Origin of the sequence: Lentibacillus jeotgali (assembly GCF_000224785.1) — a bacterium.
Taxonomy (GTDB): Bacteria; Bacillota; Bacilli; order Bacillales; family Amphibacillaceae; genus Lentibacillus; species Lentibacillus jeotgali.
The window spans coordinates 115343-346028 of record NZ_AGAV01000003.1; the positions used below are offsets into that span (position 1 = coordinate 115343).

Below are 230686 nucleotides of genomic sequence, written 5' to 3' on the forward strand. Positions count from 1 at the left end.
GATAATAAAAGAAAACTTGTTTTTAAGAAACTTTGACGAGTACAAGGATATATTTATGCCTTTCAATCATTTATTATTTTTTTCTGACTCCGGAACTGGTGATTTATTTGGTTATCCAATTTTTAATGGCATAATTCATACAGATTCTATATTTGTATGGGATCACGAAGATGATAGTCGTAACATGATTGCATCATCAATAGAAGATTTTATAAAGCGGTGGATTGCTGGTAAGATTCGGTACTAATAGCAGTATTTTAACTGTGATTCTGCAACAATAGGGCGCAATCCTTGAATAAACGAGATATTTAATGAACGTTAATAAATGTGAATGGATTCAGGAGTGATTTATATTTTTGATTTCTTAGTGATCTTCGGAGCAGCCATTGTTGGAGGTATAGTCACTGTAGTTGGTTCAGTTATTGTATTAGGAAAAAAAGCTACAGAGCCCAAAAATGAACTTCGGCAAAAAGTTAATAACCTTGAAAAAGAAATTGAAGAATTAAAAGGAAGAAAGTAATTGGATCCGTGAGATTGAATCGGTTTCATTGTTACGAACGGGCGCATTTCTTGAAAAGAGCATTAATGTAAAGAGGGCTGGTAAACAATGGATTTTTTGTTTTTAATTTTAATTTTAATTGGTATCTTTCTTGTATTTGATGCAATACGGAAAGTTAACAATAACATACTTGAACAGACTGAAGAACTAAAAAGAATACGTGAAGAATTGAAGAAAAATAATAAAGAGTAGACTATTAATCATCAGCAATACTGGATAACTATTCCGTAAAAAGGGCGCTTCCGTAGTAAAGATTAGCGTGTCTTTGCTGTATATAACTATGTTGTGGAAGCTGTTATTTATGAAATTCATAACTTTAGGGAGGAATTATCATTCTTAAGGCAGTTTTATTTGATTTAGACGGTACTTTATTAAATCGGGATGAGTCATTGAAAATATTTATAGATAAACAGTATGAGCGATTAAATGAATGGTTACCTCAAATCCCTAAAGAAAAATACATACAAAGGTTTATTGAACTCGATAATCGCGGATATGTTTGGAAAGATAAAGTGTATCACCAGTTAATTAATGAGTTCGGTATTGAAGAGATCACATGGGAGGACTTACTTCGGGATTACCTTACCTACTTTAAAGAGAATTGTGTGCCATTCTCAAATCTTATTAGTATGTTAGGAGAATTAAAAAGAAATAACATCCTAATCGGGATAATTACGAATGGAAAAGGACAGTTTCAAATGGACAATATTAAGGCTTTAGGTATTGATAAATATACCGATACCATTCTTATATCTGAGTGGGAAGGTGTAAAAAAGCCTGCACCCAAGATTTTTAAAACAGCATTAGAAAAGCTTGATGTGTCTGCCAAAGAAAGTGTTTTCATAGGAGACCATCCTGTAAAAGATGTGAGAGCCGCTCAGAGTGTTGGAATGAGAACCATTTGGAAAAGAGACCATCAATGGGATAATGTAAAATCTGATTTTATAGTTGATGATTTAGGAGAAATACCTCAAATCATCAACCAATCAAATTCGGTGCCTTATTAACTTAAAAGGTATTGCCGGGAACATCGGTAATCCCTATGACACTCTTAAGCAATACCAGCCAATAGCTGTCAACACTTAGGACTAAAAAAGTTCGAAAATACATGTTATACTAAAATTAGACATACCAAAAAGCCTTACCGTTGAACCGATAAGGTTTTTGAATATTGTGAATTGGAATAACTCCCTTATGATTGATCTACAAAGACTTCCTGACGTTTTAACATGGCATGGATCCAGTGAACAAGTTTGTTGGCACAGGCAATGACAGCGACCTTGTGTGGCTTGCCCTCGTTTCTTTTGCGATCATAAAAACCTATAAGTTTTTTGTTCCGGTTTTTGGCCAGACCGCATTGCACAGCTGAATAAAGGGCTTGACGTAATCTTGATGATCCTCTTTTCGTGATGCGGTTAATGGATGCTTTATATTTGCCTGACTCAAAAACACTTGGATCTAGTCCTGCATAGGCAGCCAGTTGCTTAGGGCGTTCAAACAGATTGATTCCCCCGATTTCGGAGATGATTGTTGCCCCAATCTTTTCTCCGATACCAGGAACTGATTGGACCAAGTCATAGTCTTCAAAGGTCTTAGCCAGGGCATCTATTTCTTTTTGTAATTGGGATAGGTGCTCCTGGTATTGAAAAAGCATCTGGATATACATTTGTATACTGACAACGTGACCATGACAAACAGGATGTTGAAAGGGATTACGATCCGCCGCGGCTTTCAGTTGGGCTGCTTTGTCCAGAAACCATGCGTAGGAACGCTTCGCTCCGAATTGATGCATCTCCATAGCCAACGTCTGTTGAGAGACTTCTTGAATAGCCGCAGAAGTCGGATAATGCAGTAAGGTGTTCAGGGACAATTTGCCACAAAGATCACTAAAAACGCTATGATATTCCGGGAAAGTATGATCCACAGCAGCCTGAAACTGAAGTTTGATTTCAACGTAGCTGTCCGTTAAAGCGCTGTGTTGTCTGGTTAATTGCCGCAGATTCAGGTATTGTTCGTTTTTCCTCTGAAACACTTCCAGATCTTCTTTGTAATACAACTCCCCCAGATGGAAGGCATCGATTTTGTCCGTTTTCACCTTACGCAGGCTTGTTTTTCGAGCCTCATAGGAAATGACCGGATTGATAACATAATAAGTTATAGCTTGATCTTCAAGAAATTGAAGCACAGGTTCATGATAGTGCCCGGTGGATTCAAAGATGACAGCCGGAGGTTGTCCGGAAACCTGTTCCACTTCCTGATAAAACTGATAAAAAGCGTGAAGTCCTTGTAGATGGTGTTCAAATTTAAAGCTTTTTTTATATGGTTTTTTCCTTTTTAAAAAAGCTTGGACCTGGCTTTCCCCTTTGGCGACATCCAGGCCGATGACAGGATTCATAGGTAATCACAACTCCTTTGATAGATTCGTCGGTGCGCCCCTCACATCCCTTGTAGTTTCATAGCTTCGCTTGTTATACGGGATCATGTCCCAACCAGCCTCAAACATGTTTCTACAAGGAAGGGGTGGACAGTATTGCGGACGGGATCGAGTCCCACGGGCGCCAGCGTCCTCCCCCGACTTCCTCAAGCATATGAAACCTATAAAAAATAGGTCAACCAGTTCAATGACCGGCTGACCATATAATACGAACGGGCGCCATTCTGGAATAAAGGCTGCGACTGCTATTGCTTCAAAGGGGCAGATTGTGATGTAACACTTTATGATATTATGCTAAAATCAGAAATGATTTGTGAAAGAATGTAGGTGAGGGGATATAGTTTGCACGGTTCGATAAAACAAGCATTATTTTACATTTATTTAAAATTAATCGGAGCTGGGTTTTCAGTATCCATATTTGCTCTTTATTTATTAGTGGTTATATCATTTAATATGTTTGATTTTGTTGAAACTGCTTCATCACCAATACTTTGGCTTTTCTTCTATGGATATGGAGTCATTTGCTCAGTCCTAATTGATGGCCTCTTAAAAGTTGTGCCATCGATGAAGCGTTATACAATACTTTTTTATATGTTAGCTGGATGTGCCATATTTTTTGTGTTATACAAAGATTCTTTAGTATATGTACTGATAGCAGGCCCAATTGGGGCGCTTGCAGCCATATTGTTTTATGTTGGTATGAAACTTTTTATCAATAGACTGGAATGGGCATGGTTATTTGCACTGGCAATTCCAATCTGTGTTGCCATTTTATTGACCATAAATTTTACTGAAAAGCAAAACTGGGAAGCAGAACAAACAAAAACGAGTTTTCGGGTATCCTTTTCATATTTTGACGGTATCCATGAGATACCTGTTCAACTTGAAAAAGGCAAAAGTCTTTTGTTTGATATTGAATTCGAAAGTGACGGGGGAAGAGGATATTCCGTGGAAAACGAAAGTGGTGAGAAAGTGCCTATGAAATCTCGCGGGGAAAAAATGATGGTTAAAGCGGGAACCGAAGGAACATATTACATTGTCATTAGGGGGCATCATTTATCATCAGGGGGTTTCAAGGTGCAATGGGGTATTAAATAAAAGCATTAGGTTGAAGGTGTAGCAGCAGGAAAATATAAATGGCCGAATAAAGCAAAAATTATTTTAGTCCCTCATTATTCCGTTATAGGGCGCAAATCTGGATTAAAGCTGCGACCGATATTGCTTTAATACGAAGGGCCATCCTATTGAACAAGCATACAAAGGGGAGTATGTATGTCAAAGTATTTCAAAGGGGAATTTTTGAGACAAAGAATTATTTTAACTGTTATACTTCTAAGCATAATAACACTATCTGAGTACGGATTAATTTCAAATACATTAAATTCATTTTTTGCGGGAGTAGCTCTTATTGTATTTTTTATTGTGGATAGTGATTTGAGAAAAAATGAACCACATTACTAATAAAACGGGCACTTTCACGAAATGAAAAATGTGTCACTGTAGCTTTCTAGGGCCATATTGCTGCTTAATTAGAGACTAAAAAGGACGAAAAGGGTGTTTTTTTATGCAGACAGATAATTTAAGGCTAAATAGTATAAGCCGTAGTTTTGTCATTTGTTTCATAATGCTTTTGTCTTTATTAATCCTCGATGTATATATTTTTCCTGAGAAGTCAGTATTATCAGAAATGCTAATTACAGGATTGGCTTGTATTTTAACAATTTTGTTGATAGTTCCTAGTTGGGTACAAGTATTTAAGTCCATTAAGCAGAGTCACAAAAACAATTAAACAATAGGGCGCCTTTGCAGAACAAATAGGTAAAAAAAGTAGTGATTATTTAATTCACATCTATTATAATTATCATAGAGGTGATAAAGAGTGGATAAGCAAATGCTTGATTTACTTACGGAAATGAATACTGAATTGAAAGGCGTGAAGTCTGATATTCATTCCCTAAAATCAGAAATGCATAATCGATTTGATACCATTGAAGCAAAATTAGAAGGCATTGGTGGACAGTTTGAATTGACTAATGAATCGAGAATTAATGAAATGGATTTTATTGTTGACAAGGTAAATAAAATGGAGAAAGAAATTTACATTTTAAAAAACAGGAATAGTAACTAGGGAGTGCATAAATAAGCACTCTTTTTTGTTAAGGACCCAAAGATAGTGTTAAGCAAACGAGGCGCAAGAACGGAATAAAATTGCGCCCGGATTTACATTTTAGAGCCATATTGTGGAATAAACGAAAAAGATGATCGTTTTAAAATCACCCTTTTTGTTTTTTCTTAGCTAATTTTTTAGGATCCTTTACACCAGGTGGTTGTTCCAGCCAATTATGGTTAATCATGATATCAGCTCCACTTTTGGCGAACCGAGAAATCTCAAATGATAACCGTTCATAGTTAATCATCAAATCACTTCGTTGACTGGCAGATGCTGCGGTAGAATAATTGCCCATTCCTGCAGATATAAGCAAATTCATGTGAAACATCATTAATTTATCTGAAAAAGTTTGAGTTGTGGAGCCACTTACACTTACATTAGTCTGTGCAGATTCGACATCATCTTTCAAAAGTGTGTCTGTAAAAACTTTTATATGCTTTTTCGAAATGTTCCTTCCACGAAGCATGTAATCCTGTACATCTTTAGATGGCGACGTTTGTGCAAATGCAATGCATAAGTGCATTCCTATTGAATTTGTTAGGATATTCTGATACAAATGGGAAATCTCAACAGCATTTAATGGCCGTTTATCACTGAAAGGGTTTAGGCCGCTTAAATATTTTTTACTGTCAATATAGTCTGTTTCTTTGGGAACTTCAATATACGGGTGTCTGGCAATTAATCCTTTGGAAAGACCCGTTTCGAGTGATTGTTTATAAAGGTTACTGGTTTCATTTAACGCCTGCATAAAATAGTTACATACATCATCCCGATAACTCATAGAAACAAAACCGCTGTATATTAACATGCCGGCCTTGGCCATATGATTCACATACATTAAACAAAGTATGTCTGAAAAAAGCCACGGTGCGTTCATGTTGACGTCTTGTTCTGTAAACCCATTTGGAATAGTGAATTGTTCATTTTCAAAAATAGGCACTAATGTATCCAAATGGTTAGACGACATATCATGGGCATACTGCACAACGGGTTTTATATCTGCATCTTGAATGTGCTTCAGCATAAAACCCAGCACTTGCTTCGACATACTATCATTCATATAGCCAGTCCAAAGCGAGCCAATTTCTGATGACGTCAGGTGAATGTTCCCTTCGTTCATCATGTAACCTCCTTAAGAGTATGTTATTATAGGTTTATTATTTACATAAATGCGGATTTTATCAACGAATTGAATAAACAGGGGTGTGGAAACGATTCAAAGGGTAAAGGCACTAACAGAACGTACATAAAATTGTTCTGTAATACCAGCCAATAGCTGTCAACAATTAAAGGTAAACAAGTTTAAAAAAACATGTTACACTAAAAATAGGCATACTAAATAGCCTTACCGTTGAATCGATAAGGTTTCAAAACATTAGCAATTTAAATGCATCTTATGATTGATCTACAAAGACTTCTTGACGTTTTAACATGGCATGGATCCAGTGAACAAGTTTGTTGGCACAGGCAATGACAGCGACCTTGTGTGGCTTGCCCTCGTTTCTTTTGCGATCATAAAAACCTATAAGTTTTTTGTTCCGGTTTTTGGCCAGACCGCATTGCACAGCTGAATAAAGGGCTTGACGTAATCTTGATGATCCTCTTTTCGTGATGCGGTTAATGGATGCTTTATATTTGCCTGACTCAAAAACACTTGGATCTAGTCCTGCATAGGCAGCCAGTTGCTTAGGGCGTTCAAACAGATTGATTCCCCCGATTTCGGAGATGATTGTTGCCCCAATCTTTTCTCCGATACCAGGAACCGATTGGACCAAGTCATAGTCTTCAAAGGTCTTAGCCAGGGCATCTATTTCTTTTTGTAATTGGGATAGGTGCTCCTGGTATTGAAAAAGCATCTGGATATACATTTGTATACTGACAACGTGACCATGACAAACAGGATGTTGAAAGGGATTACGATCCGCCGCGGCTTTCAGTTGGGCTGCTTTGTCCAGAAACCATGCGTAGGAACGCTTCGCTCCGAATTGATGCATCTCCATAGCCAACGTCTGTTGAGAGACTTCTTGAATATCCGCAGAAGTCGGATAATGCAGTAAGGTGTTCAAGGACAACTTGCCGCAAAGATCACTAAAAACGTTATGATACTCCGGGAAAATCTGATCCAGAGCAGCCTGAAACTGAAGTTTGATTTCAACATAGCTGTTCGTTAAAGCGCTGTGTTGTCTGGTTAATTGCCGCAGATTCAAGTATTGTTCGGTTTTCCTCTGAAACACTTCCAGATCTTCTTTGTAATACAACTCCCCCAGATGGAAGGCATCGATTTTGTCCGTTTTCACCTTACGCAGGCTTGTTTTTCGAGCTTCATAAGAAATGACTGGATTGATAACATAATAAGTTATAGCCTGATCCTCAAGAAATTGAAGCACAGGCTCATGATAGTGCCCAGTGGATTCAAAGATGACAGCCGGAGGTTGTCCGGAAACTTGTTCCACTTCCTGATAAAACTGCAGGGGAAAAGCTGGAGATAATCTCAAAGGCTTACCTATTGCTAACACTTCCGGAATAATGGATAGCGTCCAATTTGCCATTGTCGGGCCATTTTGTTGAATAACTCCTTGTAAAAAAATCAGATATTAGAAATAATTGTTATTAAGTGAAGGAGCAGATTTGTTGAAGGAGGTAACTAAGAACATGGGCAATTGGGGAGAACAAATAAAGGTTCCGGCAGATTATATGCGGGGTGGAACAAGCAAGGGAGTCTTTTTTCTGCAAGATGATTTACCTTCTGATCCAGCAATACGGGATAAGGTATTATTGCGTATCCTAGGAAGTCCAGATCCCTATGGGCAGCAGATCGATGGAATGGGAGGTGCAACGTCAAGTACTAGTAAGGTGGTGATTTTAAACAAAAGTGAACGTCCGGGATGTGATGTGGACTATTTATTCGGACAGGTAGCCATTGGGCAACCCCTGATAGATTGGAGTGGCAACTGTGGGAACCTTACTTCGGCCGTTGGTCCATTTGCAATACATAAAGGACTGGTAGAAGCTCCAAAGAACGGAATGGCTACAGTTAATATCTGGCAGGAGAATATCGGCAAAAAAATCATAGCTCATGTTCCAATAAAGAATGAGAAAGTACAGGAGCTAGGGGATTTCGAGCTTGATGGGGTAACGTTTCCAGCAGCAGAAATAAAATTGGAATTTCTTGACCCCGGTGCTGATGGCGGTGTGTTTCCTACAGGGAATCCAACAGATATCATGCATGTCCCAGGTATAGGTGAGGTGGAGGCGACTTTAATTAATGCCGGGAACCCTGCTGTCTTTGTGGCAGCATCATCGTTGGGGCTTATAGGAACGGAACTGCAGGAAGATATAAACAGTAATCCTGACCTGCTGGAGCGTTTTGAGTCAATACGTTCTTATAGTGCAGTCATTATGGGTCTGGAGAAAAGCTTAAAAGGTGCTAAGAAGCGTCAGCATACACCTAAAATTGCGTTTTTTGGAGAAACAACGAGTTATACCACTTCTGCTGGAAAAGATGTAAAGGGAGAAAATATTGATATTTTGGCACGGATTCTTTCAATGGGCAAACTGCATCACGCCATGACCGGTACAGGTGCAGTAGCAATTGCGGCCGCAGCTTCGATACCGGGAACTATTGTCAGCAGGATTTTAGGTGACGTTAGGTCTGAGCTTCGCTTTGGTCACCCATCAGGTACTTTAATTGTGGGTGCCGAAGCTTCAAAGGAGGATACCGGCTGGACTGTAAAAAAAGTTGTTATGAGTCGCAACGCAAGAAGATTAATGGAGGGCTCTGTTCTGCTACCCAATTAACCTTACCCAATAAAGTAAGTCTTTAAATATTAAAATAACTGGTGTTGGATCCAATTATTCAGTTTGCAGAAAAAATGAGACAGTATAAAAGTCATTGTTCAGTAAACGGATACGTTTGGTTTAAAAACCTTGATCTGACTATACCGCAACCGGGCGCAGTTGCGGAATAAATTTATTCACCAGTTGGGCCGTTTAACAGTATAAATAAAAGTTATTGCAAGGAAAATTTTGTTAAATCCTTGTGCAAGTAGTGGAAAAATAACTGCAAGCCTGATAAAAACTGTCCGCAATACTCAATATTTGATAAAATTCGGGAAGTGATTGGTGTCCAACTTATGTAGCTCTCTTCTGTAAAGGTGATAATTCGGGGAATGACTGGCACCCAAATTAAAAATAGGGACTAATAAGATCTTTCTTAAGCAGTCCCTATTTATAAAACTTAACGATTATTTTACTATTTGATTGTTCCACTGATGACCTCGTCCTTGTGAGCCGTGAAGGCATCAAGAACTTCATTTTTTTCGTTCGCTGGCACATCGGCGTGTCCAGAAGGACACAACATCTAGTCGGTGAAAGTCCGACCGGGAGAAAAGACTCCAATCCCGTAGCCTGAGAGACACCGCGGAACGAAAGTGAACCGGTGAAGCCCTCTGACAAACATTCTAAAGGAATGCGGCAAAACTTCAGGTTGTAACGCACAGTGAACGCAGATGTAGCCTCGTTACACGCAAATCCGGTGGCTGAGACGGTCGATAACGTGCGAAAGCAGCAGGAACTGACTGAAAAGAGTCTGAAACAGTAGTTCCCACCGGCGGGGTATCAGCGGCGACATGAAGGGAAAGATGATGTGGAAACTGGAGAAGCCCTCGACACCCGGTGAAGAAATCTCATCGAGGAGGCTGTCCTTATAACCGTGAATGGGAAATGGGACTAGCAGGTGTCAGGGTGGCGGAACGGATTGTAGTACTGAAGATACGCGTGCAGCAAAACACGCGAGGAGGGAAGAATCCGAACCTGTAAACAATTCGTGTGACCGAAGGAGGTAAGGGTGCCATGACAAAAACACCCATCAACTTACAGGAACTAAGGCAGCGAATTTATCAAAAGGCGAAGGCTGAACCTACGCATCGTTTTTGGGGATTATTTATCCACATAACCAAACGAACTACCCTTCATGAAGCTTACTTACAAGCAAAGAAAAACGGCGGTGCCCCAGGCATTGACGGACAGAGCTTTGATGATGTGGAGCATGAAGGTGTTCAACCGTTTTTGGAAAACATTCAGAAAGAACTCCAAGAAGGAAACTACCAACCGCAAGCGAATCGAAAAGTAGACATCCCAAAGGCAAACGGGAAGATGCGAACACTGCAAATTCCAACTATTCGAGACCGTGTCGTACAGGGGGCGTTGAAACTCATCATGGAAGCCATCTTTGAGGCAGATTTCTGCCCGAACTCGTACGGCTTCCGTCCAAGGCGCTCACCGCATCAAGCACTGGCAGAAGTACGGCGAAGTTTACTGCGTCGTATGACAACAGTCATTGATGTTGACCTATCTCGGTATTTCGATACGATAAGACATCACATATTGTTGGGGAAAATTGCGGAACGCATTCAAGACCCACAAGTCATGCATCTTACAAAACAGGTGATAAAAGCAGCAGGAAAAATCGGCGTACCGCAAGGGGGGCCATTTTCTCCACTAGCTGCAAATATCTATCTGAATGAGGTTGACTGGGCTTTTGATGCAATCCGGCTTAAAACAGCGGAAGGCAACTATGAGGCGGTAAACTATCATCGGTTTGCCGATGATATAGTGATTACCGTGAGCGGTCACTCCAGCAAACGGGGATGGGCAGATTTAGCCCTTCAGCGGCTCTGGGAAAATCTCGAACCTTTGGGAGTGGAACTTAACTTGGAGAAAACTCGGATGGTCAATGTCCTTAAAGGAGAATCATTTGCTTTTCTAGGTTTTGACCTAAGACGAGTCCCAAACCGAAAAAGAACAGGGCATTTCATCATGATGACACCAAGAAAGAAAGCGCGTACGATACTGAAAGCAAAAATTCGAGAAGTCATCCAAAAAGGAGGAGCAAAACCGGCCGAGGATATCGTCAAGCAAATCAATCGAATTCTTACCGGATGGGTCAACTACTTCCGTGTTGGAAACTCGAGTCGTGCATTCAGTGAAATACGTGACTACACAGAGATGAAAATTAGAACCCTGCTTACAAGAAGAAAACGAAGGAAAAAGCGTAGCATCGGATGGCAGAGATGGAGTAATGGGTACCTCTATGGCATACTGGGACTATATTGGGACTGGAAAGTCCGCCCGCTTGGAAATGCCGAAAGATACCGATGAAAGTGTCTACTATTCGATAGGTCTCATAACCCTTTTGACGAAGATTACGGGGTGAGCTGCTTGAGGGAAAACCTCACGAGCAGTTCTTATGGGGAGGAGCTGGAGACGGATCTCAATAAGACACCGCGCCAGTTCTTTACCCGACAAATGATCGAGTGTGTTAGCCAATACTTTACCCGCTGCATCAAATTCTTCCTCAGTTAGCTTCATATCGTAATGAGTTGGTTCCAGATCAAGACTATCGCCATTAGGGACAGTGCTGATGTACTTATAAGGACCTCCAGCCTTTTCGCAAACCCATAGGGTTGTCAAAACTATAAAACCTGGTTCTCTCCAGTTTCTATTTGCATACCAATCTTTGAGAAAGGAATTGGAAGAGTTTTTTCCTGCAACCGGATCTTCTGCCAATGCTTTAGCGAAATGATCAACGACAGCTGAAATATTATAGATTCCACCGAGGCGTTCGTATAATGGTTTTTCAGAAATTACAATCTCCTCCTTAGTATATGTTATATTCTATAATAAATTATCAGAGGCAGAGTATCAATTATCAATTTGCTATTGTTATGATAGGCCGCGGCTATCGAAAAAATATTAGTATACAATTTTGTGGTGACCATGGCATTGGCATGGGCGTCGAACGGTGTGGCATGTTTGGTTAAGAACAATCCTTTTATACATAGGATCGTTTTGGACCATAAAAATAAGAGCATTCTCTGGCGAGAATGCTCTTAATATATATAATTATATATATTTATTGCCTAAAGGGAGTTTTTATGTCCAAAAGAAAATACCTACATGGTATGACAGTTATTTGGCTGTTTTCTGTCAAAAGGATGACATTTCCTATTTTTAAAGGAAACGGATTCCTTTTGTATTGCTGTTTACGATTAATTTTTTTATGCTTATTGAAAGGCATTTTATATTGGAGTGGAAAAACGTATGAGTAATGACATTAACAATGCTAAACAGCGCAATTATAATCCGTTGATTTGGTTTTTATCCATATTGATCGTAGGCGTTATTTTGGGAACGTATTTATTGCCAACCAGCCCAGACGGCACTATAGGAGGCATTAAGTTAACAGTATTGCCAATGCTGAATGCTATCCTGAATAGCTTTACCTTTGTCTTTTTGTTAATTGCCTTAATAATGATTAAAAAGAAAAACATTAAACTGCACCGCAGGTTTATTATTGCAGCATTCGTTACAACCTTTTTATTCTTCATCTCCTATTTGACGTACCACTCTATGGCTGAGTCTACAAGCTATGGTGGAGATGGCGCTCTGATGTACATTTACTATTTTATACTCATCACACACATTGTTCTGGCTGCATTGATTGTGCCGCTTGCGCTGATCACACTTGGAAGAGGCTTGAATATGGAAGTAGAAAAACATCGGAAAATCGCACGTTGGACAATGCCACTCTGGCTGTATGTAAGTTTTACTGGCGTATTGGTTTACTTAATGATTTCACCATACTATTAGGTGTCCGGAATTCAGCGATGTTTCTTACCTTTCCTATGTCCAAAAGATAACCAAGTATAAAATTTTGGTTCTACCACAGTAATAATGGATTGTTGCCCCCATCTGGTAGACTTGCTTGTAAAGGTCAAGGTTTTAGTGGCACCTTCTTATGGCGTAATGATTTGATTATGCAAACAGCGGTTCATGCAAAGGATGTATTCGAGTATACACGAGAAGGCACTATGCTCATGATGTCTAAGGGTTGGATTGAGAAACCATCAAAAATGGATCTTTAATTCGATGGGATTTTCCCTATGGAAAAATTGCTTTAGAGAAGTCTTTGAAGAGTTTTCTGGGGGGCTGTTATTCCCCCCACTGTTAAGGAATTACGCCAGAAATTTCTTTCCAATTTCCTTATAGAGCGTAATACTGGTCAAGTATTTATCAACTTCAACATACTCATCCGGCTGATGGGCGACCGATGTATCGCCGGGTCCCAATACAATAACGGGGAATACCTCGTTTGCGTGTGTGAATTGTGAACTGTCCGTATAGCCAGTCATCCCTCCCAGTGTTGTTGGGATACCTAAAGGTTTAACAGTGTCCTGAACCAGCTTAACAAAAGGATCATCAGCCGGGGTCTTCATAGGGGTTTGGTCATTCAATAAGCGGATGTCCGCTGTTAGATCAGGGTATTTTTCTTCCGCAGATGTTATCACCTGTTTAATTTGCTTGATAATTTGTTTGTGATCCTGGGAAGGAACGGTCCGTATATCGATATTTGTAAAACATTGGTCGGGTACAACGTTCGTATTGGAACCACCTTTGATGACGTTAATGCTGTATGTAGATCCACCCAACAGGTCATCTTCCTCGTATTGCAATTCAAATTCTTTTCCTGACATCCGATGAATAACTTCATTCATATGAGCCACTGCATTTGTTCCCATATCCGGCATTGAACCATGGGCGGTTTTTCCGTATGTGACAATCTGTGGCCATAATGCTCCTTTGTGAGCAATCTTGATGTGATTTTGTGTTGGTTCGGCGACAATCAGAGCATCTAACGGTTCGGCATAGCCCTTTTCTGTCAGTTGACGGGCGCCAACAGCTCCTGCTTCCTCGCCGACCGTTGCTAAAAGGGTAACTTCACCTTTCTTCGGAAGCCCTTCTTCTTTTAGCGAAACCATAGCTAATGCGCAGGCAACAAGGCCACTTTTCATGTCACATGTTCCACGTCCATAAATTTTTCCATTTTCTTCTTCGGCCCCAAAAGGATCATGCTCCCATTTGACTTCTCCAGTAGGGACAACATCCATGTGTCCGGTTAATCCGAGGACGGACCCATCTTCTTCACCTTTTAAACGAGCAATTAAATTGGCACGGTTATCATCGTATTCAACAAGTTCGGTTTCTATGTCATGTTCATCGAAAAGAGCTTTTAATTTATTAGCGACCGCTGTCTCATTTCCTGGAGGATTGACACTTTTAATTTGAATGATATCTTTTAAAAATGATTTGGCTTGGTCTTGGTCCATATTTATCACCTCTGGATTTAGTTTACCCTTCTTATTCATACTAACACATGATTCATTTCCTCTGATAAAATCGTTACCGGCATTTGAAAAAATGGTTGACGATAATATTAAGTAATTGGTATCATCTAAATTAGAAAGGTCGTTCTATCCAATTAGGGAGAAGTGAATGATATGAGTCGATCTGTAAAAAAAGAAACGCTGCTTGAAGTAGCTGAACGGTTATTTTATGAACATGGATTCCGTGGCGTCGGATTAAAACAAATCATCAATGAAGCTAATGTAGCCACAATGACGCTGTATAATCATTTTCCGTCCAAGGACAATTTGGTCGAAGAAGTACTTAGGCAGCGGGAAGAACGCTATTGGTCCTATTTGGATTCACATGTGGAAATGGATTCAGATTCACCTTTCATTCTTGCTGTTGAAGCTCACGGTCGTTGGTTAAAAGAACAATCCTATAAAGGAGATATGTTTTTAAGAGCGATAGAAGATTACACGGGAACGGATAATGAGATTGAAAATATTGCAAGAGGACACAAATCCAATTTGCTTAAATATTTTCAGCAACTGGCTCAAAGGAAAGGTGTGGATAACGAACGGGATTTAGCTACTCAATTTACATTAATTCTTGAAGGAACGACTTCCATGACGACACTGATTGGTGCAGAGAAGGCTACGGAACATTCTATTGCGATGGCGAGGACACTTGTCCAACATACATCGTAATTTTTTTACCTACTTATTAGAAAGGTCGTTCTATATAATTTGTGGAGGAGGGATACCGTGAGATTCTTAAGGTTAGTTTTACCAGGGGCGACTATGATTGCTGTTACCTATGGCTTAGCAAGATTCAGTTTTGGACTGCTTCTCCCCGATATGCGTAATTCACTTGAAATGTCCGAGTTTGTGTCTGGGCTGATATCTTCGTTATTTTATTTGGCTTATTGCTTCACGATCATATTATCTACTGTCATTACGACAAGAGAAGGGCCTAGAAGAATGATTATCTCAGCTGGGATGTCAGCTTTTGCTGGGTTACTGTTGATGTCGATGACTCCAAATGCATGGGTGCTTGCGTTAGGCGTGTTATTTGCCGGAGGAAGCACAGGTTTGGTATCTCCACCTTATGGCGCTGCTATATCGCTATGGATTAAAGAGGGTAAACAAGGAGAAGCGAATACATGGATTAACTCGGGAACCAGTTTTGGTATAGCTCTTTCTGGAGCAGGAGCAATTCTGTTATCACCCAATTGGAGGCTAACGTATTTTATTTATGCTATTCTGACATTGCTGATATTGATATGGAATTTTAGGGCGATCCCAAAAGTCGGGGCTAGACCAAGGTTGAGATTTGAAAAAGGGCATCTCTCCATACGAGGCGTAAAAGGATCAATCCCTTTGAGTGTGGCGTCTGTTATCCTTGGAATTTCCACAGCAGCTTTTTGGACATTTTCCAGATCTTTTATTGGAGTGGCTGGTGATTACAGTGATTGGCAGCTTTCTGGATTTTGGATCATGATTGGATTATTTGGTGTACTAGGCGGTTTTTCTGGTTCTCTAATTGAAAAGGGAGGGCTGTCTTATGCTTATAAATTAGGGAGTTTGTCAATTGCTTCAGCACCCATTATTTTGTCCTTTTCACCAGAAAGTCTATTCATGTCTTACTTAGCGGCTGGTATTTTCGGGAGCTCCTATATATTTTTAACCGGAGTTCTCCTTGTTTGGGGAATCCGTGTATTTATTACGAATGCCTCATTAGGTATTGGCGTGCCCTTTTTACTTCTGGCAGTGGGGCAGGTCATCGGTTCATCACTTGCTGGGTTGTTTATTGGGGCATGGGGTTATGCTCCGTCTTTTATCCTTTATGGAATAATTGGTATGGCAGCTACCCTTCTAGGCCCAAAAGTTGACCGACATGGAGTTTAAGGAACTGTTCACCAGGCTTAAATAAAAAACAACGGCCTTTTTCTATTATCAATGGCTTTCATTGCAATTTTGGTATGCGTTGAAAATACCTTGCCTATTTCCGTTAATTTGATGTTTCTGCGTTCACGTTCAAATAAAGAAACCCCCAGTTCCCCGTAATTCGTATTTTCTTTATATTGAAACTTCAGGGGAAAATATGATTAGCAATAGGTTAAAAGGAATAATTTTGATATAGTGTATTGTGTAGTTAAATTTATCTAAATTAAGGTGGAAAAGCTACATGAATATAGTTTGTACCGGCTATGGGCTTCTGGCCCCGAAGACAACAAATGTCGAGCAGTATCTATCCAATTTAAAAGATGGCATGTGCTCGCTTGACGTTGTGGACCAAGAGGGGCCAAAGGGGGAATCCAATATAATAGGTTCAGTTAATGAAGGACTTGAGGAATTGGAAGCGGATAAGAAGATGAGGCGTCTTCCGAAAGTGGCAAAAATGGGGATCTCTGCAGCGAAGGAAGCCCTTCAATCAGCTGATCTAGATATGGAAGGTAAAAAAGTTGGCGTTTTTTTCGGGCTATCTCTGGGTTCAACTGGGGAGAAAATCCTCCGGGACGGAATACAATTTGTGAATGACGAGGATTATAGAAAAATACCTATTACGTTTGCTCATTATGCCAATTACCACAGTATAACATCTTCAATTACTCATGCCATTGGGCTTAAGGGCATTACAAAAACGATTTCTACTGGCTGTACGGCTAGCCTGGAGGCGATTGAAGAGGCGATGCTTTATTTGAATAGCGGCAAAATTGATGTAGCTGTTGTTGGAGGAACTGACAGTCCTATCAGTAAAATAACGACTTATTCGTTTGCAAAAACGAGAGTTCTTCCACTCGATCAGTCGCTTGAAGAAGGGGCTATTCCGTTTCAGGAAGGAAGTAAAGGGTTTGCAATGGCAGAGGCGGCAGGCGCGATTATACTGGAAAGAGAAGATGATGCAGTTAATCGATCAGCAGATATTAAAGGCGAAATTGTTGATGTTGTGTCGAATAATGATGGCATCTACATTTATTCACTTGATGAAACCGGAGAGCAAATGATCAATGCCTTAAAAGAAGTTACAGAGGGACGTCAGCCGAATTATATCAACAGTCAGGCACTGGGAATACAAGTAAATGATCGGATTGAAGAGAAATGTTCGGAACTGCTGTTCAACCACGAAACGCCGTATACATCCATTAAAAGTATGTATGGCAATCCGTTTGGAGCAATCGGAATTTTACAGGTCATTTCGTCTCTTTTGAGTGTCCAGCACGGATTTATACCGCCAACCATACGAACAACAACAGAAGGCTATGAAACTATGAATATTGTGACAGAGTCAAGATTTGAAAATGTTGAAGAGGTTGCTATTACCAACCATGGATATGGTGGAAACAACGCATGTGCCTACGTGAAAAAACATACATAACAGCGATTTGCGGTGGTAAGGAGTGAATTGCTATGATTACCGGGTTGCTGATCTGTACCATAGGCTTGATCCCTTTGGTTTTGGGACTGAGTATCAGAGCCATTTATAAAGAGTCAAAATTATCATCCGTGCTATCTATATATATGGTTTTAATCACCATTTGGCAATTTGATGTAGGGATACTTTACTTTGGTGATGTTCTCTCTGAAGATGTTATTCTATTTCTTTTCAAGCTGCTTCGGGCCGGGCCGACATTCTCGATTATTGTTATGTTTTATATAACATACATTTTTCTAAAAGACCGGCCGGCAATGCTAAAGACAATCAGTGGGCCTACGAAAGTATTCCTGAAAATCTTTAATAAAAAGGTACTCGTTTTTATTAGTGTCTGGAGTGGAATCATTTATATTATTAACTGGACAGATTTAGGGATTAAGGGATTAAGCTTACACAGATCAACTTTAACATTCAGTCATTATTTTCCTGAATATGGGCCGTTAGCATGGCTATATATCGTACATATGAGCAGTTTTATAGTCTTTTTACTGATTGTCTCTGTTGTAGCTCAAAAAATTGTCAATCAAAGCTTCAAAACATTTTTAAAGAGCTTTTGCCTTCATTCCATTATTTGGCTAATTGTTCCCGGATATTTGAATTTCTCATCCGAAACAGGAGCAATCTCAAGCAGTATTGGCGTTGTTATTTTCTCAGCAGCCATTGTCCATGAGTTTATCAAATTGAATACAAGCATGAAGGAAAACTACTATCAATTGATGGAAAGGCAGAAAAAACTCGATTATACAGGAAATTTAGCCGGCAGTTTAATTCATGAGGTGAAAAACACCAATGAAATCATCAGAGGTTTTTCGAAATCCCTGAACAAAAGCGAGACAATGACAGAACAGGAGCAAGGATCGCTTGAAATGATCCAGAAATCCTCTGCTCACCTTGGGGACCTGGTGAATAACTATAAAGTATATATGAAATCTGCTGAGCAAATGATGAAAAAGGAGGATTTGGAATCCATTATAGGGCATGCTATTGATTTCTCTTCAAGTATGCGTGAGGAACATGATGTGGAGATAGAGTTTGTGAATCTTTACAAACAGCTGACCGTCTATGTAAACAGAACAAATTTAGAGCAGGTTTTCATTAACCTGATTAAGAACAGTATAGAAGCAATGCCGGAAGAAAGGGAGAATAGGAAAATTACAATTTCCACCGAGCTTGATAATGAAATGATCCTGATTCATTTTAAGGATACCGGAGAAGGAATAAGCCCAGAGAATTGGGAAAGTGTCTTTGACCCGTTCATTTCATTTGGCGAAAGTGGAATGGGCATGGGTCTGCCTTTCGTAAAAAAGACGATTATCGAGCATTTGGGAGATATTCGGGTTGCCGGAAGCTCATCAAGAGGAACACATTTTCAAATCGAACTGCCACTTAATGGCGCGTTGAATATGACTTAAGGGCTGGGACATAACTAGATGTCCAATATTAAAGATGAACAAGACACTACTTTAGTGAAGAAGATATACGTAGACACCTTGTGTCCCAGCCTTTGTGTGTGTTTTATCATCATTTCCGCAGGTTCATTTTGTCAGTTTAAAAAAGGCAATACAACCGATCAGGGAAGTGCTGAATAATATGATCCCCATCGGCACGGCTGATGCTTCATTAATGCCGGCGAGAGGGGAGAATAGCGACCCTAGCAATAGCGGCAGCATACCCAGGACAGCACTAGCACTGCCCGCACGGTGCCCCTGTTGCGCCATTCCAAGAGTAAAAGTGCTTGTTATGGTCATTCCCATGGTGGTCATATAAATAAAAATCAGTATCACAATAATGGCTAATGGGCCTTCAATAATGGTCATGATCAGCAGTAGTGATGTTGCACTTACCGCAATCATGACCGCTGCTTTCAGCAATTTCCTTTCATGGATAATGCCGCCAAAACGTCCAATGATGAAACTTCCCGTAATAATGGCCAGTCCATTCATACCAAATAATATACTGAAGACTTGAGGTGAGACCCCGTATATCTCCTGATAAATAAATGGTGTACCTGATACATAGGCAAAACTCCCGCCATGAACAAACCCCACGATTACTGCATAGCCAATAAACGAACGGTCCTTCAGCAAGCCTCCCATGGTGCGAACAGAATCTCCAATTGAACTTGGCATCCGCTTCCAGGGTGGTAATGTTTCCTTAAGTTTCATAGCAACAACCAAAAAAATCAGGATTCCCAGTATACTTAGGAATAAAAAAATCGAATGCCAGCTTGCAAAGGGCAACAGCAGGATTGCTCCGCCTGACATTGGGGCAATCATCGGTGCAACTGCATTTATGACCATTAAAAGCGAGAAGAATTTTGTGAGCTCCCTACCACTAAACACGTCACGTACAACAGCACGGGAAAGAACAACACCTGCTGAAGCAGTGACCCCCTGTAAAAATCTTGCTGCAATCAGGACAGTGATATTCGGTGCCATTGCACAAAGAAGTGATGATACGACAAATAGCAACAAAGATATTAATAAAGGCTTCTTTCTCCCGCGGGCATCACTGATTGGTCCGATAATCACCTGACCAATGGCAAGTCCCAGCAAACAAGCTGTCAGGCTGATTTGTACAAGTGAGGGGCTTGTTCCTAAGTCATCGGCAATTCCGGGAAAGCTTGGTAAATACATATCAATGTTCAGCGGTCCCATAATGGCAAGCAGACCCAAGAGCAATGCAAGTCCGAGGCGTTTTTTTCCTGTCGGGTTATGTAGTATAGGCTCCTGTTCTTGTTGGTAAATGGTAAACACCTCCTAACTTAAATCACTGGTTGTTGTAAGGCACACGTCCAAACCACTTATAGCGGCGTGTGGATACAAACCTGTATGCCGGGTCTCCAATGCTTTTGGCAAACGGCAGATAGAGTAACAAAGCTAATGGGATGGTGGCAGGTAATAAAAAAAGAATCTTGCGTACTGTGTTAAATCCTGTCAGCATTTGTTTATTTTTCGTATACATATAAATTTCGTCATACATGTTTTTATAGTTATTTGCCCGCTCTTTCACTGGCTCACTCACCTCCTGGACGGGATGCCAGTAAATCGCATTGTTCCAGTCCAACTTTCTCAGCACAGCTTTCACTGTACGGCATAATGGGCACTCAGCATCGAAAAATACAATATGTCTATTCATGCTACCATCTCCTTTCATTTCAGGATGGTTTATTTATTGATCACACAAGGAAACTGAAATTTAGTGTAAAAGACCTTAGTTTAAATTTCCAATAATTTAGGACTTAACAAAATAGTAAAATGGATGTAAACTATATAATTAAAGAAAAATAGAATGAAATTTTTTAGTGAAACATATTGCTGAAGTAAAAGAAAGATGTTATAGTAAGTAGCCATGTGAATCTTAATAATCAATATTACTCTGCAAAAATATTTGGAGTGAGAGAAAGTGAAAAAACTAACAAACTTAAAATCTACTAAGATGGGATTTTTTCTGCTTGCATTAATCTTGTTTTGGATGAAGACGTATATTATATATATTACAGAATTTGATTTAGGGGTCAATAATCTGATGCAGCAATTCTTGCTGTTCATCAATCCTTTGAGTTCAGGCTTGATTATACTCGGGTTTGCGTTACTTTTCAAAGGGAAACGATTCGGCATTACACTGTTGATTATTGATTCTCTTTTAACTTTGTTTATGTACGCCAACATTGTCTTCTATCGTGAATTTAACAGCTTTATTACCATTCAGACGTTGATGCAGACGGAAAATGCCGGTAGTATCGGAAAAAGTTTCCTGGGGCTGGCTGAATGGCATGATTTGCTGTATGCTCTGGATCTCGTTATCCTGGGTGTTCTGTACTTCAAGCGGAAAGCAGACTGGTCCCCGGCACGCTTCAATTTCAAAAAACCTGCCACTGTGATGGCCGCTGGTGTGCTTGCGCTCGCTATTAATCTAGGTTTGGCGCATATTGACCGCCCGCAGCTGCTGGAGCGCGTTTTTGACAATAACTATATTGTTAAATATCTCGGTTTGCCTAATTTTGCCGCGCTGAACACCGTGCAGGCTGTTGAAGTTAATGCCAAGCGCTCGATGGCTTCAAGTGAAGATATAATGGAAGTGGAAAGTTATACCGACAAAAAATACGCCGAGCCAAACGATAAGTATTTTGGAAAGGCAAAAGGCAAAAACATTATCAAAATTCATTTGGAGTCTTTTCAGTCATTTTTGATTGATTATAAATTGAATGGAGAAGAAGTGACGCCGTTCCTGAACTCACTTGTGCATGATGGGAGCAAGAATTTTACGTACTTCGATAACTTCTTCCACCAGACTGGACAAGGCAAAACAGCTGATGCTGAACTGCTGATGGATAATTCATTGTACGGCACGCCTCAGGGGGCTGCATTCGTCACGAAAGGCACGAATACGTATCAGGCACTGCCGGCCATACTTGGCCAGAGGCAGAACTATACTAGTGCTGTATTCCATGGTGATGAAGGATCATTCTGGAATCGGGATAATGTATATAAGCAATTTGGTATAGACCGGTTTTATGATGACGCCTATTACGATATGAGTGAGGATAAAGTCATCAACTATGGATTGAAAGATAAACCGTTCTTTAAGCAGTCGATGCCTATGCTTAAAGACCTTGCCAAAGAGGATGGCCCATTCTATGCGCACATGATGACATTGACACACCATTATTCGTTTGTATTGGACGAAGGAGAAGAGTCAATTGAGCCGGCTAATACCGGTGACGGCACCGTGGATCGCTACTTCCAGACAGCCCGTTACCTGGATGAGGCGCTGAAACAGTTCTTCAAGGATTTGAAGGAAAAAGGATTGTATGAGGACTCAGTCATTATGATTTATGGTGACCATTATGGTATTTCGGAGAACCATAATAAGGCGATGAGTGAAATCACGGGTGAGGAGATAACACCACTGAAAAACGCGAACCTGCAGCGAGTGCCTTATCTGATTCGTGTGCCGGGCATGGAAGGCCAGGGCACCAATCACAAGTTTTCCGGACAGGTAGACGTCATGCCGACGATGTTGCATCTGTTGGGAATCAACGCCAAAGATTATATTCAGTTCGGTACAGACATGTTTTCCAAAGAGCATAAAGGCTTTGTGCCGTTCCGGAATGGCAGTTTCATGACGAAGGACTACAGCTATGTCGATGGACAGTTCTATGATAATAAGACAGGCGAAGTCATTGAAGAACCGACGGAGAAGATGAAGGAACGCAAAGAGCAGGTAAGTTATGAGCTGAGTCTGAATGATGAAGTGTTGCATGGCGATCTGCTGCGTTTCCATGAGCCTAATAAAAAATGGGAACCTGTTGATCCCAACGACTACCAGTACGGAAAGTCTAATAAGAAAAACAATGCAAATAACAATAACGATAACAATGAAAATAATAATGGAAATAACTCATAGTAAAAATCCCCGCTTCCTGGCCTATTAAGGCCTAGAGGCGGGGATTTTGTATCTGTCACAGATTAAGGGGTAAAGGCTACACTAACCTCCCCGATGCTGGTATAGGTTGCCTTGTATGTTCCTTCCTCAACACGTAATGGCAAGATGAATGTCCCTGATGATATGATCATGCCTTTCTTCAGGGTTTTGTCGTGAGCTGACAGTTTTTTTGAAAGCCATGTAACTGCGGACACCGGGTTACCGAGCACATTGGAAGAATTTCCTTTGCTGATTTTTTCACCATGGTGGAACAGCTCCATATCGATGTCTGCCAGGCTATCCAATGATGGCGCTTTAACGGTCTCTGATATGACGGCAAGCCCTGCAGCGGCGTTATCGCACAGAAGATCTTCCAGTGAAAAATTGGGAAACCAGTCTGTATAACGGGAATCGGGCACTTCAATGCCTGCTGCAATCCTGCTTTTTGATATGATTTCTTCTTCGGATGCTCTCATTGGCAGGTCGTCAGTCAGAATGAAAATTAATTCCGGCTCAATAAGCGGATCGAATAAAGACGCCATTGAAATGGATTCTTGTGATCGCATTAGATTTCCCTCAGTGTATGTGCCATATGCCGGCTCATCTGTATTGGCAAACGCTTGGGTATCGGGGCTTGTCATGCTGATCTTATAGCCGCTGAGGTTCTCATCTGTCTGGTCACACTTTTCCTTTATGAATTGATCCTGGACGGAGTAGGCAGTTGGTTCATTCAGGTTATAATGGTTTCGTATAAAATTAATCGGCTCTTTTGTCCGATGGGCAGTCTTAAGCTTTTGAACAATCTCATTGTTGATGACAGTCATTGTTTGAGCCTCCTGTATGATTTGTATAAAATAGCGTTTCCATAAGTATAAATGGTTGTCGGGTTTTTGTTAAGCTGGAAAATGGGGCAGATATAATGGAAATCAGCTATCAGCGAATTTATAGCAGACTGTTTAAGTACTATGGTCCGCAAAAATGGTGGCCGGCAGATACGTCATTTGAAATGATGATTGGCGCCATTCTTGTCCAAAATACGAGCTGGCACAACGCAGAAAAGGCTTTAGCGAATATCAAGCCATACCTGGCTCCTGAACTCATGGAAAAACTGGCGACCGGTGAAATGGCAGAAATGATTCGGCCCAGTGGTTTTTTTAACGTTAAGGCCAAACGGATCAATGCTTTTTTGAAATGGTTTAAAACGTATCATTGTGATATTGGTGTGATTAAACAGATCGATAGGCAGCGGCTGCGGAATGAACTTCTCAACATTAATGGTGTTGGCCGTGAAACCGCTGATGTCATGTTGCTTTATGCATTTGATAAGCCAATATTTGTGGTTGATAACTATGCTAGAAGGATCTTTTACCGAATCGGGTTTAATATGCCAAAAACGTACGATGCGTTTCGGAATGAAGTGGAGGGGACAATGGCGGGAGACTTAGAGCTGTTTAATGAATTTCATGCACTGCTGGTGGAACATGCGAAGAGCCACTGTAAGAAGACGCCGATATGTGAGGGTTGTCCGTTGTTGGAGATGTGTCATCAACGGCTGGATTAGCTTTCTATTACCGTTTTATCAAAAAAAGAACTGGCATCGACCTTCCTTAGCAGTCATTACCAGTTCTTCCGGGAAAGCTTTTTGAATATCTTTTTACGGTAAAAAGGGAATTTCGGGTTGTGATGCAGCTTTCGTTTTTCAACAAGGTCATCGAATTGTCCACCTTTCTTTGCCTCGTTCTTATGTTCTTCACCAGTTGCATACGTCATTAGGTCATTATCCGTGATTTCTCTTCCTTTCTTTTTCCCATCATCTTGAGGAACAAAACCGGCATTCTTTAAAATTTTATACGCCTGATTCAGTTCCGATGACAGACCCGGCAGTTCATCTCGTATGTTCAGTTTTTTGCCTTTGCCCGGCAAGTTGTCAAAATCACCATTCTCGATTGATTCCTTAATTTTATCTTCAACGATGATGTACATGGGCGCACCCCCTTATTGTATTCATTATATCAAAAAATGGCTGATACTGTTTAATGATACACGTTTTCAACTCAAAAAGCCGCATTTCCTAATATCAAAATACGGCTTGCTCCCTCAGGAATTTTTATTTATTTGTTCTATTTCCTTTTCTGCAAGTACCTCATTAGCTGCTTCAAGTTCTTTATGTTCATCTACCGAATCTCCAGCATAGTTATCCTCCTCTTTGAATGGATGATTGGCCTCAAGTCCACTCTGTACGCTTAATTCACCATCCATATTTGCCTGTGTCCGCTGTTTAAATGTTTTTTTGTTCTGTTTTTTCATGTTGTTCACCTCAAACATTAATTTCTGCAGGCGCTAACTTTTTATGCTAACCCTTGTTATACGATGCACATCGTATTACAATAATGCAAAGAGGTGAGAGTAAATATGGACCGTGAAATTATGAAAGGCAGTATTGACATATTATTGCTCAATTTGCTTAATGGAAACGATATGTATGGTTATGAAATGGTGAAAGTGCTGAAGGAAAAAAGTGAACAGCTTTATAACATGGGGGAAGGGACACTCTATCCAGCGCTTAAGCGCATGGAGAAAAAGAGATGGTTGCGTTCGTATTGGCATGAAACAGATCGTGGCCGCAGAAAGTATTATCAGATTACTGATGAAGGCCATGCTCAATTAACAAGAAAACTGGATGAATGGAATAGTGTTCATAATCTCATTACCAAAACATCCGGAGATCTGTCATGACAAAGATTGCAGATCATGTTGAAAAAGTCCTCGAACAATTGCAAAGTCCAAATGAAGAACGTGAGGAATTACGGGAAGAGCTTGTCAGTCATTTGGAGGAAACAAAACAGCAATACATCGATGATGGCTTAACGGAAAAAAAGGCTGAAGAGCGTGCATTAAAGGAGTTTGGCGATTTCAATAACATCGGTCATGAGATGCAGGAAGCGATGTATCCGTATCAGCGAGGGTTGTTATATGGAATTGGGCTGGGAACGATTTTATTTGGCGTTTTCTTTTATTTAGCCTCCGCATATTTGCTCCATGATCGGATTCCAGGCTGGTTGGCTATCCAGCTTTTGACAGGTGGAACGGTTACTCTGGCTGCTATCAATATTTCGTTTGTTGGCCGCTATTTTTATCTGGTCAATGTCATGCTGCTTATCAATGTTTTATGGAATGGAATTAATATTACGATAATGGAACTGAGACCCCAGTGGCAGGCAGTTTTTTTCAGTATTTATTTGCTGATTCTGATTGGAATAGGCCTTGTTGCGGTTATTCGAAATTCCTATTATTCGAGCGGCCCTACGGAAACAAAGCAGCAAAAGTGCGGACTTGTGCTGTTAAGTCATATTGTCAATTTGCTCTTTGGCCTGGTTGTTGCTGGTGTGAGTCTATTCTTCCTGTGGGCGCTGCTGGCTTTTTCCGAAGTGAAGGCTGACGTCATATTGACGTTGGTTCCCATTATTATTTGGTTGATTACCTATAAATTTCAGATGGGGTATATTTCTAAAAAGCCGCTTATTTCTATAGCAACAGGTCTTGGCTTTTCTGTGTTATCGATTGCATTGCCTTATACTATCCTTGGTTTGCTTTAGGGAGGTTTCTAAGATGTCACTAAAAATGAAAAATTTCAGCTTTATTACCGGAATTGTTCTTTTATTTTTTATCCTAAGGGGGGCAGGGTCATTTGCCGGCGCACCTGAGGGTTTTTCTGGATTCGGCCAATCAACTGACATCTCTCCTGATGACAGCGAACTTGTTTTTTCTTATTTTCATGGAGATGATGCTGCACTGTATACCGTCCCTGTCAGTGGAGGGGAAGCTGAACTTCTGGCAAAACCGGATGAAGGCAAATCATATATTAATCCTAAATTTTCCCCGGATGGCGATAAGATTGTTTTTGTCGAACAATGGGAGGAAGGAGAGAAGGAGCAAAAGCGGCGCTATAGTCAATTGCGTATAGTGGACCGGACGGATCAAACGGTTGAAATCTTGATGAATACACGTGACTATATAACAGAGGCGGCATTTTCGCCTGATGGTGAATTACTGTACTTTTTGAAAGCCGGGGTCTATAAAAATTATTCACCAATTACGTCCGAGCGGCCGCATGATTTTGATATGTTCCGTATGGATTTAAAAACAAAAGAAATCGAACAGCTAACGTCCAAAAAAGCCTATAGCATGTCATCGCTGGAGTTGTCATCGGACGGCGATCGGCTCATGTATAAAACATACGGAAATCGCGATCAGCTCGTTTTGCGTTCACTTAAAAATGGCAAGGAGGAGACTATTGTACCAGCGGGTGACTTTGCTTCCAAGGAACCGATTATTTCATCACCAACATTATCACCGGACGGGGAGCATGCTGTTTTTTCGGACGTCGCTGCGACAGACGAAAATGGCACATTTGTATACGAAGGGTTTCGGATGGATTTGGATACCAGACAGGCAGAACAAATTACGTCCTTTCATGAACATGTCTCAAGTCCGGTCTTTTTTCATAAACAGGATAAGCTGATCGTAACGATCAATAAAAATTTTGCCGGAGCCGACCCCGAATATAGCTATTGGCAAATCAGTGCAGACGGGGAGGAGCGAAACCGTATTACCATTGCGATGCCTGAAGAATGATGAGATTTAAAAAAGCCATATTTCCAATGTTAAGTGCGGCTAAAATAATTATTCTTTATAGCTGTCAGATGTTAATTCCTTTTTGGTATAAATATTAAAAAGTGTCCCCCAGTTTAATTAGCTGTATTATTTGATTTTTTTGTGTAAAATAGATTTGAGGAAAATGAAATATTTTGTTCACTTATACGCAGAAGGTTTAGGGGGCATTTAATTTGAAAATAGTTGGTATAGCCGGATCTGTTGTCGGCTCGAAAACACGGGTTGCCGTGCAGCAGATTTTAGATCATATAACTATTGAACATCAGGAAATTGAAACGAAATTGGTTGATTTAGGCGATTATGAGCTTGTTTTCAGTGATGGCAGGGATTATCGTGATTACAGCGGTGATACCAAAACGGCATTGGAAACAATAATGTCAGCAGATGCCTATATTATTGGAACACCGATTTTTCAGGCATCGATTCCGGGAACATTGAAAAACTTGTTTGATCTACTTCCAAACGAGGCCTTCCGAGACAAAGTTGTAGGCATTGTAGCAACAGCCGGTTCTTCCAAGCATTATTTAGTGCCGGAACATCAGCTGAAGCCTATCCTTTCATATATGAAAGCTGTTATTATACCAAAATATGTCTTTGTGGAAGAAAAAAGTTACTACCAGAAAAAAATTGTGAATGATGATGCAATATTCAGGCTGAACCAGCTGGCGGACGACCTTATCCATGGCGTTAACGTTTTCAGCGAAATCCAAAGGGAGAAGGATTCGGCTTTTCCGTTTTAGCGGGGGAGAGTAAAGGATTGTGCCATGATATAGAACGTTTCGGCATTAAAACTTGACAATATATAATTACTTTTAATAAGTTTATTACCAAATATAATCAAATAAATTGAATCCCGCCATAAATGATGATACGATACGCATGTTCAATACATCATTTCACAGGGGGAATACAAATGTTAAACATAGGAATTATACTAGGCAGTGTTCGTGAGGGGCGCAATGCGGAAGCTGTTACTAATTGGGTTCATGATTTTGCGGTGAAGCGTAACGATGATGTTACATATGAAATCGTGGATCTGGCTGATTATCAGCTGCCATTAATGGGAGCGCCGATTCCTGAAGCACAGAAGCAGGAAGCTCAAAGTGCTATTAAAGCCTGGTCGGAAAAAATGGCTTCTTTTGATGGCTATATCATTGTAGCGCCCGAATACAATCATGCTATAGGCGGTGCTCTTAAAAACGCATTGGATTACTTGAAACCAGAAGTTGCTGATAAAGCAGCAGGGCTTGTCGGCTATGGCAGTCTGGGTGGTGCGCGTGCACACGAAAATCTGCGTCTGATTTTTGGTGAGCTGCAAGTTGCAGATGTACAGACAGCCGTTACATTTTCATTGATGACTGACTTTGAAAACTTCAGTGTGTTCAAACCTGCCGAGTATCATGCAGATAATGCCAATAAAATGCTGGATCAGGTGATTGCATGGAGCGGTGCACTTAAACAAGTCCGGGAGAGTGTCGAAGCAGTGACTAACTAATCATAGATGTAATGGGAAATGTATAGGAGATGCATTTCCCGTTTTTTATTGTTAAATGCTACAGTTCATAATAGATTCGCTATAGTTCACAATTACAGTTGAGTTGGATGAATAATATTAGCGGCAGAGGGCAGTCAATCTACCTGAGAGTAGGGGCTCAGATATGTTATGCTATAACTAAATGACGAAGGGGACGTGTGACGGGTGGATATTCAAATTTTATACGAAGACAACCATCTTCTTGTGGTTGCAAAGCCAGTAAATATACCCGTACAAGGAGACAGCACAAGGGATAAAGATTTGCTGACTATGCTGAAAGAAGATATCAAAATCCGATACCAGAAACCTGGCAATGTCTATTTGGCACTCGTCCACCGGCTCGATCGTCCGGTAGGCGGCGTAATGGTGCTTGCCAAAACATCGAAAGCGGCATCACGCTTATCAGATGCAATACGTAGGGGAGCGTTTGAGAAAATATATCTAGCTGTAGTTCGGGGACGACCTTCCCAAATTCACGAGAGACTGGAGGACTTTTTGCTGAAGGATCATGGTGAAAATAAAGTCCATGTGGTTTCCTCAAAAACTAAAAAGGCGAAAAGAGCAGTGCTGGATTATGAGGTGATTGGGGAAAACGATGGTTTGAGTTTGCTATCGGTCAACCTCCATACAGGAAGACCGCATCAGATTCGTGTTCAGCTGGCGAATATCGGCTGCCCCATTTACGGTGACCAGAAATACGGCCAAAAGGTTAATAAACCGGGTCAGCAAATCGCACTATGGTCACATGGGCTGGCGTTTGAACATCCGACAAAAAAGGATATGACGAAAAGTGAATCCTTACCACCTAAAGAATACCCATGGAATCTTTGGCCTGGCTATTGTAAAAGGAGCTGATAACAGTGGGGAAAACATTGCATACATTTACGATCTCAACACATGAGAAGCAGTCATTCACCAATTTGGACCACTACTTGGAAAAGGCGTTGTCTGAGAGTGGGGTGCAGAATGGCATTATGGTCGTATACTGCCCGCACACAACCGGGGCCATTACCATCAATGAAAATGCTGACCCGGATGTTAAAACTGATCTTAAGCTTGGACTGGATAAGACATTTCCGAACAAACCGGAATATATCCATATGGAAGGCAATTCTGATGGACATATGAAGTCCTCGGTTGTTGGAGCCAGTGAAACGTTGATTATCTCTGAAGGTCGTCCGATTCTCGGTACATGGCAGAGCGTCTATTTCTGTGAGTTTGATGGACCAAGGACACGAACGGTTCATGTTAAAGTGTTGGAAGGTTAATAAAGGGTGATGATTAATGGGCAATAAATTAAAAATATCAGAACTCGCGGACGAAATGAGCATGCAACAAATGGATGAGCATTTTCAATTAATCAATAAGGAAACCGGTGAAGTCGTTTATATCATGGAGAACCTTGTCAGGATGGCAGAAGATGATGAACCATACGACCATTTACCAGATTGGCAGCAGGAGCAGATGGAATTGGCAATCGACTTTGTGGAATATGATATGGAGAAGTACTTGCCAATCCCGTCACAATTTGACATCGACGAATACGGAATGATAGAGGATTTTTGCTTTTCTATCAAGGACTCCAATGCACAGGACAAACTGCTGCATGCCATTCGCGGAAAAGGGGCCTTCAGACGGTTTAAAGATATGATTATCGACCTGGATCTGGAGAAAGATTGGTACGCCTATCGAGATGAACGCTACAAACAAGTAGCAATTGAATTTTGTGAGGATCATGGACTTGGATACATTGAATAAATGGGAGGATATTAATGAGCCGTCAAAAAATAGAGAAAATGGCTCGCTGGCATGCGACCGAACTCCTTAAGGAAAAGGGGTATATCAGTCCAGTGGATCTTTTAGTAAGAATGGATCGTCTGAGCCCAAAGCAAGTGAAGAATTGGCGTCTGAAAAGAATTCCTTACCTTGAGCGGGTTACGGTAGGAGGGCTGGGAAAGATGAATTACATCTTGAAAACGCTGAAGAAGTTTGCGAAAGAACAAGAACTTAAACCTTCGAAAACAGTTTATAAATCCTGGGGTAAAGGCCCGAAAAAAACATTTACACTTTTCCAAAACCGGAAATCCGTCTATTGAAGAAATGTATACCACTCATTATGTGGCCAAGCGTGTTCGGAATAAATAAATTAAGGGGAGATTGTAGATGGCAGAATTAAATGAATTGCAGTCAAAAGAGGAATTGGAACGGGCATGGGAACACTCAATGGAAAAACCGGCTCTGTTTTTTAAGCATAGCACGACTTGTCCGATTAGTGCTGGTGCGTTTGAACAATATCAGACGTTTCTCGAATCCGCAGGCGATGATTTGGATGTTTATATGGTCAAAGTGATCGAGAACAGGGACATATCCAACCAGATAGCTGAAGAAACGGGTGTCAAGCATGAATCACCGCAAATTTTTCTAGTTCAAAACAAAGAAGTGCTTTGGCACACCTCCCATTCAAAGATTACGACGAATTCGATAAACCAGGCACTGCAAAAAACGATGTAGGCAGGCTGCTGCATTCTTCCTTTGCAGCAGTTTATTTTTTTGGAGGAAGGACTATAAGCTCGAGAGCGGAAACTTCAGCCGGTAGTTCAAAACTTCAGCCCGAGGGCGGAAACTTCAACTCGAAATCAAGAACTTCAGCTCGAGAGCAAAAACTTCAGCATAAAATCCAAAACTTCATCGAAATGCAGCAACCGTCCAAAGTTTACCCCCGGTGATGTCCGCTGTATCCTGAAAGCCCGGCACCATGTATAATCCCATTCTTTTCAGCCAAACTATAACTAACCAGCATTGGAAAGGATGGGTATGAAGTTATGGTTTATTTAAAAACATTGGGCATTAAAGCGATTGCAATCGGTATTACCGTATTCTCGCTTTTTGGCATTTTTTATAATGCAGATGTCGTGAATTTATTTTGGATCAGTATACTGACGACTGGGATATCCTTCCTCATCGGCGATTTGTTTGTGCTTCGCAGATTTGGCAATATTACAGCTTCGATTGCGGACTTCCCTTTGGCGTTTCTGTCACTTTGGGCGCTGGGAGGGCTTTTAATCGAAGCGAGTATCCCGATAGTTACAACTTCAGTTATGGGAGCATTTTTCATTACGTGCTGCGAACCGTTCATTCACACATATATGACTGAGAACCTTGAAGAAGAAAAGTTTGAAGAAAGAGAAGCATCGCCCGCGACTGGCCAGCTGCAGACTGAATTTGCAGAGGAATTTGAGAAGGAGACATTGACTGATGAAAAAGAAAATCATCGTGACCGGTAAAATTTATTCTTAAAGCTTTTGAAACTTCTCCCCTTTATTAATCGTACAGTAGAGTAATAATCATTTTCATTTCTTATATAAGTCATGTATCATGATAAATGAAGCATTTTTTTATTGAAGAATCATCATTACAGTGATATGTGATATTCTAGCGATTATTAGGGGGAGAAAAAATTGGATGTCTTCGATGGAGGGTCAAATGGTTCCAATCGGCGTAACATAACGTGGAATAAAAAATATAATTGGATTGGATACCTGATACTTGCAATTATTCTGGTAGTAATTGCAGGTTTATTTGCACTGCAGCTGATTACGGATTACATCTGGATGGATTCACTTAATTTTTCAGGTGTTTTTACGACCATATTAACAAGTAAAGTGCTGCTAGGCGTAACTGGCTTTGTTTTGTTTACGCTCAGCACATTTTTTACGGTTTATTGGATTCGCCGGTCGTACCTGAAATATTTTGATTCAGGTCAGTTACCACCGGTTATGAGAAAAGGAAAAGTTATGATGCTGCTTATGCTTGGCATTTCGGCGGTTGTCGGGCTGTTTGGAAGCAGTATTGTACAAGGTGTCGGCTGGGAACGTGCGCTGAAGTTTCTTAACTATGCGTCATTTGGGCAGGCTGATCCGTATTTTGGTCTGGATATTTCCTTTTACATATATGTCTTGCCAGTGCTTAATTTAATTGTTTATGTCCTGATGGGCCTAAGTATCTTTTTCTTCCTGGTGGAAATCGGTGCTTATTCAGTTTTTCACATGTATAGAAAAAGCCGGCCTGCCCAATTGCACCTGGGGTCTACGCTTGGCTTTATCGGGCTGCTATTAACAGGCTATCATCTTTTGCAGCCGTTTGGCACACTATCGTCAACACAGGTTAATTTGTTTCAGGAAAGTGTTGTAAATGGCTTAAGTTATACGGATGATGTCATCAATATTCCGAAGGCATACATTCTGGCTGCTGTGGCAGTCATTATGACAATCTGGATGATCATAAAGCTTGTTAGGGGCAACATTCAGACAATGCTGACCCCAATTGCCATCTATATCGGATTGGTTATCGTCGGCCAAGGGGCTTCTTTGGCGGTGCAGAATTTTGTGGTTTCCCCGAATGAATTTGCCATGGAAGAACCATACTTGGACGATAATTTAAATTTTACCAAAGCAGCATATAATTTAAATAACATTAACGTGCAAGAGCACCCGGGAAATAATTCACTGGATGCGGAAATGGTGGAACGGAACTCAGGAACAATTGATAATGTCCGCATGAATGATGTCCGTCCACTGCTTGATGTCTACAATCAGGTCCAGACATTCCGCACGTATTATGAATTCAATGACGTCGATGTTGACCGTTATCAAATCGACGGTGAATACGAGCAGGTATTTCTGGGGGCAAGAGAATTGGATACGTCCGATTTGCCTGACCAGGCGAAAACGTGGGTTAACCATAACTTAAGGTATACACATGGATACGGGGTTACGATGAGCCATGTCAATAAAGTGACAGCACAAGGCCAGCCGGAATATATGCTCAAGGATATTCCGCCTGAAGGGGTCATGGATATCAGCCGGCCGCAAGTATACTTCGGTGAGGAAAATTCACCGAATGTTATTACCAATAGCGCGGTGGAGGAATTTGATTACCCGTCAGGTGATGAAAATGTCAATACAGAATACGAAGCCGATAAAGGGATTCAGCTGAGCGGCATAAACCGTCTGTTATTTGCGCTGAGTGAAGGCAATTTCAGAATGCTTGTATCTGACCAGATAACAGAAGACAGCCAACTGCTTGCCACGAGGAATATCATGGATCGTGTAAATCGAATCGCACCGTTTTTCAATTATGATGAGGATCCTTATTTAGTTGTGCGAGAAGACGGTAGTATGGTCTGGATGATTGATGCTTATCTGAATGCTGAAAATTATCCGTACTCCGAGCCTTTTGAGGGTGAAAAGAATTATATCCGAAACTCTGTAAAGGTAACCGTCGATGCCTATTCGGGTGAAGTGAATTTTTATGCTGCCAATCCGGAAGATCCGTTATTGCAAACATTCCAGAACATATTCCCTGATTTGATTACGGAAGAGGTGCCTGAAGATATTCGTAATCATTTCCGTTACCCGACAGAGCTGTTTAAGATTCAGGCTAAGAAGTATGGCACATATCACATGTCTGATTTACAGGTATTTTACAATCGTGAAGACACATGGCAATTTCCGACAGAGCGTTATTTTAATGAGGACATTGAAATGGAACCTTATTATACCACGATGAAATTGCCGAATCAGGAAGAGGAAGAATTTATCCAGATGATTCCATATACACCGAAAAACAGGCAAAACATGATTGCCTGGATGGGTGTACGAAACGACGGGGAAAATTATGGTGAGATGTTTGTCTACGAGTTCCCTAAACAGCGAAATATTTACGGACCACAGCAAATTGAAAACCGGATTAATCAGGATAGTGAGATATCCCAGGAATTAAACTTGTGGTCCCAGGGCGGGTCAGAAGTCATAAGGGGCAACTTGCTGGCTATACCGATTGAAGATACGATTATTTACGTCGAGCCGATTTACATCGAGTCCAATAATGAGACATCACTGCCGGAAGTAAAACGGGTAGTTGTGGCTTATGGTGATCATATTGTGATGGAAGCAAACTTTGACAAAGCACTTCAGGAGATACTGAATATTGTTGACTCTGATAGTCAGGGTGACGGACAGCAGGAAGATGGGGAAGGCCAGGAGAATGAACAAGGTGAACAGCAGGATCCGTCAGATCCAATTATGGAAGCAGAGCAGCAATTACAGGAGTTTTCCGATCTGTTTGACTCATATCAGCAAGCCTTGTCTGAAGGCAATTGGCAAGAAGCTGCAGATATCATGAGCGAATTGGAAAGCAAATTGGATGAAATCCAGTCATCTGATGGTGCAGGTAATGCTGATTCCTCTGGTAACCCTGATGGCTCCCAGCCGCCTGATGAGAATGCCGGATCATCGGATAACCAGGAAGAATAGAATAAAACACATCAAAAATCGGGATGCGCAGAGAGGCGGGTCCCGATTTTTCTTTATGCCCCATTGATTGAAACCTCACTTATCCAAGGATGTAAAAGACGGTAAAGACCGGATAGGCTGGTTGCGAGCTTAATAGCAGTTAAAGAGAAACTGCTGCAGCTATCACAAAAAGAATGGTATATAGAAGAAGCAACTCAGGTCTCCTTTCCTGCGACTTTTGACATTATACCCTATCGAAAGTAGAGTTAATCATAAATATATTGACCATAATGGCTTACCGTTGCGATGAAATCGGCCAATGCGGTCTAAAAGGATGGTATTTGAATAACGATGATATAAGGGGGAGTGGGCAAATGACACTTTTAAAAACGGAAAATCTCACAAAAATGTTTGGACATTTCAAAGCGGTGGATGAGATTAATATTGACGTTAAGGAAGGGGAAGTTTACGGTTTTATCGGTCCCAATGGAGCAGGGAAGTCAACGACCATTCGCGTTTTGCTTGGCATGCTGAAGGCAACAAGTGGGCATGCATCCATATTTGGTAAAGATGTCTGGAAGGATGCAGTGGATATCCATAAGCGGATTGCCTATGTCCCGGGTGATGTGAATTTGTGGCCGAATTTGACCGGCGGCGAGGTTATTGATCTATTCATGAAGCTGCGCGGCGGTTCAGTGAACAAACAAAAGCGTGAGGAATTAATACAAAAGTTCAGTTTTGACCCATCAAAAAAGTGCAGGACCTACTCAAAGGGAAATCGGCAAAAGGTTTCACTGATTGCGGCATTTGTTTCCGATGTTGATCTGTATATTCTTGATGAGCCGACATCCGGACTTGATCCCTTAATGGAGCGCACGTTTCAGGAGTGTGTGATGAAAGCAAAAGTTGAAGGAAAAAGCATTCTGCTCTCAAGTCATATCTTATCAGAAGTGGAGCGGCTCTGTGACTGTGTAGGCATTATCCGGGATGGAAAAATTATTGAGTCAGGGTCCATGGATGAATTGCGTCATTTAACACGAACCAATCTGAAAGTGGAAACAAAACAGCCGATCACCGCTTTGGATGAGATGACAGGCATTCATAATGTTGAACGAAAAGAACATATGCTGTCCTTGCAAGTCGACACCGAGAATCTGGATGACGTTATACGGCATATTAGCCAGTTCGGGGTCGCCAAGCTTGAAAGTGCTCCACCGACATTGGAAGACTTATTTATGCGGCATTACGAGGGGGATGGAGGTGAATCCTGATGGGTAAGCAGTCTTTCGCCAATACTGGAAAACGTGGCAATTGGGCTCACGATTGCAGGCATGTTTGGCTATCGCAAGCGAGATACTCATTGATAGCAGTATAAAGCCCCCACCATTGCTAAGTGGGGGCTGAGGGTAGTTCGACGTCGCTAAACGAGCGCTTTCACCTTTGTTCACAATGAAAGCTAATTGTAACAATTTGAGCGGGAAATTTGTGAACTTGAGCAGAATTTGTGACAACATGAGCCGATTTCTGGCTATTTGAGCCGATTTTGTGACAACATGAGCCGATCCAATAATTTGCATGCAGGACCTGACAGAAGAGAATGCTAAGCGGCGCCCAAACCCCTTATGCATTTAAGGCATAAAGGGGTTCTTACTTGCTGTTAAGAAAGCATAAACACTAAACAGCGCTGGTGTCTTTATTTTAATATGGATCAGCGTCTTTTCCTTTTTCAACGGCCTTATCTGGTGCTTTTTCTGCATCCTTGTTGCCGAGTGGATTCTTGCTTGAACTGTTGTTATCCTTCATCTTTTTGGCTGCTTCTTCCAGCCCTTCACGCAGCCGCCGTCCGTATTCCTCGTCTGCTTCTTCGGCAAGGGCCATCATTTTATCTTGTATTACCTGGGTACATTCAGAAAGATCGCCGATGAGGTTCGAAATCAATTCATCTTTTTCCCAATCATCAAACCAGCGGAAAGTATCACCGGCCTGTTTGGTATTATCGTTGCGCTCAATTGATTCCCTGACAAGATTCCCTTCGACTTTCGGAGTGTACTCCTTGCCGACTTGCTCCGCTTCCTTATAGTTCCCTAACGATGATGGCTCATAATTGATATGCGGGTTCTTTTTGGAAGAGCGTTCAGGCTCATAACGCATGGTCCCGCCTTCCTGATTGGTTGCAACACGTTTTTGGGCCGCGTTGATTGGAACTTGCAGATAATTGGCGCCCACCCGGTAACGCTGGGTATCGGAATAGGAGAACGTTCGTCCCTGGAGCATTTTGTCATCCGAAAAGTCAAGCCCGTCAACAAGCACCCCGGTACCGAATGCGGATTGCTCGACTTCCGTAAAATAATCCTCCGGGTTTTTGTTCAATACCATTCGTCCGACCGGCAGCCATGGAAATTGATCCTCCGGCCATATTTTTGTGTCGTCAAGCGGATCAAAGTCCAGCTCAGGATGCTCGCCATCATTCATGATCTGTACATACAGTTCCCACTCCGGGTAATCGCCGCGTTCAATTGCGTCGTACAGATCCTGTGTGGCGTGATTGAAGTTTTCGCCCTGGATTTCGTTTGCTTCCTTGACCGTCAAATTTTTAATGCCTTCTTTCGGTTCCCAGTGGTATTTGACAAGCACTGCTTCACCATCGTCGTTAACCCACTTATACGTGTTGACACCAGACCCCTGCATCATCCGGTAATTTGCCGGGATGCCCCATGGGGAATACATAAATGTCACCATATGAAAGGACTCCGGTGAATTCGAGCAGAAATCAAAGAAGCGCTGGCTGTCTTGAATATTGGTTATCGGGTCAGGTCTGAAGGCATGAATCATATCTGGAAACTTCATCGCATCACGGATGAAAAAGATTTTGATATTGTTTCCGACTAAATCCCAGTTACCGTCCTCCGTGTAAAACTTAACGGCGAACCCGCGCGGATCTCTGAGTGTTTCCGGCGAATGCGTACCATGGACGACTGTGGAAAAACGGACAAATACAGGTGTCTGTTTGCCTTTTTCCTGAAAAACCTTTGCCCGTGTATATTTGGAAACAGGCTCATCACCCGCCATTCCATACGTCTCAAAGTAACCGTGGGCGCCGGCACCACGGGCATGGACGATACGTTCAGGCACTTTCTCCCGATCAAAATGACTGATTTTTTCAATGAAATCATAGTTTTCCAGTGTGGCAGGGCCCCGATTGTTTATCGTACGGATGTTTTGATTGTTCGTGACAGGGTGCCCCTGTCTGTTAGTCAGCGTGTCGTCATTCTCATTGTTTGTCTGATGTTTCCGATTATGGTCTTCAGCCATTTATATCATCCTCCATCATGTTTATGTATTTACGTTATTCATTTTGTCCAATAACAACTAAATTAATCCACTTCCTGGCGCTTGTCTTTAACAAATGTGAAAACCAACCCCTAATGCATTTGCCGTTATTACACAAGTGAAACTATCTCTGAATCTTTTTTTCAGGATCAACGTATATATAATTAGGAGAAAAGAGGGTATCTAAATGAATGCTTATGAACAAAAGGTTTATGAGGAACTGACAAGATGGCGGCGAGAGGTACTAAAAAAATCAGGTCTTTTTACACAAATCTCTAAGAAGACCCAGACAAAATTAAATGGAATGATTCCTGAGAGAGCCCATCGGATTATAACGGAAAGTATTAAAAATATGGTGAAAGCAACCTTGGTCGGGTCTAATATCACCACAAAAAAGCAACAATCAGCAGGTCTTAGCCTTAGTGAAAAGGATCAACTGCTGAAGGAAAAGCTCACATCTTACCGTAAAACGGCTGTGGTTGAAGGTGCTGGGACAGGTGCAGGTGGTTTTTTGCTGGGTCTTGCCGATTTCCCCATGCTTTTATCGATAAAAATGAAGTTTCTGTTTGAGACAGCAGCAATTTATGGCTATGATACACGGCAATATGAGGAGCGGCTGTTTATCCTCCATGTATTTCAGCTTGCCTTCTCCAGCGAGGCCAGAAGGAAGGAAACCTTTTATATACTTGAACATTGGGAATCAGAAAAGGAAAAACTCGCCGATATGGATTGGCGGGTGTTTCAGCAAGAGTACCGGGATTATATTGATTTAATTAAAATGCTGCAGCTTGTACCAGGGTTTGGCGCCATTGTCGGGGCCTATGCAAACCATAATTTGCTCGATACGTTAGGGGAAACGGCAATGAATGCGTATCGGATGCGTTTGTTGACAACACAGCCATTGGATTATTAGGGGGTGCATTCACGCGACCCCAATAAATATCAAAAAAGCCGTGGTCTTCATTAAGATGCGGCTTTCATAGGTCTGAAAACGTCTTATAGCAATTGAATTGATACTGTTTTTTCGTCGACCTGCTCATAGCTTTTAATCAGCCCTTTTTCTAAGATGTCATTTTTCGGTATAACTTTCTGACGAATGGTTATATCGATAGGACTTCCAAACGGGAAAACGTCCATTTCGACTGTTTCGTCATCTTTCCAGTAAATACCTACTTTATTTGTATGAAAAAAAGTAAGCATCTGTGGCACAGGAATCCCCTCTTTGAATAACGGATGCTCGTTTTCTTTAGACGTTCCTGGTTCGTTCAGACAAATATATAATGATAGACTGTCTAAGAACTGCAATAACCCATAATGGACATCAAATATTTCATTATCATAATTTTCAAGGGATCCAATGATCTGCTGCTGACGCTTCCGTTCATTCTGGACAAACAACTGGGATTCTTCTTTCGGATCATCAATTAGGAAACGTGCATAATGCTCGCTGCATAACAAGGCGGCATATAAATCATATTTTTCTACTTCATCAACCCCGTGTTTGTAAAAAACGGTTTTAGCGGAATTAGGAATATCAGTAAACATATATGGTTCTTGTTTTTGGTCATTCCAGAATGGCTGTTTGTCCATCATCTTCCATGCGTAGTCATGGTTTTCAATGGCGTATAGGACGGATTGCTTCCATGTCTCCTCTATAAAAAACGAATCTTTCAGGTTGGCTGCCAATTGACCGGAAATCCGCGCATGATGATCCTGTTCAATCATAACGTACTGATTTTGGCGTTCTCTTACAATCATAAGTAACACCCCTTTTGTCTTTAGTATACAAAAATATGGGTAGGTTTTAAAATAGAATCTTGTCAACAGTGTCAAAAAGCGGTATAATACTTACATAAAGTAACTTAATTTAAAAAAATAACTTAAAGAGGAAGAGTTGACTATATTGGAAAAGAAATTTTTTGAAAAGCGAACGACATATGTTGGTGAAGTGAATATAAATGTAACAGATCTGGACCAGGCATTGTCGTTTTATCAGCATGTCATTGGATTTAATATTCTAGAACAAACTGACCGGAAAGCTGTCTTAACAGCCGATGGAAAAACACCTCTGTTGACATTGGTACAGCCGGCAGCCCCCTTGCCGAAAGAAGAAAGGACAAGCGGGTTATTTCATTTTGCTATCCTGCTGCCGTCGCGAGCTGATCTTTCTAGCTTCCTGAGACACATCGCCAAGGCAGGTGCGCGTCTTGGAGCATCCGATCATTTAGTAAGTGAGGCATTGTATTTGAATGACCCTGACGGAAATGGAATTGAAGTGTATCATGATCGTCCATCCAGTGAATGGAGCTGGTCCAACGGGCAGGTCACCATGTCGACTGAACCATTGGATGCTGACAGTTTGCTTGCAGAAAGTGATCAGGAGTGGAAAGGATTACCTGAAGAAACAGTTATGGGGCATATTCATCTGCATGTGGCGAATCTTAAAAGTACCGAAAAATTTTATGCCGATGGTCTTGGCTTCCAGGTTGTGACTAACTATCCCGGCGCATTATTCACGTCAACCGGGGGCTATCATCATCACATCGGCCTGAATATTTGGAACGGGGAAAATGCCCCGGTACCGTCTGACAATAGTGCCGGTCTCAACTGGTACTCGCTTATTTTCCCTGATAATGAGAGCAGGGAAGAAAAAGTCAACAACCTGGAGCGTGCCGGCGTAAGCATTCAGCAGGAAAATAATGCTTACATCGTAAACGATCCATCTGGAAATGAAATTCATCTGCTGCTGGCAGATTAAAAAAGCGTTCGGAACATTTCCGAACGACTTTTTAATCTGGGGAATATGGTGTTTGAAAAAGCCCAAGTTACAGCCCATCTGGTCGTGCTTAGAGAGTGTTATACCATTCAGCGGCTGCTTTCACTTCGCCCATTGATAATTGATGACCCATGTTTTCCCAATGAAGATCTACATTGGCCCCTGCATTTTTCAGCAAGGATTTGAGATCCTCTGATTCCTCGGCTGAACATATCGGATCATTGGTGCCAGCACCGATAAAGACATTTTTCCCGGAGAGGTTAGGCAATTCAATTCCGCGTCTCGGTACCATCGGGTGGTGCAGGATAGCGGCTTTTAAGGAATCCTGATAATGGAATAGCAGGCTTCCTGCAATATTGGCGCCGTTGGAATAGCCGACTGCGACTATATTATTACGGTCAAAGCCGTGTTCCTCTGCTGCCTCATCAAGAAAATCATACAGTTCCTTCGTCCGAGCAATCAGATCTTCTTCATCGAATACACCTTCTGCCAGCCGTTTGAAAAAGCGCGGCATTCCGCCTTCCGTTACGTTTCCCCGGACACTAAGCACGTTGGCATCTTCATCGATTTCACCGGCAAGCGGCAGCAGATCCTGCTCAGTGCCCCCTGTTCCGTGAAGTAACAACAGAGTTGGCTTTGTCTGATCATTTCCTTTTTGAAAGATATGTTTCATGATAAGTCTCCTTACGTGTTTCATTGATTTTGAATCTATAATTTCAGTTTCCACCAGTTACGCTTTTAACCTTGATGACGTTGTTGTGAACTTCTAAGTTTTTTCACCGGGTCTCTAGGATTTACCAATTCTTTTCAGGATATCGATAACGGTTTTCTTTTCTTCGACACTAAGATCCTGAAGTAAATCCTCAATCGCTTCCTGGTGCTTCGGGAAAATGTCATCCATCAGTTTCTTCCCTTTATCCGTAATATGAATGTATACAGCACGCCGGTCATCCTTGCATGGCTTACGTTCGAGCAGTCCTTTGGATTCCAGCTTATCAATCACATACGTCATGGAACCAGCGTTAATCAGTACTGCCTCGGAAATCTGCTTCACAGTCAGGTTACCCTTATGATATAAAGCTTCCAGCACAGCAAAGTCATTCGTTTTCATATCATACCGGCTTATGTCTTTTTTGACGTATTCAGTTACTGATTTTGAAGCTTTCATCAGGACAACAAACGCTTTTAGTGATAAATTTTCTTTCATTTCAATTTCGCTCCAGCATATTTAGTTAAAATTTATTTAATTTTAATTCAAACTAATTATAAGCGTTTTGTTAAAAATATGTCAACCGAATCGCCTTATCCAGCCTTATACATGGGTGGTGAGTGGTCCGTAAGGCTCGATTTGGCTCAATCTAACATTCTGAAAAGAAAGGTGAATCGGATTTGTTCAAAAATTCGCTGTTGCCATCCGTCGCTATTCGTGTTTAAATGTATAAAATATCACATTAAACAGAATATGGGGTGATGCTATGGAAGATAGTGTATCAGTCGGACTTTTAGGTGTAGGAGTCGTGGGGTCAGGTGTTATCAGTCTTATCGAGCAGCATCAAGCAAAACTCGCCCACCAGCTAGGATGCAGTGTTCATGTTAAAAGCGCATTGGTACGAAATCCAAACAAAGTACGCGATGTGAACGCTAAGACGAATGGAACATTGCTCACAACAAATCCCGATGATGTCTTAAATGATCCCGAAATTGATGTCATCGTTGAAGTAATGGGGGGGATTGAAGAAGCCCGTGAATCAATATTAAAGGCGTTTGAAGCTAAAAAGCATGTCGTCACAGCCAATAAGGATCTTGTTGCTCTTTACGGTGCGGAATTGCATGACTCCGCGGGGAAAAATAAATGCGACTTCTATTATGAGGCAAGCGTTGCCGGCGGGATTCCCATTTTAAGGGGGATTACGGATGGGTTCGCTTCCGATCACATCGAACAATTAATGGGGATCGTGAACGGAACAACGAACTACATATTAACAAAAATGCACAATGAAGGTGTCAGTTACGAAGACGCGTTGAAGGAGGCACAGGAACTCGGCTTTGCTGAAGCTGATCCGGCGGCAGATGTGGAAGGGCTTGATGCTGCTAGAAAAATGGCCATTCTCGGCAGGCTTGCTTTCTCGACCCATATTGACCTTGATGATGTCGAAGTAACCGGCATAAACGGAATTGAGTTAGATGACCTGCAATATGGCGATAGCCTCGGATTTAACATGAAGCTGATCGGTTTTGCCAAATTTGACGGCAAGCAGGTGGAAGTGAATGTTCAGCCAGCGCTTATTTCCAAAGAACATCCGCTGGCAGATGTCAAAAATGAATATAATGCTGTTTATGTGTACGGTGAAGCGGTCGGAGAAGCTATGTTCTACGGGGCCGGTGCAGGAAGCATGCCGACTGCCGCAGCGGTCATATCGGATGTTGTCACCGTCATTAAGAATATGCACCGTGGCGTGACGGGCAGTCAATTCGTCGAGCCACGCTTTAAAAAGGAATTGAAAACTGAAGATCAGCGTTTTGGCCAATACTATGCTCGTTTCCATGCGAAAGATGAAGCAGGTGTATTTTCCAGGATATCGTCTTTATTCAATGAGTTTGATATCAGCTTTAAACAGATACTGCAAAACCCGCTAAAAGAAGCTGACGCGGCAGAAATTGTCGTGATAACACATCGGTCATCACTGGAAAAGATGCACCAGGCTTTGGATGCACTCAGCAAACTTGATGAAGTGCTTGAGACTAAAAGCTTTTATAAAGTAGAAGGAGATGCTGACGCATGACGTGGCAAGGTTTGATCAGACATTATCAATCTAATTTGCCTGTTACAGACAGGACCCCGGAAATATCGCTTCAGGAGGGCAATACATCACTCATCCATTTCTCAACGTTGTCTGAGCAATTGGGCATTGAGCTATATGGAAAGGTGGAAGGCGCTAATCCAACAGGATCGTTCAAAGACCGCGGCATGGCGCTGGCAGTTGCCAAGGCGATTGAGGAAGGTAGCAACGCCGTTATTTGCGCTTCAACCGGCAATACATCCGCTTCAGCTGCAGCCTATGCAGCCAGAGCAGGCATCAGGGCAATCATTGTTATTCCAAAAGGCAAAATTGCACTTGGAAAACTAGCCCAAGCTGTTATGTACGGAGCGGATATCGTGGAAATTGACGGCAATTTTGATGATGCCCTGAAAATAGTGCGAAAGATAAGTGAGACGGCACCTGTTACACTCGTCAACTCTGTTAACCCATATCGGCTTGAAGGGCAAAAAACAGCGGCATTTGAAGTTTGTGATGTGCTCGGTTCTGCCCCTGATATTCTGGCTATTCCGGTTGGCAATGCAGGTAATATCAGTGCTTACTGGAAAGGATTCAAAGAGTATCATGAGATGAAACAGACAGGCCTTCCACAGATGTTCGGTTTTGAAGCAGAAGGAGCTGCTGCGATTGTCGGCAATGAAGTGGTCCAGAACCCCGAAACGATTGCCACTGCCATTCGCATCGGCAATCCTGCAAGCTGGAAACTGGCTGTACAGGCACGGGATGAATCCGGCGGTAAAATTGGTTCGGTCACCGATACGGAAATTGCCCATGCACAAAAGCTTCTGGCGACCCAAGAAGGCGTTTTTGCTGAGCCGGGATCCTGTGCTTCGATTGCAGGTATTATTCAACAGCGAAAACAAAACACAATTACTGAAGGGTCAAAGGTTGCAGCTGTTTTGACTGGTAATGGACTGAAGGATCCGCAGACCGCCATCGACCAGATCGATCAGGACCCTGTCACATTGCCAAATGATGAAAAAACAGTCACGGATTATATTGAAAAGCTGGTGGAAGCATGAGGTCGTTCAGGGTACGTGTCCCGGCAAGCTCAGCGAATATCGGGCCGGGTTTTGATTCGATGGGATTGGCTCTGGGCTTATATCTCAAGCTCGATATTTCACTTTCTGATAAATGGGAAATTGAGCAGCTCTCACCGCATCTGCCGGAACTCACAAACACGGAGGATCATTTTATTGTGCAGATTGCCCAAGACATTGCAGCGCAGTGGAATGAAGAACTGCCTCCATGCAAGATGGCCGTCCATAGTGACATCCCGTTGGCGCGCGGGCTTGGCAGCAGTGCGTCTGCAATTGTTGCCGGTATTGAAATGGCAGACAGGGTGTGCGAGCTGGATCTAACCCCGGAGCAGAAACTTGAGCTTGCTACTGAAATCGAAGGGCATCCTGACAACATTGCCCCGACTTTAATGGGGGGATTTGTCATATCGACAGTGGCTGCTGGCGGAATTGACTGGGTCCAGTTGCCATTGCCTGAGGCGGAAATCATTGTCTATATTCCTGAGGAGGGATTGATGACCGAAGCAGCCCGAAAAGTTTTGCCGGAAACGTATAGTAGAGAGACTGCTGCCTCGGCAAGCGCCCTCAGCAATGTACAGATTGCCGCCCTTGCCTCCGGTAACATTGAACTGGCAGGCAAAATAATGGAACGTGATCTGTTTCATGAACCATATCGCGCCGAGCTGATTCCGGGTTATGAGGCTATCAGACGTGAGGCCAAAAAAGCCGGTGCTTACGGGACGGTCATCAGCGGTTCGGGGCCGACGATGATTTCGTTTTCCCCCAAAGGTAGCGGCCACAGAATCGCAAACCACCTCGGTAGCCTGATGCCTGGTCATAACGTAGCGTTATTACAGGTTGATGATGTCGGGGCGACTACAATTCCTAAAGCAAAATAAACAGAATGCAAATGGCAGGGACTTTTGCTTGTAAGAGTCTCTGCTGTTTTTGTGTTTGCTGAGGGATATTGCTATATACAATGGTCCTCCTTCTAAATCTCGGTCAGTTCAAGTTTAAAGTCTCCTACAGCCCCTGGCTCATATAAATTGGTTATTGAAGTCGAATAGTTACTGATGACAGCGGGGAATTTGAGTTTTTCTTCAGGTACCTTTACAACAAAATCGTTCTCATACAGTAAAGTCGTAACATCGTGATAAGCTTCGTGCGTCACTTTGAAGTCAAAACTTAATTTAGTCCGTGCCTCATCATTCTTCGTGATTGATTCCACCTGAACGTTAGACGCATTAATTTCCATATCATTAATGATCACTTTCTCAAACATTTGTTCACCTTCTCTAACTTAATAATTCATTCAATCATAACAGCTTTGGCTATACACCGCTACGTTTGGGTTCAATGAACAGACGGATATAGCAATCACTGAGAATAAATTTTGGGGACGAGGGAAAAAGAACGAATATCAGATATCACAAAGAAAGGGGTCGGCTAATGGCAATTCCACATGAACAAGGCTTGGATAATACACATAAATTGCTTTTGGAAGGCTTTGATTACATTCCCAAGAGGCGCTGGAAATTTCAGTCAGATATTTTCCGGTCCAGGCTACTCGGACAAAAGGTGGTCTGTATGGGCGGTGAAGAGGCCGCAGAAGTTTTTTATAATGAAGAAAAATTTAAACGAAAAGGAGCTGCGCCAAACCGGATCAAAGAATCCCTGTTTGGAAAAGGTGGTGTGCAGGGGCTGGATGGTGCGGTACATAAGCATCGTAAAGAACTGTTTATGTCGCTAATGACGCCTGAGCGTCTTAGTGAACTGAGAGAGACCACTAGAAAACAATGGCAGATTGCAGTCGATAACTGGCAGAAGAAGCGGAAAATGTCATTGTTTCATGAATCAGAAGTACTGATGTTCCGTATTGCCTGTGAGTGGGCTGACGTGCCGTTATTTGCCAGTGAATTGAATCAGCGGGCCTGTGACATGGCAGCTATGATAGATGCTTTTGGAGCAGTTGGACCAAGGCACTGGAAAGGCAGAATGGCTCGCAATCGATCCGAAAAATGGACAAGGAACCTTATCCAGCAGGTACGGAGCGGGAAACGGCATCCTCGTGAAGGCACACCCTTATATGAAATCGCCTGGCACCGTGATTTGAATGGCAAACTGCTGGATTTACAGACTGCAGCAGTGGAATTGCTGAATATCCTAAGACCCATTACAGCCATTGGACGATATGTGACATTTGGGGCGCTGGCCATGCATGACTTTCCGGAAACAAAGGCAAAGCTTCGGACAGGTGATGATGAGGACAGCCGAATGTTCGTTCAGGAAGTTCGCCGTTATTATCCATTTGGGCCATTTTTAGGAGCGAGAGTCCGGTATAACTTTAAGTGGGGAGGCCATCATTTTAAGAAAGGAACGCTTGTCCTGCTTGATGTTTATGGGACGAACCATGATCCTAATTTATGGATTGATCCTGAAGTGTTCAGACCGGAACGTTTTAAGGACTGGAAAGAAAGCCCATTTAATTTTATCCCACAGGGCGGCGGTGATCATGATATGGGCCATCGTTGTGCAGGTGAATGGGTGACAATCGAGGTCATGAAAGTCAGCCTGGAATTTCTGACAAAACAGATTGATTATAAAATGTCACAGCAAAACTTGAATTATAGTATGGTTCGAATCCCGACTTTACCGAAAAGCAGATTTATGATAAGAGAAGTGACAAGCAAATAGAAACAGTGAAGGACGTCCTTTCAACGGGCGTTTTTAACTGTGTTAAAATAATCATACTTTACATCTCCCAAGTTGTTACTAGGACAATCACCTAATGAATAGGATGGTATGTAGAGCATATGAATTGGGGGAAGAACTATGCAAATTCATGTCGTGAGAAGCGGCGATTCAATATGGCAAATAGCACAACAATATGGTGCGGATATTAATCAGATCGTTTTGTTGAATGAATTGGGTAACCCGGATGTGCTGGTGGTCGGACAGTCGCTGGTGATTCCGGAGCCCGGACGTGACTATGTTGTTCAGTCCGGTGATACATTGTGGCAGATTGCACAGATGTTTGGGGTGACGGCCCAGGAACTGGCGGTCGCGAATAATATTACTGATCCATCGCTGATTTTTATCGGGCAGATGCTGATCAATCCTTATTTTATACACACTGTTCAAGCCGGTGAATTTATTTGGGGTATTGCCCAACAGTATGATGTTAGTGCTGAACAAATTATTGCGGTCAATGATATCGGACAGTCCGGGTTAATATTCCCGGGCCAAACGTTAAGAATTCCTGTTGCAGCAAAGCCTGTTACAGAAGTGAATGCTTATATAACACGGGTGGATGAACAGGGTGCTCCCGAGGTGATGCGCTTAGGCAGATATTTAACATATCTTTCCCCGTTCATGTACAGCATCCGTGATGATGGCACACTCACCGAATTGCCTGATCAGCCGGTGCTAGAAGCTGCCCAAGCCAATAATGTTGCACCGTTATTGGTTGTAACGAATTTTGCCCAAAGTGAGTTCAATTCGGATTTGGCTGCGGCTGTGTTGCGTAATCCTGAAGCACAGGAGGAACTAATCAGTAATATGCTGACCCTCATGCGGTCAAAAGGGTATGCAGGCGTCAATTTTGATTTTGAATATGTTTATCCCGAAGACCGTGAGAACTATAACAATTTCCTGCGGCGTGTCGTAGCGAGGCTGCATCCTGAAGGGTTTCTGGTTACGACAGCTCTTGCGCCGAAGGAAACTGCCGATCAGCAGGGGCTGTTGTATGAAGCCCACGATTATCAGGCGCATGGCGAAATTGTCGACTTCGTCATATTGATGACGTACGAATGGGGGTGGGCCGGCGGTGAGCCATGGGCAATTGCACCGATAAATAAGGTAAGGGATGTGCTGGATTTTGCTGTAACTGTAATTCCACGGGATAAAATCGTGATGGGGGCACCTTTATATGGACGTGACTGGGAAATTCCGTGGGTGGAGGGCACCTTTGCAACGACGGTAAGCCCAAAAGAAGCAGTACAGCTGGCAGCCGAATATGGTGTATCCATTCAGTATGATGAGACGTATCAGTCGCCATTTTTCCGATATGTGGATGAAACCGGTCAGGAACACGAAGTCTGGTATGAGGATGCCCGCAGTGTTCAGGCGAAATACGACACGGTAAAAGAATATGGTTTGAGAGGTGTGAGCTATTGGTCACTGGGGACACCATTCCCGCAAAATTGGCCGGTACTGCAGAATAATTTTAGAATCCGAAAATTGTAATAAGCTCCCTTTGAGACGGATGCCGTTTCAAAGGGGTTTTAGCGTAGAAAATATCATGATTTAAAAAGTGTTTTTCGAAACAGGTCACTGAATTTTGCTTCATCTTCAGTGGTAAACGCTTTTGACCCTTTTGTTCGTTTGCCGCTTTTGCGTGCCATAGCATTTACATAGCGGGTTTGCAGCAGATGATCGATGTTATCGTCTGTATATGCAAACCCCTTATGATGCAGCACAGTGCAACCTTTGGAAAGTCCTAGTGAAGCGAGACCATAATCCTGCGTAATGATAATATCGCCTTGTTGTGCCAGTTGCATAATCCGGTAATCTGCAGCTTCCGCACCTGCGTCTACATAAATTATTTCGACACCGGGCTGTTCGTCATCATGCGAAAAATGCGAAAAACTTTTTACAAGCACAACCGGTACGTTAAAATCCTGGGCTATGGTTATGATTGTTTTTTTTACCGGACAGGCATCCGCGTCAACGTAAACTTTCATTATAATCGCCTCCGTCTTATATACTGTAATTTTAGCAAATATTGGATGGGGAGACCACTGAAAAGGCGGTATCAGCAGATGAAAGAAAATATCAACTGAAGAGAAGAATTATCGGCAGAAGATTAGTACTATCAGCAGAAGGGTCGAGATATCAGCAGATAGAGTGACATTATCAACAGAAGAAGGGGAATATCAGCAGAAGAAAAACAATATCAGATACCCGGCAGCCATTTTATTATTGACGTTTTATTTAATCGAAACTATAATTAAACACTATGTTTGAAAATAACATGAGCAAGCCGGTGGTTTTTAGAGAGATAGAGTTAACAAATGGTTCGGGAAAAGGATAATCATTTTCCATCCAACGGTCTGTATGACGTCACATATTATAGACACTTGCTCCTGTATATGGGAGGCAAATTTTGCAGGGAGAAGAGAACGTTAAAACGGACTGGACCGTTTTTGCCGTCAGCGGCGGTTTTTTGATTGTATTTATTGTTCTATCGTTCATTGACAGTACCATGGTTGGGGAATGGATTACAACCTTATTCAATTATTCGGCCGATCTGTTTGGAGCGTATTGGCAAGTATTGTTATTTGGAAATTTTGCAATTGGTATATTTTTGGCATTTTCAAGATATGGAAACGTCAAATTGGGTAAGATGGATAAACCAAAATACAGTTATTATCGCTGGGTTGCGATGATTCTCGTAACCCTTCTGGCAAGTGGAGGTGTGTTCTGGGCAGCCTCTGAGCCGATGTATCACTATATGACAAAACCCCCACTATTTGGTGGTGAGGAAGCTAATAGTGTACCGGTTGCGTTTGCACAGGCTTTTATGCATTGGGGATTTTTGGCCTGGGCCATCCTGGGCACGCTTTCAACCATCGTGATGATGTATGTACATTATAGTAAGGGTTTCCCGATGCGGCCAAGAGCGTTGTTGTATCCGGTTTTCGGGGAGAAAATCTTTCATAAAAGTGTTCTGGGTTCTGCGGCTGATATTTTTTCCATCATTGCTACAGCCGCTGGAACACTGGGGCCGCTAGGATTTCTGGGGCTACAAATAGCTTATGGGCTGAATCATTTATTTGGTATTCCGAATACGGTGTCGGTAAGCATTCTGGTCGTTGTCGTTCTGGTTGTCATCGCGGCGATTTCGGCGGCAACCGGGGTTGATCGGGGTATCCTTCTGTTGAGCCGTGTCAATGTGAGCATGACGTTTTTGCTGGGATTTATTATGCTTTTGATTGGTCCTACATTGTTCATCATTGATGCATTTATCGGTGGAACAGGTTTTCATCTGCAAAATTTCTTTGCAATGAATTTTTACCGCGGTGACAATGCGTGGCTTGGCGCGTGGACCATCTTTTTCTGGGGGTGGTTTATCGGCTATGGGCCGATGCTGATCATTTTTATCAGCCGCATCTCCCGCGGCAGAACGATCCGAGAATTGATTATCGCGGTATCGATTGTGGCACCGCTTGTGACAAATTTCTGGTTTTCCGTTATAGGCGGAACAGGCGTATTCTTTGAAATGGAGAATCCTGGAGCTGTATCCGGAGCATTGAACGAAGCGGGAATGCCCGCTGCTGTCATGGCGATTATGGATCAGCTGCCAATGGGTACGGCCATGGCAGTCGCCTTTCTCATGATATCCGTTGTTTTCGTGGCAACGACGACCGATACGATGTCTTATACGGTAGCCGTGACATTAACCGGCAATGATCATCCTGCCCGGTGGCTGCGAGTCTTCTGGGCGCTAATATTTGGTGGAACGACGATGATGATTTTGACTATTGGAGAAGGTAGTATTACCGCTATTCAAAATTCGATTGTTATAACGGCTGTTCCGGTTTCGTTTTTGCTGTTGCCGCCGTTGTGGAACGCTCCGCAAATTGCGAAGAAAATGGCACTGGAACAGGGACTGATGTGGGAGCGGCCTCGAAAAGGCAGACCCATTAAAATTGATCATAAGAAATAGAGTGGGGCACTTCCGGGTGCTCTTTTTTTGTCCACTGATTGGAGTTTCGCTTTACCACTGATTTTTGGTATAATGAAAATAGTATTAAGGGGAGGCGTCACTGTTGAGTGAACCGAAAAAGCTGCAAAAAGATGCGAATAACATATTGAAACAGACAAGCCGGACATTTTACATACCGATTACACTGCTGAAATCACCGCTGAACCAAACGGTTGGATCAGCCTATTTATGTATGCGTGCTGTTGATGAGATGGAGGATCATGAAGCGCTGGATACCGAAACAAAACAACACCTGCTCCGAACAACGAGTGACCTATTGAGGCGCGATCATTTTGACGGTGAGGCCTACCGTGAATTGGTGCAGCCGTATGAAACGCAGCTTCCTGAAGTCACATTGCGACTGGATGATTGGCTCCTGCTTTGCCCGGACGGGATTGTTGATAATGTAAAAGCGACGACAAGTATGATGGCTGCAGGAATGGCTGATTGGGCGGAAAAGGGGTGGAATATCAAGGATAAAGACGATCTTGATGATTACACCTATTACGTTGCCGGGCTTGTCGGCGTCATGCTGTCTGATATTTGGGAATGGTATGACGGGACCAGGACGGACCGGGATCTTGCCATAGGTTACGGCCGAGGTCTGCAGACTGTCAATATTCTGCGGAACCAGGATGAGGATAAAGAACGTGGCGTCAGCTTTGTTCCGGATGGATGGACGCGCGATGACTTGTTCAGATATACCGAAAAGAATCTGGCAAAGGCAGATGAATACATGCAAGATATCAACACCCGGACGATTAAGCTGTTTTGCCGGATTCCGCTCGCCTTGGCTAAACGAACCTTGAAAGCATTGAAAGAGGGCCGCGAAAAGATTTCCAGAGATGAAGTTGAAACAATTGTTGAAGATATTAAGAGTGACTAGGGGCAAAGCCACCATTCAATTCGAATGGTGGCTTTGCCACTTTACATTTTTACCAAGTTGTCATTTTTTATATGTAACAGTCGTGTCATTCATAAAGACAGGTAAAAGTAAGAGACCGCCCCCGGACGGTCTCTTAAATCATTTGTTCAGCAATGATTTGAAGCCAAGATATAAGATGGCTCCCGAGAATATGATAATGACCAGACCACCTATCACATTCAAAAACGAAGCCAATCCTCCTGTAATGATCGACGATGCCGGTATATTAGCCAGTGCAAACCCCGCTAGGACACAAGCCAAATAGAGCAGTGTTAATTGATAAATAATATCCCTCCTTTGCGTGATGTATACGGAACTATTCAGCATAAGAGGGCTGAGAAAAAACTTGCTAATAGCACTGGAATGACTGAACGTTATCCAGGTCGACACCGTAGTAGACCCATCTGTTTCGCTGCCATCTGAAGCCTGCAATTGACTGTCTGCCGACAAATACTGGGAAAAACCAGAATGAATCCCACCTCAACCAGATATATGTGAATTGAAATAGGCATCGCTGGATTGCACCTGGATCGACTGCAAAGACCCCGAAGTTACCTTGAGCCTGCTGTGTCTGCGGCTGTTGCGGTGTGAATGATGGAGGCGGTGAAGTTGGAGCACTGACTTGCTGCTGTCCTCCTGGAAATCCTGTAGGTGGCCCTCCGCCTGTCTGTCCAGGTGGTCCACCGAATGGAGGGGCGCCTCCCGATTGCCCGGGCGTACCGCCAAATGGAGGCCCTGGCCCGGGACCGTCACCTTGAAACCATGGCAGATTAAATATTCTCGGATCGCCATATGGTGGCTGGTTATGATTCATATTCAATTTCCTCCTTAATCGTCCTTCTCTTTAGCCTATGGGGATTCGTCTATTTTTGTATGGGCGTATAAATTGGTTTAAAGGAAAATATACGATTTGATTCAGTCTTTAATTATTTGGCCATTTCCCATTGACTCTAACGTTACGTTATACTTTAAAGTGACAGTTGAAGGGAGGCTGCAGCGATGAAAGTAAAAGGAGTTGCCGAATTAGTTGGCATCAGTGTGCGCACACTGCATCATTACGATGATATCGGACTGCTTAAACCCGATACTACTGATTCAGGCTATCGGATCTATTCGGAAAAGAATCTCGAAACATTGCAGCAGATATTATTTTTCAAAAAGCTTGGCTTCCCCTTGAAGAAAATAAAGGAGATTATCAACAGTCCTTCGTTTGACAGGGAAGAGGCGCTTGAGATTCAGCGCAGGATGCTGCTGGAAGAGCGATCCCGTCTGGACAATATGATTGCGACAATTGATAAGACAATCCAGCATGTGAAAGGAGGGACTCCAATGAATGATCAGGAGAAGTTTGAGGGATTTGATTTCAGCAAAAACCCATACGAACAGGAAGCCCGCGAACGCTGGGGCGATAAAGCGGTTGATGAGTCAAATGCTAAAATCGATAAGATGTCAAATGAAGAAAAAGAAGCAATGGGCAAAGAATTTGACCGAATTTATCGTGACCTTGCTGCAATCCGTCATAAATCACCCGATTCAGATGAAGCACAGGAAGCCATCAAAGTTTGGTATGACTACTTGAATAAGATTGGCAATTATTCACTGGATGCCTTCAAAGGGCTCGGGCAAATGTATGTCGACGACGAACGTTTTACGAAAAACATCGACAAGTATGGTGATGGACTGTCCGTATTCATGCGTGATGCCATGGCTGTGTATGCGGATCGGAACAAAGGATAGTATCGCCTGCGAATATAATACAAAAAGAGGTCACAGCATTTATAAAGGTGTGACCTCTTTTTGGTTATCGGTTACTCAAAGATTTTTGACAGCTTCGCCGATATTATCTGCCTTCGTAATCGCTGAAATAACTGCAACCCCATCAGCACCGGCATCAATGACGGAGGATGCATTCTTCTCGGTGATCCCGCCAATCCCGACGATCGGCGTACCGGGATGCTGTTGCTTTAAGGATCTGATCCATTCAAGCCCGACAGCTTGTTCAGCATCGTCCTTTGATGACGTGGCAAAGACTGACCCGGCACCGAGGTAATCAGCCAGCTGGATGGGGCTATTGTCGGCCTCGATTTGATTGGATACTGACAGACCAATGATTCTATCGGGAAACATCTCCCGTACTTTATCAAGCTGTAAGTCATCCTGTCCAACATGGATGCCGTCAGCGTCCAGCGGTTCAACTAGATCAATATCATCGTTTACGAAAAACATGATGTTATGCTGGGAGCAAATGTCACGGATTCTGCGACCCAATACCAGTTTTTGCTGACCGGTTAACGAACCTTTACCTTTTTCCCGGAACTGAAAAGCGGTAATGCCTGCTTCTGCTGCTTCTTCGAGGATAACCTCTGGTTTCCGGTTACAGTTCTGGCTTCCCATGATAAAGTATTTTCTTAAATTCATAGGCTACGTCCTTTCCAGTTCGGCAGGGTCGAGCGACAGTGCGTCGATGAAATGGGGGAGAAACGTCCCCGAACCATTGACACCGGTTTGTCTGGCGGCATGTTCTGCGGCGAGCCCGTAAAATTCAGCAACGGTCAATGCTTGCTGCCCGATGTCTCTCCCCGTTGTCAGGCATGCTGTTAAAATTGACCCGAGCAGGCAGCCTGCGCCGGTTATTTTACCTAAAATCGGGTGACCAGTCTGATTTTGCAAAACCTGGTCAGCAGTGTAAATTATATCTGTTTTACCGGTGACAACAGCAGCAGACTGATATGTTTCAGCTACCTTTCTCGCAACCTCATCGGCATTACCTTCACCAACTGATTCAACGCCTTTCGTTTCCCAGGGAATTTCAGCCAGATGAGCGAGTTCGCCTGGGTTTCCTTTAATCACGGTCGGCTTCACTTGTTCCAGAATGCTTTTGACAGCTTTAGTTCGGAATGGCGTTGCGGCAACACCTACAGGGTCAAGGACGACAGGAATCCCATTTTCGTTGGCAGCAACACCCGCCCGGATCATCGCCTGCAGTTCAACAGCAGTGAGCGTCCCGATATTGAGGAGAACGCCATCTGAATTGGATACCATATCAGGTACTTCTTCTTCAGCTTTAGCCATCACAGGTGCGGCACCAAACGATAACAAACCGTTTGCCGAAAAATTCATGACCACCTGATTTGTCAGATGATGGATAAGCGGTGTTGCCTCACGCGCTTCTTGAATAATCGAATGATTCATTTACTTCACCCTTTCTATTCGATGTGCCCACTGATTGGTCGGGCCGCTTCCCTTTCCGATCGAAAATGAATGACGGATGGCAGCCGTTACAAAGTCTTTTGCCTTTTGAACAGCTTCCGGCATTTGATAGCCATGGCTTACATAGGCAGTGATGGCTGCAGAATAGGTACAGCCTGTGCCATGCGTATTGGTCGTATCGATACGCTCTGCCTGGAAGGTATGCATTGTTTCCCCATCAAACAAAAAGTCGACTGCTTGACCTTGCATATGACCGCCTTTGACTAAGGCAGCTTTTGAACCGAATTCCTCCACTATCCGCTTAGCAGCCTGCTGCATCTCTTTAGTTGTTTTTATTTCTTCGCCGATAATGACTTCTGCCTCCGGAATATTCGGTGTTACCAGCGCAGATAATGGAAGCAAGTTCTTGCGTAAATAGTCGCGGGAGTTTTCCGCAATTAATGTGTGTCCGCTCGTGGTCACCATAACCGGGTCCATAATATAAGGAGCATCCAACTCGGAAATCTTTTCCGACACAGCATCCATGATAGCCATGTCGGCCAGCATACCAGTTTTGAACGCCTGGAAAGGTATATCGCAAATAACCGAATCCAGCTGCTGCTTAATGACGGGAACTGGCATATGCTGCACATCCTGAACGCCGGTGGTATTTTGAGCAACCACAGATGTGATAACTGACATACCATACGCCTTTAATTCCTGAAATGTCTTCAAGTCAGCCTGGATGCCGGCGCCGCCGCTCGGATCGGTGCCGGCAATTGTTAATGTTGCTGGAATATGTGTCATGGACTGCTCACCTTCTTTCCGGTAGACCATTCTTCACACGTGTAAGCCATCTCCCAGAAAGCCAGCTCCAACATACAGCTTTTGCGGAATGCTTCTATCATGTGCCCCCGTTCTTCCTGTGAGGCATTTTCAGCGATTCTGTCCAGGCGGTCGCACATTTCTTCGGTTTTGTTCCCTTTCTCTGCATAGAAATTGATCCATTGGTAAAATGGGTGGTCTGCTGGCGGGTCGTATTGTGTCTTTAATTCCCGGCCGATTTCCAAATAAGTCCATGGGCAAGGCAGAACGGCACTGATAGCCTCACCCAAGCCGCCCATGTTTGTGTGATACATCATGTGTTTTACATAATGATCCGCGGTCGGCGGGAGCGGATACCCCTGAAGCTCATCATAGCCAACGCCAATATGATCACAGAAGTTGTGATGCGGATGGACTTCACTGTTTAAAACGAATTGGATCTGGTTATTAAAAAATTGCATGTCTTCACGTTTTGCAGATTTGGAAATAGCCGTTCCATAAATCCGCATAAATGCGTTTAGATACTCAAAGTCAGCTTTTATATAATGTGCGATGGCCTCATCCGGAACATCTCCTTTTCCAATACCATCGACAAATGGGTGATTCATAATGGCCTGGAAAAGATCATCGTTTTCTTTCCGTAACATCTGTGTGAATGTCATGAGAAAATCTCCTTTTTGAACAGACTTTATACGTGATTCTTTATCAAATTTTCCTGTTTCACTTTTGAAACGACAAACCAGCCGATTAATGCACCTGATATACTGCTGACGAGAAATGATGGCATAAAGAAGAATGCGCCAGCTGAACTGCCCAATAAGATACGGGCAAATGGCACGACAAACAATGAACCAAAAATCCCGGTGCCAATTGCTTCACCAAGTGCAGCCATCCCTTTTGTGGCAGTCAGGCGATACAGATAACCAGCCAGAAAAGCACCGATCATGCCGCCCGGAAAAGCCAGCAGTGTCCCCAGACCAAGCATATTGCGGAGCAGCCCGATCATAAAGGCGATGATAACTGCCGGCCCCGGACCCAGCGTAACCGCTGCCATGACATTGACCGCATGCTGGATCGGATAGGCCTTGGCAACGCCTGCCGGGAACCATAGGATCTGTGCGCCTAGGGTACCAATCGCCACAAAGACTGCCATTGTTGTCAGTAAACGTGTCCGGTTCAAACTCAGGTCCTCCTCTCATTAGGGGCAGAAGGCAAATTAAAAAAGCCAGATCCATAGACTGGACCTGGCTTGGAATAGCTGATATCACACTGCCGTCAGACTACTTCCCTACGCTGGTATTAGCCAGATCAGGTCCGTAAGAGTCGGAAAGCTCAGACGCCTTTCCTCTCAGCCCGCGTTTCTTGGGCACCCCTAGTAGTTTTAATGTATTGCATTATGCAACTTGAGTGTAACAAAAGGATTGGCATTTGTCATCCAGATTATTTAATTTTCCCGACAATCCTAATATAAATGTTCACTTGTTTCAGCCTTCTGATTATTACCAGTTTAATTCTTCTCCACAAAGACGAGCAAACTTTTCTGTTATATCTTTAAGATATTGATAGTCCATTGACGGGAGTTTCGCTGTATCTACGGCTTCCAAAATATATTTAGTAAAATCCCATACTTCTTTTTGAATCGACGCTTCACTAACGATAGCAACCTTATATAATGTGTCTACAATGCTATATACAACTGATATGTCATCTTTCCCGTAATGCTTAATTTGGTAAAAACTTTTAAATAAGTAATCCCGAAAATACTTTTGTTCCATGATTAATCGCAAATCACCATTATTATCGGAAAAATACGTGACAGGACGGTAATTGCCGGCTAATTCTGAAAGCAAACCACCAATGCGGTGAATACAATTAATCGCAGTATTCGGATCATTCATACTTGTTGATAGTGCCTTCACAGCAATCTCAACTAACTTCTCAATTGAAAATGCAATATCCTGAAGATCGGTACGTTCATCGCCGATTAATAGAAAATAGTCGTGTTCGGCTAAATTATCCTTTCTGTCCCCTAATGCCCAAAAGTAAAAAACCGGCATTCCTTTAGGGACATAATCACCAACCTGAAAAGTTGCTTCTAACACCATATTATTGTCATTGGCCCAGTTAATCAGATAGTTATAATTGACTTGTTGAATGTAGCCAGAACGCATGGCGTGAATCGACTGTCTATCATTTTCTCTAATGGTTTCAATTTGCGAATGGTTCCAATGCTGGTGTTCTCCATACGTTCTTTCTGCAAAAGTTTCTCTAATTAATTTCGATGTTTTGCTACGTATGACGCCAATCAGGAAGTTCACTTGCGCCCACCGTGCTGAAAAATGGATAAATAAAATAAAAAATCCAAGCGAAATAACTGTAGTAATAACGGTGAAAAAAGGGCTAAGCAAGTCTTTTTGGTTTGTTTCTGTTAATAGCCATAAATTAATCAGTACAAAAATAAAGCCAAACGTGTAAACACCTAACACATGTTGTGTAATTTTGCTCTGCATAAAGTCCTGTAGTGCTCGGGGTGAGAACTGGGATGAATATGTTGTCAGCATCACCATAATTGTTGAAAAACTTATTGTTGTCATCGTCAGCATCGCTGTAATTAAAGCGGCATAAAGCTGCTTCGCTATACTTTGACCAGTAAGTAGGATGTTCGGTATGCTGCCGGATACTTTAGGGACTAGCCAAACATCCACTGCCGTTATGACACCTGCTGCAATCATCGAACACAACCCATATACGATGGGGAGAAACCAGAAACTGTCACGAGCGATTGTCCAAAATTTAGTTTGATTCATTCTAATCCTCTTTTCTAATAGTAATCATCATATACCCCTTGCTTAGCCACTAAAAACTTAAGACATAATCTCTTTTACATAGGGTATTCCACTTTCACATCAAATAAGATCCGTCAAGAAACAGGTTTGACAAACTATCTGATTGAGGAAAAACTGGATGATTTTATGATACAATTGATGGAACATGCGAACGCAGAATAATTTAATTTACGTTCCGCATAAGATAATGAAGATGAAATAGGGGGAGGAGCTTGCATGAGCAGAACAGGCGAGATTGTGTTAACTGTTATTGGCGCACTCATTTATGGCTTTTTTACTGTCGTCGGCGGATTTATGGTATGGCTTTTTAATAATGAGGCCATTTGGAACCAGGCCTCAGAGGAAATCAGTCAGCAACAGCCTGAAGTAGCCTCGGGTGATATGGAAGCTGTTACTGAAATGTTTCAGGGAAGCGGCTGGTTTCTTATCATTCTTACGCTCATCAGTGTGATCTTAGGTATAGTTTGCATTGTGTTCATGAAAGGCAATAAAAAACCGAAAGCTGCAGGAATCATTTTGATTGTGACGGCAGTGCTGAGCACTCTTATTACCTTTGGAGGAATGATATTCGGCGGTGTATTCTATTTGATTGCTGGCATCATGTGTCTGGCACGAAAAGCCCCGGCACCGGCAGCCCATGAAACAGTCGAATAAGATGGGATAAAAGGAGCAGCTTTCGCGCTGCTCCTTTTAATTGTGTTTAGGAGAAAGCTCATGAATAAAGCTTTGCGCGGGATGATCGTGCAAGGCTGATTTATGTCAGCTTTCCCTATTTTAGTTCTCAAATTCCTACCATCAAGAATATTTCAAATATTTACAACCTAACCCATTTCCGTTATATTAAAAAGGAAAGTCAAAAATTGTATTTTATGCGTGGGAGGCTTGAGTTCCATGAAACACGAAAATAGATCTGATAACGATCCGCGTTATAAAGTTGCCAACCGTGAAGCATTAATTGGGGTAGGGCTGGTCATTTTCAACTTTATCTGGTGGTTTGCCTTTGCCTATGGACTTGGAGGTAAGGATCCATCCGAATATACATATGTTTTCGGGCTGCCGGCATGGTTTTTTTACAGCTGTGTACTGGGATTCGTTGTCATGGCGGTTCTTGTGACAATTGTCGTCAAGAAATGGTTTGTAGAAGTTCCGTTCGATGAAGAAGGAGATGGGAAATGAATTGGCAAGCATTACTTCCGTTAATTGGTTTGTTGTTAATCATATTCGGTGTAGGTATATGGGCAGGTAAATATATAAAATTCTCAAATACGTTTTTGCAGGATTATTTCCTGGGAGGCAGAAGTCTCGGCGGTTTTGTTCTGGCGATGACAATGACCGCTACATACGGCAGTGCCAGCAGTTTTATCGGCGGTCCCGGGACAGCTTATACCGAGGGGCTCGGGTGGGTTCTCCTAGCGATGACCCAAGTGTCGACCGGCTATTTTGTGCTGATGGTCCTTGGTAAAAAATTTGCGATTATGACACGTAAATATAAAGCGCTGACAATGGTTGATTTTTTAAAAGAGCGGTACCAATCTAAATGGGTGGTCCTGATCTCCGCATTCAGCATTATCATCTTTTTATTTTCAGCGATGGCGGCCCAGTGGATAGGCGGTGCCCGGCTGATAGAGTCACTTGTCGGGATACCGTATACAACAGCTTTGTTTATTTTTGCATTATTAGTACTGATTTATGTAGTAATCGGAGGCTTCAGGGCGGTAGCGCTGACGGATGCCATCCAGGGGACGATTATGTTCATCGGTACTCTCATATTGCTGATTGCTACGATTATCGCAGGCGGTGGTATTTCCAATATCATTTCGGATCTGAATGCGGAAAATCCGAATTTGATTACGCCGTATGGTGCTGAGGGGACGCTTTCACCAGCCTTCGTATCATCATTCTGGATACTTGTCGGCGTTGGTGTTGTGGCCTTGCCGCAGATTACGGTCAGGGCCATGTCATACAGAGATTCCCGTTCCATGCATCGTGCCATCATTATTGGTACGATCGTTGTTGGTGTCATCATGTTGAACATGCATCTGATTGGTGTGTTTGCCCGGCCGATTTTGCCCAGCATTGAAGTCGGTGATAAAGTTATGCCGCTGATTGCACTCGAGGTTATGCCTAACTGGCTGGCGGGCATCGTACTGGCGGCACCAATGGCAGCTATCATGTCGACGGTCGATTCATTGCTGCTCTTGGTGAGTTCATCCGTTGTCAAAGATGTTTACTTAAATTATATGGAACCAAATGCTTCTCACCAGCGGGTCAAACGATTGAGTATCGGTGTGACAGCTACGCTCGGGGTTATTGTGTTCCTGATGGCACTCAATCCGCCTGATTTGATCATCTGGCTGAACCTGTTTGCCTTTGGAGGTCTTGAAGCGGCATTTATCTGGCCGATTGTAATGGGACTTTATTGGAGAAAAGGGAATAAATATGGCGCACTTGCCTCCATGGTGACCGGTATTGGGTTATATGTTTTATCAGACACATTCTTTCCGCAGCCATTCGGGTTACATTCGGTCGTGCTGCCAGTGGTGGTGTCGTTCTTTGCTTATGTACTTGTAAGTCTGGGAACGCAGAACGATTCAGTTAGTGAGGCTCCAAGCTAAATTCGTGGAAGGGAAAATTGTAGCACCCAATCGTCTTGTAATTTTGCTGGCAACAGTGTGTTAATATGGTTTTAGATGCTAAAAAACTAAAGGGAGAGAACGGATTATGACCAAAATCGGATTTGTCCGCCATGGTGTTACACAGTGGAACAAGGAAGGAAGAGCACAAGGGACCTCCGATATCCCGCTGGATGAAGAGGGTCTGGGACAGGCTCGTCTTCTGGCAGAACGGCTTGAATTCGGTGAATGGGATGTCGTATATTCCAGCGATCTATTACGGGCAAAGCAGACTGCAGAAATTCTGAATGCTAAACTTGGAACACAATTGTATCTGGATTCCCGGCTCCGTGAAAGAAATTGCGGTCTCGCTGAAGGAACGACAGAGGAAGAGAGAGTGCAACGATGGGGACCGGGTTGGCGAGAGCTGGATATGCAATTCGAATCATATGACAGTATTATTTCCAGAGGGGATGCTTTGATTGATGAAATCAGTGAGAAACATATGGATCAGAATGTGTTGATTGTCAGTCATGGTGCATTCATTAAGGTTGTGCTGAACGCACTTATTCCTGATTCGAATATGGATGAATCCTTGAAGAATACGTCATTAACCTCCCTGATAAAATGCGAAGGCGGCTGGGATTGTAATCTGTATAATTGGACAGAGCATATACTGAAGGGCGACTCGCTTAAAATGTAACGAAAAGGGAGATGCCTGGCAGTCACTGGGAATTGGCGACAAGGCGAACTGGAATAAAGGATGTGGACAGAGATTCTTAGGCTGGCCCTGGCATTCGCATTCGGGGAACTGAATCTCCATCGTATTCAGCTGTTAGTATTTGAGAACAATAAGCGGGCGATTGCACCTTATGAAAAGTGCGGATTTAAACATGAAGGCGGCCATCGGGAGTATTTGGCCCGTGATGGCAAGTCTGAAGATATGCTTATTTTTGGCATTTTGCGTCGTGAATGGTAGATGGATCAATCCTAAAAGAGTGCTTTATTGGAACTTTCATGCTATGGGACGGCTGGATGTTGTTGTGGAATGGATGTGAAGGAATGGAAAAAGAAAAGCTGATTAGAAAATATGATAAACACGTCAAAATGTATAAAAATGTCTGCAATAATCGTCTCTTGGATCGCTGGAGAAGACCGCTTTTGGCAAATGCTTATGGAAACATCCTGGAAGTCGGCGTCGGCATCGGTGCAAACTTCCCGTATTATGACAGAGAAAATATCCATGTTACAGGGGTTGATTTCAGCCCGGAAATGATTAAAAACGCCAGACAAACCGCTTCTGATTATCAAATTAATGCTGAGCTGCTTCAAATGGATGTTGAGGATCTGGCTTTTGAATCGGATTCTTTTGACTGCATTGTTTCCACGCTGACGATGTGCGGCTATCCTAATCCAACAGGGCTGTTGAATCAATTTAACAACTGGTGCAGAAAGAAAGGCACCATTCTGTTAATGGAACACGGCATCAGCTCAAATTCCGTCTTATCGTATGCGCAAAAGGTGGCTGACCCGTTATTCAAAAAAGCTGCCGGGTGCCATTGTGACCGAAACATCATGAAGATCGTTGAAGATTCCAGCCTCCAAATTGACTATAAGAATAGTTATTGGACAGATATCATAAGTTTAATTTGGGCAAGCCCTGTAAGATAAAATTTGCTCGGTAATTGCAATGCCTCGTCCAGGCTTAGCTTCCAGGGTCCATGTTTTATCAGGAACATATTCACGGTTACGCGCCCATGTTTTAGTCGCCCATATTAAAACGCCCTGAAACATATTATTGATTTTTCGCTTAAGTCTGCCGGTATAACCCCCATGTATCTCTGAATATGAATGAATATGCCTTCTCGTGGATGTGTATCTTAGCCGTAAATTGGGTATAAGCAAAACCAAGGGTGAACGCCTATTTTATTATTATCTCACTCGTAATATTTCTTTATATACGCCCAAATTTTTGATACCCCTTTAGTGAGAGGTGAGACGGCATGGAATTGAATGTCCAGAAGAAGAGCAATGGAAAACTTGGCTTATATGTATTCCCGTTTATTATTGCAGCACTGCTGTTTGTTAATTTCTATATGATTATTAATCACAAATCAATTGTCACAACCTCTATCGCCATGGTCTCTGCTGTGCTGCTTATTATTTTATTTTTAATGTCTATTTGGTCCATTTTTAAAGAAGTGTCAAGGTAGTTGGTTTGCTGAAATCACTGTTTATAGAAAAAGGATGCCGAAACTTGGCATCCTCTTATTTTTAGATATTAGCATTGGCCTGTTCTTCAGCGAATCGGACAAAGTAATCGAGTGAGTCCTGATTGCTAAGTGACCCTTGATTGACTACTTCATTAACAGGCTTGCCCATTAATATTTTCTTAATGGGTATTTCCAACTTCTTACCGTTCAACGTTTTTGGCAGGTCTGGTGCTTCATATATACCGCTGGGGACATGGCGCGGTGAGCAGTGAGTCCGAATCTGATTTTTGATTGTTTTCTTCACATCTTCCGTCAGTACTTTGCCTTCTTTCATCAGGACAAACAGCGGTGTATAGGATTCACCGTCGCCTTTGGGAATATCAACAATCAGACTGTCACTCACTTCGCTGACATGGTCCACTGCACGATAGATTTCACTTGTACCGATACGGATTCCCCCGCGATTGATGGTGGCATCTGACCGGCCATAAATCACGCATGTATGCCGGTTGGTGATTTTCAAATAATCCCCATGCCGCCAAATGCCGGGGAATACATCGAAGTAGCTGTCATGAAGACGGCTGCCGTCCGGATCATTCCAGAAATAAATCGGCATAGACGGGAATGGATCGGTCAGAACAAGTTCACCGACCTTTTCAAATTGCGGGTTGGCATCGTCGTCAAAGCTTTCTATTTTAGCACCAAGACCGCGGCACTGGAGTTCCCCTGCGTGCACAGGCAAAATTGGCGCACCAAGAATAAACGCTGTGCAGACATCGGTTCCGCCGCTTGCCGAAGCAATCCACAAATCTTCCTTCACATTGTTGTAGCACCATTGGAATCCTTCTGGCGGCAGAGGAGACCCGGTTGAGCTGATGCTCTCCAGGTGGCTCAAGTTGAATTCCTCACCAGGCTTCAGGTCTTCATCCTTCATGCTGGCGGTAATATAGCTTGCACTGGTGCCGAAGACCGTCATCTTCGTATCCTGGGCAAACTTCCACAGCATGCGTTTATCCGGGTAGGCTGGGTTACCGTCGTATAAAATAATTGAACTGCCGGTCAGCAGTCCGCCGACAAGGAAATTCCACATCATCCAACCGGTCGTTGTAAACCAAAAGAAGCGGTCGTTTACTCCAAGATCTGCGTGGAATGTCAATGCTTTCAGGTGTTCGAGTAAAATACCGCCCTGGCTCTGCACAATCGGCTTTGGTTTGCCGGTGGTACCGGAGGAAAATAATACCCAGAGCGGGTCATTGAAGTTAACATGCTCAAAGGTCAGGGTTCCTGTCTCGGCAATCGCATCATCCCACAATGTGACGTTCTTCAGCCGGATGGTATCAGGCTGCTCGTTCAAATATGGTATAGTTATGGTCGCTTCCAGTGTCGGCAGCTCGGACTGGATATTTTCCACAACATCAATCCGGTCAAAATCTTTCCCGCCGTAACGGTAGCCGTCTACGGTCACCATCACTTTCGGTTCAATCTGTTTAAACCGGTCGATCACACTTTGTGTACCAAAATCCGGTGAGGCACTCGACCAGATGGCGCCAAGGCTGGCAGTTGCCAGGAAAGCGACAATAGTTTCATAGATATTGGCAACATAAGCCACCACACGGTCGCCCTTTGCAACACCAAGATTTTTAAGGGTTTTTTGCATGGCAGAAGTGTCCTGGTACAGCTTTTGCCATGTTATTTCTTGTGTATCGCGTAATTCTGAGGACTGGATAATAGCCGGCTTATCATCATCCCGGTTTCTGAAAATATGTTCGGTATAGTTGATGGTTGCTTCCGGAAACCACTTGGCTCCAGGCATCTGATGTGATGTAAGGATCGTTTCATAAGGATCTTTCGCCTGGATATTAAAGTATTCCCAGATTGACGTCCAGAAATCTTCCAATTCATCGACAGACCATTTCCAGAGCGAATGATAGTCATCGAATTGCAGGTTTTTGTGTTCGTTTAGCCAATTCATATAATCATAGATTTTTGATTGCTGCTTACGTTTTTCACCCGGTTCCCATAACAGGGTGCCTTCTTTTATCTCACTCAAATTCATGCTCCTCCTTTAGACTGCACTCGTTCCCATTATATGAAACCGTTTTCTGTGTGTAAAGGGTTACTGCCATTCTGTCCTGTGAAGGTGAACATTGGAAATAAGAGTCAGAATGGATATCATTGTGATCGGGAGTTCAGTGATAAAGTAACAGTAATTCGTGAAGGAAAATAATCGTCGTTGCATAGGCCCCAGGGGTTTTGTGATCTTTTATTGTCAGGGTTTGTGTGAAAGTTATGTAAGATGTATGTCAGCACGATACAATTAAGTGTTACATTTGTTTGGAAAAGTGTTGGAATGTCTGGAGTCAGTATGCGGAGTACCTAATATATGGGGCGGATTCCCGTAGCACCTGCTATAAATCTCTTAGCTTTGTTTCATGCTCAATGGAGCGTAAAGCAAGGGTTTCCATCGATTTATCCTGCCTATGACTGCTTTCAGATAACATCTGCAGTTTTTCTGAATTCACTGCAACCTGATTGAAGTTTCGATTAATCTGGCTGTAATTACGATCAATTCGTTCTGCATTGCCATCTATTTTATTATCGAGACGTTGGATATCTTCTTCAAGACGTTGGATGTCATCTTTAGTAGCCATGCTGGATATATCGTCTTTGGTCGCCATACTGGAGATGTCATCTTTAGTAGCCATGCTGGATATATCGTCTTTGGAGACCATTTCGGAGATGTCATCTTTAGTAGCCATGCTGGATATATCGTCTTTGGTCGCCATACCGGAGATGTCATCTTTAGTAGCCATGCCGGATATATCGTCTTTGGAGACCATTTCGGAGATGTCATCTTTAGTCACCATGTTAATCTTGATATCTTTGATTCCATTCACTAACTGCTGTAAAATCGTTTCCAATATTATCACCTCCTTTAATTTCAGCAATGAACCTCATCTAAACTATATCACGCTACCATGCAGGGCGCAACTTTAAAATAAAAGGGATTACACACAGGGAAATGCCATGTCACCAGGCGAAATCATCATTAAGGATAATGTCAATAATTCATTGTTGAAATAACGCAAAATCAAAAGGTGTCATGCTTTTAGTTTTGGTCACACGAATTTCATTTTGTTACAAGCCAGGGAAATACGACAAATGGTTTAGATGCAATACTGTCAAAGTGTATCTTGTATGTAATTATAAAAACGCTCCGGTTTGGATATTTACCGAAGCGCATTTGTTACATTGTGTCATAGCGATATGCCGTATGTGGAAACTACTGCCGGTTATGCCGGTCATGTTCAGCAAACTTCACAAATGTTAGCTCATCTTCCACCAGCCCGCATGAACCGCATTGAATTTTATACTCTGGACCGCTGTAAGTCATATGAAATATCTCCGGTTGGCCGTCTGTATAATCATTTAAAAGTTCGCCAGTCTGCGGGTCCAATTTCACCGGTTTTGCCACTTGCTCGATAATATTAAACCGTGAACGATTCGTTTTGCAATTGGGACAAAGGTATTGCTGGGTCATAACAGACACCTCCAGTCCTTATTATTCTAGAACTGTAAAAACTTATACAGGAGGTTAAATTCCTCATTCAGTGTAAAAATAAAAACCATCACCCATTATAATAAGTGATGGTTGAAAGGTGTTCAGCAATCCAAAAAACGCGGTCTATGAAAGCCAGCGTTTGATTTTTCCAAGAAAGGATTCATCTGCTTCGGTGTCTTTAATCGTTTTTTCATCCGCGTGATCATCAATAAAAATATGTTCTTTTTCAATTGCATAATCATACGCAAGGACTGCGCCGATATCGGTATCGACCTCTTCATTGGTAACCTCAGTGTAAGGAATATTGTACTTGTTAGCTAGTGCTTTTTCTTCCTTCAGAAACTTGTGTGAAACATCGCCGTTCATGAGCAGTTTAGCACCTTTGTTTGACTTCATTGCCTGATCGAGGTGTGCTAGTCCTTTATCTGACATGACCTGCCCTTTCGTAAGGACGATGACAATACGTTCCCTGATTGTCCCCAGGTATTTTTTCCGCTCAGATCGTTTCGTTTGCCGGGTGCCATATATTCCTTCCGTTAAATAGTCGTCGACATTCTTTTGCCCCATACTGCCACTTCCTTGTTAAGTATTAATATGTTTATTGTATATGATGAACAGCATCCTCGCAAAACCACAGTTTAAATTTGAAAAGTGCCCCAAGGGGAGGGGCACTTCTTCTCAGGAATTCTTGTTTTTCACACGTTTTTGAGCTGCTCGTCTTCTGATCTGAGCTATTTTGTCATGGTGGTCACCAAATTCTTCGGAAAACTCAACATCCTTGCTTTCCGTTATTGCATATTTCGGCGTCTGCGCCAAACGGGCTCTTCCTCTGCGGCTCGTGTGGTGCTCGTCTCTGCCCATATTATCCACCTCAATTAAAATGGCTTCGCGGATAGTATGTGCAAAAAACTGCGATATTATCCTACATGTAAAGGACAGTAATCCGCCACACAACGGTAGCCAAATGCCCCTAAATGCCTAATTCTGTTCAACTAACATTCAGCGGGGGAAAAAGCATCCCCAATGAATGAAGTTTCGCTTCATCAGCTTCTGTCACCGCCGAACAGATTATATAATTCATGAGACTGCCTGCTTCAGCAATCACCGTTTCTTGCGGGTCGCGCTCAACTTCAACAAATTGCATGTCATCCCCGTGGAGTTCGTAATCAATTTCGTGGTTATTCACGTTTTCCATCCCCTTATTAGCTATTACAGAGTAATACGTGGAAAATCCTGAAAAGATTCACACGCTTTGCAAATAATTATAGAGCTTTTTCCATATACTACAAAAGTATACCTATGTATAAAATAATGCAGATGTTTTTGTTAGGAGGAATTTGATGCCACTTAATATTACCCAGAAACTGATTAAAGACCATCTAGTTACCGGAGAAATGACATCGGGTGAGGAGATTGGGTTGAAAATCGATCAGACACTTACTCAGGATGCGACCGGGACATTGGTCATGCTGGAACTTGAAGCAATGGAGCTTGACCAGGCGAAAACCGAAGTATCAGCGCAATATGTCGACCACAATCTGATTCAGGAAGACAGCAAAAACCCTGATGACCACTTGTTTCTGCAAAGTGCAACTGAACGCTTCGGACTGTATTTCTCCAGACCTGGAAATGGTGTGAGTCATCCCGTACATATGCAGCGATTGGCTAAGCCGGGTAAAACCTTACTCGGATCTGACAGCCATACATGCGCAAACGGCTGTATGGGAATGCTCGCGATGGGGGCAGGCGGGATCGATGTTGCGATGGCCATTGCCGGTGAACCCTTCTATGTCAAAATGCCGAAAGTCTGGGGTGTCAAGCTGACCGGAAAGCTCCCGGATTGGGTCAGCGCAAAAGACGTAATTCTCGAGCTTCTGCGCAGACATGACGTTAAAGGCGGTGTTGGATCAGTCATTGAGTATTTTGGTCCGGGTGTAGAAAATTTAAGTGCAATGGATCGTCACGTGATTGCCAATATGGGAGCCGAACTTGGTGCAACAGGTACTGTTTTTCCATCCGATAAAGAAGTCAAACGCTTTCTGAAGGCACAGGACCGTGAAGACGACTGGATTGAGCTAACAGCAGATAAAGGGGCAGCATATGACATTTTGGAAGAAGTCGATCTCTCGGAACTCGAACCGCTGATTGCCAAGCCATCGAGCCCGGGCAATGTTGTCGCTGTCAGGGAATTGGCCGGTACACCAATTTATCAATCGTATGTCGGATCTTCCGCCAACCCTGGATACCGTGATTTTGCTATTGCAGCAGAAATTGTAAACGGTATGAATATTGCCGATGGCGTATCATTTGATATTAACCCGACATCGAGGCAGATGCTGACAGACTTAGTACAAGAAAGTCACATTGCCAGTCTGCTGCAGGCCGGTGCACGGATGCATCAGGCGGGATGCAATGGGTGCATTGGCATGGGACAGGCTCCTGCAACAGGCAGGAATAGTCTGCGCACAACGCCACGAAATTTCCCCGGACGCTCCGGGACACGAGAGGACAGTGTGTTTCTGTGCAGCCCGGAGACGGCGGCTGCATCTGCATTGACAGGGCAGATAACCGATCCGCGCTCGCTTGAAGCAGACTATCCAAAAATAAAGGAGCCGAAGCACGCAACAGCGAACATGGATCTGCTTGATGAACCGCTTCCGTATGAGCAGGCGAAAGATGTTGAATTAAAGAAGGGTCCGAATATCGCTTCCATCCCTAAGATGGATGAAATGCCTGACCGTCTGGAATTGCCGATCCTCTTGAAAATGGACGATAATATATCGACCGATGAAATTTTGGCCGGCGGCGCCCGGGTTCTTCCATACCGAAGCAACCTGCCGGAAATCAGCAAGTTTACGTTCGAGATCATCGACGATACGTACTATAAACGTGGAAAGGCAACCGTTGACGACGGCGGTCATGCGATTGTTGGAGGCTATAACTATGGCCAGGGTTCCAGTCGTGAACATGCAGCCCTGGCACCACGCTTTTTGGGACTGCGTGTTGCGCTTGTGAAAGATTTCGCGCGCATTCACTGGCAGAACCTTGTGAATTTTGGGGTGTTGCCGCTAACATTCGTCAACGAAGCGGATTATGATTTACTGTCCTCCGGTGACGTTTTGGTGCTGTCCGATTTGCGGAATAAAATCCAGCAGGGGAATGAATTTTCAATCGATGTAAAAGATAAGAATGAACAAATCAATGTACAACACGGCCTTTCTGAACGGCAAATTGAGATTATGCTGAAAGGCGGCATTATTAATTGGGCAAAAGATCGGCAACAGATAGGAGGGTAAACCATGGCACGCGAAAATACATGCAAAGCTTGTGAAGGAACAGGCATGCTTTCCGATGACGAAGGCTGGCAATACCAATGCAGTGTATGTCATGGCGACGGAACACGCGATATTGAGGACATTACAAGATCGGCACGCGTCATGTCCGTTGACGAAAATAATCGGCTGCTGGATTAACCATGCGGTACAGAGTGAAAAGAAGGAATCGGCTCATTTGCCGATTCCTTCTTTATTTAGCCTTGGCAGCCTTAGATTAATGCGGCATTGTGCCCTGGGTCGGGGCGTAGCTTTGCTGGAATGCCTGCATATCCTGCTGCTGAAGCTGAGGCACTTGATAATATTGATTCTTGTTTTGATAAAGGAATACTTCATAGGCCATTTCAATTAAGTTCGGGACACTGTCTGCCAACACACGCCGCATAACGGGGTTGGTCATTTCCAGTGAAGCATTCGTAAATGCTGTTGCCGCTGATTTCAGCGAACTCATCATGAAGCCGGATACTTTCTCGTCATTGATTTCGCTGACCGATTGGATGGGAGCGGACGGCTGTGACGGAGGCTGCATACCATACATAACGTTATTGTTCTGATCCATCTTGTAGGACTGGGTATCAACAGCCGGATCCTGTCCGGATTGGAAAGTGTCCACAATTGTATTATAAAGCTGGCTGCAAAAAGCCCGGTGTTTTTGTGACATCGTTTGCAATTCCGGATCCTGGATGTACTGTTCATAAAGCACACATTGATCCAGTGCGCCGGTCAGCGCTGATAAAGCTTCATGTCCGTCAAACATATCATGACCGCCATAATGCTGTTGCGGTGGCAGTTGTGTCGTGTCCGTAAAATTTTGCTGCTGGTTAAGCATCTACATAACCTCCTAAAAGTATTCCTTTTTATTTTGGGATAAAAGGGAATGATTATGTGTCATATAGCTACTTTGCCTATTGCCATTTTTTACGTGTAGCTAGCCGTATGTGTTTCGCGCGACAATCACAGAATTTCGCGCGAACACAGCGTGAAATCGCGCAACGACCCTGGAATTTCGCGCGACAACCTCGAAATTTCAAGCAACTACATATGAAATCAAGGGGCTCATCTTCTAAAACCTTCCCTCACCTTTATAATCGAAAAGAAATCCTAAAAAGTGGCATGAAAATAAAAAATATATATTTTTTCTCTGGATTTGCCCCTTTTTTCACACTTGTTTCGATTGTAGTTAAAAGAGGGGATTCTGATACGGTGTCCTCTGTTAATACCTCTGAACCAATTGTTGCAGCAAAAATTTAAATAAACAACTTTCTTAAACAATGTTGAATAGGTATAATTTAATGTCATGAAGGATATTTTCACTTCAGCGCTTTGACACATGGTTTTTGTCAAGGCTTGAGATGAAGGAGTTGTTAGACAATGTCTGCAGAAGATAAAGAGAACATTGAAGTATGGGAGGACCTTGTTCATATTAAGGATCTGGTCATAAGCCTCGCTATCTGCAGTGTGACGTCACTTGGCGGATATCTGATTGCCCCTGAAGGTCAGCAGCCGCTCATATACGGGCTTATAGGAGCAGTGTTAGGCTTTATTACCAGTACGATTGTCATTAAGCCAAAACGAAATTTCAGTTATACAGATGAGGAGTAGGCATTTATGGATGTTGTTTTAATTGGACAGATGGCTGCTATAGCATTGCTTGGTGCTGCATTATATACAATCATCGGTATTGCACCCGGTACGGATGAAACCGCCGTTCTTGCACCGGTTACGCTTGTGCTTGTTATTTCCGGTCTTGAGCCGATTCTTGTTTTGACATTTTTTATTGCGGCCATTGTAGCGAAAAAATTGACCGATTCCATTCCGGTGGCAGTTGCCGGTATCCCGGGCGGTGTCATGTCCGCGCCAATGGTTGAGCATGCAATGGTTCTGAAAAAATACGGGAAACCGGATGTGAGTATTCGCAAAATGGCCTCGGGTTCTGTGATTGGGACGATCATTTCCGTCCCATTGAGTTTGCTGCTGGCGACCGCACTGGTACCGCTAGCCGACGTTATCGAGCAGTATTCAAGTCAGATATTTTTCTTTGGAGCGATTTTCCTGGCATTGATGACGAAAAATCGCTGGTTTGCGGTATTGTCGATTGTTCCATTTGCATTCGTTATCCAGGGGCTGCGGAATCTATATTGGGAACTGGATATTGTACCTGAAGATACGACCGTCTTCACATCATTTTTTCTCGGTATTACGATTGGACCGGTGATATTAAAATTATTCGAATTACTGAATGGACGGGTCAGGAGAAACCTGCCGCGTTATGGTACAAAAACGATTGAAATGAGACGAACAAAAGCAGAAAAAGGCTTTCCGAATCCGTTCAAAATTTTGAATAAGAATGAAACAATCTCAAGTGCTGTCAGTTCGGTGCTTGGGGTGCTGACTTTCTTTATGAGTCCTGTCGGCATGACCATCTTTCTTGGAGAAATGATCACCAGCCGCATCAAGGATCCAGTCAAGCGAGCAGCCCGTGCGATCTCCAGTATGGACGGGCTGACGAACGCAGCATACCTTTCAGGTACACTGGTCCCGTTGATTGCGATAGGCTATCCTCTTTCCCCGACAGCTCTGGGGCCCGGACATGCTTTATTTAATGCGCCGCCGGTCTACACATATGAACATAATCTGCACCATATCCTGTCGATGAACGATTTTGTGATGGCGACAGTTATCGGAGCTGTGATTGCAATTGGTCTGACCTTCTTTATAACCATTAAATATGCGCAGCCGATATGTGCGTTTGTGTTCAAATATATTCCGCATGAAGCAATGCTTGGTTTATTTTTCGGACTTGTCATGATGCTCGCATACATGGATGCAGGAGTTCTGAACATTGCCGGAGTTCTGGTGATCGGGCTGGTGGCAGGTTTTATGCATCGAAAGGGTGTCAATTATGGCGTCCAGTTCATGACGTTATATGCAGCCCCATGGCTTGTGGGACTGATATTTTAAACGTCAATGCCGTGAAACCTTCTGCTGATCATCAACGTAGTACTGGCAGATAGAGAGGGGATTCCTGTGAGAAAATCCGCGTATATGTTTTGTTTGTCTTTCTTTATGCTGACGGTGGCTGCCGGATGCAGTGATGGCGTTGAAGAAAGTAAGGAGGATGCAACTGTGAACGGCAAATGGACAGGGGCAATTGATGTTCCTAATCAGCAGCTTGATATCATTGTTAAACTAACTAAAGATAACGAGTGGTCGGGAACGATCAGTATCCCTGTCCAGGGCATCAAGGATTATCCGCTTTCCGCGGTAACTGTTGATGGAAATGATATCGCTTTTTTCATGGAACTACAGGGGCAGCAGATTTCATTTGATGGCGAGTTGAAGAAAGATGTGATCGAAGGCAACTTTAGCCAGCATGGGCAGACGTTTCCCTTTAGTCTGACAAAAGGCGGACCTGTAGATGAAAACGATAAGAATTTTTTAAGTGTCGAAACAAATGAAGGAACGCTTTATGGTGAAGTGGAGAAGCCTGATGGGAAAGGGCCTTTTCCGGTTATGCTGATCATTCCCGGTTCAGGTCCGACTGACCGCAATGGTAATTCAAACGGCGTTCAGGGAGACAATAACAGCCTTAAGATGCTGGCTGAAAGCTTGGCCGAATATGGTGTTGCGAGTGTGCGTTATGATAAGCGGGGCGCCGGGAAAAACTTGGAGGCAGCCATCCCTGAAAATGAGCTCAGGTTTGATCAATTCGTGGATGACGCGGTCAAGTGGACAGATTCGCTGGCACAGGAAGACGATTTTTCAAAGGTCGGAATCATCGGGCACAGTCAGGGCTCACTGGTAGGTATGCTGGCGGCACAGAAAGGTCAGGCTGATGTCTTTATTTCACTTGCTGGGGCAGGACGTTCGATTGACCAGGTGCTCTATGATCAGCTGGAGAGCCAATTGTCCGGAAATTTGCTGCAGGAAGCGATGAGTATTCTGGAAAAGCTAAAGCAGGGAGAAAGAATCGAGAATGTAAGCCAGGAACTGCAAGGCGCCTTCCGCCCATCTGTTCAGGGATTCATAGCTTCCTGGATGCAGTATGATCCGGCCGAGGAGATCACTGAACTCGAAGTGCCGGTGTTGATTGCCGGCGGCGGCCGTGATTTGCAGGTTCCGGCGAATGAAGCGGAACTACTTTATGAGGCTCAGCCGAACGCTAATAAATTGATTCTAGAAAAAATGAATCATGTGCTGAAAGAGGCACCAGCAGATGAAGAAGGAAATAAAGCGACTTACAGCGATCCTGAACTTCCATTGGCAGACGGATTGATGGAAGGAATCATCGACTTTTTAAAGGAAAATGAGTTTATGAAGTAAAGACGAATGGGGGATTGGAAATGGAGGATAAACAACCGATTCAATTGGACGAACGCATTCATTTAATCGATGGTTTTGATTTGGGCGTATCCGAGCGTACAGGTACATATGTCATTAATGAGGATGCGCTTACACTCATCGAAACAGGACCGAGTCCGTCGGTGAAATATATCAAAAAGGGACTCGATAATCTTAGTTTCTCCCTTGAAGATGTTCAATACATCATCGTCACACATGTTCACCTCGATCATGCAGGCGGGGCCGGGCTACTGCTAAAGGAGTGTCCGAATGCGACCGTCGTTGTACATCCAAAAGGGGCCAGACATTTAGTAAATCCCAAAAAGCTAGCTGCAGGAGCCAGAGGGGTATATGGCGACAGTTTCACCGACTTATTTGATCCGATCGTGCCAGTGCCTGAAGACCGTCTGATTGAAAAAGGCGAAGGAGCCACACTGACAATTGGCGAGAAGTGCACCTTAGAATTTCTCGATACACCCGGCCATGCCAGACATCACTTCAGTATTTATGACCCTGTTACCAATGGCTTGTTTACAGGTGATACGGTTGGCATCCGGTATAAGCAGCTGATTGATGAAGGCATTGATTTCTTTTTACCGTCAACCTCCCCAAACCATTTTGATCCAAATGCGATGCATGCGTCTATCGATCGTATTCGAAACATGAATCTGAAGAGGATTTATTACGGGCATTTCGGCATGACGGAGAATGTTAATCAAGCGCTAGATCAGGTATCGGAGTGGCTCGATATTTTTGTTGGAATTGGTGAAGAAGCCATGTCGGAAGGAAAAGCGTATGATGTGCTACCATCACGCATGCTGGAGCAGGTCAAAGGCGATTTATCGATAAAAGGTTTGCGGACCGATCATGATGTCTACATCCTGCTTAATCTGGATATGCAGGTGTGTGCCCTTGGTTTGGTGGATTATTTTAGGAAATTGGAGCAAAAATAAAATAAACTTCATGTAGCTTAAAACAAAACTCTCTTTAATGACATCAAAGCAGGCTTTTTTTCATACAATATTTTGGGGTGAAGAAAAAATGCCATTCGTAAGATACACAGAAGCAGACGTTAACTTGATGGCAAGGATGATGAGAGCGGAGGCTGTAGGTGAAGGAAAGCAAGGAATGTTGTATGTCGGAAATGTAATTGTTAACCGTGCTAAAGCGGATTGTTTAGATTTTACAAATGTAAGAACTATTCGAGACGTCATTTTTCAGGTACAAGGAGGAAATTATTCGTTTGAGGCTGTCCAAAAAGGCAATGTATTTTATCAAAGAGCAAGGTCTACTGAAAAAAGATTAGCAAGAAAGAATTTGAAATATTGGAGGCAACACCCAGCGAAATATGCTCTTTGGTATTTCAATCCATATGGTCCATGTCCTCCAACATGGTACGGTCAGCCTTTTTCCGGCCAATATAAAAATCATTGTTATTATGAACCAGCGGCTGGAACATGTGCCAGTGTTTATTGAGTAATTCGTTAGAAAATCGAATAAGATAATGAGCTGATATAAATTAAAAAGGGAGCGGCGCTTTTTTAATAAAGAAGCGCCGCTCCTTATACATAAGCTAAGATTTGTTTTTTCCGGAACATATATCTTATTTCACCTTTTGAGGGGGAACTCTTAATGCATGGCTGGAAAGTACAGGCTGATAGGAGAATTATGGAAGAAAGGGAAGCCGCAAGATTGTTCGATTTTCCCTGTGTCCTGGAATAACGGTTTGTCTTCAACTCCGTTGAGGAAGTTATATTCATATTCCAAAGTTTTACCCCTTGGGACTTTGCATTGGCCAAAGGGTTTACTACGGTAAATTAAAAAGGAATTGTTCCATTATAGGGCCAGATTGTGGAAGACTAGAACATAAAATTTTTTGTGCAAAACATGTTTACAAACATATAAAAACGTGGTATATAAAGAATAGAAGTTAGCACTCATATTTACCGAGTGCTAACAACACATCATAAAGGAGTGGTTAATGATGACTAGATTGATTCCTTTCAACAAAAGGGTTCGAGGTCTCAGTAGGGACGGGCCGGGGAATTTTATCAACATGGTTGGCGACTTCTTTCATGACCCGTGGTTTACGAATAGAAACCCAATGATTTAAAACAAAAATCACCACTCATTAACTGAATGAGTACAACAATTAAAATTTTATAAAAGGAGTGATTAATAATGGCTGGATTGATTCCTTTCAACCGAAAAAATCGTAATGTGGTTAGTGCAAGCCCAAGGAATCCTTTCAACATGATTGATGACTTCTTTGATGAAGCCTTTAGTGATTTCCCGTCCCTTAGAAGAAACTTGACTACAGACCCATTCAAGGTTGATGTAAGGGAAACCGACAACGAATACCTGGTTGAGGCTGAACTTCCAGGGGTAAAAAAAGAAGACATTAATGTCAATTTAAGCGACGACGGTAGGCTTTCTATTGCTGTAAATCGAAACGAGGATGTTGAGAGCAAAGACGAAGATGGTAATTATATTCACAGGGAACGTCGTTCTAAGGCTATGCAACGTTCTCTTTATTTGGAAAACGCCAAACCAGATGGCGTCAGTGCAAGGTTGGAAGATGGTTTGCTCAAAATTAATGTGACCAAAGAAGAACAGGCGAATAACGATAACACGCATAGGGTAGAAATCGAATAGGTCACAAAACGCCTGTTACCCCTTGAACTCTACATTACTTAATGTAGGGGGCTCCCTTAATAAATGGGGGTGATATAACATGATTTTACAAGTGATACAAGAACAATACGAGGCTCTTATGAAGTCACATTTGCCTCCAAAACGTAAAAATCAAATGCTTGGTGTTTTGATGTCACGGCTAGAAGAATCATTTTATGTTAGTCCGTTTGAAGAACATCCAGATGAAAGGGTGATGGCCCTGTATAAAAAGATTAATCAAAGCAGAAAAAATATACAAAAACAAGGAAATGACGTGGCAGAAAATTAAATTGAAAAAGGTTGTCAAAGTAAGCCCCCGCTTGACCACGGGGGCTTACTTGTTGATTCAATGAGCAAAAATACCAAAAAGGGTTATGAATATTTTGCAGGGTAAGGTTAAAGATATTTATAAAACCTTGGAGGAATATCTTATGAATACACAGCCTAATCCTGAATTGACCTCGGCTGAAATCGCAAGTCTTTGGAGTAATTATTTAAGCGATTCAATGGCTGTACAGACTATTAGTTATACATTGAGCCAGGTTGAAGATGAAGACATACGCTCTGTATTGGAGTTTGCTTTAAGTTTATCCCAGCAACACGTCCAATTTATCGAAAACCTGTTTACCAATGAGCAAATTGCTGTACCCGATGGATTTTCAACCCAGGATGTGAATTTAAACGCACCAAGATTATACACCGATGATTTTTTCCTCTTGTATATCCAAAACTTAGGGAAATTAGGTATGACTACCTATACGATGGCTTTATCTAATGCCGCACGTTCTGATATTGTGCAATATTTTAAACAAAACTTAAGCACATCTGCAGACTTACTGGATCAAGCCACGCAAGTAAAATTAACAAAAGGGATTTTTTCAAGAGCCCCCTATATTCCCAAACCTGAAAGGGTCGAATACATTAACGACCAACATTATTTGAGTGGGGGATGGTTTAGTGACAAACGCCCGTTAAATGCCATTGAAATTACGAATTTATATTACAATATTGAAAGGAATAGGGTGGGTGCAGCGCTGATTATGGGATTTAGTCAGGTAGCCCAATCGCCAGAAGTTCGAAAGTATTTGGTACGAGGACGGGATATATCAGAAAAACACGTGAATATTTTCAATAAAATTATGCACAATGACCATCTTTCAACACCGTCAGTATGGGATGCTCAACCAACGGATTCAACCGAATCTCCGTTTTCGGACAAACTTATGATGTTCCATATTACAACAATGAACACAGCCGGGATTGGTCAATATGGGGCGGCAATTGGATCCAGTCAAAGGACTGACTTGATTGCAACGTACACTCGTCTTACAGCTGAAATTGCGAAATACGCCGAAGATGGTGCTAATCTTATGATTAAAAATCGATGGTTGGAAAAACCGCCCCAAGCACCGGATCGAAATCAAATTGCAAGAGATAAGGGTTAGGTCTTATGAATGGATAAATTGCTGTGGAGCATCGCATTACCTGGTTTTGGCCAATTATTAAATAAAAAATACATCAAAGGGATTGTACTAATTTTCTTAGTGTTTTTGGTCAACGTACAGGGAAACTTTAACGAGGTCATCCTTCTAAGTTTTCATGGGGAGATAGAAAAAGCGATTCAATATGCAGATTATCAGTGGCACATGTTCTATCCTTGTTTATACTTTTTTGCCATGTGGGATGCCTTTAAAGATGCAGGTGGCGGAAAAAAGCCATATTCCTTTTTACCATTTGTATTTTCAGCCTATTTTGTGACTGTAGGAACGATCTATTCATCTAAACTAACTTTATTCAGCATATTGCTCGGTCCAATTTGGCTTCCAATATTAAGCGTCATTCCGGGTTTGGTTGTGGGATTCTTATTGCAGCACATCATGATGATAAAAAAGCTGGCTAATCAGTTTTAGCTTTTGCATCAGGGGGGTCACAGGCTTGGGTATTACCAACTTTATTCCTTTAACGGGTGCCTTTCCGTATCAGCGCGCGTATTGTACATAAGGGGGTCCTACCGACATTTTGACATCTAACCCGCGCTAAGCCACTTTCTTCCATATGAATCCTTATTATAGGCTCGTTAAGGGGTAATTTTATAATTCTACGCAAAAATCTCACCTCATTAAACCCCTTTTAGAAGCTATGATTCTCCCACTTAGGGCAGTATTTTATCGTAGAATCCATCTACGCTATTTTTAGGTCATTTTTGTAAGAAAATGGATTAGCGTTGTTTTTTTGTCATTATGTTGGCAAGACCGCTATTTCTTCAACTGTTAACTTTTTTTATCAATATTGCGTATTTTTTGTATTCTGTAGACTGAATATTGCGGTATCCAAAATCCATGGAGCTGTACAATTAACCAATTTTTAGATTGCTTATTCAACAGGATGTTCCAGGATGCAGCTTGATAATTTAATTTACTTTAGCCTTTTACATCAAGTGTCGGGGGCTTATTTTTTATGTCCAAGATTGAGTATCTTATTTTAACCATCTTTGGTTTCGTTTCTTTCTTCATCTTGCTGACCCCGATAGTATTTGGAACGTTGGCTTTGTCGGTATCCATACATAATGTTTCGTACCATTTCTTCGTTTTCAAGGCCGACACCAATTGATCCCGCAAAAGTTGCTATGGAAGTGGCCAACCAGGCCAATTTTGTATAATTCCAGAAGCTAACAGATTCGTTTAAATCACCTAATGATTGAAATAAATCCGGCGGAACAAACAAAAGGACTGTCAGCAGGAATAATACAAAAAGCGTAATATAGTAACATAATACTGCTACTGTTAAAGTAGCTACTGTTGTTCGGTTATATAATTTTCTGACAGCTTTATCATTATTTATAGCTGGCTTTTCCCACAGATTATGCGAGATGATAATCCATACCACGATACTGAAGATTGCACCAACCATTAAGCCCAAAAAGCGAAAAAGTTCAAATGCTCCACTTAACTTCCATAAAGTAGGGAAAATAAGGCCATAAGCCCCTGTAGCAAAAGCCACTGCAACGACAGGCTTAAATGATGGAATAATGCCCCATGGGCGATTTGCATAGGTCATTCCCGCTAAAACACGCAGTTTAGCCTGAAAACGTGGGCGAATAACAAGATGCAGATCCATTTTTTTACCCATAGGGGTTGAATGTTCACGACGAATCAGTGAAAACAAAAATTGTCTGGATACAGCGCCTTTTTCACGATCAGACATGCCTTCTTTTGCGGTAACAGCAGTTTTTTTCATACTATTATTCGATTGATGGCTGTGTAACTCTTTTACAACTTGTAGCAATACTTTCCTTATGCGTGCGGTTAAAGGAAAAGATCCAAATGCTGGAATCGATATTTGCCCGACTTGCCGATTATAATCACCATCTGCCACGACCAAATCCTTATCATCAAACAATGGGAGGTCTGTTAAACATATGGCAAAATCCCAGTTTTTTTGCTTTTTTATAGACTCAGTTTCCTCCATCAGTTCTTGCGTGTCTTCAGCTGAGCCAATAAGAGGGTCTGTTGTAACTTCAACAGACCATTTGACTTGATCTGAAACCTTTGCAGATAAGAATTCAGGTAATTTATTTTTGAAACTTTTAGCTAATTTTTCTGGCGTATCGGGACAAGGAATAAGTCCAATAGTTAATCGTGACAATTACCTCACCTCCAATAAATATAAGAATTGGTTCATTTTATTTACCCGATTTTTTTGAATAAACACATAGTGAAAATTTACAATTCATTAACTCGCTGGTCTGAAAAGTAGGTACCGTCAAGAAGTTTGTGTAAATAAATAGGATACTCCTCAGAATAGGTGGTGTTGGTATTTTCAGATATTATCCCGGGTACCCGGGATAATATCTGAAAATTCGATCGTTTGTGATCCGCTGTGCTTGCCGTATCTCGTTTCAAACATTTCCTGTAACGCTTGATAAGCACTTGCGAAGCCTCTGAGCTTCCGCTCTGACCATCTTTGGTTATATTCGGTTGATTGAAGGTATACCACCTTTTCTGCTGCCTTTTCACTGGGAAGGCTGTTCATCGTTTTTTGTACGCTTCTTGATTTCCTTCATCGTCCGCTCAATGATATTCGTGGTATAAATCATGCGCTGGATTGATGAGGGATATTTCAAGAATGTCAGAAGCACATTTAAGTCCTCTTCCCATGATTTGACGACTTTTGGATGCTTGCCTTGCCAGTTCTCTTGAAAAGTTTTAAATTGACTCATGGCTTCTTCACTCGTGCTGGCCTCATAAATAGCCTTTAAATCCTCGGCTACAGCTGTTTGATCCTTTTTACGAACGGCGTTGATGGCATTACGAACTTTATGTACCACACAGCGCTGGACGTCAGCCTTTGGATAAATTTCTTTCATCGCTGCTTCAAGTCCGGGCAGGCCATCAAAAACACCAAGCAACACTTCCTCAACACCCCGATTGTAAAGATCGCGGAGAATTTCTTTCCAGCCGAGTGAGCTTTCCTGGCCACCGACATAGAAACCGAGAATCTCGCGGTAACCGTCTTCAGACACACCGATGACCAAGTACACGACTTCATTGGCGACATCATCGCGGCGCAGCTTCAGGTAAGTCCCGTCAAGATAAAGGATTGAATAACGTTTCTTTAGTGGGCGCTGCTGCCATGTTTCGATATTTTCGAGTGTAACGTCTGTGATGTTACTAACCGTTGTTGCCGAATAAGCAGAGCCCAGCATGTGCTCAATCATTTGCCCGATTTCACGCGTGCTGACACCTTTCTGATACATTCTCGTTACCGTTTCGCCAACCCATTGATCACGGCGTTGGTAAGGTGAGAACAATTCCGTTTGAAATTCACCATGGCGGTCGCGGGGCACAGCAAGATCATCAATATGGCCGTGCTTGGTATCAAGCGTTCGTTTGTAGTAACCATTTTTTACTTGCTTCAATTCAGGATGTTCTTCGTTGAAAAACTGTTCCCTTTCCTCTACCAAAATCGTTTCGAGCTGGTCTTTGACAAAATCACGTACAAGACTATCCAGTTGATTCATAAAGCCATCATTCGTTATACTTTGAGTCATGGTAGGGTTTCTCCTCTCTCTATTTATAGCCAATTCCGAGGGTACCCTACCTCTTTTTTTGTCTCAAAGAATTTACACAAACTATTTTACGTCATCGAAAAGTAAAAAGATATAAAAAATTATTTAATAAAAATGTAACTCCAATAATTATGTTTATAAATATATTAAAATGTGGTATATAAAAAATAGAACTTAGCACTCGGATGGTTCTAGTGCTAAGTCAGAGAAAATATTAAGAAAGGAGTTGATTTATTCTGATTAAATTTATTCCTTTTAGTATGATGGAAGACTTTTCAAACGGATTTTGGTTGAGGGGAAGGGTGCCCTTGGATAGGGCTTAGCAAGCATTTTAATTGAAAGTTTATCTCTTTTTGTAATATGAAATTCACCTCCGTTAGTATTGAAATGAAGTGCTAATGTCAATATTTATTTGAAAAGGAGTGAGTCATGATGTCAAGTTTAATACCTTTCAATAGAAAAAATCGAAATGTATCAAATGTGACACCAACAAACCCTTTTAACATGATTGACGACTTTTTTGATGATGCTTTTAAAGATTTTCCATTGGCCAGAAGAAACCTTGTTACAGATCCGTTCAAGGTAGATATTCAGGAAACAGATAATGAATATTTAGTAGATGCTGAACTTCCAGGGATAAAGAAAAATGATATTGATGTCACGTTAAATGATGAAGGTCGTTTAACTATCTCGGTGAACCGGGAAGAAAATGTTGATACGAAAGATGAAGATAACAACTATATTCATCAAGAAAGACGTTACGATTCAATGCAGCGTTCACTCTTTTTGGCAAATGCCAAGACCGATGATGTAAAGGCGAAGCTAGAAGATGGATTGCTGAGAATCACTGTGGGTAAAGATGAACAAGCAGTGAAGGATAATTCACGTAAAATTGAAATTGAATAATGTTGTACAAGAAAAGCCTCACGGTCAATTTCGCGAGGCTTTTCTTTGGTTATTATTAGTTTTAGACTATTTACCGATTAACACATCAATTGAAAAAAATTTTGATTTCGATTATTTGGGAGAATGTCATATTTATGACCATATTGTTTGATTATTTCATGAATCATTTTGTAACCAATTTCGTCACTTCTATAGGAAGGATTAACTGAAACGTGTTGGATAATCACGTTTACGTCACTTTTAATTTTAAAACCAATTGCTCCAATAATATTATTTGACTGTTTCCAAAGATAAAGATGCCAATTAGGGTTATTCTCATATTGGTCAACAATTTCTTGTAATGATTTGATATCTCTTTTATTCAACGTGAATGAAAGAAGACCCATCGCAATTTTTCTGTAGCATTTTTTATAACGAATTAACATACAGTTTGAACTCTCCCTAACAGGTGACGGATTTGTTCTATCAAGAACTATTGCAACCATCCAAATCACTCCTTTAAAGAAAGTTTTTGGCACTCAAAAGAGGTGAATGCTAATTATTTTTTATATATCACATTTTAATCATTTTGTAAATTAATTTACATTTAAAAAACTATATATTTTTATTTATGATAAAATGGTAGTGACTGTGCCACGAACGGGCGCAGTTGCCGAACAATTGTGTGTTGAAGTTGGGCCATTGAATAAAAAAAGAAGAACCTACGACGAATTTTGGGGGTATGATGACAATTTATGTGAATTGGGGAAACGACAAAGTTAAATTGACATGGAAGCTGGAAAGCGAAATGCCACCATATAATTTAATTACAAGCGCTCATGGATTTTGCTTTTATAAAAACGAGTTGTTATTGGTTGACCTTAAGCACCGTGGATGGGACATTCCGGGAGGTCATATTGAATTATATGAATCTCCAGAGGAATGTTTTAAACGTGAAGCCATGGAAGAAGGGTACGTTGAAGGCAAATGCAATTTTCTTGGATGTATCGAAGTCGATCATAACGAAAATCCAAATTGGACCGAAAATAGTCCTTATCCCAAGGTAGGATACCAGGCATATTATCGTATGGATGTTGACCATTTACATCAATTTTCAAGCGAGTATGAGTCCACTCAAAGAATTTTTATAGATCCTAATAAAGCTTCTAATTATCATCACGAATGGCATGAGATATTTCAAGAGGCACTTAATCATGCTTTGTTGGTAAAAGAACCTTGACTATACCGCAATACCAGCCAATAGCTGTCAACACTTAGGACTAAAAAAGTTCGAAAATACATGTTATACTAAAATTAGACATACCAAAAAGCCTTACCGTTGAACCGATAAGGTTTTTGAATATTGTGAATTGGAATAACTCCCTTATGATTGATCTACAAAGACTTCCTGACGTTTTAACATGGCATGGATCCAGTGAACAAGTTTGTTGGCACAGGCAATGACAGCGACCTTGTGTGGCTTGCCCTCGTTTCTTTTGCGATCATAAAAACCTATAAGTTTTTTGTTCCGGTTTTTGGCCAGACCGCATTGCACAGCTGAATAAAGGGCTTGACGTAATCTTGATGATCCTCTTTTCGTGATGCGGTTAATGGATGCTTTATATTTGCCTGACTCAAAAACACTTGGATCTAGTCCTGCATAGGCAGCCAGTTGCTTAGGGCGTTCAAACAGATTGATTCCCCCGATTTCGGAGATGATTGTTGCCCCAATCTTTTCTCCGATACCAGGAACTGATTGGACCAAGTCATAGTCTTCAAAGGTCTTAGCCAGGGCATCTATTTCTTTTTGTAATTGGGATAGGTGCTCCTGGTATTGAAAAAGCATCTGGATATACATTTGTATACTGACAACGTGACCATGACAAACAGGATGTTGAAAGGGATTACGATCCGCCGCGGCTTTCAGTTGGGCTGCTTTGTCCAGAAACCATGCGTAGGAACGCTTCGCTCCGAATTGATGCATCTCCATAGCCAACGTCTGTTGAGAGACTTCTTGAATAGCCGCAGAAGTCGGATAATGCAGTAAGGTGTTCAGGGACAATTTGCCACAAAGATCACTAAAAACGCTATGATATTCCGGGAAAGTATGATCCACAGCAGCCTGAAACTGAAGTTTGATTTCAACGTAGCTGTCCGTTAAAGCGCTGTGTTGTCTGGTTAATTGCCGCAGATTCAGGTATTGTTCGTTTTTCCTCTGAAACACTTCCAGATCTTCTTTGTAATACAACTCCCCCAGATGGAAGGCATCGATTTTGTCCGTTTTCACCTTACGCAGGCTTGTTTTTCGAGCCTCATAGGAAATGACCGGATTGATAACATAATAAGTTATAGCTTGATCTTCAAGAAATTGAAGCACAGGTTCATGATAGTGCCCGGTGGATTCAAAGATGACAGCCGGAGGTTGTCCGGAAACCTGTTCCACTTCCTGATAAAACTGATAAAAAGCGTGAAGTCCTTGTAGATGGTGTTCAAATTTAAAGCTTTTTTTATATGGTTTTTTCCTTTTTAAAAAAGCTTGGACCTGGCTTTCCCCTTTGGCGACATCCAGGCCGATGACAGGATTCATAGGTAATCACAACTCCTTTGATAGATTCGTCGGTGCGCCCCTCACATCCCTTGTAGTTTCATAGCTTCGCTTGTTATACGGGATCATGTCCCAACCAGCCTCAAACATGTTTCTACAAGGAAGGGGTGGACAGTATTGCGGACGGGATCGAGTCCCACGGGCGCCAGCGTCCTCCCCCGACTTCCTCAAGCATATGAAACCTATAAAAAATAGGTCAACCAGTTCAATGACCGGCTGACCATATAATACGATCGGGCGCCATTCCGGAATAAGACTTGGTGTGCAATTCTGCGGTAAAGGACCAGATAATTGAATTTATTTGCTAAAGATTTAGGGGGATAAGAAATGGCTAAGACAATTAAAAAAATCAGCTGGATAAGTTATTGCGCACTGTTGTTAAGTGTAATCCCTGTACTGTTTTTCTTTGCTTTACTTTATAGCATAAACTGGGAAGGCATTATCACAATGCCTTTAATCATAACCATTATGATTATGGCTTTCATCTTATCGCTTATTGGTTTTTTCAAGAAAACGGAAAATAAGGTAGTTCCTTCAGTGGCTCTACTAATTACCCTGGGGAGTGGTTTTTTTATAGGTTTAATTGTTATTGTGTCCGGAATGGGCCAACCAACATAAAACCAAATGGAATTAAGTTACTAAATGTTCATCAATAGGGCGCGAATCGAATAAGTGCGCTCTTCTGAATAGATCCATATTGTTGAGGGGGTTGAGAATGTCAGATTTCGTTATTCCCGTGCTTATTACATTATTTGTTGTTATTATTTTATCCATCATTTTTAAAGGAAAGGATAAAGTGGATAGAGGCTTTAAAATAAATTACTTTAAACTATCTTATAGAAGAAAAATGATTAGAACTATTATATTTACCCCTATAAATATTTTGTTACTCATTTTTATTTACGTATATACTGACTGGAGTATGGTAGTAAACGTACTTGTTGGATTATTACTGATTATAGCTGGTTTAGTCCAGCTAATTTATAATTTCAATATGTGGAAGAAAAATGAAAAAGAAATATAGCCTAATTCAATTATAGCCCAATTCAATTATCGGGCGCTTTTTTCTAATAAGGCTTAGTGGTTGCAGTATATAGTGTTGATTTTTTAGTGTATTAACCGTATAATACATGACAGATGTGTATTATTCGGTTAATACACTGTTATTATAGCGTATTTGTAACAAAATAAAGTGATTAAGGTGGATGAGAATGAAACCAACAATGACTACGCATCGAATAAATGTCCTTGATTTAATTCGAGGATTTGCCCTGATTGGACTTCCGTTTGTTAATGTGCTGGCTCTTTGGGACAGCGTTAATTTATCTGGTACACAAGGAGATATCTGGATTCAGCGTTTCCTGTATATCTTTGTTGAAGGGCGTTTTTATGCAATATTTTCCTTCCTGTTCGGATTAGGATTTTGGATTTTTTTATCACGGGCACAGGGAAAAACCAATCATCCATATGTCCTTTTTATTCGGCGCATGCTGATCTTACTTGCAGCTGGTATACTGCACCATTTAATTAATCCCGGTGAAGTACTGTTGTTTTACGCGATTTTCGGAATGATTGTTTTATTGTTTTACAAGGCTCCTAAACAGATTAACCTTATCTTAGGAATAGCAGGCATTATTGTCGGAAGTTTTATTGGAGCAAAGACGCTTTTACCACTGCCCCTTATGATGCTTGGTCTGGCGTTCGGGCAATATCGTGTATTTGAAACTTTGTGGGAGAACAAAAAGAAATGGTTGGGCGTCGCTATTTTTTCATTTATTGCAACGAGTGCTATCACAGTTTTCCTGTGGCAGAAGGCGCCTGATGCCGGATTATTGACATATATGGAAGGATTTGACTATGATATAACCGAAATGCAAGTAGAAGCAAATCGTGCTTTTTATGATTTTATAGATTTGTCCATGGTTTTTGCACCCGTTTTCTCTATTTTCTACATTAGCATTCTCGTTTTGCTAGAACCTGTAGCAGGGAAATGGTCGTCCCCTTTACATTCATTTGGACGAATGGCATTGACAAATTATATTGGTCAGTCGATTATATTGTTTAGCTTTCTAGCGTTTATTCCCGTAGATACAATCGTTTCATATAAGGTAGCGATGATTGTTTGTTCAATTGTAGTGGCAGTACAAATCATTGTTTCATCACTATGGCTTAGATTTTTCAATTATGGACCGTTAGAATGGCTATGGCGCTGCGGAACTTATCGGAATTGGGTTCCAATACGGAAGAAATAGAGGTTACAAGACCAAGGTGGGTAACAAAACAAGGGAAACGTATGCTGATTTTTATCAATCAATTAATCTTAAGCAATACCAGCCAATAGCTGTCAACAAATATGTGTAAAATTATTCTCGGGGGTATTCGAGGCTAAATTCTGGCAAAAAAATGAGAAGGCACTCTATCATAAATGTATGCTTACGACGGCAAATACATTTAGAAAGAGACCATCTCATGAAAGATATTATATCAAGTTTATACACGATAATAAAGGAAACAGATAATTTAATTGATTTTGAAGAGCGTGTGCGGTTGTACATGCTCATAAGCCCCTAAATGGACTTGGACAATAAGAATGTTAACTACTATAATTCTTATATACCAAGGAGGAAGCCTCATGAGACGAACAAGATACTCAGAAGAATTCAAAATGCAGGCTGTAAAGGAAGCCATGGATACGGAAAAACCTTCTGTGGTTGCCCGTCGTTATGACTTAAATGCGAATATGGTGGGACGCTGGGTCCGTGAATATAAAAACGGGAAATTTGGTAACACAGATGTCGCATCCGTGCCTGATATCGACACCAAAGAGCTTTCCAGTGAAAATGATCACTTAAAGCAGCTATTAGGTGAAAAAGACCTTGAAATTGCCGTATTACGGGATCTTGTGAAAAAGCAGAACCCTCACTTACTGAAAAACTTGAAGTAGCCGAGAAATGGATCCAAAAAGGCTATACGGTGACGATTATCTTAAAAGTTATTGGCATACCGCGTTCCACCTACTATCATCGAAAATACTACAGGGTGGAAGAAAAGCAAGTAAGTGAGGGACGCCCAGCACCAGGATACTCGACCCATCAGGACGGGCATAAAGTTCCTGACGACCAAATTAAAGCGTTTTTATTAGAGCTTATCGCCGGCGAATACCATAATTTCGACTATCGGAAATTGACCAAAATGCTCCGTCGTGCTTATAAGCTGCAAATCAATAAAAAGAAAGTGTACCGCCTGTGTAAGGAACTGGATATCCTGCGCCCACAGAAAAGAAAAACGAATAAGGAAATTAGCGCGCAATCGCACCATAACAGCTTCTGACCAACTTTGGGAGGCTGATATCAAATATGGCTATATTCAAGGCGAGGATCGGTTTCTCTTCATCTGTTCGATTATTGATATCTGTGACAGGTCCATTATTGACTACCATGTTGGGCTTGAATGCACAGCCAAAAATGTCGTACAGATTCTTAACAGTGCCCTGTCAAAAAGGCAGCTATTTGACCAGCAGGATAAGCCTGTGATGCGAACGGACAACGGTCCACAGTTTATCTCGCATGAGTTTGAGGCCTTCTGTGAGGATCAGGAGATGGAACATGAACGGATTCCGCCTAAAACGCCAAATATGAACGCCCATATTGAGTCCTTTCATCGCATTATGGAAGATGATTGTCTCTCAGATCGTGAGTTAAAGACTTATGGAGAAGCCTATCAAGCTATCATGGAATTTATGGACTTTTATAATAATCGACGCATTCATTCCAGTATTCTAGACCTGACACCAATGGAATTTTATGAGCTGCAAGAAGTTGGCAAGACGGGAATTAAAGACATTCGGGTTTAACACCTTCCCATTTTTTCTTCGTTTTGTCCCTGCCCTAAAGTCAGCCAATTCCGGAATGGAATCAAGGGCTGAGCGTAAGCGAAGGGCGGAGCCTTTACCCTTGATATAATGGAGGCATTGGCTATCATCTTGAAAGGGACAAAAGAGAAGATACTATAAGAAAAAGCAAGGAATTTTAAATATGAGCTAGTTTAAGAGTGCTATGGGTTTGCTATATTTGTTCGCTTTTGAATCCTCATGCTGTACTTGATACGGTAGGGGCTATTGGAATCAATTCCATAAGGTATTCTGCAACCTCTGAATTAATTGGATTTACGGAAGCGTGTATTGTTGTAAATAAAATTTCAGCAGTGATTATTTGTGGAGTAGCCATCTTTCTAGGATATCAACTGTATTTTCTCACCCAATAATGATCGTTTACGAGGAAAATGTAGTTAAAATGATCTGCCGCAATACGATCGGGCGCGCTAATCGAATAAGTGCATCCTTCCGAATAGGACAAGAATATGGGGGAGAAGAATATTTTGAAGATATTAAGAGTTATTTTATCAATAGTTATTGTAGTATTAGCAAGCTTTATGCTAATAACTCAAAATTTTGAGTTTATGCCTTACTTGATGTTGGTATTAGGTATATCTACCTTGATTACTGGAATAGTTGAAATTCAAAAAGATAAAGGGAACGAGAACAGAATAAGAAGCGTGCAGTTGTCCTGTAAAAGTATATGCCATAACTTTACAGTAATCATTTAAAGAGCTGTAGTCTGGAGAGAAATGTGGACGCGGGAAGTCGTTACCATGTCATAATTTCAAGTTTTGACGGTTCCACAATAGGGCAAGAATGGATTAACGCTTGCGCCCGTTTTGCATATATTGGCTACACCCACTTGATTAACTTGTCCATTATCTTGTGGCTTTAATTTTGGTTTTAATCGAAATTGAATCAAGCTCATATTCTGTTGCTAAACGCTCAACAATATTTCTGATGTTATCATTAGTCTGCTTATCATTATGTTTACTGGTAGGAATTTCAATAGTAATTATGATGTCATTATTTTTTGGACTTTTTCTTTCGTATGTAGTGATGCGAGCTCCTTCTTCTTGATGTAAGGTTTTATTAAGTTGTTCAGTAAAACTGTGAATACGCTGCACTATGGTTTCACTTTCTTCCTTTGCATTTACATTATTAAAATGATTAACAACAATGAACGTTCCCACCAGCAACATTAGACAGCCTAAGATTGTTAACATAGTAGTTTTTTTCATTTAAGATTCACTCCTTTGAGTATTAACAACTTTGTAATCATAGCACGATAGCTACCTGTGTTTAACCGTCTTACTAGTTCTTAGTAATAACTAAAAGCAGGATCGCACCTACAAGTGGTATTATTTTATTTTGTATTCACTTTTTTAATCTTATGCACCCTAATCTGGAGTTATACAAGTTTCCTAGACCTTATGTTCAACTTGCTTATTTACTTTTATTTGTTTTGTTTTTACCCTATTTGTAAGTGGGTTAGCACGATGTAAGGTGGGGTATCTATAATACCAGCTAATAACTGTCAACATTTAAAGGTAAAAAAGTTCAAAAAAACATGTTACATCTTTTTGTAGCTTGGATAGATGCTCTTGGTATTGAAAAAGCATCTGTATATACAGCCGCAAGCTAATAAACTGACCCTGATTGACAGGATATTGAAAGGGATTACGTTCTGCGGCATCTTTTAATTGAGATGCTTTATCCAAAAACCATGCATGGGAACGTTTAGGTCCAAATTGACGCATTTCCATGGCTAACACCTGGTGAGAAACGTTTTGGATATCTGAAGAAGTCGGATACTGCAGTAAGATGTTCAAAGAAAGGATTGATTCCCACCAGGCTGGGATTTCTTTTAATGTCCGCTCCCAGTTGGAAACACCGAACACGTCCACACCAACTTTAAACGCATTGGGTTTAAATGCTAATGCAGCAAGAACCATATAGAAGATTGGATTGTAATCGACCATTGATTGTCCGCCAGGCCCCCCGTGTACCCACACAAGTGCAGGCACCTTTGTTTCGCTGGCTGTGATCGGTTCATAATAGATTGCCGGAATGGAAAGCCTATTAAACGATTCATAATGTATAATGTTTGCTTCCACGAGGTCATTTTGGTCAATTTCCGGACTAAGCGTATCAGTTAAACATTGTAGCTTATCTCCGTTAAAATCATAAATGTACAGGTTCGCAGATGCATTGGAACTGTTTAATAGAAACGCCAGTTGGTTCTCGCTTTCAGAAATGGTTACACCACTAATCTGCCCATCTGGAAGACCGGGGATTTCCACGTGATTTCCAGTTTGGTTTCTAGAACGTTCATCTCAATTTTTCCAATGTTGTTAAATGCATAAACCAGATACTTATGATTCGGAGAAATTTTGGCCATCATAATATCCCAGTCTTCTTCAGCTACTGTTTTCACAATGCCTTTTCTTAAGAATCCATTATATGTATTCTATTTCGAAGGGATCGAGCCCTTTATTTGTTATAATAATTTTTAAAAAATTGAATTTAACTTTCTAACAGGAGTTGACTTTTTATTATTGTGGATTAGTATTGTTGAGTTATGAGTTATTTTCCGTTAAAGGGTAAGGTGGACCCCATTGTCAAGACACATATTTTATAAAAATAAGGTGGGGGGTGAGTTATCATTGTTTTCCCTTTCCCATCTTACTAACTAGCTCTTTCTTGTGTCAGGTTCTGTCAAGGGCGTATTTTCCCTTGACAGGTTCTGGCACAGGAAAGATAATTGCCCAAGATGGAAAGGATAACGGTACGGGCTACCCGAAATAAATAGATGCCGGTGTTTGATAATCTAATGATTGATGAGGCCGTTCATGATTATAAAGGTTCATATAATCCCTTATATTGCTTCTTGCCGCTCTTGGTGACCCATAGTCCTTTAAATAGACTTCTTCGTACTTAAGGCTTCTCCAAAAGCGTTCAATCATGATATTATCCAATGCCCGCCCCCTTGAGTCCATACTAATTTGTACGGATGGATGCTCTTTTAAAAGATTAATGTATTTTGGGCTGGTAAAATGACTGCCTTGATCACTGTTAAATATTTCAGGTGTACCGTGCGTGAATGCGTGTTGTACGGCATCCAGGACAAAGTCAATTGCCAACGTCTGATCCAGTTCCCAACTGATAATGTAACGGGAATACCAGTCGATAATGGCCGTTAGATACATCCAGCTATTATGCAAGCGAATGTATGTAATATCAATGCTCCAAACCTGGTTGGGCCGAGTAATATTCACTCCTTTCAGCAGATATGGATAAATACGGTGCTGTAGATTGCGTTTACTCAAATTAGGACCCGGATAAATGGCTTGTATACCCATTTCACGCATGTGACGCCGCACTCTTTTACGGTTGATATTCACTCCTTTTTTCTTTAGTATTTCAGCAATCCTGCGTGAACCAAAATACGGATATTTGGTATAAATCTCATCAATCCAATGTTTCATGGCAACCTCTTCCGGTGACGGTTGAACAGGCTTATAGTAAAGGCTTGAACGATTGATTCCGAGTAGTTTAGCCTGCTGGGAGATAGGCAGTTCCGGATCTACCCAGTCCACCATCTCCATCCGTTCCCGTCTAGTCGTGGTATATGCCAGATTTTTTTTTGATCCACGACAATTGCGTGGTTAACTTTCCGACTTCTGCATAGAGATTTTCAAGCTTTTCTTCATAGTCGGCTTTCATTTTTTCCTGGTCCTCATTCTGCTTGTTAAAGAGCTTCGGCATTTCTTGCAGGAATTGTGTTTTCCACTTATGAAGTTGGTTCACATGGATTCCGTTTTCCGAAGCAATTTGGCTCATTGGTTTTTCTTCCTTCAAGATTTCCAACACGATTTGTGATTTGAATTCTGGTGTATATCTTTTGCGTTTCATATACCTACCTTAACATCTCCTTTTTTCGTGTCTAAAATCTTGGGTCCATTATAGGGTGCCATTCCGGAATAAGTCTTGCGTCTATCCCATACGAAGGGCCATTTAATGGAATAAGGGATATTCGACTAGGGGATAGAAAAATTAGTTCAGCATTGACATTAATACGGTATAGGGGTATATTTTAATTTAAAGTCTTAAAATTCTTCAGTAGGAGGAAGGGATTTGTGAAAAAAAAGAAAATAACACTCGGGTTGCTTGCATTAATTACAACATTAGTTTTAGCAGCTTGTGGCGAAAATGAAGAAGCTACTCCAAATGATGATGCCAATACAGGGAATGAATCTCAAGAACAGATGGATATGAATGAAGGAGAGTCTGATTCCATGGAAGGAATGGATCACTCAGGGATAAATCATTCAAGTTCTGGGAAAGTTTCTGCTGGTTTACAGGAAGCCGAAAATTCTACGTATCCAGTTGGTAGTGAAGCAATGATAAATGCGCAACATATGGGAGGTATGGATGGTGCTACAGCAACCATTACGGGTGCATTTGATACCACTGCGTATGAGGTTTCTTATACACCAACAAACGGTGGCGAACCAGTGAATAATCATAAATGGATCATACATGAGGAACTTCTTGTTGAAAAACCGGGAGATGCTCCTATAGAAACAGGTACTGAAGTTACCTTGAACGCAGATCATATGGATAGCATGAATGGTGCTACAGCTACGATTGATTCGGCTGAACAAACAACAGTATATATGGTGAGCTACACGGATACGGAAACTGGTAAAGAAGTAACAAATCATAAATGGGTAATAGAAAGCGAACTTTCACCAGTGAAATAAAATCAATGATAAAGTTCTGACCATGGTGAGAACTTTATCATTAATTCCTAAGCGGTCATCTGTCTGCATGCATTCGCACAAGAACGACAAATAACTGCACATTCCTGACAGTGAGTATCCTTGAATTTTTCGCATTCTGTTGCACACGCATCACAATGAGTAGCACAGAGTTTGCAAAATTCTGCTGCGCTTAGGCTATTCCTAGCCATGTATGCTGCAGCCTGAAAACACATATCTGAACAATCATTTAAATGTTGGATACACATTATACGTGCTTGAACATCCGGTTCCTGCAAACATGCTGTAGTACATTCTTCACAAGCACGAGCACATTTTAAGCATTCATCAATACATTGATCCATATGTGTTGGGGAACTAGAAAGTACTCCCATGACGACTCACCACCCTTTTATAATTTACAATAGTATTGTCTTAACAAATAAAGTAATTATACATGTTACGTAGAAAAATCTAGAATCGGGCGCTTTCGCGGAATAAAAAAGCGTCAAAATCTGCATTATCAGTCCATTTTGTCTAATAAATGTATTGCTTTAAAACGTTCAGGGAGGCAGGAATATGATAAGAGTAGATGTTGCTTACGCATTGATTTGTAAAGGAAACGAAGTTCTTGTGGTTAATAATCAAGGTGGTACCTGGTCTCTTCCTGGTGGAGCAGTTGAACAAGGTGAAACACTAGAGCAGGCAGTTATCCGTGAAGTTGCAGAGGAAACAGGGTTAACGATAAAAGTTGGAGAAATTGTTTCAGTTAACGAGGCCTTTTTCAAAGAAAATGGTCATCACGCACTATTTATAACATTTAAAGCAGAGGCAATTGAAGGAAAACCCTCAATACAAGATACAGGGGAAATATCAGAAATAAAATGGACGGACTTCCAAACAGCAAATAACTTAATGCCTTATCATCCCGATGGAGTAGAAGGTTTATTAAAATCTTCATCACCTTATACATTCCAGGGTTAGTTATAACCCCTTTCTTCACTAAATGGGAGCGTTATCGTAATAAGGAGGCGTCCTTTTTTCGATATGTGAACCAGATATTTGAATAGGAATTTTGGAATTTCCATTTTATGCTAAAGGTGCTTTCATAATCTCATCAATCTGTGCCTGATATTGTTTAACAGGGCCAAATTGCGTAGAAATGTATGTTAGAGTTTAGTTAGAGAGATGGATTTATGCAACAAAATAGCTTCAAAGAAATGAAGTCGAGAGAATTTTCCTTATCAAACCAAAATCTGATTCTTGTTGCTGGTGTAGGTATGACTATAGGAATTTTATTCGGAACTGGCATAATTTAATTTGTTACTTAAAAAGGGCGCATTTCCTAAGTAAGGATTTGCACCCCGATTTAATAATTAGTTACACATACGTTATAAGTTGAGTTATTAATTCATAGCCAAAATAGGCACTAAATCCAAATAAAATAATTGCTGCCACAATCGCAGCCCATTTTAATACCGTCTGGTTTAAAAATCTTCTTGAAAAATGAATGATACTCATTAACCCTATATCGTGGACTAATATCCCAAGTAAAATCCCTAGTGCTACTATTATAAACTGTGCTTGGTTCTCCCCATTTATAGAAAATACCAATAATGGACTAAATATACCAATCCAAAATACGATATTACCCGGAGAAACTGCCATTAAGAAGCCCGAAGTATAAGCTTTTGCCAATGATTTTTTGGGGGTAGCTTCACTAAAATCAACTTTATTTTTCGATTCTTTTAAGCTGTCAATCCCAATAATTAATAAAAATATACTTCCGATGAACCACATAATAAGTTCAACCATTGGATGGGCTAAGACATGAGAAAATCCAAAGTAAACTAATATAATTAATGCTAAGTCTATTGTCATACCACCCAATCCCACAAACCATCCACTTAAAAACCCTTTTCTCAATGCCTGATTAACCATTTGTACAGTCATTGCTCCAGGAGTTACAGATATTACTAAACCTAATAAAAAATATGTAATGAAAGCTGTTATCATTCTTTGTACTCCTCCGCAAAAAAATCACTAACAGACTAATTATAATTGAAAATGTATATTTATGAAGAACAAATGCTCATTCCATTAACCGGCGCTTTTGTTGAAAAAAGTAAAGGACTTTATTTTCAATTAACACTGGGGGCAGAATGAGCGGCGGATTCATTATTACATTCATTGATTGAATATACAGGATCAGGAATTTTGTTTGGTCGCCATGTAGAATGCGTACGAGAATTACGGACCTGATAAAGAAATGATGGCGACGTACTTTAACTACATGATTCGCAATCGCATGATGATTTGATGCGGAAGCAGAATAAAGAGACAGAAAAGATAGCGCATTACGCTCACGAACACAGGGTTCATATTGATGAGGGAGGGTAATTATTACCGGAATCGAATTGGAACTATCCGATAGTAAGCCAGGAGCCAGACCATGAGGAATGCTACGCAGCATTTTGGCAGAAAGTGCGCGGGGCAGTGGTAAGTGAAGAATCCATCTGCCGGTTATATGCGGGATAAACGGTCGTTATATCATTTGAATTATTTCATTCGGTGCTTAATCTTTTCATAAACGTCTTCTTCGCCTGTTCCTGCTAGTAATGGAACACCATCAATCGCTTTTTCCTGTAAACTTTCGGGAACAATCGTGGTGGAGATCATGAGGTCATATTCATTCGCTTTATTAATAGCATCTTGAACATTTGCTTGATGTAATGTCACGTGTTCGTTCAGCTGTTCTTTATCGAGCCATTCTTTTAACTTTTCGATAACAACGGTGGATGTTGCAATTCCTGTACCGCAAATAACGAGTATTTTTTTCATTGATTATTCTCCTTATGTTTCCATTTATGAATATATAGAAGTGCGGCAAAGGCCATGATTCCAATCAAGCCAATACCAAACCAGCCCAGCCATTGTCCGGATCCGGTGAATATAAATGTTGTCCAAACGACACCATCAATCAGCGAGGAAATAATGGTGTTGGTTTCTGTATCAAAATCTGCATTAATAGCCATTTCCGTAAATAATGGGGCGATCCAGGTCGCAATGTATAATCCGGCACCGATATAAATCGTTGCTGTGATCACTGTACGAATGATATTGCCCCGATAGACAGGTACCATTAAACAAAATAAAAACGGGAGAGAGGCTAAGTCGCCGAATGGCAGGACATGATTTCCCGGCAGGATAACAGCCATGGCCAGCGTAATCGGCACCATCAATAAGGAAGCGGATAGAACAGCAGGATGCCCAATCGTCAGTGCACTGTCCATACCGATGTACAGGTCACGATCCGGAAATCTTTTTTTGATGCGGTTGCTGGCAGCTTCCGAAATAGGGGTCAGTCCTTCCATTAATAAGGCAACCATTTTCGGCATTAACAGCATGACAGCTGCTGTTTGAACAGCCAATTGCAATGTTTCCTGAATACCGTAGCCTGCCAACAGACCTATCAGGAGCCCAAGAAGCGCGCCCAGCACGGTGGAATCCCCGAACAAACCAAATCGCCGCTGAATGGTTTCCGGATTGGACTGGATTTGATTAAATTTGGGAATACGGTCAAATAATGCATTCATCGGTTTTGCTAAAAAATAGGATGGTGCAGAAGCCGCGTGTGGAAAAGTCATTTTCTGATAACCGAAATACGATTCCACATCATCGGCTAATAGATCTCCCGCTAACAATACAACCATGGCATGAACACCGATTGTTAATATCCCAAGGGTAAAATCATTGGTAATGGCATAGACAAGTGACCCGGTAAAAGCCATATGCCAATAGTTCCAAATATCAACATTTACGGTTTTGGTAAGCCCGAAGGTTAAAAGGAGGATGTTGACACCGATGCTGATCGGAATAGCCAGACTTCCTAGTACGGTCCCATAGGAAATAGCTGAAGCGGCCGGCCAGCCGACATCAATAATTTGTAAATCCATTTCAAAATGGCGTAACATCGATAAAAGTATTGTCAATGGTTCAAATTTTCTATCACATTGAGGTGCTGTGAAGTTAATAAGATCACTACGTGGAGGATAGGATGGGTCGTTCAAAAAAAGACACGTAAGATTACGGCAATGGCGGCCACAGAACTGATACCGGTGGTTACCATCCATTTTAATAAAGTAAATCAAGTGTTACATGAAGAATTCTAGGATGAAATATGTCATGACCAAGAAGAATCGCCTTCTGAAAAGGAGAAGAAGATGTTTGATGTTGCCATGAGGTCAGAAAACGATTTGTTAGGGGAAAACGCTGAATTGATAGTTGAACAGTCTCTAACCTATAACTATTTCGGGACCCTGTCGCTTATAGTGAAGATGCTCGTCAATGGATTGATTATCATATATCACAAGGAAATTTTGAAGCGGCAATAAATAGTCATAGGAGGGTGCAGTCATTGAATAAGAGCTGCGTTCGTCTTACTTATAAGGGCCAGATTTAATAAATGAAACTCTTTAAAAGAATTATCGTAGGTAGACTAGGATTTAATCGGTTTTTACAGAATGATTATAGAACAAAAAATTTTTAAATGCCCGTAATTGATTTGACAATTAAAAAAGAGTTGACGCCCGGGATATCAACTCCAATTTATTATAGCTTTTGAAATTGCTGTACACTGACAGGTCCCCTGCCACGGGGAATTTCCATTTTCTCACTGATTTTTGACTCTAATGACCGGGCAATGTATTCTGCAGCGACATTGGGATCCATCTTATCACCGCATGTATATATATCGATACTTGCATAGGCCTGTTCCGGAAAGCTGTGGATGGTTAAATGTGATTCAGAAATAATAACAACTCCACTCACGCCATGTGGTGCAAAACGATGAAAGGCAACCTCGCGAATTTCTGCACCGGCCTTCAATGCAGCATCCACAAATATACGCTCGATTAATTCGATATCGTTTAATGTATCAATATTACAATCCCACAGTTCTGCAATTAATTGTCTTCCCATAATTTCCATTGGTAAAAATTCCCCTTAATACTTGAACAAATCACATATCGAAAGTATAAACTGTTTTCCTCTCATTTGCAATTCTGTTAAGGTGTAAGACGTGGAATTAGGGTTTGTGAATTTCCCGTCTGAAACTTTTCTCCCATTTATAATTGTTTTTTTGAAACCTTTATGAAACAAATACGTAATACATGCAGAAGATAGAATTTGAACTTGCGGGGGTGATCGTATGGGCCTGTTTTCTAAAATCTTTTCAAAAAATAAAGAGGAGAAACCTGCGCCTAAGGAAAGAACGGTATTATCAATACAAATAGGAGACATCTTGACCTATGATCTCAGGGACTATGAGGTCGTAGGGAAAATCACATACCGGGATGGAAATTATGAATGGTATGGGTATCAGTTACTGGAAGGGCATGATACAGTTTGGTTATCGGCTGAAATGGATGATGAACTGGAGCTTGGTATTTACAATAAAATTCAATTAGCCGTGTCAAAGCCATACCCTAAAGAAGTGACCTATGAAGACAAAACCTATTATTTGCAGGAATCAGGTACGGCCAGGGTAATTGGTGAAGGCAGAAGCTCGAATTTACATGGCTCAGAAATTGACTATGCTGATTATGCTGATACTGATGAGCAGAATTATATCAGTTTAGAAGCATGGGAAACCGAAGTTGAAGCAAGCCACGGGTATCCGGTTGAGGCATATGAAATTAAAATTATGGCAGGATCCATCTAAATGCTTGTAACAATGATTCAAAATGAAACGTTTACCCCTACTGCATTTTATATCATTCGAGGAGGAATATAGATGTTTAAATTTTTTAAACGGATGTCAACAGTTGTAAGTTCGGAGTTAAATGCAATGCTGGACAAAGCAGAGGACCCGGTGAAAATGCTGGATCAATTTATGCGCGATATGGCCGAGGATATTCGTGAGGTGGAAACAGCTGTTGCAAAGCAAATTGCCAATGAAAAAAAACTTAAGCGCAAAGCAACTGACGCCGATTCGATGGTGGAAAAAAGACAGAAACAAGCTGAACAGGCAATCGAAGCAGGTAATGAGGATTTAGCGCGCCGTGCACTGCAGGACAAAAGTGATCATGAAGCGACTGCAGCTACTTTAAATGAGTCATGGGAAAGGGCTAAAAATGACTCTGAAGTTCTTCGGTCCAAATTGGATGAAATGAAAAAAGAGTATCAGGAAATGGAGCTTAAAAAGGATTCATTAAAAGCACGTGCCGAATCTGCAAAAACACGGACAAAAATGAATCGTACGATGTCCTCTATAGGCAATGATGAATCCAAGCAAGGGTTTGAACGGATGGAAGAAAAAGTTATGCAATTTGAAGCAGAAGCAGAAACAAGTGAAGATATGTCAAAGGAGAGCCGAACATTGGATGACGAGTTTGAAGAATTGAATAAAAAAAATAACGTTGACGATGAATTAGCTGCATTAAAAGACAAAATGGGAAAAAAATAAAGGCACGCAGCACAGGGGCAGCATCTCTCCTAAAAAGCTGCTCCTTGTTTTGTTTGCGTATTTTCCGGCAGCATAAGCAGGCTGAGGCTTTTGCTATAAAGCTTCTCATAAGCCAATGGTTGACCTTACAGGAAAAACTTTAGCTGTTGCCATAAAGAAGGTTGCGATAAGCCGGGTTTTTCTAAGAAGGGGGGATTGATTTGTTAAAAAAATGGAGTATATGTATCGGACTTTTATCTCTCATCATACTGTTAACTGCATGTTCATCCAGAGGGGGGCAACAGGGAATAGTCATTACGGCTGATGATATTCCGCAAGAAACTCAAAAAGAGGAGATTATAGCTGCTATCAATCAAACTGCAAACAATGAAATCGATGATATCATCGAGGCCAATTTTCCTTTAATGGATACGGTTAATGGTGAGACGAATGACGCTGAAATTTATGCTACACAGCAATTTGAACTTGAGGAGCTTGCTTCTGTCTTTATGGAGGCAATAGAGCCGGAGAAAGTTAGTGACATAGAGGATAACCAGCAAATATTAATCTACCCTGATCATTTTATTACACTGCGGGAAAGTGATGAGGATCAGGATGTAGTCATGATAGAAGTTGCAGATGATGAGTTTGTGAGACGAAATTATTCACCAAATTTTTTAAGTACATATTTTTCTATCAGGTTATTAGAGAGTATGCTGGGAGCAGATAATTGGGGCAGTCGGCAATCAGGCGGATATACAGGTATGGGAGGCACACCCGGACGTGGAAACACTACATTCAGAGGAGGCGGCCCTGGAGCAGGTAAATAAAAGGAGTGTGATAACATGGGACCATATATAGCTACACTAGCCTATTTTGCAATTTCTGTGGTCATTATTTTAATTGGTTTGTTTATCTTCGAGAATATGACCCGAAAATATAAGGACATGGAAGAAGTGAAAAATGGCAATCAATCGGTTGCATTATCCATCGTCGGAAAAATAATCGGAATCTGTATCATATTAGCGTTTGCAATTTACAATAGTGATATCATTTATGAAACAATCATTTGGGGAGTAGTCGGTGTTGTTTTACAAATGATCGCATATTGGCTCTTTGATTTGTTTACAAGGAATTTTTCAGTCGAAGAACAGTTGTTGAAAAATAATATTGCAGTTGGCATTATGTCTATGGGTGTATCGATTGGATTGGCGTTTGTAATCGGTGCGTCCATTACGTAAAATTTAAAAAGCGCGGCCAGGCATTTGCTTGGCCGCCTGTTATTATTCGACCAGGTTTTTATCATGGAGTGAATCAGAATTGAATGAGACAGCAGTAAGAAAAAGCAAAATAATTTATTGGTCATCGGGAATTGTATCGATCTGCGGAATTATATTCGAGGTATTATTTGGCGCATTAGGGTCATACATACTGGGGGATGGAGTGAAACAATATACGTTGACGATTTCTCTGTTCCTGACCGGTATGGGAATTGGTGCCAGTTTAAGTGAAAAGGTGATGAAGCATTTAATTATCACCTTTGTATGGATTGAATTCGGTGTAGCCATCGTTGGGGGATTTTCAAGTTTTACAATGTTTGGAATCACCGCCTTTGCGCCAGCTGGAACAGATGCATTTTATTTATATTTTATTACACTATTAGTTGGCGGATTAACAGGGATAGAATTGCCGGTTCTTATTCGGAAAGCGAATGAGATTGGTGTCACATTAAATAAAAGTACAGCACGTGTTTTATTTTCCGATTACGCAGGGGGGTTAATTGGAGGCTTATTATTTGTCTTTTTATTGCGTCCCCAGTTCGGCATGGTCAAATCAGCATTTCTGGTCGGGTGTATAAATTTAACGGTAGCACTACTTGTTCTGTGGTTGTTCCGTAAAGAAATCCGCCACTTTGCGGTACATGCTGTTATTGGACTATGTATCGGATTTTTGTTAATTGCAGGGGTACTTTTCGGGGAAGCAATGGCATTCAGCTTTGAACAGAAACTTTACAAAGATCCAATTATACATATGGAAGAAAGCAAATATCAAAGAATTACATTAACACGGGGTGGAGAAGATGTGCGGCTCTATTTGAATGGATCGTTGCAATTTAGCACAATAGATGAGCATCGCTATCATGAAGTGCTTGTCCATCCAACGATGGCTTCTGCGGAAAATCCCGAAAATATATTGATATTAGGCGGTGGTGACGGCATTGCTGCCAAAGAAGTCCTCAAATATGAGGAAGTAAAAGATATTACTGTTGTTGAGCTGGATCCGGCGGTTGTGAAATTGGCTAATTCAAATAAACATTTACTGGAGTTAAATGAAGGTTCTCTGAAACATGAAAAAGTGGATGTCATAAACCGTGACGCTTTTGAGTTTTTGGAAAGTGCAAATGAATGGTTTGATGTCATCATTGTTGATTTGCCTGATCCAAATAATGAAAGCCTAAACAAGCTTTATACAAGGGAATTTTACTCATTGGTTCGGAATCATTTAGTGCCCGGTGGTACAACAATGGTCCAGGCAACGAGTCCGGTCTTTGCAACAGAAGTTTATTGGACGATATCCGAGACCATTGCATCCACAGGATTGCATACTAAAAATTTGCATGTCGATGTGCCAAGCTTTGGCAATTGGGGATTTGTTATGGCAAGCCGTGGTGCCATAAACCTGAATGAAGTGGACATAGATGCTCAAACGAATTTTTTAACGGATGATATGATTCCCACTTTGACAGCTTTTGGGAAAGATGAAGATAAACAAATTACTGATGACAATGGTGACCCTATTGAGTTGAAGCCCAATACATTAATCGATCCGCACTTAATTCAAATTTACGAAGATGCATGGAAACATTATTAGACTGGTGGGGGCACAATCTAAAACGCCTAATGCGAATTTGATAGAGTGGGATATTTCAAATGACCCGCCACGTGAGATTACGGGGAATAAATATGATTCGATTGTAAGCACATATACATTGCACCATCTGGAAATAGGGCACCATTCTTGAATAAAAAGCGATGCTCAACTTTAAATGATAAAAAATTTGTTATAGTATTATTAAAGTAAGTGAAAAGGAGAATGGAAATGGCATATTTATTACAGATGGATTTTAGCCACCCGGGGCCATTTGGCCATGAGATGTCCAATGAATTTTCTGATTTAGCGAAAGGTATCAATGAAGAAAAAGGTTTTAGGTGGAAGATTTGGACAGAGAATAAACAAACGAAAGAAGCTGGTGGAATATATGTGTTCGAGACAAAGGATGATGCGGAAAATTATCTTAATAAACATACAAAAAGATTAAATAAGTTTGGCATTGAGGATGTCAATGCTAAAATATTTGAAGTTAATGAACAGCTCACCCAAATGAATCACGGGCCTTTGAAATAGCAATTCTTTAAACGTGCCGAAGAAAGCTAAATTGGCGTTCTATTTTTCAATTCTAAACAATAGGGCGGTAAGCCGAATATAAGGGCTAGATTCTGGAATAAGACATTCTTTCTTTTTATAAAGCTAGAGTGTATACTTAAAGAAATATAACAGTATTAAAGGTGATGGGGTTCACCATTAACCGCCATTGGCTAATGACTCCTGCTGGTATTTTTACTTGCAGGAGTCTGTTTATTTTCAAATGGGGAAATTTTAAATATTTAGAGGAGGTAATTATGCTTTATTTATGGATTGGTATTGCTGGAGCTTTGGGGTCTATTTTAAGATACTTAATTGGAATTACCTTCACACATAACATTTTTCCTTATACAACGTTAATTGTCAATTTGTCAGGAAGCTTTTTGTTAGCTTGGCTGACAACAGCTTTATTTAAAAGAATTTCTATTTCGCCAATGGCGGAAAGTGCAATAGGAACGGGTTTTGTTGGTTCATTTACAACCTTTTCAACTTTAAGTGTAGAAACCGTTACGATGTTTAAAAATGGGTATTTATTATTAGGAATTGTATATGTGGTTGTAAGTATTGTAGGTGGTTTGTTAATGAGTCGGTTAGGATTTAAAGGAAGAAAGAATGTCTACAAGGCGTGACATTTATATACATATTTTTAGTTGGTATAGGTGGTTTTGCCGGAGCTATTGCTCGTTTTTCGATTAGTAATGCTTTAAACAAATCTGAATATTCAATTCCAATTGGCACCCTCACGGTAAACTTATTGGGAGCTTTGCTTTTGGGTGTAATCACGGGCTTAAAGTCAGAAGAAATTGCTTTATTATTTGGAACTGGTTTTATGGGAGCATTTACAACGTTTTCAACCTTCAAATTTGAAGCAATAAAGCTGCATCAAAAGCAGAAGAAATCATTTGCCTTTTATATCATAATACCCTATGGCTCAGGCATTGTTCTTGCTTTCTTGGGGTATGTGATTGGAAAAACGTTTTATAGATTTTTTATGTAAGTTGTTTTTTGTTACAAAATTATACAAAGGATTTCTTCTGCAATATCAGCTAATATTAGAAAAGACTGTTCCATTATCAGGCGCGTTCATGGAACAATTTTTCCTCATGAAGTGGGCTAGTTAATAATGGGATTGAGGTCGGTTCCCTGTTTTGTCAGGTAAGGACGTTTTAGACGATTTATATTTTATGATAAAATTTTTATAGAATGAGAATTAAAGGTGATAGGAAATGAATAATCAAGAAAAAGGGACACAAAACACTAAATCGGAAATTGATATTGATATTGGAGATCATGAAATTGCTATTAAAAAACGTTATGAACTCTACTACAACCTGAACGATATTCTTATTGCCGTTTGGTTTATAGTTGGAAGTATTTTCTTCTTCTGGGAGGTCACTAAAGATGCTGGAACATGGTTATTTCTTATAGGAAGTCTTGAGCTTCTTATTCGACCGTTTATTCGCATTGGTCGAAAGACTCATTTACGACGCATTAATTCCTCAGTGTCCAGATCATCCACGAATGATCAATAGATTTCGGAGCTGAGGAGAGACCCAGTCTGCGGTCAAGAAATCTGGGCGATTGGCAGTGCGGTCGCCTATCAGAGCTGCTTTTTCTTGTCTGACAGGGGAAGCAGATTCCTCGGAAGACTATGAGATTGACGAGGTGTGCTGGCATTAGAAAATGCCTTGTTTGAGACTGGCTATCGTATCGGAGAGGTTGCAAAAGAATCCATTTAGAAAAAATTGTTCAAAAATGGATTCTTTCGTTATAGCAATATAAAAGTTCAAAAGGTGTTTACGATCAACAAATTTTAAAAGGCCAACAGCCTGGCTTATTGCTTCGTATAGTTCAGCTCCCACATTATCTTTCACGATGGCATGTTTCGCACCTCAAAAGGTATCCTGCAATTGCATCTGTACGTCTCCGTCTTCAGCCAGCTGGGTATTGTTGATTTCACCGCCAAACACCTTCTGGTAGTATTTCACTTCTTTTTTACAATTTTCAAGTCTGATATGCGGCACCATTTTTTCAATATTATGCCCTCCGTTTTTGATGCTGCTGAAGTTGTCACAGATTGGCTCGAATTCACAATCAAATCGACTCAAATGTACACAAATACAACTTATTACTACACCTCATCTTCTGTCTTCATAAACGTCAGCAGACCGAACAACACAAAACTCAGCAGCAAAATCGATCCGCCGACAATAAAGAATACGGTCACAAGGCCGTCAGCCAAGGCAAATGGACGTACGTAATAGAGCCACATGCCGGCGGTCAGCCCGATTGCACCGATAATGGCCGTCCAGACATGAAGGGTGGCGATGATGGTTCTGGCCGGGGTGAAAATTTTGTAATAAACGGCCCAGGCGAATAATGTCAGCCAGCCGACAACAAGAATGTGGGCGTGTACGGTCTTGAAGGCCAGGCTGCCGGCACCTGCCATGTGTGACCCGATAAAAGCGCCGAGTACTGCGAAAAGGGCGGAGAATCTGAGCAAAATCTTACTGTATTTTTCCAATATCAACTCTCCTTGTAGTTAAAATAAAAAACTATGATGATTTAACATCCACCTTAAGTGTATGACATGCATATGAACAGAAGATGAACGCCATATTTCATTCCACGTATTACACAGATTTTGTCTTTTGCGCGTACATTTCAGCAAGTTCATGCTCAATTTGAGAAAGGGCATCTTCCATCTCGGCGGCCTTAAGGATCTTCGTTTTATCTTCCGGGTGCTTTTCGAACATATGCTCATACCTTGGGTCATAGTAGTATTCAAGCAACAGCCGGATCGCCTGATGGTAATTTTCTCCCTTTAAGTCCTCATCAATCCGCTTGGCAACGGGTGTATGGATTCGCTTTTTGATGCGGTCAAATGCCTCGATAAATTTTTCCGGGTGGTTCCAGGGCTGGTAATCATCTAAAATATTCCGGACGCGCTGCTCCATTGGCAGATCGATGAACAACTGTGTGCTTTGCTCTTTTTTAGCAAACAAAAATTCAGGCATGGTGACTTTGCCAATTCGTTTGCTTTCACCTTCCATTAAAACAAACGGTGCTTCCCGGAATTTGTGTATCACTTGAACAAGCTGTGATTCAAATTCTTTTTGGATATTGGGTTCAAGCCCGATATGGCCAAAAATAGATCCTCTGTGCCCCGCCATTCTTTCCAGATCGATGACGGGATAGCCTTTATCAGCAAGCTGATGAAGAAGCTTTGTTTTGCCTGTTCCGGTATTGCCGTTCAAGACCACAATATCGGGCGGGAAGTCTGCTTTTTCCAGTTCACTAACCACCCATTGCCGGTATGCCCGAACGCCGCCTTGTAGCCGGTTGACATCAATACCCATCAAGTCTGTCAACGTTGCGGCTGTTTTGCTGCGCATGCCGCCGCGCCAGCAGAAGACGGTCTTGGGTGTGTCAATCTGCCGGAATTTGGCGATGAAATCAGGCATTTTTGCCGACATGATCTCCATTCCGCGTTCTTTGGCAGCTTCCTTGCCAACTTGGGTATAGATCGTGCCAACTTCTGCGCGTTCCTCGTCTGTAAACACCGGGATGTTAATACTGCCCGGTATGGTTGTTTCTTTATATTCTTTTGGTGAACGGACATCAATGATGGTGTGATTTTCGTTATGCTGTTTTTTAAGCAATTCTTCTAAATTTATGTCACGAAACATACTGTCATCACTTCCTGACTAATCGACTGTGATATGACCATTATTGCCATCTGTAATATTACCTATGATGTGTGCGTCGACGCCTTTTTGCTGTAAATCAGCAAGAAGGGCTTCGGCATCACTGCTGTCTGCTGAGATGAGCAGTCCTCCCGAAGTAACCGCATCGCACAGTATATACTTATCCAGCTGATCGAGGTCATCGGAAAACGATACAATGTCTTTTATGTGATTAAAGTTATTTTTCGTCCCGCCTGGTATAACACCGGAAACAGCAAGTTCCTTTATCCGCGGCAGTACAGGAACTGATTTGGAATCAATCCGCACTTCCACATTGCTGCCAGCTGCTATTTCTGAGGCATGACCGAGCAGTCCGAATCCGGTCACATCTGTACTGGCGTTCACATTATAACCTTTCATCGTCTCGGAAGCTGTTTTGTTCAACGTTGTCATCACCTGAGTAACCCGGTCAATTTCCTCCTGGTTCAGCAAATCCCTTTTCAGGGAACTGCTCATAATACCGACACCAATCGGCTTGGTCAAAATCAGCTTGTTCCCAGGCTTTGCACCAGTATTTGCCAGAACGTTATCGGGATGCACGGTTCCCGTTACAGCCAATCCGAATTTTGGTTCCTGGTCATCAATCGAGTGGCCGCCGACAAGCGAAACTTCGGCCTCTTCCAGTTTATCACCGGCTCCGCGTAGAATTTCTGCGAGAATGCTTTCATCCAGTGTGGAGATGGGGAACGCCACGATATTCAAAGCTGTAATCGGTGTTCCCCCCATGGCATACACGTCACTGATGGCATTGGCGGCAGCCACCTGACCGAATGCATATGGGTCATCGACAATTGGTGTGAAAAAGTCGGTTGTCTGCACAAGGGCAAGCTCATCGGTTAATTTATAGACACCTGCATCGTCGCTAGTATCGAGTCCGACAAGCAAATTCGGGTTCGGAACAGTTTGCGGGAGTGAACGGAGAACATTTTCAAGATCGGCCGGACCAATTTTGCATCCGCATCCGCCTTTGGAGGAGAGAGATGTCAGTTTAACGGCATTAGCCATGTTAATCATCCTTTCAGTAAACTCATGCATTCTATTTTATCATACAAACAAGGGAATTTCTTTTTACGGTATTCCACAGTTGAAATCAAATTGGTTATTGACTCCTTACTGTATTAAATATATAATACAGTGCAGAGTGTATTACGCACTTAATACATATTTTTCAATCATAGTGTATTAACTGATTAATACACTTGCGTTCATCTGAAGAAATGGGAGCTGTGGTTATGAATGTGAATTTTAATAAACGGGATCCAGTCTATATGCAGGTTATCCGGCATTTTAAGGAACGGATTGCTACCGGCGTATTTGAGCCTGGCCAGGAAATTCCGTCAAGGCGGGAGCTGGCAGGCAGGCTGAAAATCAATCCAAATACCGCACAGCGGGCTTATAAAGAAATGGAGGAAGCGGGTTTGATATACACGGAGCGGAATTTGCCGAGCAGAATTACGAAAGATGAAGCGATTTTGAAGTCTGTGAGGGGAGAGTTGATAGAGGAAGCGGTGGATTCCTTTGTGCATTCGATCCGTTCGATTGATGTTCCGGTTGAAGAAGTTCTGGAACTTGTTAAAGAAAAATACAAGAATGATGGTGAGGAGGTTCAAGATGATTGAGGTAAATGATATAACGAAAAAATTTGGGCGCAAAAAAGTGCTTAAAGGCGTATCATTCACAGCGGAACAGGGTGAGATTACCTGTATTATCGGCATAAACGGTGTCGGCAAGACCACGATCCTGAATGCGATCATGAATCTAACACCGCTAAACGAAGGTCAAATACTTATAAATGGTGAAACGATCCATAAACATAGCTATGAAAAAATCACATTCATTCCGGATGCGATCATTATGCAGCCGAATATGACGATAGCTGAATCAATGCAGTTCATGGCGGATTTTTATGACAGCTGGAACCAGGAGCGCGCAACGGAATTGCTCGATTTCTTCAAACTGCAGGAAGACGAAAAAATCAATGATTTATCAAAAGGAAACAGAGCCAAAGTGAACCTGCTCCTTGGCTTGGCATTGGACGTTGACTATTTACTGATGGATGAGCCATTTTCCGGGATTGATATTTTCAGCCGAGAACAGATTGCTGAGGTGTTCACGAGTCACCTGGTTGAAGATCGCGGCGTGATTATTACGACCCATGAAATCGGTGATATTGAACATTTGATTGATAAAGTGGTACTGCTTGATGACGGGAAAGTTTTAAAACAATTTAACAGCGAGGAAGTCAGGGAAGAGGAAGGCAAGTCAGTTGTAGATGTGATGCGGGAGGTGTATCAGCCATGAATCGTTTCGTTAAATTAGTGAACTTTGAATTAAGTCGGTTTATGAAAGTCTATCTGACACTGGCTGCGCTGACAATCATCGTGCAGGTTGCTGGTGTGATTGTGAAAGCCAATGAGTACATGGCAAAAGCTAATGAGGCGATCAATGAAGACAGGATACCAATGGCACAGTTCGTTGAACAAAATGGTGCCATGTCGTTCATGGATTTTACTCGGAGCTTATGGTTTATGGGGCCGATTGCGATCTGTGCTGCAGCGTTGATCTTCTACATTTTTATGATCTGGTATCGTGACTGGCTTGGGAAGAATACATTCATCTATCGGTTGCTGATGCTACCAACTGCACGGTTGAATGTTTACCTGGCAAAAGCGGCATCAATTGTATTAATGGTACTTGGGCTTGTTTCCGTTCAGCTCATCATCCTGCCGTTGGAAAATAGTGTTTTTAAGTGGATGGTACCGGTGGATTTCAGATCGGATATGACAGTAGGCCAGATTATCAACTGGGATTACTTATCCATGATCATTCCACAGACGTTTACCGAATTTATCCTGTATTATGGTGCCGGATTTATGGCGGTATCGATTCTGTTTACGGCGATTCTATTCGAGCGCAGTTTCAAGTGGAAAGGAATAATCGCGGGCATTGGATACATTGCGATTTCAGTCATTATTTTTGCCCTGCCTGTTCTATCGATGATTTTCTTGAACCGTGAGTATTTATATCCACTTGAAATACTTGGTCTTGAAGTGGCGCTGGGAATCGTTGTGACAGCTATGTCCATTGGTGTTGGCAACTACCTATTGAAGAAAAAAGTAACGGTGTGAAAGGAGACATAAAAATGAAACGGTATTGGAGATTAATCGCAATTGTCACAATTGTCGTTCTGACCATAGGAACGTTCTATATACAGTCAGCAATAGCAGCGGTCAGTTATTCGGAAATCAAGATTGAAAAGATAAGCGGCAATGAGGAACTGATCGAACCAGTCATTCTAAATGGCAGTTATAATACTGGAACTGGCATGAATGTAGCTATTAACGTGACGCCTGATGGTTCTGAATATATCAGAAATCAGTCATTTTTTGAGCGTATTCAAGGAATGTACAGCAATGAGGTCAAGCGACTGCAGGAGGAATACCGCAGCTTTATGCGCGGAAAATCCGGGAGCAACACTTCCTACCTGGAAACAGAGGATACGCTGGCCTCTGCTGAAGTGATTAATCAGTCAGTACGCGGTTCAGACAGTGGTGATATGGAATTTGATATTGCCGTTCTGAATAAGGAAAATGGTGAAATAACATCATTCACAGTGTCAGTACCAAACAGGGCAATGTATGCACAAGTTTTCGTTGAAGATGTACAAATGGCAGACGATACATTGAAGGTAGTTACGCGCAATTATTCCAAAGATGGCGAGAATGCACTCTATATGTATCATTTCGATATGACGAATCAGGAAATAACCGGAGATAAAAGAATTGCAATTACCGGTGACAATGGAGAAAATGCTGGGAGTCACCTTATGATTGAGCCTGAATCAGATCAGACAGCACCAAGTGAATATATCATTTTCAGTAAAGACAGCCCGGGCGGTCAGGATGTGCAAGAATATATTGTATATAACCTGGAAACGGGAGACAAGCAGCAATTGGAGACCCCGGAAAAGTTATCTGGGGATGCACTCCTTTCTGACAAGGAACATCTTTATTTCAATACCGGAAATCAAATTGTGCAGTATAATATTGAAACAGATGAAATGACAGCTGAAATAGACCTGCCCTCACAGGACACCAGTAATGGTGATATGCAGCGGAATACACGACCGCTGCTACATGTAACAAATGATAAAATGTACCTGCTTACGGCAAGTCCCGGAAAGAAAATAGGTCAAAATATAACGATTATTGATACAACGTCAGGCGAAACATTATACAATGGGAAGCTGACGATTGAGAAGCCTGTTGACCAAAATGAATCATTGCATATATTTGATATTCAGGTTGGCTCTTGATTAAAATCTAAGGCTGCCATTTAAAAAGTACTTATGGCAAAAAAACCAGATAAATGAAAAAGCACTTGTAACCCTCTTAAAGTGAAAGTATAAATCAAATCCACAATAGCGAGGCGCTACAAGTGTATTTTCATTCTATCCCTTCGTCCTCCAAAATCTTTGATAGTTTTTTTACATCAACCATAAGGTTTTTGATGACTTCATGTGTTCTGGAACCGGGATTCGCATTCCTGCATTTCAGAAGATAATAATCCAAACCTAAATACTGTCCAATTTTTACGAATTCGTCTGATGTTGAGGTGAATAATTGAATGATTTTCGTTCCCGGCTGACAGAACATAATATTTGCTAATCCTGCACCATTCGGGCTTATGATTACGTTGGCTGAAGAAAATATATCAATTTGCTGCTGCACAGTTAAGGAACTCAGCACAATTTTTTTAAACCCCTTTTTGGTCAAAAGTTTCATGAGTTTGGGCTCATTGGCAACTTTTCGCCAAGAAGCATCTTCCCGGCTGATATAGATGCGGTCATAGCCATTTGAGCTTGTATGGCGGCCTTCCTTCAATAAGGTGTTCCGGAGAAAATCAACTGTCCACTTCACAGAGGTTCCTGCATTAAATGGTATGGATGGCAAAATTAAGTTTTCAGCTTTCACGTGTTTTCCCGGAGTAAGTTGTAAGATCTTATCCTCAGGGATGCCGAGCATTTCAACTGTTTCCCGTTGGAATGGTAATGTCAGGGGCGGGAGCACATATTTATCGATCTTAAAACCGCTGAGCTGAAGCAAATGATACCGCCCTAATGTATCATGCAGCCAATGCCAGTAATTGGAATGCCCAGCCCATGCTAAAACACCTAATGTGCCATAATAAGGGGAGGCAGGAGGTATTTGATCAAACGCAGTCTTATTAAAATATCTCCAATATAAATGAAAGACCATGTCATGCAAACACTTGTAATCAGGTGTCAGTGCGTACACCATGCCTTCTCCTTTATCGCACATCCATATGCTTCCATCTTGAATCTTTGAAACATAAGACTTGTAAAATTTGTGACTCTCCCCGAACTGTGGCGGATACACCCAATCAACCCATTGCGGCGGATCTCCTTTGGGAAGCGTATACGTTACTGATTCGTTTGTATAGAATTCCTTATAAACATCTTGTATATCTTCTATTTTTGTGTTTTTGTCTATCCATTCTTTTGTATGAACATATAAATCCTGCATACCAGACTTTCTCCTTTCCGATTACTGGCCTTGGCCTATGCCCTGTTTTTGCACGTATCCAGAAGTACTCCATAATATGTAGAAAAGTCTTCAACAGTGTTGAACGATTGACCTGCTATATCAATCTGATAAACACATGACGTACAGAAATGGAGGGATTACTAAATGATTAACGTATTGATAACCGGTGCAGGCGGGTTTATCGGTAAGAATCTTATCGATAGACTGCATAGAGAAAAGGAAGTCCGCCTCAAACAATATCATCATGGGGATGACCTGTCGCTGTTGTATGAACATTTAAACGATGCAGATATTATCTATCATCTGGCAGGGGTGAACAGACCCCAAAATAATGAGGAATTTGCAAGGGTCAATAGAGGCCTTACTGAATTGATTGTCAATTATTTAAAAGAGCATCATAAGAACCCGAAGATCGTTTTATCATCCTCCACTCAAGCAGAACTTGATATACCTTATGGTTTAAGTAAAAGAGAGGCCGAAGAAGTGCTGAAAAATTATAGCAACGAGACTGGTGCAGACGTCTGCATTTACAGACTGCCAGGGGTTTTTGGAAAGTGGTGCAGGCCGCATTATAATTCGGTTGTCGCGACTTTTTGCCATGAATTGGCATATGGCCGGGACATTGACATTCATGACGCGAACAAACCGCTTGAACTCGTGTATATTGACGATGTAGTAGACAGTTTCACTGATTGTCTGGCAAACACCAAGACGAAAGAAGAATTTTATTTTTATATCAATCAAACTTTCCATACAACGGTAGGGGGACTGACTCAAAAGCTTTACGAGATAAAGGACATGCGAAAAACGCTGATCATACCTGATTTGTCCGACAAATTAACCAAGTATTTGTACACGACCTATCTATCTTATTTAGACGAGAATAATTTTTCATATGAATTGCCGGTACATCAAGATGAAAGGGGAAGTCTAGTTGAGTTAATCAAATCACACGAGGCTGGTCAAATATTTATGTCAACCTCACGGGAGGGTGTTATAAGAGGGAATCACTATCACCATACGAAAGTCGAAAAATTTTGTGTCATTAAAGGCGCAGCAAATATTAAATTAAGAAAGATCGATTCCGATCAACTGAACACTTATGCAGTCTCAGATCAAAACATTGAGATTGTAGACATCCCTCCAGGTTATACCCATTCAATTGAAAATGTATCGGATGGTGAGATGATTGTTTTGTTTTGGGCCAATGAACTTTTTGATCCGAATAACCCGGATACTTTTTTCTTGAAAGTCCAACAAGACGAGAACGATTAAAAGAAAGGATGATAACCGTGTCAGCAAATAGGATATATACATGTCAGGAAGACGATATTTGTCTTGTAGCCTATCCTAAATCAGGGAACAATTTTTTACTATTTCTTGTCGCTATGTTATTGTACCGGAAAAAAATGGACTGGGCCACTAAAGGGGAGATGATTCAAAACGTGTCAAGTGAACCAATCGAAAACTTGCCAAATCCGCATCTTGTATGGAGTCATGATCGTTACGATCCATCATATCCCAAAGTCATTTACTTAGTTAGGGATCCCAGGGATGTAGTCATTTCCTATTACCATCATTTCCGGAAATATTACGGTGAAAGCCGTGATTTTGATAAATTTTTCGAGGCGTTTATGGAAGGTGATGTTGGGCCCGGAATGTGGGATGCGAGTATAGAAAGCTGGCTTGACAATCAGGAAAAGGTCAAAAATGGCTTTCTGCTTGTTAAATACGAGGAGCTGCTTGAAAACACATCTAAAGAAGCAAAGAGGATTATAAGCTTTTTAAACCTGGATAGATCAGAACAAGAAATTAACGAAGCAGTCAATTGGGCCTCTTTCGATAATATGAAAACATTGGAACAAAAACAGCAGACGCATTTAAACGGCCCTTCACCGTTAGTCAATCAAAATATGCCATTTGTGCGAGAAGGCAAAGCGAATAATTGGAAATCTGTTTTAAGCAACGAACAGCAGCAGCAAATCAATCAAGCATTTGATACGACCTTATCAAGGTTAGGGTATAAATAAAGAACTCATTATAAGCGCCTTCCGATCATAGAAGGTGCTTATTATTTTGGAAAGGTGTGACTAACCGATGCTAAAATTATTGCTGATTGCGGCTGACACATCTCACTTCACAAATAATAATTATCACGTTTTGGAGAAAGAGTTAGCAAAGGTGACGAATCTGACAGTCTATCGAAAATCCGGCCATATCAATCAAATATTACGAAGGGTTCCTGAAAGACCGGATTTCATTTTAATCATAAATGATGTTGGTAAAACGTTCGGTCCTGTCGTGGCTGGTTTATCCGATATCAGCATACCTGTAGGGCTGATGGTAAATGATGCTCACCGGTTTGTCGGGCAGCGCAGAAGGTATATTATGAATAATCGTATCAGGACATTCTTTGTTATATGCCGGCATAACTTTTATAATTACTATCCGCGTCAAAAGCATGATCAGGTATTCTTTCTCCCTCAGTTTGCCAATACTGCCCTCTTTAAAGACTACGATGTTGAAAAAACGATCGACTTAATGTTGCTGGGAGAAGCTTCTCTTCCACACATCTATCCATTAAGAGAGAAAATTTTACAGCATTATAAAGGTGATCCGGAATTTGTTAACCGTCCTCATCCGGGATGGCGAGACTTTACAAAGGAACAAGTAAGAGAATCGTTAATAGGGGAAAACTATGCCAGATCCATAAATCAGGCGAAGCTGTTTTTTGCATGTGGTTCTGTACGGCAGGTTGTAACATTCAAATATTTTGAAGTCCCCGCATGCCGCACATTATTAATGGCTCCTTCTTTGCCGGAACTTAAAGAGATTGGCTTGATACCAGGCAAGCATTTTGTAGATATAAACGAGGAAAACTTTTCAGAAAGGGCTGATTATTATCTGAAAAATACTAAAGAGCGGGAACAGATTATAGAAGAGGGGTATCGTTTCGTTCATAGTAACCATTCAACTGTTCATCGGGCAAGGCAATTAGTCCAGCAGATAGAGAGCATATGTCAGTAGCGACTGTTGAACAAACATCCCTTACCACATTTAGCGTGGTAAGGGATGCTTGTTCGGATAATATGACGGCATATTTTGGATCACTTTCACTGAGCACCACCTTTAAAAAGGGCCTGAGAGGATGTGATAAAGTTTGCGTTCATAAGAATTTGCTCAATTTCGCTGAATGACATTAACTCATCATTGGATTGATACCGATTAAAAGTGACCTTTGGCAAATGTTCATATCTTTTCCTTACCTTCTCTGAAATATCTTCAGGTAAAATGACATAGTAATTTTCATCAAATTTATAAGTGTTCCGTGATTCAGCATTTGATACGAGTACTTCATGGAGCTTCTCTCCTGGACGAATCCCAAACTCATTTATAGCAACATCTTTTGTAGCAAAGTGTCTTTCCAGGACTTCAACTAAATCGACAATCCGGCATGCTTTCATTTTCATGACAAATATTTCGCCGCCGATCGCTTGTTCAGATGCGTATAACAGTAAATCAATAGCTTGAGAAACGGTCAGGAAGAAACGCGTCATTTCCTTAGATGTAAGCGGAACTGTATGATGGCTAGTCATTTGTTCTTTAAAAAACGGGATAACACTGCCGTTTGTTCCAATAACATTGCCGCCACGAATACAGACAAAACGTGTATGATTGCTTAATTGATTGGCCTGAATGATTAATTTTTCACCAATCGCTTTCGTAAGCCCATAAAAATTGATCGGTTCCACAGCTTTATCTGTTGAAACATCAATGACTTTTTTAACATTTTGATTTAAACTTGCTTTGATAATATTCTCCGTGCCATATACGTTGGTTTTTAACGCTTCCGACGGCTGATCTTCACATATTGGAACATGTTTGAGCGCTGAAAGATGGAATATATAATCGACATTCATTGCCGCTTCGTTCACAGCTTCAAAATCTCTTACATCACCGATCACAAATTTTATATAAGAATCATCCAAGAATGCCCTTTTCATTTTCACCTGAGCAAATTCATTACGTGAAAAGATTCTTATTTCCTTTGGTTGAAATGGCAGCAGCTTTTTTACTAGTTCATGTCCCCAGGAACCCGTCCCTCCGGTAATCAATATTGTCTTATTTTGAAACACATTTAAACAACTCCTTCTAGCGATAATGCCTATTGTTTAAATCATAAGGATAGTAGGTATTCGAACACTTCTAATAACTTGGATGACAGAAATTCTTCTCAAATAGGTTCCCGAATTGGCCCGTTTGCACCTGTTTGATTACTGACATCATTTAATTCAATTAGGTTATATCTCAGTTTATGAAGAAAAATAGGAGATTGTATATGATATATGTTTAAGTTAAGGCAAAAAAGGCAGTTGCTTTGAGTCCAAATGTGTCATACGGAGATAGTCTTTTCCTACACACGGAGATTTGAACATGGGTGGAGTAACTATACGTTGCCCTTCTGAATTTCAAAATAAAGATAAAAATTGCAACTAAGAAGAAAGCCGGTGATCAGCCGGCTTTCCAAGGGTTAAATTCATGGGGTGTGGACTCTCAACAAGACTTGTATCGATTACAATATAGTATGTATAGCATAGCAATTCGAATCGGCACATCCACTAAGAGATTTGCACATTCTTATAATATATTGGACAGATAACTGTTAGTTCACAACAAGAGATATCGTACAAATATCAGGTAATCGAAAATTTTCTTATATGCACATGAGTTTATTCAGAATCATATCATGTACAGGGGCGTTGTAGGCTTTTTAGACAAATTTGAGCGATCGGAGGGGCTTTGTTGAGCGATATAACAGTCTTCCTTATCCATTATTCTGATCAAACAGCATTGTATAAAGCGTTTATGTCGTTAAATTCTATTCGGTCCAGACTGAGAGCGGTAATTGTTTTTCAACAAGGGGAAAGCACTATTAGACGAGTGCCTGATGTAAATTGGTCTGAAAAGGTTCGATTCTTGAAGATCGAGGATAAGAAAGAAGAGGATATATTGCAAGATACTATTAGTACGCTTGATACCACTTATGTATTACTGCTGAGCAGCAATGGTTATCTTTCAACTAACATGCCACCTCATTCCCTGCAGCTTGCCGGAAATCAGTCTGTTTTGGGTACCTTTAAACATAATCGGGATATTACAATTCGGCTGCCTTTACTCGTTCGCACGTCATTTCTAAAACAGCAATGTTTGCTCACTACTTCAGAGCTGCCGTTCAAAGAAGCACTTTTCCCTGCCTGGCTTTCACGGATGGAAGGTTCCACGAAAAGGTTTAAAGAAGGTTTAGTTAAACAGACCAGAAACAATAGATCCAGGAATATATCCGAGAGACAAAAGCTTATCGAAAAATACCAATTGGAAAAATCGAATACCGATCATCCCAGCCTGTCGATCATCATGTCTAATTATAACATGGAGAGATATGTTCAAACGGCTGTTAGCAGTTGTCTGCTGCAAAATGAACAGACAGAGCAGTTACTGATCATGGATGATGGTTCGACCGATGATTCGCGCCAACGATTAGAGCGGTATTGCGGTAACGCAAGTGTACAGCTGTTCAGCAAAGAGAATGGGGGAAAGGCAAGGGCTTTAAACGCATTATTGCCGCACGTTACGTCTGACTTTATTTTGGAGCTTGATGCTGATGACTGGCTTGATCCTGATGCTGTCTCTGTCATAAAAAAACATCTCACTAAGCTCCCGGATGATGTAGCGGTGTTGTACGGTAATCTAAGAAAATGGAAGCAATTGGAGGAGGATGTCATGTTTAAAGGAATTGCCAAAGGCAGACCCATTAAGGGGAGGAAAAACCTTTTAGCATATCGTTTTCCGCTCGGGCCGCGTGTCTATCGTACTTCTTCGTTAAAAAGGCGAGGCGGCTTTCCGGTTATTGATTTTGCAGATGGCAGGCTTTATGAAGATGTCAGTGTATTAAATCGGTTAATAGACCATTACCGGTTTCAGTATCAGGATTTCACCGTATACAATGTCAGGGAGCATAAGAAAAGTATTACTAAGCAAAACCTTGACAATTGGAATGCTTTCTTAAAGTCACTAAATTAAAAAAATAGTGGGGATTTCCCATCCATTGTTCTCCAAATTTCTTCTTTGTTTAAAAGAAAAGTCCCCGGCTTTTAATGAGCCAGGGACTTATCAAACTTTTAATCTAAGCAGCTGCAGCAGGAAAACGGACAAAGCTGATAGCATCTATTGACAGGAATTGTGTGGTGTTTTCCCCATAGCCACCGGCAATCTCGACAACAAGAACTAAATTTGCGGTGACAGAGGAGAGAATGCCCTCTATCATACTGTTATCGGTCATTATTTCAATCCTTGAGCCAATCCGTGTGGCCAGTTCAGCCGCAAACGTATCTTGAAACATGTGAATCCCTCCTTTATAATTCACTGACTAATTCAATGCTCTCAATAGGGACGAGAACTTGAGATCCATCGGCTTCAACAAGTACCACGTAGTCATTCTGTACCGAAATGACAGTGCCTGTTACTGGGCCAAAAGGGGTAGTTACTTCCACTTGTTCATTCTGTAATTCAAGCAATACATCCCTTAGCGTTTCAGGAGTGGAAGGTGAAGGATCAACGGGTGTAACTGTTTCATCATCTGTACCAAGATCCACATTGAATCCGGCATCGAAGTCAAAACCTGGTAAATCAACAGAAAAATTCAAACCGTTATCCGTATTATCATTATTTAAGTTTTGGGATAACTGGTTGGCCAGACGCAGCAGGCCCCGTTGACGGTTTGTCAGGTTAACCATTTCATTCATTCCTTTCGTTATCGATATTTTGTGCTCTTGCCCTATTCTGATAGAAAACCAAACAGGACTTAAAATACAGAGTTCCGGGGAGAAGGGAGAGTATTGTCTCCGCTTCACTTGCTAACTCCCCATCCCCGGGGTTTCTTCAGACCATTACAATATATCCAGGCTGACAACAATAGCAGCGAGAATCTGGAATAACAATTGGATGTTCACAGCTACATCTGTGTCCCTTGTGGTGATTTCAACATCCCTTGATTGTTCAACAATTGTTTTCTGATGGTTCCCTTGTCTTGTATTGACCATTTGTTTGATGCTTTGGGATACACTGTCTGATTGTGTTCCGTCACCAATAGAAATATTAATAACGGCTGCAATCGCTGCTTCAATACCAAGCTGTAAGGAGACAGCGGCCTGCCTGTCGGTCGTTGTGACATCAATATCCTGGGAGTCCTTAATGATAATCCATTCATCTGAAATTTGCTTATTGGAGAAAGCCTGATCCGCGTCTTGCATCACTTCTGCATCATTTTGGTCACGTGTTTCATCACAATGGTCAAGTGCACGCCATTTCGTTTTTGTCATATGACCCATAGTTTTACGCTCCTTTCATTATTTTTATAAAATGTCAATCATTACAACCAGCAATAGCAGCAATTGCAGCAGAACCTGAATGTTAACGGCAAGGTCTGTGTCTCTCGTTGTCACATTGGCGTCTTTAGTATTATAGATGAAGATTTTTTGTCTATTGATTTGGTCGGAGTTAAAAGACTGCATAAGATCCTGTGATATGGCTTCACTTCTTGCTGAATCAGCTATGGCAATGTTAACTACCAGGGAGATAGCTAGCTGTAAACTAGCCTGAAGTGAAAGCCCGATCTGGGTGTCTCTTGAATCAACCGTAATATTACAGGACTCCTTCACCCAAATCATTTCTGCTGATTCCTGATCCATAAAGGAATATTGACTTGCATCCTGTGACACAAGTGCATCGGAATCGACCTCCACCATTTCAAAGCGGTCATGCTGGTTATGGTGTTTATGATGCGTGTGTTTATCCTTGCACTTTTTGCATTGGCTTGATTCATAGGAACAATCGTTGGATCCACAGCTCTGGCAGCGGTGGTGACGTTCATGTTTACATTCTTCTTTTTGATCTTGTTGCTTATATGCGTCTTTGCAGCTGTCGCATTGGCTTGATTCATAGGAACAGTCATTGGATCCACAGCCCTGGCAGCGGTGGTGACGTTCATGTTTACATTTTTCTTTTTGATCTTGCTGCTTATATACTTCTCTGCAGCTGTCGCATTTGTTGGACTCAAATGAACAATCATTGGATCCGCAATCCTGACAGCAGTGGTGATAACGGTGTTTGCGCTTATCCCTAAGGTAAAAGTATTTACTCTTGCCATAGGAATTCATGATACCGTGTCTCTTATCTGAGTTCATATTTACACTCCTTTCTTTAGTTAATACTACTCTATGGATATTCCTACTAATCAGATTGTACACATTCACTAGATTATCGTTTTTAGGCAAAATTAAAGAAAACACCTACGAAATAGGTGTTTTCTTTAATAGACTGCTATTCATCTGTTTTCTTCGTGTCTTTATCGCCTTTGTTAAATTGATTGACTTGTTCTCTTAGATCCTCAACCATTTCTTTCAGCATTTGTTTTTGGTCGTTCGATATATTATTTTTGATTTCTTCAGGTTTTACATTGTTTTTCCGAAAAATTTCATCAACCATAACTTTTGCAACCTTTTCGGGGATTGCGTTGTGATTCGGTGACTTGTTGTCCATAGTTATTTCACCTGCTTTCTTTAAGCTTTAGTGTATGTTATGGCTTATGACGATTTTTGATTGTATTGTTGTCTATGATTTTTAGGGATTATGAATCACCGATAGACTATTATCCTATGATAGGTATATGAGGGACAGATATCCATCGTATTTGAAAGGGTGGAGGAAGAATTCAGACAATAAAAAAAGCGCAGTTAGCTGCACTGCGCTGCTATACCAGACAGTATATTGATTCTGTTTATCCCGTATTTATAAAAAATTAAACTGCCGCCAGTGGAGCGACAGTTTTGCATTAAATGTTATGAAACGGAGGAGGTGGGATTCGAACCCACGCGGGCGTTAACCCCTAACGCATTTCGAGTGCGTCCCCTTCAGCCGGGCTTGGGTACTCCTCCATATGATTGAATGGTGCTGGTGAGAGGACTTGAACCTCCGACCTGTTCATTACGAGTGAACCGCTCCACCAACTGAGCTACACCAGCAAGGGACATGCAACTTTTAAGTCCATTAAAGATAATAATATAAATTTTTTATTTATGCAATGGATTTGCCTGGAATTTTTTCTGTGCTTAAATTTGGAAGCATAGGGAAGATTAACAGTGGAGGTGATCTCATCACAGTGGAAGGTTATATCAGGCTAGGTTTGGGCATTGTTGTTTTGGTTATGATTATCATCATCCTATATAGGTTCAATTCGGGTAAAAGCAACTGGCGGCAAAGTTCATTGGAAATTATGAAAAAGCGATATGAAAAAGGTGAGATCACGAAGGAAGAATATGAAAAAGCGAGAAAAAAGCAGGGGAAATAGCAACTGCCGCTTGCCGAAAATGCCCGGCAAGCGACAGCCGAGTTTAAATGCTTTTTTGAATCAGCTGTTTGATATCCTCTGTCCGTCCATTATGAAACCAATCCACAATTCTGCTGCCAATTACCACACCGTCACAGCTGGCGGCCAGGTCATGTGCCTGTTCGGGGGTTGAAACACCAAACCCTGCCAGCACGGGTGTATCCGTCATTTGCTTCAGATTCTGCAAATACGTTCCGACATTGTCTCCATGTGACGCACGGGCACCAGTTGTTCCAGTTACAGAAACAGCATAGAGGAAACCTTCCGTACGCCGGGCAATTTCAGTGAGCCGCTCATCGGGGCTTGTCATGGCGGCAAGCCGAATATTCGAAATTGAATAGTGCTCAAGGTATTCAGTGATGAAGCCTTCCTCTTCCAATGGCAGGTCTGGAATGATCACACCATTAGCTCCGGCGTTTGCACAATCTTTGGCAAAGCGTTCGATCCCATATGTGAAAATAGGGTTTATATACGTCATCAGAATAACCGGAATCGACCGTCTCTCCTTAAATGTCTCCAATTTTTCCAGAACGCCTTGCAATGTCGTACCGTTCTTCAGTGACCGCTGCCCCGCATCCTGAATGGTAGGACCGTCTGCGGTCGGGTCGGAAAAGGGGATGCCCAATTCAACAGCCGCCGCTCCGCATTCTTCAAGAAAGCTGAGGCGTTCTTCGAGGATATTAAGCCCGCCATCACCGGCCATAATGTATGGGACGACAATGTTTTCGCCTGCTGAACGTTTGTCTTCCAGCGCTTTATCCAAAAATTGATTACTCATCAACATTCCCTCCCAATACTTCTTTAACTGATTCAACATCTTTGTCACCGCGACCGGATAAGCAAATAACCAGTGACTCTGATTCATCCATTTCCTTTGCCAGCTTCCCAGCAAAGGCGACAGCATGAGCACTTTCTAATGCTGGAATAATCCCTTCTGTCTGTGATAGAAGTTTAAAGGCATCAATAGCCTCCCGGTCCGTGATAGATGTGTAGGTAACGCGCTCGGTACTATGAAGATGGCTGTGTTCAGGGCCGACCCCAGGATAATCGAGGCCTGCTGAAATGGAATTGGCCTCTTCAATCTGACCATTCTCATCCTGCAGCAGATGGGTCATCGTGCCATGCAAAATACCAACACTTCCAGCTGTTAATGTTGCGGCATGTTTTTGCGTTTTGATGCCGGTTCCGCCAGCTTCCACACCATAAATTTTGACGTCTTGATCCTCAACAAACGGATAAAACATGCCCATTGCGTTGCTGCCGCCGCCGACACAGGCGACAACCGCATCCGGCAGTTGCCCGGTTTCTTTCTGGTGCTGCCGCTTCGTTTCATTTCCAATAACAGATTGAAAATCACGCACCATTTTTGGGAATGGATGAGGTCCGACAACAGAGCCGATGATATAATGTGTATCTTCCACATGGCTTACCCAATAACGCAATGCTTCATTAACTGCATCTTTCAATGTACCGCTGCCCTGTGACACACTTTCAACTTTTGCACCGAGCAGCTCCATCCGGAACACGTTCAGTTTTTGCCGTTGGATATCTTCTTCACCCATAAAAACAACACATTCCAGTCCTAGGAGTGCACAGACTGTTGCGGTGGCCACACCATGCTGCCCCGCACCCGTTTCAGCAACGACTTTCTTTTTGCCCATCCGCAGAGTCAGCAAAGCCTGACCGACCGTATTATTGATTTTATGGGCCCCCGTGTGATTCAGATCTTCGCGCTTCAAATATATGGAAGGCCCACCCAGTTTTTTGGATAGATTTCTGGCGTGAAAAAGCGGCGTTTCCCGGCCGACATAGTCCTTTAAATAATAATCAAGTTCCGCTTTGAAAGAAGGATCCTTCATGGCTGTGTCGTAAGCTGCCTCAAGTTCAAGCAGTGCTGGCATCAATAATTCGGGGACAAATCGTCCGCCGAAGTTGCCGTATCTTCCTGTTGCATTCGGAAATGTATATGTGGTCATAGCAGTCATCCTTTCATTTTGGCGTTATTAATAAATTGATTGATTTTTTTCAAGTCTTTGGCACCGTCAGTCTCAACACCGCTTGATACGTCTACCCCAGCCGGTTTGGCGATTGAAATGGCTGATTGCACATTTACGGGGTTAAGCCCGCCGGCGAGGATCGTTTTTCGCGGGTCAAGACCGGCATCTGCCAGCCGGGTCCAGTCAAAGGTTGTTCCATTGCCACCTCGGTTGGGCCCTTTAGGGCTGTCGATCAGATAGTAGTGGCACGGATATGATCTTATTTCAGATGTGTCATGTTTCCCCATCCGGAAAGCCTTAATCACAGGGAAGGGGAGTGATTCGGCAAATGACGCTGACTCATCCCCATGCAGCTGAATGACATCCAGGCCCGCTGTTTCGGCAGTCTCTATAATCGCATTCTTAGTTTCATTGACAAATACACCGACTTTTTTGACTGATGACGGCATCTCTTTACTGATTGCAGCTGCTTTTTCCGGTGTCAATTGACGTTTGCTTGGTGCGAAGACAAAACCGATGAAATCCGCGCCGGCGTAGGCAGCCTCCTTTGCTGCTTCAACAGTAGTCATGCCGCAGATTTTAACGTACATTGGTCTGTTCCCCTTTCGGTAATGGTACTTTTAAATCGCTGATTGTTCCTGGCACGTCATCAGTACGCATCAATGTTTCACCGATAAGGATGGCCCCAGCACCGTTGTACGCAGCTTCAAGGACATCCTCACGCGTTTTAACGCCGCTTTCGCTGATCAGAATGGTGTCAGGGTTCGTTACCATGGATGCCAGCCGGGCGGTGGTATTTAAATCAACGTCAAACGATTTTAAATTCCGGTTGTTAATCCCAATAACGTCAGGCCCTAATTCAATAGCCGTTTTCATTTCATCTTCATCGTGCACTTCACAAAGCACATCAAGCCCGTTTTCTTTGGCATAGGTATAAAGTTCCTGCAATTTAGACGGCGTCACGGCTGCGACAATCAACAGAATGATGGAAGCCCCCGCAGCCTTGGCATGATCAATTTGCACCTTATCGATGAAAAAATCTTTACACAGAAGCGGAATGTCGACCGCTTCACGAACGGCACGCAGGTCATCCATTGATCCTTTGAAGAATGTTTCATCAGTCAGGACCGATATAGCTCCGGTGCCGTTTGATGCATATAATTTTGCCTGCTTGACCGGATCAACATCGAGGTCAATTGATCCTTTGGACGGGGAGGCCCGTTTGATTTCGGCGATAATGTTCATGTGATCCGTATTTTGAAAAGTCTGGGCAATGGATGTCACTTGATCGGCGGTCACCGGAGAGTCAGGGATTGGCCGCTTCTTCAGTTGTTCAACTTCAATTTGTTTTTGCCGGACAATTTTATCTAAAATAGTCATGTTATATCGCCTCACTTGTGATTTTGCTACTGTAATCGATCAAACGCTGCAGCTTTTCCATGGCTGCACCGCTTTGAATGCTTTCTTCGGCCTTTAAGACGCCATCTTCAATCGACGCTGCTGCCCCATTGGCAAATAAGCCAAGACCGGCATTCAGCAGAGCGGTATCGTAATAAGGCCCCTTCTTGCCCTTTAAGACGTTCAGCAAAATAGTGGCATTCTCTTTGGCGTCACCGCCTCGGATTTCGTCGTTGTCATATACCGGTAAGTTAATGTCGGAGGGATGCAGGGTAAATGACGTGACTTTTCCCTCTTCCAGCAGGGAGATATGGTTGTCGCCGGCAAGTGACGCTTCATCCATATAATCCGGGCCATTGATGACCAATGCACGCTTTCGCTCGAGCTGATACAATGTTTCAGCAAGTACTGGCAGCATATCCCGGCGATATGATCCCAATAGCTGTGTGTCAAGATTGACCGGGTTTGTCAGCGGGCCAATCAGATTAAAGATCGTTGGGATGCCTAAGTTTTTCCGGACGGTCATGAACCGCTTCATACCCGGAAGTACATGGGGGGCATAAAGAAAGGCGATATTATTTTCCTGAATCATTTCCTCCACGTGTTTTTTTGAAAAAGATAACGAGATGCCTAAATGCTCCAGCACATCCGCACTTCCTGTCTTGCTGGAAACACTGCGATTCCCGTGCTTGGCGACTTTAACACCGGCGCCTGCAAGCACAAACGCGGCAGTTGTGCTGATGTTAAAACTGTGTGAGCCGTCCCCTCCAGTACCGCAGTTATCCATCACATCCGTTAATGTATCTATTGTTTGACTGGATTGTGCTCGGATAACATCAGCAAGTCCGGCGATTTCTTCGGGCGTTTCGCCTTTCGTTTTTAAAGCGGTCAGGAATGATGCGAGTTCGCTTTCGCTGATGTGCTCATCAAATGACGTTGTGGCAGCATCCTTCATTTCCTCTAAAGTAAGACTTTCCTGATTCAACAGCTTTTCAAGATAGAATTTCATGATAAGACTCCTTTCTGATTTCCTTTAAAAAGTTTCGAATCATTTTCTTTCCGGTCACAGTGCCTATGGATTCGGGGTGAAATTGAATGCCATAGACCGGGCGCTGCCGGTGTTTAATGGCCATAATTTCGTTGTCCTCCAGCGATGTGGCAGTGATTTTAAGCTCACCCGGCAATGTACGCCGGTCAATCACCAGTGAATGATAGCGCATCACTTCAAGCGGTTGCGGGAGATAACTGAAAAGCCCGTTGCCATTGTGTGTAATCAATGACGTTTTGCCATGCTTGACGGTGCCTCCCTGAGAGATGCGTCCCCCTAATGTTTCCGCGATAACCTGATGCCCCAGACAGATACCAAGAATAGGAATATTCCTGTGAAAAGCTTTCACGATTTCCGGACAGATGCCAGCCTGACTGGGTGCTCCGGGCCCGGGGGACAGAATGATCGCTTCCGGCGTCATTTCGGAAATACGTGCGATAGTAATCTGGTCATTTCGAACAACTTTCACCTCAATACCTTCACTGGCCACGTACTGATAGATGTTGAAAGTAAACGAATCGTAATTATCAATGAGTAATATCATACCTGGTCACCTCCATCAATGATCTGGCTTTATGCAATGTTTCGTTGTACTCGGTTTCCGGATCTGAATCATAAACAATGCCTGCACCTGCCTGCAAGTAGGCAAAGTTCTCCTTTACAATGAGTGACCGAATCGCAAGCGCTATGTTTAAATTGTCATTAAAACTGATGTATCCGACACCACCGGCATAAGCACCTCGTTTTACTTTTTCCAAGTCGTTGATGATTTGCATGGCACGGATTTTGGGTGCGCCCGAGACAGTTCCAGCAGGCAGACAGGCGATGAGGGCATCAATACTGGTGAAGCCTTCTGCGAGTTTGCCGTGAACTTCTGATACCATGTGCATAACATGCTGATAGTTTTCCACTTTCATATAAGTTGGTACAGAAACGCTGTCGATTTCACAAACACGCCCAAGGTCATTCCGGCTCAAGTCAACCAGCATCCGATGTTCTGATATTTCCTTTTCATCAGTCAGCAGTTCATTCCGCAGTGCTCCATCGCCATCTGTAGTGCTGCCGCGCGGGCGAGTTCCTGCGATCGGATTTGTCATGATATCCCGGCCGCTTGTTTCAATCAGGCTTTCCGGTGATGCCCCGAGCACAACGTAATCATCAAAATTGATATAGAACATGTACGGTGATGGATTAACCTTTCTCAGTTTCCGGTAAAATGTAAATGGATCACCTTGCATGGCAGCTTTCATCCGCTGTGATAACACGACCTGATAGATATCACCATTTTTGATGTGGTCTTTGGCGATTTCCACGTTGTGCATAAAATGCTGTTTATCCATTTCAGGCTCAAACACTACCTCTTTACCAGTCGATACATCTGCTGTCGGGAAAGGAATCAAAGCTTTTTTTAAGAATGCCAGACGGTCATCCAAAACGTGTTCAGGCTGCTGATCCAAATTTGTCACCACAAGGAACACTGATTGGTTGCTATGGTCATAGACGATCATGTTTTGGTAAAGCATCAGATGGACGTCCGGCATCTCAATGTCGTCACGCAGTTCATCACCAATATTTTCATAGCTTCGGATGGCGTCATAGCCGATGTAACCGACTGCGCCGCCGAAAAATGGAAAGGGAAGCTCGGCATCCATTTTCGGAAATTCTTTTTGGAAAGCGGTCAGTACAGGTTCACTTCGATTTTCGGAAGTTTCCCTTATATGATTCAGAATGGTGGTTGCATTGTTACTGCCTTTAAATTCCTGATAAGGATCGGCTCCGATGAAGGAATATTTGCCTTTTTCCTTGTGCTGAATTGAGCTTTCCAATAAAAACTTTTTCCTGCCGTAAAGGTTTTCGTATATGCCAATTGGCGTCAATGTATCGGCATTCAGCTTGATATACTTATAAGGAAGTGTTTTTGACTCTGCCATTTTTGCACAACTCCTTTCCTGGTAATAAAATGGGTCCTGTTAATTATGGTATTGATTCTGAATCCGCTCCAGGCGGGGTGTGCTCGTCGCTTTTCCCGCTGGAGTCGCCGTCTCCTGCTTCTTCAAATAAATAAAACAGCAATCTCCATAACAAGAGCTTTTAAATAAAAAAATCCTCTGCAAACACATATAGAATGTGAATGCAGAGGACGATTGCGACCGCGGTGCCACCTCTTTTGGAGATATAAACAAAATCTCCATCTTTGTTTGGATACGGGAATTTCATCCTTCCGATATCCTATCCGTATAACGGCGGAGCCCCGTGTTTCCATACTAAGATTTCAGGAAACCTCTCGTAAGTCCATTCAGCAATTATTCACGTGCCGGTATTCCACCACCACCGGCTCTCTTGGACGCTTCAAGAAAGCTTACTCCTCTTACTCGTTGATTTAATGTTTGCAGTTTTTAGAGTCAAGTTGGTTTTGCACCGAGTTTACGAAGGTGCAAAACCAACTCGTGCGAGAAGACCACCAACTCGTGCGAGAAGACCACCAACTCGTGCGAGAAGACCACCAACTCGTGCGAGAAGACCACCAACTCGTGCGAGAAGACCACCAACTCGTGCGAGAAGACCACTGTTTTTACTAAAATACAAAAAGGTTCCCCATCCGAAAAGGACGAGGAACCCGTGGTGCCACCTTTATTAACTGAAAAACAGCTCACTTTGGCCATATCGAGCATTTTTGCTCAATAGTGTCTCGTGTAACGATGAGACCTGGTCGCCAAAGCCTACTGCAAAATTGGTTCGGTCTGGAAGCTCGGAAGTCCATTCATCCAACGTACACACCGGTTCACACCCGCCACCGGCTCTCTTAAGTGCAACAAATAGATTACTACTCTTCGTCTTTGCTTTGTTCGAATTAATTTATTGTTATCCATCATAGTGGAGATTTCTGCTGGTGTCAAGTGGTTTTTGAAAAATAATTAAATAATGGTGTTTCAAACATGCTATAATGTGCTATTTTAGATATATACATTTTCATATTTTCATAAAAAGAGGGAGTTCAAAAAGTCCGGTAACAATGACACATCGAATTTCTGCGTTGGCTTGTTTCTCCGCAGCTCATGTATCTAAATGCATACATTCCGCTGCTCGAGACTGCGCCGCCTTGAACTTCTCGGTCCTTGTTATCCTCCTTTTTAAACACACATTAAGAGAGGGAGTTCTGAACATGCCAAAGAGAAAAGTTGGAATTATTTTTGGCGGAAAATCGGCTGAGCATGAGGTGTCATTGCAATCAGCTAAAAATATCGTCGATGCGATTGATAAAAATAAATATGAGGTTGTCTTGATCGGAATTGATAAACAGGGGGAATGGCATATCAATGATAAATCCTCCTATCTGATTAATGAAGAGAATCCGAAATTAATTCAATTAAATAAATCGAATGAATCTGTTGCCATTGTGCCGGGTAAAACAGATCATCAGCTGATAAGAGCGACAGATGCAGATGTGCTTGACCAGCTGGATGCGGTATTTCCGATTGTCCATGGAACGCTCGGTGAGGATGGCAGTCTGCAGGGAATGATGCGGATTGCTAACCTGCCGTTTGTTGGAACAAGTGTCTTGGGATCGGCCATCTGTATGGATAAAGATATCGCCAAGCGATTGCTGAAGGCGGCTGGCATTAATGTCGCCAAGGGAGTGGCATTTTCACGTGCCGAGCGGGATCAGATTGATTTTTCCTCGGTAAAAGAGGAGGTCGGCGAGCCGATGTTCATCAAGCCGGCCAATCAGGGATCATCTGTCGGCGTGAGCAAAGTGTCAACACAAGCCGATTTTGATAAAGCAATTGAGCAGGCGTTTCAGTACGACCAGAAAGTAGTGATTGAAGAAACGCTTAAAGGCCGGGAAATTGAGTGTGCTGTTCTGGGCAATGAGGATCCCAAGTCGTCAGTCCCGGGCGAGATTTTACCGCAAACTGAATTTTATTCGTATGAATCCAAATATATCGATGAAACCGGTGCAGAGCTGGAGATGCCTGCCAAGTTGTCGGAAACAGAAGTTGAGCTGCTGCAAAACACAGCTGTGAAAGCCTTCAAGACGCTTGAATGTGAAGGGCTGGCCCGCGTCGATTTCTTCCTGACTGAAGATGGGCAGGTTTATGTGAACGAGGTTAATACACTGCCCGGCTTCACCCGCATCAGCATGTACCCGAAACTGTGGGAAATCAGTGGTGTCCCTTACCCGGAGCTGATCGAGCAGCTAATTGAGCTGGCTATTGACCGTCATCAGAAAAACAGCACATTGAAAAGCGCTGTATGGGATGAGGAATAACTACTGAAATGTTGTGGCGTGCTAAGACTAGTGCTTAAGTATTGGCAGAAGACCGGGAACATCAGCAGAAGAAATAAAACATCGACGGGAAAAGCTTGTCTATCAACACAAGATAGGAAATGTCTATAGAAAAAGAGGCTGCGCCACTTAGGGCAAAGCCTCTTTTTTATGTTTAACCTTGAAACGTTGTGAATTTATCCGCTGCTGATGTGCGATCCTTTTTGGCAGGCTTCTCATCAAAATAACCAAGATGCAGGAACCCGACGATTTTTTCGTTTTCGCCGACATTCAGAATGTCTTTGACTTCTTGATTATAAATATGTGAATTGGTTTTCCAGACGACACCGAGCTGCTGCTCCCAGGCAAGCAGCCAAAAGTTTTGAATCATGCAGGCGGTCGCTCCAAAATTTTCATCCCATTGTTTTTGACTCTCAGGTTCATCCATTACAACAACGAGAAAAGCGGTTGGTTCACGAAGATACTCAAAGCGGTTTTGCTGTCGTTCTTCGGGGTAGGTGGCAGCCACTTTTCCGGCAAAGGTTTCGGCCTGATCAGGTCCGATGAAAATAAAACGCCAGGGCTGTCGTACGCCATGAGTGGGCGCCCATACAGCATCCTCCAGCAGTCTCTTTACGGTTGCCTCGGCTACCGGTTTATCATTATAATGCTTTTTAACAGAACGTCGCTCGCGGATGACCTGCTGCAGGGCTGTTGACCTCTTTGTCAGTACCATAGGTTGTCCTCCTCTGTTCATATACTCCAAATATACATGCATAATTGATAATTGTTTTCAATTATGATTGTAGCTGATCAGGAACAAAAAAGCAAAACGACTTAATGTTTAACAAGCTTATGAAACGTCATATGCTGAGCAGGTCTGTTATACTTTGGACAAAAGAACAAGAAGGGGAGAACCATTCGATGGATCAATTTATGGAACGGGCAGTAGAACTGGCTGCCGAAAACGTCCGCGATGGCGGGGAACCCTTTGGTGCCGTTCTTGTGAAGAATGACAAACAAGTTGCCGAGGGTATCAACGAACTGCACCAACGATTTGATGTTACTGCACATGCGGAAATTCAGGCAATGCGGAAGGCACAGAAGATGATGCATTCACATGAACTGAAAAATTACACCATGTATGCCAGTGGTGAGCCGTGCCCGATGTGTCTCACAGCAATGTATTTTGCAGGGATTGATACGGTGTATTACTGCGCCTCATCCGAAGATGCCGTTGATGCTGATCTTGGCAAAGCAAAAAATATTTATGAAGAATTAAAGAAGCCGAAAGCAGAGCGCCAGATGGATATAATTCACATGCCGTTAAAAGAGGGGCAGGAGAATCCTATGCAGCTGTGGAAAGTGAAGAGGAGCAGGAGAATATTTTAAATGAAATCAGTACGATAGAGCGGGAACTTCAACAGTTAAGATAATGACGTGATATGATGGGTAGATGTTTTGTGTACGAGAATTTGGCTGTATCAGAAAGGAGAATTTGATGCATGAACTAATCGAAAAAGCCTTGCATCAGGCCGGTGATCATTCCAATATAAAGATGGCTAAGCGTGCGGCAGGCGGCTCGATCAATGAAAGCTATGTTGTAGGTACTTATAACCGAACATATTTCATCAAATATCATCCGGATGCACCGGAGCGCTTCTTTGAACTTGAAGCAAAAGGGCTGGCGCTGATCAGGGAAACAAATTCGATTGCCGTACCGGAAGTGTTTACTTATTCAGATGAAAGCAGCCGTGCCTTCCTTGTGATGGAATGGATTGAAGGAGCGCCTGCAGCGGATACCGATTGGAAATTGGGTGATCGAATTGCGAAGATGCATCAGACACATGGAGAGAAGCATGGTTTTGATCATGATACATTTATTGGATCGCTCCCGCAGACAAATGGGCTGTTTTCGAGCTGGCTGGACTATTATCGGGATCGTAGGCTGTCTGTGCAGATGCAGCTGGGAATCGACAGGGGACGGATGATCGGCAAGCGGCGTAAGCGTATGGAGACGTTACTCGAAAACCTAGGTAACTGGATTCCTGATGATGCGGCGCCTTCCTATCTGCACGGTGATCTTTGGGGCGGCAATTGGCTGACCGGTCCGGGCGGTGAACCATATGTTATTGATCCGTCGTTCCTTTATGGTGATCGTCACTTTGAAATAGCATTCACTGAGGTGTTTGGCGGTTATTCCAGTGACTTTTACCGGGCTTACCAGGAACGATTTCCTTTGTCACCGGATTATGGAGATATAAAGCCGCTGTATCAGCTGTATTATTTACTCGCTCATTTGAATATGTTCGGCGAATCATATGGACGTTCAGTTGATACGGTTTTGAAACGGTATGCAGGCTGAGCATCTCGACACAATTTCGTCAAAAAGTATGCTGGAAATGTGCTGAAACTTACAATTTTCCACTATGGTAAATCGTGTATGATGGAGGTACATGATACGAATTGGTGGGATAATCAATGACGTTTTATGAATTTCTCGTTTTTATACATGTATTTTCAGCAATCCTTGGTCTGGGACCGGGGTTTATCATGATTTTTATTGTAACGAAGGCTGATACGATGACTGAGTTGAGGCATGCATACGTTATCAGGAACCGGCTGCATATTTTTGTGATGGTCGGGGGAACATTGCTTTTGATAACTGGTCTCTGGATGGGTGTGCTGAACACCTCTTTATTCAGTGAGGGATGGTATGTATTGAGTCTGGTATTATTCCTGATTGCACTTGCTTTTGGTCCAATTATTCTGTCACCAAGGTCAAAACCGATTAAAGCATTGCTGAAGGAACACCAGGGGAATGATATACCAAAAGAATACGATGTGTTATCCAAAAAACTCTTTTTCTATGAACGGATTGAAAATGTCATCTTTTTGATCGTGATTGCATTGATGATTCTGAAGCCTTTTTAGATGTTTGGGAGTAAAAAGCTGATGCCGTAAGCCAGGCATCAGCGGTATAATTTGTATACATATTGAAAGTTAAGCAGTTTAAGACGCTTCGCCTAAATACTCTTCTAATGTTATTCCCTTCTCCATGATTTCAGTTGCAGCTTTTTCACCGATATATCTCAAATGCCACGGCTCATATTGATATTGGGTGGTATCTTCTTTACCTTTTGGATAGCGGATGATAAATCCATATTCAGCGGCATGTTCCTTAAGCCATTTGCCTTCATCGGTTTCGCCGAACTCAACGGTTAATTTAAAATTAACATCCGGACTGGTGACATCCATCGTCAAGCCGGTCTGATGCTCACTTTCACCGGGCCTTGCACTGAAGTTATTGGCGGCCTCTTCACCATGTTGCTGGACATTGGCGGCAAAAATTGCGTCCTGTCTGTCATAGGAGCGGTAACCGGACTGGGCATACAGTTCAAGTCCTGCCTCATCCGCCGCTGCAAACATGTCTTCCATGGCTGTTGCGGCAACCTGGCGCATTTGCTTCTTCGGTAAAAAGTCCTCGAATGGAAATTGGACATCCGGCACAACGAGATTGATAGGCTCAAACCCCTCCGGCAGCGCATTATCTTTATTGACAAGCGCCAAGATTTCGTGCGGGTTATTAATAGCGGCAGCATCACTGCTGTTTTTTCCAATCCCTTCACCAGACTTAAGCGAAGCACCGTTTTCCAATGAGTTCTTAAGCGAATCTTTTGTTGTATCATCATAAATACCAGTGACGGACAAGTTCTCCTGCTGGATTTGATAATCTGTTATAGCCCATGTTGTCATCTCATCATATGTTCCGGTTAGGTCTATATTATAGCCGACTTGATTTAGCACTTCTTGCAGCATTTTCACAGAATCATTGTTTTCGTGTTTTTGCAGGTGTTCCTGCGGTAATTGAATCTGCTTATTAGCCGGCTCTGTCTTTTCCTGGTTGTCTGTTTCATCCTTTGGTACAGGCTCAGCGGTTTGCTTGTCCGCTGTAGTCCCGCTGTTGCATCCCGTAATCAGAAGCATTACGGCAAATAGCGCTAAAGTAGCTGTAAGACTTTTCTTTAACATCAAATTCTCCCCTGTCATTCGTTTTGCTCTTCATTATGCTATCATATCACCCTTACTTGTGACGATCCATGACAAATCGGGGATACTGGAGAAGCTGTGGTAATTAATCAAACGTTTGATTAATTGTGATGAAGGGTGGGAGCAATGGCAAGGAAGCTGGGACAAAAGAGTTTCTATAAAAGAAAAATCCGAACTACGAAAAATTATGGTTAGTGATATAACCTGCTTCGGAAATATACTTCGCGCACCTTAGGGCGGCTGGTGAGCCTCCTCATGCTACACATTGCGGGGTCTCACCTATGCCTTTCCTCCCGCAGGAGTCTACGTATATTTCCTCCGCTAAAGTAATGAATTATCGTTTTTATAGTTGTTTGTTTTCGTTATGTTCTACCCTTCTTCATTATTGTTCTTTTGTTCAACCAACTTGCAAATCTCAATAATGACGTCTGTTGCTTTTTCCATGTTATCGACGGAAATGTATTCAAATTTTCCGTGATAGTTCTCGCCGCCTGTGAAGATGTTCGGCGTCGGCAGTCCCATGTATGAAAGCTGTGAGCCGTCTGTACCGCCGCGGACTGGTTTTACAAGCGGCGTGATATCAATGTTTTCCATTGCTTCATAAGCGATATCCACTATGTGTTTAACAGGCTCAATCTTCTCACGCATGTTGTAATATTGGTCCTTCATCTCAATGTCTGCAGAACCTTCGCCGTATTTGGCATTAATTTCATCGGTGTATTGGCGCATCGTTTCTTTCCGTGCTTCAAAGTTATCTCTGTCAAAGTCCCGGATGATATAGGATATCACCGTTTGTTCCACATCGCCGTTCACATCGAGCAAATGATAGAATCCTTCATATTTTTCCGTATGTTCAGGCGCCTCCTGCTCCGGTACTTTACTGATAAATTCAGCAGCCATTTTCCCTGCGTTGGCCATTTTATTTTTGGCTGTGCCGGGATGCACATTTTTGCCATGAAATGTGATTTTGGCAGCAGCCGCATTAAAGCTTTCATACTGCAATTCACCCAGCGGTCCGCCATCCATGGTATAAGCGTATTTAGCAGCAAACCGACCGACATCAAATTTATGCGGGCCGCGGCCGATTTCTTCATCAGGGGTAAAAGCAACGCGGATTTTGCCATGTTTGATTTCGGGATGGTTAATTAAGTAAGCCATTGCAGACATGATTTCCGTGATGCCGGCTTTGTCGTCGGCGCCAAGCAAGGTGGTACCGTCAGTTGTGATGAGTGTATGACCTTTATAATCCGGCAGTTCAGGAAAGTCATTGGCGGATAGGACAACACTTTTTTCTTCATGCAATGTGAGATCCTTGCCATCGAAATTATCAACGATTTGCGGTTTTACGTTTTTCCCGGTGAAATCAGTCGCTGTATCAACATGGGCAAGAAAGCCAATTGTCGGGAGGTCTTTTTCGGTATTGGCAGGTAGTGTGGCCATGACATAGCCATTATCATCAATTGAGACATCAGCCATGCCGATTTCCCGTAACTCTTCAATAAGCAAATTGGCCAATTCCAGCTGTCCCGATGTTGACGGTGTTGCTTCATTGGCTTCATCTGATTGGGTATTGATTTTAACGTAGCGTGTGAAACGTTCGATTAACTCTTTTTTCATAATATATCCATCTCCTTGTCCATTTATTTTACCACTTCTATCATCTGAAAATGAAGAATAATTCGTGCTGTTCATTGGCTTTTCCATCGGTTAAAATAATAGTGAACACAATGAACGCAAATAGATGAGGGCAACACTTAAAACTGGGAGGTTGTAGAATGTCTGTTGTTGTAAGTGATAAATGGCTTGAACAGCGACTTGAAAACGATCCGGAAAATATAGTTGTAGTGGATACGCGCTTTGAATTAACAGACGCGGATGCGGGCAGAAAAGCCTATTTGCAAGGCCATATACCGCAAGCGGTTTACCTCGATTTAAATAAGGATTTATCTGATAAGGCAGCTAAGCATGGAGGCAGTCATCCATTGCCCGATATGGAAATGTTTACTGCCAAAATAGGTAACATCGGAATTGATCATGAGACAACGGTCGTTATTTATGATCAGCAAAATGATATGTTCGCTGCACGTCTCTGGTGGCTTCTGCAATATATGGGTCATGAAGATGTCCATCTGCTCGACGGCGGTTTTGAACAATGGGTGAAAGCCGGGCATGAGGTAACAACAGAAGTGCCGGCGCTTAAAGCGAAGGAATTCAAACCGGTGTTTCGTGAAAATGATGTCGCACATATCGAAGAAGTAACGGAAAAACTGGGGCATCAGTCGGCAACGTTGATTGACTCACGCTCAAGGGATCGCTATCTTGGCAAAACCGAACCACTTTATATAAAGGCTGGTCACATTCCCGGTGCAAAGAATTTCTTTTGGAAGAATGTTTTTGATAAAAACGGCAAGTGGAAAAGCGCCGCGGAACTCGAGAAAAATTTTGATTCATTATCCAAAGATGACGTGATCATCGTGTCATGTGGTTCAGGTGTTTCAGCATGTCCGAATGTCCTGGCCCTAAAATCAGCAGGGTTCGAAAATGTGAAGCTGTACCCTGGAAGCTTCAGTGATTGGATTTCCTATGATGAAAATGAAGTGGAAACAAAGGAAGAATGATGATGGATAGAACACGCTGTGAATGGGTGACAGATGACCCTATCTATATTGTTTATCATGATGACGAGTGGGGAAGACCGACCCACGACGATCAGTCTTTATTTGAAATGCTCTCTCTTGAGGGAGCACAGGCTGGACTGAGCTGGATAACGATCTTGAAACGAAGGGAAAACTACCGGGAGGCTTTTGATCACTTTGATCCGGAGAAAGTGGCCTGTTATGACAGTGACAAGGTTCATGAACTGATCCAGAATGAAGGCATCATCCGGAACAGACGTAAAATTGAATCAGTGATCACCAATGCCATGGCCTTTTTAAAAATTCAGAGGGAATTCGGAAGCTTTGACCGTTATATTTGGCAGTTTGTTGGCGGGGAGCCAATCGTAAATGATTGGGATGAGCATGCAGAAGTCCCTGCAACAACAAAAGAATCAGAGCAAATGAGTAAGGATCTGAAAAAACGTGGGTTCAAATTCGTCGGACCGACCATCTGCTATGCATTTATGCAGGCAACCGGAATGGTTAACGACCATACCAAGAAATGTTTCTTGGGAAAGAATGTGTGACATCTTTTTCCATTCTTTCGGACAAAGGCAAATGCTCCAGTGAGGTACGGGGCATTTGCCTTTGTCGTTATAAGGGTTGTATAAATTAATAAACCGAATACATTATATTTTTGCTGAAACTCAAAATGATATAAACTATTATCTGTTACATTTAATTGTATAGGCATCGAAGAAGGAGGAGAAACAATACAAATGAAAATGAAAAAAATCCTGAAGATTGGAAGCGCTTTTATCGGAATCATTGTCGGGGCAGGCCTCGCGTCCGGACAAGAGATCTTACAGTACTTTACCAGTTTCGGTTTATGGGGCATTGTTGGGGCTGTTGTAACAACTGCTTTATTCGCATATGTCGGAATGATGCTCGTTTGGTTGGGCAGCCGCGCAAAGCAGCCGTCACATAAAGAGGTTATTTATGGTGTCAGCGGCCGTTTCCTGGGCTTGATTATTGATTACATACTTATTTTTACGTTATTCGGTGTTGGTGTTGTTATGATTGCCGGAGCCGGTTCCAATTTAAATCAACAGTTCGGGATTCCGATTATTGCCGGGACAACGCTGATATCTATTCTAGTTATTGTAACCGGCATGCTGCGAGTTGATCGTGTTGTGAACATCATCAGCGGAATCACGCCATTCCTTATTATTTTTGTTGTGATCGTTTCCATTTATAGTTTCCTGACAATGGATGACTCATATCTAAACCTGGATAGTATTGCAAGGGGACATCCGACAAGCCTGCCAAATTGGTTTATTTCAGCTATCAATTATGTTTCGTTTAATACAGCTGTAGGTGCATCTATGGCAATTGTTACAGGAGCTGCCGAAACAGACCGAAAGACAGCGGCCTGGGGCGGTCTTGCCGGCGGTATTGGCCTGGGCCTCATCATTCTTTTAAGTCATCTAGCCATCTTCGCTAAAATTGAAGAGGTTGGCAGCCTGGAATTACCGACACTTGGAATTGTAAATGACATTTCGCCATTTTTAGGTGTACTGATGTCTCTGGTCTTATTCGCCATGATTTTTAATACAGCCATCAGCATGTTCTACTCTTTCGGCGCGCGTTTTACAGAACCGGGGACGAAAACATTCAAACTCTTTTTCACCATTACGGTGGTTGTCGGCTATGCAACGAGTTTTGTAGGGTTCACCGATCTCGTTTCATCCTTGTATCCATTTATTGGTTATCTTGGACTCGTATTAATTATCGTGTTATTCATTGCACCGTTTAGAGTGAAAAAATGGGCCGAAGATGTTTGATGGGACAGGGTGTGGGCTCCCTTGTCCCGCTTTGAAAAAGCCTATTTTTAGCGTTTCGTGACTACTTTTTTATGGGAATAGGTGTTATAATTGTATATACAATCATAATTATATTGACAAATGGGGTTTAAATTTTCCCTTTCTGTCAATGTTATAGAAAGGAGATTGTGATGGAAATGAGCGTGGAAATGATGGAAGAAAAACGTTATAGAAGACGTGTTAGTCAAGTAGGGAACAGTCTATCTGTGAACATTCCGAAAGACCTAGCAAATAAACTAAAAATGAATAAAGGCGATGAAATAGAGATCATATATGATGAAAAAAAAGAGGGGTTAACCATAACAAAAGCAAATCGTCTTCCTGAAGGTATTCGTCCGGAAGTATTAGGAGCAATGAACAGGGCGATCACAAAGTATGATAAAGCACTCCGTAATTTAAAAGATAGATAAAAGGTGGTATTCATGGGGGAATGACTTATTTAACAGGAGAGGAAATATTCATCATTCACTATACAGTCATGGAAATGTATCATGATTTGGACCAAGCTGGAATTAAGTATCCAGATAAGTTTGAAGCAATGCTGGAAAGACCAAAAACAGTATTATTTGGTGAAGAGCAGTACCCTTCTATAGAAGAAAAAGCCTGTTGTTATTATCATTCAATTGCCAGAGGGGGGCATATTTTCCATAACGGAAATAAACGAACAGCTCTCACCGTTTTCGAAACCTTCTTGAACTTAAATAGCTATGAGCTTACCATGACAAATGAGGAAGCAGAGGATTTCACTGTTTATCTCGCGGAAGATGAAAAGTTTAAGGAAAATGATTGTATTCAGTATCTTGTGAATGAATTAAATAGTAACATACACCCATTGTAGTACCAAAAGGCTTTTGAGTCTTTCTTTTATCGGGGGAATAACACACAAATTAAACTATCATCACTTATATAAGCTAATGGGGCTTCCTGGTGGTGAATTGATGAGGTATGAAGGGAATTATTCATTTGCAAGGGACAAACGGCTAATGTATCAATAATTTTTCACCTTTATGGGGATATGATAAACTAAGAATCCATCATGGCAAGAAAGGATGCTGTTATATGAATTATGTAACACTGAATAATGGACTGGAAATGCCACAGCTCGGCTTTGGTGTCTGGCAGGTGCCGGATGAGGAAGCGACACCGGCTGTTTCGAAGGCGCTTGAAGCTGGCTATCGTTCGATAGATACGGCAACACTATATGGAAATGAAAATGGTGTCGGGAAAGCTATTGCAGACAGCGGGGTCTCCCGTGAGGAGCTATTCATCACAACAAAAGTCTGGAATCGTGACCAGGGCTACGAAAACACACTTAAGGCATTTGATGAAAGTATGGAAAAGCTGGGCCTTGATTATGTTGATTTGTATTTGATCCATTGGCCAATGCCTGAAGTGGATAATTATGTGAAAACGTATAAAGCGATGGAAAAATTGTATCATGACGGACGTGTGAAGGCGATTGGCGTCTGCAACTTCAATGTCGATCATTTGCAGCGTCTGCTGGATGAGTGTGATGTCGTGCCTGCAGTGAATCAGGTTGAGTGCCACCCGTATCTCCAGCAAAAAGAAGTTAAGGAATTCTGCCAAGAACATAATATTTATGTGGAAGCCTGGAGTCCATTGATGAATGGAAAAGACATATTGCAAAATGATGTTATTCAGAGAATTGCCGAAAAACACGACAAAACACCGGCACAAGTCATTCTTCGCTGGCACTTGCAGTCTGACGTTATTGTAATTCCGAAGTCAGTCACACCGTCGCGGATTGAAGAGAACTTTAATGCGTTTGATTTTGAACTGAGCGAAGAGGACATGCGAAAAATTGGTGAATTGGATCAGGGTAAACGCAACGGGCCAGACCCAGATGAAATGAATAAGTATTAAAAGGAGAACTCGGATGCTGACAAATCTGCGTCCGAGTCTTATCGATGGATAATCAAAATCTGTCGGTCTATAGATTAACTTTAAGCATCCGCAAGAGCATAATATCAGCCAAACATCCGCTTCACCGCTTCGTCAAACTCCCTGAAATAGTCTGGCACCTCATATTCAGCCAGCCCGGTATTCATATTCCTAGCAATCGACTCGTTATACCATTTTTGCTGTTCATAGCCTGCATTGAAGTTTTCCCACAGTGCATCACCCTGGAGCTCATACTCTTGTTCCATCGATAACAGGTTATCCAATTTATCAGCGAGGATCAGATATTTCACGTTTTTTGAGGCGAATTTCACGGTGTCAATCGTGTGCTGTTTGCGTTCTGTCCATGTTTTGGATTTATCTTCTGTGTGGGCAGATACCAACTTCGCCACCTCGATACCAAATATCTCCTCAATATCCTCTATTTCATAAGGCGTGTCTTCCACAACGTCGTGCAAATAGCCGGCGCATATCAGTTCATCACTGAATCCGGCCTTCTCCAGCCGCTCGGCAACACGTATGGGGTGGATAATATAAGGGTCGTCAGGACTTTTGCGTATCTGGCCTTCATGTGCTTTTTCGGCAAAACGTTTTGCTTCCTTTATCATTGATCGTCCTCCCGAGGGGTTAGATATTGGAAATTAGTATATCAGTTAATCTGTAATTGTTCCAGCAACAGTTGTTGCCATTTTGTTTTCCAATCGATTATTGGTATGATAAAGATGATGACACTTAAGTTAGGATGAATCGTGATGGAAGAAGGAATTAATAAACGGAAAACGGAGCATATCCGGCTTTGTTTAACTGATAATGTAGAAGGTGTAAACAAATCAACAGGGCTTGAAGGGATATCGTTTATCCATAATGCATTACCGGAAATAAACTTTGCTGATATTGAGACAGGCACTCGTTTTCTGGACAAGCCGTTAAACGCCCCGTTTCTTGTCAGTTCGATGACCGGGGGTTCGGAACTTGCGGCGAAAATCAATCAGAATCTTGCCAAAGCGGCGGAAGAGAAAGGCTGGGCCGTTGCTCTCGGTTCAACAAGGGCTCTTCTGGAAAGTGACGCGCATCAGGAATCATTTTTAATTCGAAAATATGCACCGAGTGTGCCTTTAATTGCTAACATTGGCGCAGTGCAGCTGAATTATGGCTATGGTGCAGAGGAATGTCAGCAGATTGTTGATCTGACGGGGGCTGACTCGATTGTGCTGCATTTCAACCCCCTTCAGGAGGCTGTCCAGGACGGCGGGGATTTGAACTTTGGAAATCTACTGTCGAAGATTGAAAAAGTCTGCTCAAATGTCAGCGTTCCGGTCGGTGCAAAAGAGGTCGGCTTTGGTATTGACGGTACCATTGCGAAAAAATTGTACGATGCAGGCGTTTCCTATATTGATGTCGCTGGTGCTGGCGGAACATCCTGGAGTCAGGTAGAAAAACTCCGTTCGAATGATCCGCTGAAAAAAGCCGCAGCAGAGGCGTTTAATAATTGGGGCATTCCGACAAAAGAATGCATTGTCTCAGTAAGAAGTGAGCTGGAGGATGTACCGATAGTATCCAGTGGCGGCATGAAAACCGGTATGGATGCCGCAAAAGCACTGACAATCGGTGCAGACGTGATCGGCTTTGCGAGGAAGCTGCTGGAGGCGGCAACGGAATCGGATAAAGCCGTCATTGAGACAATGGATCAAATTGAACTGGAACTTAAAATGACGATGTTCGGGGTTGGCGCCAGAACACTTGATGAATTGAAAAATACAAAACGTGTTTCCATCATGGGCAAATCATTGCTTGAGGATTGATGGCAGAAGCTGGTTACCTGAAGGGGTAAGCAGCTTTGTTCATGTTTGGCAACATATGATACGGGTAACATACAAAAAAGGAGGTATGCGAGATGACCTGGACAATGAACGATTACCCATCCTCAATGAAAAATTTGAATTATACAACCAGGAAAAAAGCGATTGATATTGCTAATTCAATGGTTGATGAAGGTTATGATGAAGGCCGGGCGATTCCCATTGCAATGGAACAGGCAAGAGAATGGGCACAAAACGCGAGCAAGGATGAACTTTATCAGTATAAAGACAGCGGCAGCCCGACCCAACGTTCTGAAGAAGGGAAAAAATACGATGATAATCCCGAACGTCTAGAAGAAGGTGAGCATGTCATATTGCACGAGAATGGCTGGGCCGTCCGGTCAAGCGAAGCAGAACGCCCAAGTCATGTTTATGAAAATAAAGACGATGCGGTCAAACGTGCCCGCGAGATAGCCCGAAATAAAGGAACATACCTAACTGTTCACAAGCAGGATGGGGCGATTCAGGACCGGCAATCGTATTAAAAACTGGATTATGGGAATGACAACACCGGATCCTAGTCCGAAATTTTTGCATTGGTGCTTTACAAAAGTGATGATTATAATTCAAAAACCTCCAGATACTAACTCAAAAAGGAGGTTTTTTTTATGGACGAAGAAATTCATGAACCCCGAGACAACAAATTCATCCCGATGACATCCATTACAAGCCGATCAGGAGAGGAAGTTATCAATGATGTGTATTATTACACCGATCAGATTGCGAATATTGCTTTTCTCGGTTACCCGGACAGAGAAGAATGGATACTTGTAGACGCCGGGCTGCCGGGATCGGCAGATGAAATCAAATCGGTTGTGACAGAGCGCTTTGGCGAGAACAGCAAACCGTCCGCGATTATTCTGACCCATGGGCATTTTGATCATGTCGGAGGCTTAGTCGAATTGGTAAAGGAATGGGATGTTCCGGTTTATGCCCATAAGCTGGAGATGCCATATCTAACCGGAGAGAAAAGCTACCCTGAGCCGGACCCGGGTGTTGAAGGCGGTATGCTGGCTAAAATATCCGGCATGTATCCGAATGAACCGATTAATTTAGGTGATGCGGTTAAGCCGCTTCCGGATGATAATACAATACCCGGGCTTGAGAACTGGGAATGGGTTCATACCCCAGGTCATACCCCAGGTCATGTGTCCTTTTACCGGGAAAGTGATGCGCTGCTTCTTTCCGGTGATGCGTTTATAACGGTAAGGCAGGATTCGTTTTACAATGTTCTGATGCAAACCAATGAAGTGAATGGACCACCGCGTTATTTAACGACGGACTGGGAGGCAGCGAAGAAATCAGTGGAAAAACTGGCAGCCCTTAATCCCGACATGGTCATTCCCGGTCACGGAACAGTAATGCAGGGCGAGGACTTAACGGAAGGATTGCACGAGCTTGTTCAAACGTTTGATCAAACAGCCAAACCGGATTATGGCCGCTATATTGAAGACGACGGGCAAACACATTAGACCGTCCCGGAGGTCAGTTATAAAACAGTTTACTATTAAATCAGCGCCTCTAATAAGACGTTCAAGCGCAACATTTACTGTAGAGCTTTGTGCTGTGCTACAATAAAGTGAAACTTCATTCAGTGGGGTGACCTTTCTCCACTGAATGTTAGTTGAACCGAATCGGGCATTTACTGGCAATTGGACCCGCGCTTATTCTCTTTGATTTGACCTCATCGTCTTGAAGTGGGGATCTTACTGCCAGTTACATGCGGGCTATAACCCAGAAACGAGGTGTTTGGATGAAAATAGAAGTATGGTCAGATTTCGTGTGTCCGTTTTGTTATATAGGTAAACGCAGATTGGAATCTGCCCTGGAGCAATTTGAGCATCTTGAAGATGTAGAAGTAGGCTATAAAAGCTATGAATTGGACCCGGAGGCTGAAGTGAACCCCGGTCAGAACATACATGAATATCTGTCCGCTAAAAAGGGGATGTCTTTTGAACAGGCAAAGAACATGAATGAAAGCCTGGGAGAGCAGGCCGCTGAAGTCGGATTGAGATATAATTTTGATACAATGCAGCATACGAACACATTTGACGCGCACCGAGTGGCAAAATACGCTGACGAAAAAGGCAAAGGGAAAGAAATGACTGAGCGGCTTTTGAAAGCGTATTTCACGGATTCGGAACTAATTAGCGATCACGCAACACTGATCAAACTTGCCGGTGAAGTTGGTCTGAATGAGGACGACGTGACAGCAATACTGAAAGTGGATGATTATGCCATCCATGTCCGCGCTGATGAAGAACAGGCAAGGCAGTTGGGTGTTCAGGGTGTGCCGTTTTTTGTTTTTAACGACAAATATGCTGTATCCGGCGCTCAGCCACAGGAAGTCTTCAGCGAGGTACTTGAAAAAGTATGGGCAGAGGAAAAAGAAGAGCCTGTACTGGAATCGTTGAATCCAAAAAAGTCCAAAACCACATATTGTACGGATGAGGGTTGTGAAACAGTAGAGGACGATGAATAGTACGAACCATACCGAAACCTTTGAAAAGACTTTTTTCAAAGGTTTTTTTAAAAAACATTCTTATTCCCCCTTTCTAAATGTTTGCCTTCAAATTCTTGGCACACTACTTCACAGTTAACGCACTATTTGTCAGCTAATGCTTACCGGATGCGCGGCGCATTCGGATTTTCACCCTGAAGATGTATGTGCTGCCACTCGTTAGAAAACTTGGCTTATCGCCAAGCCTTAATGGCGAAAGCCTAAGTTGCACTTATGCAGGGGCTGCCTTTTTTATTATAGGGATTATAATTCAATCAGATTTATCTTATTCCAATTCAGCTAATATTTCTTCCATTTTTGCAAGCTCAGATTGTAAACCGGCGCCACCTAAGTACCATAGTTGACCGTCTAAGTAAACAATTTGATCATTTTGATAAGCAGTAGTTTGTTTAATAATGTCATTTTCCATGTCAGATTCAATATTTGAATCACCACTAATGGCTGCAGTACGGTCGATTACAAATAGTACTTTTGGATTGAATTCCAAAACTGCTTCATATCCAAAGTTAGAACCATGGCTTGAAGATTCGATATCTTTTGTCACTGGCTGGAATCCGTATACGTCATAAATGTACCCAAAACGAGATGGGGTTGAATATCCAGATAATTGACCTTTATTGTACAACGTTACTAAGCTTGAGTCATAATTTCCAGCAAGGTTATTGATTTCTTCGACTTTAGAATTTAAATTAGCCATATATTCTTTAGCTTCCTCTTGTTTACCAAACATTTTCGCTGCTATATCTACAGAAGACTTAAATGATTCCCAATATTGTTCTTGATCAGTACCCACGAATACTACATTAGGAGTAATTTCTTTTAATTGATCATAGAATGCAGCTTGACGACCAGAGATAAAGATTACATCTGGCTCTAATGCTGCAATATCTTCAAGTAATGGTTCTTTTAATGTACCGATATTTGTATACTTATCTGAATTGTAATCTTCAAGGTGATCTGGTAAGGTAGATCCCTTAGGAACCCCAACAATCCCTTCAACACCAAGTGCATCCAGTGTATCTAAGAAACCATAATCAAATACAACAATATTTTCTGGCTCGGACTCAAAAGTTACATCTTCAAAATTGTAAGTTTGACTTCCATCCCTGCTTTCCCTTGAAGAAAGAGTTGAAGAAACTGTCATTGGATATGTAGAACCAGCTTCTTCTGTTGCCTCTTCAGTTGTTCCTTCACCAGAAGAATCTGTATTTCCTTCTTCACTAGTGGATTCATTAGAACCACAAGCTGCAAGAAGGAGAAAGAGCATTAGCATTGCAAAAGCAAGGCCAAGTAATTTCCTATTGTTCATAATATTTTATTCCTCCTAGTATTATTTTAGTCATTTAATTAATAATGATAATCGTTATCAATTAAGGTTGTGATCATTATAGAATTATTAATCGTTTTCGTCAACATCTTATACGGATTTTTAAAAAATTGTACAAAATTCTTAATTATTTTTACTGTTGTATAACACTAATAAAAGCTGTTTTTCATACTGTGCTGTTATTATACAAGCCCGTACCTAACGAAGGAGTCTACGTTTATACGGGCTGTTAGGCTTAAAAATGAAAATGTGTTTAATGTTACTATCATCTATTAATATGTGCAAATTTTCGACTAATTTGCGTAAGAATTAAAATATACACAAATACGACAACCGTCGTTCTGTTCCTGAACTGGTATATCCATTTCATAAATTTCACGAAGGGTTTTGGAATTAATAATTTCTTGTGTCGGACCATTTTTCACTAATTTTCCGTCTTTTAACGCGGCAATACGATCTGAATATACAGATGCAAAATTAATGTCATGTAGCACAATAACAACCGTTTTACCAAGCTCGTTCACAAGCTTACGTAGCGTTTTCATAATTTGCACAGAATGTTTCATGTCCAAGTTGTTTAAAGGCTCATCAAGTAATATATATTCTGTATCCTGAGCAATTACCATCGCGATAAATGCACGCTGTTTCTGTCCACCAGATAACTCATCAATCAACTGATCCTCCATATCGTGTAAGTTCATATAATCAATAGCCTGATCTACAAACTCTTCATCTTCTGCTGTCAAGCGACCTTTAGAATACGGATAACGGCCAAATGAAATTAATTCTCGTACAGTTAAACGTACATTTAAAAAGTTGGACTGTTTTAAAATTGAAACACGTTTTGCAAACTCATTCGACTTCCACTTTTTCACGTTTTCTTGGTCAAGTAATACTTCACCGGTATCAGAATCCAAAAACCGACTCACCATTGACAATAATGTAGATTTTCCAGCTCCATTCGGACCGATAAATGATGTTATCGTCCTAGGCTTAATGTTTACGGAAACTTTATCCACAACGCTCTTTTTACCAAATCGCTTCGTCAATCCTTTGATCTCAATCATTTTACCGCCCTACTTTCCTTTAATAATAAGTAAATGAAGTAAATACCACCAATGAAATTGATAATAACACTCAAAGTCGTACGCAATTCAAATATATGTTCAACAATAAATTGTCCCCCTACTAACGCAATAATACTTATAAGACTTGCACCTAAAATTAGGATTGAGTGCTTATATGTAACCAAATATTGATAGGACAAGTTTGCTACCAATAAACCTAGGAACGTAATCGGACCAACTAACGCTGTTGACGTAGCAATCAACACCGAAGCTAAAATTAAAATATTCATTAACATACGGTCATAATTAATACCAAGATTGATAGCATTTTCACGACCAAGCGACATAACATTTAGCTGATCCATAATACGATGGCCGTAAATAAATGCAGCGAATAATATGGCAATCGCAATATACAAAACTTCAGCTTTAACATCCATAAAACTTGCAAATAAGAATGTTTGTAAGCTCATATATTTTACAGGATCAATTAAAACCTGGAGAAAAGTTACCAAACTCCCGAGAAGCGTTCCTAAAATTATACCAATTAGCAGTAATAAATAGATTGGATATTTATTTGTTCTGAATAGGAACCGATATAAAAGAAGCGCAAATAAAACCATTGCAATAAGTGCTGCACCAAAATTTAAATAGTTATTTACTACCCAAATCGATGTAGATCCTGCCAAGAAGAAAATGAGTGTCTGCACGACTTCATACATCGAGTCAATCCCCATAATGGAAGGGGTTAATATACGGTTTTGTGTAATGGTCTGGAACGCAACTGTTGCATAAGAAATAGCTACTCCTGTAACCATCATGGCCGCTATTCGAATAACGCGTCTTGGAAAGGCGTAATCAAAACCACCCTTTATATCATAAAATGCATATAATAAAGCACAAATAATTGCTAGTACTGCTAAAAAAATCAACCTCTTACTATTTCTTTGCATATGCTCTCCCCCTAAATAACAAAATTAAGAAGATTGCACTGCCAATTACTGCCACTGTAATGTTAACTGGTATCTCATACGGATGTACGATGATACGACCGATTATGTCGCAAATTAATAAAAATGCAATCCCAACTACCATTGTAAGAGGTATTGTTTTACGAATGTTATCCCCCTTAAAAATAGATACGATGTTAGGTACAATAAGACCTAAAAACGGAATAACACCGACAGTTAATACGACAGATGTAGAAATAACTGCGACAAGAATAAGACCTAAATTAAGGACTACCTTATAACTCATCCCTAAGTTCTTCGCAAAATCCTCTCCCATACCAGCAACAGTAAATTTATTTGCGTAAATATAAGCGAGTAACACAGCTGGAATACTTACATACAATAGCTCATAACGACCAGCAATAATTAATGTGAAGCTGCCCATAAACCAAGATTGAAGATTTTGGAGAATATCAGCTTCATAACCGAAAAATACAGTAATCGAGCCTAGAATATTCCCATACATAATCCCAATTAGAGGGACAAATATAGCATCTTTAAATTTAATGCGGTCTAGAATTTGCATAAAAAGGAATGTACCTGCTAAAGAGAACACGAAACTGAAGATAACTTGCTGTGTGTATGTGACATTTGTAATAAACAGCATAGATATCATGATCCCCAGTTTAGCGGCATCTAATGTTCCAGCTGTTGTTGGAGATACAAATTTATTTCGACTCAAACTCTGCATAATTAGTCCAGCTATACTCATTCCTGCGCCTGCCATTATAATTGCCAACAACCGGGGCACTCGACTTATTAAAAAGATTTGCAGCTCATCTGAATCTAAATCTAGCAACTCACTTAAGGTAATATCTATCGAACCTATAAATAGCGATATTACTGATAGAACCATAGTTACAATTATTAATATCCATAGTCTCATTCTTAAACCCTCATAACTTGTTTGATTACTCCTAGTTCGTAACTGTAAATGACTATCATTAATAAGAATGCCAAGTTTCGCTGAACCCATCGTACCAGCAGTGGTGGGTGAAACAAATTTAATCCTGCTTAACTGCTACATCATGAGACCAACGATACTCATGCTCATTACAGCAATTAATATACTATTTAGTTGCGGTATTCTACTTACAAGCAATAGTTGTTTTTGGTCTTCAGCTAAGCTCAATATGTCTAATAGTGAAATATCAAAAACACCTATGAAATCAGGTGTCACTGAACAAGTGCTATAATTAAGTATCGTATATTTATAAAATGCTTTTCTTTATAAAAGTTCCCTACCTGATGTGTCATGCAGGTCTGTGTTATGATTCCCGAATTTAATTTAAATAATAATTGTTATTACTTTGAAGTGACTCTAATTAAGAATGAGATTCATTATCAATTAGTTATAAGTATACCAGAATTATAACCTCAGTCAACCTGTATTTTTCTTCTGTTATAAAATGAAACCCCAATTAGTTGGATCTTATAGCTAGTTAATTGCAAGATTAGAAAAGTTAACACAATCTTTTTGTGAATGTGTTAGCTTTTCAATAATTGGAGCTTTAACGCCGAAATACTTTCCCGCTAAAATTACATATTATACTTTTCAAACCTCTAAGGATATTCCAGCTGAAGATGCCGTTTTTTACGGCAAAATTAAGTGAAAAGCCGGCTCAATTGTAATCTAAATGTTAACGAACCCCATAAATCCCACTGTCACGGGGTTCACATGAAATAATCCGTATAATAAGACTTGCTGTTTCACCATATAATATGTTTGAATGAAATAACCATGAAAGGAAATGAGGGAAACCATTTATGAAGAAGTTTGTAATGGTCATGATGACGTTAAGTTTGGCTGCTGTACTTGCAGCTTGTGGCGGCAGCGATGGCGGCTCTGGAAATAATGAAGGGAATAATAACGGTCAAGGTGAACAAGCCTCTGGACAGCAGGAGATGCCTCAACCTGACCTGGAAGGCGTACCTGATGTTGTTGCAAAAGTAAATGGAGAAGAAATCACAAAGAAGGAGTTTGAAAGTACTTACAAAGGACAATTTCAGCGAATGGCTATGCAATCCCAGATGAGCGGCCAGAAGCTTGATCAGGATAAATTGAAAAAACAGACGGCAGAAGGTATGGTGGGCTCCGAACTTCTCATACAGGAAGTAAACAACCGTGATTATGAAGCTTCTCAAAAAGAAGTTGATGAAACCTTGAATGAATTAGCGAAACAAAATCAGCTTGGATCAAAAGATGAATTTTTATCTGCGTTGAAAGAACAAGGCATGAAAGAAGACGAAATCATGTCACAGGTTGAAACCCAGGTAAAAGTGGATAAGCTGATTTCTGAAGAGTCAGGTAGTACCGAGCCTACGGAAAAAGAGCTGAAGCAGGCTTATGATCAGTTTAAATCTCAAAGAGAGCAAATGAGCCAAAATGGCAACGGTAATGGGAATGGCGGGGGAGACATCCCTTCTTATGAGGAAATGAAATCAGATTTGAAAACCCAGGTTCAAAGACAAAAAGAGATGGAAGCACAACAAAAGATTATTGATCAGCTTCGTGAAAAAGCAGATGTTACGATAAACATATAAGGCTCCTAAAAAAACCAGGTTCCATATTGAACCTGGTTTTTTGCGTCTAATATACATTTTTAGTTCTGAATAGCGGAACCGGCTGATGGCTGTAAAATGTAATCCAATGCTTTCAAAAAGTTTTCCATCTGCTCATTGGATCCAATGGTGATACGAAGATAATTTTCGATTGCCGGTTTTTGAAAATGACGCACCAAAAATCCTGACTCTTTTAAACGCTGATAGAGTGATTCAGCTGAAGCCTTATAATGGGTAACAAAAATAAAATTAGCCTGTGACGGGAGGACATGAAATCCACGCTTTTTCAATTCGGAAATCAGCCATTCTCTTGTGCTGATGATTTTATGTCTGGTTTCCTGGAGGTGCCCTTCATCCCTGATAGCTGCCGCTGCCCCTGCGATGGCAAGACGGTCAATCGTATAGGAATTGAATGAATCCTTAATCCTGTTCAGTGCTTCGATCAGTCCTGGGTCACCAATTGCAAACCCAACCCGCAAGCCGGCCAGCGATCGCGATTTTGACATGGTTCTGACAACAAGCAGATTGGGATATTTCTGAACTAAAGAAACGGCTGAAGCGGGAGCAAAATCAATATAGGCTTCATCGATGATTACGACACGTTCCGGATTGTTGATCACTATTTCCTCAATGGTTTCAGTATCCAAATATAATCCTGTCGGTGCATTGGGATTGGCAATGATGATTCCGCCTTCAGATCCGAAAAAATCTTCGGCTGACAGCGTGAAATCACGATTTAAAGGTATTTCTTCATATGGCACATTAAAAAGCTTGGCGTAAACAGGATAAAAGCTGTAGGTAACGGCCGGGAAGCGGATTTTCGCGTTCTGTTCAAAAAAAGCCATAAAGGAAAATGCGAGCACTTCATCCGACCCGTTTCCGGCAAAAATGTAATCCTTATCAAGTTTGAAATAACGGCCTAATTCAACGCGTAATTCATCAGCATCCGGTGCCGGGTATAAGTGTAATTTTCGCGTGAGTTCGGATTGTATCGCTTCGGCTACATGTGGTGAAGGGCCATACGGATTTTCATTGGTGTTCAGCTTAATAATACTTGGATCGTCCAGCTGTTCTCCCGGGACATATGGTTCTGTCCGTTTGACGGCTTCGCTCCAGAATTTATTCATTGGTACTTCCTTCCTTTACGGCATGACGTTTGGCCAATTCCTGTTTAATATCTGAAATGGAAACCCCCATCAAATCCATCAGGACAAGTGTATGGTAGGTTAAATCCGCGATTTCCCATGTCATTTCACTGTGATCGTTATTTTTGGCGCCGATGATAACCTCGCTTGTTTCTTCACCGACTTTTTTCAGGATTTTATCAATGCCCTCTTCGAATAGGTAGGTGGTATAGGACCCTTCGTTTGCCTCCTTCCGCCGCTGTCTGATGAGAGCTGCTAGTTCGTTTAATCCCATTTGATCAGGGCTTTCAATTTTCTGCAGCGTACTATAAAAGCATGACTTTTCTCCGGTATGACAGACAGGCCCGAGCGGCTCAACCAACACCAGAAGGGTATCAGCATCACAGTCGTAGCGAATAGTTTTGACATGCTGCTTGTTGCCTGAAGTCGCCCCCTTATGCCAGAGTTCCTGGCGTTTCCGGCTGTAGAACCACGTCTCACCGGTTTCCAGTGTTCTGTTCAGTGACTCCTTGTTCATATAAGCAAGTGTCAGCACTTCGGCGGTTTCAGCGTCCTGAATAATTGCCGGAATCAGACCTTGCTGGTCAAATGTCAGTTTGTTCAGCTGTTCGTCGTACATAAAATTACCTCCTGACAGTAATGCCGTTTTGATCCAGATAGTTCTTTAGTTCAGGAATTTCTATGTTGCTATAGTGAAAGACGGAAGCTGCCAGCGCCGCATCAGCATTTGCCTTTGTCAGCACCTCAGCAATGTGTAGGTCGGATCCGGCGCCGCCGCTTGCCACCACTGGAATATTGACATTGTCGGCAACAGCTTTTGTCAGCTCAAGGTTGTAGCCGTTTTTGTCACCGTCTGTATCGATGGCATTCACGACGATTTCACCGGCGCCTAGTCGCTCTCCCCGTTTTGCCCAATCAATTGCATCGAGTCCTGTATTATTTCTGCCGCCCCTGGTAAAAATAGTCCATTCTAGTGGCTCGGTCTGTTCGGCATCGATTGAGAGCACAATACATTGACTGCCAAATTTTAAGGCTGCTTCTTTTATGAGTTCAGGATTTTTCACCGCAGCACTGTTGATTGAAACTTTGTCCGCTCCGGCTCTTAATGTCTGATGGATATCCTCGATGCTCCGAATTCCGCCTCCGACTGTGAACGGAATCGCAATTTCTGCCGCTACCTGCTCGACGATATCTAAAAATATCGGCCGTTCTTCGAGGGACGCGGTAATATCATAAAAAACGAGTTCATCCGCACCAGCTTCATTATAGCGTTTAGCCAGTTCAACCGGATTGGCTACGTCGCGGATGTTCTGGAATTTACGTCCCTTTACAACCCGTCCTTTATCAACGTCCATACATGGAATAATTCGTTTTGCGAGCATTATAGTTCCTCCCGTAATGTTTGAAACGATAGTGTGCCATCATACAGAGCTTTGCCGATAATGGCACCGTACAGGTTCATGTTTTTCAGTTGATTGATGTCTTCTTTGGACGAAACACCCCCGGAGGCGATGACGTTAATGGTGGTGAGCTTGTTGATGGCTTCCAGTTCCTCAAAATTGGGACCTTTCAGCATGCCATCTTTTAAAATATCGGTATAAATGATGGTCGCTACGCCAATTGCTTCAAGTTCTTTTATTAGTTCTTTTGCTGTTACGTTACTCGTTTCCGTCCAGCCATCAGTGGCAACGCGGCCATTTCGGGCATCAATGGATACAGCTATTTGGTCGCCATATGTACTGAGTGCTTCTTTAAGAAACGCTTTATCATGAATAGCAGCTGTGCCAACAATGACCCGATCCACGCCTGCTGACAGGTATTGACGGATCGTATTCATGGAACGAATGCCACCGCCGACCTGAACGGGAATAGTCGTGGCTTCTGCAATTTTTCGGATCGTTTCAATATTGGCGGAGGCACCATCTTTTGCACCATCTAAATCGACGATATGCAGGTATTCAGCCTGGTTTCTTTCCCACTGCCGGGCTTGATCAACAGGGGAGTCGTTGTATATTTTTTCTTTATTATAGTCGCCCTGAATAAGACGGACGCACTTGCCATTTCTGATATCAATTGCAGGAAAAAGAATCATCATAGCATCGCTCCAAAGTTTTGTAATAACTGTAATCCGGTGCCACCGCTTTTTTCAGGGTGGAATTGCATTCCGATCAGATTATCCTTCTGTACGATTGCCGGGACTTTGCCGCCATAGTCAGTACTGCTGATAAGCTCATACGGGTTATATGACTTGATTGCATAGGAATGAACAAAATAGACATAGGAATTTTCTGGGATTCCTTTAAGCAGGAGACTTCTGTTGTGATAAGTCAATGTGTTCCAGCCCATATGCGGCACTTTCACCGCATCATTAATCCGTCCGGCTTCACCATGAAGCAGTCTGAGCCCGTCCCATTTCCCATCCTCATAGCTTGTATCATACAAAAGCTGCATCCCAAGACAGATGCCAAGGATCGGTTTTCCATCGGCAGCTTCTTCCTGAAGGATGCTGGTGAGCCCCAATGCGTGTAAAGCAGTCATGGCATCATGGAACGCCCCGACTCCCGGGAGAATAATTCCGTCACTCTGCCTTATAGTGTCCTGATTGTTTGTCAGTTGTGATTCAAGACCGGCTTTTGTCAGAGCAAATTGTAAACTTTTAATGTTGCCTGCACCGTAGTCGATTATGGCAATCATGTGATGCCTCCTTTTCATTGCTGCGTTAAAATAATATTTAAATCTTCCAGCTTAGGCTGTTTTGCACCGAGTACACGAAGGTGCAAAACACCAAATCGCGCGAGAAGTCCACCAAATCGCGCGAGAAGTCCACCAAATCGCGCGAGAAGTCCACCAAATCGCGCGAGAAGTCCACCAAATCGCGCGAGAAGTCCGCTAGTTTGTGCGGCCAATCCTCGATGGCAGAACCGTGTTTTTATTAAAGCGTTCCTTTTGTCGATGGGATGCCGTCGATTCTATCACTCAGGGACACCGCCTGATCAAGCGCCCGGCCGAACCCTTTAAAAATCGATTCGATGATGTGATGGCTGTTTGATCCATATACCAGATTGACATGCAGTGTAATGCCGGCATGGCTGACGAACGCCCGAAAGAATTCTTCGACAAGCTCTGTGTCAAACGTACCAACTTTATCTTTCAGTCCATCGACATGGTAAACAAGATAGGGACGTCCGCTGATATCGACAGAAATAAACGAGAGCGCCTCATCCATCGGTGTGGTGCTCGTCGCATAACGTGTGATGCCTTTTTTATCTCCAAGTGCTTCCTTGAATGCCTGCCCCAGAACAATGCCTGTATCTTCTACGGAATGATGCTGATCAACTTCCAGGTCGCCGTCACAGTTAAGTGTCAGATCAAATAATCCATGTTTGGTCATCAACGTCAGCATATGGTCGAAGAAGCCAATGCCCGTCTTAACTTGTGATGTCCCTTTACCGTCCAGATCAAGTTCTGCCGATATGGCCGTTTCAGCTGTTTCCCGATTGATTGTAGTGTTACGCATCGTTATCACCCTTTCTGATTTGAATTGAATTGGCATGAGCTGTGAGCCCCTCCGCGTCGGCAATGGTTCTAATATCTTTTGAAATCCCGTTAAGGGCTGCATTCGAATATTGGATAATGCTTGATCTTTTAACAAAATCATAGACTCCAAGCGGTGAGGAGAATGCCGCTGTGCCACTGGTCGGCAGCGTATGGTTCGGTCCCGCCGCATAGTCGCCAAGCGGTTCGGGTGAATAATCACCGAGAAAAATCGCGCCAGCGTTTGTGATGTTTCCCAGATTTTCAAATGGCTGAGCAATCATCAGTTGCAAGTGTTCCGGTGCTATCTGGTTGGCGACACCGAACGCTTCATCAAGTGTTTTGGTCAAAATAATGTGGCCATTTTGTGCGAGCGACTGCTGAATGACGGCCTTGCGCTCCAATCGCTCGGCCTGGCGGGATAGTTCATTCTTTACGGTTTCAGCTATCTGCCCGCTTGTCGTGATGAGCAAAGGACGGGCCTGTTCATCATGTTCAGCCTGGGACAGCAGATCGGCTGCCACGAATCTGGGCTGTGCTGTTTCGTCTGCGATGATGCAGATTTCACTTGGACCGGCAATCATATCAATTGCGACATCACCGAACACCCATTTTTTGGCACGGGCAACGTAAGCATTTCCGGGACCGACAATTTTAAAGACTCTCTTGATCGTTTCGGTGCCATAAGCAAGTGCTGCGATTGCCTGGGCGCCTCCGACTTTATAGACCTCATCAACACCGGCTTCTTTAGCCGCCGCAAGCACATACGGACTGATTTTTCCGTCGCTGTCCGGCGGTGTGGTCATAACAATCTCTTTCACACCGGCCAGTTTAGCGGGAATAACATTCATTAGAACAGAAGAAGGATAAGCAGCTTTCCCGCCCGGTATGTAAACACCAACCCGTTCGATGGGTGTCACTTTTTGGCCGAGTGTAATGCCGTTAGACTGGTTCATAAACCACGACTGTTCCTGTTGATTGGCATGGAATGCGGTGATATTTTTACGGGCTGTTTGAATGGCTGCTTTAAATTCCTTGCTGACTGCTTCCTGTGCCTCTGCAAATTCCGCTTTCGTAACAGAAATCGCATCAAGCCTGACACCGTCAAACTTTTCGGTCAGTTCCAGTAATGCGTTGTCTCCTGTTTGCTTCACCCTAGAGATAATATCGAGTACCGATGCATCAAGCTTGCTGTTGTCAGTTTGTTCAGTCGGGTTTCGCAGCTCCTGTAGGAATTCACCGCCTGTTGTAACCTTCATTCCGCGTCACTCCAAACCAGTTTGTAAAGTATTGATAAATGCATGTACACTTTCGGACTTGGTGGTAAAACTTGCCTTGTTGACGATTAATCTGGTGCTGATCGAATCGAGCTCTTCAAGGATTGTCAGACCGTTTTCTTTGATGGTGTTTCCCGTCTCCACAATGTCTACAATGACATCGGCTAAACCAATAATTGGCGCAAGTTCAACTGATCCATTCAATTTAATTGTTTCGACCGGTACGCCTTTTTTTAGGAAATGGGTTTTAGCAACAGCCGGATATTTAGAGGCTACTGTCAAGATATTTCCGCTGGTGGGCTGGTCGTCATTAAAACCGGCGACGGCAAACTTGCACTGCCCCAGTCTAAGATCGAGTATTTCATAAATGTCCGCCTCGGCTTCCATTATGTTGTCTTTGCCGACGATGCCCATATCCGCCGCTCCATTTTCCACATAGGTTGGAACGTCGACGGCTTTCACAAAAATTAGTTTGACCCGGCCGGTATTATCATAGAAAACCAGTTTTCTGGATTTATTGCTAAAATCATCGAAATAAATACCCGTCTTTTCCAGCAGTTTAATAGAATCTTCTGCTGTCCGTCCTTTTGCCAATGCTAATGTAATCGTGTCCACTCAGTTTTCCCTCATTTCTGTTTGCAGCAGATCTTCCAATTCACCGATATTCTGAAAGGCCGTTTGCTTTTGCCGGTGGATAAGCAGCGACTCTTCGTCTGTAAGCCAAATAATGAACTTTGCCGGAGTATTTCCAGTGCTATCGGCTGTTTGTGTCAGCACCTGATAGCCTTGATTCCGGAGCTGGTTGGCATAGGGCAGGGCATCAGAACTTCTGTTTTGGTCATAATAGATAACCAGATCAACAGTTTCCTCTGTCTGTGCCGTCTGACCCGCTTCTTTCTTCGCATTTAGCAGATGATCGATAATACAGCCAAATCCGATTGCAGGGATCTCGGCGCCGAATTGCTCAGCCAGATCATTATATCTGCCGCCCATCAGTACAGGCTTGCTGTACCCGGTGATATATCCCTGGAAAATAACCCCTGAATAATAGTCCATGTGATTAATCAGACCAAGGTCAAAAACAACACAATTTTCGATGCCATAAGCTTTCAGCAGCGTATAAACCTGCTGTAAGTACGCGACTGTTCGTTCCATCTTGCTGTTCAGCGTAATTGCTGCCGCTCTTTCAATGACGTCCCGCGGCTTGCCATATAACAATGGGATTGTTTCAATAGCTTTGACGATTGACTCTTCCACGGAAAGGTTATTTAAAAACGGGCGAATTTCGACCAGGTTTTTTGACTGAATCAGTTCCTGCAGTTTTTCCAATTCCTCTGGGGATAAAGGCAATTCATCAATCAAGTCTTTGAAAAAACCAGCATGGCCAATCTCGACTTTGAATTGGTCAAACTCCAAATCCTGCAGCACATGAACTGCCAAAGCAATCGTCTCGGCATCGTTTTCAGGCGTGTCTTCACCAAAGCATTCGACGCCGGCCTGGGTGAATTCCTTAGGGTTGCTTTCATCCTTAAGCTGCCGGAATACATCCTGCACATAGAAGAGTCTCCGGTAAGATGCCTTTTCGTTTGCCATTCGCCGTGCAATGGGTATAGTCATATCAGGGCGTAAAACAAGCACGTCACCTGACGGGTCAATCGTTTTAATCATATTATGTTTGCGGACAGTCCCAACCATGGAGGAGTACATATCATAATCCTGGAATGTGCTCGTTCCTGTTTCCAGGTAGCCATAAGTACGGAAACGTCTCTTTATTGTTGCTACCAGACTGCTTTGAAGCTGATAATCAGTCTGGCGCAGGTTATGTCCATTACCTGCTAAATACGGTTGCATATAAAAACTCCATTCACTTATCTGCTTTATCACTTTATCACTTTATTTAAATAAAGTTAAGTTAATTAATATACTAGACAGCTATGAAGCAAATGTCAACCGTAAAAAACAGATTTTTTAAAATGCTGTATTCTAAGCTATACAAGTGGTGCTTTCTTAATTAAGGGAAGGAGGCAGGTATACAATAAAATGTCAAACAAATTCCATAAACGTTAAGGCATAACAGGCCGCTAAATGCTATAATAAATAAAGGTATGATTGTCTACTAATTAAACTTCACAGCTGGTGTTTAAAATGAAGCAGGTAAAGAAGATATTGTTAATTATAGCCGGGTCAATTTCATTGGGGCTGGGCGTGCTGGGAATAATTCTCCCGCTTTTACCGACTACACCTTTATTATTGCTGGCTGCCGCCTGTTATGTCAGAAGTTCGGAAAAATTATACAACTGGCTGATTACGAATAAGTATTTCGGATCCTACATTCAAAATTACCGGGATGGCAAGGGGATCCCTCTAAAAGCTAAAGTGATAGGTGTTTCCTTATTATGGCTGGCGATGAGCTACACGATTCTTTTTGTCGTGCCGCTTTTGTCCATTAAATTGTTACTGGCCGGAATTGGTGCCTATTTTACTTGGTTTATTCTTAAGCAAAAAACACTGCAAAATAAGCAATAGCTTCAGTGGGGTAAGATATCTATGCAAAAGAAACATGTTATCAGCATAATCGTAATATTTTCATTAATTATCGGTGTTTTTAGTTGGTTCTATGCTCCAGGTGAGACAAAGTCAGAGGAACAGATAAAAAATGCAACCGTATTTGTGCACGGTTATAAAGGAACAAAAAATTCTTTTGGAAATATGCTGAAACGATTTGAAAATAAGTACGGATGGGGCCAGCGGGCATTGGTTTACAGAATCTCACCGGCAGGCAATCTGGATGTGAACGTGTATGGGAAGGAAACCGGAGACGTAACCGATCCGATATTTGTGCACGTTATTTTCGATAATAATCGAGCCAGCATCCAGAATACATCGGCATGGCTTGCAAAAGTGCTGGCACATATGAAAGAAACATTTCAGTTCAACATAGTTAATCTGGTTGGTCATTCAATGGGCGGTCTTGTTACGATGGATTATACTCAGACATACCAGAATAAACGGATGTACCCAAAGGTTAATAAACTTGTTGCGATCGGTACTCCTTTTGATGGGGTTTATAACGAAGATTATTTTCGTATCCATCATGATCCTGCTGCTGAAAACCTGAAACCCGATTCAGAAGCACTTAAAAGACTCCGTCTGAATAAAGATGTTATATCGGAACAATTAAGAGTGCTGAGTATTGGCAGCACAGGTGATTCCGTTGCAGTGCCGCAAAGTGTCGGCGCAATAAAGAATATTGTGCCTGAAGCACAACTAACGTATGAAATGATTCATGATAATACATTAGGCCATAGCGAGTTGCATGAAGATGTCCGAGTTGATAGAATGGTTTATTCCTTTTTAAACTCAGAGAATGAACAGACAGATAGAATAACAAAGGATTGATGTTAGTGGTAAAAGATCAACATACGTATGAGCAATTGAAACTAATAACATCACCGGAAAATGTGCTGGCAGATGAATATTTGAATAATCATACGTATACACGTCTTGGCGGAAAAGCTGATTATTATGTAACACCTGAAACATATGAAGAGGTACAGAAAATCGTAAAACTTTCGATAAAAGAAAATATCCCCTTCACGCTGCTTGGAAACGGGTCCAATCTAATTGTAAAGGACGGTGGAATCCGCGGTATCGTCTTAAACTTAGGGCGTCTGACCAAAATAGATGTGGTGGGCACCAAACTGGTGGCACAAAGCGGAGCCAGAATCATTACCGCCTCGCAGAAAGCTTTGGCCCACGCATTAACAGGACTTGAATTTGCATGTGGAATTCCTGGATCGGTCGGAGGGGCTCTGTTCATGAATGCCGGTGCGTACGGCGGTGAAATTAAAGATGTTCTGGAAAGTGCTGTTGTTGTTGATGCAACAGGCAATCTGCTTCATTTATCAGCAGATGATCTTGATTTGGAATACCGCTCAAGTAATATACCTGATAAGGGATACATTGTGCTGGAAGCAAGGTTTTCAATGGAAATGAGCGAATATGATGACATTAAAGCCGTGATGGATGATTTGACATTCAAACGTGAATCCAAACAACCGCTCGAATACCCTTCATGCGGAAGCGTATTTAAACGTCCGCCGGGTTACTTTGCAGGCAAGCTAATTCAGGACAGTGAGCTGCAGGGAAAGCAGATCGGCGGGGCGCAGGTATCATTAAAGCACGCCGGTTTTATTATTAATCTGGATGGCGCATCAGCGACGGAATATATCAACTTAATCCATTTCATCCAGGATACTGTCAAATCGAAATTCGGTGTAAGCCTCGAACGCGAAGTGAAAATTATAGGAGAAGACCCCGCTGGGTAAAATGAAACTTTAATTAGCGGGGCAGTGGTTTCCTCATTGATTGTGAGTTGAGCAAATTCGGCTATTAATAGGCAGTTGGTTTCTCTCAGATCAACATAAAAAAGCAGCGGAAGCATAGTTGCAGTACCGTTTCTGCTGCTTTTTCATTTTTGGGGGAGGAAATTTAAAATAATATAATGTTTAGGGATACAAATCGCAAATGATTTAGTATCCCTTTTTTATAGTTATAAAATTGTGTGTGAAGTCATTGTTAAATTGTTTGGCTCTCACTAAAGTTTACTGTTGAGAGCTAAGGTTAAATGTGGTGATAGACTCGGATAAATAAAAAGCACTTTTAACCTTCCTACAGTGAAAATAGACAACAAAACCCACAATAGCTAGGTGTTACAGGTGTTTTTCACTATATCAATAAATTGGGTAACACATCAGATGTTCATGTGAAGAAGTGTGTCATTTTACAATGAACATAGAAGTACTCAACTATCACTGGTTACGATTTACAAATGCCGTTATCAAAGGACGGCACAATAAAATCAAAGCTTTACAACGTCACATTACTTCACGGAATCGGACAGTGTATGAAAACCGAATTTTAGTTGAGTGCAACCTAGCTTATATGCAAGGGACCGTTTAACGGTCTCAATCTTAGATATTGGTGTTGAGCCTTTTGTTTATAGGACCAGGTTTTTTTCGGGGGATGTAAATTCCATCAAAGCTTAACACCATTTTATGTTAAACTAACTGTAAGAATTATCGAACGTATACAAACGTAGCCTTTTAATTACATTCTTCAACAATAGGGCCATATTGTGGAATAAGCGTCTTAAACAAATATCCTACATTGGATTTTTCTAAAGGGTGATATTTGCGGCGATCTTAATGAAATTAGGTTTGTGGGAAACGAAATTTAATTGATGAAGGGACATAATAATGATATAATTAAGGCATAATAATGAAATAAGGAGATGATGTTATGCCTGAAATCCGCCCGATAAAAGAATTAAGAAATACAACGGAAATCTCTGAACTGTGTCACCAAATAAAGGAACCATTATTCATCACAAAAAATGGTTATGGGGATATGGTTGTCATGAGCATGGAAGCCTATGAGAATTCTTTAGCTAAGCTGGAGTTATACGAAAAGTTAGCTCAAGCGGAAGGCCAAATAAAAAACGGAGATGAACTTTTAGATGGGGAAAAGGTCTTTAAGGATCTAAAGAAAAAATATGAAAGAAAATAAATATACAATTAAGATTGCACCGAAAGCATTTGAAGATTTGGATGAGATTTATAGCTACATCTCTAATGAACTTGATAATGAAGGTGCAGCCGACAACCTTTTGAAGAGGATAGAGACGAATGTCATGAGGCTAAAAGAATTCCCTTTTTCCTGTAGTTTTGTAACGGATGAAATTTTAAAAAATAAAGGTTACCGTAAGCTCGTCATCGAGAATTACATTGCCTTTTATCTAGTCAGAGAAGAAGAAAGGCAAGTTGTTGTCATGCGTGTCCTATTTGGAGCACAAAACTACCAAGATCTTATTTAGTATAGTGGTCATTGCTGGCTCATTCACCCCAATCGGGCGCTTTCGTGGAAGAAGGCGTCCATTAGAATCGGCCATATTGTGGAATAAGGTATCTCTATAGGAGTGGAATAATGACAAACCTTTTAGAGCTTGAAAATATTAGTAAATCATTTGGTAACAGCCTTGTCTTAAAAAACGTTACATTCAACGTTCCTCCTGGATCGATTGTTGGGTTCATTGGTGACAACGGGTCAGGTAAATCAACAACATTTAAATCAGTATTAGGATTAATTTCTAAAGATGGCGGTACGGCTAAAATATTTGGTGAAGAAAATATACATAAAAATGCCAAGATTAAGGAGGAGGTTGGTGTCGTATTTGATGCTATGAATTTACCAGCCCACCTTACAATCAAACAACTAAATAAAGTTTTTATAAAAATGTTTGACTCTTGGAAACAAGATGATTTTTATCGATTAGTTAATTCTTTCTCTTTACCTACAGACAAAAAAGTCAATAAATTCTCACGTGGGATGTCAATGAAACTGTCTGTAGCCGTTGCGTTGTCGCATAATGCACAACTATTACTTCTGGATGAAGCGACAGGAGGACTTGATCCCTCATCAAGAGAACAAGTGTTGGATGAGTTAAAAAGGTTTGTGAGAAAGAATAACGGTGGTGTATTACTTTCATCTCATATTATGAGTGATGTTGAGAAAATAGCTAGCCATATTGTCATAATAAAAGATGGTGAAATTTTATTAAATGAAGAAAAGGATAAGGTTTTTGCAAGTTATACAATTGTAGATGTTAATGAAGAACAACTAACCTTACTAAACAAAGAAATAGTTGTTGCGAAAAGGGACTATGGCACTTATTTCAGTGTACTTGTATCAGATAAAAAGGAATTGCCGAATGGACTTAATTCTAAAAGCATCTCAATGGAAGAACTTAGTGTCTTTTTAACGAGGGGTGAAAAATAAATGAAAGGTCTATTATTGACAAACTATTACCTCGTTTATCGAAGTATTCTTGCGTACATAGGACTTGCAATATTGGTATCTGGTGTAATTTTATATTTTGCAGGTGCTATGGTAAGCGGTATAGCTGCTTTGTTAATTATCTTGTTAATGACGTTGCCTTCACTTGAAGTTATAAAAACTGAAAGCAAGTCTGGTTATGACAAGTATGTACTTACTTTACCGGTTAGTCGAAAAAACATTGTGCAAAGTCATTATATTTTTTATTTTTCAGTTGTAATTATCGGAGCGTTTCTATCGTATGGCGTTATTTATGCATATGATCTATTTTCAGATACACCGGTTGATGGCATATTTAATACTGTATCTATTGGGTTTTTCATAGTTCTCTTTGCTGGCGCGATGATCTATCCACTTCTCTATATTTTTGGGGCAGAAAAATCTGACGCTATTGTACTTGGAGGTGGATTTGTAGGGCTCTTTGTGCATTTTGGGGTTAGGTATTTATTAAACCAATTTACACTATCTATAGATCCATCTTTATACATTTCGTTAGTATATATAATACTTGGTATTATCATATATATTCTTTCTTATTTCATTGCCGTGTTTATATATAATAGAAAAGAATTCTAAAAACATAAAAAACGTTTTGCTCTTAGTTAGTCGGTATTTATTGGTTCATTAAGGGTCTGAATTTTGTACTGACAGCTATATTTGAATTCAGGAACAGATCAATATGATTTGATTCCATCTTTCAACTAACGGGCGCTTATACTGAATAAAAGAAGGCGCCCAATTTGCCATTGCAGAGCCATATCGTGGAATAACTCATTGTGCAAACGATGGGAATTTGACATAATTGTTATTAATTTAAGTGTTGAGAAAAGATGGGGAGATTTAGCATTTACGGGGGTATGGTCATGGATCCAATTCTTCTTGATATACCGGAACAGTTTGAAACCGAACGACTTTTATTGCGGGCACCTCAGAATGGTGATGGAGCAATGGTTAATGAGGCGATAAGAGAGTCTTTTGAATTTCTTCATGAGTGGATGAAATGGGCTGACCATATTCCAGAAACCGAAGAGACTGAAGCAAATGCTCGTAAACATCGAGCGAATTTTTTATTGCGCGACACCTTCACTTTTTACATACTAGATAAACTTTCTGGAGAGTTCAAAGGTACTTGCAGTCTGGTAAGGGCAGATTGGCAAGTGCGCCGCTTTGAGATTGGTTATTGGATTAGGCAATCTGCTGCTAGACAGGGATTTATGAGTGAAGCTGTGGACGGAGTTACTCAATTTGCTTTTAAGAATCTTCAAGCCAATCGCATCGAAATACGTTGTGACACTAGAAATAGTGCCAGTTGTAGGGTTGCGGAGCGCTGTGGATACCACTTGGAAGCAATCCTTATAAACAATTTCATCGATCCAGCTGGCGACCTCAGAGATGATTGCCTCTACGCAAAGGTACGCTTGAAGAATGGTTCATTCGGTTACCCAACGTTAACAAGCAAATGAGTAAACTAATAATGATGGAATGTTTCAGTAGTTTTTACATAGAGGTGACTAAGTTATGAGCCATTTAACCAAAGGATTATACGGAGAAAATGCTCACGTTAACACATTGACGATTTTCGATGGATTAGGCATAGAGCAAGCAGGTGAGGTGGTTCTTAACCAGCATTCAATTTGGCAAATTCTAAATCATATGATCTACTGGCAAGAATATATTTTACGTCTTTTAAAGGGAGAAGAGACAATACCGCCAAAACATGCTTCAGAGACATGGCTAACAGAGGTGAAACCACCTGCCAAAAAGGATTGGGAATTGGCTGTACACAAATTTACAGATGGTTTAAATGAAGCTGTGCGATTTGCAGAAAACGAGGATGGCGTTTCAAATGGTCAGGTGGAGCATCTTCTTTCGTTAATTTCCCATAATAGTTATCATTCCGGGCAAGTTGTGATTATCAGACGCTTTCTGAATCAGTGGCCACCTCCTACGGGTGGAGATACATGGTAGGAAGCACACTATAGAGACAGCCAATATTTGTGCCATCGATCTTGCGCAAACGGGGCGTTAATCTTTAATAAGAATGGACCTATGTCAAGAAATTGGACACTTAAAATTTGGAATTCCTGTTAAGTATTTATCAGGCTACTCCTGTAGCCTTCGCTGCAGAGAAACAAATTCTCCCCATCATTACTTTTAAGGTAACAGAAATTCCACTCCGTTCGTTCCAGCCATTCGTTGCGCATACTTTTTCTCATAAGCTATCGGTGACAAATATCCTATAGACGAATGAACACGTTTATAATTATAGAAAGTCATGATGTAGGCAAATATACTTTGCTTTGCTTGTGCACGTGTCTGATATCTTTGATGAAATATAAGCTCTTTCTTCATGACACTATGAAAAGATTCGATAGAAGCATTGTCATAACAGTTGCCTTTTCTGCTCATACTTGTCGTGATCTTATAGTTTCGTAGAATGGCCTGGTAGTCATGGGCTGCATATTGACTGCCACGGTCAGAATGATGAATCAGTCCCTCCTGTGGTTCCTGTTGACGAATCGCTCTTTGTAAAGCTGTCATCGTTAAAGCCTTTGTCATTCGCCTGCTCATTTCCCAACCGATGATTCTTCTTGAAAATAAATCCATGACAGTGGCTAAATACAACCACCCTTCATTGGTCCATACATAAGTGATATCACTAACCCAAACTTCTCCTGGGTGGTCTACGTGGAAATTCTGATTCAATAAATTAGGATAAACAGGATAAGAATGCTTTGAATTTGTCGTTGCTTTATATTTCTTCACTGTTTTCGAACGTAAGCCATTCTCCTTCATAATACGGGTCACAGTCTTTTGTGATACGTCCCAGCCTTCCTGTTTTAATATTTCTGTGATTTTTGGGCTGCCGTATCTTCTATAGGACTCTATATATACTCGCTTCACCTGTGCTGTGAGCTTTTCTTTTCGCTTTTCCTGGTTACTCTTGGATCGAACCCTCCAATCGTAATAGCCACTTTTCCAAACACCTAATACCTCGCACATCTTCGCCACACGGAATTCGTGTCGGTGTTTTTCGATGAAGTCATAAATTACTTCCGGCTTTTTGCGAAGATGCCCATAGCCTTTTTTAGTATGGCATTCTCCTCTTCCAAGTCACGAATACGCTTATCCTTTTCATACTCTACTTTATCTTTGGCAGGAAGGTTCCCGCTCCCTACAAAGGCATCTTCTTGTTCTTCTTCATATTTAGCCACCCATTTATGCAATGTTTGATGGACTATATCCAGTTCTCGTGCTACTTCTGCCACCTTTCTGCCATCTTCCGTCACCATCTTTACAGCATACATTTTAAACTCTTTATCGTATCGTTTCCCGCTCATCTTGGACACTCCTAAGAATTAATAGTTTCAGTATAAAAATCTCTGTTCTCTGTGTCCAATTATTAGGCTAACATCAGAATTAGTGCCAATAGTGACATAGTGCTAAATTGACGAAGGTCTAAATTCTATAAAAAAATAGGTGAGCTGATAAAAGGGTTTCAAATATAACATCCAAAGAAGATAAAGCTCAAAAGGCTTATGAGGATTATTTAGGAGAAAAGGGTAAATAGCCTTTATTAAAGTAACTGGCGCGATTATCGTATAATGTGCAGGATTGGACTATTATGTTGAAGTTATAAGTAATTCAGTTTAAGCAGAGGAAAAGGGAGGAGATTTTGACATTAGAAGGAATTATATAAATAATGCATTCACATGATATAATGGTGTTATTAAATACAAGGCGGTGTTTAAAATGAGTGTTAATCGTGAAGAGCTAAAACAGCTAATTGACAATATTCACGAAGAAGATGCAGCAGAAGTATATGATTTTATTGGTTATCTAAACATGAAACGGGAAAGAGAAGCCATTGATCAATTTGATTTAGACCTATTTACCAGGGATAAGGAACTCATCCGCCAAGTACAGAAAAGTCAAGAAGATCGTACAAATGGACGTATTTACAATCAAGAGCAGGGACTAAAATATCTTCAGAGTAAAATTAGGGAGTTTGAAAGTGAACAAAACTTATAATGTCTATTGGTCACAAACTGCCGTTGATGAATTGAGTAATATACTTGCATATCCCCCAGAAGTTAAAGAACGCATTTATCTAGATACTTTTGAACGTCTATCATATATGCCCATTTTGACTGCTAAACAAATACCCAATGGGATTTTAAAAGGCTACTGGGTAAGACTTGGTCTATATCAAGTCATGTTAGTATTTGAAGTTAGTGAAGAAGAAGGCGTTGTTTGGATTGATGGTATTAAACATAAGAGAGAAAATGTTTATTGGAAGAAAAAGCGATAATATTACAAATTGCCCCCTATTTAGGGGTTTCTTTATTAAAGATAGTCATCAAAAATAAAGGAGATTTGACTGTTGTCAATCTTCTTCAATACGATCGGGCGCGATTGTTAAAGATCAACAGTATAAAATGATCAAACTTTTTAAAAAAATATATAATACCTCACATAGAATGAACCCGTTTTGATAAGCTTTTTTTAAAACGGGTTCATTCTATATAACGTAAAATACCAGTTATTTTTTCCATTCTCAAAATGATTCCCACCGTACTTGCTCGAACAAAATAAGCTATAATTAGTTTTAATCAATAGAAATTAATACAGAACGAAAATGTTTTTCAAAGACGGGTGATAAAATGAGTAAAGTTAAAAGAATTTTAATTATTGAAGATGATCAAGAAATTAGTAAGTTACTGAGCGTGATCTTAACAAAATTAGGCATGGATTCGATTGTCGCTTATTCTGGTACAGAAGGGCTCCTGCAGCTACAAAATAATACATACGATTTAATATTATTGGACTTGATGTTACCAGGTTTAAGTGGGGAAGAATTAATAAAACAGGTCAGGGAAAAAAGCGAGATTCCAATTATTGTGATTTCAGCCAAGATTGATATAGAAGATAAAGTACATGTATTGAAAATGGGGGCAGACGATTATATAACCAAGCCATTTAATCAAGAAGAGGTTGTGGCTAGAGTTGAAGTTCAATTACGAAAATCAAGTGCTCACCCAATACAAACGGCGGTGAAGGTATGGCGTGGACTGAAAATCAACGCAGAAAAACTAACTGTATCTTTAGAAAAACATGACCTGCAATTAACGAATGCAGAATTTGATATTCTATCCTTATTTGTGAGCCATCCTGAGCGTGCTTTTTCCAAAAGGGAGATTTATGAAAGAATCTGGAAAGGGACTTACTTAGGCGACGACAATACCATTAGTGTTCATGTCTCAAATCTTCGTAAAAAAATTGCCGAGATCACTTCTGATGAGTATATAAAGACAATTTGGGGAATCGGCTTCATGTTGGTTTAATTTCTTTATGATTTCTTTATGTTTTGTTTAGGGGATATTAAAGACATCTAAGCTAAGCTAAATGTATCAATAAATTTAGCGAAGGAGTCAACAAGATGGATACCATTATTCAAACGTATCATTTGAAGAAAACCTTTAAGAAAGAAGTAGTTATCAAACCTCTTGATTTCTCATTAAGGAAAGGAGAAATTTGCGCATTAATTGGTAAAAATGGTGCTGGCAAATCAACGATATTTAAAATGCTTTCGGGACAATTATTTCCAACTGCAGGAGACATTCAATTATTTGGAAAATCAGATAAGGAAACAGCTCAAGCCAAAAAGAGAATGGGCTTCATGATAGAGACACCTGAGTTTTTCCCGGATTTTACTGCAACCCAAAATCTAGAGTATTTTAGAATTCAACGAGGCATTGCTGAGAAGGAACGCATCTATGAGGTTTTGCAAATTGTTAATTTAACAAATCAAAAGAAGAAACGGTTTAAAGAGTATTCCATGGGAATGAAGCAACGATTAGGTATAGCCCTTTGCCTACTAAGTAGTCCAGATTGTTTAGTGCTGGATGAGCCAATCAATGGGTTGGATGCTGAAGGAATTATGGAGATTCGTAAGTTATTATTGAAGCTTAACCAGGAAAAACAAATAACGATTTTAGTTTCAAGTCATATTTTAACTGAACTGCAATTGCTGGCAACACGTTTTGTATTTATCAAGAATGGTGTGATCGTCGATGATTTAAGTAAAGAGGCTTTAGATGATAAAAGCAAGAAACAAATTCGTCTTAAAGTTGATGATGCAGCGAAAGCAGCACGATTGTTAGAGCAAGCATATGCTGATATTCAGTATAAAATCCTTCCTAATCAAATAATCACCATCCAAAATCATGTAGAAGAAGGCGGCGAAATCAATCGCCTCTTCATCGATAATGGTGTGTTAGTGATGGAATTTCGTATGGAAGCACTGAATTTAGAGGAGTACTTCTTAGGATTAGTGGAGGGGGTTGAAAAATGATTAATTATATGAAAAGCGAACATTATCGTTTACTCCGTAAAAAAGGTCTTTATATTACGAGCGTGATTTGTTTATTGTTAATTGTCGCAGCAGCAGTTGTCTTGTACTATTCTCAATATCTGGACCCGAACTTCCCTTATGCAACTAGTATGTTTTTATATTCGAACGTTATTAGTGGTGCGTTACTAATAATGATTGTAGGATTACTTTTTAATTCGGCTCTCACTGGGAAGGAAACGTCTCTAATCAAACAATCTGTATCCTTTGGTATCTCTCGGTACACGATCTTTTGGTCAAAGCTAATCCTAACTTTAAGTTACTTTCTGTTGCTATGTGTAATTGGTCTGCTCTTAACCATTGCATTGGGGGAAACCCTTTTGGCTAGTGAAGAACAATCAGTCAGCAATTTCTTGATAGCTAGTTCAAACATGGTGCCGATTGTGCTTAGTGGATTTTTTATGATTCATGTTCTGAAAATGCTTAAGGTCAGTGAAGTCTATATCATTATCATGTTCCTATTCATTTTTATTTTTTCTGGTGATCTGTTATATATGTTGTTCGATTATACGCCAAGTACACTATTAAACGAAAACTTAATGAGCTTTGTTAATTATTCTGTACAATTCGATTATCGTCATTGGGTTACTGGTATCATGATTTCAGTGATTTCTTTACTAATAGGGGTGAAAGGATTCGCCAAACAGAATATCGATTGATGAAGAAAGGATGAATGAAAGTGAGTAGCTGGTTGATTATCATTATTTTGGTTTTTCTACTAATTGTTAGCACCGGGATGCTTCTGCTTTTTCATTGGGATATTAGAAGGATGACGAAACAATTAGAGGAAATCATAGAAAATTTCGGTACCAATGAATTGGTTCGCACAAATACGCATAGTAGAAGCCTGATCCGATTTGTCATGAAAATCAACCAGCTCATTCATTTATTCAAGCAAGATCAACAGCACACGCAAAAGAGAGAAAAACAACTAAAGCAAGAAATAACAAATATCTCTCATGATTTGAGAACGCCTTTAACATCAATGAAAGGATTTTCGGAATTGCTACATGATCCCTCTTTATCTGAAGAAGAAAAGAGGGAGTTTTTAACTATTATTCAAAAGAAAATTGACAATCTCACCATGATGGTCGATTTATTCTATGAGTTCTCACAAATTGACTCATCAGACAAGCAACTGATCATGGAGCAGCAGTTTTTAGATCAAATTATCGTAGATGCTATGCTAATGTTCTACAATGATTTTGAGAAAAGCCAGTTAAGGATTCATGTGGATGAAACTGCCGTGTCTCCAATTTTTGCTGACAAGAAGGCAACAAATCGAATTGTGACAAACATTATTCAAAATGCGTTATGGTATGCCAAAAGCTATGTAACTATTAGCTTGATTGAAGAAGAGGAATATATCCGGTTAAGAACAGTCAATGATGTTAATGATATTGATCGCACAGAACTCTATCGGATTTTTGATCGAACTTTCAGAATGGATATGAGTCGAACTGGCGGGCAGCTTGGATTAGGCCTGCATATTGTCAGGCAGCTTATCAACAAACAGGATGGTAATGTAGTTGCCGATGTTGATGAAGATGAATTTAGGATTGACGTATTGTTTAGGAAATGGTTAATATTGGACAAACCTAGTATTGGAAAGGGGTAGCCGTTATTAATTAAGTACATATAAGTATTTAATTATATACTGAGTCGAAAATGAGGGAGGTGGTGTATGTATGCTTAAAACTGCAATTGAAATGGATAAAGCTGCGCTGATTTTAAAATTGTTGGGAGACAAAACACGTTTAACCATGGTAAAAATACTTGATAAACATGATTGCTGTGTCTGTGAGTTTGTGGAGATTTTCAAGGCAAGCCAGCCGTCCATCAGCCAGCACCTGCGAAAATTGAGGGATGTTGGGCTGGTGAAGGAAGAAAGAAAGGGACAGTGGATATTTTATTCCATTAATAAAACGCATGAATATTATCCATTTGTTCAACTGTTCCTTGAACCGTTGCCTGAGCAAGATGAAAAATTAAATCAATTGGAAGAAAGTGGTGCTCGGATCACTTGTTGTTAATTGGAGGGGTAACACTTGTCATCGACGCTTATACTAGCCATTTTAATTTTTTTAGTAACACTTATTTTGGTTATTTGGCAGCCTAAAGGGCTGAATATCGGTTGGTCTGCCATTGGCGGCGCTATCGTTGCTTTATTGGCAGGTGTAGTCGGGTTCAGCGATGTTTGGGAAGTAACAGAAATTGTGTGGAATGCAACCCTTGCATTTGTCGCTATTATACTTATTTCACTCATATTGGATGAAATCGGCCTGTTTGAATGGGCTGCACTGCATATGGCTAGAATTGCAAGCGGTAATGGAATCAAGATGTTTGTCTATATTAGTATTTTAGGTGCGATTGTAGCGGCATTTTTCGCCAATGATGGGGCAGCGCTGATATTGACACCGATTGTGCTTGCAATGGTAAGAAACCTGAATTTTAAAGAGAAGATGATCTTTCCTTTCATTATGGCCAGTGGGTTTATCGCCGATACGACTTCCTTGCCTTTTGTGGTAAGTAACCTGGTTAATATTGTATCGGCCGATTTCTTTGGCATCGGATTTGTCGAATATGCATCCCGGATGATTATTCCGAACCTTTTTGCACTAACGGCAACCATCATTGTCCTATTGATTTATTTCAGAAAAAGCATCCCCAGATCATACGAGGTTTCCAAATTAAGTGAACCTGGAGATGCCATCAAAGACATGAAGATGTTTCAGCTATCATGGTATGTGCTCGGATTATTGGTGATCGGCTATTTTGCAAGTGAGTTCATCCAACTTCCTGTTTCTATCGTGGCGGGGGTTATAGCTATCTTCTTCCTGATGATGGCACGAAACAGCAAAGCGGTGGATACAAAAGCAGTTGTCAAAGGAGCACCATGGGATATTGTGTTTTTCTCCTTAGGGATGTATGTGGTGGTATACGGATTGGGAAATGCAGGCCTTACAGATTCATTAGCAGGTGTTATCCAGGCTGCTGCTGAACAAGGTCTACTTGCAGCTACCATGGCAATGGGCTTTATCGCTGCTTTTCTGTCATCCATCATGAACAATATGCCAACCGTCATGATCGATGCTTTAGCTATTGCTGAAACAAATACTTCCGGAACGATACGGGAAGCACTCGTCTATGCCAATGTGGTTGGTTCGGACTTAGGACCGAAGATAACACCTATCGGGTCACTGGCGACTCTGGTGTGGCTGCACGTCCTTTCCCAAAAAGGGGTCAAGATTTCCTGGGGAACCTATTTTAAAATCGGGATCGCTTTAACCATACCTATTTTATTTATTACCTTATTTGGCTTGTATCTAACGTTATTGATTATATAATCGCTTTTAAACGAAAAATAATAGGTGTAATTATCCAATAAAAGGAGAATTAATATGTCCAAAAAAACAATCTATTTCCTCTGTACAGGGAATTCATGCCGAAGCCAAATGGCAGAAGGCTGGGCTAAAAAATATCTGGGAGGCGAATGGGAAGTCAGAAGTGCGGGGATTGAAGCACACGGCTTGAATCCCAATGCCGTCAAAGCCATGAAGGAAGTAGGAATTGATATTTCTGGCCAAAAGTCAGAAAAAATTGATCCGGAATATTTGAATAATGCTACGATGGCAGTGACTTTATGTGCTGACGCAGAAGAACGTTGCCCTATGACACCCTCTCATGTAAAACGGGAACATTGGGGCTTTGATGATCCTGCAAAAGCTGAAGGAACTGATGAAGAAAAATGGGCTTTTTTCCAACATGTACGAGATGAAATCGGAGACAGAGTTAAGCGTTTTGCTGAAACGGGTGAATAAATGAATAGAGAAGCCATGGGGTCATCTCAGGGCTTTTCTGTTATCCATTAGGCTCATATATATACTTATGGAGAAGAGGCATACAAGAATTTTCAGAAGGCATATACAGAGTTAAAGAATATCGAAAAGTAAACTGCTATTTTTGAATTTCTTATCCGGATGTAGGTGCAAATTATGCCACAAACGGCACTTAACCTGAATAAGGAATAGTGCCAATATCGTATATAAGGGCTAAATTCTCGAATAAAGAAGAAATAGAAAGCAGGTTAATATATATGAGTAATGATTCGATTGAATAAGATTCAAGGATGGCTTCTATCCCTTCACTCTTAATCACAGGCAGATGCTTGTGATTTTTTAATTAATTGGAAGCGAGGGATCATGGAAAAGATTTGTTTAGAATTCGAAAATATAGAACTTTCTTTTTTAGACCGAGTGGTATTAAATATCCCACGGCTTGCTGTGCATCAGTTTGACCGTATTGGAATTGTTGGGAAGAACGGGGCAGGGAAGAGCACCCTTCTTAAATTGATAAATGGCCAGATTAAGCCTGGGAAAGGTCATGTCAAACGCTTTGCTGATTTTGCGTATTTTGATCAATTAACATTACCAGCAGATAGCGAAATCGATTATGAATTAATGGGGAAGTTGACGATTCCGCAAACAAACATTGAACATTTTAGTGGCGGCGAACTAACAAGGATGAAGTTAGCCCAGATATTTTCCACCTACCATGAGGGCTTGTTAATTGACGAGCCAACAACGCATTTAGACGAAGAAGGGATAAAATTTTTTATAGATGAACTGACGTATTATTATGGTGCACTCATACTTGTCAGTCATGACCGGTATGTAATGGATCGGTTGGTGACGAAAATATGGGAAGTGGAAGATGGATGCGTAACGGAATATACAGGGAACTATTCGGATTACGTGGAACAAAAGAAACTGGAGAAAAGGCAGCAACAAGAAGCGTATGAAAAGTATGTGAAAGAAAAATCACGTCTGATGAAAGCAGCCGAGAAAAAGATGAAGAAGGCTGATAAAATTAATCAGGCAAGTGGGCAGATGTCCAAAAAAGAAGCTAAAGCAAAACCGAATACGATGTTTGCGACAAAAGAGAAAGGTTCTAGTCAAAAATCGGTACAAAGGGCAGCAAAAGCAATAGAACAGAGGGTGGAGCAATTAGAAGAAGCAGAGGCTCCAAAAGAAGAGCAAATGATTCGCTTTCACCAGTCAAACACGCTGAAATTGCATAATAAGTTTCCGATTATGGCCGATCGTCTAGCCCTGAGAGCAGGTAATAAAAACCTGCTCAAAGAATCAAGTTTTCAATTCCCTTTGGGTGAAACCATTGCCATTACAGGCAAAAATGGTTCAGGGAAAACAACCCTGCTTCATCACATATTACAGCGTGGTAAGGGGATTACCATTTCGCCCAAAGCTGTTATTGGATCCTATGAACAAATGGATTATCAATTTGAAAAAGATGAAACGGTACTTGACTACATGAAGAGTCGGAGCGATTATAAAGAAAGTAAGGTTCGGGGTGTACTTAACGCTATGAATTTCACAGGGAATGATATTAAAAAGAATGTCTGTGATTTAAGTGGCGGAGAAGCTATTCGTTTAATACTTTGTCAGTTGTTTTTAGGAAGATACAATGTGCTCGTCCTGGATGAACCGACCAATTTTTTGGATGTTTTTTGTATTGAAGCATTGGAAAGTTTTTTGAATGGATATGAAGGGACGATTCTGCTTGTTTCACATGATAGGACATTTATTAATCGTGTGGCTGATCGAATCTATTCAATCGAAGGCCAGACATTAATACTAAAAAACTAACGCAGCAAGCCAGGAGTATATATAACTGTGCAGATTGAGCGGGACAAAGGGGATGATCCCTTGTCCCGAATGTATTTAAATGAGAAGGCGTAAGGCATGATTGATACCCTGCATGAACCTTTGAAAGGGAATCAGCGGAAACTGCGCACCTATCGAAAAGAAAGCCCGCAAGGATTATCTGGCTGTTTCCAAGCAAAAGAATCCAAGACGCAAAAAGGTTCGTAAAGCCATTGACAAGCAACAATATCGGGAATTACTGGTGATACAGGAGCTAAACCGTCAGCGGCGGCACATGTATGAACATAAAAAGCATCAGATCGATCATCGCATAGTTAGTATCCATCAGCCTCATGTACGTCCGATTGTAAGTGGCAAAACCGATGCCAATGTTGAATTTGGAGCCAAAATCTCGGTAAGCATGATGAATGGCTTTGCCACGCTGGACAAGCTGTCATGGGATGCCTATCATGAAGCTGCTCACCTTCATGAGTCCGCTGAGACCTATAAAAGACGCTATGGCGTTTAGCTGGAAGCAACCCTGGCCGATCAGATTTACCGAACAAGGGAAAACCGACAATACTGCAAGGAATGCGGTATCCGGCTGAGTGGTCCTAAGCTGGGCCGACCGTCAAAAGATAAACAGAGGAATCGGCTACTGAATATCAGGACGCAGTAGAACGAAATGCGATGGAAGGCAAGCGTTCATATGGGCTTGGCCTTATTTCAGCATGCCTTCAGACAACGAGTGAAACGGTCATTTCCATCCAGTTTCTGGTCATGAACCTTGAAAAGATCCCCCGGGATACTTTTTTGCGCTTTTTGCATGTGATAACCGGAAACTTATTTTCGGACCATAATAAAAATCACCCAGGGAGGTTCACAAAAAGTTTCGTTTCTGCGTAAAGTTTTGAAGTCGCTTTTTACATTTCTCAATGTTTTTCTGGTGATCTATCCATTCTGTTATGGTGTGGCCCCGCTTTTCTAAGTTTTGGAGTTCTTCCTTTGCTTTATAGAGATCCTCTTTTAAGTAATCGATTGTTTTTTTCATTTCAGTACCCCCTTGTAACCTTCTTTCTAGCATCATTATATGTTGAAATTAATACATTATTTGAAACTTTTTATGTACATTTTCTAAGTATAGTGATACATTTGAAAACACTAGTTGTCATCTTAGATCAGTCATCAATCCTCGGGTGCTAATCAGGAATAGGTATTAGCGCTTAAACTGAATATAAGGGCCGTTTAACGGTATTCATCCTTGTGAAATCATATTGAAATGTAAAGAGGAAAGCTTAGAAATGGGGGGTTATGGGTGAAAATTTTTGATGGACATTTTCATATTATTGATTTTGATTTTCCAATTATAAAAAACCAAGGATATACACCACCGATCTATGAAGTATCAGATTACCAAATTGAAACTACCGATTTAAATATACAAGGCGGAGCAATTGTATCTGGTTCTTTCCAAGGTTTTGACCAAGATTACTTATTGAAAGCACTTAAACAAATGGGGCCAACATTTTGCGGTGTTACGCAATTGCCATCTACTGTGACGGATGATGAAATCGTGAACTTACATAACAATGGAGTGAGAGCACTACGCTTTAATATCAAACGAGGTGGTTCAGAAAAGTTATCAAAACTCGACTACTTTGCAAGGAGAGTTTACGATTTGGTTGGGTGGCACAGCGAACTTTATATTGATTCAAAAGATTTACCCGAAATTGCACCGACAATTGAAAAACTACCTGCTGTTTCAATTGACCATTTAGGGCTATCAGAAGAAGGATTAACGTATTTGTTAAAATTAGTTGATAAAGGTGTTCGTGTAAAAGCAACCGGTTTTGGGCGTATAGAGTTGAATGTTGAAAATGCTCTGAAATCCATATATGAGGCAAATCCTGATTCACTTATGTTTGGTACAGATTTGCCATCAACAAGAGCAAAAAGACCATTTGAGTATGCTGATATCGAATTGATTCAACAATTATTTGACGAACAGGCTACGGAAAAAATCTTATATACGAACGCATTAAAATGGTATTTATGAATTTTTTCCAAATATAAACGGGGGTAAGAAATATTTCGAAGTGAAACATTTGATGGTAACGCTATTATTTTTTTACGTAAAACGCTCAGAATAGATCTGAGCGTTTTTAGTGCTATTTATATTGCTAATTTACAGTTGAAAAGGATACCGGTTAGTGTGTCTTTTCCTTGGTTTTGCATTTTCCCTACTGGAACTGACCCTCGTTACGAGAAAAGTTTTCTAGCTTATATTAAGATCTGAAACGGTGCAGGAAGGTTTGAAGACGCTCATTCGTAGAGTTTTCCAATACGTCTGCCGGTGGACCTTGTTCAGCAATTACACCGTTATCAAGAAACAGGACACGGTCAGCAATGTCCCGGGCGAATTCCATTTCGTGGGTGACCAGTACCATTGCCATTTCGCCTTCTTGTGCTATGCCCCGAATAACCTCCAGCACTTCTCCGACCAATTCAGGGTCAAGTGCGGATGTTACCTCGTCAAACAGCATAACTTTTGGACGCATTACCAGTGCACGGGCCATCGCAACACGCTGCTTCTGCCCACCTGATAGCTGGCTTGGGTAATTATCAAGTTTATCGCCTAGTCCCACTTTTTCCAGCATTTCAATAGAACGCTGCTTTGCTTCTTTCTTATCCACTTTTTGCACATGTATCGGTGCTGACATACAATTATCAAGAATCGTCATGTGCGGGAATAGGTTGAAGTGCTGAAAGACCATTCCAATATCCCCGCGTACCTGTCTTAAATGTTTTTCGTCGGCAGGAACAAGCCCGCCATTTTTCTCCATATGCCATAGATTTTTTCCGTCAACAATGATATCACCTGACGTCGGTTCTTCTAGCGTCATCAGCATGCGGATGATGGTTGTTTTCCCTGACCCACTCGGGCCGATGACAGCCACTTTTTCTGCGGGCTTTATATCAAGGTCAATCCCTGTCAATACCTCTGTATCGCCAAACGATTTGTGCACATCCTGATATTGTACAATCGGTTCTGTCATTACGATGCAGCTCCTTCCTTTTCTTCTTTAAGTGGTTTACTGCCGGTCTGTTCTTTTTTATCAAAGCGTCGGTTCATTCTGCGTTCCAGTTTGTTGATCAGTATAGCGGATGGATAACTTAGTACAAGGAACAGCAAGGCGACTATTGTCAATGGTTCCAAATATCTGAAGTTTGCAGAGCCGTAAGAGTTTGCCAGATTCAATATTCCCGCAACCCCAATCGTTGATGCCAATGGAATTTCTTTGAACATAATAATCAAATAGTTTCCAAGCATTGGTATGGTTGGTGGAACAGCTTGCGGTAATATGATTTTAGTCCATTTTTGTCCGGTCGAGAAATTAAGTGCACGGGCTGCTTCCCATTGACCTTTATCGACCGCTTCAATTCCGGAGCGGTACACTTCACCAATATACGTACTGAAATGCACCCCAAGACCAAGAATAGCACTTGTGAATGGATCCAGGGCAAAACCGACGACTGGAACCATCGGCCAGGCATAGAAAATAAAAAATAACTGTACAAGAGGTGGTGTCGACCGGATAAATTCCATTATCCATCTGAACAGCCACTTTATTGGTTTTATCCGGATAGCATTCAGGAGTGTCCAGACAAACCCAAATATTAGTGCGAATACATAAGTGGCAATCGTCAGCCCTAATGTAATCCCAAGACCTTCCACAACAACCGGGAAGGCTTCAAAAAATGTATCCCATTGCCAATTTCCACTATTCATTAGCTAGCCACTCCTTTCTTTGATGCTGCTTCCATTTTTCTGGTCAGCCAGATAAGTGGCAGTGCCATTATGAAATAGAATACGAGTACCAAGAAATAGACAGTTGGTGCCTGTGACAGATTACTGCTCCGCAATATATCACCGTAATATAAAATGTCGGTCATGCCAATCAACGAAACAAGTGATGTTGCTTTAAGCATTTGTATGAGATAGTTGCCAAACTCAGGCAACATCATGCGGACAGCTTGCGGAAAAATGACAAGGCGCATGCGTTGGAAACTTGACATATTGAGAGCCGTTGCAGCTTCTGTTTGCCCTTTTGCAACAGAGAGAATCGATCCGCGTACAACTTCTGACATGTATGCACCATAGTTCAGAGCAATCGCAAGGACACCCGCGAGATAATCACTGCCCAAATCAATTCCAAATAATATCGGTAGTGCGTAAAAAAGCCAAAAGAGTTGTACAATCAAAGATGTACCACGGAACACTTCCACATAAAATGTGGTTATTATTTTAATGACCGGATTTTTGGATAAACGGCAAAAACCAGCAATAAATGCCATTAAATAACCAAGAATAATGGAACCAATCAAAACTTGAATCGTTATGCCAATTCCTTTCATCAGGGTAGGAAATATCTCAGCTATTGCATTAATAATCATCACTCCTTCAGATACGGTTGTATTCAAAAATAATAGGGTCAGACCCCCTGGGTGAGGGAGCCCGGACCCTATGGAGTCATTGCATGGATATTTAAGATGTTCTTATGTCTGGCTTAATATTTTTCACCACTGCAGATTTCTTCGGTCGAGATATCTTCCGGTGGTGCGTTGTTCTCAGGATCAAAGCCGTTCTCTTCCAGAATTTCAGCCACTGTTCCATCGTCAATCAGCTTTTGCAGTTCTTCATTATATGCTTTACGCAGCTCGTCATTATCCGGGTGGAAAGCAGCAGCACCATAGCTTGGAACACCTTCGATATCCGGCTGTTCAAAATCATCCACAAATTCAAGGCTATCGTTGCCGGCAGACTCCAGTGCCATTTTAACGGTCATTTCAGTGCCAGTTGTAGCATCAGCACGGCCTGATTCAACTGCCGAAAAAGTTGCCGGTATGTCTGAAGCTTCCTGGATTTGACTTTCTTCTACCCCCATTTGTTTTACATATGCAATTTCGGTTGCACCAGACATGATAGATACGGAGGCACCTGTCTCAGCAATATCCGAATAGCTGTGCAGGTTTTTAGGGTTACCTTTTTGAACAATCAAACCTTCCCCATATGTCATTTCCGGTTCACCAAAGTCTGCGTTTTCACAGCGGCCAGGATTAATCGCCATACCTGATGTAATAACATCAAATTTACCTGCGTTTAAACCAGGAATCAACTGGTCGTAATTGAGTATTTGGCCTTCAACATTGTCCACGCCCATTTCTGCAAATACCGCCGCCGTAATATCCGGTGAAGCACCTTTTATTTCGCCGTCTTCATTATAGCCATATGGCTTTTCGTCCGCATATCCAATCTGAACGGTTCCTGACTCTTTAATTCTCTTAAGCGCTGAATCGCCGCTTGACTCACCTTCGCTTCCGCCATTTCCGCTGCCACCGCCGCTGGCATCCTCAGATCCGCCGCCGCAAGCCGCAAGCAAAAGGACGAAAATACCGAAGATTGAAGCTAGTAATAGTTTTTTCATCTCCTAAATGACCTCCCGTAGTTTTTTAAGTAAAATCGGGTAACGTCGACCATGACGATAAGCCCGTTTACTTTTGATTCTCTGTATAAAATTGTCTGCCTATATGGGGGTAAGGCGTTAAGTATTAGTGTTCAATATCTCAGTAACATTGACAGTATGTGCTACTTTTTGACTAGATAATGAACAGTTGGAGATAGGGGGAAGGGCTTGAAAACAGTCATACTATAATAGTATAAGGATTATATAATCTATTCAAATGCGATATTTTTTGATAATTTAAAATATACCCCCAAATTTAATTAAAAGAGCCTATGCATCTTATATATACTATAATATGCTTAAAAATGGGTTATATTACTTTTATATGCTCACAATTCATTGAAATAACTGAAAATTAAGTCATCATTTGGTCGATAAAAGGACGAATAAACGAATGTCATAATATATGAGCCAGTAGCAGGAAATATGTCATGTTTAATGGGTTTTCAAAGTTGAATGAGACTAAGTAGAAATGGTTAATGTCAACTATGGACTTAAGGAGGAATTCATTTTACTTGGTGGATTCTTGATTAATAGATTGCTGCCCGTTATATGCGGGATGTATTGAAAGGCCGCGCCAATTAGCGCGACCTTGTTGTATCGAGCGGGTTTAAATTAGCTTCAATTTCTTCACGCTGACCTTCAAACAATGGCGGCAATGCCAACGATTCGCCCAGATGGTCGGTATCTTCATCAGTTGCAAATCCAGGTCCGTCTGTTGCCAGTTCGAACAGAATGCCGTTTGGCTCTCTGAAATAGAGTGATTTGAAATAGAAGCGGTCCACTAACCCGGAATTAGGGATGCGTTCGGCAACGATCCGGTCTTTCCATTTTGCCAATTCATCTTCATTCTCAACCCGGAATGCTACATGATGAACACTTCCCCGACCGGGCCGCTCTTTCGCCAGATCATTGCGAACTTCAAGATGTATTTCTGCACCTGTGCCGCCTTTCCCCGTTGAAAAGATACGAATATCATCTTGTCCATTAACAGGTGATGGGTAACTGCTTATTTCCCGAAATGTTAAAACTTCTGTCAATACTTTAACCGTTGGAGCAGGATCCTCGACTGTTAATTTTACCGGTCCAAGGCCGATAATGCCTTTGTCAGCAGGAACAGAACTGTGTTCCCACACCTTTCCCCCTTTAACCCCTGAGTTCGTTTCATCGGAAATGAGTGTCAATCGCTGGTTTTCGGGATCACGAAAATGGATGACTCGGCGTTCGCCCTGTTCTGTTATTCCATCGTGGTCAACATCATGTTCAGTCAGCCGCTTTTCCCAGTACTTCAGTGCATCATCATTTGGGACTCTAAGGGACGTTGCGGAAATGCTGCTTTTACCCGGATAGGTGTTACCTGCACGTGGAATTTCAAAAAATGTTAAATCGGTGCCGGGGTTACCGATCTCATCTGCGTAAAACAGATGATAAACCGATGGATCGTCCTGGTTAATTGTTTTTTTCACTAATCGCATCCCCAAAACGTCTGTATAGAATCGATAGTTATTGGCTGCATTTGCTGTTATGGCTGATACGTGGTGTATACCTTTTAATTCCATAGCTAAGTCAAGTCTCCTTAGTTTAATCATATTTACACTGAATTTAGATTACTTTAATTCAGTATAAATGAATTATAAATCGATTTTAATGATTAGTACAGGATATTGCCTCATTGATCAGAGTTCTCATGCTTTGGGCGGAGCCCCCGTTTCAATTGGTCAATGCTCAGCCCAAAATCCATTTGCAGGTGCGGATAATCTTTGAAATTGCTCCAGTCACCACCCCACTCGAATCCAAGTTCTTTGGCGATATCGGCCACTTCAAACCAATCTGATTCACCATTGTTATTGCCATCGTAACTTGTGTTCCAAATAATTTTGCCGTTATGATTGCGCAAAGCATAATCAACTGCAAGTCCATAGTTGTGATAGGATTCGCCGCCCTCGGCATAAGTTACAATGCTACCCTTTTTTGATCGCCCCTGTTCATATAATGCGTCCTGCTCTTCATGGCTCCTGACCGTTTCAGTAATGACAACATCGATATTTTTTTCAGCAGCCTGATCAACAAGTTTTTCTGTTTTCTCAGTGACAACCGGGTCAAGGCTTTCCGGAAGAGGTGCCTCGTTTCCCTGATCAACATAGCGGTCTGTTTTTAATTGATTATATAGGAAAAATAGCATCACCAGAAATAAAATAATGATGATCCATGCTGTGATATCTTTGCGGTTTCGTTTCAAAATTTACGGGCTCCTTGCGAATAGATTTCGTTATCATTATAACATCCTGGATTACTGACCAGTTAAAAAAATAACACCTCTCTATAACTATAATCGAACGAAATCGGTAAAGAGGGGCATGATTTCGGAAAATAATTGTCTTGAAGTTCCTGATTTCTAAATATAAGATTAACTCATGGGAGGGGTTTTATGGTGACTGTACTGATTGTCAGTCTGATTGGTTATCTGTCTGGCTGCATTCATGGCTCACAGGTAGTCGGGAAATATAAAAAAATGGATATTAAAAATACTGGCGTGAAAAACTCCGGAGCTTCTAACACAACGATATTACTGGGGTGGAAGTACGGCATTCTTGTTGCACTTATTGATATTTTTAAAGCAACATTATCGATATTGATGGTGTTATACTTATTAGAAGGTCAGGGTATAACTGGAGCGGCACAAACTTTATTGGTGTACATCAATGCATTATTTATTATTGTTGGGCATAATCACCCGGTCACTATGAAATTCAGCGGTGGTAAAGGAACGGCATCATTGATTGGTGTACTGCTTGCTATTGACTGGAAGATAGCGGTCATCGGAATTGCCATTCTGCTTTTATTCACATTGGCAACTGATTATCTTGTCGTCGGCGTTCTTTTCATGTATGTCTCCTTTCTGGTAACGACTTATCTGTCCTTTGGAATCGAACCAACAATGGTTGTTGTGCTATTATCGGTTATGAGTATTATGAAACATATGGAGAATTATAAACGTATCCTTAATAAGGAAGAGACAACGATATCAAGTATGTTTCGAAAAGAGACATAGAAGTGGAGGACAGCGATGCTAGACATTATCGTTTGGATTATTATTATTGCACTCTTTATCGCAAGTTTTGCAGGTGTTATTTTTCCGATTATTCCATCTCCGCTGGTGCTTTGGGTTGGTTTCCTGCTTTATCATTTTGTGATAAATGCGGATGAACTGACCTGGTTTTTCTGGATTGCTATGGCTGTATTGACTATTATACTGATTGTATCGGATGTCATTGCCAATAGCTATTTTGTGAAAAAATACGGCGGCAGTAAATGGGGCGAGCGCGGCGCTGCTATTGCTGTTATTATCGGATCATTTATCATACCGCCATTCGGCATCCTGATTATTCCGTTTGTCACAGTATTTCTGATTGAGTTGATGCAGGAAAGAACAATTCAGGAGGCTGTCCGCGCGTCCATTGGATCATTAATCGGATTCCTTGGCGGAGCGTTAGCAAAAGTCGTCATTCAATTGGCGATGGTTATGTGGTTTCTTATCGTTATCTTATTTTAACAGCAGAAAGGATTTTGCAGTATGAATCTACCATCACGTGCTATTACAATTGCCGGATCTGCAGCAGGGGGAAGCGCTGGTATCCAGGCGGATCTGAAAACATTTCAGGAATTGGATGTTTACGGAATGAGTGTGGTGACAGCGATCGTTGCCCGTCATCCTGAAACAGATAAAAATGTGCACCTGCAGACGATAGAAGCAATAGAAGCACAATTTGCCACAGCGATGAAACAGGTTGGCGCTGACGCACTCAAAACTGGCATGCTATTTTCCAAGGAGATTATTGAAAAAGCTGCGGATCTGATTGCCGGCTCAGATAAGAAAACGGTGGTAGTTGATCCGGTCATGGTCGGAAAACTTGATTCGAAGCTGCTTGCGGACGATGCGATCGATGTACTGAGGAAGCGGCTGGTTCCACTGGCTGATGTGATTACACCGAATGTGCCTGAAGCATCGTATCTATTGAATGGACGTGACGTGAAAACGGTAGAAGATATGAAAAAGGCAGCAGTTGACCTGCATGAACTTGGACCGCAATACGTTTTGGTAAAAGGCGGCAGATTGAAAGGCGAAGCGGTAGACGTTTTGTACGACGGCGAAACACTGACGGCATTTGAAGCACCACGGGTCGACACAGAAAATACAAGCGGAGCAGGCTGTACGTATTCGGCAGCGATCACTTCCTATATGACAAAAGGGTATTCGATGCTGGAAGCGGTTCGTCTGTCAAAAAGCTTCGTCACAACGGCAATTGAATATGGTTTTACCTATACCGATATGGTTGGTCCAACGTATCACGCGGCAGAGCGCATGAAAGGTGAAGCGCATAAGATTAAAGTAGAAAAGCTCTAATTGAGTAGATATTCAAAGAGGAGTGGGATGAATGGGGAAACGAGCGCTGATCAATGTGGATTATACGGTTGATTTTGTAGCAGATGAAGGGAAACTGACATGCGGCAAACCGGGACAGGCTATCGAGGATAATATCGTATCCATCACTAAGGATTTTATCGCTGCAGATGACTTTGTCGTTTTTGCGATTGATGCCCATGAAACGGGGGACAACTTTCACCCGGAAACAGCGCTTTTTCCGCCGCACAATATCATTGGAACACAAGGCCAGGAACTGTATGGTTCGTTAGCATCGGTCTATGCGGAAAATAAGGATAAGAGCAGTGTCCATTACTTTGATAAAACACGCTACAGTGCTTTTGCCGGTACTGATCTGGAAATTAAACTGCGTGAACGTGGTATTGACGAAATCCATCTTGTTGGCGTCTGCACCGATATTTGCGTGCTGCATACCGCTGTCGATGCCTATAACAAAGGATTCAGCATTGTTGTGCATCAGGATGCGGTTGCCAGTTTTAACGCAGCAGGACATGAGTGGGCGCTCGGTCATTTTAAAGAGACACTTGGAGCAAAATTAGTATAACTGCTGAGGAAAAGCCAGGGCGATTTCGGTGCTGGCTTTTCCGACTGATAAATTTCATGAATCGAACAAAGGGGGATGCGAAATGGCCGATATATTCAAAAAGGATACATTTGATGATTATAGAGTCAGAAAGACTGCAGCAGATGATGCAGATACGGTTGTCCGGACATTACAGGATGCAGCCGGCTGGCTGAATGATAAAGGTATTCATCAGTGGGACTTTTATCTGACAGATGAGGCAGTATCAGAAGTAAAAGAAGCGATTGAGGCGGGGACGACTTATCTGGTGACGGACAGAGACGATCATCCCGTTGCAACATTTAACCTTTCACAGAGCCAAAATGAACTTGATGCCAGTCTGTGGGGAGATCGTGGTGATGATGCCCTTTATCTGCACAGGCTGGCCATTGATAAAAACTATCGCCATCAGCAGATTGGGAGAAGGCTTCTATCATGGATACAGGAAAATAGTAAAACCGAAAGTGATGTGCTCCGCTTGGATTGTGTAGCGGACAATCCCGGGTTAAATCAATTTTATGAGAATGCGGGATTCAGCTTTTCCGGTTTTGCCGAAGCAATGGACATTCAGTTTTCCAAGTATGAAAAGCAGTTGGATGATTGATCTGGGTCAGCTGTAAATAATCATTCGACTTTATATAAGAATGCAAATCGGGCAGCAGCTGTTATTTTCATCGGTCTCCGGACTGAGTTTACGGCTCGGGCTTGACTTTAACCGCTCATCCATTTATATTTAAAAATACAATAGATGAAACGCTGATGAGGATTAGTATAGTTTGGCCGTCTTTGACAGAGAGGAAATGGCTGGTGGGAATTTCCAAAGACAGAAACTTGAACCTGCCTCTGAGTTCGCCGCCGGAAGGTTTTTGCCGGAAAATGTGCGCGGTTTTACACCGTTATGATATCAAGTGTGCAGTCTGTTCGAACGGCTGCAAACAAGGGTGGTACCACCACAGACCTCGGTCCCTTTTCAGGACGGAGGATTTTTTAATAAGGAAAGTTCTTCCATATATTTTATAAGGAGTGTTTTAATTTGGGTAAAAACAAGCAATACGTTGAAAAAATCACTGCCATGGAGGACGATTTCGCGCAATGGTACACGGACGTGGTCAAACAGGCGGAATTGGTTGATTACGGAACTGTCCGCGGAACGATGATTATCAAGCCATATGGTTTTGCCATCTGGGAAAATATCCGTGATGAACTGGACAAGCAGTTTAAGGAAACAGGCCATTCGAATGTGTACTTCCCATTGTTCATCCCGGAAAGTATGCTGCAAAAGGAAAAGGACCACATTGAAGGCTTTGCGCCCGAAGTTGCCTGGGTGACCCATGGCGGGGAGGAAGAGCTGACGGAGCGGATCTGTGTCCGGCCGACATCTGAGGTCCTGTTCGGTGAGTATTATTCGAAAAACATTCATTCCTACCGTGATTTGCCAAAGCTGTATAACCAGTGGAGTAACGTTGTCCGCTGGGAAAAAACAACCCGGCCATTCCTGCGTTCGCTGGAATTTTTGTGGCAGGAGGGGCACACATCTCATGCAACACGTGAAGATGCTGAAGCGGAGACAAATCAGATGCTGGAAATCTATGCCGATGTTTGTGAAAATTACTTGGCAATTCCGGTCTTGCGTGGGAAAAAGACTGAGAGCGAAAAATTTGCCGGAGCTCATTACACCCTAACGATTGAAAGTCTGATGCACGATGGCAAAGCATTGCAATCGGGTACATCGCATTACTTGGGAACAGGCTTTGCGGAGGCATTTGATATTCTTTATCTGGATGAGAATGGTGAGCAAAAACCGGTCCATCAGACCTCATGGGGCATGTCCACTCGGATTATGGGGGCATTGATCATGGTACACGGTGATAATCGCGGTTTGGTGATCCCGCCTCGGATTGCGCCGACACAGGCAATGATCGTTCCGGTCGCCCAGCATAAAGAAGGCGTTTTGGATAAGGCGTATGATCTGCGTGACCGCCTGCAGAATCTTGTCCGAGTTGATATTGACGGTAGTGATAAAAAACCCGGTTGGAAATTCAATGAATATGAGATGAAAGGGGTCCCTGTCCGGATTGAAATGGGCCCTAAAGATATTGAAAATGAGCAAGTGGTGCTTGTCCGTCGCGACACCGGCAATAAAGAATTTTTGCCACTGGCTGAACTGGAGGAACGGCTCCCCGCTCTGCTTGAAGAAGTGCAACAGAACTTGTATGACGGAGCTCTGGCACACCTTGAAGAAACAACGACAACTGCCGTGGATATGGACCAGTTCAAACAGGCATTGGATGAAACACCAGGGTTTATCAAGGCCATGTGGTGCGGTGATGAAGCATGCGAAGAGAAAATTAAAGAAGAAACATCTGCCACATCCCGGTGTATACCGTTTGAACAGGAGACGGTTTCGGATTCCTGCGTTTGCTGCGGCAGAGAGGCTAAAGAGATGGTATATTGGGCACGAGCATATTAAAACAAAAAGTCTGGCGCTGCTGACAGCCGCCCGATTTTTTGTTCCCGAAAGTGAAAACATCAGCCCGAAAACAACAAACGAGCCGCCCCGTCAAATGGCGGGACAGCTCTGTCAGGTTTGCAGCACCTTTTCAATATCCTGCTCAACACTTTCTGGTTTTGTCTGTGGTGCGTAGCGGTTGATGACATTCCCGTTTCGATCAACCAGGAATTTGGTGAAGTTCCATTTTATCTGTCTGGTTACAACGCCTTTTGCTTGTTCGGTTAAATAAACAAATAAAGGATGCGCATTTTCTCCTTTAACATCAATCTTGCTGAACATTGGGAAAGACACCCCGTAATTTCTTCTGCAAAAGGTAGCTATTTCGCCGTCTGAACCTGGATCTTGACTGTTGAACTGGTTACATGGGAATCCAAGTATCGTCAGTCCCTTATCTTTATATGTATCATAAAGCTTTTCCAGACCGTCAAATTGCGGTGTGAACCCGCATTCACTGGCTGTATTGACAATTAATAGCACATTTCCCTTATATTCATTCAGCGATTTTTCTTCTCCATCTATCGTTTTTGCGGAGAAATCATAAACACTAATTGAAATCGCCCTCCTTTTTTGGCAGTTAAGAAAGTATAAATACTTTCTTACTGCATAAGTGCAACTTAGGCTTTCAACCATTAAAGCTTGGCGATAAGCCAAGCTTTCTAATAAAGAATAACAACATTACCCAATTATTGTCAAAAAATTGAATCAACAATAATGGAACTTTTTAGTGATCGGGGATGTAGCAGCAGTCCGTAATACTGAAGTATCTGCTAGAGTTCATAAGGCCACAGAGAAACAGGACGCTATATTCAAAACAACAAAAAAGAACCGGCTGAATGTTGCCGATTCCTTTCTATATATTCATTAAGCTTCCTGTTTTGCTTGATTTTCTTCTTCAATAATCGCAAGTTTGCGGTCGATTTCTTCCTGGGATAAGTTGTGTTCCCGGACATACAGGTTGTCACGGCTGACCCGGCATTCATGCGTGCAGCCGCGCATATATTTATGCTCGTTTTCTTCCGAGCAGATGATTTGTTTGTTACATGACGGGTTAGCACAGTTCACATAACGCTCACAAGGTTTTCCATCAAAATAATCTCGTCCAACAACGACGTGTTCTTTTTGATTGATTGGAACTGAGATGCGCTGATCGAAGACGTAACATTTGCCATCCCAGAGTTCACCTTGTACTTCCGGGTCTTTCCCGTACGTAACGATCCCGCCATCAAGCTGACCAACGTCTCCAATACCTTCATCCATCAGCCAGCCGGAAAATTTTTCACAGCGGATGCCACCAGTGCAATAGGTCAGTACTTTTTTATCCTTCAGCTGATCTTTATTTTCGCGGATCCAGTCAGGCAGCTCGCGAAAAGCCTCAATATCCGGCCGGATCGCACCACGAAAGTGTCCGAGATCATATTCATAATCATTACGGGCATCCAGGATAACCGTTTCCTCATCCTGCATCGCCTCATAAAATTCTTTCGGCGAGAGGAACTTTGCTGTGTTTTCCATTGGGTTGATATCTTCGTCCTCAGTTAGCTTCAAGCTAACAATTTCCGGACGGTGCCGCACGTGCATTTTTTTGAAAGCATGTCGGTCGTGGTTATCAATTTTGAAGGTCATATTAGCAAAGCGCGGATCCTGATGCATGGCCTTCATATATTTTTCGGTCTGTTCGACTGTACCGGAAACTGTCCCGTTCAGTCCTTCATGTGCTATAAGAATCCGTCCCTTGAGCCCAAGCTCCTGGCAGAATTCAAGGTGCTTTTCTGAAAACAACACCGGGTCATCGATCGGAACGAATTTATAATAAAGCAGCACCTGATATTCCTGTTGATTTTCCATTTCGATACCACCTACCATTTATATTTGCAAGATACAAATGCAGTGGATAACTTATTATAATCTTGCAGAAGAATATTTTATCATGTTTTTATTTGTATTGCCAGGGTTGGCGATTCATCGGGATAATTTAAAATAAATTTATTTCCTCAACCACTTGCGTTTTGCTCCAAAAAGGAGTAAAGTAAGGATTAAGCAAATGAAATTGAAATTAGTAATACTTTACGATCTCTTTAACAAGTGGTGTAAAAGTATTTATGGTTCAATTACTTTGCACATATTTGTATAAGGAGGTCGTTTAATATGATGACTGGTACAGTAAAATGGTTCAACGCTGAAAAAGGCTTCGGTTTCATTGAGCGCGAAGAGGGAGACGATGTATTCGTTCACTTCTCAGCAATCAATGCTGAAGGTTTCAAAACGCTTGAAGATGGTCAAAACGTTGAATTCGAAATCGTTGAAGGCAACCGCGGACCACAGGCTGCTAACGTTACAGCCGTTTAATTGATTATGATCTAAAAAGGTTTATCTCATTTGTGAGGTAAACCTTTTTTTGTTTAGGAGGGATGTTGCATGCCAAAAGAGTTCGACTGGCATCACGAAGCAGAAAAGCAATGGGATGATCGTGCGGAATTCTGGAGTGCGCGGAGCATGGAAATGTGGGACTCCGGCAGCAGAAAAGATATCGTGCCGTTTATCCAAAGGCAGCTGGAACAAGACAGCAAGATTCTAGACGTCGGGTGCGGTGACGGATATGGATCGTATAAATTGCACAAGTTAGGCTATCATGTGACAGGTGTGGATATTTCCGGTGAGATGATCAGGCGTGCCAGCGAAAAAACGGAACAAGCAGCGATTTCTTTTCGGCAGGGCGATATCACCCGCCTGCCGATTGACGATAAAAGCCAGGACGCGATAATGGCGATCAATGTCCTTGAATGGACTGAAACCCCTGTAAAAGCACTGAATGAACTTGGCCGCGTTCTGAAAAAAGACGGTTTGTTTGTTGCCGGAATCCTCGGACCGACAGCGGGACCGCGGATGAATAGCTATCCCAGGCTTCATGGCGAAAACGCCATATGTAATACGGTCATGCCGTGGGAATTCCAGCAGCTTGCTCAGGAAAATGACTTAATGTATGAAGATGGGTTTGGTATATATAAAAAAGGCGTTCATGAACGTCATTATAAAGGACTGGCACTTGACCTCCAGCAGGCGCTGACATTCATGTGGGTCTTTATGATGCGAAAGGTGTGAGAAAAATATGGATAAAAGTGAATTTGAACAAAAGGTAATTGAAAGCTATCAAAAGGATGAAAAAATGATGATCCTCGTTTACGCACAGTGGTGCATCAATAACAGTCTTGATCCGGAAGCGTTATATGAGCGTGCGTATCCCGGGCAGTTGCATAATCAGGCTTTGAGAGATGCGCTTGAATTAACGGTCCCCAAGCAGGAATCGGAAGACATACCCGATCAGACGGTGCTAAACGTCCTTCAGCTATTCGGCAATAATGACCTGGCGTTTGTGGTCAGGGAGCAAATCGGTAATGAACAGAGAAAGGATAATGATAGTAACCATAAGGGAGCAGACAACTGATGGATTGGTACATAAAGTCATTTCAGGAACTGACGAATGAAGATCTATACGCAATTTTGAAACTACGGGTTGATATTTTTGTCGTGGAACAGGAATGTGCATACCCAGAACTCGATGACTATGACCAGCAGGGTATTCATTACTTTTTAAAGGACAATAATGAAATAGTCAGTAATGTCCGGATTTTACCCAGGAATACCATTTTTGAAGAGCCATCCATTGGCAGGGTTGCGGTCGCAGAAAGTTATCGAGGTCGCGGTTATGCCAGTGAGATGATGCAAAAAGCCGTTGAGCTTGTTTCCCATCAATGGGATGAGTCAATAATTAAAATTGAAGCTCAAGAACATTTAAAGTATTTTTATTCAGAGCTCGGGTTCCGGCAAGTTTCCGAACCCTACCTAGACGATGGTATTCGACATGTTGACATGATATGGAAGCGAAATTAAAGTATCATTCACTTATATCGACACATAGTATGGTTAGCGATTCATTTTATAAAATGGAGGCTGACGCTATGATTACAAATGATCAGCTTAAACAATGCAAAAACATGCTGCTGGAGCGGCAAAATACGCTAATCAGTCAGGTGCAGGATCACTTTGGAACCTCGCTTGAAATGACAAAACAATCAATGGATGAATTATCCAATTATGATAATCATCCCGGTGACACGGGAACCGAAATGTTTGAGCGCGAAAAGGATATCGCGCTGAATGAACATGCGGAAAATGAACTGCAGGATATCAATGCAGCTCTGCATGCAATTGCGGATGGCACCTATGGCATCTGTAGCGAGTGCGGGAGAGATATACCGTTTGAGCGGCTGGAGGCTATTCCAACGGCCGACCGCTGTTTTGAACACGCTGAAGATCTGGATAATCATGCTAAGGATGACCGGCCAGTTGAGGAAGGTGTTTTCAGTCCAAATATCAACCCCGATGAAATAACCGTGGAGGAACAAACGGGTTACGACGCAGAAGATGCATGGCAGGAAGTCAGCCGCTACGGTACGTCGGAAACAGCGTCGGATTTTTACGGCGATCGTGACGATTATGATGAAATGTATCCGAACAGTGATGAGAATGTCGGGAGTGTCACGGATGAGGAAAGCTTTCTGGCAGCTGACCAGGACGGGAATTTCACTGGTGTTACACCAAATCATAATAAATACGAGGAATAGTTTGATCTGTTCAGGGTGTGAAACCATATGATCTCCGTGTTCGTATAGCATCATAAGGAGATGATATAAATGGAAGAGAACCGCGGATGTATTAAATGTGGCAGCACAGACGCAGAGCAGAAAGATGTATCCATGACCGGGACAGGCCTATCCAAAATGTTTGATGTGCAAAGTAATCAATTTACCGTTGTTTCGTGCAAAAACTGCGGGTACTCGGAATTCTACAATAAGAAGAGCTCATCCGGAAGCAACATTTTTGATTTCTTTTTTGGCTAAAACTCTTCCCTCATAAAGGCTAGAAACCTTGGCGATAAGCTAAGGTTTCTAGCCTTAAATACTTTGTCCAAGCCTCTCATTAACATGCCGCTTTAATACCCGCCAAACATCGTATCCATCATGCTCCCAAGAATTGAACTCAGGAACGCCTGTGAGAAAAAGGCAAATGCCATGATGACGATTATGTATAGGCCCAACAGTACATAAACTCGGTCAAACCCTTCTGATGGCTGTTCCAGTAAGATGAATGTAGGAGCTAATAATAATAATCCCAGAATACTTACCGGGATAAGGATCCCAGCGAGTGCTGACAGTCCGATGAATGAAAAAATCAGGCCAGCGGCATATAAAAGCAGGAACGGAATTAAATAAGCACCGTATTTGGCTATAATGCCACGGAAGGTGACAGCCTGAACAGCCAGTTTCGCGCCGGCAAATGTCAGCCCTGCGATTAGGATCTGCAGTAATATAAAGGTGATTAATGGCAAGACAAAACTGTCAAACAGTGAAACATTGCTAAAAAAACCTGCAGGGATGGCAGTGAGTACAAAATGATAGCTCACCGACAACAATAAAGAAAATATCAGAATAGTTATAATGCCTGAGATCGTGTCTGAGTGATTTGCCTTTTTTGCTTCACTTGGATTTTTCATGAGCGTGATAAAAAAGTGTCCAAAATTGATGGCATCGCTTTTTAATTTTTCTGTGAATTCATTAGAGGAATCTGACGTTTCACTGTCTTGTTCAGAATCATTATTCACTATAACGTTACTGTCTTCCTGATGTGGAATGGTTTCCTCAGTATCTTCTTGTTCCGAAACCAGCTGGGCACCGCAATTGGTGCAGAATTTACCTTCCTCCGAATACTGACCGCACGAAGGACACTGCATAACATCACTTCCTTTTCAATTTCTTAATTAAAGTATAATGGCTTTTGTTAAAATCTGAAAGAGTATCGCTTCTATTACCCGTTATATTCGGCCTAAACCAGACAAAAAACCTGCTACTAATAATAGCAGGTTTTTTGCAGGGGGGGAGTTATTTCTGCTCAATCTCTAACCGGCAACAAGCTCCTTACTTCAAGGTTTTTAAGCAGGGGGCACAGCTGCCAGTAAGTTCATTAACAATCTATGGGGCGAGACCCTGCTGAGAAGCAGCATAATTTACTGTTGGGATTCGCGCTCTACCAGTTCAAGGGATACGGTCTGTTTTTCGCCGTCCCGATAAATTTCAAGTTCGACTGATTCGCCGATTTCTGCTTCTTTATATAGATACTCACGCAAATCTACCAGTGAGGCGATCTCATTGCCATTAATCTTCGTTATCACATCAAACTGCTGCAGGTTCGCATTGTCTGCAGGTGATCCTGTTTCAACCTGTGCAACAACCATACCGCCTTCTACATCTTCAGGAAGCTGCACCTGATCACGATATTGTTGCGGAACCTGGTTAACGGATGCTGTACTGATGCCGATGTATGGACGGGCGACTGATTCATCATTTTCAAGCTGCTTCATGATTGGCAGCGCCGTGTCGATCGGAATGGCAAATCCAATGCCTTCAACGGCAGTCTGGGCGATTTTCATCGAGTTGATGCCAATGACTTTACCGTCGGAGTTGACTAGCGCACCGCCGCTATTTCCGGGGTTAATGGCTGCGTCGGTCTGAATGACTTCTGTTACCCAGTCGGGCTGTCTATCACCGTTAGTATCCATACTGACGGAACGGTCCAGACCGCTGACAATTCCTTTCGTCAGCGTATTAGCAAATTCCATTCCAAGTGGGTTTCCAATCGCAATGACTGATTCACCGACTTTTAAATCGCTGGAAGACCCAAGATTGGCGACGGTATCTACTTTAGAGCCATCAACTTTCAGGACAGCAAGATCACTCAGCTCATCCGTTCCCATCACTTCTGCATTGATATGTTCTTTATCATTAAGAACTACTTGGACTTCTTGAGCGCCATCGACGACATGGTGGTTTGTAACCACATAGGCGCTGCCGTTCTCTTTTTTATAAATAATACCTGATCCTGTTCCGGATTTCTCGCTTTGTTCCCAGATGCTCTGCTGGTTCATTCGGGTGACGCCGACTACTGCCTTGGATGCCTCATCCATGGTTGAAGCGACATTAGCACTGTCTGAAGCAATCGTTTCTGTTACTTCAGGCGTTTCGGATGATTGGTTATTTTCGCTCGATCCATCATCAGAGCTGGTATTGTTGTCAATGTTTGGTATAATATTCGTTGTAAATAACAGGACGACGATAATAGCTGATATCAATCCGCCGGCGAGCCCGCTCAGTAAATTGCCGGATTTTTTTCGCTTTGGTTTCCCGGTCTTGCTCGTTTTTGTATTCTGCCGGGCTGTTTGAGCAATACCACTGTTCGTTTCCGGTTCTGTACTCTCTGCCGTTTCTTGCTCGAAATACTCTCGGTTATCATCGTTCATATTTTCATTATCACGATAGTTATTATTGTAATGCATGAATATCTCACCTCTTTGCGTTATGATGATTACAAGTTTCATTATAGCCATAACATTTGGTACTATTTTGGTAAGAATATGGCAAAAATGTGTAATTTCAGTCATGGTATTCCCGTTTCTAAGCTCAGCCAATCATATAAATCAATTGATGGAGGAAACATTTATGACCAATCATATTGGTGTCGTGGAAGATGATACGAATATCCAAAATATTGTCTCGGCGTATTTAAAAAAAGAAGGCTTTGATATAACCGTTATGGAATCTGCTGAAAAGGCATGGGAGCTTTGGGAGACACAGCCGCCGAATATGTGGGTACTGGATATTATGCTGCCTGGAATGGATGGTTATGAATTTTGTAAAAAAATTCGGCAGGAAAGTGATGTACCGATTATTATTATTTCCGCAAAAGACGATGAAGTGGACAAGATTGTTGGACTCGAATTGGGCGGAGATGACTACTTAACCAAACCATTCAGCCCCAGGGAGCTCATAGCCCGTGTTAAGCGTGTGCTCAAGCGTAGTCAGCCGACAACACATGATGATCACTCACCTCAGCACAAAATTAAAGCAGGTGAACTATTAATTCATGAAAATGACCGGCGAATTTTTTGGCACGGGGAGGAAGAAGATATCACAACAAAGGAGTTTGATATGCTCCTGCTGCTAGCCAAAAATATTAACAGAGCATTTTCCCGGGAGGAACTTCTCATCAAAATCTGGGGCGAAGACTATTTTGGCAGTGACCGTGCTGTTGACGATCTTGTTAAACGGCTTCGTAAAAAATTGACCGATATTCCACTGGAGACAGTATGGGGATATGGATATCGGCTGCGCGATGAAGAGGAATAACGATGAAACTTCAATCCCAATTAAATATAGCATTTATTTCCCTTTTGCTGGTGATTCTGGCTGTAACGGGGTATGTCATTTATTCGATGATTCTTGGAATGCTCATAAACACTGAAAAAACGGAATTGCAACAAAAGGGTGAATTGCTTGTTGATGTGTTGAATGAACAATACCAGTCACAGGGAGGCATTCAGGATTTTGGCGGCTTTTTGCAGGATCAGAACCTTCAGCTGTTTCTGTATGATCGCAGCCGGGATCAGGTGTTGATGTCAACGATGCCGCAGCAGTATGTCAGAGGATTTTCAGCCAATAATTATTTTGCGGAAACTCAAGAGGATTTATGGGAAGCGGGGGACAGTAAATTTGTCACCTCACGAATTTTGATTTATCCGGAACAGACTGAGCTGGAACTGGTTTTGCTGACGCCGTTAACTGATCTGCAGTCAGTGCAGCAGGATTTCTTCAGACGGATGATGCTCGTCTTCTTCATTGGAATTCTGGCAGCAGTTCCAATAAGTTATCTGCTGACAAATAAATTGGTGACGCCGTTGACTAAATTAAAAAAACAACTGAAAAAAATTGAAAAACGGCAATTTGATCAAATAGAACGCGTGAAGGCAACGGGTGAAATTAAAGAGGTTGAACAAAGTGTATATGATATGGCGACAGAGCTTAACCGGTATATGAAATCACAGCAGGCGTTTTTCCAGAATGCCAGTCATGAACTAAAAACACCGCTCATGACGATCCAAGGCTATGCGGAGGGAATTCGTGATAATGTTTTTGGGGAGGAAGATAAGGAAAAAGGTCTGGAGATGATGGTTACAGAAGTTAATCGTCTAAAAACAATTATTAACGAAATGATTTTGCTTGCCAAACTGGATAGTGAACAGACGGAATACCAGTCCGAGCGGATTGATGCTTCCGAGCTGGTTAGCCAGGTGCTGGACCGGGCATTCCCGCTGGTCCGCGAAAAGGGACTCGAGCTGAACCATACCGTGGATAAGAATAGTGTCTTTTTCGCCGATCAGGACAAGCTGCTGCGTGCCTTATTAAATATTACCGTCAATGCTGTCAGACATGCCAAATCACGTGTGGCGATCACCGTGGAAAATAAGACGATTATGATTGAAGATGATGGGGATGGTGTATCAGAGGATCTTATTCCGCATATATTCCATCGGTTCGTAAAAGGTAAGACTGGTGAGACCGGGCTGGGACTGGCCATCGCCCGGGCGATTGTCGAGCAATCAGGCGGGAAGATTATGGTGAGAGATTCCACGCTTGGCGGCGCTAAGTTTATGATTGTTTTTCAAGAGTGAACTTCTATGTTACAATTGTATGGTTTGAGCCATCCTTAACGAATAGAGGAGCGTACGTTTATGCAATTAAGAGAAGATATCCGCAACATAGCAATTATCGCCCATGTTGACCATGGCAAGACAACACTTGTTGATCAAATGCTGAAGTATTCGGGTACATTCCGGGAAAATGAACAGGTGGATGACCGCGCCATGGACACGAACGATATTGAGCGTGAACGCGGAATAACAATTTTGTCGAAAAACACGGCAATTAAATATAATGACACTGCAATTAATATTCTCGATACACCGGGCCACGCCGACTTTGGCGGTGAAGTGGAGCGTATCATGAAAATGGTCGACGGTGTTCTGCTTGTAGTTGATGCTTATGAGGGCTGTATGCCGCAAACACGATTTGTATTGAAAAAAGCGCTGGACCAGAAGCTGACACCGATTGTTGTGTTAAATAAAATCGACCGTCCCAATGCTCGTCCGAATGCCGTGATTGATGAAGTTCTGGATTTATTTATTGAGCTGGGTGCAGATGATGAACAGCTCGAATTTCCGGTCATCTATGCCTCCGCATTGAACGGAACTTCAGGCGAGGAGCCTGATGAACAGACGGAAACAATGGATCCGGTGTTCACAACGATATTGGATCACATTCCTGCACCGCCGGACACATCAGATGACCCATTGCAGTTCCAGATCACCCTTTTGGATTATAATGATTATTTGGGCCGAATTGGTGTCGGACGTGTTGTTCGCGGCCGAATCAGTGTCGGACAGCAGGTTGTTGTTCTAAAAAAAGACGGCTCGCAAAAATCGTTCCGCATCAGTAAATTATTTGGATTTATCGGTCTGAAACGCGTTGAAATCCAGGAGGCAAAAGCCGGTGATATCGTGGCAATTGCCGGTATGGATGATATTAATGTAGGCGAAACAATCTGCCCGCAAGATCACCCTGAAGGGCTGCCATGGCTCCGCATTGACGAGCCAACACTGCAGATGACCTTTTTGACAAATAACAGTCCTTTTGCCGGACGTGAAGGCAGCTATATCACATCAAGACAGATTGAAGAGCGTTTAATGAAACAGCTCGAAACTGACGTCAGTCTGCGTGTCGAGCCAACCGATTCACCTGATGCCTGGACCGTTTCAGGACGCGGTGAACTGCATCTTTCAATTTTAATTGAAAACATGCGGCGTGAAGGCTTTGAATTGCAATTATCCAAGCCGCAAGTTATCATTAAAGAAATTGATGGTGTTAAATGTGAACCGGTTGAACATGTGCAAATCGATGTTCCGGAAGATTATACTGGCCCGGTCATGGAATCACTTGGCGAACGCAAAGGTGAAATGATCGATATGGTCAACCAGGGGAATGGCCAGGTACGTATTGAATTTAAAGTACCTTCACGCGGTATGATTGGTTATGCAACAGAGTTCATGTCATTGACACGGGGCTATGGCATCCTGAACCATACCTTTGATTCATATGAGCCGCTTACAAAAGGTCAAGTTGGCGGAAGACGTGAGGGTGTGCTTGTTTCTCTGGAAAACGGAAAAGCATCGACTTACGGCATTATGCAGCTTGAAGACCGGGGGATGATTTTTGTGGAGCCGGGAACCGAGGTTTATGCCGGTATGATTGTTGGAGAGCACAGCCGTGAAAATGATTTAACTGTCAATATCACCAAAGAAAAACACCTGACAAACGTCCGGTCTTCAACTAAAGACCAGACAGCAACCATCAGAAAAACACGTGATATGTCCCTTGAAGAAGCGATTCAATACTTGAACAATGATGAATATTGCGAAGTGACTCCGGAAACAGTCCGGCTTCGTAAAAAGATATTAAACCATAGTGAACGTGAAAAAGCAGCTAAAAAAGCAAAATTAGGCTGATAAAAGGAACCGGCAATGGCAGTTAATGCTGTTGCCGGGTTTTTTTGCTGCGATTGTTGCCCGGATATCGTCAGATGAGCGTGGATATCAACAGAAGGCAGAAAATATCGACAGAAGAGAGCGGGTATCAACAGAAGGCAGAAAATATCGACAGAAGAGAGCGGGTATCAACAGAAGGCAGAAAGTATCGACAGAAGAGAGCGGGTATCAACAGAAGGCAGAAAATATCGACAGAAGAAAGCGAATATCAACAGAAGAGGCAAAATATTAGCAGAACAAGAGAATTATCACCAGAAGAACAGCAATAGCTTCAGAAATGACTCTCTAATTAATACTGACAGACGCGGTAATCCTGCTGACACTGTATATCCAGTGAAAATTATTTTAAAGGTAAAAACTGCTTTGCATCGATTTGCAAAGCAGTTTTTTATTGGCTTTCCATGCCGCTGATTCAAGAAGCAGAACATCAAAATGTGTAAGCCCTTGCATAACATGGCTATACAAGTTATACTAAATATTGAATTTGTATAGACAAGTTGTAATTTTTATGTCATATCAGGGAGGTAAATCCTGTGTCAACTGAAGAAATAATCATCTATTCACCGGTCAGCGGTGAAGTTAGGCAATTGAAGGAAGTGCCCGATCCGACATTTTCACAAAAAATGATGGGTGATGGGCTGGCAGTTGAACCGAGTGAAGGAAAAGTTGTGGCACCGATAAACGGTGAGGTGGTGCAACTATTTCCGACAAAGCACGCTGTCGGAATACAGGGTGACTCGGGAATTGAAATCCTTATCCATATTGGTCTCGATACAGTCAATATGGACGGTGAGGGATTTGAGGCTTCCGTCGGCCAGGGTGATTATGTAAAAGCCGGGGATACACTGATTACATTTGATAAAAACCTTGTTCTAGAAAAGGCACAAGGTGCTGTAACACCGGTTATCATCACCAATGGAAACGAAGTGGAAACCCTAGAGAAGACGGGCGACAATACCGTTGAAGCTGGTTCATCCGTACTGCTTAAAGCGTCCATGAAAGGTGAGCAGGAACCAGATACACCGGCTGTATCAGCAGGAGAATACCGAAACGAAGCAAAGGATATTGTTGCTGCATTGGGCGGTGAGGATAATATCAGTGTTGCAACCCATTGCGTGACAAGGCTGCGTTTTGCATTAAACGATCAGGATCAAGTTGATGATAACAGACTGGAAAATATGGATATTGTCAAGGGCTCATTTTTGGCAAACGGACAATTTCAGGTTGTCATTGGACAGGGAACTGTTGATAAAGTATATGCAGCAATGGTCAACGAAACAGGTATAGGTGAAGCTACCAAAGAGGATGTCAAAGCGGCCATTGGTAAAAAGCAAAATTGGCTTCAGCGCGGGATCAAGGTGCTCGCGGATATCTTCATTCCGATACTGCCCGCTATCGTAACAGCCGGTCTTTTGATGGGTATTAATAACATACTCGCAAATCCGGGTATTTTCTACGATGAGCAGTCGGTTATCGAAGTGCATCAGCAGTGGGCCGGTGTTGCCGATATGATTAATGTCATCGCCAATACTGCTTTCACATTTTTACCGGCGTTAATTGGTTGGTCTGCGGTGAAGAGGTTTGGCGGAAATGAGCTGCTGGGTGTTGTGCTTGGCCTGATTATGGTTCACCCGGACTTATTGAATGCCTGGTCATACGGTGACGCATTGAAAGAGGGGGAAATCCCGACTTGGAATCTGTTCGGCTGGGAAATTGACAAGATAGGTTATCAGGGGCAAGTGCTCCCTGTATTATTCGCGTCATGGATTATGGCAAAAATTGAATTGTTCCTGAAAAAACGTGTAATGGATTCACTGCAGCTGCTGGTCGTGGCACCAGTTGCACTTCTATTGGCCGGATTTTTGACATTTATTATTATTGGTCCGATCACCTTCACAATTGGAACGTGGATTACAGATGGTCTTGTTGCACTGTTTGATCAATTCGCCATTTTGGGCGGACTGGTTTACGGAGCAATTTATGGACCGCTCGTTATCACCGGTATGCACCATACATTCCTTGCAGTGGATCTGCAGCTTATAGGAAGTACAGGTTCGACATTCCTGTGGCCGATTCTCGCATTATCAAACATTGCACAAGGTTCGGCCGCATTTGCAATGATGGTTGCTGCAAAAGATGAGAAATTAAAAGGTTTATCGGGAACGTCAGGGCTCTCGGCTTATCTAGGAATAACGGAACCGGCTATGTTTGGTGTAAACTTAAGGTATAAATTCCCATTCATTGCTGCAGTGATTGGTTCGTCCATTGCTGGCGCCTACATTACCATGGAGAACGTGCGGGCATCTTCAGTTGGTATCGGCGGTGTCCCCGGCATACTCTCCATTATACCAGAGGGCTGGCTTGCCTTTGGAATCGGTATAGCAATCGTCATTGTTGTGCCATTTGTGATCACGTATTTAATGGCTTTTCGCAAACTTGATAAATAATTCAACGAGAGGTGTTGGCAATGAATGAAGCATGGTGGCAAAAAACTGTCGTCTATCAGATATATCCCAAAAGTTTTAACGACTCAACAGGGAATGGTATGGGGGATATACAGGGCATTATTCAGAAGCTGGATTACATTCAACAGATTGGGGTTGATGTGATTTGGCTGACTCCCGTTTATCAATCACCGCAAAATGATAACGGCTACGATATCAGCAATTATTATGACATCGAGCCTGCCTATGGTACGATGGATGATTTTGAAAAGCTGCTTGAAGAAACGCATAAACGTGGCATGAAGCTGATAATGGATCTGGTAATTAACCATACGTCAACGGAACATGAGTGGTTCAGCCAGGCATCAGCATCCAAAGACAACCCTTATCGTGATTTTTATATCTGGAAAGATCCGGCTGATGACGGCGGTCCTCCGAATAACTGGCAATCCAAGTTCGGCGGACCGGCATGGCAATATGATGAAGAAACTGGTCAGTATTATCTTCACCTGTTCGATGTGACACAGGCGGATCTGAACTGGGAAAATAAAGAACTTCGCGGTAAATTATATGGGATGATGCGTTTTTGGGCGAAAAAAGGAATTGATGGTTTTCGCCTGGATGTCATCAATCTGATATCGAAAAACCAGCAGTTTCCTAATGATGATTCAGGGGACGGGCGCAAATTTTATACGGATGGCCCCCGTATCCACGAATACTTGCACGAAATGAACCAGTCGGTTTTTTCACCGTATGATATGATGACTGTCGGTGAAATGTCATCAACAAGATTGGAAAATTGTGTGCTCTATACACAGCCTGAACGGCAGGAGCTTGATATGACGTTCCAGTTTCATCACTTGAAAGTGGATTATCTGAACGGCGAAAAATGGACAAATGCACCATTCGACTTCCTGGAATTAAAACAGATCCTTTCCAGGTGGCAGGAAGGAATGCATGAAGGCGGCGGATGGAATGCGCTGTTCTGGTGTAATCATGATCAGCCGAGAGCCGTCTCCAGGTTCGGTGACGATGGAAAATATCATACGGAATCGGCTAAAATGCTTGCAACTGTTCTGCACATGATGAAAGGCACGCCGTATATTTATCAGGGCGAAGAATTCGGAATGACAAATCCCGGGTTTGATCGGATAGACGATTATCGGGACATCGAATCACTCAATGCGTATAATAAAATGCGTGAGAACGGGAAAAGCGAAGCGGATATTATGGCCATTCTCAAGGAAAAATCCCGTGATAACGCCCGAACACCAATGCAATGGACGGCTGGGGAAAATGCCGGGTTCTCCGCTGCTGAACCCTGGATCCCATTGGCCAATAATTATGAAACGATAAATGCGGTGAACGCCCTGCAGGATCCGGAATCAATCCTGACCCATTATCAAAAGCTTGTGTCCCTGCGCAAACAATATGATATTATTACCTATGGGGATTACCAGTTGCTGCTTGAAGATGATGCGCGCATTTTTGCCTACACACGCAACTGGAATAATGAAAAATTGCTCGTTGTCAGCAATTTTTATGAAGAAGAAGCAGCGGCTCCAATTGATATTGGTCAGACAAACGGTGTTCAGTTGCTCATATCCAACTATCCGGATACTGATCAAACGTTTGATCAGCTTGTATTAAGACCATACGAATCGGTCGTGTATCATATAACGTAATGAGGTTTGGCGATGCAGAAAAAGTATCTGACAATTTATCAGGATCTTGTGGAAAAAATCGAGGTGGGCCGCTGGGCTGAATCTTCCATGCTGCCTTCGGAATATGAGCTGTCAGAGATGTTTGCGACGTCTCGTGAAACCATCCGGAAGGCTCTGAACTTATTGGCTCAGAACGGTTATATTCAAAAAGTCCGCGGCAAAGGATCTGTTATCATTGATGTGAATAAGTTTGACTTTCCGGTTTCCGGGATTGTCAGTTTTAAGGAATTGGCAGATAAACTAGAGCTGCAGGCAAAGACAATTCTTCATGAACTGGCAATCGTTGAGGCAAGTCAAAAATTAACTTCAAAGCTTAAAGTCAATCTTCATGAACAGGTGTGGAAAGTCAGCCGGGTCAGAGAATTTTCCGGAGAAAACGTGATCCTGGATAAAGACTTTTTTAATATGGATTTTGTTCCAGCGTTAACGAAAGAGATATGCGAGGATTCTATTTACAACTATCTGGAAAATGAATTGAAGCTGAACATTAGTTTTGCCAGAAAGGAATTTACAGTGGAGGAGCCCACCCGGGAGGACCGGACATTGTTGGATCTTGAAGGCTATTCAAATATCGTTGTTATTAAGAGTATGGTATTTTTAGACGATACAAGCTTATTCCAATATACCGAATCCCGGCATCGCCCGGATAAATTCAAGTTCGTCGATTTTGCCAGGCGTCTGAAGGGTTAGTATTTTCTGGATCCTCAGACTGTTAGATTGAAGGCTTCCCCTCTATAGTGTAACGGGAAGTCTTCTTTTGATGCAGGTGATCATAATAACTGTATGTGTATCAGCATTTTGATAGAGGCAGGTATCAATATATGGTAAGGTTTTTAAAACGGCTTGGCTTCTTATTCAAATTCCATAAATCAATTCCGTTTATAGTGGATTTCTTCAGATCAACGCAGGTAAAAGGAATAACAAAATTCCTATATGTTGGGCTGATCATTGGCTATATTGCACTCCCGTTTGACCTGATTCCGGATTTTCTTTATATATTCGGGATAGTTGACGATATAACGGTTGCAACTTTCATTTTACAGCTGATGGTGAAAGCCGCCCCGGAATCATTGAAGGAAAAACATCATTTTAAATGATTGTTCGTTCAACTAATAATCAGCGGGGGAAAGACACCCCGCTGATTATTGTTTGTCATTTTTATCGTTTGGTATATATTTAGTGAAGTATACGGCAAAAATTAAACAGACAAATGCTATCCCCCATGAAGCAATCCCGCTCCAGTATAGGTCCACGCCCATGCCAATAATCAGCACAACACCGCTGATGATGAAGAATATGGAAGTTAAATACCGCTTCATAGATACACACCTCGGATATTCAGGTATATCGTCTTATTCAATTATAATATATTTTCCAATTATATGCTGGTGGAATATTTTAGTGTCCGGCTATATCCCGTTTGGTGAAAAACACCCATGAGATTACAAGGAAAACGACGTAATAAACCGCCAGAACTGCAATGGAGAATCCTAAGCTCATACCGTCAAACATTGGTGACCCATTAATATATTGATTCATGTTTGTGTTGGCAAACAGGATGTATTTTGCCCAGTCGTAATGTGAGAAAAAGCCGACAATTGCATTACCGGAAAGCATAAGGAAAATGGCGAGACCGATAGCAAGAGCGCTCTGCCGGAAGATTGTCGAAATCATAAAGGCGAATGTTGCCATCATGACCAGCGTGATAAGCTGCAGTCCGTAGCCTTCAATAATTTCTCCAATAATGGAAACATATGCATAGCCATCACTTTGATTGAGTACGATATGCGGATTCAATCCGTTGACCCCGAAAAATAACGCTCCAACAATCCACGAAAAAATCAATACAAACAGGAGGGTAAGTAACGCAAACAATAACACGGATACATATTTGGAAGCCAAAATTTTGGTCCGGGTAATTGGCCGGATCAGTAATAGTTTAATCGTTCCCCACTTGAATTCATTTGCGACGATCCCTGCAGCAATGATAATCGTCAAAAGGCTTACCAGCGAAAGCAGAAATTTATTTTCCATGACAAACTGCCATGTATCGTAACTGCGCGGCTGGATGTCGTTTTCAAGATAATAATTATTCTTCTCAATTTGGCCTGTATATGCTCCCTGCATCATCTCTTTCTGTTCCATTTCTTTCTGCATTTCAGCATTTTCATCTTGCAATGTCTGTCGCCAGTTGTCGTCTTGAGATGCCTCATATGTCCGTGAATTTTCCATAGCGTTATGGTTGATAAAAGCCAGCCCCAGAACCAGCAGAGCTATAAGAATGTACATGATCCAGGTTGATTTGCGTATGTATAATTTAAGTTGTTCATTAACCAGCAGCTGAAAAAAATTACCCAATCGTATTCTCTCCAATCAAATCAAAGAATTTATCCTCTAGTGTTGATTTCGTCGTGACCACCTGGTATATCTGTATATCGTAATTGACGAGTGTCTGGACGATCTTTGGTATGGTTTCGCGTTCCACGTGCAGTGATAACCGGTCGTTGACGACTGTTGCATTGATACCATGTTCGTTATGCAGTATTTCAGCTGCCTGATTTACTGGCGCTGCTTCCATTTCGATTCCAACATCTGTTGTCTCAGCGGTAGCTGCATTTACATCCTGAATCGCAATCATTTCGCCATTTTTAATCAGACCGATACGGTCACACATTTGCTCAATTTCAGAAAGCAAATGACTGGAAATGATAACTGCGACATTTTCTTCTTCTGCCAATTTTCGTATGTAGCGGCGGATTTCGCGAATGCCAGCAGGGTCCAGACCATTGGTAGGTTCGTCAAGAATAAGTACAGATGGTTTATGGAGCAGAGCCTGAGCAATTCCCAGTCGCTGTCGCATGCCTAAAGAATACTTTCCCGCCTTTTCTTTAATCGGCTTTTCCAGCCCGACAAGCTCAATAACCTCCTGGATACGCTCTTTAGTGACCCTGGGCATCATGCGGGCGTAATGCATTAAATTCTGTTTCCCGGTCATGAACGGGTACATTTCCGGATTTTCAACAATTGCGCCGACTTCCCGGATGGCGGATTTATAGTCCGAATTGATGCTGTTGCCCAGTATCCGCACATCACCGCCTGATAGACCCATCAATCCGACCATCATGCGGATGGTTGTCGTTTTACCGGCACCATTGGGACCGATGAATCCGAATACTTCTCCTTTACGAATCTCGAATGATAATCCTCTAATAATGTCTTTGTTGCCAATTGTCTTTTTGACATCGATTAATTCCATGGCTGTTTTTGTCATAGATAAACCCCCATATATATCAATACAGTTATCCCCGGCACCTTCCCTTTGAAACATTCGTGAAACACGTGTTTACCCGAAAAAGCTGGATGGCGATAACCCTTAGTTATTACGAAAATAGACCTAAAAAGTTTCATATAAATATAATCTTTATATAGTAGGGAAGGATTTACAATACCATTAATATAAAGAAGCCGATATAAAAAGTACCCTGCCCATTTGCTTTGGACAGGGTGCTTTTGGTAATAATCTATTTTATTATTCTTTTAATTCGGGATTATCACGTTTGGCGTCTCGGACTTTTGGTCTCCGAAATCCGCCGGCAATGTCTGCCTGCTTAAATTCTTTAGTAAAATGTACTTCCTGAGCGTCTGACAGCTGTCTGCCCTTTGTTGGCTGATATTGTGTTTTTCGCATAGAAGACGTCCTTTCTATTAATAGAGTCTACTAGGGTCTTCCCGACGAGATAGCAGTGTTAAACATAGTGATCCAAATTATGTTTAAAATCGTTTACTGTATATACTTTTTTCCTTTTAAGAAACACTGTGGTATCCTAATGAAAATACGTCTTAGAGCTGAGAAGGAGTATGTTATGCGGGAACAAGATGCAGAACTGTTTTATCGTGTCCAGAATAAAGATGAGGACGCACTGGAACAGTTATATGATCGCTATGAAAAATTGTTATTCTCTTTTTCGTATCGTATGACCAATAATAAATTTCTTGCAGAAGAAGCTGTCCAGGATGTTTTCACAAAGATCTGGTCAAGACAGAGACATTTCGATGAAGAAAAAGGTAAGTTTTCTTCGTGGTTATTAACGGTCACACGAAATGCATGTATTGATTTATTGCGAAAAAAGAAAGAGCCGGCTTATGAACTGGAGGAACGGGACGCCCTTCATGCACAGGAACCGACACCGGAAGAAACGGTGGAGTGGCAGGAACGTGGTGAAGAGATTCGGGGAGCTGTCAGACAATTAACGGAAGAACAGCAGGAAATCATCGAATTATTTTATTTCAAAAGGATGTCACAGACCAACATAGCCAAAACATGCCATATACCATTAGGGACTGTTAAAGGAAGAGTGAGGCTGGCTTTAAAGCATTTAAAAGAAATATTGGCATCAAAGAACGAAAGGGGGGTTCGGGATGACGGCTAATCATTGTGATCGTCTGCTTGATTATTTTAATGACCAGCTGACGGATGAACAGAAAGCGGAATTTGAGGCGCATTTACTGGAATGTGAAGATTGCCGGATGGAATTGGCCGAACTTGAGCAATTGACCGAAGTTCTGCCATACAGCAGTGAGCCTGTTGATCCGCCAAGCGGCATGAAAGAACGTGTGTTGTCAAATGTCATTGGGGAAAAGGCGGATGATGTACATGAAGAAGAAAATGTTGTTCCTGTTCCGGAGAGCCGGAATGAGCCGGCTAAAAAGCGCAGAGGATGGTATAAACCGTTAATGGCGGCAGTATTGACGCTTTCCTTAGTTGGAAACGGGGCGGCAGTCATTTATATTACAAATAATGAGCAGACAACCGAACCAGCGCCTGAACCTGAAGGAGGCGTTTCCCTCGATACACTCGAAACAATGAGGACATTACAGCCATCTGAAGGGGTTAACGCTCAAGCTACTGCGATGATGATCAGCCAAAATGATCAAACAAATCTGGTCGTTCAGGCGAATGGATTAGAGGAACTCGAAGGTGAGGAAACCTATCAAGTGTGGGTGCTAGAGGGTGAACAGCCATACCGCGCCGGCACGTTTGTTCCGAATGAAGACGGTGACGGCGGTGTCTCCTATGTTATGGATTATGAGGGAGAACAAAACTTTGACACAATCGCCATTACCAAAGAACCCGATGCAAACAGTCAGACACCCCAGGGAGATATACTTCTAAGCTCATCACTATAAAAAAGAGGAAAAACCGGAATGCGCTCATGGCAGTGCATTCCGGTTTTTTTCTAACTTTTCAGGGCAATAAGTGATCCGATTGCAACTCTGCTTCGTTAGCCTAGTAGAAAACAAGAAAGACAAATCTTTTAAAGGAGTGGAGTCAAGGATGAATTGGAAAAGAGCATTAGTTGCAGCACCATTAAGTGCGGCGCTCATATTCTCAGCAACGGGAGGACCGGTGAGTGCAGAAACATCAGACAGTAACCCTTCTGTTGATACAGCAGCGGTTGATCTGAGAGCTGATTTGGGACATTTGCTGAGTGAACACGCATTCCTTGCCATTGAAGCAATGCGCAACGGAGCGGATGGATCAGAGGATTTCGAGGCATCTGTTGCTGCATTGGAGTCAAACACAGCGGATTTATCGGAAGCAATCGCATCGGTTTATGGCGACAAAGCAGGTCAATCGTTTAAAGACATGTGGAGTGCACATATCGGCTATTTCGTTGATTATGTGAATGCAACAGCTGAAGGGGACGAAGAAGCGAAACAGGCTGCATTGGATGAGTTATCACAATATCGTGAAGACTTTTCCCAATTTCTTGAAACCGCTACTGAGGAACGTTTGGAAGCCGGATCACTGGCGGACAGCCTGCAAATGCATGTGGATCAATTAATTGGCGCTTTCGACAGCTATGTGGCCGAGGATTATGAGCAAGCGTATAATCATGAGCGTGAAGCAATTGGACACATGCATATGGTAGCAAAGGGATTGTCATCAGCTGTCGTTGATCAAATGCCGGATCAGTTTAATAACACCATGGCCGTGACACCTGCGGGAGATCTGCGGACAAAGTTAGGTAAGCTTTTATCAGAGCATGCCGGCATTGCAGCCATTGCCATGCAGAATGGGATTGAAGGTGCGCCGGATTTTGAAGCATCAACTAATGCATTAAGCAGTAACACGGAGGATTTGAGTTCAGCCATTGCATCTGTGTACGGTGATGAAGCTGGCCAGGCGTTTAACAACATGTGGTCAGAGCATATCGGTTATTTTGTCGATTACGTAAACGCAACTGCTGAAGAAGATGAAGAAGCCAAGCAAGAAGCACTGGATAACCTTCAAATGTATAAAGAGGATTTTTCAGCGTTCATTGAAGAAGCAACCGGCGGCAATGTGGAAGCATCTGCCATGGCTGAGGGGTTACAGGCACATGTCAATCAGCTAATCGGAGCGTTTGATAGCTATGCCAATGGATCATATGATGAAGCGTTTAACCAGACACGGGATGCTTATGGCCATATGTATGGAGCTGCTAAATTAATTTCATCCGGAATCGTAGCGGACAATGCGGCTATGTTCGCAAGCGATATGCCTTCTGAAATGCCTGATACCGGTATGGGAACGATGGCTGAACAAAACAGTAATATGATGTGGGCATGGATTCTGGGTACAAGTGTATTTGCACTGGCGGCACTAATAGCAATCCGTAAATATACCACGGCAAACCATGATAAGTAGTTTCTTACCCGAGAGGAGGCTGTGTGATGTGGAAATTTCTTAGCATATTGCTGCTGATGTTAATGGTCAGCTGCGGACAGACACAGAGCACAGGCTCCTCCGGTCAGCCGGATAAAGAGCGTGTAAACGATCAGGGAGAAGCCACTGAGGAAGTAGATGATTCAGCAAAACAGACGGATCATAACAGTAATCAGGGTGATGACCATATTCAAACAACGTCATCACCGATCATAACAGATCCAGAATACGGGATTAAGCCTGAGACCATTCAAATTGACAGTATCGGTGTAGATTCGGTTGTTGAAGGCGTTGGTCTGATGGAGAACGGGGAAATGGCTGTTCCCGAAGATTTTCGGATCACCGGCTGGTATGAGCAGGGAGCAAAACCAGGTGAACGGGGGAGCGCTGTTATTGCCGGTCACGTGGATGACAAAACAGGTCCTGGTGTATTCTTTGACCTGGAAGACCTGCAAAAAGGTGATGAGGTGGAGGTCCTCAATGACAAAGGTGATAAATTAGTGTTCGAAGTCGTCGATAAACAGGTTTTTCCTATGGACGATGCGCCGGTGAAAGATATCTTTGGTTATACTTCCAGGAGAATGTTGAATTTGGTTACCTGTACCGGCCCGTTTGATGAGTCAAGAGGTGGTCACATTGATCGGCTTGTTGTTTATACAGAATTAAAAGAATAATAACGTGAAAGAAGAGGCGGTTCCTTGAATGGGACCGCCTCTTTGTTTGTTACAAATTGAAAGATGTTATCAATTTTAAAGTTACGCTACTCTTGAATTTGACTAAAGTTAAGGGTTGAGACGCAGCTTCGTTAAGTGTCTTTTGTGCCTGGTGTGATCTTATGATTAAGGCAAAATAACGAATGAGCAAGGTGAATGAAATCGGGGTACTCAGTCTGGTGCGTTCTTTTGCTAATTAATACCCCTTGCCCCGTTTTTCTGTCTTTGAAGGATCCCAGAAAGGCCAGAAAATTATTTCTTTAACTTACCGGCGATTTCTGTTTATCATTTGCTTTCACTGCGAATTGATTGTGATAAAGTTCTGCATAAAACCCGCCTTTTGCAAGTAATGCTTCATGACTTCCCTGCTCAATTACCTGTCCCTGATCCATCACGAGAATGGTATCAGCCTGCTGGATCGTGGAGAGTCTGTGCGCAATAATGAAACTTGTTCTTCCTTTCATCAGGCGATTTAAGGCACGCTGTATATGAATTTCCGTTCGTGCATCCACATTGCTTGTTGCTTCATCAAGGATCAGGATTGCCGGGTCGGATATAACTGCCCGGGCAATCGTCAGAAGTTGCTTTTGCCCCTGTGAAATATTGGATGTCGATTCATTCAACAAGCTATCATAGCCGTGGGATAACGTTCGGATAAACCGGTCTGCATAGGCAGCCTCAGCTGCCTGGATGATTTCCTCTTCTGTTGCATCTTCCCTTCCATAAGCAATATTTTCTTTTATCGTTCCATGAAAGAGCCAGGTATCCTGCAGCACAAGGCCGAACATACTGCGCAAATGATCGCGGTTTAAATCTCTAATGGGTATGCCGTCGATTGTGATCCGACCGCTGTCTGCTTCATAAAAACGCATCAAAAGATTAATGATGGTGGTCTTGCCTGCGCCGGTAGGGCCGACGATAGCAGCAGTTTGCCCCGGTTTTACATCAAAATGGACATCTTCCATAACGGGCTTATCCTGCTGATATCCAAAAGTAACGTGTTCAAAACGGACATGGCCTTTCGGATTAGGTAAAACCTGTTTATCATCAGATGCTTCCTCTTCGGGTTCATCAAGGATTTCAAACACACGCTCAGCAGCTGCAACCGTTGATTGAATAATATTTGATACATTCGCTACCCGTGTAATCGGCTGGGAGAACAATCTAATATAAAGAATAAAAGCCTGCACTTCGCCAATGGTCATTGATCTTAACATAACAAGAATACTTCCAAGAACACAAATGAGCACGTAGATGATATTATTGATGAAACGTAAGATGGGCATAATGATGCTTGAGATAAATTGAGCCTTCCATCCTGAATGATAGAGTTGGCTGTTTACAGCTTGAAAATGACCAATAGACTGCTGTTCCCGTCCAAAGGCCTTCATTGTTTCGTGGCCTGTGTACATTTCTTCTACATGTGTATTTAACACCCCGAGCGATTGTTGCCGTCCTTTGAAAAATTTCTGGGACATTGAGACAACTTTTTTAGTGACAAGAATACTTAGCGGCAATGTCAAAAGGACAATAATGGTTAGAAGCGGACTGATGAGCAGCATCATAATGGTGACACCAATCATCGTAATCGTGGATGTGATTATTTGTGTAAGGCTTTGCCGCAGTGTACTGCTCACCTTTTCCAGGTCATTGACAGCCCGGCTTAGTACATCGCCATGTTTTGCTTTATCAAAAAAATGAAGTGGCAGCAGGGAGAGTTTTCTATTGATTTCTTTCCTTAGCGTATACACAACCTTTTGCGAAATCCCTGCCATCACATACTCCTGTACATAGATGAAACAGCTGCTTAACAAATATAATGCCGCAAGTACAAGGAGGATCTTCAACACAAGGAAAAAGTCAATCCCTTCCCCACGCACGCCCTGGAACAATTCCGTGATTGCAATACCGAGAATGGTGGGGCTGAGTATAGTGAATAAGGTGCTTGCCACAGCAGAAATCGCAACGAGTACGATTTTCCATTTATGTTCACCCAAATAGCTGGCCAGACGCTTTAAGGTATACTTGAAATCTTGTGGTTTTTGGATGAACTGTTCGGATTCCGTTTCTTTGTATGTTTAATAGACTGTGTTATGACACTTTTTTTGTTCATGAAACTTCCTCCTCAAAATCTTGTGAGGATACAATTTCCTGATAAACCCCGCAGGTTTCTTTCAGTTCCTCATGGCTGCCTGCACCCGCAATCATTCCTTCATCAAGGACAATAATTTTATCCGCCTGTTCTGCAATGGTGGCACGTTGGGTAACCATTAATACACTGGAATCACCGGTTTCCTTTCTGAGTGAGGAGAACAGTGTTGCTGTTGTTTTTGCGTCAAGCGCAGAGAAACTATCATCAAAGATATAGACTTCAGGGTTTCTCAGAAGGGCACGGGCTATGGCAATCCGCTGCCGCTGTCCTCCTGAGAGATTCGTCCCAAACCGGGAGACGGTTGTATCAAAGCCATTCTCCAGCTGGGAAATAAACCGGGCCTCTGAAACTGCTGCGGCATGATACAAGTCTTCCTTCGTTGCCGTTTCATTGCCATACCGGATATTATCCGCGATCGTCCCCCTGAACAGATGCGCCTGCTGAGAGACAAATCCTATCTTTTCACGGAGCTTTTGCTGGGAAATATTTCGTATATCTATACCATCAAGGAGAATGCTGCCGTGATGAATGTCATAAAAACGCAGAAGCAGACTGGCAAGTGTTGATTTCCCTGCACCAGTTCCGCCAATAATAGCTGTGATCTCCCCAGGGTTTACCTGGAATGAAACAGCGGAAAGCACAGACTTCTCTGCTTGCGGATAGCTGAATGATATATCCCTGAATTCAATTTCTCCCCTATGTTCCCCGGCTTCCACAGGATATTCTGGATCTTTTACACTTGTATCGGTATCAAGTATCTCGTTAATTCTCTTCGCAGAAACAGAAGCACGGGGGATAGCAACAAACATGACAGAGGCCATGATTAAAGAAAACATAATCTGCATCGCATACTGAATGAATGCCATTAATTCACCGACCTGAAGAGATCCTGCCTCTATTCTGAAGGCGCCTATCCATATCAAAGCAATAATGGTAAAGTTAAGAATGATTGTCATGACTGGTGTTAAAATGGCTATCATCCGGTTGACTGTGGTGGCTGTTTCGGAAAAGTCAAGATTTGCCTCATTAAACCGGCGCCCCTCATGTTCTGTTCGATTAAATGCCCGGACTGTGCCTACACCCGTCAACCCTTCCCTTAAGATAAGATTTAAGTGATCTGTTTTTTCTTTTAGACTTTTAAAGAGTGGGATAGCCTTTTTTGCAATCACAAATATGGAAATAATGATGAGCGGCAACGGTGCAAAAATAACTAAGGAAAGCGTGGGGTTCATCCATAGTGCTATGAAAAAGGCACCAATAAATAACATAGGCGCCGTAATCATCGTTCTAAGCAGCATGGTCAGCACCTGTTGAACCTGCATCACATCATTGGTCGTTCTTGTAATCAGCGAAGAGGTACCGAGTTGGTCAAATTCCTTTAGCGAAAAGTTTTCCACACGGGTAAAGACCTTTTCGCGTACATCCCTGCTAAAGCCTGCTGTGACTTTCGCTGCAAATAAACTGCCCCAGATGGAGAAAACGCCGATCATAGCTGTTACGAATAGCATGAGGGCACCAATCTGGATAATATAAGCGATGTCTTCATTTACTATTCCGGTATCTACAATCGCAGCCATGAGTGTTGGCAGAAACAATTGGGATAAGGATTGCAGAAAGAGAAGGATCAGCATAACAGCAATTGACTTACGATACGGTTTTAAGAGCTGGAACAGCTTAAGCATCAATAATCACCTTTATTCCTTGATTTTTATATGTAAGAGGTTTAGCAATTGAAATCGAAAGAACAGCTTGAGTATTTCTCTTGGGGCATGGCTGCCTTTGGAAAAGATGTAGACCGCTTGGCACACTAGGCATGAAAAAGGTCGGGGATCTATAAAATATCCCCGACTGCTTGTACAATTTCTATTGAAAGCCAGTATAACGGCTTTTATAGATACTTATAGTAAATCACTTACATCTACATCAAGATTACCTGAATCATTTGCGCTGTCGTTTAGAATGTCGCTTACATCTACATCTGCATTACCTGAATCATTTGCGCTGTCATTGAGAACATCGCTTAAAATTTGCGTTACGTCTAACATGATGTCACCTCCCTTTTGCATCCGACTGTTTATGCCATTCTTGATTTCAGCTGAGGTCATTAAAGGATGTCGCTTACGTCCACATCAAGGTTGGCAGAATCATTGGCACTGCCGTTCAAGATGTCGCTTAGAATTTGGGTTGCATCCATCATGATTCACCTCTCTTTCTAATTAGCTAGCTTGTTAAGTGAAGGATTGGACCAATCTGATTTTTAATACGATGTTTTATCGTATCTATAATACATTACCTCGTTTAATAAATTATTAAACATTGGATAACTAATAATTTTTAAACTTATATAAGATTGGCTATTTCTACATTGATGTTGACTGCATCATTATTTTCCCTCTACTTATGGTCGTTTCTTAAAGTAAGTCGCTGATGTTCAGGTCAACATTGGCAGAATCATTAGCACTGCCATTTAGAATGTCACTTAAGATTTGTGTTACATCTGTCATTATGATTCACCTCGCTTTTACAAAGCTAACGCAGAAAATAGTCATTTGGATCATCATTTTTTAAATTTTTTTGGTCAGTGGGGTAGAGGAAGGATGAAACGCGCAACCTCGTTCAGTGTCGTTTTTGGTCTGACATCATGTTATGATTAGGGCAAAATGACTAAGGAGCAAGGTGAATGAAACAGGGTCAATTAAACTGGATTGTTCTGTTGCTGATAATCTGTGTGCTGTTATCTGCGTGTACCGGTGAGGAACAAGAGACACCAAAGGTTGCCAATTACCATGAAGCATCAGACCGAGTCCAGGCAATAAAAACGCAAAAGCCTGATACGGGACACAAGGAAATAACTATTTCTGCCATTGGCGATATGCTGATTCACAGCAGAGTGTATGAAGATGCGCGGACAGACGATGGCGGATTTAACTTCATGCCGATGCTTGAGCAGGTTAAGCCATATTTAAATGATTCGACCATAACGTTTGCCAATCAGGAAACGATGATTGGCGGTGAAGACTTAGGACTGTCGACCTACCCGGCGTTTAACAGTCCTTATGCAGTCGGTACTGCCTTAAACAAAGTCGGAGTTGATGTTGTTTCCCTTGCTAACAATCATACAATGGACCGCGGGGAAGAAGCGATCAAGAATGCCATCGAACATTGGGAAAAGATTGATATGATGTATACGGGTGCTTATAAAAGTGAGGGTGACAGCAATAAGATGCGTGTTTACGAGACAGACGAAGGTATTTCGGTGGCTTTTCTGGCTTATACCTATGGCACAAACGGTATTCCTATACCCAATGGGAAAGATCACTTGGTGAATTTGATTGACAAAGAAGTCATGTCCAAGCGGATTGGCGAGGCTAAGCAGCAGGCGGACGCGGTCATATTAAGCCTGCATTATGGCACTCAATATGAGCGAATGCCGACTGCAGAACAGAAAGACCTTGCTCAGTTTGCTGCGAATGAAGGAGTAGATGTCATATTAGGTCATCATCCGCATGTGCTGCAGCCGATTGACTGGGTTGAAGGAAAAAACGGCCACAAGACGCTTGTTGCCTATTCGCTCGGTAATTTTCTCTCCGGACAGGATGAGTTTTACCGCCGGATCGGAGGCATTTTCCGGTTTTCAATAGAGAAAGCCATGGAGAATGGCGAGACAACGGTTAAGGTGAAAGAGCCAAAGTTTTTGCCGACGTTTGTGAATTACGAGAACTGGGCAAATTTTGAAGTTGTCCCGATGTATCAATTGACCGATGACGAGTTTACTAATGCTAAGGGACATTACCAGGAGATTAAGAAGCATATGTCGCGGTGGTTGCCGGAGCTTGAGTTTATCGAGGAATAGCTGCTCAGCCATTAGCGAGAGCAAAATTACCAACCTGTTGATCGGTTCTTGCTACAAGCCGCCAGCAATCAGGACATAAAATTTTCATGTAATTTACAAGCATATTTTGATATGATTAGCTTATGATTTTATTAGAGTGCTGGACAAGGGAGATTTGTAATAATGGAATGGAAAAATATTTATCGTGGCCTGGTGATGGGGGCGAGCGACGTCATCCCTGGCGTGAGCGGGGGAACAATCGCTGTTCTGCTTGGAATCTATGAGCGGTTGATTGCAGCTATCAATGGGCTTATGAGTAAGCACTGGAAAAAGCAATTGGGTTTTCTGGTTCCGCTAGCCATTGGAATCTTAACGGCTATATTTTTACTGAGTAATGTGATTGATTGGCTATTTAAGAATTATCCGGGACCGACGAAATTTTTCTTTTTGGGGCTGATTTTAGGTGTACTGCCCTATTTGTTCCATAAAGCTGATGCAAAAAATAAGTTTCAGGCTAAACACATTTTGATATTAATAGTAGGTGCTGCGCTTGTAGGATCGTTGGCTATTTTTCAGGCCAGTGAGGGGGGCGTTATTGAAAATGTGACGGCTTCCAAATATGTATTGCTGTTTTTTGGTGGGATTATCGCTAGCAGTGCGTTGGTCTTGCCTGGTATTAGCGGTTCGTTTATGCTTTTGATTATGGGTTTGTATACGACGATCATTAGCGCAGTCAGTCATTTGCAGTTTGATATTATTGCTGTCACAGGCGCGGGGATCGTGATTGGTATTGCTTTCATGAGCAAAATCGTTAATTTCTTTTTAAATAACTATTATACCGGGACATTTGCCGTTATTATCGGCATGGTGATCGGCTCGGTTTTTGTCGTGTTCCCGGGCTGGCCGGCGGAAGCCTTAATGGTGCTCTCAAGCATTGTCACGTTCGCAGCGGGACTGGCTGCAGCTTATTTGCTTGGAAGGTTTGAATACGCGGAGTAAACAAACTAAAAGACACACAGAAATAAAATAGGTACAATGTAGATAGAATTAAAGGGGGGTTTTCGAAATGAAACATATTGATACAGAAGAACAATTTAACGATATCATCCAGTCAGATGCGCCGGTGATTGTAAAGTTTTTTGCAGATTGGTGCCCGGACTGCAAGCGCATGGATATGTTCATAGGTGATGTCATGGATGAATTCAATAACTATGATTGGTATGAGATCAATAGTGACGAAGTTGAAGGTATAGCGCAGAAGTATGAAGTGATGGGTATTCCGAGCATCTTGATTTTTAAAGATGGTGAAAAGCTTGCCCATCAGCATAGTGCTGATACGAAAACACCGGAATCGGTCAGTGAGTTTTTACATCAGCAATTGGCATAGTAGCATTTAATCACCCTTGATACGAGGGTGATTATTTTTATGCTTTAAGGGAAATATGGATCCCATAAGGAGTCGGTATAAATGGAAAAGTTATTTTCACAGTTCGCCGAGCCACATGGCAGAACAGGTCAATTGGTTGGCTGGTTCATGTCGAAGGAAAACAAATCGATTAACAAGTGGACGATTGATTTTTTAGATATCCAGAATGATGACCATGTGCTTGAGATTGGGTTCGGCTCAGGGAAAGCGATGAAATATGTGTTGAAGCAGGGGAATAACCTGTCAATCACCGGAGTAGATCCGTCTAATGTGATGGTTTATCAGGCACTAAGGCGATTAAACAAACGTTTGATCAAAGGCCAGATTCGGCTGATAGAAGGAACGGCGGAGAGCATGCCCGCTCTGCCGCAGAAAATTGATAAAGTGCTTGTCATTAATAATATAACGTTCTGGGAGGATCCGGTTGGCACGCTTAGCCATATCCGCCGGCAAATGAATGGTGGCGGAAAAATAGCTCTAACGATCAGACCGCATGAAAAAGGGACATCGGATGAAACGAGTGAGCTGATCGGTGGGCAGATGTCTGCACTGTTGACGCATGCCGGTTTTAGAGATGTTGAGTTTTTTCTAAAACCAACAAAGCCAAATGATACGGTGTGTGCACTCGGAACAAAATAAGCTGATCATTCAAACGAGTGTCAGCTTATCTTTAACAGTCTTAATGCATTCAAAGTGACAAGCAGCGTCGCTCCCATATCGGCAAAGATGGCGATCCATAGTGTCAGCCAACCAGGAATAACGAGCAAGAGAGCAAGGATTTTAATACCGATTGCAAAGCTGATATTTTGTTTGATGACGCCGAGTGCTTTGCGGCTCAATTTAACAGTGTACGGCAGTTTATTCAGATCGTCGCCCATTAAGGCAACATCAGCTGTTTCCAATGCACTGTCTGTCCCGGCAGAGCCCATTGCAATTCCCACCTTGGATGCTGCCAGTGCCGGTGTGTCATTAATACCATCACCAATCATGGCGATATTGCCATTTTCCTGTCCTTTGACGAAGTTCAGTTTGTCTTCGGGCAGCAAACCTGATTTAACATCGGTCAGCTTTAAGTCGTATTTTAATGCGCTGGCTGTCTGTGCATGATCACCTGTCAGCATGTACGTCTGTTTGATTCCGAGATTATGCAATTTCTGAATGACTGATTTACTTTCGGTCCGCGGTTCATCACGAAGGGCAACAGCCATCAGCAGCTCATCATCCGTACCGCATAACATAACGGTTTTACCTGCTTTCTGGTAGCTTCTGACCTCGTTCGGCACGTTTTTAAAGAAATCCGGTGAACCGGCGAAAACCGTCTCGCCATTGATTTCGCCCTGAATGCCTTTGCCGTGGAGTGCAGTAAATGATTGGACATCAGCCGCTGTTATATCCTGCTGCTCATCATTCATGTAAGTCATAGTCGCTTTTGCCAGCGGGTGGTTCGATCTAGCTTCAAGCCCTTTCAGGCAGCTGAGTGCTTTACTGTGTTCATCGGAGAAAAAGTGAATGTCCGTAACTTGTGGTGTTCCCTGTGTCAGGGTGCCTGTTTTATCAAATGCGATTTTCTTGATCGTTCCAATTTGTTCCAGGTGAATACCACCTTTGATCAGAACCCCGTTACGAGCCGCATTGCCGATTGCGGTCACGATGGCGACTGGCGTTGACACAACAAGTGCACACGGACAGCCGACAACGAGAACGGCAAGCCCCTGGTAGACCCAGGTACTCCATAGACCGCCAAACAATGGCGGGATAACAGCGACCGATGCAGCAATAGCGATAATGGCAGGTGTGTAATAGGCAGCAAACTTATCGATGAATGCTTGAGCCGGTGCCCGTTCTTCCTGCGCTTCTTCAACCATATGGATGATTTTCGCAATGGTGGTATCTTTCGCTTTTTTCGTCACTTCGATTTCAAGAAAACCGTCCTGATTAATGGTACCTGCAAAAACGTTATCACCATGTGTCTTCTCTGCCGGCATCGATTCACCGGTGATCGATGCCTGATTGATAGAAGAATATCCATCAATGATTGTGCCATCCATTGCGATCCGCTCACCCGGCCTGACGAGAATGGTGTCACCAATAGCTATGTCTTCAATAGCTACTGTTTGTTCATTGCCGTTGCGTCTGATCCGGGCTGTATTCGGTGATATTTTCATCAATGAACGGATCGATGAGCGCGCTTTGTCCATCGAATATGATTCCAGGGCTTCGCTGATGGCAAATAAAATAACGACAACAGCGGCTTCACGCCATTCGCCGATGATGGCAGCCCCAATGACCGCAATTGTCATCAAAGTTTTCATATCAAAGCGGAGTTTGGTCAGGTTGATCAGGCCGGCTTTAAACAGGCTTAAACCGCCCACAACTGCTGACAGACCGTAGATTACGTTCGGCAGATAGTGTGCATTGCCAAACATGATATTGGCGATGAAACCGAAAACAACCAGTAAAGATGCGAGCAGTACTTTATCATATCGTATCAAGAATGGTTCCTTTTCAGGCTCAGTATTCTCTCTGATAACTTTAATATTTTCAAAGGATCCAGCCTTTTCGATATCGGAAATGGATGCTTTTCCGACGACATCAATTTTTGACGTGGTAAAATGAACGTTTGCATCCTGTACGCCATTAATTTCTTTTACATTGTTTTCAAATGTCTGCGCACAGTTGGCGCATGATATGCCATTAAGGCGGTAGGTTTGCTGTTCAGACGGCATGAGATTGTTCCTCCTCTCCATGAAGGAAGCCTCGTGTGATAACTTGTTTCATATGTTCATCAGACAATGAGTAGTAGGCAAGCTTTCCCTCTTTGCGGAATGTGGCAATTCCGGCTTTACTCAGTTTCCGTAAATGATGGGATGTCGTGGCGATTGTCGCTCCGATAATATTGGCAAGATCGCAGACGCAGAGTTCTTTTTCCACTAATAGTGCAGACGCTATTTGGAGTCTGTTTCTGTCTGCCAAAAGTTTATATAATCCAATAACCTTATCAATCGGCTGGCCATTAAGTTCCTGTTTGACACGGTCGACTTTTTCCTCATTAATACAGGTTACATCACAAACGTCCTGGCCCATGAATCACACCTCATTCAAATGAATATTTGATTGTATTATATTCAAACGATGGTTTGAATGTCAATAGAAAAAAGCCAGCATTTCCCTCATTGACGTTGAGGGTGAATGCCGGTCTGCGGGCGTGATATGGAGTGGGGCAATTAATGGCACCCGGTTTGGTGAGGTTTTTGCATGGGATAGGTAGTTTATTGCACGAGTCTGTGATGCTCTCGCACGAGTTAGACCGATTCCTGCACGAGTTACACCATTATCCACATGATTTGACCTAATCCCCCTATTAATAAAAATTATTCAATCGAGAATCGCAATTCATCAGAAATTTTCAATTCCGCGTTTTTGAGCTGGGCTGTCTGATTTTCAAAATGCAATTGATAAATGGAAGCGAACGTGTCTATGTCTGTCGCGGATACAGAGACTGCACTGATAGCTTTGTCATTTATTTGTTTAGGATCCTGCGATGTATTTTTCACTTTTCCCCATTCAATATGAAAGGGCAAAACCTGCCGTTCTGCCTCCGCAAAGAGCATTCGCCATTCCAAAAGACTTCCATTCGGGCGTTTGCGGCTACCAGGTATAGGACCGGTATATGGGACATTGAGGTTCTGCAGGTTTTTAACATCCTTATCCATTTGTTCTGTTCTGAATGCAAGCTGGATTGGCCCTTCATGCCCCTCCGCAAGCTCCCGGGAAAGCAAATGGATTAACGGGTTTTCAGATCTGGCAGCGGTTGTTTCATCAAAAATGCCAATCCATTCGATGTAGCACTCGTTACGGAAATAAGCAAGGAAGTTGTAAGTTCCCCAGTTAGCGTGCCGGCCGCCTTCTGTAACGGTAATATCATGTTTCTTTCCGAAATCTTTTGCTGCCTTTTCCGGATCTCTGGCAGCAACGACAATATGATCAATAGCAAGCATATGTTTCCCTCCTGCCGCCATCGTATTTCAAAAAGGCTCTTTTAGAAAGCATTTAGACTTGTTTCAGGTTGTATATCCCGAAGTTCACATTTTCATTAGTCTGGATTCTCATTTTTTCAATGAAAAACGACCGACCTCAGTCATCCACTTTTTAGGCAATATTTGATATAGTAACTAAAAGAGCTAATGTAAGCGGGTGAATCGATATGGAGAAACCGAAGATATTAATTGTCGAGGATGAAGAAAAACTAAGCCGGGTGCTTCAGCTCGAGCTGGACTATGAAAACTACCGGACGACCGCAACCTATAATGGGAAAAGCGCTTTGGAGCTTTTGACAGAACAGGAATGGGATCTTGTACTATTAGACATCATGCTGCCGGAATTGAGCGGGATGGAGGTGCTGCGCCGTGTGCGACGGTTTGATGAATCCACCCCCATCATTTTACTGACAGCACGGGATGAGGTTTATGATAAAGTGAACGGCCTTGATCAGGGGGCTAATGATTATATTACAAAGCCCTTTCAAATTGAGGAGCTGCTGGCGCGAATCAGAGCGCAGCTCCGCCAGCCCCGTAAAGCCGAAGCGCCACAGCACGAAGAATTGAGTATCGGTGACCTTGCAGTGGATGTTGATGCCCGTGAAGTACGCCGGTCTAAACAGCCTATAGATCTTACCCCCAGGGAGTTTGATCTCTTAGTCTATCTGCTGAAAAATAAAAATGTCGTGTTGACGAGAGACCAACTGATTGAACATGTATGGGGCTTTGATTATTTCGGGGACACCAACGTGGTCGACGTTTACGTCCGCTATTTGCGCCAGAAAGTCGATAAACCATTTGATCCCCCGTATATTCAAACTGTACGTGGTGTCGGTTATACGATAAAGGAATATACTTGATGAAACTTTCCGTGAAGATCCGACTGTTTTCCAGTTTATTTATGCTTGTATTGATTTTGCTGGTTAATACGTCAATTTATTACTTATTTCATACAATATCGCTGGACAGAGAACTTGAGGATTTGAGCACACAAACGAATGAAATGGTTGAGACACTCAATAATAATCCGAATACGTCGACAAGCGACATGCTTGAAGCTTTCTTGCCGCCAGAAGGGTTGATCCGGGTTATCAGGGAGGACGGCTCTTATGTTGCACAAATGATGAAGGCCGATTATACCGCATTACCGTCGAACTATGTAACATCGGAAACAAGGTCCATTATTCAAATGAATGACCAGCCTGATTTTGCGACGGTTGCCAAACCAATTATCTGGGAGAATGGCAATGTTGTTACTATACAAGTGTATAAACATCTGACGGGACACTCATCCACAATGGAAACGTTGTTTTATGTTCTTGTTGTCGCCTCGCTGATTATGCTTATTCCAACTATTATAGCGGGTTTCTTTTTATCCCGGTTCATTACAAGACCGGTCCAGGAACTGACTGCAGCCATGAAGGAAAATACCACATACGGAAACTGGAAGAAGATCAGTGAGACCGATCAGTCAAAAGATGAATTGTATGAAATGAAAGTCACGTTTAACCGGATGATTGATCATTTGCGGGAGAACTTTGAGAAGCAGGAGATGTTTGTTTCAGACGCTTCCCACGAACTGAAAACGCCGATTTCAATTGTCAAAAGCTATTCCCAGTTTATGAAACGCCGTGGTGCGGATAATTCGGAATTATTGCAGGAATCCACAGAAGCCATTGAATCGCAGGCCGATCGAATGCAAAAGCTTGTGGAACAGATGCTGCTGCTGGCCAAAAATAAGGACCGGGAAGTATATGAACCGTTCGATATCGTTGAATTGTGCCGGTCAACAGCAGAGACGTTTAAAGGGGCCTATGACAGAGACATTTCATTCAGTACCACTGCCGATATCCTTCAAGTCAACGGGAGCTATGATCAGCTGCAGCAAGTTGTCTATATTTTAATGGATAATGCCGTCAAATATAGTCGGGGTGCAGTTAAAATATCTGTAAGGCAAGATACACAGTGTATTAAAGTGAATGTCCAGGACAATGGACCGGGAATCCCTGAAGCGGAGCAGGAAAAAATATTCGACCGCTTTTACCGGATTGATAAATCGAGAAACAGGGAAACAGGAGGCACCGGTTTGGGATTATCCATTGCCAGAGCCATAACAGAGGCACATGATGGCACACTCACAGTTTCAAGTACAGCGGGAGGATCGACATTTAAATTGCAGCTCCCAGATTCTCAAAAAGGCTAATGGTTTTCTCATTATTTTCTAATCTGTTGCACAGTGTCTTTTCATTTGCCGTGGATATGATATAGTCAGAAAACAAAAATGAGGAGGCCTTAATACATGAAAAAGAAAATAGGGATTGTATTAGCTGTAATACTAGGCATTTCCGCGCTGGGACTTGGAATGCTTCAGTCAAGTGCATCAGAAGCATCACCGAAAATGGACCGGCAGGAAATTGAGGATTTAATCAAAGCGCAGTATCCGGGTGAAGTTACCGAACTGGAACGGGAAAAAGAAGGCAACCGGACAGTATATGAAGCAGAAATACACGATGGCAGCAACGAATATGAGATTAAACTGGATGGCAACACGGGTGAGGTTTTAGAACTGGATAAGAAATTGGCTGCTAAAACTGATAAAGATCAAAACAAAACCACTAACAATGAGAAAAAGTCCGTCAAGGCGGGCAATGCTCAGGACAACGCTGCAAAATCACGGGATGACGACGGTGATGACAAAAAGGATTCCGGCCAGGACGATACCCGGATGAAATTAAGCCAAAGCCAAGATAGCAACAAAGCTGAAACCAGTAATAACACGTCACAAGAATCGGCGGTTATTGACACAGCCGAAGCAGAAAAAATTGCAAAAGGTGCATTCTCAGGTACGATTACTGAACTGGAACTCGATGAAGATGACGGCCAATTATATTATGAAATCAAAATGAAGTCTAAAAAGAAAGAGGCTGAAATCGAAGTTAACGCCTATACTGGTAACATTATGGTGATGGAAATTGATGGTAACGACGATGATGATCATGATGACCATGAAGGTGACGACGTCGATGATCATGATGACGATGACAGAGACGATAATTAATACGATCAGATCAGCTTAGATTAGCCTCTCAGGCTTTGGAAGGGGAGTCAAATTGAAATACGAAAAAGGGCTATTTATTTATAATGGAACTGCCGGTAATGAAAATATCGAACAAAAATTATCACAGGTGCTCCCGGTTCTTGCAAAGGCGATCAAGAATCTGACTGTTATCCAGACGGAATCAATTGAAGAAGCGAAAGGCGTCTTTAGGGGATATGCTGCCAAAGTGGATATCATGATAATTCTCGGAGGAGACGGTACACTTCATGAATGTGTAAACAGCATTGCACCTTTGGATCACCGGCCGGCGATTGCCGTTTTGCCCGGAGGTACATGTAATGATTTCAGCAGATCTTTAAACATACCGCAAAACCTCTACCAGGCAGCACAGGCAATTACAACAGGAGAAGTTGTGGATGTCGATGTCGGTAAATCGTTGAACAAATATTTTCTGAACTTTTGGGGTATCGGACTTGTTTCGGAAGCATCATTAAATATTGATGCAGAACAAAAGAAGAACTTAGGTGTCCTGAGTTATTTTATGAGTACATTGCGCACGGTTAATCAGGCGGTGCCCTTTTCGTATAAAATTGAAACTGATCATGAACAGTATGAAGGCGAAGGTGTTTTGATTCTCATATTGAATGGAAGGTTTATCGGCACACAGGAACTGCCTTTGCCGACAGTTACCCTTAATGACGGCAAGTTGGATGTGCTCGTCATCAAAAACTCCACACTTGCCTCATTCAGGGAATTACTGGCAATGAACAAACCGGATATCAATTCACAACAGCTAACAGAACTCACCCATTTTCAAGCAACGTCGATAAAGGTATCAGCCCCTGAAGAAAAAGCAGTTGATATG

The 230686-nt window shown here is 42.0% G+C and carries 248 protein-coding genes, 2 tRNA genes, 5 pseudogenes, 2 riboswitches and 3 other annotated features (2 of these 260 cut by a window edge); of the genes and pseudogenes, 152 read left to right on the top strand and 103 right to left on the bottom strand.

The genetic code is table 11. The annotated features are described in order from the left end of the window. From ON01_RS01015 to ON01_RS01025, 3 genes are all read left to right on the top strand, one after another. Positions 1 to 247: the 3' portion of an SMI1/KNR4 family protein gene (locus tag ON01_RS01015; RefSeq protein WP_010529147.1), read on the top strand. The gene continues 197 nt to the left of window position 1, outside the view; the window shows 247 of its 444 coding nt (coding positions 198-444); its start codon lies off the left edge, out of view; the stop codon is at positions 245 to 247. A gap of 84 nt (positions 248 to 331) precedes the next feature. Then, complete coding sequence (locus tag ON01_RS01020) at positions 332 to 520, top strand: coiled-coil domain-containing protein (RefSeq protein ID WP_029328933.1); 189 nt, start codon at positions 332 to 334, stop codon at positions 518 to 520. Between the two features lie 371 nt (positions 521 to 891). Further along, positions 892 to 1566 carry an HAD family hydrolase gene (locus tag ON01_RS01025; protein ID WP_029328934.1) on the top strand — a complete coding sequence of 225 codons (675 nt, stop codon included), beginning with the start codon at positions 892 to 894 and terminating at the stop codon, positions 1564 to 1566. Between the two features lie 185 nt (positions 1567 to 1751). Here the strand turns inward: ON01_RS01025 and ON01_RS01030 are convergent, their stop codons facing one another. Further along, a complete protein-coding gene (locus ON01_RS01030; RefSeq protein ID WP_010529149.1) occupies positions 1752 to 2954 on the bottom strand; it encodes an IS110 family RNA-guided transposase in 1203 nt (400 codons plus the stop codon). A gap of 381 nt (positions 2955 to 3335) precedes the next feature. On the opposite strand from ON01_RS01030, the gene ON01_RS01035 reads away from it, so the two are divergent. Both ON01_RS01035 and ON01_RS01045 read left to right on the top strand, forming a co-directional pair. Continuing rightward, positions 3336 to 4091 carry a hypothetical protein gene (locus ON01_RS01035; RefSeq protein ID WP_010529150.1) on the top strand — a complete coding sequence of 252 codons (756 nt, stop codon included), beginning with the start codon at positions 3336 to 3338 and terminating at the stop codon, positions 4089 to 4091. A 781-nt stretch (positions 4092 to 4872) separates the two neighbouring features. Further along, entirely contained in the window at positions 4873 to 5121 is a 249-nt protein-coding gene (locus ON01_RS01045) for a hypothetical protein (protein WP_010529152.1), read from the top strand. Positions 5122 to 5266: 145 nt separating this feature from the next. On the opposite strand, the gene ON01_RS01050 is transcribed toward ON01_RS01045, so the two are convergent. After that, positions 5267 to 6283, bottom strand: coding sequence for a DUF3231 family protein (locus ON01_RS01050; RefSeq protein ID WP_010529153.1), 1017 nt, complete (start codon positions 6281 to 6283; stop codon positions 5267 to 5269). Between the two features lie 274 nt (positions 6284 to 6557). After that, complete coding sequence (locus ON01_RS01055) at positions 6558 to 7712, bottom strand: IS110 family RNA-guided transposase (RefSeq protein WP_010529154.1); 1155 nt, start codon at positions 7710 to 7712, stop codon at positions 6558 to 6560. A 103-nt stretch (positions 7713 to 7815) separates the two neighbouring features. Between ON01_RS01055 and prpF the strand changes: the two genes are divergently transcribed. From prpF to ON01_RS01075, 3 genes are all read left to right on the top strand, one after another. Continuing rightward, entirely contained in the window at positions 7816 to 8961 is a 1146-nt protein-coding gene (gene prpF, locus ON01_RS01060) for a 2-methylaconitate cis-trans isomerase PrpF (protein ID WP_010529155.1), read from the top strand. 1053 nt (positions 8962 to 10014) lie between these two features. Next, complete coding sequence (gene ltrA, locus ON01_RS01065) at positions 10015 to 11322, top strand: group II intron reverse transcriptase/maturase (protein WP_010529118.1); 1308 nt, start codon at positions 10015 to 10017, stop codon at positions 11320 to 11322. 942 nt (positions 11323 to 12264) lie between these two features. After that, positions 12265 to 12813 carry a DUF420 domain-containing protein gene (locus ON01_RS01075; RefSeq protein WP_010529157.1) on the top strand — a complete coding sequence of 183 codons (549 nt, stop codon included), beginning with the start codon at positions 12265 to 12267 and terminating at the stop codon, positions 12811 to 12813. 365 nt (positions 12814 to 13178) lie between these two features. Here the strand turns inward: ON01_RS01075 and ON01_RS01080 are convergent, their stop codons facing one another. Next, a complete protein-coding gene (locus tag ON01_RS01080; protein WP_010529158.1) occupies positions 13179 to 14330 on the bottom strand; it encodes an ArgE/DapE family deacylase in 1152 nt (383 codons plus the stop codon). 171 nt (positions 14331 to 14501) lie between these two features. On the opposite strand from ON01_RS01080, the gene ON01_RS01085 reads away from it, so the two are divergent. Together ON01_RS01085 and ON01_RS01090 are read left to right on the top strand one after the other, a co-directional pair. After that, entirely contained in the window at positions 14502 to 15056 is a 555-nt protein-coding gene (locus tag ON01_RS01085) for a TetR/AcrR family transcriptional regulator (protein ID WP_010529159.1), read from the top strand. Between the two features lie 93 nt (positions 15057 to 15149). Beyond that, positions 15150 to 16256 carry an MFS transporter gene (locus ON01_RS01090; RefSeq protein ID WP_245544959.1) on the top strand — a complete coding sequence of 369 codons (1107 nt, stop codon included), beginning with the start codon at positions 15150 to 15152 and terminating at the stop codon, positions 16254 to 16256. 29 nt (positions 16257 to 16285) lie between these two features. Here ON01_RS01090 and ON01_RS19105 read toward each other — a convergent pair. Continuing rightward, positions 16286 to 16408, bottom strand: a pseudogene (locus tag ON01_RS19105) (LysR family transcriptional regulator); the annotation flags it as partial. A gap of 128 nt (positions 16409 to 16536) precedes the next feature. Between ON01_RS19105 and ON01_RS01095 the strand changes: the two are divergent. After that, positions 16537 to 17727: a beta-ketoacyl synthase N-terminal-like domain-containing protein gene (locus ON01_RS01095; protein ID WP_010529161.1), complete on the top strand. Its 1191-nt coding sequence runs from the start codon at positions 16537 to 16539 to the stop codon at positions 17725 to 17727. Positions 17728 to 17759: 32 nt separating this feature from the next. After that, positions 17760 to 19196: a sensor histidine kinase gene (locus ON01_RS01100; RefSeq protein ID WP_010529162.1), complete on the top strand. Its 1437-nt coding sequence runs from the start codon at positions 17760 to 17762 to the stop codon at positions 19194 to 19196. 123 nt (positions 19197 to 19319) lie between these two features. On the opposite strand, the gene ON01_RS01105 is transcribed toward ON01_RS01100, so the two are convergent. Together ON01_RS01105 and ON01_RS01110 are read right to left on the bottom strand one after the other, a co-directional pair. Then, positions 19320 to 20507, bottom strand: coding sequence for a Bcr/CflA family efflux MFS transporter (locus ON01_RS01105; RefSeq protein WP_029328935.1), 1188 nt, complete (start codon positions 20505 to 20507; stop codon positions 19320 to 19322). A 46-nt stretch (positions 20508 to 20553) separates the two neighbouring features. Beyond that, positions 20554 to 20922 carry a thiol-disulfide oxidoreductase DCC family protein gene (locus ON01_RS01110; protein WP_010529164.1) on the bottom strand — a complete coding sequence of 123 codons (369 nt, stop codon included), beginning with the start codon at positions 20920 to 20922 and terminating at the stop codon, positions 20554 to 20556. A gap of 300 nt (positions 20923 to 21222) precedes the next feature. Here ON01_RS01110 and ltaS point away from each other — a divergent pair, with 300 nt between their 5' ends. Next, positions 21223 to 23193, top strand: a complete 1971-nt coding sequence (gene ltaS / locus ON01_RS01115) for a lipoteichoic acid synthase (protein WP_040912191.1) — start codon at positions 21223 to 21225, stop codon at positions 23191 to 23193. 62 nt (positions 23194 to 23255) lie between these two features. Here the strand turns inward: ltaS and ON01_RS01120 are convergent, their stop codons facing one another. Next, positions 23256 to 24035, bottom strand: coding sequence for a 2-keto-4-pentenoate hydratase (locus tag ON01_RS01120; protein WP_010529166.1), 780 nt, complete (start codon positions 24033 to 24035; stop codon positions 23256 to 23258). 95 nt (positions 24036 to 24130) lie between these two features. Between ON01_RS01120 and ON01_RS01125 the strand changes: the two genes are divergently transcribed. Continuing rightward, entirely contained in the window at positions 24131 to 24772 is a 642-nt protein-coding gene (locus ON01_RS01125) for an endonuclease III domain-containing protein (protein WP_010529167.1), read from the top strand. A gap of 56 nt (positions 24773 to 24828) precedes the next feature. Here ON01_RS01125 and ON01_RS01130 read toward each other — a convergent pair whose 3' ends face one another. Together ON01_RS01130 and ON01_RS01135 are read right to left on the bottom strand one after the other, a co-directional pair. Continuing rightward, on the bottom strand, positions 24829 to 25194 hold the full coding sequence (locus tag ON01_RS01130) for a DnaJ family domain-containing protein (RefSeq protein ID WP_010529168.1): 366 nt from the start codon (positions 25192 to 25194) through the stop codon (positions 24829 to 24831). 114 nt (positions 25195 to 25308) lie between these two features. After that, complete coding sequence (locus tag ON01_RS01135; RefSeq protein WP_010529169.1) at positions 25309 to 25518, bottom strand: hypothetical protein; 210 nt, start codon at positions 25516 to 25518, stop codon at positions 25309 to 25311. A 105-nt stretch (positions 25519 to 25623) separates the two neighbouring features. Between ON01_RS01135 and ON01_RS01140 the strand changes: the two genes are divergently transcribed. The 13 genes from ON01_RS01140 (at position 25624) to ON01_RS01200 (ending at position 36983) form a co-directional block, all read left to right on the top strand. Continuing rightward, positions 25624 to 25947: a PadR family transcriptional regulator gene (locus ON01_RS01140; protein WP_010529170.1), complete on the top strand. Its 324-nt coding sequence runs from the start codon at positions 25624 to 25626 to the stop codon at positions 25945 to 25947. After that, positions 25944 to 26807, top strand: coding sequence for a permease prefix domain 1-containing protein (locus tag ON01_RS01145; protein ID WP_010529171.1), 864 nt, complete (start codon positions 25944 to 25946; stop codon positions 26805 to 26807). The genes ON01_RS01140 and ON01_RS01145 overlap by 4 nt, the downstream gene beginning before the upstream one ends. 13 nt (positions 26808 to 26820) lie before the next feature. Next, a complete protein-coding gene (locus ON01_RS01150; RefSeq protein WP_010529172.1) occupies positions 26821 to 27846 on the top strand; it encodes a TolB family protein in 1026 nt (341 codons plus the stop codon). A gap of 212 nt (positions 27847 to 28058) precedes the next feature. Beyond that, positions 28059 to 28625: an NADPH-dependent FMN reductase gene (locus tag ON01_RS01155; protein WP_010529173.1), complete on the top strand. Its 567-nt coding sequence runs from the start codon at positions 28059 to 28061 to the stop codon at positions 28623 to 28625. Positions 28626 to 28798: 173 nt separating this feature from the next. Next, complete coding sequence (locus tag ON01_RS01160; protein WP_010529174.1) at positions 28799 to 29380, top strand: NADPH-dependent FMN reductase; 582 nt, start codon at positions 28799 to 28801, stop codon at positions 29378 to 29380. Between the two features lie 204 nt (positions 29381 to 29584). Further along, the gene (locus tag ON01_RS01165) at positions 29585 to 30274 is read left to right on the top strand and encodes an RluA family pseudouridine synthase (protein WP_010529175.1); all 690 of its coding nucleotides are present in this window, start codon (positions 29585 to 29587) and stop codon (positions 30272 to 30274) included. A 5-nt stretch (positions 30275 to 30279) separates the two neighbouring features. Beyond that, on the top strand, positions 30280 to 30687 hold the full coding sequence (locus tag ON01_RS01170; RefSeq protein ID WP_010529176.1) for a secondary thiamine-phosphate synthase enzyme YjbQ: 408 nt from the start codon (positions 30280 to 30282) through the stop codon (positions 30685 to 30687). Positions 30688 to 30703: 16 nt separating this feature from the next. Continuing rightward, positions 30704 to 31177, top strand: coding sequence for a UPF0158 family protein (locus ON01_RS01175; RefSeq protein WP_010529177.1), 474 nt, complete (start codon positions 30704 to 30706; stop codon positions 31175 to 31177). Between the two features lie 14 nt (positions 31178 to 31191). Then, the gene (locus ON01_RS01180) at positions 31192 to 31515 is read left to right on the top strand and encodes a hypothetical protein (RefSeq protein ID WP_010529178.1); all 324 of its coding nucleotides are present in this window, start codon (positions 31192 to 31194) and stop codon (positions 31513 to 31515) included. Between the two features lie 67 nt (positions 31516 to 31582). Then, positions 31583 to 31930 carry a bacillithiol system redox-active protein YtxJ gene (gene ytxJ, locus ON01_RS01185; RefSeq protein ID WP_010529179.1) on the top strand — a complete coding sequence of 116 codons (348 nt, stop codon included), beginning with the start codon at positions 31583 to 31585 and terminating at the stop codon, positions 31928 to 31930. A 311-nt stretch (positions 31931 to 32241) separates the two neighbouring features. After that, entirely contained in the window at positions 32242 to 32703 is a 462-nt protein-coding gene (locus tag ON01_RS01190; protein ID WP_010529180.1) for a DUF2512 family protein, read from the top strand. 174 nt (positions 32704 to 32877) lie between these two features. After that, on the top strand, positions 32878 to 35733 hold the full coding sequence (locus ON01_RS01195) for a UPF0182 family membrane protein (protein ID WP_010529181.1): 2856 nt from the start codon (positions 32878 to 32880) through the stop codon (positions 35731 to 35733). 353 nt (positions 35734 to 36086) lie between these two features. Continuing rightward, on the top strand, positions 36087 to 36983 hold the full coding sequence (locus ON01_RS01200) for an ABC transporter ATP-binding protein (protein WP_010529182.1): 897 nt from the start codon (positions 36087 to 36089) through the stop codon (positions 36981 to 36983). Positions 36984 to 37410: 427 nt separating this feature from the next. Here the strand turns inward: ON01_RS01200 and ON01_RS01205 are convergent, their stop codons facing one another. Beyond that, the gene (locus tag ON01_RS01205) at positions 37411 to 39024 is read right to left on the bottom strand and encodes a catalase (RefSeq protein ID WP_010529183.1); all 1614 of its coding nucleotides are present in this window, start codon (positions 39022 to 39024) and stop codon (positions 37411 to 37413) included. A 205-nt stretch (positions 39025 to 39229) separates the two neighbouring features. Between ON01_RS01205 and ON01_RS01210 the strand changes: the two genes are divergently transcribed. Continuing rightward, positions 39230 to 39955: an EcsC family protein gene (locus tag ON01_RS01210; protein ID WP_010529184.1), complete on the top strand. Its 726-nt coding sequence runs from the start codon at positions 39230 to 39232 to the stop codon at positions 39953 to 39955. 83 nt (positions 39956 to 40038) lie between these two features. Here ON01_RS01210 and ON01_RS01215 read toward each other — a convergent pair whose 3' ends face one another. After that, on the bottom strand, positions 40039 to 40800 hold the full coding sequence (locus ON01_RS01215; protein ID WP_010529185.1) for a DUF3891 family protein: 762 nt from the start codon (positions 40798 to 40800) through the stop codon (positions 40039 to 40041). A 145-nt stretch (positions 40801 to 40945) separates the two neighbouring features. Between ON01_RS01215 and ON01_RS01220 the strand changes: the two genes are divergently transcribed. After that, positions 40946 to 41800: a VOC family protein gene (locus ON01_RS01220; RefSeq protein WP_010529186.1), complete on the top strand. Its 855-nt coding sequence runs from the start codon at positions 40946 to 40948 to the stop codon at positions 41798 to 41800. Positions 41801 to 41888: 88 nt separating this feature from the next. On the opposite strand, the gene ON01_RS01225 is transcribed toward ON01_RS01220, so the two are convergent. Further along, on the bottom strand, positions 41889 to 42494 hold the full coding sequence (locus ON01_RS01225) for an alpha/beta hydrolase (protein ID WP_029328936.1): 606 nt from the start codon (positions 42492 to 42494) through the stop codon (positions 41889 to 41891). A 111-nt stretch (positions 42495 to 42605) separates the two neighbouring features. Continuing rightward, a complete protein-coding gene (locus ON01_RS01230; RefSeq protein WP_010529188.1) occupies positions 42606 to 43025 on the bottom strand; it encodes a MarR family winged helix-turn-helix transcriptional regulator in 420 nt (139 codons plus the stop codon). A 268-nt stretch (positions 43026 to 43293) separates the two neighbouring features. On the opposite strand from ON01_RS01230, the gene ON01_RS01235 reads away from it, so the two are divergent. The 3 genes from ON01_RS01235 to thrB are packed head-to-tail and all read left to right on the top strand — an operon-like array spanning position 43294 to position 46555. Beyond that, positions 43294 to 44601, top strand: coding sequence for a homoserine dehydrogenase (locus ON01_RS01235; protein WP_010529189.1), 1308 nt, complete (start codon positions 43294 to 43296; stop codon positions 44599 to 44601). Next, positions 44598 to 45659, top strand: coding sequence for a threonine synthase (thrC, locus tag ON01_RS01240; RefSeq protein WP_010529190.1), 1062 nt, complete (start codon positions 44598 to 44600; stop codon positions 45657 to 45659). The genes ON01_RS01235 and thrC overlap by 4 nt, the downstream gene beginning before the upstream one ends. Next, a complete protein-coding gene (gene thrB / locus ON01_RS01245) occupies positions 45656 to 46555 on the top strand; it encodes a homoserine kinase (protein WP_010529191.1) in 900 nt (299 codons plus the stop codon). Before thrC ends, thrB begins: the two co-directional genes overlap by 4 nt. 92 nt (positions 46556 to 46647) lie before the next feature. Here thrB and ON01_RS01250 read toward each other — a convergent pair whose 3' ends face one another. Beyond that, positions 46648 to 46938, bottom strand: a complete 291-nt coding sequence (locus ON01_RS01250; RefSeq protein ID WP_010529192.1) for a DUF3219 family protein — start codon at positions 46936 to 46938, stop codon at positions 46648 to 46650. Positions 46939 to 47105: 167 nt separating this feature from the next. Between ON01_RS01250 and cypC the strand changes: the two genes are divergently transcribed. Beyond that, entirely contained in the window at positions 47106 to 48350 is a 1245-nt protein-coding gene (gene cypC / locus ON01_RS01255) for a CYP152 family fatty-acid peroxygenase CypC (RefSeq protein ID WP_010529193.1), read from the top strand. Positions 48351 to 48488: 138 nt separating this feature from the next. After that, positions 48489 to 49901, top strand: coding sequence for a glycoside hydrolase family 18 protein (locus tag ON01_RS01260; RefSeq protein ID WP_010529194.1), 1413 nt, complete (start codon positions 48489 to 48491; stop codon positions 49899 to 49901). 53 nt (positions 49902 to 49954) lie between these two features. Here ON01_RS01260 and ON01_RS01265 read toward each other — a convergent pair whose 3' ends face one another. Further along, positions 49955 to 50398, bottom strand: coding sequence for a YaiI/YqxD family protein (locus tag ON01_RS01265; RefSeq protein ID WP_010529195.1), 444 nt, complete (start codon positions 50396 to 50398; stop codon positions 49955 to 49957). A 422-nt stretch (positions 50399 to 50820) separates the two neighbouring features. On the opposite strand from ON01_RS01265, the gene ON01_RS01270 reads away from it, so the two are divergent. After that, a complete protein-coding gene (locus tag ON01_RS01270) occupies positions 50821 to 52383 on the top strand; it encodes a BCCT family transporter (RefSeq protein ID WP_010529196.1) in 1563 nt (520 codons plus the stop codon). 103 nt (positions 52384 to 52486) lie between these two features. After that, the gene (locus ON01_RS01275) at positions 52487 to 53308 is read left to right on the top strand and encodes a squalene/phytoene synthase family protein (RefSeq protein WP_010529197.1); all 822 of its coding nucleotides are present in this window, start codon (positions 52487 to 52489) and stop codon (positions 53306 to 53308) included. A 138-nt stretch (positions 53309 to 53446) separates the two neighbouring features. Here ON01_RS01275 and ON01_RS19770 read toward each other — a convergent pair whose 3' ends face one another. Beyond that, positions 53447 to 53737, bottom strand: coding sequence for a hypothetical protein (locus ON01_RS19770; protein WP_245544960.1), 291 nt, complete (start codon positions 53735 to 53737; stop codon positions 53447 to 53449). After that, complete coding sequence (locus tag ON01_RS19375) at positions 53697 to 54161, bottom strand: hypothetical protein (RefSeq protein WP_010529199.1); 465 nt, start codon at positions 54159 to 54161, stop codon at positions 53697 to 53699. The genes ON01_RS19770 and ON01_RS19375 overlap by 41 nt, the downstream gene beginning before the upstream one ends. Before the next feature lie 185 nt (positions 54162 to 54346). On the opposite strand from ON01_RS19375, the gene ON01_RS01290 reads away from it, so the two are divergent. Beyond that, complete coding sequence (locus tag ON01_RS01290; RefSeq protein WP_010529200.1) at positions 54347 to 55084, top strand: MerR family transcriptional regulator; 738 nt, start codon at positions 54347 to 54349, stop codon at positions 55082 to 55084. Between the two features lie 75 nt (positions 55085 to 55159). On the opposite strand, the gene thiE is transcribed toward ON01_RS01290, so the two are convergent. The 6 genes from thiE to ON01_RS01320 all read right to left on the bottom strand — a co-directional run bounded on the left by thiE (position 55160) and on the right by ON01_RS01320 (position 60168). Then, a complete protein-coding gene (gene thiE / locus ON01_RS01295; protein WP_010529201.1) occupies positions 55160 to 55765 on the bottom strand; it encodes a thiamine phosphate synthase in 606 nt (201 codons plus the stop codon). 3 nt (positions 55766 to 55768) lie between these two features. Next, positions 55769 to 56539 (bottom strand): hydroxyethylthiazole kinase, encoded by a 771-nt coding sequence (gene thiM / locus ON01_RS01300; RefSeq protein ID WP_010529202.1) that lies wholly within the window; start codon positions 56537 to 56539, stop codon positions 55769 to 55771. Then, complete coding sequence (gene thiD / locus ON01_RS01305; RefSeq protein WP_010529203.1) at positions 56540 to 57343, bottom strand: bifunctional hydroxymethylpyrimidine kinase/phosphomethylpyrimidine kinase; 804 nt, start codon at positions 57341 to 57343, stop codon at positions 56540 to 56542. Continuing rightward, entirely contained in the window at positions 57340 to 58023 is a 684-nt protein-coding gene (tenA, locus tag ON01_RS01310; RefSeq protein WP_010529204.1) for a thiaminase II, read from the bottom strand. Before tenA ends, thiD (ON01_RS01305) begins: the two co-directional genes overlap by 4 nt. Before the next feature lie 26 nt (positions 58024 to 58049). Beyond that, the gene (gene thiW, locus ON01_RS01315) at positions 58050 to 58541 is read right to left on the bottom strand and encodes an energy coupling factor transporter S component ThiW (protein ID WP_010529205.1); all 492 of its coding nucleotides are present in this window, start codon (positions 58539 to 58541) and stop codon (positions 58050 to 58052) included. 88 nt (positions 58542 to 58629) lie between these two features. Then, positions 58630 to 58745: riboswitch (TPP riboswitch) on the bottom strand. A 115-nt stretch (positions 58746 to 58860) separates the two neighbouring features. Continuing rightward, complete coding sequence (locus tag ON01_RS01320) at positions 58861 to 60168, bottom strand: DUF2254 domain-containing protein (protein WP_029328937.1); 1308 nt, start codon at positions 60166 to 60168, stop codon at positions 58861 to 58863. Positions 60169 to 60423: 255 nt separating this feature from the next. On the opposite strand from ON01_RS01320, the gene ON01_RS01325 reads away from it, so the two are divergent. The 7 genes from ON01_RS01325 to ON01_RS01355 all read left to right on the top strand — a co-directional run bounded on the left by ON01_RS01325 (position 60424) and on the right by ON01_RS01355 (position 65032). Then, the gene (locus ON01_RS01325) at positions 60424 to 60861 is read left to right on the top strand and encodes a DUF4064 domain-containing protein (RefSeq protein WP_010529207.1); all 438 of its coding nucleotides are present in this window, start codon (positions 60424 to 60426) and stop codon (positions 60859 to 60861) included. Between the two features lie 237 nt (positions 60862 to 61098). Further along, positions 61099 to 61383 carry a YhdT family protein gene (locus ON01_RS01330; protein ID WP_010529208.1) on the top strand — a complete coding sequence of 95 codons (285 nt, stop codon included), beginning with the start codon at positions 61099 to 61101 and terminating at the stop codon, positions 61381 to 61383. Next, positions 61380 to 62822, top strand: coding sequence for a sodium/pantothenate symporter (gene panF, locus ON01_RS01335; protein WP_010529209.1), 1443 nt, complete (start codon positions 61380 to 61382; stop codon positions 62820 to 62822). The genes ON01_RS01330 and panF overlap by 4 nt, the downstream gene beginning before the upstream one ends. Before the next feature lie 106 nt (positions 62823 to 62928). Then, the gene (locus tag ON01_RS01340) at positions 62929 to 63522 is read left to right on the top strand and encodes a histidine phosphatase family protein (RefSeq protein WP_010529210.1); all 594 of its coding nucleotides are present in this window, start codon (positions 62929 to 62931) and stop codon (positions 63520 to 63522) included. Positions 63523 to 63582: 60 nt separating this feature from the next. Then, complete coding sequence (locus ON01_RS01345) at positions 63583 to 63798, top strand: GNAT family N-acetyltransferase (protein WP_010529211.1); 216 nt, start codon at positions 63583 to 63585, stop codon at positions 63796 to 63798. Between the two features lie 83 nt (positions 63799 to 63881). Then, entirely contained in the window at positions 63882 to 64490 is a 609-nt protein-coding gene (locus tag ON01_RS01350) for a class I SAM-dependent methyltransferase (protein ID WP_010529212.1), read from the top strand. 332 nt (positions 64491 to 64822) lie between these two features. Beyond that, positions 64823 to 65032 (top strand): hypothetical protein, encoded by a 210-nt coding sequence (locus ON01_RS01355; protein WP_010529213.1) that lies wholly within the window; start codon positions 64823 to 64825, stop codon positions 65030 to 65032. 61 nt (positions 65033 to 65093) lie between these two features. Here the strand turns inward: ON01_RS01355 and ON01_RS01360 are convergent, their stop codons facing one another. The 6 genes and pseudogenes from ON01_RS01360 to ON01_RS19110 form a co-directional block, all read right to left on the bottom strand. Beyond that, positions 65094 to 67082 carry an acetoacetate--CoA ligase gene (locus ON01_RS01360; protein WP_010529214.1) on the bottom strand — a complete coding sequence of 663 codons (1989 nt, stop codon included), beginning with the start codon at positions 67080 to 67082 and terminating at the stop codon, positions 65094 to 65096. Positions 67083 to 67440: 358 nt separating this feature from the next. Then, positions 67441 to 67953, bottom strand: coding sequence for a hypothetical protein (locus ON01_RS01365; RefSeq protein WP_010529215.1), 513 nt, complete (start codon positions 67951 to 67953; stop codon positions 67441 to 67443). Positions 67954 to 68315: 362 nt separating this feature from the next. After that, entirely contained in the window at positions 68316 to 68573 is a 258-nt protein-coding gene (locus ON01_RS01370) for a hypothetical protein (RefSeq protein WP_010529216.1), read from the bottom strand. 144 nt (positions 68574 to 68717) lie between these two features. Then, positions 68718 to 69161, bottom strand: a complete 444-nt coding sequence (locus ON01_RS01375; protein WP_010529217.1) for a YueI family protein — start codon at positions 69159 to 69161, stop codon at positions 68718 to 68720. A 111-nt stretch (positions 69162 to 69272) separates the two neighbouring features. Continuing rightward, a complete protein-coding gene (locus ON01_RS01380; protein ID WP_029328939.1) occupies positions 69273 to 69455 on the bottom strand; it encodes a YfhD family protein in 183 nt (60 codons plus the stop codon). Positions 69456 to 69672: 217 nt separating this feature from the next. Further along, a pseudogene (locus ON01_RS19110) lies at positions 69673 to 69780 on the bottom strand (TIGR00266 family protein); the annotation flags it as partial. Between the two features lie 154 nt (positions 69781 to 69934). Here ON01_RS19110 and ON01_RS01390 point away from each other — a divergent pair. Continuing rightward, positions 69935 to 71890: an aconitate hydratase gene (locus ON01_RS01390; protein ID WP_010529220.1), complete on the top strand. Its 1956-nt coding sequence runs from the start codon at positions 69935 to 69937 to the stop codon at positions 71888 to 71890. Positions 71891 to 71893: 3 nt separating this feature from the next. After that, positions 71894 to 72067: a hypothetical protein gene (locus tag ON01_RS19380; protein ID WP_010529221.1), complete on the top strand. Its 174-nt coding sequence runs from the start codon at positions 71894 to 71896 to the stop codon at positions 72065 to 72067. Positions 72068 to 72143: 76 nt separating this feature from the next. Here ON01_RS19380 and ON01_RS01395 read toward each other — a convergent pair whose 3' ends face one another. After that, complete coding sequence (locus ON01_RS01395) at positions 72144 to 72755, bottom strand: spore coat protein (protein ID WP_010529222.1); 612 nt, start codon at positions 72753 to 72755, stop codon at positions 72144 to 72146. A 542-nt stretch (positions 72756 to 73297) separates the two neighbouring features. On the opposite strand from ON01_RS01395, the gene ON01_RS01400 reads away from it, so the two are divergent. From ON01_RS01400 to ON01_RS01440, 9 genes are all read left to right on the top strand, one after another. Further along, the gene (locus tag ON01_RS01400; RefSeq protein WP_010529223.1) at positions 73298 to 73528 is read left to right on the top strand and encodes a hypothetical protein; all 231 of its coding nucleotides are present in this window, start codon (positions 73298 to 73300) and stop codon (positions 73526 to 73528) included. Positions 73529 to 73534: 6 nt separating this feature from the next. Beyond that, positions 73535 to 74887 carry a tripartite tricarboxylate transporter permease gene (locus ON01_RS01405; protein ID WP_010529224.1) on the top strand — a complete coding sequence of 451 codons (1353 nt, stop codon included), beginning with the start codon at positions 73535 to 73537 and terminating at the stop codon, positions 74885 to 74887. A gap of 66 nt (positions 74888 to 74953) precedes the next feature. After that, positions 74954 to 76249, top strand: a complete 1296-nt coding sequence (locus ON01_RS01410) for an alpha/beta hydrolase (RefSeq protein WP_010529225.1) — start codon at positions 74954 to 74956, stop codon at positions 76247 to 76249. A 20-nt stretch (positions 76250 to 76269) separates the two neighbouring features. Beyond that, on the top strand, positions 76270 to 77220 hold the full coding sequence (locus tag ON01_RS01415; protein WP_010529226.1) for an MBL fold metallo-hydrolase: 951 nt from the start codon (positions 76270 to 76272) through the stop codon (positions 77218 to 77220). Between the two features lie 88 nt (positions 77221 to 77308). After that, complete coding sequence (locus ON01_RS01420) at positions 77309 to 77743, top strand: cell wall hydrolase (protein ID WP_010529227.1); 435 nt, start codon at positions 77309 to 77311, stop codon at positions 77741 to 77743. Positions 77744 to 78448: 705 nt separating this feature from the next. Then, the gene (locus ON01_RS01425; RefSeq protein ID WP_010529228.1) at positions 78449 to 78922 is read left to right on the top strand and encodes an Hsp20/alpha crystallin family protein; all 474 of its coding nucleotides are present in this window, start codon (positions 78449 to 78451) and stop codon (positions 78920 to 78922) included. Positions 78923 to 79001: 79 nt separating this feature from the next. Beyond that, entirely contained in the window at positions 79002 to 79229 is a 228-nt protein-coding gene (locus tag ON01_RS01430; protein WP_010529229.1) for a hypothetical protein, read from the top strand. Positions 79230 to 79314: 85 nt separating this feature from the next. Next, positions 79315 to 80385 carry a DUF3231 family protein gene (locus ON01_RS01435; protein WP_245544961.1) on the top strand — a complete coding sequence of 357 codons (1071 nt, stop codon included), beginning with the start codon at positions 79315 to 79317 and terminating at the stop codon, positions 80383 to 80385. Between the two features lie 9 nt (positions 80386 to 80394). Further along, entirely contained in the window at positions 80395 to 80850 is a 456-nt protein-coding gene (locus tag ON01_RS01440; RefSeq protein WP_010529231.1) for a hypothetical protein, read from the top strand. Positions 80851 to 81421: 571 nt separating this feature from the next. On the opposite strand, the gene ON01_RS01445 is transcribed toward ON01_RS01440, so the two are convergent. Both ON01_RS01445 and ON01_RS01450 read right to left on the bottom strand, forming a co-directional pair. After that, positions 81422 to 82585, bottom strand: coding sequence for a hypothetical protein (locus ON01_RS01445; RefSeq protein WP_010529232.1), 1164 nt, complete (start codon positions 82583 to 82585; stop codon positions 81422 to 81424). Between the two features lie 174 nt (positions 82586 to 82759). Next, positions 82760 to 83990 (bottom strand): annotated as a pseudogene (locus ON01_RS01450) (IS256 family transposase). Positions 83991 to 84440: 450 nt separating this feature from the next. Between ON01_RS01450 and ON01_RS01455 the strand changes: the two are divergent. Beyond that, positions 84441 to 84914, top strand: a complete 474-nt coding sequence (locus tag ON01_RS01455; RefSeq protein WP_010529233.1) for an Hsp20/alpha crystallin family protein — start codon at positions 84441 to 84443, stop codon at positions 84912 to 84914. Positions 84915 to 84991: 77 nt separating this feature from the next. On the opposite strand, the gene ON01_RS01460 is transcribed toward ON01_RS01455, so the two are convergent. After that, on the bottom strand, positions 84992 to 85399 hold the full coding sequence (locus tag ON01_RS01460; protein ID WP_010529234.1) for a GNAT family N-acetyltransferase: 408 nt from the start codon (positions 85397 to 85399) through the stop codon (positions 84992 to 84994). Positions 85400 to 85635: 236 nt separating this feature from the next. Between ON01_RS01460 and ON01_RS01465 the strand changes: the two genes are divergently transcribed. Continuing rightward, complete coding sequence (locus ON01_RS01465) at positions 85636 to 86133, top strand: NUDIX domain-containing protein (RefSeq protein ID WP_010529235.1); 498 nt, start codon at positions 85636 to 85638, stop codon at positions 86131 to 86133. Positions 86134 to 86277: 144 nt separating this feature from the next. On the opposite strand, the gene ON01_RS01470 is transcribed toward ON01_RS01465, so the two are convergent. Continuing rightward, positions 86278 to 87480 (bottom strand): IS110 family RNA-guided transposase, encoded by a 1203-nt coding sequence (locus tag ON01_RS01470; RefSeq protein ID WP_010529149.1) that lies wholly within the window; start codon positions 87478 to 87480, stop codon positions 86278 to 86280. Between the two features lie 345 nt (positions 87481 to 87825). Between ON01_RS01470 and ON01_RS01475 the strand changes: the two genes are divergently transcribed. The 6 genes from ON01_RS01475 to ON01_RS19385 all read left to right on the top strand — a co-directional run bounded on the left by ON01_RS01475 (position 87826) and on the right by ON01_RS19385 (position 91351). Then, positions 87826 to 88116, top strand: a complete 291-nt coding sequence (locus ON01_RS01475) for a hypothetical protein (RefSeq protein WP_010529236.1) — start codon at positions 87826 to 87828, stop codon at positions 88114 to 88116. 97 nt (positions 88117 to 88213) lie between these two features. Then, a complete protein-coding gene (locus tag ON01_RS01480; RefSeq protein ID WP_010529237.1) occupies positions 88214 to 88522 on the top strand; it encodes a hypothetical protein in 309 nt (102 codons plus the stop codon). Between the two features lie 187 nt (positions 88523 to 88709). Next, positions 88710 to 89750, top strand: a complete 1041-nt coding sequence (locus ON01_RS01485; protein WP_010529238.1) for a DUF418 domain-containing protein — start codon at positions 88710 to 88712, stop codon at positions 89748 to 89750. A 380-nt stretch (positions 89751 to 90130) separates the two neighbouring features. Beyond that, positions 90131 to 90442 (top strand): transposase, encoded by a 312-nt coding sequence (locus ON01_RS01490; protein WP_010529239.1) that lies wholly within the window; start codon positions 90131 to 90133, stop codon positions 90440 to 90442. A gap of 29 nt (positions 90443 to 90471) precedes the next feature. Next, complete coding sequence (locus tag ON01_RS01495) at positions 90472 to 90828, top strand: IS3 family transposase (RefSeq protein WP_040912167.1); 357 nt, start codon at positions 90472 to 90474, stop codon at positions 90826 to 90828. A gap of 34 nt (positions 90829 to 90862) precedes the next feature. Then, positions 90863 to 91351: an integrase core domain-containing protein gene (locus ON01_RS19385; protein ID WP_245544965.1), complete on the top strand. Its 489-nt coding sequence runs from the start codon at positions 90863 to 90865 to the stop codon at positions 91349 to 91351. A gap of 902 nt (positions 91352 to 92253) precedes the next feature. Here the strand turns inward: ON01_RS19385 and ON01_RS01510 are convergent. The 4 genes from ON01_RS01510 to ON01_RS01520 form a co-directional block, all read right to left on the bottom strand. Continuing rightward, entirely contained in the window at positions 92254 to 92616 is a 363-nt protein-coding gene (locus tag ON01_RS01510) for a hypothetical protein (RefSeq protein ID WP_010529241.1), read from the bottom strand. Between the two features lie 303 nt (positions 92617 to 92919). Then, a complete protein-coding gene (locus ON01_RS19775; RefSeq protein WP_010529242.1) occupies positions 92920 to 93678 on the bottom strand; it encodes an alpha/beta hydrolase family protein in 759 nt (252 codons plus the stop codon). Then, entirely contained in the window at positions 93636 to 93812 is a 177-nt protein-coding gene (locus ON01_RS19390) for a hypothetical protein (protein WP_175284915.1), read from the bottom strand. Before ON01_RS19390 ends, ON01_RS19775 begins: the two co-directional genes overlap by 43 nt. A 358-nt stretch (positions 93813 to 94170) precedes the next feature. Continuing rightward, positions 94171 to 95290, bottom strand: a protein-coding gene (locus ON01_RS01520; protein ID WP_138919703.1) for an IS3 family transposase whose coding sequence is annotated in 2 segments (ribosomal slippage) — positions 94171 to 95023 and positions 95022 to 95290 — 1122 coding nt in all. Because the reading frame shifts where the segments join, the coding sequence is not laid out codon by codon here. Positions 95291 to 95514: 224 nt separating this feature from the next. On the opposite strand from ON01_RS01520, the gene ON01_RS01530 reads away from it, so the two are divergent. Beyond that, positions 95515 to 96141 (top strand): YdhK family protein, encoded by a 627-nt coding sequence (locus tag ON01_RS01530; protein WP_010529243.1) that lies wholly within the window; start codon positions 95515 to 95517, stop codon positions 96139 to 96141. Positions 96142 to 96188: 47 nt separating this feature from the next. On the opposite strand, the gene ON01_RS20170 is transcribed toward ON01_RS01530, so the two are convergent. Continuing rightward, positions 96189 to 96533 (bottom strand): four-helix bundle copper-binding protein, encoded by a 345-nt coding sequence (locus ON01_RS20170; RefSeq protein ID WP_010529244.1) that lies wholly within the window; start codon positions 96531 to 96533, stop codon positions 96189 to 96191. A 184-nt stretch (positions 96534 to 96717) separates the two neighbouring features. On the opposite strand from ON01_RS20170, the gene ON01_RS01535 reads away from it, so the two are divergent. Then, positions 96718 to 97122, top strand: coding sequence for an NUDIX hydrolase (locus tag ON01_RS01535; protein WP_010529245.1), 405 nt, complete (start codon positions 96718 to 96720; stop codon positions 97120 to 97122). 396 nt (positions 97123 to 97518) lie between these two features. On the opposite strand, the gene ON01_RS01540 is transcribed toward ON01_RS01535, so the two are convergent. The 3 genes from ON01_RS01540 to ON01_RS01550 form a co-directional block, all read right to left on the bottom strand. Then, positions 97519 to 98154 (bottom strand): LysE family translocator, encoded by a 636-nt coding sequence (locus ON01_RS01540; RefSeq protein WP_010529246.1) that lies wholly within the window; start codon positions 98152 to 98154, stop codon positions 97519 to 97521. A gap of 543 nt (positions 98155 to 98697) precedes the next feature. Next, the gene (locus tag ON01_RS01545; protein ID WP_010529247.1) at positions 98698 to 98979 is read right to left on the bottom strand and encodes a PTS sugar transporter subunit IIB; all 282 of its coding nucleotides are present in this window, start codon (positions 98977 to 98979) and stop codon (positions 98698 to 98700) included. After that, positions 98976 to 100130, bottom strand: coding sequence for a PTS galactitol transporter subunit IIC (locus ON01_RS01550; protein ID WP_010529248.1), 1155 nt, complete (start codon positions 100128 to 100130; stop codon positions 98976 to 98978). The genes ON01_RS01545 and ON01_RS01550 overlap by 4 nt, the downstream gene beginning before the upstream one ends. 231 nt (positions 100131 to 100361) lie before the next feature. Here ON01_RS01550 and ON01_RS19395 point away from each other — a divergent pair, with 231 nt between their 5' ends. Beyond that, positions 100362 to 100532: a hypothetical protein gene (locus ON01_RS19395; RefSeq protein WP_175284916.1), complete on the top strand. Its 171-nt coding sequence runs from the start codon at positions 100362 to 100364 to the stop codon at positions 100530 to 100532. Positions 100533 to 100749: 217 nt separating this feature from the next. Here ON01_RS19395 and speD read toward each other — a convergent pair whose 3' ends face one another. Next, positions 100750 to 101127, bottom strand: a complete 378-nt coding sequence (speD, locus tag ON01_RS01555; RefSeq protein WP_010529249.1) for an adenosylmethionine decarboxylase — start codon at positions 101125 to 101127, stop codon at positions 100750 to 100752. 220 nt (positions 101128 to 101347) lie between these two features. Here speD and ON01_RS01560 point away from each other — a divergent pair, with 220 nt between their 5' ends. The 9 genes from ON01_RS01560 to ON01_RS01600 all read left to right on the top strand — a co-directional run bounded on the left by ON01_RS01560 (position 101348) and on the right by ON01_RS01600 (position 107538). Next, positions 101348 to 101860: a DUF4178 domain-containing protein gene (locus tag ON01_RS01560; RefSeq protein ID WP_010529250.1), complete on the top strand. Its 513-nt coding sequence runs from the start codon at positions 101348 to 101350 to the stop codon at positions 101858 to 101860. A 72-nt stretch (positions 101861 to 101932) separates the two neighbouring features. Next, complete coding sequence (locus ON01_RS01565; RefSeq protein WP_010529251.1) at positions 101933 to 102604, top strand: PspA/IM30 family protein; 672 nt, start codon at positions 101933 to 101935, stop codon at positions 102602 to 102604. A 200-nt stretch (positions 102605 to 102804) separates the two neighbouring features. Further along, on the top strand, positions 102805 to 103413 hold the full coding sequence (locus ON01_RS01570) for a DUF4247 domain-containing protein (protein ID WP_010529252.1): 609 nt from the start codon (positions 102805 to 102807) through the stop codon (positions 103411 to 103413). Positions 103414 to 103428: 15 nt separating this feature from the next. Then, the gene (locus ON01_RS01575; protein ID WP_010529253.1) at positions 103429 to 103824 is read left to right on the top strand and encodes a DUF350 domain-containing protein; all 396 of its coding nucleotides are present in this window, start codon (positions 103429 to 103431) and stop codon (positions 103822 to 103824) included. Between the two features lie 79 nt (positions 103825 to 103903). Further along, positions 103904 to 105454, top strand: coding sequence for a polyamine aminopropyltransferase (locus tag ON01_RS01580; RefSeq protein ID WP_010529254.1), 1551 nt, complete (start codon positions 103904 to 103906; stop codon positions 105452 to 105454). A gap of 228 nt (positions 105455 to 105682) precedes the next feature. Next, positions 105683 to 105988 carry a monooxygenase gene (locus ON01_RS01585; RefSeq protein ID WP_010529255.1) on the top strand — a complete coding sequence of 102 codons (306 nt, stop codon included), beginning with the start codon at positions 105683 to 105685 and terminating at the stop codon, positions 105986 to 105988. 151 nt (positions 105989 to 106139) lie between these two features. Next, positions 106140 to 106199, top strand: a riboswitch (Fluoride riboswitch). Between the two features lie 64 nt (positions 106200 to 106263). Next, entirely contained in the window at positions 106264 to 106635 is a 372-nt protein-coding gene (locus ON01_RS01590) for a fluoride efflux transporter FluC (RefSeq protein ID WP_010529256.1), read from the top strand. Further along, positions 106632 to 107003, top strand: coding sequence for a fluoride efflux transporter CrcB (gene crcB / locus ON01_RS01595; protein WP_010529257.1), 372 nt, complete (start codon positions 106632 to 106634; stop codon positions 107001 to 107003). The genes ON01_RS01590 and crcB overlap by 4 nt, the downstream gene beginning before the upstream one ends. Before the next feature lie 229 nt (positions 107004 to 107232). Continuing rightward, a complete protein-coding gene (locus tag ON01_RS01600; RefSeq protein WP_010529258.1) occupies positions 107233 to 107538 on the top strand; it encodes a YrhK family protein in 306 nt (101 codons plus the stop codon). Between the two features lie 360 nt (positions 107539 to 107898). Here ON01_RS01600 and ON01_RS01610 read toward each other — a convergent pair whose 3' ends face one another. The 4 genes from ON01_RS01610 to selD all read right to left on the bottom strand — a co-directional run bounded on the left by ON01_RS01610 (position 107899) and on the right by selD (position 110757). Then, the gene (locus ON01_RS01610; protein WP_029328943.1) at positions 107899 to 108114 is read right to left on the bottom strand and encodes a hypothetical protein; all 216 of its coding nucleotides are present in this window, start codon (positions 108112 to 108114) and stop codon (positions 107899 to 107901) included. 23 nt (positions 108115 to 108137) lie between these two features. After that, a complete protein-coding gene (locus ON01_RS01615; RefSeq protein ID WP_010529261.1) occupies positions 108138 to 108530 on the bottom strand; it encodes a hypothetical protein in 393 nt (130 codons plus the stop codon). 109 nt (positions 108531 to 108639) lie between these two features. Beyond that, entirely contained in the window at positions 108640 to 109695 is a 1056-nt protein-coding gene (mnmH, locus tag ON01_RS01620) for a tRNA 2-selenouridine(34) synthase MnmH (protein ID WP_010529262.1), read from the bottom strand. An 18-nt stretch (positions 109696 to 109713) separates the two neighbouring features. After that, positions 109714 to 110757 (bottom strand): selenide, water dikinase SelD, encoded by a 1044-nt coding sequence (gene selD / locus ON01_RS01625; RefSeq protein ID WP_010529263.1) that lies wholly within the window; start codon positions 110755 to 110757, stop codon positions 109714 to 109716. Between the two features lie 227 nt (positions 110758 to 110984). Here selD and ON01_RS01630 point away from each other — a divergent pair, with 227 nt between their 5' ends. The 4 genes from ON01_RS01630 to ON01_RS01645 are packed head-to-tail and all read left to right on the top strand — an operon-like array spanning position 110985 to position 114067. Further along, entirely contained in the window at positions 110985 to 111371 is a 387-nt protein-coding gene (locus ON01_RS01630) for a GntR family transcriptional regulator (RefSeq protein ID WP_010529264.1), read from the top strand. Next, positions 111364 to 112053 carry an ABC transporter ATP-binding protein gene (locus tag ON01_RS01635; protein ID WP_010529265.1) on the top strand — a complete coding sequence of 230 codons (690 nt, stop codon included), beginning with the start codon at positions 111364 to 111366 and terminating at the stop codon, positions 112051 to 112053. The genes ON01_RS01630 and ON01_RS01635 overlap by 8 nt, the downstream gene beginning before the upstream one ends. Further along, positions 112050 to 112880 (top strand): hypothetical protein, encoded by an 831-nt coding sequence (locus ON01_RS01640; protein WP_010529266.1) that lies wholly within the window; start codon positions 112050 to 112052, stop codon positions 112878 to 112880. The genes ON01_RS01635 and ON01_RS01640 overlap by 4 nt, the downstream gene beginning before the upstream one ends. A 14-nt stretch (positions 112881 to 112894) precedes the next feature. Further along, complete coding sequence (locus ON01_RS01645; protein WP_010529267.1) at positions 112895 to 114067, top strand: hypothetical protein; 1173 nt, start codon at positions 112895 to 112897, stop codon at positions 114065 to 114067. Positions 114068 to 114197: 130 nt separating this feature from the next. Here ON01_RS01645 and ON01_RS18450 read toward each other — a convergent pair whose 3' ends face one another. After that, a complete protein-coding gene (locus ON01_RS18450; RefSeq protein WP_010529268.1) occupies positions 114198 to 115298 on the bottom strand; it encodes a glycosyltransferase family 61 protein in 1101 nt (366 codons plus the stop codon). Positions 115299 to 115463: 165 nt separating this feature from the next. On the opposite strand from ON01_RS18450, the gene ON01_RS01655 reads away from it, so the two are divergent. The 3 genes from ON01_RS01655 to ON01_RS01665 all read left to right on the top strand — a co-directional run bounded on the left by ON01_RS01655 (position 115464) and on the right by ON01_RS01665 (position 118346). Then, positions 115464 to 116594, top strand: coding sequence for a polysaccharide biosynthesis C-terminal domain-containing protein (locus ON01_RS01655; RefSeq protein ID WP_010529269.1), 1131 nt, complete (start codon positions 115464 to 115466; stop codon positions 116592 to 116594). Between the two features lie 17 nt (positions 116595 to 116611). Continuing rightward, positions 116612 to 117349 (top strand): sulfotransferase domain-containing protein, encoded by a 738-nt coding sequence (locus ON01_RS01660; RefSeq protein ID WP_010529270.1) that lies wholly within the window; start codon positions 116612 to 116614, stop codon positions 117347 to 117349. A 67-nt stretch (positions 117350 to 117416) separates the two neighbouring features. After that, positions 117417 to 118346, top strand: a complete 930-nt coding sequence (locus ON01_RS01665) for a glycosyltransferase (RefSeq protein ID WP_010529271.1) — start codon at positions 117417 to 117419, stop codon at positions 118344 to 118346. 86 nt (positions 118347 to 118432) lie between these two features. Here ON01_RS01665 and ON01_RS01670 read toward each other — a convergent pair whose 3' ends face one another. Further along, positions 118433 to 119455, bottom strand: coding sequence for a polysaccharide biosynthesis protein (locus ON01_RS01670; protein ID WP_010529272.1), 1023 nt, complete (start codon positions 119453 to 119455; stop codon positions 118433 to 118435). A 667-nt stretch (positions 119456 to 120122) separates the two neighbouring features. Between ON01_RS01670 and ON01_RS01675 the strand changes: the two genes are divergently transcribed. Next, a complete protein-coding gene (locus ON01_RS01675) occupies positions 120123 to 121400 on the top strand; it encodes a glycosyltransferase family 2 protein (RefSeq protein WP_010529273.1) in 1278 nt (425 codons plus the stop codon). Between the two features lie 103 nt (positions 121401 to 121503). Here ON01_RS01675 and ON01_RS01680 read toward each other — a convergent pair whose 3' ends face one another. The 7 genes from ON01_RS01680 to ON01_RS01710 form a co-directional block, all read right to left on the bottom strand. After that, complete coding sequence (locus tag ON01_RS01680; RefSeq protein WP_010529274.1) at positions 121504 to 121719, bottom strand: hypothetical protein; 216 nt, start codon at positions 121717 to 121719, stop codon at positions 121504 to 121506. Positions 121720 to 121732: 13 nt separating this feature from the next. Next, a complete protein-coding gene (locus ON01_RS01685) occupies positions 121733 to 122113 on the bottom strand; it encodes a hypothetical protein (RefSeq protein ID WP_010529275.1) in 381 nt (126 codons plus the stop codon). 153 nt (positions 122114 to 122266) lie between these two features. Beyond that, the gene (locus tag ON01_RS01690) at positions 122267 to 122707 is read right to left on the bottom strand and encodes a spore coat protein (RefSeq protein ID WP_010529276.1); all 441 of its coding nucleotides are present in this window, start codon (positions 122705 to 122707) and stop codon (positions 122267 to 122269) included. A 24-nt stretch (positions 122708 to 122731) separates the two neighbouring features. Next, positions 122732 to 123562, bottom strand: a complete 831-nt coding sequence (locus ON01_RS18730) for a spore coat protein (RefSeq protein ID WP_245544962.1) — start codon at positions 123560 to 123562, stop codon at positions 122732 to 122734. A 136-nt stretch (positions 123563 to 123698) separates the two neighbouring features. Next, the gene (locus tag ON01_RS01700; RefSeq protein WP_010529279.1) at positions 123699 to 123917 is read right to left on the bottom strand and encodes a hypothetical protein; all 219 of its coding nucleotides are present in this window, start codon (positions 123915 to 123917) and stop codon (positions 123699 to 123701) included. A 307-nt stretch (positions 123918 to 124224) separates the two neighbouring features. Continuing rightward, a tRNA-Ser gene (locus ON01_RS01705) sits at positions 124225 to 124312 on the bottom strand. A gap of 11 nt (positions 124313 to 124323) precedes the next feature. Beyond that, positions 124324 to 124399: transfer RNA gene (locus ON01_RS01710), tRNA-Thr, on the bottom strand. Between the two features lie 137 nt (positions 124400 to 124536). Between ON01_RS01710 and ON01_RS01715 the strand changes: the two genes are divergently transcribed. After that, positions 124537 to 124725 carry an SHOCT domain-containing protein gene (locus tag ON01_RS01715; protein ID WP_010529280.1) on the top strand — a complete coding sequence of 63 codons (189 nt, stop codon included), beginning with the start codon at positions 124537 to 124539 and terminating at the stop codon, positions 124723 to 124725. A gap of 43 nt (positions 124726 to 124768) precedes the next feature. Here the strand turns inward: ON01_RS01715 and trpA are convergent, their stop codons facing one another. Genes trpA through trpE form a run of 7 tightly spaced genes read right to left on the bottom strand, consistent with a single transcriptional unit; the run spans position 124769 to position 131138 of the window. Next, the gene (gene trpA / locus ON01_RS01720) at positions 124769 to 125542 is read right to left on the bottom strand and encodes a tryptophan synthase subunit alpha (protein ID WP_010529281.1); all 774 of its coding nucleotides are present in this window, start codon (positions 125540 to 125542) and stop codon (positions 124769 to 124771) included. Beyond that, positions 125535 to 126740, bottom strand: a complete 1206-nt coding sequence (trpB, locus tag ON01_RS01725; RefSeq protein ID WP_010529282.1) for a tryptophan synthase subunit beta — start codon at positions 126738 to 126740, stop codon at positions 125535 to 125537. Before trpB ends, trpA begins: the two co-directional genes overlap by 8 nt. A gap of 5 nt (positions 126741 to 126745) precedes the next feature. After that, on the bottom strand, positions 126746 to 127351 hold the full coding sequence (locus tag ON01_RS19400; RefSeq protein WP_010529283.1) for a phosphoribosylanthranilate isomerase: 606 nt from the start codon (positions 127349 to 127351) through the stop codon (positions 126746 to 126748). Further along, positions 127341 to 128141 (bottom strand): indole-3-glycerol phosphate synthase TrpC, encoded by an 801-nt coding sequence (gene trpC / locus ON01_RS19405; protein WP_010529284.1) that lies wholly within the window; start codon positions 128139 to 128141, stop codon positions 127341 to 127343. Before trpC ends, ON01_RS19400 begins: the two co-directional genes overlap by 11 nt. A gap of 1 nt (position 128142) precedes the next feature. Then, entirely contained in the window at positions 128143 to 129168 is a 1026-nt protein-coding gene (gene trpD, locus ON01_RS01740; protein ID WP_010529285.1) for an anthranilate phosphoribosyltransferase, read from the bottom strand. Next, entirely contained in the window at positions 129152 to 129751 is a 600-nt protein-coding gene (locus ON01_RS01745; RefSeq protein ID WP_010529286.1) for an anthranilate synthase component II, read from the bottom strand. The genes trpD and ON01_RS01745 overlap by 17 nt, the downstream gene beginning before the upstream one ends. Beyond that, positions 129735 to 131138, bottom strand: coding sequence for an anthranilate synthase component I (gene trpE / locus ON01_RS01750; protein WP_010529287.1), 1404 nt, complete (start codon positions 131136 to 131138; stop codon positions 129735 to 129737). Before trpE ends, ON01_RS01745 begins: the two co-directional genes overlap by 17 nt. Positions 131139 to 131340: 202 nt before the next feature. Further along, positions 131341 to 131592, bottom strand: a binding site (T-box leader). A gap of 216 nt (positions 131593 to 131808) precedes the next feature. Beyond that, positions 131809 to 132054 (bottom strand) — a binding site (T-box leader). A gap of 316 nt (positions 132055 to 132370) precedes the next feature. Between trpE and ddlA the strand changes: the two genes are divergently transcribed. Further along, positions 132371 to 133477, top strand: a complete 1107-nt coding sequence (ddlA, locus tag ON01_RS01755) for a D-alanine--D-alanine ligase (RefSeq protein WP_010529288.1) — start codon at positions 132371 to 132373, stop codon at positions 133475 to 133477. Between the two features lie 172 nt (positions 133478 to 133649). Here the strand turns inward: ddlA and ON01_RS01760 are convergent, their stop codons facing one another. Further along, entirely contained in the window at positions 133650 to 134210 is a 561-nt protein-coding gene (locus tag ON01_RS01760; RefSeq protein WP_010529289.1) for a nitroreductase family protein, read from the bottom strand. A gap of 188 nt (positions 134211 to 134398) precedes the next feature. Here ON01_RS01760 and ON01_RS01765 point away from each other — a divergent pair, with 188 nt between their 5' ends. From ON01_RS01765 to ON01_RS01775, 3 genes are all read left to right on the top strand, one after another. Further along, positions 134399 to 134866, top strand: coding sequence for a nucleoside deaminase (locus ON01_RS01765; protein ID WP_010529290.1), 468 nt, complete (start codon positions 134399 to 134401; stop codon positions 134864 to 134866). A gap of 109 nt (positions 134867 to 134975) precedes the next feature. Then, the gene (locus tag ON01_RS01770) at positions 134976 to 135839 is read left to right on the top strand and encodes a fructosamine kinase family protein (protein ID WP_010529291.1); all 864 of its coding nucleotides are present in this window, start codon (positions 134976 to 134978) and stop codon (positions 135837 to 135839) included. Positions 135840 to 135955: 116 nt separating this feature from the next. After that, positions 135956 to 136408 carry a DUF2269 family protein gene (locus tag ON01_RS01775; protein ID WP_010529292.1) on the top strand — a complete coding sequence of 151 codons (453 nt, stop codon included), beginning with the start codon at positions 135956 to 135958 and terminating at the stop codon, positions 136406 to 136408. Between the two features lie 78 nt (positions 136409 to 136486). Here the strand turns inward: ON01_RS01775 and ON01_RS01780 are convergent, their stop codons facing one another. Both ON01_RS01780 and pepT read right to left on the bottom strand, forming a co-directional pair. Then, on the bottom strand, positions 136487 to 137506 hold the full coding sequence (locus tag ON01_RS01780) for a D-alanyl-D-alanine carboxypeptidase family protein (protein ID WP_010529293.1): 1020 nt from the start codon (positions 137504 to 137506) through the stop codon (positions 136487 to 136489). Positions 137507 to 137893: 387 nt separating this feature from the next. Next, positions 137894 to 139141, bottom strand: coding sequence for a peptidase T (gene pepT, locus ON01_RS01785; RefSeq protein WP_010529294.1), 1248 nt, complete (start codon positions 139139 to 139141; stop codon positions 137894 to 137896). A gap of 158 nt (positions 139142 to 139299) precedes the next feature. Here pepT and ON01_RS01790 point away from each other — a divergent pair, with 158 nt between their 5' ends. From ON01_RS01790 to ON01_RS01815, 6 genes are all read left to right on the top strand, one after another. After that, the gene (locus ON01_RS01790; protein ID WP_010529295.1) at positions 139300 to 140142 is read left to right on the top strand and encodes a sulfurtransferase; all 843 of its coding nucleotides are present in this window, start codon (positions 139300 to 139302) and stop codon (positions 140140 to 140142) included. 2 nt (positions 140143 to 140144) lie between these two features. Continuing rightward, positions 140145 to 140708 (top strand): DNA-3-methyladenine glycosylase I, encoded by a 564-nt coding sequence (locus ON01_RS01795; protein ID WP_010529296.1) that lies wholly within the window; start codon positions 140145 to 140147, stop codon positions 140706 to 140708. Between the two features lie 198 nt (positions 140709 to 140906). Further along, entirely contained in the window at positions 140907 to 141965 is a 1059-nt protein-coding gene (locus ON01_RS01800; protein WP_029328946.1) for a YkvI family membrane protein, read from the top strand. Between the two features lie 176 nt (positions 141966 to 142141). Continuing rightward, positions 142142 to 142414, top strand: a complete 273-nt coding sequence (locus ON01_RS01805; protein WP_010529298.1) for an AbrB/MazE/SpoVT family DNA-binding domain-containing protein — start codon at positions 142142 to 142144, stop codon at positions 142412 to 142414. Between the two features lie 20 nt (positions 142415 to 142434). Continuing rightward, a complete protein-coding gene (locus ON01_RS01810) occupies positions 142435 to 142842 on the top strand; it encodes a type II toxin-antitoxin system death-on-curing family toxin (protein ID WP_010529299.1) in 408 nt (135 codons plus the stop codon). A gap of 221 nt (positions 142843 to 143063) precedes the next feature. Further along, on the top strand, positions 143064 to 143888 hold the full coding sequence (locus ON01_RS01815) for an aldo/keto reductase (protein ID WP_010529300.1): 825 nt from the start codon (positions 143064 to 143066) through the stop codon (positions 143886 to 143888). A gap of 104 nt (positions 143889 to 143992) precedes the next feature. On the opposite strand, the gene ON01_RS01820 is transcribed toward ON01_RS01815, so the two are convergent. Then, entirely contained in the window at positions 143993 to 144532 is a 540-nt protein-coding gene (locus ON01_RS01820) for an HD domain-containing protein (protein WP_010529301.1), read from the bottom strand. 144 nt (positions 144533 to 144676) lie between these two features. Here ON01_RS01820 and fni point away from each other — a divergent pair, with 144 nt between their 5' ends. The 4 genes from fni (at position 144677) to ON01_RS01840 (ending at position 148265) form a co-directional block, all read left to right on the top strand. Beyond that, positions 144677 to 145726 carry a type 2 isopentenyl-diphosphate Delta-isomerase gene (gene fni / locus ON01_RS01825; RefSeq protein ID WP_010529302.1) on the top strand — a complete coding sequence of 350 codons (1050 nt, stop codon included), beginning with the start codon at positions 144677 to 144679 and terminating at the stop codon, positions 145724 to 145726. Between the two features lie 92 nt (positions 145727 to 145818). Beyond that, positions 145819 to 146268 carry a DUF2188 domain-containing protein gene (locus tag ON01_RS01830; RefSeq protein ID WP_010529303.1) on the top strand — a complete coding sequence of 150 codons (450 nt, stop codon included), beginning with the start codon at positions 145819 to 145821 and terminating at the stop codon, positions 146266 to 146268. Positions 146269 to 146391: 123 nt separating this feature from the next. Continuing rightward, entirely contained in the window at positions 146392 to 147255 is an 864-nt protein-coding gene (locus ON01_RS01835) for an MBL fold metallo-hydrolase (RefSeq protein WP_010529304.1), read from the top strand. A 281-nt stretch (positions 147256 to 147536) separates the two neighbouring features. Continuing rightward, positions 147537 to 148265, top strand: coding sequence for a DsbA family oxidoreductase (locus ON01_RS01840; protein ID WP_010529305.1), 729 nt, complete (start codon positions 147537 to 147539; stop codon positions 148263 to 148265). A gap of 304 nt (positions 148266 to 148569) precedes the next feature. On the opposite strand, the gene ON01_RS01845 is transcribed toward ON01_RS01840, so the two are convergent. The 4 genes from ON01_RS01845 to ON01_RS01860 form a co-directional block, all read right to left on the bottom strand. Next, positions 148570 to 149613: a siderophore ABC transporter substrate-binding protein gene (locus ON01_RS01845; protein WP_010529306.1), complete on the bottom strand. Its 1044-nt coding sequence runs from the start codon at positions 149611 to 149613 to the stop codon at positions 148570 to 148572. A 311-nt stretch (positions 149614 to 149924) separates the two neighbouring features. Continuing rightward, positions 149925 to 150698 carry an iron ABC transporter ATP-binding protein gene (locus tag ON01_RS01850; protein WP_010529307.1) on the bottom strand — a complete coding sequence of 258 codons (774 nt, stop codon included), beginning with the start codon at positions 150696 to 150698 and terminating at the stop codon, positions 149925 to 149927. After that, entirely contained in the window at positions 150695 to 151651 is a 957-nt protein-coding gene (locus ON01_RS01855; RefSeq protein ID WP_010529308.1) for an iron chelate uptake ABC transporter family permease subunit, read from the bottom strand. The genes ON01_RS01850 and ON01_RS01855 overlap by 4 nt, the downstream gene beginning before the upstream one ends. Continuing rightward, positions 151638 to 152594 carry an ABC transporter permease gene (locus ON01_RS01860; RefSeq protein WP_010529309.1) on the bottom strand — a complete coding sequence of 319 codons (957 nt, stop codon included), beginning with the start codon at positions 152592 to 152594 and terminating at the stop codon, positions 151638 to 151640. The genes ON01_RS01855 and ON01_RS01860 overlap by 14 nt, the downstream gene beginning before the upstream one ends. Before the next feature lie 881 nt (positions 152595 to 153475). Here ON01_RS01860 and ON01_RS01865 point away from each other — a divergent pair. Continuing rightward, on the top strand, positions 153476 to 154252 hold the full coding sequence (locus tag ON01_RS01865; RefSeq protein WP_010529310.1) for a SurA N-terminal domain-containing protein: 777 nt from the start codon (positions 153476 to 153478) through the stop codon (positions 154250 to 154252). Positions 154253 to 154311: 59 nt separating this feature from the next. Here ON01_RS01865 and hisC read toward each other — a convergent pair whose 3' ends face one another. The 9 genes from hisC to hisZ all read right to left on the bottom strand — a co-directional run bounded on the left by hisC (position 154312) and on the right by hisZ (position 162077). Next, complete coding sequence (hisC, locus tag ON01_RS01870) at positions 154312 to 155397, bottom strand: histidinol-phosphate transaminase (RefSeq protein WP_010529311.1); 1086 nt, start codon at positions 155395 to 155397, stop codon at positions 154312 to 154314. Continuing rightward, complete coding sequence (hisIE, locus tag ON01_RS01875) at positions 155390 to 156034, bottom strand: bifunctional phosphoribosyl-AMP cyclohydrolase/phosphoribosyl-ATP diphosphatase HisIE (RefSeq protein WP_010529312.1); 645 nt, start codon at positions 156032 to 156034, stop codon at positions 155390 to 155392. Before hisIE ends, hisC begins: the two co-directional genes overlap by 8 nt. 4 nt (positions 156035 to 156038) lie before the next feature. Then, entirely contained in the window at positions 156039 to 156797 is a 759-nt protein-coding gene (hisF, locus tag ON01_RS01880) for an imidazole glycerol phosphate synthase subunit HisF (protein ID WP_010529313.1), read from the bottom strand. Next, complete coding sequence (hisA, locus tag ON01_RS01885) at positions 156797 to 157507, bottom strand: 1-(5-phosphoribosyl)-5-[(5-phosphoribosylamino)methylideneamino]imidazole-4-carboxamide isomerase (protein WP_010529314.1); 711 nt, start codon at positions 157505 to 157507, stop codon at positions 156797 to 156799. The genes hisF and hisA overlap by 1 nt, the downstream gene beginning before the upstream one ends. Then, on the bottom strand, positions 157507 to 158109 hold the full coding sequence (gene hisH, locus ON01_RS01890) for an imidazole glycerol phosphate synthase subunit HisH (RefSeq protein ID WP_010529315.1): 603 nt from the start codon (positions 158107 to 158109) through the stop codon (positions 157507 to 157509). Before hisH ends, hisA begins: the two co-directional genes overlap by 1 nt. Before the next feature lie 238 nt (positions 158110 to 158347). Then, the gene (hisB, locus tag ON01_RS01895) at positions 158348 to 158932 is read right to left on the bottom strand and encodes an imidazoleglycerol-phosphate dehydratase HisB (RefSeq protein WP_010529317.1); all 585 of its coding nucleotides are present in this window, start codon (positions 158930 to 158932) and stop codon (positions 158348 to 158350) included. Continuing rightward, positions 158925 to 160208: a histidinol dehydrogenase gene (gene hisD, locus ON01_RS01900; protein WP_010529318.1), complete on the bottom strand. Its 1284-nt coding sequence runs from the start codon at positions 160206 to 160208 to the stop codon at positions 158925 to 158927. Before hisD ends, hisB begins: the two co-directional genes overlap by 8 nt. Before the next feature lie 6 nt (positions 160209 to 160214). Then, a complete protein-coding gene (gene hisG / locus ON01_RS01905; RefSeq protein WP_010529319.1) occupies positions 160215 to 160841 on the bottom strand; it encodes an ATP phosphoribosyltransferase in 627 nt (208 codons plus the stop codon). Further along, positions 160842 to 162077, bottom strand: coding sequence for an ATP phosphoribosyltransferase regulatory subunit (gene hisZ / locus ON01_RS01910; RefSeq protein WP_010529320.1), 1236 nt, complete (start codon positions 162075 to 162077; stop codon positions 160842 to 160844). A 294-nt stretch (positions 162078 to 162371) separates the two neighbouring features. Between hisZ and ON01_RS01915 the strand changes: the two genes are divergently transcribed. The 9 genes from ON01_RS01915 (at position 162372) to ON01_RS01955 (ending at position 169088) form a co-directional block, all read left to right on the top strand. Further along, a complete protein-coding gene (locus tag ON01_RS01915; RefSeq protein ID WP_010529321.1) occupies positions 162372 to 162752 on the top strand; it encodes a YbaN family protein in 381 nt (126 codons plus the stop codon). A 21-nt stretch (positions 162753 to 162773) separates the two neighbouring features. Continuing rightward, positions 162774 to 163625: an alpha/beta hydrolase gene (locus tag ON01_RS01920; protein ID WP_010529322.1), complete on the top strand. Its 852-nt coding sequence runs from the start codon at positions 162774 to 162776 to the stop codon at positions 163623 to 163625. Then, complete coding sequence (gene murB, locus ON01_RS01925) at positions 163625 to 164554, top strand: UDP-N-acetylmuramate dehydrogenase (RefSeq protein ID WP_040912175.1); 930 nt, start codon at positions 163625 to 163627, stop codon at positions 164552 to 164554. The genes ON01_RS01920 and murB overlap by 1 nt, the downstream gene beginning before the upstream one ends. Before the next feature lie 973 nt (positions 164555 to 165527). Beyond that, positions 165528 to 165794 carry a type II toxin-antitoxin system Phd/YefM family antitoxin gene (locus ON01_RS01930; RefSeq protein WP_010529324.1) on the top strand — a complete coding sequence of 89 codons (267 nt, stop codon included), beginning with the start codon at positions 165528 to 165530 and terminating at the stop codon, positions 165792 to 165794. Then, the gene (locus tag ON01_RS01935) at positions 165781 to 166101 is read left to right on the top strand and encodes a type II toxin-antitoxin system RelE/ParE family toxin (protein WP_010529325.1); all 321 of its coding nucleotides are present in this window, start codon (positions 165781 to 165783) and stop codon (positions 166099 to 166101) included. The genes ON01_RS01930 and ON01_RS01935 overlap by 14 nt, the downstream gene beginning before the upstream one ends. A 110-nt stretch (positions 166102 to 166211) precedes the next feature. Next, the gene (locus ON01_RS01940) at positions 166212 to 167063 is read left to right on the top strand and encodes an ABC transporter ATP-binding protein (RefSeq protein ID WP_010529326.1); all 852 of its coding nucleotides are present in this window, start codon (positions 166212 to 166214) and stop codon (positions 167061 to 167063) included. After that, positions 167064 to 167696, top strand: a complete 633-nt coding sequence (locus ON01_RS01945; RefSeq protein ID WP_010529327.1) for an ABC-2 transporter permease — start codon at positions 167064 to 167066, stop codon at positions 167694 to 167696. 287 nt (positions 167697 to 167983) lie between these two features. Then, positions 167984 to 168583 carry a GNAT family N-acetyltransferase gene (locus ON01_RS01950; RefSeq protein WP_010529328.1) on the top strand — a complete coding sequence of 200 codons (600 nt, stop codon included), beginning with the start codon at positions 167984 to 167986 and terminating at the stop codon, positions 168581 to 168583. A 55-nt stretch (positions 168584 to 168638) separates the two neighbouring features. Then, the gene (locus tag ON01_RS01955; RefSeq protein ID WP_010529329.1) at positions 168639 to 169088 is read left to right on the top strand and encodes a DinB family protein; all 450 of its coding nucleotides are present in this window, start codon (positions 168639 to 168641) and stop codon (positions 169086 to 169088) included. Positions 169089 to 169274: 186 nt separating this feature from the next. Here ON01_RS01955 and ON01_RS19125 read toward each other — a convergent pair. Next, positions 169275 to 170461: pseudogene (locus tag ON01_RS19125) on the bottom strand (IS3 family transposase). Positions 170462 to 170873: 412 nt separating this feature from the next. Between ON01_RS19125 and ON01_RS01970 the strand changes: the two are divergent. The 11 genes and pseudogenes from ON01_RS01970 to ON01_RS19790 all read left to right on the top strand — a co-directional run. Continuing rightward, the gene (locus ON01_RS01970; RefSeq protein WP_010529332.1) at positions 170874 to 171152 is read left to right on the top strand and encodes a hypothetical protein; all 279 of its coding nucleotides are present in this window, start codon (positions 170874 to 170876) and stop codon (positions 171150 to 171152) included. Then, the gene (locus tag ON01_RS01975; RefSeq protein WP_010529333.1) at positions 171136 to 171432 is read left to right on the top strand and encodes a type II toxin-antitoxin system RelE family toxin; all 297 of its coding nucleotides are present in this window, start codon (positions 171136 to 171138) and stop codon (positions 171430 to 171432) included. The genes ON01_RS01970 and ON01_RS01975 overlap by 17 nt, the downstream gene beginning before the upstream one ends. A gap of 352 nt (positions 171433 to 171784) precedes the next feature. Beyond that, positions 171785 to 172465, top strand: a complete 681-nt coding sequence (locus tag ON01_RS01980) for a response regulator transcription factor (protein ID WP_010529334.1) — start codon at positions 171785 to 171787, stop codon at positions 172463 to 172465. Positions 172466 to 172560: 95 nt separating this feature from the next. After that, positions 172561 to 173475 carry an ATP-binding cassette domain-containing protein gene (locus tag ON01_RS01985; RefSeq protein WP_010529335.1) on the top strand — a complete coding sequence of 305 codons (915 nt, stop codon included), beginning with the start codon at positions 172561 to 172563 and terminating at the stop codon, positions 173473 to 173475. 377 nt (positions 173476 to 173852) lie between these two features. Then, positions 173853 to 174191 carry a hypothetical protein gene (locus tag ON01_RS19785; protein WP_245544964.1) on the top strand — a complete coding sequence of 113 codons (339 nt, stop codon included), beginning with the start codon at positions 173853 to 173855 and terminating at the stop codon, positions 174189 to 174191. A 14-nt stretch (positions 174192 to 174205) separates the two neighbouring features. Next, positions 174206 to 175150 (top strand): sensor histidine kinase, encoded by a 945-nt coding sequence (locus ON01_RS01995; protein WP_425357494.1) that lies wholly within the window; start codon positions 174206 to 174208, stop codon positions 175148 to 175150. Positions 175151 to 175220: 70 nt separating this feature from the next. After that, positions 175221 to 175565 (top strand): ArsR/SmtB family transcription factor, encoded by a 345-nt coding sequence (locus ON01_RS02000; RefSeq protein ID WP_010529338.1) that lies wholly within the window; start codon positions 175221 to 175223, stop codon positions 175563 to 175565. A gap of 15 nt (positions 175566 to 175580) precedes the next feature. Further along, positions 175581 to 176879 (top strand): arsenic transporter, encoded by a 1299-nt coding sequence (locus ON01_RS02005; protein WP_010529339.1) that lies wholly within the window; start codon positions 175581 to 175583, stop codon positions 176877 to 176879. A 54-nt stretch (positions 176880 to 176933) separates the two neighbouring features. Continuing rightward, entirely contained in the window at positions 176934 to 177353 is a 420-nt protein-coding gene (arsC, locus tag ON01_RS02010; RefSeq protein ID WP_010529340.1) for an arsenate reductase (thioredoxin), read from the top strand. 381 nt (positions 177354 to 177734) lie between these two features. After that, positions 177735 to 179198: an Msr family ABC-F type ribosomal protection protein gene (locus tag ON01_RS02015; protein WP_010529341.1), complete on the top strand. Its 1464-nt coding sequence runs from the start codon at positions 177735 to 177737 to the stop codon at positions 179196 to 179198. Between the two features lie 96 nt (positions 179199 to 179294). Next, a pseudogene (locus ON01_RS19790) lies at positions 179295 to 180101 on the top strand (transposase); the annotation flags it as partial. On the opposite strand, the gene ON01_RS19410 reads toward ON01_RS19790, so the two are convergent. Then, entirely contained in the window at positions 180076 to 180246 is a 171-nt protein-coding gene (locus ON01_RS19410; RefSeq protein ID WP_175284917.1) for a hypothetical protein, read from the bottom strand. The pseudogene ON01_RS19790 and the gene ON01_RS19410 overlap by 26 nt on opposite strands. A 264-nt stretch (positions 180247 to 180510) precedes the next feature. Here ON01_RS19410 and ON01_RS02025 point away from each other — a divergent pair, with 264 nt between their 5' ends. Further along, a complete protein-coding gene (locus ON01_RS02025; protein WP_010529344.1) occupies positions 180511 to 181251 on the top strand; it encodes an amidohydrolase family protein in 741 nt (246 codons plus the stop codon). A 229-nt stretch (positions 181252 to 181480) separates the two neighbouring features. Here ON01_RS02025 and ehuA read toward each other — a convergent pair whose 3' ends face one another. The 6 genes from ehuA to ON01_RS02055 all read right to left on the bottom strand — a co-directional run bounded on the left by ehuA (position 181481) and on the right by ON01_RS02055 (position 186959). Beyond that, the gene (ehuA, locus tag ON01_RS02030; protein ID WP_010529345.1) at positions 181481 to 182251 is read right to left on the bottom strand and encodes an ectoine/hydroxyectoine ABC transporter ATP-binding protein EhuA; all 771 of its coding nucleotides are present in this window, start codon (positions 182249 to 182251) and stop codon (positions 181481 to 181483) included. Beyond that, on the bottom strand, positions 182251 to 182985 hold the full coding sequence (ehuD, locus tag ON01_RS02035; protein WP_010529346.1) for an ectoine/hydroxyectoine ABC transporter permease subunit EhuD: 735 nt from the start codon (positions 182983 to 182985) through the stop codon (positions 182251 to 182253). The genes ehuA and ehuD overlap by 1 nt, the downstream gene beginning before the upstream one ends. Then, on the bottom strand, positions 182985 to 183650 hold the full coding sequence (gene ehuC, locus ON01_RS02040; RefSeq protein WP_083838333.1) for an ectoine/hydroxyectoine ABC transporter permease subunit EhuC: 666 nt from the start codon (positions 183648 to 183650) through the stop codon (positions 182985 to 182987). The genes ehuD and ehuC overlap by 1 nt, the downstream gene beginning before the upstream one ends. Before the next feature lie 113 nt (positions 183651 to 183763). Beyond that, positions 183764 to 184681, bottom strand: a complete 918-nt coding sequence (ehuB, locus tag ON01_RS02045; protein WP_010529348.1) for an ectoine/hydroxyectoine ABC transporter substrate-binding protein EhuB — start codon at positions 184679 to 184681, stop codon at positions 183764 to 183766. A gap of 620 nt (positions 184682 to 185301) precedes the next feature. Further along, complete coding sequence (locus tag ON01_RS02050; RefSeq protein ID WP_010529349.1) at positions 185302 to 186279, bottom strand: ring-cleaving dioxygenase; 978 nt, start codon at positions 186277 to 186279, stop codon at positions 185302 to 185304. A 110-nt stretch (positions 186280 to 186389) separates the two neighbouring features. Beyond that, positions 186390 to 186959 (bottom strand): M15 family metallopeptidase, encoded by a 570-nt coding sequence (locus ON01_RS02055; RefSeq protein WP_010529350.1) that lies wholly within the window; start codon positions 186957 to 186959, stop codon positions 186390 to 186392. A 189-nt stretch (positions 186960 to 187148) separates the two neighbouring features. On the opposite strand from ON01_RS02055, the gene ON01_RS02060 reads away from it, so the two are divergent. The 6 genes from ON01_RS02060 (at position 187149) to proS (ending at position 192196) form a co-directional block, all read left to right on the top strand. Beyond that, on the top strand, positions 187149 to 187772 hold the full coding sequence (locus tag ON01_RS02060; RefSeq protein WP_010529351.1) for a glycerol-3-phosphate acyltransferase: 624 nt from the start codon (positions 187149 to 187151) through the stop codon (positions 187770 to 187772). 15 nt (positions 187773 to 187787) lie between these two features. Then, positions 187788 to 188273, top strand: a complete 486-nt coding sequence (locus ON01_RS02065) for a DUF456 domain-containing protein (protein ID WP_010529352.1) — start codon at positions 187788 to 187790, stop codon at positions 188271 to 188273. Between the two features lie 21 nt (positions 188274 to 188294). Beyond that, entirely contained in the window at positions 188295 to 189125 is an 831-nt protein-coding gene (gene thiD, locus ON01_RS02070) for a bifunctional hydroxymethylpyrimidine kinase/phosphomethylpyrimidine kinase (protein WP_010529353.1), read from the top strand. A 31-nt stretch (positions 189126 to 189156) separates the two neighbouring features. Continuing rightward, positions 189157 to 189708, top strand: a complete 552-nt coding sequence (locus ON01_RS02075; RefSeq protein ID WP_010529354.1) for a cysteine hydrolase family protein — start codon at positions 189157 to 189159, stop codon at positions 189706 to 189708. An 82-nt stretch (positions 189709 to 189790) separates the two neighbouring features. After that, positions 189791 to 190330 (top strand): GNAT family N-acetyltransferase, encoded by a 540-nt coding sequence (locus ON01_RS02080; protein WP_010529355.1) that lies wholly within the window; start codon positions 189791 to 189793, stop codon positions 190328 to 190330. Positions 190331 to 190473: 143 nt separating this feature from the next. Further along, positions 190474 to 190697, top strand: a binding site (T-box leader). Positions 190698 to 190798: 101 nt separating this feature from the next. After that, a complete protein-coding gene (gene proS / locus ON01_RS02085; protein WP_425357495.1) occupies positions 190799 to 192196 on the top strand; it encodes a proline--tRNA ligase in 1398 nt (465 codons plus the stop codon). A 111-nt stretch (positions 192197 to 192307) separates the two neighbouring features. Here the strand turns inward: proS and ON01_RS02090 are convergent, their stop codons facing one another. Beyond that, positions 192308 to 192787: a glutathione peroxidase gene (locus ON01_RS02090; RefSeq protein ID WP_029328950.1), complete on the bottom strand. Its 480-nt coding sequence runs from the start codon at positions 192785 to 192787 to the stop codon at positions 192308 to 192310. Between the two features lie 312 nt (positions 192788 to 193099). After that, complete coding sequence (trhO, locus tag ON01_RS02095; RefSeq protein ID WP_010529358.1) at positions 193100 to 194083, bottom strand: oxygen-dependent tRNA uridine(34) hydroxylase TrhO; 984 nt, start codon at positions 194081 to 194083, stop codon at positions 193100 to 193102. A 300-nt stretch (positions 194084 to 194383) separates the two neighbouring features. Here trhO and ON01_RS02100 point away from each other — a divergent pair, with 300 nt between their 5' ends. From ON01_RS02100 to ON01_RS02125, 6 genes are all read left to right on the top strand, one after another. Continuing rightward, positions 194384 to 194584, top strand: a complete 201-nt coding sequence (locus ON01_RS02100) for a cold shock domain-containing protein (RefSeq protein WP_010529359.1) — start codon at positions 194384 to 194386, stop codon at positions 194582 to 194584. 69 nt (positions 194585 to 194653) lie between these two features. Beyond that, positions 194654 to 195337 carry a class I SAM-dependent methyltransferase gene (locus ON01_RS02105; protein WP_010529360.1) on the top strand — a complete coding sequence of 228 codons (684 nt, stop codon included), beginning with the start codon at positions 194654 to 194656 and terminating at the stop codon, positions 195335 to 195337. 7 nt (positions 195338 to 195344) lie between these two features. Next, positions 195345 to 195680: a hypothetical protein gene (locus ON01_RS02110; RefSeq protein WP_010529361.1), complete on the top strand. Its 336-nt coding sequence runs from the start codon at positions 195345 to 195347 to the stop codon at positions 195678 to 195680. Further along, a complete protein-coding gene (locus ON01_RS02115) occupies positions 195680 to 196126 on the top strand; it encodes a GNAT family N-acetyltransferase (RefSeq protein WP_010529362.1) in 447 nt (148 codons plus the stop codon). Before ON01_RS02110 ends, ON01_RS02115 begins: the two co-directional genes overlap by 1 nt. Before the next feature lie 68 nt (positions 196127 to 196194). Further along, complete coding sequence (locus ON01_RS02120) at positions 196195 to 196860, top strand: TraR/DksA C4-type zinc finger protein (RefSeq protein ID WP_010529363.1); 666 nt, start codon at positions 196195 to 196197, stop codon at positions 196858 to 196860. Between the two features lie 69 nt (positions 196861 to 196929). Next, positions 196930 to 197136, top strand: a complete 207-nt coding sequence (locus ON01_RS02125) for a zinc ribbon domain-containing protein (RefSeq protein WP_010529364.1) — start codon at positions 196930 to 196932, stop codon at positions 197134 to 197136. A gap of 92 nt (positions 197137 to 197228) precedes the next feature. On the opposite strand, the gene ON01_RS02130 is transcribed toward ON01_RS02125, so the two are convergent. Both ON01_RS02130 and ON01_RS02135 read right to left on the bottom strand, forming a co-directional pair. Further along, positions 197229 to 198026 (bottom strand): zinc ribbon domain-containing protein, encoded by a 798-nt coding sequence (locus ON01_RS02130; protein ID WP_010529365.1) that lies wholly within the window; start codon positions 198024 to 198026, stop codon positions 197229 to 197231. Positions 198027 to 198299: 273 nt separating this feature from the next. Next, the gene (locus ON01_RS02135) at positions 198300 to 199625 is read right to left on the bottom strand and encodes a S1C family serine protease (protein ID WP_010529366.1); all 1326 of its coding nucleotides are present in this window, start codon (positions 199623 to 199625) and stop codon (positions 198300 to 198302) included. Between the two features lie 163 nt (positions 199626 to 199788). Between ON01_RS02135 and ON01_RS02140 the strand changes: the two genes are divergently transcribed. From ON01_RS02140 to ON01_RS02175, 8 genes are all read left to right on the top strand, one after another. After that, positions 199789 to 200475: a response regulator transcription factor gene (locus ON01_RS02140; protein WP_010529367.1), complete on the top strand. Its 687-nt coding sequence runs from the start codon at positions 199789 to 199791 to the stop codon at positions 200473 to 200475. Between the two features lie 2 nt (positions 200476 to 200477). Next, positions 200478 to 201797: a sensor histidine kinase gene (locus ON01_RS02145; RefSeq protein WP_010529368.1), complete on the top strand. Its 1320-nt coding sequence runs from the start codon at positions 200478 to 200480 to the stop codon at positions 201795 to 201797. Positions 201798 to 201857: 60 nt separating this feature from the next. Continuing rightward, positions 201858 to 203687, top strand: a complete 1830-nt coding sequence (typA, locus tag ON01_RS02150; protein ID WP_010529369.1) for a translational GTPase TypA — start codon at positions 201858 to 201860, stop codon at positions 203685 to 203687. Positions 203688 to 203718: 31 nt separating this feature from the next. Further along, positions 203719 to 203958, top strand: coding sequence for a hypothetical protein (locus ON01_RS02155; protein WP_138919707.1), 240 nt, complete (start codon positions 203719 to 203721; stop codon positions 203956 to 203958). Positions 203959 to 204259: 301 nt separating this feature from the next. Beyond that, a complete protein-coding gene (gene treP, locus ON01_RS02160) occupies positions 204260 to 206173 on the top strand; it encodes a PTS system trehalose-specific EIIBC component (protein WP_010529371.1) in 1914 nt (637 codons plus the stop codon). Between the two features lie 20 nt (positions 206174 to 206193). After that, a complete protein-coding gene (gene treC, locus ON01_RS02165; protein WP_010529372.1) occupies positions 206194 to 207855 on the top strand; it encodes an alpha,alpha-phosphotrehalase in 1662 nt (553 codons plus the stop codon). Positions 207856 to 207867: 12 nt separating this feature from the next. Next, positions 207868 to 208584 carry a trehalose operon repressor gene (treR, locus tag ON01_RS02170; protein WP_010529373.1) on the top strand — a complete coding sequence of 239 codons (717 nt, stop codon included), beginning with the start codon at positions 207868 to 207870 and terminating at the stop codon, positions 208582 to 208584. A 131-nt stretch (positions 208585 to 208715) separates the two neighbouring features. Continuing rightward, positions 208716 to 208991, top strand: a complete 276-nt coding sequence (locus ON01_RS02175; protein WP_010529374.1) for a YkvA family protein — start codon at positions 208716 to 208718, stop codon at positions 208989 to 208991. A 45-nt stretch (positions 208992 to 209036) separates the two neighbouring features. Here the strand turns inward: ON01_RS02175 and ON01_RS19415 are convergent, their stop codons facing one another. The 4 genes from ON01_RS19415 to ON01_RS19130 form a co-directional block, all read right to left on the bottom strand. Continuing rightward, positions 209037 to 209213, bottom strand: coding sequence for a hypothetical protein (locus ON01_RS19415; RefSeq protein ID WP_010529375.1), 177 nt, complete (start codon positions 209211 to 209213; stop codon positions 209037 to 209039). Positions 209214 to 209292: 79 nt separating this feature from the next. Continuing rightward, on the bottom strand, positions 209293 to 210252 hold the full coding sequence (locus ON01_RS02180) for an ABC transporter permease (RefSeq protein WP_010529376.1): 960 nt from the start codon (positions 210250 to 210252) through the stop codon (positions 209293 to 209295). Beyond that, on the bottom strand, positions 210245 to 211165 hold the full coding sequence (locus ON01_RS02185) for an ABC transporter ATP-binding protein (protein WP_010529377.1): 921 nt from the start codon (positions 211163 to 211165) through the stop codon (positions 210245 to 210247). The genes ON01_RS02180 and ON01_RS02185 overlap by 8 nt, the downstream gene beginning before the upstream one ends. A 258-nt stretch (positions 211166 to 211423) precedes the next feature. Then, entirely contained in the window at positions 211424 to 211582 is a 159-nt protein-coding gene (locus ON01_RS19130) for a YfhE family protein (RefSeq protein ID WP_138919708.1), read from the bottom strand. A 175-nt stretch (positions 211583 to 211757) separates the two neighbouring features. Between ON01_RS19130 and ON01_RS02190 the strand changes: the two genes are divergently transcribed. The 4 genes from ON01_RS02190 (at position 211758) to ON01_RS02205 (ending at position 215277) form a co-directional block, all read left to right on the top strand. After that, on the top strand, positions 211758 to 212324 hold the full coding sequence (locus ON01_RS02190; RefSeq protein WP_010529378.1) for an RNA polymerase sigma factor: 567 nt from the start codon (positions 211758 to 211760) through the stop codon (positions 212322 to 212324). Beyond that, positions 212314 to 213081, top strand: a complete 768-nt coding sequence (locus ON01_RS02195) for an anti-sigma factor (protein ID WP_010529379.1) — start codon at positions 212314 to 212316, stop codon at positions 213079 to 213081. Before ON01_RS02190 ends, ON01_RS02195 begins: the two co-directional genes overlap by 11 nt. A gap of 148 nt (positions 213082 to 213229) precedes the next feature. Beyond that, a complete protein-coding gene (locus tag ON01_RS02200) occupies positions 213230 to 214585 on the top strand; it encodes a hypothetical protein (protein ID WP_010529380.1) in 1356 nt (451 codons plus the stop codon). Positions 214586 to 214611: 26 nt separating this feature from the next. Further along, positions 214612 to 215277 (top strand): class F sortase, encoded by a 666-nt coding sequence (locus ON01_RS02205; protein WP_010529381.1) that lies wholly within the window; start codon positions 214612 to 214614, stop codon positions 215275 to 215277. A 299-nt stretch (positions 215278 to 215576) separates the two neighbouring features. Here the strand turns inward: ON01_RS02205 and ON01_RS02210 are convergent, their stop codons facing one another. The 3 genes from ON01_RS02210 to ON01_RS19420 all read right to left on the bottom strand — a co-directional run bounded on the left by ON01_RS02210 (position 215577) and on the right by ON01_RS19420 (position 219513). Further along, positions 215577 to 217313, bottom strand: a complete 1737-nt coding sequence (locus tag ON01_RS02210; RefSeq protein WP_010529382.1) for an ABC transporter transmembrane domain-containing protein — start codon at positions 217311 to 217313, stop codon at positions 215577 to 215579. A gap of 112 nt (positions 217314 to 217425) precedes the next feature. Further along, the gene (locus ON01_RS02215) at positions 217426 to 219150 is read right to left on the bottom strand and encodes an ABC transporter ATP-binding protein (protein ID WP_010529383.1); all 1725 of its coding nucleotides are present in this window, start codon (positions 219148 to 219150) and stop codon (positions 217426 to 217428) included. A gap of 216 nt (positions 219151 to 219366) precedes the next feature. Then, a complete protein-coding gene (locus ON01_RS19420) occupies positions 219367 to 219513 on the bottom strand; it encodes a hypothetical protein (RefSeq protein ID WP_175284918.1) in 147 nt (48 codons plus the stop codon). Between the two features lie 635 nt (positions 219514 to 220148). Here ON01_RS19420 and ON01_RS02220 point away from each other — a divergent pair. The 4 genes from ON01_RS02220 to ON01_RS02235 all read left to right on the top strand — a co-directional run bounded on the left by ON01_RS02220 (position 220149) and on the right by ON01_RS02235 (position 223365). Next, positions 220149 to 221321, top strand: coding sequence for a CapA family protein (locus tag ON01_RS02220; RefSeq protein WP_010529385.1), 1173 nt, complete (start codon positions 220149 to 220151; stop codon positions 221319 to 221321). Positions 221322 to 221483: 162 nt separating this feature from the next. Beyond that, entirely contained in the window at positions 221484 to 222299 is an 816-nt protein-coding gene (locus ON01_RS02225; RefSeq protein WP_010529386.1) for a DUF368 domain-containing protein, read from the top strand. A 67-nt stretch (positions 222300 to 222366) separates the two neighbouring features. Beyond that, the gene (locus tag ON01_RS02230; RefSeq protein WP_010529387.1) at positions 222367 to 222687 is read left to right on the top strand and encodes a thioredoxin family protein; all 321 of its coding nucleotides are present in this window, start codon (positions 222367 to 222369) and stop codon (positions 222685 to 222687) included. An 81-nt stretch (positions 222688 to 222768) separates the two neighbouring features. After that, positions 222769 to 223365, top strand: coding sequence for a class I SAM-dependent methyltransferase (locus ON01_RS02235; RefSeq protein ID WP_010529388.1), 597 nt, complete (start codon positions 222769 to 222771; stop codon positions 223363 to 223365). A gap of 20 nt (positions 223366 to 223385) precedes the next feature. On the opposite strand, the gene ON01_RS02240 is transcribed toward ON01_RS02235, so the two are convergent. From ON01_RS02240 to ON01_RS02250, 3 genes are all read right to left on the bottom strand, one after another. Further along, on the bottom strand, positions 223386 to 225473 hold the full coding sequence (locus tag ON01_RS02240) for a heavy metal translocating P-type ATPase (RefSeq protein ID WP_029328952.1): 2088 nt from the start codon (positions 225471 to 225473) through the stop codon (positions 223386 to 223388). Next, complete coding sequence (locus tag ON01_RS02245) at positions 225442 to 225810, bottom strand: ArsR/SmtB family transcription factor (RefSeq protein WP_010529390.1); 369 nt, start codon at positions 225808 to 225810, stop codon at positions 225442 to 225444. Before ON01_RS02245 ends, ON01_RS02240 begins: the two co-directional genes overlap by 32 nt. 287 nt (positions 225811 to 226097) lie before the next feature. After that, entirely contained in the window at positions 226098 to 226724 is a 627-nt protein-coding gene (locus ON01_RS02250; RefSeq protein ID WP_010529391.1) for a VOC family protein, read from the bottom strand. Between the two features lie 206 nt (positions 226725 to 226930). On the opposite strand from ON01_RS02250, the gene ON01_RS02255 reads away from it, so the two are divergent. The 4 genes from ON01_RS02255 to ON01_RS02270 form a co-directional block, all read left to right on the top strand. After that, complete coding sequence (locus tag ON01_RS02255) at positions 226931 to 227623, top strand: response regulator transcription factor (RefSeq protein WP_010529392.1); 693 nt, start codon at positions 226931 to 226933, stop codon at positions 227621 to 227623. Beyond that, on the top strand, positions 227623 to 228966 hold the full coding sequence (locus tag ON01_RS02260; protein ID WP_010529393.1) for a HAMP domain-containing sensor histidine kinase: 1344 nt from the start codon (positions 227623 to 227625) through the stop codon (positions 228964 to 228966). Before ON01_RS02255 ends, ON01_RS02260 begins: the two co-directional genes overlap by 1 nt. Positions 228967 to 229062: 96 nt before the next feature. Further along, complete coding sequence (locus ON01_RS18470) at positions 229063 to 229821, top strand: PepSY domain-containing protein (protein WP_010529394.1); 759 nt, start codon at positions 229063 to 229065, stop codon at positions 229819 to 229821. 52 nt (positions 229822 to 229873) lie between these two features. Next, positions 229874 to 230686, top strand: the 5' portion of a protein-coding gene (locus ON01_RS02270; protein ID WP_010529395.1) for a YegS/Rv2252/BmrU family lipid kinase. 75 nt of this gene lie beyond the right edge of the window; only the first 813 of its 888 coding nucleotides appear in the window; the start codon lies at positions 229874 to 229876; the stop codon falls past the right edge of the window.

Excerpts from the sequence above, each read along its gene's own strand:
- ON01_RS01020 (WP_029328933.1), top strand. The coding sequence starts at position 332 with ATGGATTCAGGAGTGATTTATATTTTTGATTTCTTAGTGATCTTCGGA.
- ON01_RS01030 (WP_010529149.1), bottom strand. The coding sequence starts at position 2,954 with ATGAATCCTGTCATCGGCCTGGATGTCGCCAAAGGGGAAAGCCAGGTC.
- ON01_RS01050 (WP_010529153.1), bottom strand. The coding sequence starts at position 6,283 with ATGAACGAAGGGAACATTCACCTGACGTCATCAGAAATTGGCTCGCTT.
- ON01_RS01055 (WP_010529154.1), bottom strand. The coding sequence starts at position 7,712 with ATGGCAAATTGGACGCTATCCATTATTCCGGAAGTGTTAGCAATAGGT.
- prpF (WP_010529155.1), top strand. The coding sequence starts at position 7,816 with ATGGGCAATTGGGGAGAACAAATAAAGGTTCCGGCAGATTATATGCGG.
- ltrA (WP_010529118.1), top strand. The coding sequence starts at position 10,015 with ATGACAAAAACACCCATCAACTTACAGGAACTAAGGCAGCGAATTTAT.
- ON01_RS01075 (WP_010529157.1), top strand. The coding sequence starts at position 12,265 with ATGAGTAATGACATTAACAATGCTAAACAGCGCAATTATAATCCGTTG.
- ON01_RS01080 (WP_010529158.1), bottom strand. The coding sequence starts at position 14,330 with ATGGACCAAGACCAAGCCAAATCATTTTTAAAAGATATCATTCAAATT.
- ON01_RS01085 (WP_010529159.1), top strand. The coding sequence starts at position 14,502 with ATGAGTCGATCTGTAAAAAAAGAAACGCTGCTTGAAGTAGCTGAACGG.
- ON01_RS01090 (WP_245544959.1), top strand. The coding sequence starts at position 15,150 with ATGATTGCTGTTACCTATGGCTTAGCAAGATTCAGTTTTGGACTGCTT.
- ON01_RS01095 (WP_010529161.1), top strand. The coding sequence starts at position 16,537 with ATGAATATAGTTTGTACCGGCTATGGGCTTCTGGCCCCGAAGACAACA.
- ON01_RS01100 (WP_010529162.1), top strand. The coding sequence starts at position 17,760 with ATGATTACCGGGTTGCTGATCTGTACCATAGGCTTGATCCCTTTGGTT.
- ON01_RS01110 (WP_010529164.1), bottom strand. The coding sequence starts at position 20,922 with ATGAATAGACATATTGTATTTTTCGATGCTGAGTGCCCATTATGCCGT.
- ltaS (WP_040912191.1), top strand. The coding sequence starts at position 21,223 with ATGGGATTTTTTCTGCTTGCATTAATCTTGTTTTGGATGAAGACGTAT.
- ON01_RS01120 (WP_010529166.1), bottom strand. The coding sequence starts at position 24,035 with ATGACTGTCATCAACAATGAGATTGTTCAAAAGCTTAAGACTGCCCAT.
- ON01_RS01125 (WP_010529167.1), top strand. The coding sequence starts at position 24,131 with ATGGAAATCAGCTATCAGCGAATTTATAGCAGACTGTTTAAGTACTAT.
- ON01_RS01130 (WP_010529168.1), bottom strand. The coding sequence starts at position 25,194 with ATGTACATCATCGTTGAAGATAAAATTAAGGAATCAATCGAGAATGGT.
- ON01_RS01135 (WP_010529169.1), bottom strand. The coding sequence starts at position 25,518 with ATGAAAAAACAGAACAAAAAAACATTTAAACAGCGGACACAGGCAAAT.
- ON01_RS01140 (WP_010529170.1), top strand. The coding sequence starts at position 25,624 with ATGGACCGTGAAATTATGAAAGGCAGTATTGACATATTATTGCTCAAT.
- ON01_RS01145 (WP_010529171.1), top strand. The coding sequence starts at position 25,944 with ATGACAAAGATTGCAGATCATGTTGAAAAAGTCCTCGAACAATTGCAA.
- ON01_RS01150 (WP_010529172.1), top strand. The coding sequence starts at position 26,821 with ATGTCACTAAAAATGAAAAATTTCAGCTTTATTACCGGAATTGTTCTT.
- ON01_RS01160 (WP_010529174.1), top strand. The coding sequence starts at position 28,799 with ATGTTAAACATAGGAATTATACTAGGCAGTGTTCGTGAGGGGCGCAAT.
- ON01_RS01175 (WP_010529177.1), top strand. The coding sequence starts at position 30,704 with ATGGGCAATAAATTAAAAATATCAGAACTCGCGGACGAAATGAGCATG.
- ON01_RS01180 (WP_010529178.1), top strand. The coding sequence starts at position 31,192 with ATGAGCCGTCAAAAAATAGAGAAAATGGCTCGCTGGCATGCGACCGAA.
- ytxJ (WP_010529179.1), top strand. The coding sequence starts at position 31,583 with ATGGCAGAATTAAATGAATTGCAGTCAAAAGAGGAATTGGAACGGGCA.
- ON01_RS01190 (WP_010529180.1), top strand. The coding sequence starts at position 32,242 with ATGGTTTATTTAAAAACATTGGGCATTAAAGCGATTGCAATCGGTATT.
- ON01_RS01200 (WP_010529182.1), top strand. The coding sequence starts at position 36,087 with ATGACACTTTTAAAAACGGAAAATCTCACAAAAATGTTTGGACATTTC.
- ON01_RS01205 (WP_010529183.1), bottom strand. The coding sequence starts at position 39,024 with ATGGCTGAAGACCATAATCGGAAACATCAGACAAACAATGAGAATGAC.
- ON01_RS01210 (WP_010529184.1), top strand. The coding sequence starts at position 39,230 with ATGAATGCTTATGAACAAAAGGTTTATGAGGAACTGACAAGATGGCGG.
- ON01_RS01215 (WP_010529185.1), bottom strand. The coding sequence starts at position 40,800 with ATGATTGTAAGAGAACGCCAAAATCAGTACGTTATGATTGAACAGGAT.
- ON01_RS01230 (WP_010529188.1), bottom strand. The coding sequence starts at position 43,025 with ATGAAAGAAAATTTATCACTAAAAGCGTTTGTTGTCCTGATGAAAGCT.
- ON01_RS01235 (WP_010529189.1), top strand. The coding sequence starts at position 43,294 with ATGGAAGATAGTGTATCAGTCGGACTTTTAGGTGTAGGAGTCGTGGGG.
- thrC (WP_010529190.1), top strand. The coding sequence starts at position 44,598 with ATGACGTGGCAAGGTTTGATCAGACATTATCAATCTAATTTGCCTGTT.
- thrB (WP_010529191.1), top strand. The coding sequence starts at position 45,656 with ATGAGGTCGTTCAGGGTACGTGTCCCGGCAAGCTCAGCGAATATCGGG.
- ON01_RS01250 (WP_010529192.1), bottom strand. The coding sequence starts at position 46,938 with ATGTTTGAGAAAGTGATCATTAATGATATGGAAATTAATGCGTCTAAC.
- cypC (WP_010529193.1), top strand. The coding sequence starts at position 47,106 with ATGGCAATTCCACATGAACAAGGCTTGGATAATACACATAAATTGCTT.
- ON01_RS01260 (WP_010529194.1), top strand. The coding sequence starts at position 48,489 with ATGCAAATTCATGTCGTGAGAAGCGGCGATTCAATATGGCAAATAGCA.
- ON01_RS01265 (WP_010529195.1), bottom strand. The coding sequence starts at position 50,398 with ATGAAAGTTTACGTTGACGCGGATGCCTGTCCGGTAAAAAAAACAATC.
- ON01_RS19375 (WP_010529199.1), bottom strand. The coding sequence starts at position 54,161 with ATGAATCATAACCAGCCACCATATGGCGATCCGAGAATATTTAATCTG.
- ON01_RS01290 (WP_010529200.1), top strand. The coding sequence starts at position 54,347 with ATGAAAGTAAAAGGAGTTGCCGAATTAGTTGGCATCAGTGTGCGCACA.
- thiE (WP_010529201.1), bottom strand. The coding sequence starts at position 55,765 with ATGAATTTAAGAAAATACTTTATCATGGGAAGCCAGAACTGTAACCGG.
- thiM (WP_010529202.1), bottom strand. The coding sequence starts at position 56,539 with ATGAATCATTCGATTATTCAAGAAGCGCGTGAGGCAACACCGCTTATC.
- thiD (WP_010529203.1), bottom strand. The coding sequence starts at position 57,343 with ATGACACATATTCCAGCAACATTAACAATTGCCGGCACCGATCCGAGC.
- tenA (WP_010529204.1), bottom strand. The coding sequence starts at position 58,023 with ATGACATTCACACAGATGTTACGGAAAGAAAACGATGATCTTTTCCAG.
- ON01_RS01320 (WP_029328937.1), bottom strand. The coding sequence starts at position 60,168 with ATGAATCAAACTAAATTTTGGACAATCGCTCGTGACAGTTTCTGGTTT.
- ON01_RS01325 (WP_010529207.1), top strand. The coding sequence starts at position 60,424 with ATGAGCAGAACAGGCGAGATTGTGTTAACTGTTATTGGCGCACTCATT.
- ON01_RS01330 (WP_010529208.1), top strand. The coding sequence starts at position 61,099 with ATGAAACACGAAAATAGATCTGATAACGATCCGCGTTATAAAGTTGCC.
- panF (WP_010529209.1), top strand. The coding sequence starts at position 61,380 with ATGAATTGGCAAGCATTACTTCCGTTAATTGGTTTGTTGTTAATCATA.
- ON01_RS01340 (WP_010529210.1), top strand. The coding sequence starts at position 62,929 with ATGACCAAAATCGGATTTGTCCGCCATGGTGTTACACAGTGGAACAAG.
- ON01_RS01345 (WP_010529211.1), top strand. The coding sequence starts at position 63,583 with ATGTGGACAGAGATTCTTAGGCTGGCCCTGGCATTCGCATTCGGGGAA.
- ON01_RS01350 (WP_010529212.1), top strand. The coding sequence starts at position 63,882 with ATGGAAAAAGAAAAGCTGATTAGAAAATATGATAAACACGTCAAAATG.
- ON01_RS01355 (WP_010529213.1), top strand. The coding sequence starts at position 64,823 with ATGGAATTGAATGTCCAGAAGAAGAGCAATGGAAAACTTGGCTTATAT.
- ON01_RS01370 (WP_010529216.1), bottom strand. The coding sequence starts at position 68,573 with ATGACCCAGCAATACCTTTGTCCCAATTGCAAAACGAATCGTTCACGG.
- ON01_RS01375 (WP_010529217.1), bottom strand. The coding sequence starts at position 69,161 with ATGGGGCAAAAGAATGTCGACGACTATTTAACGGAAGGAATATATGGC.
- ON01_RS01380 (WP_029328939.1), bottom strand. The coding sequence starts at position 69,455 with ATGGGCAGAGACGAGCACCACACGAGCCGCAGAGGAAGAGCCCGTTTG.
- ON01_RS01390 (WP_010529220.1), top strand. The coding sequence starts at position 69,935 with ATGCCACTTAATATTACCCAGAAACTGATTAAAGACCATCTAGTTACC.
- ON01_RS19380 (WP_010529221.1), top strand. The coding sequence starts at position 71,894 with ATGGCACGCGAAAATACATGCAAAGCTTGTGAAGGAACAGGCATGCTT.
- ON01_RS01395 (WP_010529222.1), bottom strand. The coding sequence starts at position 72,755 with ATGCTTAACCAGCAGCAAAATTTTACGGACACGACACAACTGCCACCG.
- ON01_RS01400 (WP_010529223.1), top strand. The coding sequence starts at position 73,298 with ATGTCTGCAGAAGATAAAGAGAACATTGAAGTATGGGAGGACCTTGTT.
- ON01_RS01405 (WP_010529224.1), top strand. The coding sequence starts at position 73,535 with ATGGATGTTGTTTTAATTGGACAGATGGCTGCTATAGCATTGCTTGGT.
- ON01_RS01415 (WP_010529226.1), top strand. The coding sequence starts at position 76,270 with ATGGAGGATAAACAACCGATTCAATTGGACGAACGCATTCATTTAATC.
- ON01_RS01420 (WP_010529227.1), top strand. The coding sequence starts at position 77,309 with ATGCCATTCGTAAGATACACAGAAGCAGACGTTAACTTGATGGCAAGG.
- ON01_RS01425 (WP_010529228.1), top strand. The coding sequence starts at position 78,449 with ATGGCTGGATTGATTCCTTTCAACCGAAAAAATCGTAATGTGGTTAGT.
- ON01_RS01430 (WP_010529229.1), top strand. The coding sequence starts at position 79,002 with ATGATTTTACAAGTGATACAAGAACAATACGAGGCTCTTATGAAGTCA.
- ON01_RS01435 (WP_245544961.1), top strand. The coding sequence starts at position 79,315 with ATGAATATTTTGCAGGGTAAGGTTAAAGATATTTATAAAACCTTGGAG.
- ON01_RS01440 (WP_010529231.1), top strand. The coding sequence starts at position 80,395 with ATGGATAAATTGCTGTGGAGCATCGCATTACCTGGTTTTGGCCAATTA.
- ON01_RS01455 (WP_010529233.1), top strand. The coding sequence starts at position 84,441 with ATGTCAAGTTTAATACCTTTCAATAGAAAAAATCGAAATGTATCAAAT.
- ON01_RS01460 (WP_010529234.1), bottom strand. The coding sequence starts at position 85,399 with ATGGTTGCAATAGTTCTTGATAGAACAAATCCGTCACCTGTTAGGGAG.
- ON01_RS01465 (WP_010529235.1), top strand. The coding sequence starts at position 85,636 with ATGATGACAATTTATGTGAATTGGGGAAACGACAAAGTTAAATTGACA.
- ON01_RS01470 (WP_010529149.1), bottom strand. The coding sequence starts at position 87,480 with ATGAATCCTGTCATCGGCCTGGATGTCGCCAAAGGGGAAAGCCAGGTC.
- ON01_RS01475 (WP_010529236.1), top strand. The coding sequence starts at position 87,826 with ATGGCTAAGACAATTAAAAAAATCAGCTGGATAAGTTATTGCGCACTG.
- ON01_RS01480 (WP_010529237.1), top strand. The coding sequence starts at position 88,214 with ATGTCAGATTTCGTTATTCCCGTGCTTATTACATTATTTGTTGTTATT.
- ON01_RS01485 (WP_010529238.1), top strand. The coding sequence starts at position 88,710 with ATGAAACCAACAATGACTACGCATCGAATAAATGTCCTTGATTTAATT.
- ON01_RS01490 (WP_010529239.1), top strand. The coding sequence starts at position 90,131 with ATGAGACGAACAAGATACTCAGAAGAATTCAAAATGCAGGCTGTAAAG.
- ON01_RS01510 (WP_010529241.1), bottom strand. The coding sequence starts at position 92,616 with ATGAAAAAAACTACTATGTTAACAATCTTAGGCTGTCTAATGTTGCTG.
- ON01_RS20170 (WP_010529244.1), bottom strand. The coding sequence starts at position 96,533 with ATGGGAGTACTTTCTAGTTCCCCAACACATATGGATCAATGTATTGAT.
- ON01_RS01535 (WP_010529245.1), top strand. The coding sequence starts at position 96,718 with ATGATAAGAGTAGATGTTGCTTACGCATTGATTTGTAAAGGAAACGAA.
- ON01_RS01540 (WP_010529246.1), bottom strand. The coding sequence starts at position 98,154 with ATGATAACAGCTTTCATTACATATTTTTTATTAGGTTTAGTAATATCT.
- ON01_RS01545 (WP_010529247.1), bottom strand. The coding sequence starts at position 98,979 with ATGAAAAAAATACTCGTTATTTGCGGTACAGGAATTGCAACATCCACC.
- ON01_RS19395 (WP_175284916.1), top strand. The coding sequence starts at position 100,362 with ATGTTTGATGTTGCCATGAGGTCAGAAAACGATTTGTTAGGGGAAAAC.
- speD (WP_010529249.1), bottom strand. The coding sequence starts at position 101,127 with ATGGAAATTATGGGAAGACAATTAATTGCAGAACTGTGGGATTGTAAT.
- ON01_RS01560 (WP_010529250.1), top strand. The coding sequence starts at position 101,348 with ATGGGCCTGTTTTCTAAAATCTTTTCAAAAAATAAAGAGGAGAAACCT.
- ON01_RS01565 (WP_010529251.1), top strand. The coding sequence starts at position 101,933 with ATGTTTAAATTTTTTAAACGGATGTCAACAGTTGTAAGTTCGGAGTTA.
- ON01_RS01575 (WP_010529253.1), top strand. The coding sequence starts at position 103,429 with ATGGGACCATATATAGCTACACTAGCCTATTTTGCAATTTCTGTGGTC.
- ON01_RS01585 (WP_010529255.1), top strand. The coding sequence starts at position 105,683 with ATGGCATATTTATTACAGATGGATTTTAGCCACCCGGGGCCATTTGGC.
- ON01_RS01590 (WP_010529256.1), top strand. The coding sequence starts at position 106,264 with ATGCTTTATTTATGGATTGGTATTGCTGGAGCTTTGGGGTCTATTTTA.
- ON01_RS01600 (WP_010529258.1), top strand. The coding sequence starts at position 107,233 with ATGAATAATCAAGAAAAAGGGACACAAAACACTAAATCGGAAATTGAT.
- mnmH (WP_010529262.1), bottom strand. The coding sequence starts at position 109,695 with ATGTTTCGTGACATAAATTTAGAAGAATTGCTTAAAAAACAGCATAAC.
- selD (WP_010529263.1), bottom strand. The coding sequence starts at position 110,757 with ATGGCTAATGCCGTTAAACTGACATCTCTCTCCTCCAAAGGCGGATGC.
- ON01_RS01630 (WP_010529264.1), top strand. The coding sequence starts at position 110,985 with ATGAATGTGAATTTTAATAAACGGGATCCAGTCTATATGCAGGTTATC.
- ON01_RS01635 (WP_010529265.1), top strand. The coding sequence starts at position 111,364 with ATGATTGAGGTAAATGATATAACGAAAAAATTTGGGCGCAAAAAAGTG.
- ON01_RS01640 (WP_010529266.1), top strand. The coding sequence starts at position 112,050 with ATGAATCGTTTCGTTAAATTAGTGAACTTTGAATTAAGTCGGTTTATG.
- ON01_RS01645 (WP_010529267.1), top strand. The coding sequence starts at position 112,895 with ATGAAACGGTATTGGAGATTAATCGCAATTGTCACAATTGTCGTTCTG.
- ON01_RS18450 (WP_010529268.1), bottom strand. The coding sequence starts at position 115,298 with ATGCAGGATTTATATGTTCATACAAAAGAATGGATAGACAAAAACACA.
- ON01_RS01655 (WP_010529269.1), top strand. The coding sequence starts at position 115,464 with ATGATTAACGTATTGATAACCGGTGCAGGCGGGTTTATCGGTAAGAAT.
- ON01_RS01665 (WP_010529271.1), top strand. The coding sequence starts at position 117,417 with ATGCTAAAATTATTGCTGATTGCGGCTGACACATCTCACTTCACAAAT.
- ON01_RS01680 (WP_010529274.1), bottom strand. The coding sequence starts at position 121,719 with ATGTTTCAAGATACGTTTGCGGCTGAACTGGCCACACGGATTGGCTCA.
- ON01_RS01685 (WP_010529275.1), bottom strand. The coding sequence starts at position 122,113 with ATGGTTAACCTGACAAACCGTCAACGGGGCCTGCTGCGTCTGGCCAAC.
- ON01_RS01690 (WP_010529276.1), bottom strand. The coding sequence starts at position 122,707 with ATGGGTCATATGACAAAAACGAAATGGCGTGCACTTGACCATTGTGAT.
- ON01_RS18730 (WP_245544962.1), bottom strand. The coding sequence starts at position 123,562 with ATGAACTCAGATAAGAGACACGGTATCATGAATTCCTATGGCAAGAGT.
- ON01_RS01700 (WP_010529279.1), bottom strand. The coding sequence starts at position 123,917 with ATGGACAACAAGTCACCGAATCACAACGCAATCCCCGAAAAGGTTGCA.
- trpA (WP_010529281.1), bottom strand. The coding sequence starts at position 125,542 with ATGAGTAATCAATTTTTGGATAAAGCGCTGGAAGACAAACGTTCAGCA.
- trpB (WP_010529282.1), bottom strand. The coding sequence starts at position 126,740 with ATGACCACATATACATTTCCGAATGCAACAGGAAGATACGGCAACTTC.
- ON01_RS19400 (WP_010529283.1), bottom strand. The coding sequence starts at position 127,351 with ATGTACGTTAAAATCTGCGGCATGACTACTGTTGAAGCAGCAAAGGAG.
- trpC (WP_010529284.1), bottom strand. The coding sequence starts at position 128,141 with ATGACTATTTTAGATAAAATTGTCCGGCAAAAACAAATTGAAGTTGAA.
- trpD (WP_010529285.1), bottom strand. The coding sequence starts at position 129,168 with ATGAAATTCTATCTTGAAAAGCTGTTGAATCAGGAAAGTCTTACTTTA.
- ON01_RS01745 (WP_010529286.1), bottom strand. The coding sequence starts at position 129,751 with ATGATATTACTCATTGATAATTACGATTCGTTTACTTTCAACATCTAT.
- trpE (WP_010529287.1), bottom strand. The coding sequence starts at position 131,138 with ATGGCAGAGTCAAAAACACTTCCTTATAAGTATATCAAGCTGAATGCC.
- ddlA (WP_010529288.1), top strand. The coding sequence starts at position 132,371 with ATGCCAAAGAGAAAAGTTGGAATTATTTTTGGCGGAAAATCGGCTGAG.
- ON01_RS01760 (WP_010529289.1), bottom strand. The coding sequence starts at position 134,210 with ATGGTACTGACAAAGAGGTCAACAGCCCTGCAGCAGGTCATCCGCGAG.
- ON01_RS01765 (WP_010529290.1), top strand. The coding sequence starts at position 134,399 with ATGGATCAATTTATGGAACGGGCAGTAGAACTGGCTGCCGAAAACGTC.
- ON01_RS01770 (WP_010529291.1), top strand. The coding sequence starts at position 134,976 with ATGCATGAACTAATCGAAAAAGCCTTGCATCAGGCCGGTGATCATTCC.
- ON01_RS01775 (WP_010529292.1), top strand. The coding sequence starts at position 135,956 with ATGACGTTTTATGAATTTCTCGTTTTTATACATGTATTTTCAGCAATC.
- ON01_RS01780 (WP_010529293.1), bottom strand. The coding sequence starts at position 137,506 with ATGTTAAAGAAAAGTCTTACAGCTACTTTAGCGCTATTTGCCGTAATG.
- pepT (WP_010529294.1), bottom strand. The coding sequence starts at position 139,141 with ATGAAAAAAGAGTTAATCGAACGTTTCACACGCTACGTTAAAATCAAT.
- ON01_RS01790 (WP_010529295.1), top strand. The coding sequence starts at position 139,300 with ATGTCTGTTGTTGTAAGTGATAAATGGCTTGAACAGCGACTTGAAAAC.
- ON01_RS01795 (WP_010529296.1), top strand. The coding sequence starts at position 140,145 with ATGGATAGAACACGCTGTGAATGGGTGACAGATGACCCTATCTATATT.
- ON01_RS01800 (WP_029328946.1), top strand. The coding sequence starts at position 140,907 with ATGAAAAAAATCCTGAAGATTGGAAGCGCTTTTATCGGAATCATTGTC.
- ON01_RS01805 (WP_010529298.1), top strand. The coding sequence starts at position 142,142 with ATGAGCGTGGAAATGATGGAAGAAAAACGTTATAGAAGACGTGTTAGT.
- ON01_RS01810 (WP_010529299.1), top strand. The coding sequence starts at position 142,435 with ATGACTTATTTAACAGGAGAGGAAATATTCATCATTCACTATACAGTC.
- ON01_RS01815 (WP_010529300.1), top strand. The coding sequence starts at position 143,064 with ATGAATTATGTAACACTGAATAATGGACTGGAAATGCCACAGCTCGGC.
- ON01_RS01820 (WP_010529301.1), bottom strand. The coding sequence starts at position 144,532 with ATGATAAAGGAAGCAAAACGTTTTGCCGAAAAAGCACATGAAGGCCAG.
- fni (WP_010529302.1), top strand. The coding sequence starts at position 144,677 with ATGGAAGAAGGAATTAATAAACGGAAAACGGAGCATATCCGGCTTTGT.
- ON01_RS01830 (WP_010529303.1), top strand. The coding sequence starts at position 145,819 with ATGACCTGGACAATGAACGATTACCCATCCTCAATGAAAAATTTGAAT.
- ON01_RS01835 (WP_010529304.1), top strand. The coding sequence starts at position 146,392 with ATGGACGAAGAAATTCATGAACCCCGAGACAACAAATTCATCCCGATG.
- ON01_RS01840 (WP_010529305.1), top strand. The coding sequence starts at position 147,537 with ATGAAAATAGAAGTATGGTCAGATTTCGTGTGTCCGTTTTGTTATATA.
- ON01_RS01845 (WP_010529306.1), bottom strand. The coding sequence starts at position 149,613 with ATGAACAATAGGAAATTACTTGGCCTTGCTTTTGCAATGCTAATGCTC.
- ON01_RS01850 (WP_010529307.1), bottom strand. The coding sequence starts at position 150,698 with ATGATTGAGATCAAAGGATTGACGAAGCGATTTGGTAAAAAGAGCGTT.
- ON01_RS01855 (WP_010529308.1), bottom strand. The coding sequence starts at position 151,651 with ATGCAAAGAAATAGTAAGAGGTTGATTTTTTTAGCAGTACTAGCAATT.
- ON01_RS01860 (WP_010529309.1), bottom strand. The coding sequence starts at position 152,594 with ATGAGACTATGGATATTAATAATTGTAACTATGGTTCTATCAGTAATA.
- ON01_RS01865 (WP_010529310.1), top strand. The coding sequence starts at position 153,476 with ATGAAGAAGTTTGTAATGGTCATGATGACGTTAAGTTTGGCTGCTGTA.
- hisC (WP_010529311.1), bottom strand. The coding sequence starts at position 155,397 with ATGAATAAATTCTGGAGCGAAGCCGTCAAACGGACAGAACCATATGTC.
- hisIE (WP_010529312.1), bottom strand. The coding sequence starts at position 156,034 with ATGTACGACGAACAGCTGAACAAACTGACATTTGACCAGCAAGGTCTG.
- hisF (WP_010529313.1), bottom strand. The coding sequence starts at position 156,797 with ATGCTCGCAAAACGAATTATTCCATGTATGGACGTTGATAAAGGACGG.
- hisA (WP_010529314.1), bottom strand. The coding sequence starts at position 157,507 with ATGATTCTTTTTCCTGCAATTGATATCAGAAATGGCAAGTGCGTCCGT.
- hisH (WP_010529315.1), bottom strand. The coding sequence starts at position 158,109 with ATGATTGCCATAATCGACTACGGTGCAGGCAACATTAAAAGTTTACAA.
- hisB (WP_010529317.1), bottom strand. The coding sequence starts at position 158,932 with ATGCGTAACACTACAATCAATCGGGAAACAGCTGAAACGGCCATATCG.
- hisD (WP_010529318.1), bottom strand. The coding sequence starts at position 160,208 with ATGAAGGTTACAACAGGCGGTGAATTCCTACAGGAGCTGCGAAACCCG.
- hisZ (WP_010529320.1), bottom strand. The coding sequence starts at position 162,077 with ATGCAACCGTATTTAGCAGGTAATGGACATAACCTGCGCCAGACTGAT.
- ON01_RS01915 (WP_010529321.1), top strand. The coding sequence starts at position 162,372 with ATGAAGCAGGTAAAGAAGATATTGTTAATTATAGCCGGGTCAATTTCA.
- ON01_RS01920 (WP_010529322.1), top strand. The coding sequence starts at position 162,774 with ATGCAAAAGAAACATGTTATCAGCATAATCGTAATATTTTCATTAATT.
- murB (WP_040912175.1), top strand. The coding sequence starts at position 163,625 with ATGTTAGTGGTAAAAGATCAACATACGTATGAGCAATTGAAACTAATA.
- ON01_RS01930 (WP_010529324.1), top strand. The coding sequence starts at position 165,528 with ATGCCTGAAATCCGCCCGATAAAAGAATTAAGAAATACAACGGAAATC.
- ON01_RS01935 (WP_010529325.1), top strand. The coding sequence starts at position 165,781 with ATGAAAGAAAATAAATATACAATTAAGATTGCACCGAAAGCATTTGAA.
- ON01_RS01940 (WP_010529326.1), top strand. The coding sequence starts at position 166,212 with ATGACAAACCTTTTAGAGCTTGAAAATATTAGTAAATCATTTGGTAAC.
- ON01_RS01945 (WP_010529327.1), top strand. The coding sequence starts at position 167,064 with ATGAAAGGTCTATTATTGACAAACTATTACCTCGTTTATCGAAGTATT.
- ON01_RS01950 (WP_010529328.1), top strand. The coding sequence starts at position 167,984 with ATGGATCCAATTCTTCTTGATATACCGGAACAGTTTGAAACCGAACGA.
- ON01_RS01955 (WP_010529329.1), top strand. The coding sequence starts at position 168,639 with ATGAGCCATTTAACCAAAGGATTATACGGAGAAAATGCTCACGTTAAC.
- ON01_RS01970 (WP_010529332.1), top strand. The coding sequence starts at position 170,874 with ATGAGTGTTAATCGTGAAGAGCTAAAACAGCTAATTGACAATATTCAC.
- ON01_RS01980 (WP_010529334.1), top strand. The coding sequence starts at position 171,785 with ATGAGTAAAGTTAAAAGAATTTTAATTATTGAAGATGATCAAGAAATT.
- ON01_RS01985 (WP_010529335.1), top strand. The coding sequence starts at position 172,561 with ATGGATACCATTATTCAAACGTATCATTTGAAGAAAACCTTTAAGAAA.
- ON01_RS01995 (WP_425357494.1), top strand. The coding sequence starts at position 174,206 with ATGAAAGTGAGTAGCTGGTTGATTATCATTATTTTGGTTTTTCTACTA.
- ON01_RS02000 (WP_010529338.1), top strand. The coding sequence starts at position 175,221 with ATGCTTAAAACTGCAATTGAAATGGATAAAGCTGCGCTGATTTTAAAA.
- arsC (WP_010529340.1), top strand. The coding sequence starts at position 176,934 with ATGTCCAAAAAAACAATCTATTTCCTCTGTACAGGGAATTCATGCCGA.
- ON01_RS02015 (WP_010529341.1), top strand. The coding sequence starts at position 177,735 with ATGGAAAAGATTTGTTTAGAATTCGAAAATATAGAACTTTCTTTTTTA.
- ON01_RS19410 (WP_175284917.1), bottom strand. The coding sequence starts at position 180,246 with ATGAAAAAAACAATCGATTACTTAAAAGAGGATCTCTATAAAGCAAAG.
- ehuA (WP_010529345.1), bottom strand. The coding sequence starts at position 182,251 with ATGACAGAACCGATTGTACAATATCAGGATGTGCACAAATCGTTTGGC.
- ehuD (WP_010529346.1), bottom strand. The coding sequence starts at position 182,985 with ATGAATAGTGGAAATTGGCAATGGGATACATTTTTTGAAGCCTTCCCG.
- ehuC (WP_083838333.1), bottom strand. The coding sequence starts at position 183,650 with ATGATTATTAATGCAATAGCTGAGATATTTCCTACCCTGATGAAAGGA.
- ehuB (WP_010529348.1), bottom strand. The coding sequence starts at position 184,681 with ATGAAAAAACTATTACTAGCTTCAATCTTCGGTATTTTCGTCCTTTTG.
- ON01_RS02050 (WP_010529349.1), bottom strand. The coding sequence starts at position 186,279 with ATGGAATTAAAAGGTATACACCACGTATCAGCCATAACAGCAAATGCA.
- ON01_RS02060 (WP_010529351.1), top strand. The coding sequence starts at position 187,149 with ATGGTGACTGTACTGATTGTCAGTCTGATTGGTTATCTGTCTGGCTGC.
- ON01_RS02065 (WP_010529352.1), top strand. The coding sequence starts at position 187,788 with ATGCTAGACATTATCGTTTGGATTATTATTATTGCACTCTTTATCGCA.
- thiD (WP_010529353.1), top strand. The coding sequence starts at position 188,295 with ATGAATCTACCATCACGTGCTATTACAATTGCCGGATCTGCAGCAGGG.
- ON01_RS02075 (WP_010529354.1), top strand. The coding sequence starts at position 189,157 with ATGGGGAAACGAGCGCTGATCAATGTGGATTATACGGTTGATTTTGTA.
- ON01_RS02080 (WP_010529355.1), top strand. The coding sequence starts at position 189,791 with ATGGCCGATATATTCAAAAAGGATACATTTGATGATTATAGAGTCAGA.
- proS (WP_425357495.1), top strand. The coding sequence starts at position 190,799 with ATGGAGGACGATTTCGCGCAATGGTACACGGACGTGGTCAAACAGGCG.
- trhO (WP_010529358.1), bottom strand. The coding sequence starts at position 194,083 with ATGGAAAATCAACAGGAATATCAGGTGCTGCTTTATTATAAATTCGTT.
- ON01_RS02100 (WP_010529359.1), top strand. The coding sequence starts at position 194,384 with ATGATGACTGGTACAGTAAAATGGTTCAACGCTGAAAAAGGCTTCGGT.
- ON01_RS02105 (WP_010529360.1), top strand. The coding sequence starts at position 194,654 with ATGCCAAAAGAGTTCGACTGGCATCACGAAGCAGAAAAGCAATGGGAT.
- ON01_RS02110 (WP_010529361.1), top strand. The coding sequence starts at position 195,345 with ATGGATAAAAGTGAATTTGAACAAAAGGTAATTGAAAGCTATCAAAAG.
- ON01_RS02115 (WP_010529362.1), top strand. The coding sequence starts at position 195,680 with ATGGATTGGTACATAAAGTCATTTCAGGAACTGACGAATGAAGATCTA.
- ON01_RS02120 (WP_010529363.1), top strand. The coding sequence starts at position 196,195 with ATGATTACAAATGATCAGCTTAAACAATGCAAAAACATGCTGCTGGAG.
- ON01_RS02125 (WP_010529364.1), top strand. The coding sequence starts at position 196,930 with ATGGAAGAGAACCGCGGATGTATTAAATGTGGCAGCACAGACGCAGAG.
- ON01_RS02130 (WP_010529365.1), bottom strand. The coding sequence starts at position 198,026 with ATGCAGTGTCCTTCGTGCGGTCAGTATTCGGAGGAAGGTAAATTCTGC.
- ON01_RS02135 (WP_010529366.1), bottom strand. The coding sequence starts at position 199,625 with ATGCATTACAATAATAACTATCGTGATAATGAAAATATGAACGATGAT.
- ON01_RS02140 (WP_010529367.1), top strand. The coding sequence starts at position 199,789 with ATGACCAATCATATTGGTGTCGTGGAAGATGATACGAATATCCAAAAT.
- ON01_RS02145 (WP_010529368.1), top strand. The coding sequence starts at position 200,478 with ATGAAACTTCAATCCCAATTAAATATAGCATTTATTTCCCTTTTGCTG.
- typA (WP_010529369.1), top strand. The coding sequence starts at position 201,858 with ATGCAATTAAGAGAAGATATCCGCAACATAGCAATTATCGCCCATGTT.
- treC (WP_010529372.1), top strand. The coding sequence starts at position 206,194 with ATGAATGAAGCATGGTGGCAAAAAACTGTCGTCTATCAGATATATCCC.
- treR (WP_010529373.1), top strand. The coding sequence starts at position 207,868 with ATGCAGAAAAAGTATCTGACAATTTATCAGGATCTTGTGGAAAAAATC.
- ON01_RS02175 (WP_010529374.1), top strand. The coding sequence starts at position 208,716 with ATGGTAAGGTTTTTAAAACGGCTTGGCTTCTTATTCAAATTCCATAAA.
- ON01_RS19415 (WP_010529375.1), bottom strand. The coding sequence starts at position 209,213 with ATGAAGCGGTATTTAACTTCCATATTCTTCATCATCAGCGGTGTTGTG.
- ON01_RS02185 (WP_010529377.1), bottom strand. The coding sequence starts at position 211,165 with ATGACAAAAACAGCCATGGAATTAATCGATGTCAAAAAGACAATTGGC.
- ON01_RS19130 (WP_138919708.1), bottom strand. The coding sequence starts at position 211,582 with ATGCGAAAAACACAATATCAGCCAACAAAGGGCAGACAGCTGTCAGAC.
- ON01_RS02190 (WP_010529378.1), top strand. The coding sequence starts at position 211,758 with ATGCGGGAACAAGATGCAGAACTGTTTTATCGTGTCCAGAATAAAGAT.
- ON01_RS02195 (WP_010529379.1), top strand. The coding sequence starts at position 212,314 with ATGACGGCTAATCATTGTGATCGTCTGCTTGATTATTTTAATGACCAG.
- ON01_RS02200 (WP_010529380.1), top strand. The coding sequence starts at position 213,230 with ATGAATTGGAAAAGAGCATTAGTTGCAGCACCATTAAGTGCGGCGCTC.
- ON01_RS02205 (WP_010529381.1), top strand. The coding sequence starts at position 214,612 with ATGTGGAAATTTCTTAGCATATTGCTGCTGATGTTAATGGTCAGCTGC.
- ON01_RS02215 (WP_010529383.1), bottom strand. The coding sequence starts at position 219,150 with ATGCTTAAGCTGTTCCAGCTCTTAAAACCGTATCGTAAGTCAATTGCT.
- ON01_RS19420 (WP_175284918.1), bottom strand. The coding sequence starts at position 219,513 with ATGTTAGACGTAACGCAAATTTTAAGCGATGTTCTCAATGACAGCGCA.
- ON01_RS02220 (WP_010529385.1), top strand. The coding sequence starts at position 220,149 with ATGAAACAGGGTCAATTAAACTGGATTGTTCTGTTGCTGATAATCTGT.
- ON01_RS02225 (WP_010529386.1), top strand. The coding sequence starts at position 221,484 with ATGGAATGGAAAAATATTTATCGTGGCCTGGTGATGGGGGCGAGCGAC.
- ON01_RS02230 (WP_010529387.1), top strand. The coding sequence starts at position 222,367 with ATGAAACATATTGATACAGAAGAACAATTTAACGATATCATCCAGTCA.
- ON01_RS02235 (WP_010529388.1), top strand. The coding sequence starts at position 222,769 with ATGGAAAAGTTATTTTCACAGTTCGCCGAGCCACATGGCAGAACAGGT.
- ON01_RS02240 (WP_029328952.1), bottom strand. The coding sequence starts at position 225,473 with ATGGAGAGGAGGAACAATCTCATGCCGTCTGAACAGCAAACCTACCGC.
- ON01_RS02245 (WP_010529390.1), bottom strand. The coding sequence starts at position 225,810 with ATGGGCCAGGACGTTTGTGATGTAACCTGTATTAATGAGGAAAAAGTC.
- ON01_RS02250 (WP_010529391.1), bottom strand. The coding sequence starts at position 226,724 with ATGCTTGCTATTGATCATATTGTCGTTGCTGCCAGAGATCCGGAAAAG.
- ON01_RS02255 (WP_010529392.1), top strand. The coding sequence starts at position 226,931 with ATGGAGAAACCGAAGATATTAATTGTCGAGGATGAAGAAAAACTAAGC.
- ON01_RS02260 (WP_010529393.1), top strand. The coding sequence starts at position 227,623 with ATGAAACTTTCCGTGAAGATCCGACTGTTTTCCAGTTTATTTATGCTT.
- ON01_RS18470 (WP_010529394.1), top strand. The coding sequence starts at position 229,063 with ATGAAAAAGAAAATAGGGATTGTATTAGCTGTAATACTAGGCATTTCC.